Below are 225137 nucleotides of genomic sequence, written 5' to 3' on the forward strand. Positions count from 1 at the left end.
GTCGACGTGGGTGAGGTGATGGCCGTCCAGGTCGCGGTAGCGGGCCACGCCCGCGTTGCTGACGGTTCCGTCGAGCGCGGCCTCCACCTCCAGGTCGCAGGCGGTGCCCTCGACGGTGAGGTCGGTGCGCAGGGCGGCGAGGTGGGGGTCGGCCATGTGGACGAGGCGGAGCTGGCGCACGAGGAGCGTGCTGTCGGCGGCGAGCCGGTAGCGGGTGCGGCGCTCCAGGACGCCCGGGTCGAGGTGGAGGGCCAGGTGGTGTTCGGCGACGGGGGTGGTGTCGGGGGTGAGCCAGTCGCCGTCGACGGGGCGCAGGCGCAGCGGCAGCCAGTTGGGGAGGTTGACCATGTCCTCGTTCTCGACCTGGCGTCCGGCGATCTCGGAGGTGAGGCGGTCGTAGCAGCCGGCCGCGTAGGTGCCGGGGTAGTGGACGCTGTCCGCGACGCACTCGGGCAGGGCTCCCCGGGTGGCGAAACGGCCGTTGCCCAGGGTGCACAGGGACTCGCGCAGGCTCTCCTGCGCCGGGTCGTAGCCGTCGTACTCCCACAGCAGACCGGTCACCGCGGTGGCCTCCGTTCGCCTGTCCGGGCCGGGTGCCCTGCGGTCCGCGTATCCAGCCTGCGGGGTCCGACACCTCCGCGGGGGCCGGGGCCCGGCTGATCCGTGTGGTACGAGCGAGCCCTCGCCCGGCCGGTCCCCGTTCGACCGGCCGGGCGAGGGCCCGGGCGAGGGCCGGTCAGGGGTAGCGGACGAGGTCGGCCACGTTGGTGGTGGAGTTGGAGGGTCCCCCCGTGCTGTTGACGACGTGGCTGATGGTGCCGGTGCCGCCGAGAGAGACGGTGACCATGCTGGTGAAGCGGACGTCGGGGTTGTTCGGTGCCTCGATGGCGTGGGCGGCGGTGACGCTGGGGTTGACGTTGAAGTAGCAGTAGCTGCCGAGGCCGTACGCCTGGTGGCTGGTGACGGTGTCGGCGACCTTGTAGGCGGCGTAGCCCTGGGTGGAGCCGTTCATCCAGGCTGCCTGGTTGGGCGGGTCGTACGGCATCTCGTTCTGGAAGAAGTAGGTGCGGCCGCCGTTGCCGTTCCAGATCACCTGGTGCTTCTGGAAGTGCTCCACGAACAGCCCGTACATGGTCACGTCGTCGCCGTTGACGACGAGCCCGGTGTCGGCGGTGTTGCTGGTCCAGCCGACGCCGCTGCCGTGGTCGGCGCGCCAGATCCACATGTGGTCGCCGATGACGTTGTCGCTGTTGACGATGAGGCTGGTGGCCGCCTTGCCGACGCCGGCGCCGCCGATGCGGAAGTAGACGTCGTGCAGGGAGGTCGGGTCGGCCGCGTGGGAGGCGGCGGAGCCGGCCGGCCCGACCTCGACGAGGGTCTTCGAGCTGGTGGTGCCGGCGTCGAAGAGCAGGCCCGCGATCTTGACGCCGTCGACGTCGGCGACGGTCATCGCGGTGATGCCGTTGTCGGGCACGAAGGTGGCGAGGCCGAGCCCGAGCACGACGGTGTCGGGGCGGGTCACCTTCAGGGTCTGGTCGAGGTGATAGACACCGGGAGTGACCAGCAGGTTCTGTCCGGAGGCGAGCGCCGCGTTCAGCTGTGCGGCGGTGGCGCCGGGCTTGACGACGTAGAACTGGCTCAGCGGCAGCGAGGTGCCGGCCGGGCTGCCGCTCGCCCAACTGGTGGCCGTGGAGTTGGTCCGGGTGGACGGCACGAACACCTGGTACTTCCCGAAGCCGTCGACGTACAGGAACGGCTTCTCCCGGGTGACCGGGCTCTGGGCGACGGTCGTGTGCGGCGGGTTGGGGAAGCTGGTGCCCGGGACGCCCTGGCTGCCGACGAAGACCATGTTCCAGTTCGAGCCGGTCCAGCTGCCCAGCTGGGAGTTACGGGTCAGCCACTGCTGCTGGCTGCCCGAGTCGACCTGTCCGTCGATCTTGCTGTCGGCGAGGTAGCCGCCGGAGGACCAGCCGCCGTCGTCGAGGGCGAGGTTGCCGCGCAGGTGCATGCGCCGGTACGGCGCCGCCTGCGAGACGGCCCAGCGGTCGCCGCCGTTCCTCGGGGTGACCGAGAGGTTCTCGGCGCCGCGCCAGAAGTTCTGGGTGGCGTTGCCCTGGAACCAGTCGGCCTCCGCGTGCACCGCTCCGTTCACGTTGACTGCGTCCGGGGTCAGGCCGAGGCCGAGGACCTGTGTGTAGAAGCCGACGTTGACGTCGGCGCTGTAGGTGCCGGGCCTGAACAGGACGGCGTAGCGCTGGGAGCCGAACTGGTTGGTCTCCTGCTGCTTGAAGAGGGAGTCCAGCCTGCTCTGGATGGTGGCTGAGGACATCGACGGGTCGAACAGGACCACGTTGGGACCGAGGTCGGGGTCGTCGGAGTTCTGGGACACCGGGGTCACCTGGAAGCGCTGGGCGGCGGTGCCGTTGCAGGTGTACTGGACGAACTGCACGCTGTCGGCGGTGGATGCGGCGGGGTCGTCCAGGCACTTGCCGCTGTTGCGGTTGACGAAGTGGTAGGCGCCGCCGCCGTCGTCGACGGGCAGCCACTGCTGGTTGGCGCCGCCGCCGTAACCCCACAGGTGGACCTGGGCGTTGTCGGCGCTGGAGACGTCCGAGACGTCCACGACCTGGCTGGTGTCGTTGCGGTTGTCGATGCGGACGTAGCCGTCGCTCGTGGCGGTGAAGCGCCACTGCTGGGCCGTGGTGCCGTTGCACGTGTACTGCTGTACGGCGGTGCCGTTGGCGGTGGCGGCTGCGCGGGCGTCCAGGCACTTGCCGCTCGCGGCGTCGACGACGGTGGCGAAGCCGGTGGGCAGTGCGGCGGCCTGGGCGGGCGCGGGAGCGGCGGTCAGCAGGGACACTGCCGCCGCGGTGACCAGCGCGGCCGCGGTGGTGCCGCGGCGGCGGAAGAGGCGAGGCACGGAATCTCCTGGTGGACTAGGTCAGCCGGTGTAGCCGGCGAAGACGCGGGTGTAGTCCCAGTTGGACTGGGAGACGCCGGAGCAGCTGTCGGCGGGGCCGCCGGTGCACGGGCGGTCGCGTACGGTGCCGTCGCCGCCGACCGTCCGCTGCTGGGCGGCGGTGCCGTTGCAGTCGTAGAGCTGGACGGGTGTGCCGTCGGCGGAGTCGGCCCCTGCGACGTCGAGGCACTTTCCGGCGAGGCCGGTGATGGCGCCGGTGGCGGCCCGGGCCGGGGAGGCGGTGAGCAGGCCGGTGGCGAGGGACAGGGCGGCGAGCGAGACGAGCGCGGGGACAGGTCTGGCCATGTGCGGGACGGCCTTTCGCGTGGGGGGAGGCCGGACCCGGGTCCAACACCGAGGCTGGGCCTGGGCGTTGAGCCGGTCCGGAGTCTTTGTTTAAGGCGTGAAGTTAAAGGTACGGACCACTGACGTCAAGGGGGCGGCCCTTGCTGTCGAGCCGGCCTCCGGACCGCTGCCGGCAGCAGCACCCTTCGACTGCTCCAGGCTCGGGAAGAGGCAGCACACCGAGGGCCGCCCGGGTGAATGTTCTGACTACCGGTCCACCGGAAAACGCCTCTTCCCGGTGAATCGCCATACTGTCCCAATGCGGATGCAGCAGAAGATTCCCGCCTTGATCCATCAAACCTGGAAAGACTCCGACGTACCTCCGGAATGGGACGCGTGGGCCGACTCCTGGCGTCGGCGCCATCCCGGCTGGGGGTACCGCTTGTGGACCGACGCGGACAATCGCGCATTCCTTCAGGAGCACTATCCGTGGTTCCTGCCCGTCTACGACGGCTATCCAGAAGCGATCATGCGGGCCGACGCGATTCGCTATTTCCTGCTCGACCATTTCGGCGGGCTCTACGTCGACCTGGACTTCGAGTGCCTCAGCCCCGTCGACGACATCCTTGACGGGCGCGAAATCGTCCTCGGCTGCGAACCGGAGGCGCACACACGGCTGTTGCTCGCCCGCCGGAGCGGACTCGGCCGCATCGTCGGCAACGCGTTCATCGCGTCACGGCCGGGCCACCCCTTCTGGGCACACGTGCACCGGCAGTTGGTGGGCTCCCACAAGTCGTCCAGTGCGCTGGACGCCACAGGCCCTTTCTTCCTCACCAGAGCGGTCGAAAGCGTCCCGGATCCCGCCTCGATCACGGTCCTCGGTCCGGAGGTCCTCTACCCCGAGGTGAGCCCGTACGCCGCAGAACTGTTCGGCCCTCAGAAGGCCGACTACGAACGCGCCTACGCCGTGCACCACTGGTCCGGCAGCTGGGTGGCGGACACCCCCGCGGGCCCACGGCCCTCCGTCGGCAAACGGTTCCCGTTCTGGACGAGCCAGGAGATGCACCCCCTCGCCGACGGCATGCTCAGCCTTGACGCGCAGCGCCGCCGCTGGGCCTCGGGCGCGCCCGCGCCGACGGTGTCATGCCTGATGGTGACCAAGGATCGCTCGTCGACAGCCCGTCGCGCGATCAGGTGCTTCCGCGCGCAGACCTACCCGAACCTGGAACTGGTCGTCGTCGAGGACGGCACGGACGACGCACTCGAACGGCACGTCCGCGAGCTGGGCGACCCGCGAATCCGCCACCATCGACTCCCCCCGGAGCGGCGGCCGTTGGGCGAGCTGCGCAATGAGGCGGTGGACCGGGCGACCGGGCCCTACGTATGCCAGTGGGACGACGACGACCTGTACGACCCGGAGCGGGTCGAGACACAGATGGCGGCGATTCTCGCACTGGGAGCCGACGCCTGCTTCCTCGCCCGTGAACGGCTGTGGTGGCCCGCTCGGCGCAAGCTCGCGATCTCCTGCGCGCGCGTCTGGGAGGGGTCGATGGTGTGCGCCAAGGATCGGCTGCCGCGCTATCCGGCACTGCGTCGGGGTGAGGACACGCCGGTGGCGGAAGGGGTGGTCCGCGGCTGCCGGGTAGTGTCGGTCGACGCGCCCGAGCTGTACACCTATGTGTGTCACGGCAGCAATACGTTCGACGAGTCCCACTTCGCCGAGCACTTCGACGTGGCGACCGAGATCTGGGCCGAACCCGGCGCCTACGTCGAGCGATTGCAGGCCATGGCGACCCGGCTGCCGATCGAGCCGAAGGACATCGCCCACGCCGAGACGGGTCCCGCCGCCGTGGCCCGCACCCAAGGACCGCAAACTGCCGTGGAGCCGGCCCCGGGCCCGGCGAGCGAGCGGCCACGGGTGCTGGTGCTCACCCCCGTCAAGGACGCGGCCGCGTTCCTGCCCCGCTATCTGGAGAACCTTCGCGCCCTGGACTACCCGCGCGAGGCGATCTCCCTGGGTCTGCTGGAGGGCGACAGCAGGGACACGACGCGGGAACTGCTCCAACAGGTCCTCCCCGGCCTCGAGGCGGAGTACCGGCGGGTCACCCTGGCGCACCGCGACTTCGGCCTTCAGATGGAGGGCCCCCGCTGGGAGACGGGCGTGCAGCGCCGACGCCGGTCGGTGCTGGCCAGGGCCCGCAACCATCTGCTCTCCCGGGCCCTTGCCGACGAGGAGTGGGTGCTGTGGCTGGACGTCGACGTCACCGACTGTCCGGCCGACCTGATCCAGCGCCTCCTCGGAGCGCGCAAGGACATCGTCGTCCCGCACTGTGCCACCGCCGCGGGCGGACCCACGTACGACCTCAACACGTTCGTGCTTCACCGCAGGGCCGGCACGCTCAACTGGTCCCGATGGCTGCGCGACGGCATCCTGCAGCCCCCCAGAGGGTTCGGCCGGACCTACCTCGACGAGCTGCGCGGACAGGGGCTGGTCCGCGTCGACTCCGTGGGTGGCACGGCGCTGCTGGTCCGGGCCGACCTCCACCGTGACGGCCTGACCTTCCCGTGCTTCCCGTACCAGCAGCTCATCGAGACCGAGGGCCTGGCCGCGATGGCCCGGGACATGGGCACCGCCTGCTGGGCCCTGCCCGACCTCGAAGTGCTGCATCCGCACCACGTCCCGGACCCGGCCGGCGTCGGGGCCGTGTCTCCGTCCTGACCTCCCGGCCGGTGCACCCCCCTTGGCCGACTCGGGCCGGCGCTGACGCGTCGCCCGTCGAATCCAACACTTGGAGTAATCGTTTTGACGCGGAAAGTAAGCAAATCTTACGGTGGCGACACTGCCCGGTCGCGGAACGTACCGGCCTTGCAGGGCAGCTCCCTACCCTCGACAGAGAGGCACCACCGTGAAAGCCCGTGTCATATCCTCGCTCGCCCTCCCCGCCGCACTGGCAACCGCCGGACTGCTGAACGGCGCGGAGACGGCCTACGCCGCAGCCCTCGCCTCGGACTCGCTCGCCACGTCGGCGACACACGCCGACCAGGCGACAGGCGATCTCGCCGTCATCTCCGGGTCCGAGCACCCCTGCACGCCCATCGGCAACATAACCATCACCGACTACGTGCACTGCTGCACGCCCATCGGCAACATAACCATCACCGACTACGTGCACTGCTGCACGCCCATCGGCAACATGACCATCACCGACTACCACCACTGCTGCACACCCGTCGCCAACCTCACGTTCTGCGACTACGGACACCACGGGCACCAGTACCCCTTCGACATCTACCCCTTCGAGGGCTAGGAGCGGCGACCGCGCTCCACCACGAGCGGGTGATCCGGCGGGTCCACTGCGACACGGCCCTCCAACAGGGCCCGAGGGGGGCTGCCGGCACCCCGCTACGCGGAATCCTGACCACCCCCTAAAGCGAAAGACGGCGCATGCCCCAGAGCTCCGATCCCGTGGTTTCGGTGGTCATCCCGTGCCACGACTACGCCCGCTATCTGCCCGATGCGGTGTCCAGCGTCCTTGCCCAGACGTTCGAGGACTGGGAACTGGTCGTCGTCGACGACGGCAGCACCGACGACACCGCCGAGGTGACCGAGGGCCTGATCGCCCAGCACCCCGACCGGCGCATCAGATTGCTCCGACAGGCCAATGCCGGGGTCTCCGCCGCGCGCAACACCGGAATCGCGGCCGCCGCCGGCCGCTACATCCTTCCCCTGGACGCCGACGACATGATCGCGCCCACGATGCTGGAGAAGACCGTCGCGGTGCTCGACAGCGAACCCGAGGTCGCCATCGCCTCCACCGACGTGTTCACCTTCACCGACGACGATCTGCCCCCACAGGTGATGCCGCTCCCCGCCTACAGCAGAAAACTGCTGCTCCAGCGGCTGATCATGTTCTACTGCTCGCTGTACCGCCGTGAGGCGTGGCAGACCGTGGGCGGGTACGACGAGAACATGCGCGCCGGAGAGGACTGGGACTTCTGGATCGGCTGTGCCGAGCACGGCTTCGACGCGTACCACATCCACGAGCCGCTGTTCGGGGCGCGCAACAAGGACACCGGACTGCACCTGGAAGCCGCCGAGAACGACCTGGCCATCCGGGCCCGGATCGTCGCCAACCACCCGGAGCTGTTCAAGCCGATCACCCGCGGCTGGGCACACGCCGTGCTGAGCCAGGACGCGGAGGCCTGCCTGCGGGACGAGAACGTGCCCGACGACATCCTCACCCGGGCCACCGAGATGGACCAGTTCCTCGGCGCGGTCATGGCCCTGCAGAGGACCACGCGGGTGCAGTACTACCACATCCGGCGCCTGGAGAAGGCGCTGGCCGCCCACGGCGCAACCGCCACCCCGCCCAGCCGGGGAAGGGAAGAGACGCCGACGGCATCCGCCGTGTGACGCGGGCGCGGGGAAGCGGCCCTAGGCCGATGTCACCTCGGCCGGTTCCGGCATCCCGGTCACAGCCGTCGGCGTCGGCGCCTCGGTGTGTCCGTCGCGCTCGGCGAACTGCGTGCGGTGCAGTTCCGCGTACCGGCCGCCCACGGCGAGGAGTTCCTCGTGCGTGCCCCGCTCCACGATCCGGCCCGCCTCCACGACCAGGATCTGGTCGGCGGCCCGGACGGTGGACAGCCGGTGGGCGATCACCACGGCGGTACGGCCCTCCAGGGCCTCGGCGAGTGCTTCCTGGACAGCCGCCTCCGAGGTGTTGTCCAGGTGGGCGGTGGCCTCGTCGAGGATGACCACGCGCTGGCGGGCCAGCAGCAGCCGGGCGATGGTCATGCGCTGGCGTTCGCCGCCGGACAGCCGGTAGCCGCGTTCACCGACCACCGTGTCCAGGCCGTCGGGAAGGGAGCGCACGACCTCGGCGAGGCGGGCGCGGCCGAGCGCGTCCCACAGATCCTCGTCCGTGGCCCCCGGCCGGGCCAGCAGCAGGTTGGCGCGGACGGTGTCGTGGAAGAGGTGGCCGTCCTGGGTGACCATGCCCAGAGTGGCCCGCAGCGACGTCGCGGTGAGGTCGCGCACGTCGACGCCGCCGATGCGGACGGCGCCGGCGTCGACGTCGTACAGGCGCGGCAGCAGCTGCGCGATGGTGGACTTGCCGGCGCCCGAGGAGCCGACGAGGGCCACGGTCTGGCCGGGTTCGGCGCGGAAGGAGATGCCGTGCAGCACCTCGGCGCCGCCGCGGGTGTCGAGGGAGGCGACCTCCTCCAGGGAGGCCAGGGAGACCTGGTCGGCCGAGGGGTAGGAGAAGGTGACGTCCTCGAACTCGACCGCGACCGGGCCCTCGGGCACGTCGGCGGCGTCCGGCTTCTCCTCGATGAGCGGCTTCAGGTCGAGCACCTCGAAGACCCGCTCGAAGCTGACCAGCGCGCTCATCACCTCCACACGGGCCCCGGCGAGCGAGGTCAGCGGGGCGTAGAGCCGGGTCAGCAGCAGGGCGAGGGAGACGACCGAACCCGCCTCCAGGGTGCCGTGCAGCGCGAACCAGCCGCCGAGGCCGTAGACGAGGGCCAGGGCGAGCGCGGAGACCAGGGTGAGGGAGGTGATGAACACCGACTGGGCCGTCGCCGTGCGCACCCCGATGTCACGGACGCGGGCGGCGCGGGCCGCGAACTCGGCCGACTCCTCCTCGGGGCGGCCGAACAGCTTGACCAGGGTGGCACCGGGCGCGGAGAACCGTTCCGTCATCCTGGTGCCCATGGCCGCGTTCAGCGCCGCCGCCTCCCGCTGCATCCGGGCCATCCGGCTGCCCATGCGGCGGGCGGGCACCACGAACACCGGCAGCAGCACCAGCGCGAGCAGGGTGATCTGCCAGGACAGGGTGAGCATCACGGCGAGGGTGAGCAGCAGCGTCACCACGTTGGTGACCACGCCGGACAGGGTGTTGGCGAAGGCCCGCTGGGCGCCGATCACGTCGTTGTTGAGCCGGCTGACCAGCGCGCCCGTACGGGTACGGGTGAAGAACGCGACGGGCATGCGCTGCACATGATCGAACACAGCCGTTCTCAGGTCGAGGATCAGCCCCTCCCCGAGCGTCGCCGACAGGCGCCGTCCGAGGATGCCGAGCCCCGCCTCGACGAGGGCGACCAGCGCGATGAGCAGGGAGAGCCGGACGACCGTCCCGGAGTCGTGACCCGCCACGATCGCGTCGACGACGCGGCCGGCGAGTACGGGGGTGGCGACGGCGAGCAGTGCGGTCACCACCCCGAGCAGGACGAACCGGACGATGCCGGCGCGGTGCGGACGGGCGAAGGCGGCGATGCGGCGCAGCGTGGCGCGGGCGAAGGGACGGCGTTCCTGCTGTGCGGTCATCACGCTGTGCAGCTGCGTCCAGGCGGTGGTCTCCATGCTCATGGAGAGAACGTAGGACCTCAAGCGTCGTTGAGGTCAACGTCCTCGCCATTTCACCCCGGCCGGCACCTCCGTCCCCCCAGGGCTCCCATGATCCTTCCCTCCCGCGCTCATCCGCTGCCCGTCCGTAAGCCGCCGTCCGCGCCCGCGCCATCCGTTGTTGACGTGGCATGGAAAACCTCTCCGGATGTGACAGCGGTACGACTCCCCGACCTCCCCGGCCGCCGCGACGTCCCCGGCCTCGCCGGCCTCCGTGAGGGACGCCTCGCCGGCCTCGGCCGGCTCGCCCGGCGCGTCCCCGTGCGGCAGATCCTGTGCCTGCTTCCCGTCCTGCTCGTCGCGATCGTCGCGGTCCGGCACCGGTCCGTGCTCGTCGAGGGCTTCGGCCAGCTGCGGACCGCCGAGTGGCCCTGGCTGCTGGCGGCGGGCGGCGCCACCTGCCTGACCTGGGTCGCCGCGTCCTTCTCCCGGCAGGGCGCCGTCATCCAGCCGCTGCCCCGGTGGCGGTTGCTGGCCACGCAGTTCGCGGCGGGCTCGGCCAACCACCTGCTGCCGACGGGGCTCGGCGCGGGCGCGGTCAACCTGCGGTTCATGAGCGTGTGCGGGGTGCCGCTGGCCCGCTCCTCCGCCGCGCTCGCGCTGTACCTGCTCGCCGAGTCGGTCGGCCGGGTGGGCCTGCTGGCCGCGCTGCTGCTCGCCTTCCCCGACGCGCTGCGGCTCGGCACGCTGCTGCCCGACGCGGACGTCGGACCGGTGCTGTCCGCCGGAGGCGCGGTCCTCGCGGCGGCGGTGGCCGCGCTGGCCCTCGTACGACGCCTGCGCACGCCCGTGCTCCGCTTCCTGCGCACCGCCCTCGGCGAGGCCCGCTCGGTGCACACGCGTCCGGCGCGGGCGCTGGCGCTGTGGGGCGGCTCGTTCGCCTTCCCCGCGCTGCAGGCCGCCGGTCTGGTGGCGGTGGGGCGAGCCCTGGGGCTGCCGGTGCCGCCGGCGCACATGGCGCTGGCGTACCTGGCCGCGACGGTGGCGGTGGCGCTCGTGCCCACGCCGGGCGGGATCGGCTCCGTCGAGGCGGCGCTGATCGTGGCCCTGGTGGCGGCGGGCGGCCCGGTGGCGGTGGCCACGGCGGTGGTGCTCGCCTACCGCATCATCACGGTCTGGGTGCCGCTGGTGCCGGGGGCGTTGACGCTGGGGGCGCTGGTGCGGCTGAAGGTCATCTGAGGCAGAGTGGCGGTCCGAGCCGCCGCCCGAGAAGGAGCATCCGCCGTGCCGGTCCGCGTGGAGCACAAGGAGCACGTCACCACGGTCGTCCTGTCCCGCCCCGAGGTCCGCAACGCGGTGGACGGCCCCACGGCCGCCGAACTCGCCGCCGCCTTCCGGGACTTCGAGGCCGACGACAACGCCCGTGTGGCGGTGCTGTGGGGCGAGGGCGGCACGTTCTGCGCGGGCGCCGACCTCAAGGCGATCGGCACCGAGCGCGGCAACCGGGTCGCCGAGGAGGGCGACGGGCCGATGGGGCCGACCCGGATGCGGCTGTCCAAGCCGGTGATCGCGGCCGTCGCCGGCCACGCCGTGGCGGGCGGCCTCGAACTGGCCCTGTGGTGCGATCTCCGGGTCGCCGAGGAGGACGCCGTCTTCGGGGTGTTCTGCCGCCGCTGGGGCGTCCCGCTGATCGACGGCGGTACGGTACGACTGCCCCGCATCGTCGGCGCCGGCCGGGCCATGGACATGATCCTCACCGGCCGCCCGGTCCCGGCCCGCGAGGCCTACGACATCGGCCTCGCCAACCGCCTCGTCCCCACCGGCCACGCCCGCGCCGAGGCCGAGGATCTGGCAGCGGCCATCGCCCGCTTCCCCCAGACCTGCCTGCGCGGCGACCGGGCGTCGGCGCTGGAGCAGGACGGGCTGGAGGAGGAGACGGCCATGCGCGGCGAACTCCACCACGGCATGGCCGCGTTGGCCGAGGCCCAGCAGGGCGCGGCCCGCTTCACCGGGGGCGCGGGACGGCACGGGTCGTTCGCGGACCTGTGAGAGACCTGCGGCCGGTGTCCGGCTGACCATGACCGGCACGATCGACGGGACAGGATGGAGAGGCCCACCACCGCCGCCTACGGCAGCGACCGCGACCAGGCCGAACTCGCGGAGGGGATCGTCTGACAAGGCACCTGTGACGCCGGTCCCGGTGCGAACTAGTGTGCCGGGTAAGGCAGGATGAGCGGTCGCGTCGACTGCCGACCATCCGGCGGCGACGCGTTCGCACATTCCGGACATCGAGCAGGTGACAACGTGACGAGACTTCACAACAGGCTCCGTGCAGCCGCCTTGTGTCCTGGAGGTGACCGGTGAACCGCGCGCTGACCCTGGACGACCTCGTCCTCGCCGGCATCGCCCTGGCCGCGGGACTGGTGCTGGCCTTCCTGTCCCGCACGCTGCTGCGCTGGCTGGCCAAGCACGCCAAGCGGACCAAGTGGAGCGGTGACGACGTCATCGTGGACGCACTGCGCTCCGTCGTCCCGTGGGCCGCGATCGCGGGCGGCGCCTCGGCGGCCGCGGCCGTGCTGCCGCTGACCCGGACCGTCCAGCACCACGTCAACCAGTTCCTCCAGGTGTGGCTGATCCTCGTGGTGACGCTGTCCGCGGCCCGGGTGGTCGCCGGCCTGGTCCGTACGGTCACCCAGTCCCGCTCGGGCGTGGCGGGTTCGGCCACCATCTTCGTCAACATCACCCGTGTGCTGGTCCTGGCGATCGGCTTCCTGGTGGTGCTGCAGACGCTCGGCATCTCCATAGCGCCGCTGCTCACCGCCCTGGGCGTCGGCGGTCTCGCCGTCGCGCTGGCGCTCCAGGACACCCTCGCCAACCTGTTCGCGGGTATCCACATCCTCGCCTCCAAGACCGTGCAGCCGGGCGACTACATCCGGCTCAGCAGCGGCGAGGAGGGCTATGTCGTGGACATCAACTGGCGTCAGACGACGGTTCGCCAGCTGTCCAACAACCTGGTGGTCGTCCCCAACGGGCAGCTCGCCAAGACCAACATGACCAACTTCACCCGGCCCGAGCAGCAGCTGACCGTGCTGGTGCAGGTGGGCGTGGGCTACGACTCCGACCTGGACCACGTCGAGCGGGTGACGACCGAGGTGATCGCCGAGGTGATGACCGAGGTCACCGGTGCCGTGCCGGACCACGAGCCCGCCATCCGCTTCCACACCTTCGGCGACTCGCGCATCGGCTTCACGGTGATCCTCGGCGTCGGCGAGTTCAGCGACCAGTACCGGATCAAGCACGAGTTCATCAAGCGCCTGCACCGCCGCTACCGCGAGGAGGGCATTCGCATCCCGGCCCCGACCCGCAGCGTCTCGCTCCAGCAGGGGGCGGTGGTGATCCCGCAGCAGCGCAGCGGGGAGGACGTGGCCTCGGAGTCGGCGTTCACGGACCAGTGACGCCGCGGGGAGGAGCCGGGGCCGGCGGGGCTACGCTCGAAGGGTCATGGCTTCTCCCCCGAACCCTCAGGACCCCTCGAACCCCCAGGGCCCCTCGTTTCCCGGGGCCGGCCCCGGCCCCGGCCCCGCGCCCGCGCCCCGCACGCTCGACGCCCGGCTGGACGCGATCGGGCGGCAGCCGTTCCGGGCGAAGTTCCACCTGCGGGGGCGGGACCGGGCGACCGCCGAACTGAAGGGGCCGGCCACGATCCGGTGGCACGCGTACGACCTGATCGCCCGGCGGCTGGCCCCTGCCGAGCCCTACAAGGACGGCAAGCAGACCCCGTACCGGGGCCACCCGGTCTTCGTCGCCCAGCACGCGACCGCCACCTGCTGCCGCGGCTGTCTGCAGCGCTGGCACGGGATCCCCCAGGGCCGGGAGCTGAGCCGCGCCGAACATGTGTACGTGGTGGATGTGATCTGCCGGTGGATCGAACGCGAGATCACGGGCGCCCCCGGCCACCTCCCCTGATCAGGCGGTCAGGGCGACGCGGCGCGTTTTCGACTCCGGACCCCTGTCGAGCCTTCCTCGATCACGAGATATCTTGATGTCGAGCAATGTTGCAGACGTGGAGCGGAGCACCCGGTGACTGACTCGACCATCATCTACACCTACACAGACGAGGCCCCGGCCCTCGCGACGCATTCGTTCCTGCCGGTGGTCCAGGCGTACGCCGGGCAGGCCGGTGTCGCCGTGGAGACCCGCGACATCTCGCTGGCCGGACGCATCATCGCCCACTTCCCGGAGTACCTGACCGAGGACCAGCGCGTCCCGGACGCGCTGGCCGAGCTGGGCGCCCTGGCCAAGACGCCCGAGGCCAACATCGTCAAGCTGCCGAACATCTCGGCGTCCATCCCGCAGCTGCGGGCCGCCGTCGCCGAGCTGCAGGCCAAGGGCTACGCGCTGCCGGACTACCCGGACGACCCGAAGACCGACGAGGAGCGCGAGATCCGCGCCCGCTACGACAAGGTCAAGGGCTCCGCCGTCAACCCGGTCCTGCGTGAGGGCAACTCCGACCGCCGCGCCCCCGCCTCGGTGAAGAACTACGCCAAGACCCACCCGCACCGCATGGGCGCCTGGACCCCCGAGTCCAAGACCAACGTGGCGACCATGGGCGCCGACGACTTCCGCTCCACCGAGAAGTCCGCGGTGATCTCCGAGGACGGCTCGCTGCGCATCGAGCTGAAGGGCGACGACGGCTCCACCACGGTGCTGCGCGAGTCCGTACCGGTCCTGGCGGGCGAGGTCGTCGACGCCTCGGTCATGCGGGTCGCCGCGCTGCGCGAGTTCCTGACCGCCCAGATCGCCCGCGCCAAGGAGGAGGGCGTCCTCTTCTCGGTGCACCTGAAGGCCACGATGATGAAGGTCTCCGACCCGATCATCTTCGGTCACGTGGTGCGCGCGTTCTTCCCGAAGACGTTCGCGAAGTACGGCGAGACCTTCGCCGCGGCGGGTCTCACCCCGAACGACGGTCTGGGCGGCATCTTCAAGGGCCTGGAGTCCCTGCCGAACGGCGACGAGATCAAGGCCTCCTTCGACGCCGAGCTGGCCGAGGGCCCGGCCCTCGCGATGGTGGACTCCGACAAGGGCATCACCAACCTGCACGTCCCGTCCGACGTCATCGTCGACGCCTCCATGCCGGCGATGATCCGCACCTCCGGCCACATGTGGGGCCCCGACGGCCAGGAGGCCGACACCCTGGCCGTCCTGCCGGACGCGAGCTACTCGGGCGTCTACCAGGCCGTGATCGAGGACTGCCGGGCCCACGGCGCCTTCGACCCGTCGACCATGGGCTCCGTCCCGAACGTCGGCCTGATGGCGCAGAAGGCCGAGGAGTACGGCTCCCACGACAAGACCTTCGAGATCCCGGTCACCGGCACCGTGCGCCTGGTCGACCAGGCCGGCAACGTCGTCCTGGAGCAGACCGTCTCCGCCGGCGACATCTTCCGCGCCTGCCAGACCAAGGACGCCCCGATCCGCGACTGGGTCAAGCTGGCCGTCACCCGCGCCCGCGCCACCGGCGACCCGGCCGTGTTCTGGCTGGACGAGGACCGCGCCCACGACGCGCAGCTCATCGCGAAGGTCAAGCAGTACCTGCCGGAGCACGACACCGAGGGCCTGGACATCAGGATCCTGCCCCCGGTCGAGGCCACCAAGCTGTCCATCGAGCGCATCCGCCGCGGCGAGAACACCATCTCCGTCACCGGCAACGTGCTGCGTGACTACCTGACCGACCTCTTCCCGATCCTGGAGCTGGGCACCAGCGCCAAGATGCTGTCGGTCGTCCCGCTGATGGCGGGCGGCGGCCTGTTCGAGACGGGCGCCGGCGGCTCCGCGCCGAAGCACGTCCAGCAGTTGGTCAAGGAGAACTACCTGCGCTGGGACTCGCTCGGCGAGTTCTTCGCCCTCGTCCCGGCCTTCGAGCAGTACGCCGACTTCACCGGCAACGCCCGCGCCAAGGTCCTCGCCGACACCCTCGACCGCGCCACGGCGACCTTCCTCAACGAGGACAAGTCCCCGACCCGTCGCGTCGGCGGCATCGACAACCGCGGCAGCCACTTCTACCTGTCCCTGTACTGGGCGCAGGAGCTGGCCCGGCAGACCGACGACGCCGACCTGGCGAAGGCGTTCGCGCCGCTCGCCGAGACCCTCGCGGCGAACGAGCAGAAGATCGTCGACGAGCTGCTCGCCGTCCAGGGCTCCCCGGCCGACATCGGCGGCTACTACAAGCCCGAGAAGGCCAAGGCGGACGCGGTCATGCGCCCGTCGGCCACCTGGAACGAGGCCCTGGCTTCCCTGAGCTGACGCCCGCGGCGCCTGAGCCGCAGCTGTGAGTGAACCTCCGCCCCGGTTGGTACCCCCGGCCGGGGCGGAGGCATGTCCGGCGTCGGTGAACCGTGCGAGCGCTCACCACTCACGGGGGGCAATCAGATCCTCCGCGTCCGCGTCCCCGAAGCCGTAGGCCTGCGCGACGAACCAGAAGTCGCCGCCTATCTCCTCGCGGGCCACGGTCTCGATCTCGCTCCCGGCCGCCTCGAACTCTGCCTCCAGCGCGTTGAACTCCTCGGTGGCGGCGTGCGTCAGCCGGTAGAGCGCGGCCAGGCCGGCGGGTCGCTCCGCCTCGATGCGCTCGCACAAGGCGAGCAGGATCGCCCGGCCCTTGTCCACGACATGGTCCGGGAAGTACCCGTCCTCGTACAGCCCCTCCAGAAAGGGGTGCCCGGCCACCCGGGGATTGCTGATCGGCATGCTCCCGCCCGCCCTCGCTCCGTGCTGGTGTGACACCTTGATCCTGCACCACACCACTGACCACGCCCTGGGAGCAGCACATGACCGAACCCGCCCCCTCGTTCGCCCTTCTGCCCGGTTCCGCCGAGTCGCCCGTGCTGCTGCACGTGCCGCACTCCGCGCGCGCGATACCCGACGAGGTGCGCAGGGGGATCCTGCTGGACGACGGGGCGCTCGAGCGGGAGCTCGACCACATCACCGACGCGCACACCGCGGAGATCGCCGAGCGGGCGGCCGAGCTGGCCGGGGCGACCCCCTGGCGGTTCGTGAACCGGATGTCGCGGCTGGTGGTGGACCCGGAGCGGTTCCCGGACGAGCGGGAGGAGATGCTCGCGGTGGGGATGGGGGCCGTGTACACGCGCACCACGCACCGGGGTGAGCTGCGGCCCGCCGGCACCGACCCCGAGCCGCTGGTCGAGCAGTACTTCCGGCCGTACGCGCGGGCGATGACCGAGGCGGTGGCGGGGCGGCTCGCGGCGACCGGCCGGGCCGTCGTCATCGATGTGCACTCGTATCCGACCGAGCCGCTGCCGTACGAGCTGCACGGCGCGGGTCCGCGTCCCCCCGTCTGCCTCGGCACGGACGCCTTCCACACCCCGCCGGAGCTGCTGGACATGGCGCGGGCGGCGTTCGCGGGGTGCGGGGAGACGGGGCTGGACAGCCCGTTCAGCGGGACGTACGTACCGCTGGACTACTACGGGCGGGAGCCGCGGGTGAGCGCGCTGATGGTGGAGATCCGGCGGGACACCTACATGACCGAGCCCGGCGGTCCCGCCGGGCCGGGGCTGGAGCGGCTCGCCGCCGCCCTGGCCGCGCTCGTGGACGCCGTCCAGGCGCGCTGACCTGAAGCGGACAGGCCCCGGCCCGGCGCCGTACGGCCACGCGCCCTACGGCCGTGTCAGGCGCGCAGCCACTCGGTGACGATCACCTCGCCGCCGGTGCGCAGCCTGAGGGCGAACGGGCCGGCGGGCGGTGCGTCGCTGGTGAAGCGGCCGAGGGTGTCGACCTCGACCGGCCGGGCCGTACGCGGGCCGGCGAGGACCTCGATGCGCGCCGACTGCGGCGGCAGCACCTGGCCGATCAGACCCTCGCCGGTGACCTCGACGTCGAGGGTCAGATCCCCGGCCCGGAAGGTCAGCATCCGCGGGGCCTCGGGCATGCCCCTGACCGGCAGCGCGTCCACCAGCGAGTCGAAGGCCAGCTCGGCGACCCGGGCGTCGAGGTCGTGCAACGCGTAGGCGTCCAGGGCGAGTTGGATCAGCCCCTCGGGGACGGGGTCCAGCACGGCCGCCGCCCGGCGCAGCTCCTCCTCCAGCAGGTCGCCGTCGAACCCGGCGGCGTCGAAGCCCTCCTCGGGGACGTCCGGGCCTGGCGGGTCGCCGTCACGGAAACCGTCCCCGCCCAGGCGGCCCTCGCCGAACTCGCCGGACTGGCCGAGCTCGTGGAACTCGCCGAAGTCGCCGGACTCGCCGCCGGGGAACTCCTTGTCGTCCATGCCCCTCACACCGCCCCTCGGGCGTCCAGCCGGGCCCGCAGCCGGCGCAGACAGCGCTGGCGCAGGGGCCCGATGCTGCCGACCGCGATGCCGAGGGCGGCCGACACCTCCAGATAGCTGGGCGGTGGCGAGGCCATCAGCACGCGCAGCAACTGCCTGCACCGCTCGCCGAGTTCCTCGAACTCCTGCCACAGCCGGCGGATCCGCTCGGCCCGGTCCGCCTCCTCCTCGGAGTCGATCAGCGACTGTTCCGGCGTACGCTCCTCGCTGGCCCGGTCGAGCACCTGCGGGTCGTCCGTCAGGGTCAGCCGCGCCAGCCCTTTGAGCACCTTCAGGCACTCGTGCCGGGCCGTACTGGCCAGCCAGGAACCGGCCTTGTCGGGTTCCCGGATCCGGCCGAGGTGCTGGGCGAAGCGGAACCACACCGTCTGGTAGACCTCGTGCCCGTCGGCGTCCGAGAGCCGGTGCGCGCGCACGACCGACCAGACCAGCGGGCTCAGCCCCTCCACCAGCGCCTTCCAGGCCGCGCCGTCGCCGTCGACGGCCGACCTGACCAGCGCGCCGACCTCTGTTCGGTCCACGGCTCCACCCCTCGTGTACGGCACGTCATCGTACGCCGCGGAGTGGAGCGTTCCGGCCCTCATGCGGGCGGCTCCGGGATCATGACCGGAACCGGGCGCCAGGTGGGCGGACGGAGCGCCGGAGCCTGCGCCCCGCGCACATCGGCGGTCTCCGTGAGGGAGGCGAGCAGTTGTGCGCGGGCCGCGCGCGGGTCGCGCTCCTTGTGCGCCGTCATGTGGGCGGCGACGAGGGCGGCTACGACCGGGGTGGCGAAGGAGGTGCCGCTCCACTGCGCGAGCCCGTCGAACATCACCTGGTCGGGCTTGGCGCCGGTGCTCTCGCTCGCCTCGCTCAACACGCCGATGTGGCGCGGGGACCGGCAGGTGCAGGCGTAGTCGAAGCCGAACCGGCAGGCGTCGTAGGTGGAGTGCTGGTAGACGTACGGGACCGGGGTGGCGAAGCCGGTGAGGGCGCTGGTGAGGCGCTCGCCGGGGGCGTAGACCCGCACCCAGGAGCCGTGGTTGCTGAAGCAGGCGCCGGACTCGCCGTCCCCGCGCAGCGCGCCGACGGACAGCACGCTGTCCTCGTACTCGGGAAGGGACGCGTAGGCGGCCGGCCAGAACGGTGTGTCGGCGGCGTTGTTGCCGGCGGCCGCGACCAGCAGGGTGCGCTGGTCGCGCAGTTCGCGCATGAACGCGTCGAGTCCGATGAGGCCTTCGGTGCCGCCGGTGGGCGTGCCCGCGGAGAGGCTGATGATGTCGGGCCAGCCGCCCTCGTCGACGGCCTCGAACAGCTTGGCCCCGAACTCGGACTCCAGGACGGCTCCGGCGTCGCTGAGCGTGCCGCGCACGGTGATGTCGGTGTTGGGCGCGACGGCGGCTAGGACTCCGGCGATGAACGTGCCGTGGCCGACGTACTGCCGGAGCACCCCGTCGGCATCGGTCTCGCTCGTCTGCGGGTCACCGGTGGTGTGGGCGAGGAGCGGGTAGGAAGCGTGGTCGTGCACGAGGCCGGTGTCGACGACGAGGACGCCGACGGCGGTGTCCGGGTCGTACGGGCCCTCGTCCGGCGCGGGGTTGGGCGGTCCGCTGCGGGGCGCGGGGACCGGCTCGTCGCCGGGGCAGGCGTTGACCGCGATGTGCACCACGTGGTTGCGGCTGACCAGCCGGCGGCCCTGGCGGCCCTCGGCCTCGCGCAGGGCGCGCAGGGCGTGCGGGACGACGTCCTCGCCCTGGTCGGGACGGGCGACCTGGATCCGGGTGACGCCGGTGCGGTTGGTCTGCGGGGCCGCGCGGCGCACATGGTCGGGCACCAGGCCCTGGGTGTCGGTGAAGTGGCGGCGCACGGCGTCCTCGACCAGACGGGCCTCCTCGCCGTCGCGGGCGAGGACGACCCCCTTCTCGTAGAGGAACTCTTCGGTGTCGTCCGGTCCCATCGCCAGGGGGATGCCGGGCATGGAGCGCTGGATGTGGTCGAACTGCTCACGGAATCGCTGTGGTGCCATGGTGTCCTCCCCCTGAGCCGGTGTCCGACAGTCAGAGTCGCCGGACGTCCGATTGATACAGCCGGCGGGCGCGCCGGTACAGGGGAACGGAGTCGCCGGCACTGGTACGAAGGGACCACGGAGAACCCGTGTGACGGGTTTGCCCAGGCCACTACCATGCGAGGAGTGACAGCGGGAAGCGAGCCGGTACTCGAACTGCTGCCGATGGTCTTCGCCGACCCGGGCGAGGCCCGGGCACGCGCGGAACGGATCCTGCACGCCGCTCCGCCGCCGCTGCACGCCAGCGTCGCCCACCAGGTACTCGGCATCTGGCAGCGGGACTTCGGCGACCTGAAGATCGCGCTGCGGCATCTGCGCCGCGCCCGGGACCTCGCCGCGCGGGCCGAGTCGGCCGAGCGGGAGGCGGACGTGCTCGCCACGCTGGGGGTCGCACTGGTGCACGCGGGGCGCACGCGGCAGGGGCTCGCGTCGTTCGAGCAGGGGGTCGTGCGGGGCAGCGGGCACACCAGGGCGCGGGTGTTGTTCCGGCGGGCCTACGTGTGGTGGGTGCTGGGGCATCACCGGGAGGCGCTGGAGGACGTGCGGCGGGCCCTGCCCGTGCTGCGCCAGGCCGGGGACGACATCTGGACCGCGCGGGCGCTGACCCTGCGGGCCACCGTGCATCTGGCGCTGGGCGCGGTGGACCGGGCCGACGCGGACTTCACGGCGGCCGAGCGGCTGTGGGACACCACGGGCCAGGAGCACGACAAGGCGGACGCGGTGGAGAGCCGGGGCCTGGCCGCGTTCCGCTCCGGGGACATCCCGGTGGCGCTCCGGCTGCTGGACGAGGCGGAGGAGCGGTACGCCAAGCTCGGCACACCCACGTTCATGCTGTCCATCCGGCGCTGCGAGGTGCTGATGGCGGCGGGGCTCGCCCCGGAGGCGCTCGCCGAGGCGGACACGGCGATCGCCCTGCTGGACCGGATGGGCGGGCAGTCCACGCGCAAGGCCGAGCTGCTGCTCGCCGCCGCGCGGGCGGCCCGTTCGGCCGGCGATCCGCGCACCGCCATCGCCCGCGCCGCCGACGCCGTACGGCTGTTCGCGGGGCAGCGCCGGAACTGGTGGGAGACGCATGCCCGGCTGGTGCTGACCGAGGCGCGCGCGGCGGCCGGGCGCGGGTCGGGCAGGCTGGTCGCGGACGCGGCGGCGGTGGCGGAGCAGTTGGCGTCCTTCGGCTCGCCCGCCGCCCCCGAGGCCTCGCTGCTGGCCGGACGGATCGCGCTCGCGCTGGGCCGGCCTGCGGACGCGGAACGGCACCTGGCAGCGGCCGCGCGCAGCCGGCACGGCGGTCCCCCGCCGGCCCGTATGACCGGCTGGGCCGCGCAGGCGCTGCGGGCGCGGGCGGCGGGCTCCGCGCGCGGGGTGCTGGAGGCGTGCCGGCGCGGCCTGGACGTGCTGGACGACCACCGGATGACCCTCGGCGCCTCCGAGCTGCGGGCCCGCGCCACCGCGCAGGGCGCCGAACTGGCCGCGCTGGCGCAGGAGGCGAGCCTCGCCCAGGGCAGCCCGCGGCGGCTGCTGGAGTGGAGCGAGCGCTGGCGGGCCACCGTACTGTCCGCGCCGCCCGCCCGGCCGCCCGCCGACCCGGCCCTGCTCGGGGGCCTCACCGCCTACCGGGAGATCGCCGCGCGCGCCGAGGAGGCGCGCAGGGAGGGGCGCCCGGTCCCCGCCCTGGAGCGTGAACAACGGCGCCTGGAGCGGGAGATCCGCTCCCGCACCCACCACATGCGCGGGGACGCGCCGGGGTCCGGCGACCGCTTCGACACCGGCCGGCTGCTGGACCGGCTGGGCGGGACCCGGCTGGTCGAACTCGCGGTGGTGGACGGGCGGGTGCACGTCCTGCTGTGCGGGCGGGGCCGGGTACGGCGGTTCGCGGGCGGGTCGCTCGCGGAGGCGGTGGCCGAGGCCGAACACGTACAGGCGGGGCTACGGCGACTCGCCCACCCGGGTGGCGAGGCGCGGCTGCCGTTGGTGGCCGCGGCGGGCCGGCGCCTGCAGGAGCTGCTGCTGGCCGACGCCGTACCGCACCTCGGGTCCGGGCCGGTGGTGATCGTGCCGCCGGGCGCGCTGCACCGGGTGCCGTGGGCGCTACTGCCGGCACTGCGGGAGCGGGTGCTGAGCGTGTCGCCGTCGGCGGGCAGCTGGCTGCGCGCCCGGGAGACCGAGCCGCCGCCCGGCGGCCGGCACGTCCTGGTGCGCGGCCCGGGCCTCGCCACGGGCGGCGCCGAGGTACCCGAACTGGCCGGCCGCGACGGCACGGCCACCGTCCTGGAGGGCGAGGCCGCGCAGGTCCCGCGCGTGCTGGAGCACCTCGACGGCGCGGCCCTGGCCCATCTCGCGGCGCACGGCACCTTCCGCGCGGACAGCCCCCTGTTCTCCGCCCTGCGGATGGCCGACGGCCCGCTGATCGTCCACGACTTCGAACGCCTCACCCGCAGCCCCTACCGCATCATCCTCTCCAGCTGTGACACCGCCCGCCTGGCCTCGGTCGGCGCCGACGAACTCCTGGGCCTCGTCACCGCGTTGCTCCCCCTGGGCACAGCCGGAGTGGTCGCGAGCAGCGCCCCCGTGAACGACGCGGCGGTGGTCCCCCTCATGCTCGCCCTGCACAAGGGCCTGGAAGCGGGCCTCTCCCTCGCCGAGTCGCTGCGCGACGCCCGCGCCGCCCAGCCCGCCGACCCGGTCCATCAGGCGACGGGGTGGGCGTTCGCGGCGTTCGGGGCGGCGTGAGCGCGGGTGCACGGCCGCGGCGTGCGCGAGGTCACGCCGGCTCGGCCTCCGGCACGTCCGTCAGCCACGGCAAGGCTCCCCGGTCACTCGCCCCCAGCCGGGTGTACGCGCTGTACAGATGGTTCCCGACCGTCCGGACGGACAGCGTCAGCCGTTCGGCGATCTGCCGGTTGCTCAGGCCCGCCGCCGCGAGGGTGACGATCTGCCGTTGCCGCGCGGTGAGTTCACCGAGGACGAGTCCGGAGAGCGCCGGAGTGCGCGCCCCTTGGCAGCGGCGGGCCAGCGCGACCGCGCGGGTACGGGAGAGCCGGGCGGCCCGCGGTTCCCGGTGGGCGCGCACGGCCTGCGCGCACGCCTCCGCCGCGAACAGCGCGAAGCCCCGCTCCTCCAGCTCCTGCGCCACCCGGTCGAGACCCTGCCCGTCGCCCCGGGCGAGCGCCTCGGCGTGCCGGGCCAGCACCCCGCCGGCCGGCAGCCGCCGGGCGACCCGTTCGGGAGCACCGAGGCGTACGGCGTCGTAGAGCGCGAACGCCTCGTCCCCGGCGATCGCGGCCAGGGCGCCGTCGATGTCCCCCCGGGCCGCCGCGGCCCACAGGCCGTCTTCGGCGGCGGCACCCAACTGGCCCTGAGATTGAGCGAGTTCACTGCGGCAGGCCGCATCCCCCGGTTCCTGGCGCAGCCCCTCCCGGGCCCAGGCCGCGGCCTCCCGCAGCTCTCCGCGCAGCCGGGCGTACCGGGCGCGTACGGCGGCGTACCGAGCGGGCACCGGCAGTTCCTCGGCCAGCAGCCAGTCCCCCACCGGCGTCGGTACGGCCGTCACGCAGTGCCGCTCCAGCCGCCGTACGAACAGGGCGCGTTCGGCCTCCAGGGCGGGCCCCAGCCGGTCCGGCGCGGGTGCCAGTCGGCGGGCCCGCAGCCGGCCGGCGGTGGCGCGCAGGGCCGGGCCGTGCAGGGGGTGGGCGAGCGTGACACCGCCGCGCTCGTCGACGTGGATCAGGCCGTGCGCCTCCAGGTCCTCCAGGACGCCCAGGTCGAGGTCGTCCAGCGGGAGCGGCAGGGGCTCGGCGAAGGCGAGGCGGTCCAGGGTCTCGCGTTCACCGGGTCCGGACCGGTCCAGGACGGCCGCCAGGCGCTCCCGTACGGTCGCGGTGACGGGGACCGGGCCACGCCACGCCCATGCGTCGCCGTCGGGGACGCGGGTCAGCCGGCCGGACGCGCGCAGTGCGCCCAGCAGATCGCGCAGCAGCCGCAGATCGCCCCGGCACAGCCGGTGCAGCCGGTCGGCAGTGAGCGGTTCCAGGCCGGCCGTGGCGAGGAGCTGGGCGGTGTCCTCCCGGGGCAGCGGCTCCAGGGACAGCCGGGGCAGCAGTTCGCCCGTCCACAGCCGGGTCACGGCGCCCGGCGCCGGGGCGCCGTCGGTGGCCGCCACGACCAGGCGGGTGCGTCCGTGCACGGCGAGCTGGTGGACGAGCGCGGCGGAGGCCTCGTCGAGGAGATGGGCGTCGTCGACGACGAGGAGGCGCACACCGGACAGGAGCTGGACCGCGCGGTGCAGCGAGACGGTGTCGGGCAGCAGGTGCGCGAAGGCGGCGAAGGGCAGCCCGCGGGTCTCGGGCGTCCCGGTCACCCGGGCCCGGTCCGTGCCCCGGACCGCCTCGCCGATCAGCCTGGTCTTGCCGCAGCCGGCGGGCCCGGTCACCACGATGCCGTGCCGCCGGGCGGCCAACGAGCTCCGGACCAGCTCGAGTTCGTCCTCGCGGCCGGTGAAGGGCCAGGGCAGTTCCAGCGTCTTGGCGTCCTGATCGTAAGTCGTCACGTCAACAGGAGCACGGTTACTCAGTTCTGATACAGGGCGACTTGAGTAGCCCCCGACTCAGGCGTCCGGTCCCGGGGAGCGGCAGTCTGACAGTCCGAGCCAGAGTCCGGCACCGGGGGAAGCGGTCTGGGCGGACGTCGCCTTCGGGGGAGGGAGACGTCCGCCCCGACCCGAACCGTCGCGGGCGGTGTCAGTGCCGGCCGGTAGGTTCGGGGCATGAGTTCAGGACTGACCGTGTATCTGCTGGACGTCGCCCGGACGCGGGCTCTGGTCGGGTCGGGTGACGAGGAGCTCCTCGAGGCCGTCCGCGGCAACTTCGGGGACGATCTTACCCGCGACGACGAGTATTTCCGCCACGAGATCGAGCGGGGCGCCCCCACCGCGTACGAGGCGCTGCGGGCCGTGGTGCACGGAGGACCCTTCAGCAAGGACGAGGCGCACGCCTTCCAGTACGGCTACGCGTTCAAGCGGATCTGCGATCTGACCGGCTCCTTCCTGCCGAACGACTGCTTCATGCCGTTCCGCGGCGACTGGCTGGAGATGGTGGACGAGGGCCTGACCGCGCTGCGCGTCACCGCCGTGTCCGTGGCGTCCTTCGGCTACGGCGGCCTGCCCGACCCGCTGCCGTACGCCTACCTTCCGGGGTGCGGTGAGTGGACCCCCGAGCAGATAGCCCGCGCGCTGGAGCAGTTCGAGGCCACCAAGGCGGCCGGCCACGCTCCGCCGCTGGAGCCGGAGGTGGTCGACGCCGTCATGCAGTGTCTGAGCTGGATGCGGCACGCGGAGGCCCGGCCCGGTTACGGCCTCATCGGGTTCGTCTCCTGAGGCTCCGCGTCATGAGGCGGCCCGCTCGGCGGGGGCCGCCGCGTCGGGGTGGGCGAGGCCGAGGTGGTCGCGCAGGGTGGTGCCCTCGTACTCGGTGCGGAAGACGCCCCGCTCCTGGAGGATCGGGACGACCTTGTCGGCGAAGACGTCGAGGCCGCCCGGGGTGATGTGCCGGGTGAGCGGGGCGATCCGAGAGGCGACGAGGACCGCGTCGAGCCGGCCGTGCACCTGGTCGGTGCGCTCGTCGGGCTCCAGGAAGTGCGAGGACTGCGGGCCGAGTCCGTCCTCGATGGTGACGAAGTCGAGCAGACCGGCCTCGGCCTCGGTCACCAGGTCGGCCCAGTAGCCGGCGGTGAACAGGTCCCGGGGGCGGGCGACCGGCTCGCGCCAGGAGGCGGGGTGCCAGCCGGTGCCGTCCAGGGCGACGGCGAGGTGGAGGTGGGCGGGGGAAGAGGCGAACGCGGAGGAGGAAGACGATGTCGAGGCGGTGGCGGAGGGATGGGCGGGGGATGCAGAGGGCACGGGTGGGCCCCTTCCTGGATGTCCGTGTACAAGGGCGCGCGCCGGCCCGCGCGGGCGGCAGGGCATGGCGCAGCGGCGGGAGGGGTGCTGCGGGACAGGGAGATCCGCGGCCTGGGACGGCCGGGGAGATGTGTCAGGAACGACAGAGCGCGCCGGCCACGCGCTGGAGGTCTATGTGGGGCCGGGAGTGCAACAGGACGGAGCGGGCGGTGTGCAGAAGGCGCGGGCACGGAACACGATCGAGGTCCTGCGTCACGTCCGTCACCTCCCCCCTCCCTCAGTCGGCGCTCGGGGGGCCGCCGGTGCGGCACCTCGCTCCTCACGCGTCTCGTCATGACTCACAGCGTCCCGGCCCGACCCGGTGTTCCCGCGCGCGGCAGCGGATCAGAAGTGTGCAGCGCCCGGGGTGTCGGCAGCATGACCCGCCCAGTCCAGGATCTGGACGGCCGCTCCGGCGGCCTCCAGGCCCCGGCAGCGGCCGTGGTGGCGCCGGGCGATGCCGTCCAGGTCGAGGTGGGGTCCGAAGGCGGGGTGGGCGGCCAGCCGCCGCGCGTACGACCACAGCGCCGGGTGGCCGGCGATGCGGTGCACGGCGGAGGCGTCGAGGTGGTTGCGGTGCACGGTGTCGAGTTGGACGAGGGAGACCCACAACTCGATGTCGGCGGCGGTGAGTCGGCCGTCCAGCAGGAACTCCTCCCCGGCGAGTGTCCGCTCCAGTCGGCCCAGCGTGTCCAGCAGCGTGTCGAGCGCGGCGGCCCGCTCGTCCGGTGACGCGTCGGCGCGCCCCGCACGCTGGGCGGCCTCCTCGATCCCCTCGGCGCAGAGCCGTTCGACGGCGTCGATCGTGGACTCCCATCCGCAGGGGTGGAGGGAGGAGGAGGCGGCGTCGCCGTGCCGGGGGAAGCGGTCGAGGTCGCGCAGGATGTCCGAGGTACGGGTGCTGACGATGCGTCCGGACCAGTCGTCGCTGAGCACCGGCGCGAGGGCGGGCCCGGTGTAGTGGTGGGCGCTTGCCTCGTACAGCGGGCGCAGCGCCGCATGCCCGCCGTCGGGACAGTCCGGGACGGCGGGCAGGAAGGTGACCGGACAACTGCCGCCGAGGCCCAGGAGGCTGTGGCCGATGGCAAGGCGCAGTCCGTCGGAGCACGCGGTGGACAGATGCAGCCGGTAGCGGTGCGGGACGGGGTAGTGGCCGCTGCGCGCGTCCCGGCCGATCCGGCCCCGGAAGGGGGCGGATCGGGGGGCGGGCGACAGGGCGGCGAGCGGAGTGATGGACATACGTCTCCCCGAGGCGAGGGCGCGCGGACGTGCGCGCATATGCGGAACCGACGTCGGCGGTCGGGCGATGCGTGGGCAGCGGGTGGATCAGTGGGTGGGGCAGCGGGCGGGCGAGAGAGGCCCGGCTCAGCCCTTCAGGCTGATCGCGCTGCAGACGCGCAGCAGGTCGATGTGCAGGCGGGAGGTGAGGAGGGGGGCGCGCAACGGCGTACGGCCCGCTCGGCCGGTGACCGTCTTCAGGCGCGGCATCATTTCCCTACCTGTTCACTAGGATTCCCTGCCTGGAGTGTCGATCCGGGCGCGTACGGCGTCAAGAGGGTGTCCACGCCTGGGACTCCGGGCGGGTGAGGGAGCGGCGCGGGCCCACCTCACGGGGTGTCACGGGAGCGCGGGGGCGCCGCGGGGACCGTGGTGCGTTCTGGGAGAACTCTGGGGCGCCCCTGGGGGCTCTGGGGACTCCTCAGAGCATGCGACATGTGACATAGTACTGACGTGGCGAAGCTACCGACCTGCGATGTCGTGGTCGTCGGAGCCGGCATGGTGGGTGCGGCCTGTGCGCTGTACGCCGCGCGGGCCGGCCTCGACGTGACGGTGGTGGACCGGGGCCCGGTGGCCGGCGGTACCACCGGAGCCGGCGAGGGCAACCTGCTCGTCTCCGACAAGGAGCCCGGGCCCGAACTCGAACTCGCCCTGCTCTCCGCCCGATTGTGGGCCGAGCTGGCCGAAGAGCTGGGCTCGGCGGTCGAGTACGAACCCAAGGGCGGCGTGGTCGTCGCCTCGACGCCCGATGCCCTCGCCGCCCTGCACCGGTTCGCCGACGGCCAGCGCGCGGCGGGCGTCACGGCCGAACTCGTCGGCGCAGACGAACTCCAGCTCCTGGAACCGCACTTGGCTCCGGGCATGGCGGGCGGGGTGCGCTATCCGCAGGACGCCCAGGTGATGCCCGCCCTCGCCGCCGCCCACCTGATCCGCGCCTCCGGCGCCCGCCTCCACCCGGGCCGGACCGTGACCGGGCTGCTGCGCACGGCGGACGGCGCCGTCCGCGGCGTCCGCACCGACCGGGGGGACATCCACGCACCGGCCGTGGTCAACGCGGCCGGCACCTGGGGCGGCGAGGTCGCCGCGCTGGCCGGCGCACACCTGCCGGTACTCCCCCGGCGCGGCTTCGTCCTGGTCACCGAGCCGCTGCCCCGGATGGTCCGGCACAAGGTGTACGCCGCCGACTACGTGGCCGACGTCGCCAGCGACTCCGCCGCGCTCAGAACCTCGCCGGTCGTCGAGGGCACGGCCGCCGGTCCGGTACTGATCGGGGCCACGCGCGAACGGGTCGGCTTCGACCGTTCGTTGTCGCTCGCGGCCGTTCGCGCGCTGGCGGCCGGGGCGATCGGGCTGCTTCCGTTCCTGCAGCGGGTGCGCGCGCTGCGGACGTACGCGGGCTTCCGGCCGTACCTGCCCGACCACCTCCCGGCGATCGGCCCCGACCCCCGGGTGCCCGGACTGCTGCACGCCTGCGGACACGAGGGCGCGGGCATCGGACTGGCCACCGGCACAGGGCAGTTGATCGCCCGGGCGCTGACCGGGAAGGCGACGGAGCCGGAGCTCGCGCCGTTCCGTCCGGAGCGGTTCGAGCCGGGCGAGACGAGTGACGCCCGGCACGAGAAGGGAGGGAACACCCTGTGAATCCCGTGAATCCCGTGAATCCCCTGGAGTTGGCGGGGGCACGACCCGGCGCCCCCTTCACCGTCACCTTCGACGGCCGAACCCTCTCCGCACTGCCCGGCCAGACGGTCGCGGCCGCGCTGTGGACGGCGGGGGTGACCGCCTGGCGCAGCACGCGCGGCGCCGACCGGCCCCGCGGGGTCTTCTGCGGAATCGGCGTGTGCTTCGACTGCCTGGTGACCGTCAACGGGCGGCCGAACCAACGGGCCTGCCTGGTCCCGGTGCAACCCGGCGATGTGATCCGCACACAGGAGGGAACGGGACACGACGATGCCTGAGCGACCGCATCTCGCCGTCGTCGGGGCGGGTCCGGCCGGGCTGGCCGGTGCGCTGGCGGCGGCCGCGCGCGGGGTGCGCGTGACCCTGATCGACGCGGCCGAGCAGGCGGGCGGCCAGTTCTACCGGCAGCCCGCCGCCGCCCTCGGCGCACGCCGCCCGCAGGCCCTGCACCACCAGTGGCGCACCTGGGAACGGCTACGGGACGGACTCGACCACCACCTCACCTCCGGCGACGGCCACTTCACCCACCTGACGGACCACCACGTCTGGTGTGTGGAGCGGGAATCCGACTCGGGAGGCTTCACCGTGCACGCCCTGCGCGGTCCGGCGCAGGAGGAGGGCGTCACCGTCCGTGCCGACGCCGTCCTGCTCGCCACCGGCGGGTACGAACGGGTGCTGCCCTTCCCGGGCTGGACCCTCCCCGGGGTCGTCACCGCGGGCGGCGCGCAGGCCATGCTCAAGGGCGGGCTGGTGCTGCCCGGCCGTACCGCCGTCGTCGCCGGAACCGGCCCGCTGCTGCTCCCCGTGGCGACCGGCCTCGCGGCCGCGGGCGCACGCGTGGCGGCGCTGGTCGAGTCCGCCGATCCCAGAGGTCTGCCGCGACAGGCACGCGCACTGGCCGCGCAACCCGGGAAGCTCCTCGAAGGCGCCTGGTACGCGAGCACGTTGGTACGGCACGGAATCCGTCCCCTCACGCGCCACACGGTCGTGGAGGCGCATGGCACCGACCGGCTGGAGGCGGTCACCGTGGCCGCGCTCACCGCGGACGGGCGCCTCAAACCCGGCAGCGCCCGCCGCATCCCCTGCGACACCCTCGCCGTCGGGCACGGCATGCTCCCCCACACCGACCTCGCCGAGACCCTCGGCTGCACCCTGACCGGGACCGACGTCCGGGTCGACGACGAACAGCGCACCGATGTGCCGGGCGTCTGGGCCGCCGGGGAGACCACCGGGATCGGCGGCGCCGCGCTCGCGCTCGCCGAGGGCCACATCGCGGGCCGCTCCGCCGCCGCCCACCTGCACGGCGCCTCCCCCGACCCGAGCCGCTGGGCAGCCGCCGCCCGGGCCCGTACCCGGCTGCGGGCGTTCTTCGCGGCGCTCGACACGGTGTACGCCCCGCCTGCGGGCTGGGCCGAGCGGCTCACGGACGACACGGTGGTGTGCCGCTGCGAGGAGGTCACCGCCGGGGAGGTCCGTACGGCCGTCGGCGCGCTCGGAGCCGGGGACCTGCGGACCGTGAAGCTGCTGACCCGGGCCGGGATGGGGTGGTGTCAGGGACGGGTGTGCGGACCGGCCGTGGCCGGGGTGGCGGGGTGCCCGCTCACGCCGGGACGACGGCCGTTCGCCCGGCCGGTACCGCTCGGCGTGCTGGCCCGGCTGCCCGAGCGGGAAGTGACCGACTGACTCCTCATCCTCAGGCCTCACGCCAGTCTCTTACCACTCAGTAATATGTCACACCCTATTGGATTGGGGACCGCACATGACCCTCCCGGAGAACCGCCGGAACCGCCCCTGGCGCGGCATCCTCGTCGCCACCGCACTCCCTCTGCGCGACGACCTCTCCGTCGACCACGACCGGTATGCCGAGCACTGCGCCTGGCTGGTCGAGAACGGCTGTGACGGCGTCGTACCGAACGGCTCGCTCGGCGAGTACCAGGTCCTCACGCCCGAGGAGCGCGCCAAGGTGGTGGAGACGGCCGTGGCCGCGATCGGTGGCGCGCGGGTGATGCCGGGCGTGGCCGCGTACGGTTCCGCGGAGGCCCGGCGCTGGGCCGAGCAGGCGGGCGAGGCCGGCTGCGGGGCCGTGATGCTGCTGCCGCCCAACGCCTATCGCGCCGACGAGCGGTCGGTGCTGGCCCACTACGCGGAGGTCGCGAAGGCGGGCGTGCCGGTGGTGGCGTACAACAACCCGATCGACACCAAGGTCGACCTCGTGCCCGAACTCCTCGCCCGGCTGCACGGCGAGGGCCACATCCAGGCCGTCAAGGAGTTCTCGGGTGACGTCCGCCGCGCCTACCGGATCGCCGAACTCGCCCCGGAACTGGACCTGTTGGTCGGCGCCGACGACGTCCTGCTGGAACTGGCCGTGGCCGGCGCCAAGGGCTGGGTGGCCGGCTACCCCAACGCGCTCCCCCGGGCCTCGGCCGAGCTGTACCGTGCCGCCGTGGCCGGGGACCTGACCACCGCGCTCCCCCTGTACCGGCAGCTGCACCCGCTGCTGCGCTGGGACTCGAAGGTGGAGTTCGTGCAGGCCATCAAGCTGTCCATGGATGTCGTCGGCCGGTACGGCGGTCCGGTGCGCCCGCCGCGCGTCGCCCTGCTGCCCGAGCAGGAGGCCGCGGTCCGCGCGGCAACCGAGAAGGCCGTGGCCGCCGGGCTCGCGTAACCGGCGAGGGACGCGCGACCGACGAGGGCGACCAGGGAAGGGAACCGAAAGATGCGCAGCAAGCTCGTCCTGCACGCCGTCGACTCGCACACCGAGGGCATGCCGACCCGGGTGATCACTGGCGGGATCGGCACCGTACCCGGTGCGACGATGAACGAGCGGCGGCTGTACTTCCGTGAACACCACGACTCCATCAAGCAGTTGCTGATGAACGAGCCGCGCGGGCACTCGGCGATGAGCGGGGCGGTCCTGCAGCCCCCGACCCGCCCCGACTGCGACTGGGGCGTGATCTACATCGAGGTCTCCGGCTATCTGCCGATGTGCGGGCACGGCACGATCGGCGTGGCGACCGTGCTGGTCGAGACCGGCATGGTGGAGGTCGTGGAGCCGGTGACGACCATCCGGCTGGACACCCCGGCCGGGGTGGTGGTCGCCGAGGTGGCGGTCGAGAACGGCGCCGCACGGAACGTGACGCTCCGGAACGTCCCCTCCTTCTCGGTCGCCCTGGACCGCAAGGCCACCCTCCCGGACGGGCGCACGGTGACCTACGACCTCGCCTACGGCGGCAACTTCTACGCGATCCTCCCGCTGGAGGCGTTCGGGCTGCCCTTCGACCGCGCCCGCAAGGACGACATCCTCGCGGCGGGCCTGTCGCTGATGGGTGCCATCAACGAGCAGTCGGAGCCGGTCCACCCGGAGGACCCGACGATCCGCGGCTGCCACCACGTCCACCTGTACGCCCCCGGAGCCACCGGGCGCCACTCGCGCCACGCGATGGTCATCCACCCGGGCTGGTTCGACCGCTCCCCCTGCGGTACGGGGACCAGCGCGCGCATGGCGCAACTGCATGCGCGAGGTGAACTCCCCTTGCACACCGAGTTCGTGAACGAGTCCTTCATCGGTACCCGGTTCACCGGCCGGCTGCTGGGCACGACCGAGGTCGCCGGTGTCCCCGCCGTCCTGCCGAGCTTCACCGGGCGCGCCTGGATCACCGGCACGGCCCAGTATCTGCTCGATCCGACCGATCCCTTCCCGGAGGGCTTCGTTCTCTAGACTCCGATCTCTCGACTCCGATCTCTTGGGCTCCGACTAGACTTCGATGATGCGTGACATGGCACAGAACCCGCAGGATGCGGACGCACCCGTGCTCCCCCGGCTGGGCGGCCGGCGGAGCAGCTATCGCGAGCGGGTCGCCGAGGCGCTGCGGGCGGCGCTGATCGCGGGCGAACTGCGGCCGGGGGAGGTCTACTCGGCGCCGTCGCTCGCGGCCCGCTTCGGTGTCTCCGCGACACCGGTGCGCGAGGCGATGCTGGACCTGGCCAAGGAGGGTCTGGTCGACACCGTGCCCAACAAGGGCTTCCGGGTCACGGTCGTCTCCGACCGGCAGCTGGACGAGTACACGCACATCCGCCGGCTGATCGAGATCCCCACCGTGGTGGGTCTCGCGCGCACGGCCGACCGGGTCTCCCTGGAGGCGCTGCGCCCGGCGGCCCGGGAGATCGTCGTGGCCGCGGCGGCGGGCGACCTGATCGCGTACGTCGAGGCGGACACGCGTTTCCATCTCGGCCTGCTCGCCCTGGTCGGCAACGCCCACCTGGTCGAGGTGGTGGCCGACCTGCGCGGCCGCTCCCGGCTGTACGGGCTCACCGCCCTGGTCGAGGCGGGCCGGCTGCTCGCCTCGGCCGAGGAGCACCTGGAGCTCCTGGACGCGCTGCTGGAGCGCGACGAGAAGGCCGTACACGCGATCATGACCCGGCACCTGGGGCATGTGCGGGGTCTGTGGGCCGCACACGAGTGAACTCGCCTCCGCACGTGGGGCACAAGAGCCGAACCTGACGTTCGAGGCCCAGCTCTCCTGCCTGCGTACGACCCCGGAGGACCGTGAAGCTGCGCCGGAAGGGAGCGACCGACTTCAGGTCCCTGCCGCCGGACGCGGTCAACGAGGTGTTCCTGATCGTCAACTACACGGTGGAGTGAGCCCGAACGGCCGAAGGTCCCCGCCCGGCTCCGCGGGCGGGGCGGGGCCCGTGACCTGCGTGGTAGCGTCCCGGCGCGGGAAGGGCTTCCCCGGCTGCCGTACGAGGAGGAGGAGCCATGGACGTCGCCTGGATCCACGGTTCGCCGTCGGCCAAGCACAACACCGACCCGGACATCCAGGTCCACGCCTACGACGACGACACCTTCATCCTGCGGCAGAACATGGCGGTCCACTACGAGGCGCCGTTCCTGTTCCTGCTGTTCGGCGCGGACCGGGCGGTGCTGATCGACACCGGTGCCACCGAGTCGCCCGAGTTCTTCCCGCTGCGCCGGGTGGTGGACGAACTCGTCGCCGACCGGCTCGCCCGGCACCCCCGGGACGGCTACCAGCTCCTGGTCCTGCACACCCACGGCCACAGCGACCACGTCGCGGGCGACGGCCAGTTCGCCGGCCGCGCGGACACCACCGTGGTGAGCGCCGACCGGGACAGCGCCTGGCGGTACTTCGGCTTCGACAAGGACCCGGACGCCGTGACCCAGGTCGACCTGGGCGGCGGCCGGGTCCTGGAGTGCCTGGCCACCCCGGGCCACCACAAGGCGGCGGTCACCTTTTACGACCCCGCCACGGGCTTCCTCCTCACCGGCGACACCGTCTACCCCGGCCGCCTCTACATCGAGGACGTCCCCGCCTTCACCCGCAGCATCGACCGCCTGATCGAGTTCGCCGACCGCCGCCCGGTCACCCATGTCCTCGGCTGCCACATCGAGATGACCACCACCCCGGGCGTCGACTACCCGGTCCGCACCACCTACCAGCCCGACGAGCCCCCGCTCGAACTCACCCCCGGCCACCTCCGCCGCATCCGCGAGGCCCTGACCGAACTGGGCGACGACCGCACGTGGCGCCCGTACACGGACTTCGTGCTGTGCCCGCAGGCATGAGCCGACGGACAAGCCCCTGAAGAACGGCCGAGGGGCCGATCCGGATTGCTCCGGATCGGCCCCTCGCTGCGACTCGTTCGAGTCGGGACGACAGGATTTGAACCTGCGACCCCTTGACCCCCAGTCAAGTGCGCTACCAAGCTGCGCCACGTCCCGCCGCGGTCTCACGCGAGGTGTCTCGCGTGATCACGCAGGTCAACCCTACCGCACCCGCGCGGGTGCCGATGCCGCCCCGGCCGGAACGGGGCCCACGGTGCGGCCGGTAGCGCGGCCGACCGGGACCAGGAGGGCGGCGCCGGCCGCGGCCAGGCACAGGACGGCGAGCAGGGCCCAGCCGTGGGTGTAGCCCGAGGCGTAGGGCAGGCCGGAGGGCTGGAGGCGGCCGGTGACCAGGACGCTGGTGAGCGCGGCACCGATGGAGCCGCCGATGGTGCGGATGTTGGCGTTCATGCCGGTCGCGGCGCCGGTCTGCTCGGGCGGGACGCTGCCCACGATCAGGTTGGCCATCGAGGCGAAGGCCAGTCCGATGCCGAGGCCGAACAGGCCCGCGACGACGGCGATCTGCCACTGCGCGTCGTGCCACAGCGTCAGGAAGCCGCAGGCGAGCGCGCCGAACGCGGCGCCCGTGGTCAGCAGCGTCTTGGCGCCGAGGCGGGGTCCGAGGCGGCCGGACAGGACGCCCGAGAGGAACATTGCGGCCAGCATCGGCAGCATGAGCAGCCCGGACTCGGTGACGCTCGCGCCGAAGCCGTAGCCGGCGGCGGACGGCGTCTGGACGAAGCCCGGCAGGAAGGACCAGATCGCGTACATGCCCGCGCCGAACAGCAGGGCGGCCGCGTTGGTGGTCCACACCGCGGGGAGCCGCATCACGCGCAGGTCGATCAGGGGGTTGCGGGAGCGGGCCTCGGTGGCGAGCCACACCGCGAACAGCACGACGGCGGCGGCGAACAGGCCGAGCACCTTCGCCGAGCCCCAGCCCCAGCGCGTGGCCTGGCTCAGCGGGAGCAGCAGGGCCACCAGCCAGGCCGACAGCAGTCCGGCGCCGAGCCAACTGACCTGTCCCTGGGCGCGGTTGGGCGACTCGGGGACGTAGCGCACGGCGATCAGGACGGTCACGGCGACGACGGCCACCGGGATCCAGAACAGCCAGCGGTAGTCGAGCGCGGAGACGATGGGGCCGGCGGCCACCATGCCGACGCCGCCGCCCGCGGCGATCACGGCGGACAGGTTGCTGATGCTGCCGCTGACCTGGGACGCGTCGAACTCGTCCCGGATGATGCCGAAGGAGAGCGGGAAGAGGGCGCCGCCGACGCCCTGGACGACCCGGGCGACGATCAGGACACCGATGTTCGGGGCGAGCGCGGCGATGAGACAGCCGGCGAGGACGGTGACCAGGACCGCGACGAGGGTGCGTTTCTTGCCGGCGAGGTCGCCGACGCGGCCGAGGATCGGCGTGAAGACCGAGGCGGACAGCAGATAGGCCGTCATCACCCAGGTCGCGGTGGACTGCGAGGTGTGCAGCGCGTGCTGGACGGTCGGCAGGGCCGGTGCCACCAGCGACTGCAGCATGGAGAACACGCCCGCACCTGTCGCGAGGACGGCGAAGGTGAGGCGGGAGGACGTGCGGGGCATGAAGAAGCCTCTCCGGATGTCGAGCGCGGAGGGTTGACTGTGGAAGAAGAGGAGGAGAGCAGTGCAGGAGGGCGAGCAGGCGCGTCCGCCCAGGGCGAGGCCACTCCCGCACTGCTAAAGTGGAGGTACCTCTCCACTGTAGCGGAGGCATACCTCCGGTTCAACCTGATTCCCTCCGGGAGGCAGCAGTGACGGCCATGCCGTTCCCCGTCAGCGAGATCGTCGCGTCCCGCCGGCCGCACCGTAAGGACGCCGCCCGCAACTTCGACGCCCTGCTCACGGCCGCCCGCGAGGCGTTCGCGGAGCACGGTGCCGAGGCCTCCCTGGAGGACATCGCCCGGCGCGCGGGCGTCGGCATCGGCACCCTGTACCGGAACTTCCCGACCCGCCGCGACCTCTTCGAGAGCGTCTACGCGGACGAGGTCAACGCCCTGTGCCGGGCCGCCGTGGAGGTGGCCGACCGGGAGCCGTGGGAGGCGCTGACGGCCTGGCTGCGCCGGTTCGCCGGCTACATGGTCACCAAGCGCGCGGTGCGCGAGGCCCTGAACGACGAGTCGGACATCTTCATGGCCTGCCGCGAGTCGATGTACGCGGCCGGCGGTCCGCTCCTGGAGCGGGCCCAGCAGGCGGGCGTGGCCCGCTCGGACATGGACTTCGGGGATCTGCTGCGGATGGTCGCGGGCATCACGGCGACGGCGTTCGACGACGACGCCCAGCGCGACCGGGTCCTCGCGATCGCCCTGGACGGCGTACGCACCGCCCGCTGAGGCCCGGCTTCTCCACCCTTCAGGGCCATCTATTTGATGAGGGCGTTCGCCACCACCACGACCACCCCGAGCAACGCGTCCACCGACCCCATGAACGTGGCGACCGGCCAACTCCGCCCCGACCGGCGGGCGGTGAGCAGTCCCAGGGCGAAGAGGATCGCGATGTTCACGCCGAACACCCAGTACTGCACGCCGTTCGGCGGCCACCAGCCCCAGCTCGCGCCTGCGAGCAGGAAGACGGTGGGCAGGACGGCCGTGACCAGCGGCCACTCGTCGACGAGGCTGCGCAGGACCTCCCACCTGCGGTGCGGAGCGCGCTCGGCGATGTAGTGGGCGTAGCCGTGGGCGAGGGCGGAGGCGAACGCGGTGACCAGCACCCAGACGGCGTCGTAGCGGCGGCGGGTGGCGGAGGCGGGGCCGTACTGGCTGAGCGCGGCGACCATCGAACTGGCGAGGACGGCGCCGTACACCCCGCCGAACAGGACGGCCTCGTGCGTATCGTCCTGCCGGTGCGGAGCCGCAGCCGCCGCCGTGGTGTCAGCCATGCTCCCCACGATCACCCGCGCTCCGCGTGCCCGCCAGTCCGCACGGCCCGACGAAGTGTCCTCCGACCAGGCCGAATGCCCCACACCCTGTCGACGGCATCCGGGTGAAGTCCCTCGCTAGGGTCGCCCCATGACGCACAGCTTCGCGCTCCACATCCCCGACGCCGACCTCGAACCCGAGCCCCTCGACCCGCAGCAGATCGTCTCCGGGAACCCCGAGGTGACCGGGAAGGTGGTCTGGGAGTCGGCGGACGGCCGGCAGATCCGCGGGATCTGGCAGATCACGCCGGGCGTGGTCACCGACACCGAGGCGGACGAGCTGTTCGTGGTGATCAGCGGTTCGGCGACCGTCGAGGTCGAGGGCGGTCCGACGCTGCAGGTGGGGCCCGGCGACATGGCCGTGCTGCGCGCGGGTGACCGTACGACGTGGACGGTGCACGAGACGCTGCGCAAGGCGTACGCGATCAACCTGTGAGGCCGGGCGGCGGAGCTCGCCGACGGAGCCACTGATTGACTCGAAGCTCATGTCCGTACAAAGGTGGCCCGGACAGGATGTGGACCGTGTCCAAAGAGGCTGAAGAGGCCGAAGAGGGGCTGTCATGGTGGATGCGCTCGGGGTCGCCGTCGTCGGGTTCGGCTGGATGGGGCGGGTGCACACCCAGGCGTACGCCCGCGTCCCGCACCACTATCCGCAGCTGCCCCTGCGTCCTGAGCTGGTGACGGTCGCCGAGGAGGTGCCGGGGCGGGCCGAGGAGGCCGCGGAGCGGTTCGGGTTCGCCTCCGCGACCCGGGACTGGCGCGAGGTGGCCGCCGATCCGCGCGTCCAGGCGGTCAGCATCACGGCCCCGAACTTCCTGCACCGGGAGATCGGCGTGGCGATGGCCGCGGCGGGCAAGCACATCTGGATCGAGAAGCCGGTCGGCCTGACCGGCGAGGACGCCCGCGCGGTGGCCGACGCGGTCGCCGCGGCCGGCGTGCAGGGCGCGGTCGGCTTCAACTACCGGAACGCGCCCGCCGTGGAGGCCGCCCGCGATCTGATCGCCTCCGGCGAGATCGGCACGGTCACGCATGCGCGCATCCGGCTGTTCAGCGACTACGCCGCCCACCCGGACGGCGCCCTGACCTGGCGCTACGAGCGGGAGCGCGGCGGCAGCGGGGTGCTCGGTGACCTGGCCTCGCACGGCGCCGACCTGGCCCGTTTCCTGCTGGGCGACATCGCGTCGCTGACCGCCGACACCGCGATCTTCCTGCCGGAGCGGGCCCGCCCGGCGGGCGCCACCGCCGGTCACGCCCTCGCCTCCGGCGGCGAACCCGGCCCGGTCGAGAACGAGGACTACGTCAACTGCCTGCTGCGCTTCACCTCCGGCGCCCGGGGCGTCCTGGAGGCCTGCCGGGTCTCGGTCGGCGAGCAGAACGACTACGGCTTCCAGGTGCACGGCACCAGGGGCGCGGTGTTCTGGGACTTCCGCCGGATGAACGAACTCGGGGTCAGCCGCGGTACGACGTACCAGGACCAGCCGGTGAGCACGGTGTACGTCGGCCCCGGCGACGGCGAGTTCGCCGCGTTCCAGCCGGGCGCGGCCAACGCGATGGGCTACGACGACCTGAAGGTCATCGAGGCCTACCGCTTCCTGCGCTCCGTCGCCGAGGGCCGGCCGTACGGCGCGACGCTCGCGGACGCGGTGCGCAGCGCCGCCGTGCTGGACGCCATGGCGGAGTCGGCCGAGCGCCGGGCGTGGGTCAGCCTGCCGATGTCGTAGGCATGGTGGGCATGTTGTAGGGGGTGACCACCTGGATCGCGGACGGCAGGACCGGTCCGGCGGGCGGCAGGGCACCGTGGTGGCGCATCACCTCGTGGCAGGCCTCGCGCAGGTCGTGCCGCAGGTCGTGGTGGAGGACAGCGGAGAGCCGGTGCTCGCGCAGCAGGCGGGTGTTGTCGTGGTCGAGGTCGTGCGCGACGAACACCGCGCACGGGCGGCCGAGGTCGGCGAAGGCGCGCAGGGTGGCGTTGTTGCCGCCGCCGATGGAGTACACGGCCCGGATCTCCGGGTCGCGTTCCAGGGCGGCGCGGACGAGGTCGTACTGGGTGGCGTCCAGGCCCTGTCCCTCGGCGATCTCCACGAGCGTGCGCCCCGGGTGCCGGGCGCGCATGACGCCGCGGAAGCCCATCTCGCGCTCCTCCTCGTTGCGGAAGAAGCCGCTGCTGAGGCTGGTGAGGACGTTGCCGGGCCGGTCGCCGAGCCACTGGCCCATCAGGTAGGCGGCGGTGGCGCCGGCGGCCCGGTTGTCGGTGCCGACGTAGGCGATACGGCCGCTGGCGGGCAGGTCGGTGACCAGGGTGACGACGGGGATGCCGGCCGCGGTGAGCCGGCCGACGGCGGCGGTGACCTCGGGGACGTCGGGTGCCTTGAGGATCACGCCCTGCGAACCGCGGCGGGCGATCCGGTCCAGCGTCCCGACCTGCTCGGCCGCCGGTCCGGTCTCGCGGAAGTGGAAGCGGGAGCGGACCACGGCCGGGTGCAGCGAGGGCAGTTCGGCCTCCAGGGCGGCGCGCACGGCGGTGGTGAACCGCTCGGGCGCCTGCACCACGATGTCGACCATGAAGGTACGGCCGACCAGCCGGACCTGGGTGCGCTGCCGGTCCAGGTCGGCGATGGCCCGGTGCACCTCCTGCGCGGTGCTCTCGCGCACTCCTCCCCTGCCGTTCAGCACGCGGTCCACGGTGGCCTCGCTGAGTCCCGCCTGACGTGCGATCTCCCGGATCGGGAACGGGTGGCCCATGGACCGGCTCCTTGAGGGGTTTTTGATGGTCCTCTGCTGGTTGTTCGAGGTGTTTGTACTGACAAGAATGACAGGGCCGCGTCGCCGGCGTGAAGGAAGGCAGGACGACGATGTCCCTCACCACCGCACAGGGCCGTGCCTGGCTGTCCGAGCAGGACTGCGACCTCGACGCCTTCCGCGCCCTGGTCACGCGGACCACCGACCTCGCCGACTTCCCGTACGCCTCGTCGGTGGAGAGCGGCGTCCTCCTCTACGACAGCGAGCGGCTGCGCGCGCTCGGTGACCACCGGGACGTGCAGGATGTGTGGGACGTGCGGGCCGAGCTGGTCCGGGCGCTCACCGACGGCCCCGGCATCGTGGTCTTCAAGGGCGCCTTTCCCGACCCGGCGGTCGTCGACCGGGCGACGGCGGTGTTCGACGCGCTGATCGCCGAGCAGCACGCCTCGGGGGCGGGCGCCGGGGACCACTTCGCGAAGCCGGGTGCCAACGACCGGGTCTGGAACGCCCTGGAGAAGGCGGCGCTGTACGACCCGGAGGCGTTCGCCGACTACTACGCCAACGACGTCCTGGCCCTGGTCTCGGCGGCCTGGCTGGGTCCCGGTTACCAGGTCACCTCCCAGATCAACGTGGTCAACCCGGGCGGAGCCGCCCAGACCCCGCACCGGGACTACCATCTCGGCTTCCTGGCCAACGAGGTCGCCACCGCCTTCCCCGCGCACGTCCACCGCCTTTCCCCCGTGCTCACCCTCCAGGGAGCGGTCGCGCACTGCGACATGCCGGTCGAGTCCGGGCCGACGCTGTACCTGCCCTACTCGCAGCAGTACGAGCCCGGATATCTGGCCTGGCGGCTCCCCGCGTTCCAGGACCACTTCGCGGCACACCACGTCCAGCTGCCCCTCGCCAAGGGCGACGCGGCCTTCTTCAACCCGGCGCTCTTCCACGCCGCCGGGACGAACCGTTCCGCGGACATCCGGCGCATGGCCAACCTGCTCCAGGTGTCCTCGGCCTTCGGGCGCGCGATGGAGACGGTGGACCGGGAGGCGGTGGCCAACGCGGTCTTCCCGGTACTGCTGCGCCGCAAGGCCGAGGGCGCGGGCGAGGCGTGGCTCGACCGGGTGATCGCCGCGAGCGCCGAGGGCTATCCGTTCCCCACCAACCTCGACAGCGACCCGCCGGTCGACGGTCTGGCCCCGCCCTCGCAGGCGGACCTGGTACGGCGGGCCGTGCGCGAGGAATGGTCTCCTGGGCGGCTCCGCGAGCGGCTGCGGGCCGGCGCGGAACGCAGACAGAGCTAGACAGCGCAGAGAGCCACAGGGCCGGCCGGCTCTGGAGTGCTTCAGAGAGCCGGCTTCGGAGAGCTGAGGAGCGTCATGGGACTTCTCGACGGCAAGGTCGTCCTCGTCAACGGCGGCAGCCAGGGCGTGGGCGCGGCCATCGCGCGGGCCGCCGTCCGCGAGGGTGCGGTCGTCGCCGTCACCGGCCGCCGCACCGAACCCGGTGAGGCGCTGGTGACCGAGCTGGCGGCGGGCGGCGGCAAGGCGATGTTCGTCCGCGCCGACCTGGCGGACGCCGACCAGGCCAAGGCCGCCGTGGCCGAGGTGGTGGACGAGTACGGTCGGGTCGACTGCTTGGTGAACTCGGCGGGGCTGACCTCGCGGGGCACGCTGCTGGACACCACGCCCGAGCTGTTCGACGCGCACATCGCGGTCAACCTGAAGGGGCCGTTCTTCGCGATGCAGGCGGCGGTCTCCGACATGGTGGCCCGCAAGGCGCCCGGCACGATCGTCAACATCATCACCTCGTCGGCGCACGGCGGACAGCCGTTCCTCGCGCCGTACGTCGCCGCCAAGGCCGGCCTGATGGGCCTCACCCGCAACGCGGCGCACGCCCACCGCTGGGACCGGATCCGGATCAACGGCCTGAACATCGGCTGGACCGCGACCGAGGGCGAGGACGCCACCCAGCGCGCCTTCCACGACGCCGGCGACGACTGGCGCGAGCAGGCGGCGGCCCGGCTCCCGATGGGCAAGCTGGGCCAGCCGGACGAGATCGCCGACTTCGTGGTCCTGCTGCTGTCCGACCGCTCGGGCGTGGTCACCGGCTCGGTGATCGACTGGGACCAGAACGTACTGGGCGGCCTGGACTGAGACGCACCGCGACCACGAACGCAGGAACGCAGGAACGCAGGAACGCAGCGAACACGACCGCACGACAGCGGCGCACACCACCGCAGGAAAGCGGTAACCACCACCAGAGGAAAGCAGCGAAGCACATGCGCATCGGAATCCTCGGCCTCGGCCGCATCGGCGCCTTCCACGCCGAGACCCTCTCCGGGCTCGACGCCGTCGAGTCCCTCGTCGTCACCGACCCGTTCGCGGACGCGGCCAAGGCAGCGGCCGAGCGGTTCGGGGCCGAGGTCGCCGACTCACCGGAGGCGCTGCTGGCGGCAGGAGTGGACGCCATCGTCGTGGCGGCCGCGACCGACGCCCACCCCGCGCTGATCCTGGCCGGCGTGGAGGCCGGCGTCCCCGTCTTCTGCGAGAAGCCGGTCGCCCGCACGATGGCGGAGGGCGTCGAGGTGCTGAAGGCCGTGCGGGGCAGCGCGGTGCCGATCCAGATCGGCTACAACCGCCGCTTCGACGCGGGCTTCGTCGCCGCCCGGGACGCGGTCCGGGCCGGTGAGCTGGGCAAACTGCACACGGTCCGCTCGACGACCCTGGACCCCGCGCCGCCGCCCGCCGCCTACATCGCCGCCTCCGGTGGCATCTTCCGGGACTGCTCCGTGCACGACTTCGACATCATCCGCTGGGTCACCGGCCGCGAGGTCGCCGAGGTGTACGCGGTCGGCGGCAACCGGGGCGCGGACTACATCAGGGAGGCGGGCGACGCCGACACCACCGGCGCGATCCTCACCCTGGACGACGGCACGATCGCGGTGATCTCCAACTCCCGCCACAACGCCCGGGGTTACGACGTCCGCATGGAACTCCACGGCTTCCAGGACTCGATCGCCGTCGGCCTGGAGGACAAGCTGCCGCTGCGCTCGGTCGAGCCCGGCGTGACCTTCCCGGCGGGCACCCCGCACGACTTCTTCATGGACCGCTTCACCGACGCCTACCGCGCCGAACTCGCCGCCTTCACCGAGGTCGTGGCCGGCGACCGGCCCTCCCCCTGCACGGTCGAGGACGCCCTGGAGGCGGGCTGGATCGCCGAGGCCTGCACCCTGTCCCTGCGTGAGCACCGGCCGGTGACGATCGCCGAGGTCCGCACCGCCTGACCGGCCCACCGCCCCCGGGGACACGGCGCCGCAGCACTCCGCGTGCGGTTCAGAGGCAGTAGCGCACCAGCCACTCGTCCGCGTTGTAGGTGTCGCGCGCCGGGTCCGGCAGGGTCGCCGGCTTGGTCTCCACCGTGTCCTCGGGGCGTATCCGCTCGGGCAGGCGGCTGAAGCGGTTGTGCTCCGGGGCGGCGGCCGCCTCCGTGGCCTGTCGGGGCGTGTCGCGGCGTTCCGTGCGGTGTGCCATGTCGTTCTCCCGTCCTCGCGGGGGTTCCCCGTCGTCCGTCACAACGCCGGGACGCCCCCGATGGTTCCCGTCCCGACGCGCCGGAGCACCGAACAGAACGGCGCCCCGTCCGAGCGGGCCCGGATGCGGGCCTGCTCGGACGGGGCGTTCGCCATGTCGGCCGATCCCATCCGGATGTCAGCCGCTCTCCTCCGGCGCCTGCGCCACCGGTGCCGTGAGGTCCTCCTCCTCCGGGAGTTCCTCGACGTCGACCCCGCGCACCTGCGCCAGCTCGTGCTTGAGGGCCGCGAGTTCGGCGCCGCCGGCCATGTGGTTGGTCAGCTCCTCCAGGCTGACCTCGCTGCGGTCGGCGCTGAGTTCGAGGGTGCCGAGGCGCAGCACGCTGAAGTGGTCGCCGACCATGTAGGCGTGGTGCGGGTTGTGGGTGATGAAGATGACGCCGAGGCCGCGGTCGCGGGCGGCGGCGATGTACTTCAGCACGACACCGGACTGCTTGACGCCGAGCGCGGCGGTCGGCTCGTCCAGGATCAGCACCCGGGCGCCGAAGTAGACGGCGCGCGCGATCGCCACGCACTGGCGCTGGCCGCCGGAGAGCGTGCCGATGGGCTGTTCCAGGTCGTCCAGGACGATGCCCATGTTGCGCAGTTCCTGGTCGGCGGTCTTCTTCATCCGGGCGATGTCCAGGCGGCGGACCGGCCAGGGGCCCTTGGTCATCTCGGAGCCGAGGAAGAAGTTCCGCCACACCGGCATGAGCGGGACGGTGGCGAGGTCCTGGTAGACGGTGGCGATGCCCTTGTCGAGTGCCTCGCGCGGGGTGCCGAAGCGCACCGGGGTGCCGTCGACGAGGAAGTCGCCCTCGGTGTGCTGGTGCAGTCCGGAGATGATCTTGATGAGGGTGGACTTGCCGGCGCCGTTGTCGCCGAGGACGCAGGTCACCTGGCTCGGGTAGACCGTGAGGTCGACGCCGTGCAGGGCGCGGATGTTGCCGTAGGACTTGCCCGCTCCGCGCAGTTCGACGATCGGGCCGTCCTTCGCGGGCGGGCTGTCCTGGACGACGGCGCCTTGGGTTCCGGTTCCGTTGTCGGTCATCGGGTCACCTCCGGGTCGCTGTGCGCTGGACCCACAGATTGATCAGGACGGCGCCGAGCAGCATCACGCCGAGGAAGGCCTTGAACCAGTCGGGGTTCCAGCCCGCGAAGACGATGCCCTGGTTGACCATGCCGAACATGAACGCCCCGAAGACCGGGCCGATCGCGGAGCCGTAGCCACCCGTGAGCAGACAGCCGCCGATGACCGCCGCGGCGATGTAGATCAGCTCCTGGCCGACGCCCTCGCCGGACTGCACGCTGTTGAAGGAGAACAGGTTGTGCATGCCGATGAACCAGGCGCCGAAGCCGACCAGCATGAACAGCGTGATCTTGGTGAAGTTCACCGGCACGCCGACGGCGCGGGCGCTGTCCTTGTTGCCGCCGACGGCGAAGATCCAGTTGCCGTACTTGGTGCGCAGCAGCACCCAGGTGGCCAGGGCCGCGAAGGCCAGCCAGTAGAAGACGGTGATCTTCACCTCGACGCCGCCGATGTCGACGGAGGACGCGAAGATCTTCCTGGCCTGGTCGAAGCCGTCCATGTCGCTGATGTCGTCGGTGGCGACGTTCCCGGTGACCAGCTTGGTGACGGCGAGGTTGACGCCCTGCAGGATCAGGAAGGTGCCGAGGGTGACCAGGAAGCTGGGCAGGCCGGTCCTGACCACCATCCAGCCGTTGAAGGCGCCGATGGCGAGCGAGACGACGAGGGCGACGATCACCCCGGTCCACACGTTCACGGTCAGCTGGTAGCTGAGCATGCTCGCGGTGAGCGCGGAGGTGATCACGGCGACGCCGGAGGACAGGTCGAACTCTCCGCCGATCATCAGCAGAGCCACCGGGAGGGCCATGATGCCGATGGTCGAGGACTGGTAGAGCACCGTGGCCATCGAGCTGCCCTGGCGGACCGTGGGCGCCGCGATCAGGAAGAAGACCAGGACGGCCAGGGCCCCCAGGAAGACGCCCACTTCGGGCCGGGCCAGCAGCCGCAGCGCCAGGGGGCGCCGGCGGGTGCGGCCGTCGGTCTCCTTGGGGCCTGGCGCCGACGGCCTGCCGACCGCCGGCTCAGCCTGTTGGGCCATGCTCATCACCGGGTGCCCTTCTCGGCGAACTGGGCTATCTGGTCGACGTTGGACTTGTCGACGAAGGCCGGGCCGGTGAGGACCGGCTGTTCGCCACCCCCGCTGTAGTTGCCGTTGTTCTTGTACAGCCACAGGGAGTCGATCGCCAGGTAGCCCTGCAGGTACGGCTGCTGGTCCACGGCGAACTCGACGGTGCCCTGCTTGATGGCGCCGCTGAGCTGCTTGTTCAGGTCGAAGGTGGCGACCTTGGCCTTGCTGCCCGCGTCGCCCACCGACTGCGTCGCGGTCAGCGCGATCGGGGCGCCGAGGGTGACGACATGGTCGATGGAGCTGTCCTGCTTCAGCTTGGCCGTGATCGTCGACTTCACGGACGGCATGTCGGCGCCGTTCACGTACAGCGTCTCAGTCGTGCCGGAAAACGTCTTCTTCACGCCGTCGCAGCGCTGGGTGAGGCCGATGTTGCCCTGTTCGTGGATCACGCAGACCGCCTTCTTGGCGCCGACCTCGTTCAGCCTCGCGCCGAACGCCTCGCCCGCCACCGTCTCGTCCTGCCCGAAGAACTCCAGCAGACCGAGCTTCTTCCAGTCGCTGACCCCGGAGTTCAGGCCGACGACGGGGATCTTGGCCGCGCCGGCCTTGCCGACCACGTCCTTCAGGGCGTCCGGCTTGGCCAGGGTGACCGCGATGCCGTCGACCTTCTGGTCGATCGCGTTCTGCACCAGGTTGGCCTGGGTGCCGGCGTTCGGGTCGTGGGAGTAGATCAGCTTGATGTTGTCCTTGGCTGCGGCGGCCTCGGCGCCCTTGCGGACGATGTCCCAGAAGGTGTCACCGGCGGGCGCATGGGTGACCAGGGCGACCGTCATCCGGGGGGTGTCGGCCTTGCCCGCTGAGGCACCCGACCCGCTCTCTTCGGCCTTCTTCCCCCCGGAGCTGCTGGAGCAGCCGGCGAGGGTGAGGGCCGCCGCAGCGGCCACGGCCACGAAGGGGGCCAGTCTGCGGGAACGGGAGCGAGAAGAGCGGTCCATCTTTCCTGCACCTCACTGTGCTACGGCGAAAGGGCGCTGATGTGTTGGGACGGGATCAAAGTCCGTGTCGGGCCCGCTGTCAATACTTTGTTAAGACATCATTTCAGAAGCAGGTCAGAATGTAAGCACAAATCATTGACAGCGTTGCCGGCCCACCTCTACACCTGAGAGGCATGAGCCACTCCTACCCCGTGGACTTCACCCTCGACCGCACGAGTCCGGTGCCGCTCTACTACCAGCTCGCCCAGCAACTGGAGGCGGCCATCGAGCGGGGGATCCTCGCCCCGGGAAACCTCCTGGGCAACGAGATCGACCTGTCCGTGCGCCTCGGCCTGTCCCGGCCCACCGTCCGCCAGGCCATCCAGTCCCTGGTCGACAAGGGCCTGCTGGTGCGCCGCCGCGGAGTCGGCACGCAGGTGGTTCACAGCCAGGTGAAGCGGCCGCTGGAGCTGAGCAGCCTCTACGACGACCTGGAGGCGGCCGGCCAGAGCCCGACCACCCAGGTGCTGCGCAACGACCGCGTTCCCGCCACCGCCGAGGTGGCCGCCGCGCTGGCCCTCGCGGAGGGCGCCGAGGTGGCGGTGCTGGAGCGGCTGCGCCGCACGCACGGCCAGCCCGTGGCGTTCCTGCGCAACTACCTGCCCGCTTCCCTGCTCGAACTCGACACCGTACGGCTGGAGTCGACGGGCCTGTACCGGATGATGCGCTCGGCGGGCATCACCCTGCACAGCGCCCGCCAGACCGTCGGCGCCCGCGCCGCCGGCGCCGAGGAGGCGGCCCTGCTGGACGAGAAGGAGGGCGCCGCCCTGCTCACCATGCGGCGCACCGCCTACGACGACACGGGCCGACCGGTGGAGTACGGCAGCCACGTCTACCGGGCGTCGCGCTACTCCTTCGACTTCCAACTGCTGGTCAGGCCCTGATTCAAAAACCGCCCGCGTTCACACAGCCCCCGCGGCGGCCCCCGCCGCGGGGGCTTCTCGCACCGCTCCGCACCGAAGTCGCAGGTAACGATTGCGATTACGTTTCGGGCAAGAGACTCCCCAGTGCGAACCGACCTATTGACGCATGCGCGGGCGTGGGGCTGTTATTACGCCCACGATGTTCGGTCGAGTTGATTTCTGATCGGTTTCGTACACCTTCCGGGGTCGACTCAACCCCTTGGCCGAACCCTGCATGCCTCAGGAGCCGCCATGCGCCTCTCCCCGTCCGGTCTTCACGTCCCTGGTCCCAGCCGTCGCTCGCTGCTGCGCGGAGCCGGCGGCGCGGCCCTCCTCGCCGGTGCCGGCATACCCCTGCTGAGCGCCTGCGGCGGCAGCGGCTCGGGCTCCGACCCGAAGACCGTCACCGTGGGCTCCAACGCCTCGGACGCCGTGCCCAAGAAGGCCTTCGCCGACGTCTACGCGGACTTCAAGAAGCAGTCGGGCATCACGGTGAAGGTGAACACCAAGGACCACAACACCTTCCAGGAGCAGATCAACTCCTACCTCCAGGGCACGCCGGACGACGTGTTCAACTGGTTCGCCGGCTACCGCATGCAGTTCTTCGCGGCCAAGGGCCTCGCCTCCCCGATCGACGACGTGTGGCAGAAGATCGGGGACAACTTCCCCGAGGCCATGAAGAAGCTGAGCAAGGGCGAGGACGGCAAGTACTACTTCGTGCCGCTGACCACGTACCCGTGGGCGATCTTCTACCGCAAGAGCGTCTTCCAGCAGCACGGCTACGAGGTCCCCACCACCTGGGACCAACTGGTGGCCCTGTGCAAGCAGATGAAGAAGGACGGCCTGGTCCCGATCGCCTTCGGCGACAAGGACGCCTGGCCGGCGATGGGCACCTTCGACCAGATCAACTTCCGCCTCAACGGCTACGACTTCCACGTCCAGCTGATGGCGGGCAAGGCCTCCTGGACCGACGCCAAGGTCAGGGCCGTCTTCGACCACTGGTCGGAGCTCCTGCCCTACCACCAGGACGGCTTCATGGGCCGCACCTGGCAGGACGCCGCCCAGACCCTGGTGTCGAAGAAGGCCGGCATGTACCTCCTGGGCTCCTTCGTGGCCCAGCAGTTCACCGACAAGGCGGACCTCGACGACCTCGACTTCTTCGCCTTCCCGGAGATCGACTCCGCGTACGGGCAGGACACCGTCGAGGCCCCGACGGACGGCTTCATGGTCAGCAAGTCCCCGAAGAACCACGACGGTGTCGTGAAGCTGCTGGAGTACCTGGGCAGCCCGGCCGCCGAGGAGCTGTACCTCAAGGGCGACCCGAGCGTGGTGGCGGCCTCCAACAAGGCCTCCACCTCCGCGTATTCGCCGCTGCAGAAGAAGGCGTTCGACATGATCGGCAACGCCAAGAGCCTGACCCAGTTCATGGACCGCGACAGCCGGCCCGACTTCACCTCCACCGTGATGCAGCCGGGGCTGCAGAAGTTCCTGCAGAACCCCAAGGGCGTGGACGGTCTGCTGTCGTCGATCGAGCGCCAGAAGAAGCAGATCTTCGCGTCCTCGTGAGCGCCTCGATGACCACCGACACGACCGGCGGCACGACCGCCGAGGCCCCGGAGGCGGCCGCCGCGCCGCCTCCGGGTGCCGCGTCCGAGCCGAAGCGGGTCACGCGGGGCCACCAGCGCCTGCTGACCCGCCGCGACCGGTTCACGCTCGCCCTGATGGCGGGCGTGCCCACGGTCCTGCACGTGGCCCTGGTCTGGGTCACCGCCCTCGCCTCCATCGCGCTCGCCTTCACCACCTGGGACGGCATCGGGTTCGACTCGATCAAGTGGGTGGGCCTGGACAACTTCACCCAACTCTTCAACGACAACCCGCAGTTCTGGCCGGCCGTCCAGCACAACGTCGTCTGGTTCGTCGTCCTGATCCTCGTCCCGACGCCGCTCGGCCTGTTCCTCGCCGTCCAGTTGGACAAGAAGATCCGCTTCAGCCGCGTCTACCAGACCGCGTTCTTCCTGCCCGTCGTCATCTCCATGGCGTGCATCGGCTTCGTCTGGCAGCTCGTCTACAACCCCGACACGGGCCTGATCAACAGCATCATCGGCGCCAACAAGCCCGGCCACTACATCGACTGGATCGGCGACCCCGACCTCAACCTGTGGGCCGTCCTCATCGCCGCGTCCTGGCGGCACACCGGTTACATGATGATCCTGTACCTGGCCGGCCTGAAGAGCGTCGACCCGTCGCTGCGGGAGGCCTCCGCGCTGGACGGGGCGAACGAGTGGCAGACGTTCAGGAACGTCATCTTCCCGACCCTGCGCCCGACCAACACGGTCGTCCTCGTCGTCACCATCATCGAGGCGCTGCGCGCCTTCGACCTGGTCTTCGTCTTCAACAAGGGCGCCCAGGGCACGGAGTTGCTGTCGATCCTGGTGACCAACAACATCATCGGCGAGTCCAGCCGCATCGGCTACGGATCGGCCATCGCCGTCGTCCTGCTGGTGATCTCCCTCGCGGTGATCATCCCGTACCTGGTGGCCACCTTCCGGAAGGAGCGTCGTTCGTGAGCGCCTCCACCGTGACCGCTGCGCCGAGACGGCGGGCCCCGATCCGCCCGGCCCGGATCCTGCTGCACGTGTTCCTCGCCGGCACCGCCCTGGCGTGGCTGGCGCCGCTGCTGTGGGCCGTCTTCTCCGCCCTGCGCCCGTACAGCGAGACCAGCGCCAAGGGCTATGTCTCCTGGCCGGACACGCTGAACCTCGACAACTTCACGAACGCGTTCCAGCAGTCGGACATGCTGCACTACTTCGGCAACACGCTGATCATCGCCGTACCGGCCGTGCTGCTGACGCTGTTCCTGTCCTCCTGCGTCGCCTTCTACGTCGCCCGCTTCGACTTCCGCCTGAACCTCGCGCTGCTGCTGGTCTTCACGGCGGGCAACCTGCTCCCGCAGCAGGTCATCATCACCCCGCTGTACCGGCTGTACCTGCTCACGGACCTGCCCGGCATCACGGCGAGCGGCAAGCTGTACGACTCCGCGCTGGGCCTGGTCCTGATCCACGTGGCGTTCCAGTCCGGGTTCTGCGCGTTCGTGCTGAGCAACTACATGCGCTCGCTGCCGCACGAGCTGACCGAGGCCGCGCTGGTCGACGGCGCCTCGGTGTGGCGGCTGTACTGGCAGATCACGCTGCCGCTGTGCAAGCCGGCGATGGCGGCCCTGGCGACCTTGCTGTCGATCTGGATCTACAACGACTTCTTCTGGGCCCTCGTGCTGATCTCGACCGGCGAGAACATGCCGATCACCTCGGCCCTGAACAACCTCTCCGGCCAGTACTTCACCGACCCCAACCTGGTCGCGGCCGGCGCGCTGCTCACCGCGATCCCGACGCTGATCGTGTACTTCCTGCTCCAGCGCCAGTTCGTCAGCGGCCTCACCCTGGGCTCGAACAAGGGGTGAGGCCTGCTCGCCACCAAGGGGGTGAGGCCGGCTCGACACCAAGGGGAGGTCGCTCGGCACCGACCGCAATTTCTTCCGGCACGACGGCCACGGTGGGGCGTTTTTGCACGAACGCGTGCCCTTTACGACACAAGAAACGGTGATTTGGAGCCCGGTCGGGGCATCCCCGACCATGGGCTCGCCCCGGCGATCCCGGGAACACCAGTTCTATGAGAGGTACACCCACCCATGCACGTCACCGGAACCGCCGAGACGTCGGCTCCGGCGCCCTCGCCCACCCCCGAGGTTTCCGGTGAGGCCCCCCACGGCAACGACGGCAGGCACGCCCGCCGCTTCGGACTGCCCGTCGCGACCGCCCTGGTCATGGGCAACATCATCGGCGGCGGCATCTTCCTGCTCCCCGCCTCCGTCGCCCCCTTCGGCACGGTCAGCCTTCTCGCCTTCGCCGTCCTGACCGTCGGCGCCATCGCCCTCGCGCTGGTCTTCGGCCGGCTCGCCGAGCGCACCCCGCTCACCGGCGGCCCCTACGTCTACGCCCGTGAGACCTTCGGCGACTTCGCCGGATTCCTCACCGCCTGGTCGTACTGGATCACCACCTGGGTCTCCAACGCGGCGCTCGCCGTGGCCGCCGTCGGCTACCTCGACGTGCTGATCCCGGTGAACGGCCACCGCTGGACCGCCTGCCTGGCCGCGCTCGTCATCCTGTGGCTGCCCGCGCTCTCCAACCTCGCCGGCACCCGGTACGTGGGCGCCGTCCAACTGGTGTCCACCGTGCTGAAGTTCGCGCCGCTGCTGCTCGTCGCCGTCGGCGGTCTGTTCTTCTTCGATCCGCACAACCTGGGCCCGTTCCACGCGGGCGGCGGCAGCGCGATGGGCGCGGTGTCGGCCTCCGCCGCGATCCTGCTCTTCTCCTACCTCGGGGTGGAGTCCGCCGCGGTCAGCGCGGGCGAGGTCGAGAACCCCCGGCGCAACGTGGGTCGCGCCACCGTCATCGGCACCGCGGGCGCGGCGCTGGTCTACCTGCTGGGCACGCTCTCCGTCTTCGGCACAGTCCCGCACGGCCGGCTGGTGACGTCCACCGCGCCCTTCTCGGACGCCGTGAACGCCATGTTCGGCGGCAGCTGGGGCGGCTGGGCCGTCGCGCTCGCCGCGCTCGTGTCGATGACCGGCTGCCTCAACGGCTGGACGCTGCTCAGCGCCCAGACCCCGTACGCGGCCGCCCAGGACGGCCTGTTCCCGGCCGCCTTCGCGCGCCGCCGGCGCGGTGTGCCGACCGTCGGCGTCCTCGTCACCGTCGTCCTCGCCTCGCTGCTCACCGTGTACAACTACGCGTCCGGCTCCGGCAAGGTGTTCGAGTCCCTGGTGCTGATCACGACGTTCACGGCGACCGTGCCCTATCTGCTGGCCGCCGCCGCGCAGATCTTCCATCTCGTCTCGGGGCGCCGCGACCAGGTCGACCGCGCCCGGCTGGTCCGCGACTCCGTGATCGCCGCCGTCGCGGCCGGCTTCTCGATGTGGCTCATCGCGGGCTCCGGCTACGCGGCCGTCTACCAGGGCGTGCTCTTCCTCTTCGCCGGCGTCGTCGTCTTCGCGGTGATGGCAGCACGGCGCCCGGCGATCGCCGGAAGGTGATCGCTGGAAGGTGATCGCTGGAAGGTGATCGAGAACGACCGAGGGGCCGTGTCGGATCTGATCCGACACGGCCCCTCGACTCGCGTTTCCGCCAGTCGGGACGACAGGATTTGAACCTGCGACCCCTTGACCCCCAGTCAAGTGCGCTACCAAGCTGCGCCACGTCCCGATGCGCTCACTCGCGGTGACCCGCGTGATCGCGCGAACAGCACTTTACCCCACATGCGGGGCTGCGCCGAAGAGGGCCCCGCGCGTGGAGGGGACAATCGGTCGTATGGGAGACGCAGGCACGGAGGCGGGCAGGCCGGCGGACGGCCGGGACCGGGATGCGGCCGGGCGGGCACGCAACGCACGGCCGCGGGACGGGCTGGGCCGGCCGTTGCCGTACGGCGCGGAGGGGGTCGAGCGGCAGCCGGAGGGGGTCGTGCGGACCCCGCGGGAGACGGTGGCGGAGGCGCAGGCACTCCTGGACGCGGGGAAGCCGTTCCACGCGCACGAGGTGTTCGAGGACGCCTGGAAGTCGGGCCCCGAGGACGAGCGGGCGCTGTGGCGTGGACTGGCCCAGCTGGCGGTGGGGCTCACCCACGCGGCGCGCGGGAACGCCACCGGCGGTGCGCGGCTGCTGCGGCGGGGCGCGGGCGCGGTGGAGGGGTGGGCGGCGAAGCGGGACGCCGACCGGCCGTACGGGATGGATCTCGGCGGGCTCGTCGCCTGGGCCCGGGAGCTGGCCACAAGGGTGGAGGGCGGGGCGGGGCCCGTCGACGCGGGAGCCGAGGCGCCACGACTCGGTTCCTGACCGCAGGAGCGCCTCGTCGCGGGGTGTGTGGAGGCGGTGGACGCTCTGTCAGTGGCATGGGGCAGACTCGGGGCGTGCGAAAGATTCATGTCATCGGTATCGGCGCGGGCGACCCCGACCAGCTGACCCTGCAGGCGGTCAAGGCGCTGCGGAGCACGGACGTCTTCTTCCTGCTCGACAAGGGCGAGGTGAAGAGCGACTTGACCCAGCTCCGCCGGGACATCCTGGACACACATCTGCCCGAGGGGTCGTACCGGGTGGTGGAGGCCCGGGATCCCGAGCGGGACCGCGGGGCGGGCGGGGCGTCGTACTCGCCGGCCGTCGAGGACTGGCGCAGCGCCCGCGCCGGGATCTACGAGCGGCTGATCACCGAGGAGCTGGGCGAGGACGGCACCGGCGCCTTCCTGGTGTGGGGGGATCCCTCGCTGTACGACAGCACGCTGGGGATCCTGGAGGAGGTGCTGGAGCGCGGCGCGGTGGAGTTCGCGTACGACGTGGTGCCCGGCATCAGCAGCGTCTCCTCGCTGGTCGCCCGCCATCGCACCGGGCTCAACCGGGTGGCCCGGCCGGTCCAGATCACCACCGGGCGCCGGCTGGCCGAGGGCTTCCCGGAGGGCGTGGACGACGTCGTCGTGATGCTGGACGCGCACCAGACCTTCCGGCAGTACGCCGAGGAGGACATCGACATCTACTGGGGCGCGTACATAGGTACCCCGGACGAGATCCTGGTCTCCGGTCCGATCGCGGAGGCGGGCCCCCGCATCGAGCGCCTGCGCGCCGAGGCCCGCGACCGCAAGGGCTGGATCATGGACACGTACCTGCTGCGCAGACACCCGGGCGAGGCCTGAGCATCACCGTTCACCGAAGCGTTCTCCGAACCCGAGGCGACTGAGCACTCCGGGGACGTCCGGTACGGCCGTCACGCCCTGCGGCAGTTCGGGGCGGCGTACGACGACCACGGGCAGCCCGAGGTCCCGGGCGGCCGTCAGTTTGGCCGCCGTGGCGTCGCCGCCGCTGTCCTTCGTCACCAGCACCTCGATGCGGTGGGCGCGGAGCAGTTCGGTCTCGTCGGCGAGGGTGAACGGGCCGCGCGCGAGGACGAGTTCGGTGTGCGGTGGCAACGGGGGCTCGGGGGGCTCCACCGATCGGACGACGAAGTGCAGGTCCGTCAGGTGGGCGAAGGCGGCGAGTCCCAGGCGGCCGGTGGTGAGGAAGACGCGGGTGCCGAGGCGGGGAAGGGCTTCGGCGGCGGCGGGCAGGGACGTGACGTCGTGCCAGCGGTCGCCGGGGGCCGGGCGCCAGCTCGGGCGGCGCAGGACGATGGTGGGGATTCCGGTCGCCCGCGCCGCGTGGGCCGCGTTCGCGGTGATCGACTCGGCGAAGGGGTGGGTGGCGTCGACCAGGGCGTCCACATGGTGCGCCCGCAGCCAGTCGGCCAGTCCCTCGGCGCCGCCGAAGCCGCCGACACGTACCTCCCCGTCCAGCGCTCCCGGCCGGGTCACCCGGCCCGCGAGAGAGGTGGTGACCCGGACGCCGGGGCGGGCGGCCAGGTCGGTGGCGAGACGGCGGGCCTCGGTGGTGCCGCCGAGGATCAGGACGTGCCGGGACATGCGGTGAGCGTAGGCGATGGGCGGTCGGGGTGCCCTCGCCGGTTCGCCTGGCCGGTCGGAGCGTGTCCGGCGGTTGTGGTCCTCTATCGTCCTCGCATGGCTTCCGTGACGTCCGTGCGTGCCGTGCTCATCGACATCGACGGGGTGCTCACCGTGTCCTGGCGGCCGTTGCCGGGTGCGGTGGCGGCCCTGCGGGCGATCCGGGAGGCCGGGCTCGGGGTCGTGCTGGTCACCAACACCACCTCCCGGACCCGGGCGTCGATCTCCGCGACGCTGGCGGACGCCGGCTTCCCGGTGAGCGCTGAGGAGATCCTGACCGCGCCCGCGGCCACGGCCGCCCATCTGGCCGGGTCCCGCTGCCTCCTGCTCAACAGCGGGGACGTCGGGGATGACCTGGAGGGGATCACCCTCGTCGGGAACGGCGAGGTCGGGGAGGGCGAGGCCGAGGACGCCGAGGAGGAGGGCGCCGTGCCGGACGTCGTCCTCGTCGGCGGTGCCGGGCCGGAGTTCGGGTACGAGGCGCTGAACCGGGCCTTCGGATGTCTCCAGCGGGGTGCGCGGCTGGTCGCCATGCACCGCAATCTGTACTGGCGCACGGACGCGGGGCTCCAGCTGGACGCGGGCGCGTTCATCGCGGGGCTGGAGGCGGCCGCCGGGACCGAGGCCGAGGTCACCGGGAAGCCGGCGCCCGCGTTCTTCGAGGCGGCCCTCGGGCGGCTCGGCGTGGGCGCGCGGGAGGCGTTGATGATCGGGGACGACGTCGAGTCCGACGTGCTGGCGGCGCAACGGCTCGGCGTCACCGGGGTGCTGGTGCGGACCGGCAAGTTCCTGCCGGAGGCGCTCGACCGGGCGAGCGGCCGCCCCGACCACGTCCTGGACTCCTTCGCGGACCTGCCCGGCCTGCTGGGGCTCGGCTAGGTCGCGGGCCCTAGGTCAGGAGCAGTTCCACGCCGCCCACGATCGTCGCCGCGATCACCAGTTGCTCGAAGAGTCGCTGGTTGATCCTGTTCACAGCCCATTTGCCGAAGAACGCACCCGGCACGACGAACACCAGCAGCGCGGCGTCAAGGAGCAGCGAGCGGCCGTCGATCAGGCCGAGTCCGGCGCTGAAGGGCACCTTGGACACGTTCACGATGAGGAAGAAGAAGGCGGAGGTGCCAAGGAAGCCGAGCTTCCGGAAGCCCGCCGACAGGAGATACATCGACATCACCGGGCCGGCCGCGTTGGCGACCATCGTGGTGAACCCGCCGAGGACGCCGTACGAACGCGCCTTCATCCGGCCGGCCTTGCCGGTGACCGCGTCCGGCTCCTCGGGCGCCGCCTCCCGGCGGCGCCGCCACAGCGTGACCCCGGTCATCAGCAGCAGGATCGCGCCGATCGAGGTCCGCACGATCCCGTCGTCGGCCCAGACGAGGAACAGCGTGCCGGCCACCACGCCCGCCGCCACCGCCGGGAACAGCCGCCACAGCGTGGGCCAGTGGGCGTGCCGCCGGTAGGTGAGGACGGCGAGCACATCACCGGCGATCAGGACGGGCAGCAGCACGCCGGTGGAGGCGCGGGCGGGCAGGACGGCCGCGAAGACGGCGAGGCTGACCGTGTTGGCCCCGCTGACGGCGGTCTTGGAGAAGCCCACGAGGAGGGCTGCGAGGGCGAGGGCGGCGAACTCCCAGCCGGATATGTGCCAGAGCGTCATCGTGTTCATGCGGGAACCGATGCTATGTGCACACGTCCGGGCCGGGTGAGCGCGGTCCCGCGGACCGGACCGGCACCGTGGTCCGGGCGGGCCTCAGCCGGCGTACCGCGTCCGCAGCTCGCGCTTGAGTACCTTCATGCTCGGCCCGAGCGGCAGCGCGTCCGTGAACTCCACGCGCCGCGGGTACTTGTGCCGGCCCAGGTGTTCCTTGGACCAGTCGGTGATCGCGGTGGCGTCGGGCGGCGTGCCCTGCGCGGGGACGACGACGGCGCACACCTCCTCGCCGTGCAGTTCGTCGGGCAGGCCGATGACGGCGACCTGGGCGATGCCGGGATGGCGGACCAGGACCTCCTCGACCTCCCTCGGGTACACGTTGTAGCCGCCGCGGATGATGACGTCCTTCTTGCGGTCGACGATCCGCAGGAAGCCTTCCTCGTCCTTGGTACCGAGGTCGCCGGTGCGGAACCAGCCGTCGACCAGGGCCTCGGCGGTGGCCTCCGGGCGGCCGAGGTAACCGGAGAAGACGTTGTGGCCGCAGATGACGACCTCGCCCAGTTCACCGGCCGGCAGGAGTTCGATGCGGCCCTCGACCTCCGCGCGGGCGATCTCCACGTCGACGCCCCACAGCGGGTGGCCGATGGTGCCGGCCCTGGTGCCGAAGACGGGCTGGTTGACGGTGGCCGTCGGCGAGGTCTCCGACAGCCCGTACCCCTCGTAGATCCGCGCTCCGAAGGCCGCCTCGAACCGTTCCAGCACGGCCACCGGCAGCGAGGCGCCGCCGGAGACGCACACGCGCAGTGCGGGCAGCACGTCGGCGTCCGCGGCTGCCGCTACCAGGGCCACGAACATGGTGGGCACGCCGTGGAACGTGTTCACGCCCTCCTTCACCATCAGCTCGATGGCGCGGGCCGCGTCGAAGCGGGGCAGCAGGACGAGCGTGGCGCCCGCCCGCCAAGTGGAGTTGAGCGAGACCGTCTGGCCGAAGGCGTGGAAGAGCGGGAGGGCGCCGAGCGCGACGTCGTCGGCGCGGATGTCGTTGGCGTCGAAGGCGTTGACGGTCGCGTTCATCACCAGGTTGAAGTGGCTGAGCACGGCGCCCTTGGGGACGCCGGTCGTGCCGCTGGTGTAGAAGATCACGGCCGGGTCGTCGGCGGCGCGGGTGACGTAGGAGGACAGCGGGGTGGCCTCGGCCGTGAGCCGGTCCAACTCCTCGCCCAGGACGACGACGTGGATGCCGAGGGCGTTCGCGGCGGCCCGTCCGGTCTCCGCCTGTGCCGGGTGCACGAGCAGCAGCGTGGCGTCGCTCTCCTTGAGGACGTGCTCGACCTCGGGCGGCGACAGCAGCAGGTGGACGGGTACGACGACTCCGCCCGCCGCCGCGATCGCGTAGTAGGCGACCGGGAACTCGGCGGTGTTGGGTGCCATCAGGGCGACCCGGTCCCCCGGCCCCACACCGAGTCCGGTGAGCGCGCCAGCCTGTGCCAGCGCCTTCCGCCACACCTCGGCGAAGGAGAGCCGCAGATCTCCTTCGACGAGGGCGGTCTTCTCGGGACGGCGCTTGGCGTTCTCCGCGAGGATGGCGGCGACGGACAGGGTTGCCATGGAGTGGTGCTCCGTTTCCTTGCCGCGGCTCGTGCTACCGAATCCCCATACCGGGGAGCCCCCCGTTGAAGAGTGTCAGTGCCGCTCGACCAGCACCGCGCTGCCCTGCCCCACGCCCACGCACATGGTCGCCAGACCGCGCTCGGCGCCGGTGCGGCGCATGCGGTGCAGCAGGGTGGTGAGGATGCGGGCGCCGGAGCAGCCGAGCGGGTGGCCGAGGGCGATCGCGCCGCCGTACGGGTTCACCAGCTCGGGGTCGATGCCCAGTTGGTCGACGCAGGCGAGGGCCTGGGCGGCGAAGGCCTCGTTGAACTCGGCTTCCTGGACGTCGCCGATCTCCCAGCCGACCCGGGCGAGCGCCTTGCGGGTGGCGGGGACCGGGCCGATGCCCATCACGTCGGGGTGGACGCCCGCCGAGGCGCCGGCGACGTACCGGCCGAGGGACTCCAGGCCCAGCTCGTTCAGGGCCTCCTCGCTGACCAGCAGGAGTCCGGCCGCGCCGTCGTTCATCGGTGAGGCGTTGCCCGCGGTGACGGTGCCGCCGGTGCGGAAGACCGGCTTGAGGCGGGACAGCTTCTCCAGCGAGGTGTCCTCGCGGACGCACTCGTCCTGTTCGACCGTGATGCCGTCCGGGCGCTCCACGGGCAGGAGTTCGTCGTCGAAGTGGCCGTTCTTGCGGGCAGCGGCGGCCCGTTGGTGGCTGCGCAGCGCGAACTCGTCCTGCCGGTCGCGGGAGACGCCGTAGCGCTCGGCGACCTCCTCGGCGGTCTCGCCCATGGCCAGCAGGCCGTGCAGCTCCTTCATGGCCGGGTTGACCAGGCGCCAGCCGAGGCGGGTGTCGTAGGTCTCGATGCGGTGCGGCAGGGCCTCGTCGGGGCGGGGCAGGACGAACGGGGCGCGGCTCATGGACTCGGAGCCGCCGGCGATCACGATGTCGGCCTCGCCCGCGGCGATGGTGCGGGCGGCAGTGGTGACCGCTTCGAGGCCGGAGGCGCACAGCCGGTTGACGGTGGCACCGGGCACGGAGTCGGGGAGGCCGGCCAGCAGTGCGGCCATGCGGGCGACGTTGCGGTTGTCCTCGCCGGCCTGGTTGGCGGCGCCCCAGTAGACGTCGTCGACGCGGGCGGGGTCGAGGGCGGGCACGTCGGCCACCAGCCGGCGGATCACGGTCGCCGCGAGATCGTCGGGCCGTACGGAGGACAGACCTCCGCGCAGCTTGCCGATGGGGGTGCGGCGGGCGGCCGCGAAGTGGACGGGACGCACGGCTTGGACTCCTGACCTACGACGCTGTGGATCAGCATGGACCTGTGGACCTGGGACGGCGGTGCCGGTGTGCGACAGACCGCTTAATTAGCACTGCTAGTTTTCGACTATAGACCCCGGACCCGCCCCCTGGGAAGATCCTCCCGGACCTTCACCCAGGCAGCCGGAGGAGACATGGCCCACGTCCGCGCACACACCCTGACCGGCACCCAGGGCGCCCTGGCCGTGCACGAGTGGCCGCACCCGGCGCCGCGGTACCTGGCGCTCGTGGTGCACGGGTACGGCGAGCACGCCGGCCGGTACGAGGAGCTGGCGGGCGTCCTCACCGGGCACGGGGCGGCCGTGTACGCGCCCGATCACCTGGGGCACGGGAGGTCGGCCGGGGAGCGGGTGCTGATCGAGGACTTCGAGGACGTCGTCACCGATGTGCACGGCGTCGCCGGCCTCGCCCGCGCCGAGCACCCCGGGCTGCCGCTCGTCATGGTGGGGCACTCCATGGGCGGCCTGATCGCGGCCCGGTACGCGCAGCGGTACGGCGACGAGCTGAGCGCGCTCGTCCTGTCCGGACCGGTGATCGGCACGTGGGAGCTGCCCGGCCGGCTGCTCGCCCTCCCCGAGATCCCGGACACCCCGATCAGCCCGGCCGCGCTCTCCCGCGACCCCGCCGTGGGCGCCGCCTACGCCGCCGATCCCCTGGTCTGGCACGGCCCCATGAAGCGGCCGACGCTGGAGGCGTTCGTCCGCACCCTGGAGACCGTCGCCAAGGGCGGTGACGTCGGCACGCTGCCGCTGCTGTGGCTGCACGGGGACGACGACCGGCTGGTGCCGCTGCCCGGCAGCCGGGTCGGTGTGGAGCGGCTCAGTGGCGGCCGGCTGACCGAGCGGATCTTCGCCGGGGCACGGCACGAGGTGTTCAACGAGACGAACAAGGCCGACGTCTTCACCGAGCTGCTCCATTTCCTCGACGGCGTGCTCCTCACCATTCCCACGCCCGCCCGCTGACCTGCGCCCACCGTGGACCTGCGCGACGCCGCATGATCGTGTCAGACTGCCCGCACGCCCCGAAGTGAGGCGCACGGCACCGGAGTTGGAGGAGGAACACGTGACGGGGAGCGGACCGGGCACCCAGGGAGACCGGCACGTGCCAGGAGCCCAGGTGATCGACACCACCCGGCCGCATCCGGCGAGGGTCTACGACTGGTTCCTCGGCGGCAAGGACAACTACCCGGTCGACGAGCAGCTCGGCCGGCAGATCGCGGCCATCGACGGCGCCGCCCCGAAGGTCGCCCGCGCCAACCGGGCGTTCATGCGCCGGGCCACCCGCACACTGGCCGAGGAGTCGGGAGTCCGCCAGTTCCTCGACATCGGCACCGGCATACCGACCGAGCCCAACCTGCACCAGATCGCGCAGTCCGTGGCCCCGGACGCCCGGGTGGTCTACGTCGACAACGACCCGATCGTGCTGGCCCACGCCGGCGCCCTGCTGCGCGGCACCCCCACGGGCGTGACCGAGTACGTGCAGGCCGACGCCCGGGACCCGGAGTCCATCCTCCGGCAGGCGGCCTCCGTCCTGGACTTCGACCGGCCCGTCGCGCTGTCCCTGATCGCCCTGCTCCACTTCGTCGCGGACGAGGACGGCGCCCACGGCCTGGTACGCACGCTGGTCGACGCGCTGGCGCCGGGCAGTTTCCTGACGCTGTCGATGATGACCGCCGACTTCGAACCGGAGAACGTCCACCGGGGCATCGCGGCCTACGCGGCGGGCGGTGTGACCCTGGTGGCCCGCTCGCACGCCGAAGTGGGCGCCTTCTTCACGGGACTCGACCTGCTGGAGCCGGGGATCGTCGCGGTGCCGGACTGGCGCCCCGAGGACACACCGGCCGCCGACGGCCCGGTCACCGAAGGACCGATCTCCCTGTACGGCGGGGTCGCGCGCAAACCGGCCGGCTGACCCACGCCCCGGCACGGACCCGGCAGCCGGGGCGGTACGCCCGCCCCCGCCAAAGCGGTTCGCCCACTAAAGCGGTACGCCCACGACCCGGGCGATCGTGCGCAGCACCCCGTTCTCGTTGTTGGACGGGGCGAGGTACCGGGCGCGCCGGACGACCTCGGGGTGGGCGTTGGCCATGGCGAAGGACCACTCGGCGGCGTCCAGCATCTCCAGGTCGTTGAGGTAGTCGCCGAACACCATGGTCTGCGCGGGGGTGACGCCCAGCTCGCGCTGGAGGCCGCGCAGGGCGGCGCCCTTGTTGGCGGTGCGGTTCATGACGTCGACCCAGTGCTCCCCGGAGACGACGACCTGGTGGGCGGCCGCGAAGCCGTCGAGCACGGGGAAGGTGCTGTGCTCGGCGGACCCGAAGTCGTACAGCGCCACCTTGATCATGTCGTCGTCGACCGCGGTGACGTCCTTCACGACGCGGTGCTCGACGTAGTACTGGCGCACCTCGGCGAGGAACGCCTCGTCGGTCCGCTCGACGTACGCGGCCCGCTTGCCGCAGACGACGGCGCCGACGTCCGCGCCGTCCGCGACCAGCCGCCGGGCCGTCCGGGCGACGCCCGCGGCGACGGCCGGCCGCAGCGGGTCGGAACTCAGCTCCTCGCCGTCGCGGACCACGTACGTGCCGTTCTCCGCGATGAACACCATGCCCTCGGCGACGTCCGCGAACTGCCGGGCCAGCGTGGCGTACTGGCGGCCGCTCGCGGGGCTGAACAGGACGCCCCGCTCGCGCAGGGCGGCGAGCATGGGCCACAGGCCGTCGGGGATCCGCTTGTCGTCGTCCAGCAGCGTGCCGTCCATGTCGGTGACGACGAGCCGGATGTCGGCCGGGCCCGCGGGCAGGTCGGGGGTGTCGAGGAGGGATGCGGGCGTGGCGGGCATGTGCTGCTTCCGGTCGGCGACGGCGTACGGGGTCCAGTGTTCCCCATGCGCCGCGATGCCTCTCGGGATGCCCTGCGCGTGCCCGGACGGTCACGGTTCGCGTTTCCCGGGACAGCTCGATCACGGAGCGGCACAATGGCGGCGGGCAACCGCATCCGAGGAGGGCGGCGACGTGAGCGGGAGCGACTCCCCGGAGGCCGGGCCGGACCGGCTGAACACCTCCGTGGCGCACAACGCGCGGGTCTGGAACTACTGGATCGGCGGCAAGGACAACTACGAGGTCGACCAGCGGGTCGGCGACCACGTCGCCGGGATGTTCCCCGTGATCCGGGCCGTGGCCCGCGCCGACCGCGAGTTCCTGGCCAGAGCGGTGCGCTTCCTCGCCGCCGAACGAGGGATACGGCAGTACCTGGACGTGGGCACCGGGCTGCCGACGGTGGACAACACCCACGAGATCGCCCAGCGGATCGCCCCCGAGTCGCGGATCGTGTACGTCGACAACGACCCGATCGTGCTGGTGCACGCCCGTTCCCTGCTCACCAGCTCCCCCGAGGGCGTGACGGACTACATCGACGCCGACGTGCGCGACCCGGACGCCATCATCGAGCGGGCCGCCGAGACGCTGGACCTGTCCCGGCCGGTCGCGGTGATGATGCTGGGCATCCTCAACTTCGTCCTCGACACCGAGGAGGCCCGGGCCGTCGTGCACCGGCTCATGGCGGCCGTCCCGTCCGGCAGCCACCTGGTGCTCACGCACCCGACGTTCGACGCGGACGTCGGCGGCGAGGGCAACATCGCCGCGATGGAGTTCTGGAACGCCAACGCGACCCCGCCGATCACCGCCCGCTCGCGTGCCGAGATCGCCGGGTTCCTGGAGGGTCTGGAGCTGGTCGAGCCGGGGCTGGTGCCCTGCTCGCAGTGGCGCGCCGAGTCCGACGCGGCCGCCGCGGTACCGCAGTTCGGCGCGGTGGCCGTGAAACGCTGACCCCGGCGGGGCAAGCCCGTGCCCCGGTCCCGGCTCGACGGGGGCCGAGCCCGTCCGCCGTCCCGACCACGCGGGAGCCGAGCGTGCCGAGGAGGACGTATGACCACCCTTGCCGATCCCGTGCCCGGCGGGCGTCCCGGTGACCTCAAGCGGGTCTCGGCGCTCACCAAGGACCTGGACCTGCGGGGCGTGCGCGGGATCGTGCTGGCGTACGTGGACACCGCGGGCGTCGGCCGGGTGAAGACGATCCCGACGGCGCGGCTGGAGTCGGCGGTGAGGTGGGGTGTCGGCATGTCGCCGGTCTTCGACACGTTCCTCGCGGACGACTCGATCGTCACGACCGACGTCCTCGGCTCCCCCGACGGCGACCTGCGCCTCTACCCCGACCTGGACCAGCTGACCGTCCTGGCGGGTCAGCCGGGCTGGGCGTGGGCGCCGGTGGACCGGATCACCCAGGAGGGTGACCGGCACCCGGGATGTTCCCGCACCGTCCTGCGCCGGATCGTCGCGGACGCCGCCGAGCAGCAGGGCCTCACCGTCAAGGCGGCCGTGGAGATCGAGTGGGCGGTCGGGCTGGACTCGGCGCCCGAAGGAGAGTTCGTGCCGGCGGTGTCCGGCCCGGCGTACGGCGCCGTCCGGCAGGTCGAGCTGAGCGACTGCACCGCCGACCTGCTGGAGGCGCTCGCGGCCCAGGGCGTGGACGTGGACCAGGTCCATCCCGAGTACGCGGCCGGGCAGTTCGAAATCTCGGTGGGCGCGCTCGACCCGGTGGCGGCGGCCGACCGGAGCGTGCTGGTGCGGCAGACGATCCGGGCGGTGGCCCGGCGGCACGGTCTGCGTGTGTCCTTCGCGCCGGCGTATCTCGCCGAGGGCGTCGGCAACGGTGGCCACCTCCATCTGTCCTGCTGGCGCGACGGGGTGAACCTGCACGCGGGCGGCGAGGGCCGGTACGGCATGACGGCCGAGGCGGAGTCGTTCGCGGCCGGGGTGCTCGCCCGGCTGCCCGCGCTGACGGCGGTGACCGCGCCCAGCCCGGCCAGCTATCTGCGGCTCAAACCCTCCCAGTGGGCGGGGGTGTTCACGGCCTGGGGCCGGGAGACCCGCGAGACCGCGCTGCGGGTGGTCACCGGCACAACGGGCCGCCGGGACCAGGACGCCAACCTGGAGGTCAAACCCGTCGACCTGGCCGCGAACCCCTATCTCGCCCTCGGCTGCGTCATCGCCGCCGGACTCGACGGGATCGCCAGGTCCCTCCCCCTGCCCCAGGAGATCACCGGCGACCCCGCCCGGTTCGACGCGGACGAGGCGGCCGCCCTGGGCGTACGGCGGCTGCCGGTGTCGCTGCCCGAGGCCGTCGAGGAGTTCCGCGCCGACCCGGTGCTGCGGGACGCGCTGGGCCCGGTGCTGGCGGACGCGGTGACCGCCGTACGGCTCGGCGAGGCGGCGGCCGTCGACGGACTGGACGACGCGCGCGTGGCGGCGGCCTACCGGTGGAAGTACTGACTACTGGTGGACATCGCGACCGCTGGCAGAGGTTCACTGGCAGACGTTCTGACGACGACCTGGACGTACCGACGATGACCGCACCCGGCCCGCTCCACGAGGCCCTCGCCGCGCTGTCGCTGGTGGACCACCACTGCCACGGCGCGGTCACCGCGGACCTCGCCCTCGGGGAGTTCGAGTCGCTGATCACCGAGGGCGCGGCCTGGCCCGGGATCTCCCCGTTCGACAGCCCGGTCGGCGTGGCCGTGCGCCGGCACTGCGCGCCCCTGCTGGACCTTCCCCGGCACGTGCCGCCCGCCGACTACCTGGCCCGGCGCTCCGCGCTCGGCTGGCGCGAGGTCAACCGCCGCTTCCTGGCCGCGGCGGGAGCCGAGGCGTTCTGCGTGGACACCGGCTACGCTCCGCACCCCCTTACCTCCCCCGCCGAGCTGGCCGAGGCGGCCGGTGCCGCCGGCCACGAGGTCGTACGGCTGGAGCAGGTCGCGGAGGCGGTGGCCGCGCGGGGCGTGGACGCGGACGGCTACGCGGAGGTGTTCCGGGCGGCCGCCGAGGAGGCCGTGCGGCGGCCCGGTGTGGTGGCGGTGAAGTCGGTGGCGGCCTACCGCACCGGCTTCGCCCTGGACCCGGCACGCCCCAGGGACGCCGAGGTGACTGAGGCGGCCCGGCGCTGGCTCGCGCAGGGCGGCCGGCTGGCCGACCCGGTCCTCGTACGGCAGTTGCTGTGGACGGCCGTCGACCTCGGGCTGCCCCTCCAGCTGCACACCGGCTTCGGCGACGCCGACGTACGGCTGCACCGCGCCGATCCCGCCCTGCTGACCGACTGGCTGCGTCTGACGGCCGGCACGATCCCGGTGCTGCTGCTGCACTGCTGGCCCTTCCAGCGCCAGGCGGCCTATCTGGCCACGGTGTTCGAGCAGGTGTACCTCGATGTCGGGCTGGCCCTGCACTACACGGGTCCGGCCCGCGCCCGGGCGGTGCTGGAGGAGGCGCTGGAGATCACCCCGTTCCGCAAGCTGCTGTACAGCTCCGACGCCTATGGTGTGGCCGAGTTCCACCACCTGGGTGCGCTGTCCTTCCGGCGGGGGCTGGCCGAGCTGCTCCAAGCCCGGGTGGACGCCGACGAGTTGAGCCTGCCCGACGCCGTGCGCATCGCGACCTGGACGGGCCGCGACAACGCCCGCCGACTGTACGGACTGCCACCATCCGAACCGTCCCGCGATCCCAGCGGGCGCCCCACCCGGAAAGTATGATCAAGCAATGTCTGACATGACCGAGACCACGCCCGGCTGGCTGACCAGTGACGAGCTGGAGATGGCCAGGGCCCGGATGCCGATCCTGTACGTCGAGGCCGTGCCCGTGCGCGTGGACGACAGCGGGGAAGTCACCAGCATCGGACTGCTGCTGCGCATCGGCCCGGACGGCACGGTCAGCCGCACCCTGGTCTCCGGCCGCGTCCTGCACCACGAGCGGGTCCGTGACGCCCTGCTGCGCCATCTGGAAAAGGATCTCGGCCCGGTGGCCCTGCCCCGCGTCCCCGCGTCCCTGCAGCCCTTCACGGTCGCCGAGTACTTCCCGACGGCGGGCATCACGCCGTACCACGACCCGCGCCAGCACGCGGTGTCGCTCGCCTACATCGTCCCGGTGACCGGCGACTGCCGCCCCCGGCAGGACGCCCTGGACCTGGTGTGGTTCAGCCCGCAGGAGGCCGCGTCGGCGGCCGTGCAGAGCGAGATGCCGGGCGGGCACGGGGTGCTGCTGAAGCAGGCCCTCGCCCACGTCGGCGTCGTGTCCTGACGCCCGCGCCCGTGCCGCCACCAATCCGGGAGGAAGCAAGGGCGGCGGCGTCCGTCCCTGAGCCGGTCGACTGATAGCTGTTTGTCCAGATTCATGCCACTCTGTGGTGGTGGCGCGAGAGAAGGAGGGGCGACCGCCCAGGCAGCCGCACCTCCCCGAACTGCACGTGCGCCTGCGTTCCGAGCTGGGCCGGATCGACGAGCAACTGCGCGACCTGCTGTCCGCCATGGACCGGCTGCAGGGCCTGCTGGACGCGGTGGTGGCCATCAGCCGTGAGGTGGAGCTGCCCGCGGTGCTGCACCGCATCGTGACCACCGCCATGGACCTGGTCGGCGCCCGCTACGGGGCAATGGGCGTGCTCAGCGAGAGCGGCGAACGCCTGGAGGAGTTCATCGCGGTCGGCCTGTCCGAGCAGGAGCGCAAGGATCTGGCCGAGGTCGGCCTGCCCCGCGGACGGGGCGTCCTCGGCCATCTGATCCGCTACCCCGAACCCCTGCGGATCGACGACATCGCGAACCATCCGTCCTCCGTCGGATTCCCGCCCGGCCACCCGTGCCTGCGGACCCTGCTCGGCGTCGCCATCAGCGTGCGCGGCGAGATCTACGGGGACCTCTACCTCTCCGAGCGGCACGACGGACAACCCTTCGACGTGCACGACGAGAACGTCGTCCTCGCCCTGGCCAGCGCCGCCGCCATCGCGATCGAGAACGTCCGCCTGTTCGAACGGGTGCGCGTCGGGGCCGAGCAGTTCCAGCGGCTCCTGTTGCCCACGCTGCCCGACCTGGAGCCCTTCGCCGCCGCCGCCATCTACCAGCCCGCCGCCGAACCCAGTCAGCTCGGCGGGGACTGGTACGACGTCATTCCCCTGAGTGACGGCGTCGTGGCGGTCGTCATCGGCGACGTGGTCGGCCACGATCTGCACGCCGCGGCCGCCATGGCCGCCACCCGCAACATGCTGCGCGCCCTGCTGTTCGACCAGAGCAGTCCGCCCGGCTCGGTCCTCGCGCAGCTCGACCGGGCCCTGGAGGCCACCACGAACCACCCCGTCACGACCACCACCCTCGCCCGCATCGAACCGGAAGGACCGGGCTGGCGACTCCGCTGGAGCAGCGCGGGCCATCTCCCGCCCCTGGTGATCACCCATGAGCGACGCGCGGCCTACCTGCTCGCCGAGCCCGGACTGCCGCTCGGCGTCGACACCGAGCAGCCCCGCCCCGACCACTCCCGCTCCCTGCCCCCGGCCGCCACCGTGGTCTTCTACACCGACGGGCTGATCGAACATCCCCACCACTCCATCGACGAGAGCCTGAGCACGCTGGCCGCACTCGCCGCGGCGCACGCCGCCCTGCCCCTGCCGGAGCTCGTCCAGGCACTGGCCGACCACCACCCCAGCGACGGCCACGACGACATGGCCATCGTGGCCGTGCGCACCCCGCCCGCCTGACCTCGGAGAGTGCCGTGGAGGTTCCGGGGGATCCGACGGATGATGGGCATCGGGGCGATGTCGACGGAGGTCGCCCGATGGCTGTCGTGTGGCATGACCGGCTCCGACGCGGTGGCGTGGCCGTCCTGGAGATCTGCGTCGTGGCCGCGCTGTATTTCGGCTCGGCCAAGCTGGGACTGCTCCAGCAGCTGGTGCGGGGCCAGGTCACCCCGCTGTGGCCGCCGAGCGGTATCGCGGTGGCGAGCCTGCTGCTGCGCGGCCCCCGGGTCTGGCCCGGGATCGCGCTCGGCGCGTTCCTGGTCAACCTCCCGCTGGGGCCGTCGCTTCCGGCCGTGCTCACGATCATGGCGGGAAACACCCTCGCGCCCGTCTGCTCCTACGCGCTGCTCCGCCGTGCCGGGTTCCGCAACGAACTGGACCGTCTCCGGGACGCGCTCGCTCTGATCTTCCTCGGAGCGTTCACGGGCATGCTGGTCAGCGCGACGACGGGCACCTCGACCCTGGCCCTCGCCGGCGTGCTGAGCGCCGGCGACTTCTGGCCGACGTGGTCGGTCTGGTGGACCGGCGACGCGATGGGCGTCCTGGTGGTCACACCGGTCCTGCTCGTCCTCCGCTCGGCACACTGGCCGAAGCACGCGCCGCCGGCCCGCTGGGCGGAGGGTCTGCTGCTGGTGATCGCGACGATCGCCATCGGTTTCGTCGAGACCGGCACCACGCCGCTCCTTTTCCTCGGTTTCCCGTTGCTGGTCTGGGCGGCCTTCCGCTTCCAGCTGGCCGGGGCCGCGCCCTGCGCACTGGCGGTGTCGACCTTCGCGATCATCGCCGCCAGCCGGGGATCAGGCCCGTTCGCCGGTCACGACCTGCTCACCAAGATGATCACCCTGCAGGCGTTCAACGCTTCCGCCGCGCTGACCGCGCTGCTGCTCGGGGTCGTCGTCCGGGAGCGGAACGAGACCCAGCGGGAGATCGCGCGAGCCTGCGGGCAGCTCGCGGAGATGGCGGCCAGGATCGCCACCGGCGACCACCGGCCGGTACTCACCAACGGGGACGGCGAGAAGAACTCCGCGAACGGGAGACCCACGGATACGACAAAGACCGCCTCCTCATCGCTGAGAAGACGGCCTCCGACCGGCGATAAAGCTGGTCGGGACGACAGGATTTGAACCTGCGACCCCTTGACCCCCAGTCAAGTGCGCTACCAAGCTGCGCCACGTCCCGGTGCCGTTTGACCTGGGGTTTCCCCGGTCGAAACGCGCAGGGAAACAATACCGCACTCGGGTCGGTGGTCGCGCACCCGTTTACGGTTGACCTCAAGCTTGCTTGAGGTTGCACGATCGTCCGCATGACGATCACAACGGACGACAGCCGCGCGTTCGGCCAGGCCGACGGCGGGACCTACGGCCACGACGACCTGCCCCGGCTGATGGGGCTCATGACCGGCGACGAGAAGCACGGCCCGGCGGCCACCTCCACGCTCGACGTGCTCTGGGTGCTCTACGACCGGGTCCTGCGGGTGACGCCGGAGCGGATGGACGACCCGGGCCGGGACCGGTTCCTGCTCAGCAAGGGGCACGGGCCGATGGCGTACTACGCCGTCCTCGCCGCGAAGGGCTTCCTGCCGGTGGACTGGCTGCCGGGCTTCGGCTCGTACGACTCCCCGCTCGGGCACCATCCGGACCGGGTGCTGGTGCCGGGGGCCGAGATCGGCAGCGGGTCGCTCGGGCACGGGCTGCCGATCGGCGTGGGCACCGCGCTGGGCCTGCGGGCGCAGGGGCTGGGCGAGCCGGCCGTCTGGGTGCTGATCGGGGACGCCGAGCTGGACGAGGGCAGCAATCACGAGGCGATCGCCTTCGCGGGGCCCGCCGGCCTCGAGCGGCTGCACACCGTCGTGATCGACAACTCCTCCGCCAGCCATGCCCGGCCCGGCGGGATCGCCGCCCGGTTCGAGGCCGCGGGCTGGTCCGCGGTGACCGTCGACGGGCGGGACCACGCGGCCCTGTACGCCGCGTTCACCGCCCCGCATCCGGGGCGCCCGCACGTGGTCGTCGCCCGGGTCGAGCCGAAGAACGCCCGCTGATCTCCCGCCCCGTCTCCCCTCCCGTTTTCCCTCCCACCAGTGGAAAGGGTCCCTCTCATGGACACCATGCGTGACCGTTTCGCCCCCGTCGTCTCCCGACTGCTGGACGAGGACCCGCGCGTCGCGGTCGTCCTCGCCGAGATCGGCAGGGACGGCTTCGCCGAGGCCGCCCGCCGACATCCGGACCGGGTGATCAACGTCGGCATCCGCGAGCAACTCCTGGTCGGGGCCGCGGCCGGGCTGGCGCTCACCGGGCTCCGGCCGGTCGTGCACACCTTCGCCAGCTTTCTCGTGGAGCGGCCCTTCGAACAGGTCAAGCTGGACCTGGGGCACCAGAACGCCGGAGCGGTGCTGGTCAGCGCGGCCGCCTCCTACGACTGGCCGGCCGGCGGCTTCACCCACATGGCGCCCGGCGACATCGCCCTCCTCGACACGCTGGACGGCTGGACCGTGCACGTGCCCGGGCACCCGGACGAGGCGGAGACCCTGCTGCGGCACGCGGTCGCGGCGGGCGACGAGAAGGTGTACGTCCGGCTCTCCGCGCAGGCCAACCGGCAGGGCCGCGAGGTCGACGGGGAGCACGTCGTGACGGTCCGCGAGGGGCGCGCCGGTGTGGTGCTCGCGGTGGGTCCGATGCTGGACGCGGTCCTCGCCGCCACGGAGGGGCTGGACGTGACCGTCCTGTACGCGACGACCGTACGGCCCTTCGACGCGGCCGGGCTGCGCCGGGCCACGGAGGCGGCGGGCACGGACGTCGTGCTCGTGGAGCCGTACCTCGCCGGCACCTCGACGGCCGCCGTGAGCGAGGCCCTGGCCGACGTCCCCCACCGCGTGCTGGGCCTCGGCGTCGCCCGCCGTGAGCTGCGGCGGTACGGAACGATCGAGGAGCACGTCGCCGCACACGGCTTGGACGCGCACAGCCTGCGCGAGCGGATCGGGGCGTTCGTGGGGGCTGATGCGGTCGCCGTGGTGTGACCGGTCGCCGTTGGTGGGTGACCGGGCTCAGTGGGCGGAGGCCTGGGCGTCGGCGCGGACCAGGTCGCGTATGGCCGGGACCGCGAGGAGGGCGACGGCCACCGCCAGGCTCATGGCGGCGGAGACGAGCAGGACGTGGTCGGCGCCGAGGGCTTCGGCGGCCGGGCCGGCGAGGGCTTGGCCCACGGGCAGCATGGCGAGGGAGCCGGCCACGTCGTAGGCGTGGATGCGGTTGAGGACGTCCGCGGGGACCTGGGTCTGCACGCTGGTCGCCCACATCACGCCCCAGAACGACATCCCGGCACCGGCCACCGCCGCCCCGGCCGCCATGGCCGGCACCCCGAGGCCGGCGCCGACGGTCGCCGGGAAGCCGACGAACGTGAACAGGGCGATCGCGCCGGCCCGCAGCATGCGGCGGGGCCGCAGCCGGAGGGCGAGCAGGCCGCCGACGACGGTGCCGGCGCCGAGCGCCGAGTTGACCAGGCCGTAGGCGCGCGGACCGTGGTGCTGGACCACTTCCGTGGCCACCAGCGGGACCGACGGCCCCCATACGGCGATCATGTACACGCACCACACGGCGATCACGCCCCACAGCCAGGTCCGCGCCCGGAACTCCCGCCAGCCCTCGACCAGATCGGACCGGAAGGCGCGCCAGCCGCGGCCCGTGGCGCGGGCGCCCTCGGGGAGCGGGGGCAGCCGGAGCAGCAGCAGGCACAGCGCGCTGATCGCGTAGGTGGCGGCGTGCGCCGCGAACACACCGCCGGGTGAGGCGAAACCGACGAGGAGTCCGGCGACGGCCGGGCCGGCCAGTTGTGCCCCGGACTCGGCTATGCGGATCGCGCCGTTGGCGCCCTGGATGTCGCGGGAGAGCCGGGGCACGGTGCTGGCCACTCCCGGCTGGAACACGGCCCCGGCCACGCCGTTGACGACGCCGATCACGCAGATCTGCCACAGGACCACGTGCCCGGCGAAGAAGAGTCCGGCGGCGAGGGACTGGGCGACGAGCCGGACCAGGTCGGCGCCGATCATCAGCCTTCGGGTGCTGAACCGGTCGGCGATGACCCCGCCGAAGACGACGAGCCCCGCGAAGGCGGCGGCCGTGGACGCCATCGCGAGTCCGACCGCGCCGGCGCCGTACCCGTGCTCCAGCAGACCGGCGGCCAGCGCCACGGGCAGCATGGTGTCACCGAGCCGCGCGACGGCCCGGGCCACGAAGAACAGCGCGAAGTCCCGCGACCAGACCGCCGGGGACGCGGCACCGGAGCCGTCGCCCCGCCGCGTGGTCTTCGACCGGGCCCGTGCGATGCGCTCGTGTCCTGCGTCCGTACCGGTCACCGTGCGTACCCCCCAGCTTCCCGTGGGCCGATCACCGTCGGCCGATCCCCACCCGCGATTCCCACCCGCCCGTGCAGCCCGCCCTTGCACCCCGCGATCGCTTCGCTGCCCGCGCCGCATGCGCGCGTTCGCCCGTGCGTCGCGCGGGATCATGCCATGCCGCCCCGCCGCCTGCCGAGGGGTTTTCAGCGCTCGCCCGGCAGGCCCAACTCGGGGTGGGCGTCCAGGAGCCGGGGCGGGGCGGCCTGGCGCCAGGAGTCGGCGAGGATGTCGCGCAGCTCGTCCTCGTCCTCCAGCGCGGCGAGCCGGGCTCTGACCCAGGCGAACTGGGCCTCGTGGTCGGCGATCCAGAACTTCCCGGGCTCGGCCAGCACCAGTTCGTCGCGCTCCTCCTTGGGACAGCGCACGGCGATGGACGTCTCGTCCTCCGGGAGCGTGGCGAACATCTTCCCGGCCACCCGGAACGTGGGCATGCTCCAGGCGATCTTCTCCGTGGTGTCCGGCAGGGACAGGGCGATACGGCGTACGTCGTCAGCGTTCGGCATGCAACGCACCGTAGCCCCTGGCACTGACAGTCACCCCGCCCCGGCGGACACCCGGAGAGAGCGCCCGCGTCACTCCCGTCCGCCGAACGCCGCCAGCGTCCGCTCCAGCGCCGGCAGGGCCCGCACCACTCGCTTCGAGCGGATCAGCACGTCCCACGCGGGCTCGAACTTCTTCCATCCGCCGGCGTACGCGAGGTGCCGGAGCCGCTCGGGCCGGCCGGGCTGGGCGGCCGAGCCCCGCCATATGCTGGACCAGCGGTAGAAGTCGCGGTAGGCCCGCCAGTACCCCTCCTCCAGCTGCCGCGGTGTCATCCCCTTGGGGCGGTAGACGACATGGCGGGTGTCGTAGAGGTCCCAGTCGCGGTGCACGATGCGGTTCTCGGACTCCAGCTGCCGCCACAGTCCGGTCGACGGGTACGGCGTCATGATGTGGAAGGTCGCCGTCTCGATGCCCTGCTCGACCGCCCACGCCACGGTGCGGTCGAAGACGTCGGGGCCGTCCTGGTCGAGGCCGAAGACGAAGCTGGCGTTGACCATGACCCCGGCCTCGTGCAGGCGCCGGACCGCCGCGTCGTAGTCGGTGCCGATGTTCTGGTTCTTGCGGCGCTCGGCGAGATTCGCGTCGTTGACCGTCTCGAAGCCGACGAACAGGCTGCGCAGCCCCGCTTCGACGGCCCGCTCCAACAGATCGGGTTTCAGTACGGAGTTGACGGTGCCCGCGGCCTGCCACAGCCGTCCCATGCCGCGCATGCCGTCGAACAGGGCCTCCGCGAAGCGGCGGTTGCCCAGCAGATGGTCGTCGAGGAAGTAGAGGTGGCGGCCGGGCAGCCGGTCGATCTCCGCGAGGGCGTCGTCGACGGCCTGCGTGTAGAAGGACTTGCCGCCTTCGAAGAACGCGTCCTTGTAGCAGAAGTCGCAGTGGTGCGGGCAACCCCGGGACACCACGATCGAGTTGGGCACGAGATAGAGGTGACGCTTGATCAGATCTCGGCGTATGGGCGGGAGTCCGGCGAGTGTGCGCTGCTTCGAGTCGTAGCGGTGGGCGGGGACTCCGTCGCGGAAGTCCTTCAGGAACAGTGGCCAGGTGTCCTCGCCGGGGCCGGTGAAGATCGTGTCGGCGTGGGCCGCCGCCTCGTCGGGGAGCGAGGTGACGTGCAGACCGCCCATGGCGACGTGGACGCCCCGGGCGCGGAAGTGGTCGGCTATCTCGTAGCTGCGCCGGGCCGAGGTGATGTACGGCTGGACCACCAGCAGGTCGGGGGTGTCGAGGGAGTCCAGGTCGATGCGCTCCACGTGCTCGTCGAGGAGCGTGACCTCGTCGTCCGGGTCGAGGTAGCCGGCCAGGGTCGCGAGGCCGAGGGGCGGGAAGAGCGAGTACTTGATGGGCCGGAACAGCGGGCTCGTCGCCTCGGTCAGGGCCGGAAGGATCATCGTCACACGCATGACAGCCGAGACTGCGTGCGACCGGTGGCTGGTTCCCTACGCCCGGGCCGCTTCTCCCAGGGCCTCCAGGACCGGGCGGATCAGCGGGTGTCCCTCGGCTCCTCGTCGTACGGCGGCGAAGACTCTGCGGGTGGGGGCGACGCCGTCGACGGGGCGGACGACGACGCCGGTGAGGTCCATGCCGCGCAGGGCCGAGCGCGGGACGAGGGCGACGCCCGCGTCGGCCGAGGCCAGGGCGACGACGGCGCGGAAGTCGTCGGAGGAGTGTTCCAGGCGTGGCTGGAAACCGGCGCTCTCGCAGGCGAGGACGACCACGTCGTGGCACGGGTTGCCGGGGTACGGGCCGATCCACGCGTCCTTGGACAGCTCGGCGAGCGGCACCTCGGGGGTGTCCGCGAGGCGGTGGCCGACGGGTACGACCGCGTCGAACGGCTCGGCGTAGAGCGGGACGTGGGTGAGCCGGGGGTCGTCGGCGGGCGGGGCGCCCCGGTACTCGACGGCGACCGCCACGTCCACCTGCCGGTCCAGGACCATGGGCAGGCTCGCGTCGCCCTCGGCGTCCTGGACGCGGATGCGGATGCCGGGCGCGGAGGACGCGAGCCGGGCCACGGCGGGCGCCACGACCTGGGCGATGCCGGTCGCGAAGGCGGCCACGGTGACGGTCCCGGCCTCCCCGGAGCCATAGGCGGCCAGCTCGGCCTCGGCCCGCTCCAGCTGGGCGAGGACCGCGTTGGTGTGGCTGAGCAGGATCTCGCCGGCCGGGGTGAGCCGTACGCCCTTCGCGCCGCGTTCGACGAGGCGGTGGCCGGTCTCCTGCTCCAGGGCCGACAGCTGCTGCGAGACGGCGGAGGGGGTGAGATACAGCGCGGCGGCCGCCGCCGTGACCGTGCGGTGGTCGGCCACCGCACGGAGGATGTGGAGCCGCCGCGCTTCGATCATGGGATCAATTATCTCAAGCCGTTCGCACTGGTCAGGCCTCCAGCTCCGCGCGGGCCGCGACGAAGGCGTCGACCGCGCGGTCTACGTCCTCGGTGGAGTGCGCGGCGGACAGCTGAACGCGGATGCGGGCCTGGCCCTGCGGGACGACCGGGTAGGAGAAGCCGATCACGTACACGCCCCGCTCCAGCAGCAGCTCCGCCATGCGGGCCGCCTTCGCCGCGTCACCGATCATGACGGGCGCGATGGCGTGGTCGCCGGGGAGGATGTCGAAGCCCTCCTCGGTCATCCGACCGCGGAAGAGCGCCGTGTTCTCGGCCAGGCGGACGCGCAGGTCGTCGGCCGACTCCAGCAGGTCGAGGACCTTGAGGGAGGCGGCGGCGATGACCGGGGCGAGCGTGTTGGAGAACAGGTACGGGCGGGAGCGCTGGCGCAGCAGGGCGACGATCTCGGCGCGGGCGGCGACATAGCCGCCGGAGGCGCCGCCGAGGGCCTTGCCGAGGGTGCCGGTGATGATGTCCACGCGGTCCATCACGCCGTGCAGTTCGGGGGTGCCCTTGCCGGACGGGCCGACGAAGCCGACGGCGTGCGAGTCGTCGACCATGACCATCGCGCCGTAGCGGTCGGCGAGGTCGCAGATCTCGGCGAGGGGGGCCACGTAGCCGTCCATGGAGAAGACGCCGTCGGTGACGATCAGCTTGCGCCGGGCGCCGCCCTCGGCCGCCTCCTTCAGCTTCGCCTCCAGGTCCGCCATGTCGCGGTTGGCGTAGCGGAAACGGCGGGCCTTGGACAGGCGGATGCCGTCGATGATGGAGGCGTGGTTGAGGGCGTCGGAGATCACCGCGTCCTCCTCGCCGAGCAGGGTCTCGAAGACACCGCCGTTGGCGTCGAAGCAGGAGGAGTACAGGATCGTGTCCTCCTGGCCGAGGAAGCCCGCGAGGCGGGCCTCCAGCTCCTTGTGGACCTCCTGGGTGCCGCAGATGAAGCGGACGGAGGCCATGCCGTAGCCCCAGCGGTCCAGGGCCTCGTGGGCGGCGGCGATCACGTCGGGGTGGTCGGCGAGGCCGAGGTAGTTGTTGGCGCAGAAGTTGAGGACCTCGCCGGGGCGGCCGCCGGCGGTGACGTTGACGGTCGCGGACTGCGGGGTGCCGATGACCCGCTCGGGCTTGTGCAGGCCGGCGGCGCGGATCTCGTCGAGGGTGGCGCGCAGATCGTCGCGGACGGAGTCGAACATGGGGGGGCTCCTCTGAAGGTGCTGACGGGAGAAGGGGGTTTACGCGGTCCAGTCCAGGATGATCTTGCCGCCCTTGCCGCTGGCCGCGTCCGCGAAGGCCGCGTCGAAGTCGCGGTAGTCGTAGCGGCCGGTGATCACCGGGGCGAGGTCCAGGCCGCCCTCCAGCAGCACCGACATGGCGTACCAGGTCTCGAACATCTCGCGGCCGTAGATGCCCTTGATGGTGATCATCGAGGTGACGATCCGGGCCCAGTCGACCGGGAACTCCTGGGCGGGCAGGCCGAGCATGGCGATGCGGCCGCCGTGCGTCAGGTTGGCGATCATGTCCCGCATGGCCTCGGGACGGCCGGACATCTCCAGGCCGATGTCGAAGCCCTCGCGCAGGCCCAGCTCGCGCTGCCCGTCGGCGATCGTGGTCTTCGCGACGTTCAGGGCGAGGCTGACGCCGATCTTGCGGGCCAGCTCCAGCCGCTCCTCGCTGACGTCGGTGATGACGACGTTGCGGGCGCCGGCGTGCCGGGCCACCGCCGCCGCCATGAGGCCGATGGGCCCGGCACCGGTGATCAGGACGTCCTCGCCGACCAGCGGGAAGGACAGCGCGGTGTGGACGGCGTTGCCGAACGGGTCGAAGATCGCGGCGACGTCGAGGTCGACGGGGACGCGGTGCACCCAGACGTTGGAGGCGGGCAGCGCGACGTACTCGGCGAACGCGCCGTCCCGGCCGACGCCGAGGCCGACGGTGGCCCGGCACAGGTGGCGGCGGCCGGCCAGGCAGTTGCGGCACTTGCCGCACACCAGGTGGCCCTCGCCGCTGACCCGGTCGCCGACCCGGATGTCGGTGACGTCCCGGCCGGTCTCCACGACCTGGCCGACGAACTCGTGCCCGAGCACGAGCGGAGTGCGGATCGCCTGCTGCGCCCAGCCGTCCCAGGACCGGATGTGCAGGTCGGTGCCGCAGATACCGGTCCGCATGACCTTGATCAGCACGTCACCGGGACCGATGGCGGGCTCCGGAACGTCCGCGAGCCACAGCCCGGGCTCCGCCTTCTCCTTGACCAGCGCCTTCAACGCTACGGCTCCTGTGGGTGAGGTCCCGGCCGCGGGCATGCCGAAGGCGCCCGCGCCGGGTCAGAGGGGTGGAATCACCCCGCAATCTGCCGCACCCGGGCGCCTCAGGTCCATCGAGGATTTCTTAAGCGCCGTCACAGATCCGCTTCACGCCTGACCCGTACGACGCTTCACGCCGGGCCCGGGCCCTGGTCGAGGTGGGAGACCTGGTAGTGGCTGATGCGCCAGTCGTCCGCCGCACGGGTGATGAGGACCGAGAGCGTGACGTCCAGCGGGGGCCGGTCCGTGAACGAGAATTCGACGGCCAGGTAGCCGAGGACGACGCCGTCGGCGGGCTGCCGCGTCTCGAGGATGCGGTACTCCGCCTTCAGGCCGAGGGGCTGGGAGTCGTAGTACGCGGCGACGCCCTGCCGTCCGACGCTGTAGGGACGCAGTCCCTGGAAGACGGCGTCCTCCGTGAAGAGCGCGGCGACGTGGTCGGGCCGGTGTGCGTCGACGGCAGCCTTCCACTGGTCGAGCACTCCGCTCAGGATCGCCGCGCCGTCCGTCGTGGTGGTCATGTCCGCTCCTTCCGCTCCAGGACGTGACGCTTGACGTTCCTCAATGGCCGGCGCTCATCCCGCCGTCGACGTGCAGGATCTCGCCAGTGACGAACGGCGCCGTCTCCAGGAAGAGCACCGCGTCGACGATGTCGCTCGCTTCGCCCATCCGGCCGACCGGGTGCAGGGCGGCGAGGAACTCGTGGGTCTCCGCCGGGTGCATGGGTGTCTTGATGGTGCCGGGCGACACGGCGTTGACGCGGACGCCGCGGGTGGCGTACTCGATGGCCAGGGACTTGGTCGCGGACTGCAGACCGCCCTTGGTCAGCGAGGCCAGGACGGAGGGGACCCGGGCGTCCGGGCTGTCGACCAGGCTGGTGGTGACACTGACGATGTGTCCGCCGCCCTGGGCGAGCAGGTGCGGCAGGGCCTGCTGGGTCAGGTGGAAGAAGCCGCCGACGTTGATGCCGGTCACGGCGGCGTAGTCCTCGGCCGTGTAGTCGGTGAAGGGCTTCGCGACGAAGATGCCCGCGTTGTTGACCACGGTGTCGATACGGCCGAACCGCTCGACGGCGGCCGCGACGACCCGCGCGGCGGTCGCCGGGTCGGCGATGTCGCCCTGGACGGTCAGGACGTCGGTGTCGTCGACGGGGGCGACGGTACGCGAGGTGGCGACGACGGCGTGGCCGAGCTTGCGGTAGCCCTGGACGAGGGCGGCGCCTATGCCCTGCGACGCGCCGGTGACGATCGCGACCTTCTGGTTGTGCGTGCTCATGGTGACCTTCTCCGAGGTGGTTTGACCGGCTACTAGCCGACCGGTCGACTATCTGAAACGTAGGTCGGGCGGCCGAGGGATGCCAGGATCGGTTTCCTCGCGTGTGAGAGGCACAGGCTCCCAGCGCGGCTCAGCCCGGGAGCGCGTAGGGGTCGTCGGCGGGCAGCCAGGCGTCCGGGGCGTGAATGCCGAGGTCTCCGACGCCGTCGCACAGGGCGTCGACGGCGGCCAGGACTCCGGCGCGGTCCTCGCTCGCGCGCCAGACCAGGGACCATGTCCAGTACACCTTCGGCGCGACGACCTCGCGGCGGACCAGGTCGGGCGGGAGCGAAGCGGTCTGTCCCTTGGGCGAGTTGAGGACGGGGCGGGTGCAGCGGCGGACGTGGTCGAAATAGGCGGGGCCGGTGACGGCACCGTCGGAGATGCGCACGGCGCGGGCCCCGATGATCTGCGCCAGCTCTTCGGCGTACACGTTCCAGGAGGCCCAGGAGGTGACGTCGTCGTCGATGAGGACGTCGATGTCCCGGGCCCGCAGCTCGCTCGTGTCGGCGCCCTTCGCGACGGCGTACAGGCGGTCGGCGCCGATCAGCCGGGCCCGCAGACCGAGCCGCTCGAGGTCCTCCCCGCGCACCCAGCAGATGGCGAGGTCGAGGCTGCCGTCGGCGACCCGGGCGGCCTGGGTGTGGGAGGGGGCGACCCAGGCGTCCACGTGCACCCGAGCCACTGCGGCCGTACGCGAACTCAGGTCCGGGGGCAGCCAGTTGACGTAACCGAGCCGCACCGACTGCGAACCCGAGAGAACGCCCGCCCGGCGCTTGAGGTCGTCGGCCCGCCCCAGCAGTTCGCGGCTGTGCGGGAGCAGGGCGGCGCCGGCCGGCGTGAGGGAGACCGAGCGGCGGTCCCGATCGAACAGCCGGACGCCCAGGTCCCGTTCGAGTGCCTTGATCTGCTGCGAGAGCGAGGGCCCCGCGATGAGCAGCCGCTCGGCGGCCCGGCCGAAGTTCAGTTCCTCGGCGACCGCGACGAAGTACCGCAGCTGGCGCAGTTCCACGCACGCCATGCTACGCGCGGTGGGAGGCTGTGCCTCTCAGCAGCGGGACAACCGGACGCGGCATCGGCGGCGGGGGGCGGGGGCACACGCACACAGGGTCGCACCACAGCGTCGGTCGGCCGAGCCCGGCGGCCGGCCACGTGGCCTCAGGCGGCGGTCGCGCCGAGCAGGGCCCGGCAGTTCTGCCACAGAGGGCTCAGCCGCTGGGTGCTGTTGTACAGCTTGGCGAACATCACCTGGCCCTCCAGTTGGGCCACCACCGCCCGCGCCGCCTCCCGGGTGTCGGTCACGCCGACATCGCCGCGCTCCCGGGCCTCGGCGACGACGGACTCGACCATGTCGACCTGCGCGTCGAAGATCTCCTGGAGCCGTCCGCGCACCGCTTCGGTCTGGTTGCTCAGCTCCAGGGTGAGGTTCCCGAACAGACAGCCCGACACGGTGCCGCAGCCCTGCTGGACGGCGCGTTGACCGGCCTCCGTCTCCTCGAACAGCCGCCGCAACCGCAGCAGCGGCTCCCCGTCACCGGTCAGAGCATGTGCCCAGGCGCGCTTCTGGGCCGCCCAGTGCTCGTCGACGACCGCGAGCGCGAGGGCCTCCTTGGACTCGAAGAAGTAGTAGAAACTCCCCTTCGGCACCCCGGCCGCCTTGCAGATCTCGGCCACGCCGAGCGCCGAGTACCCACGACCCTCGATCAGCGAGCGGGCGGCGTCGAGGATCTCCCGCTTGGCGTCACTGGTACGTCCCATGACACCAGCGTACGAAGGTACTAGACCGGTCGGCTGGCGACGGGGCTGTTCCCGTCGTCACAGCACCGGGAGCCCGTCGGCCTCGCGCCGCTCCAGCCGGGCCGCCAGCTCCGCCGCCGACACCTTGATGGCCTCCAGCCCGGGCCGGCCCCAGGGCCGCGGCTCCACGTCGGCCACGCACACCGTGCCGAGCGCCGTCCCCGTGCTGTCGATGAGGGGGGCGCCGAGATAGGAGCGGATGCCGAACTCGTCGACGACCGGGTTGCCCGCGAAGCGGGGGTAGTCGCGGACGTCCTCCAGCACCAGGGCCTTGCGACGGACCACCACATGGGGGCAGAAGCCGTGCTCGCGCGGCAGGACGCGGCCGAGCCGTGGCCCGCTGCCGTCCTCCCGGACCACCGGCGCGGCCACCGGGGTGCGGAGGCCGGCGAAGAACTGGTGGCGCTCTCCGATGAAGTTGACCATGGCGTACGGTGCGCCGGTGAGCTGGGCGAGCTGGTCCGCGAAGGCGTCGAGGGCCGGTTCGGGCCGCTCCCCCAGGCCCATCCGGCGCAGCCGGGAGATCCGGGCGGGCGCCTCCTTGTCCTCGGGGGTCAGCAGCAGCCCCCGGACCGGCCGGGCCGGCTCGTAGCTCATGGCCGGGCTCCGTCGCTGTGGGCGTCTCTCATAGGGCGGCTCCATGGGAGATGGTGATACATGGCGAAATATGAGGAGATATGGGGAGATACGGGGCGTGATGTGACGGGATCACATGTGGGCGCCGTGGCTCGGCGCGGGCGCCGGGGCGTGGGCGATGAGGTGGCGTACGAGGGTCAGCAGGGTCTGCACGCCCGAGCTGGAGATGCGGGCGTCGCAGCGAACGACCGGAATCTGCGGGTCGAGGTCGAGGGCCGCGCGCACCTCCTCCGGGTCGTAGCGGAAGGCGCCGTCGAACTCGTTGACGGCGATGATGAAGGCGAGGCCGCGTTCCTCGAAGAAGTCCACGGCCGCGAAGCACTCCTCCAGGCGGCGGGTGTCGGCGAGGATGACCGCGCCGAGCGCGCCTTCGGACAGCTCGTCCCACATGAACCAGAACCGCTCCTGCCCGGGCGTGCCGAACAGGTACAGGACGTGCTCCGGATCGAGGGTGATCCGGCCGAAGTCCATGGCGACCGTCGTCTCGACCTTGTTCTCGATGCCGTCGAGATTGTCCGTGGCGGCACTGACCGTGGTGAGCAGCTCCTCCGTGCTGAGCGGGGCGATCTCGCTGACCGCCCCCACGAAGGTCGTCTTGCCCACCCCGAACCCGCCCGCGACAAGGATCTTGAGCGCGGTGGGGAACGGGTCAGAGCTGTCGTCGTAGTCCATCGAGCACTGCCTCCAGCAGAGACCGGTCAGTGGGGTTGTGGTGGAACGCGGGGGGCTTGGTGGTCAGCGCCCCGCAGTCGACGAGGTCCGAGAGGAGCACCTTGGTGACGACGGCGGGCAGTCTGAGATGAGCGGCGACCTCGGCGACCGATACCGGTGCGCGGCACAGGTCGAGGGCCTGGGCGTGTTCGGGGCCGAGGTAGCCGAGCGGGGTGACTCCGGTGGCCATCACCTGCGACATCAGGTCGAGGGCGATGCTGGGCTTGGTGCGGCCGTTGCTGACCGTGAACGGGCGCACCAGCCGTCCGGCCGCGTCGTCGAGCCAGGGCCCGTCGCCGGCTGCGACCACGCTCAAGGCCTCATCGCCGTGGGTTCGACGGCCTGCTGCCGAGGCGCGGTCACCAGGTAGGGGCGGACGCTCTTGACCAGCATGGCCATCTCGTAGCCGAGCACGGCGGCGTCGGCCTCGCGGCCGGCGAGGACGGCGAGGCAGGTGCCGGAGCCGGCGGTCGTGACGAACAGCAGGGTCGAGTCGAGTTCGACGACGACCTGGCGGACGTCGCCGCCGTCGCCGAACCGGACGCCCGCGCTGCGGCCGAGGGAGTACAGGCCGGAGGCCAGGGCCGCCATGTGGTCGGCGCTGTCGGCATCGAGGCCGTACACGGACTTCACCAGCCCGTCACAGGACAGGAGCACCGCGCTGCTGGTGTGCGGTACGCGTTGCACGAGGCCGCTCAGCAGCCAGTCGAGGTCGGAGGCGTGGGCGGTCGGCGCATCGCTCGCCATGGTGGATCGACTCCTTGGGGTCCGAAGGTCTGCGGGAGCGCTGGAGGTGGGGGTGGGGATGGTCAGGGGACTGGAGTGGGGGGTCATCCGGCCGGTGCGCTCCCGTCGGGTCGACCGGTGCCCTCGGACGCGGGCGCGGAGGCGGGCGCGTGGGCGTGCGGTTGGGCGTGCGGTTGGGGTATGGGGGCCGGGTCGAGGTGGTGCGCGGGCGCGGCCACCGTCGGTCCGGCGGGTTCCGGGCTCTGGTGTGCGGGCCGGACACGTGCCGCTTCCGACGACTCCAGCGGCTCCAGGGCCCCGGGGTGGGTGGACTCGGCCGTCGTGTGCACGGATCCGTACGTCGGTTCCGTCGTCTCCATGTGCTGCTGTGCCTCGGCCAGTCCGATGCCGCGTTGGAAGGCCGCCATCAGGCCGGGGTCGTGGCCCGCGACGGTGTCGGCGTCCTGACGGGGGGCGGGGCCGCCGCGCAGTTGGGGCACGATGTGCTCCTGGGCGCGCCGGCGGGGCAGTTGGGGCTTTTCCATGGTGCCGCGCACCGTGCCGTCGCGCGGCGTGGGCAGGATGCCGGCGTGGGCCTCGACGACCGGCCGGTGCTCGCGGCTGATGCCGGGCACGGCCTCGGCGGGGTTGGACCGGTGCTCCTGGGCGCCGCGTACGGGGAGCGGGGGTGGTGTGCCCTCACTCCGCGCAGCCGCGCTCTGCGCACCACCGCTCTGCGCACCGCTCTGCCCGGTGTCGTTCTGCAGGGCCCCGTGCTGCGCGTGCCGCCGTCGCCCCGTGGCCGCGGGCCGCCCGGATCCCTCCGGCTCAGGTCCCTCCGGCCCGATGGCGTCCCGTCCGCCGTGTTGTTGCGGAACCACCGACAACCGCCCGGTCCCCGCCGGGTCCTGCACCTGCACCTGCGCAGCCGTCTGCGCCTGCGCCACGGCGCCGTTTCCCGCGCCGCGCACACCCGGTGCCGTACCCAACAACGCCTGCGGGACGACGAGTACGGCCTGCACGCCGCCGTAGATGTTGGTCTGCAGGCGCACGCCGATGCCGTGCCGGCGGGCGAGCTGGGAGACGACGTAGAGGCCGATGCGGCCGTCGGCCAGCAGGCTGGCCACGTTGACCTGGTCGGGGTCGGCGAGCAGGGCGTTCATCTTGTTCTGCTCGCCGACCGGCATGCCGAGCCCGCGGTCCTCGACCTCGACGGCGAGCCCCGAGGTGACGAGGTTGGCGCGCAGCAGCACCTGGGTGTGCGGCGCGGAGAACACCGTTGCGTTCTCCACGAGTTCGGCGAGCAGGTGGATGACGTCGGCGACGGCGTGGCCGCGCAGTTCGCCGTCGATGGGCGGGACCAGCTTGACCCGGGAGTACTGCTCGACCTCGGCGATGGCGGAGCGCAGCACCTCGGTCATGCTCACCGGGTTGCTCCACTGCCGCCGGGAGACCGCCCCGCCGAGCACGGCGAGGTTCTCCGCGTGCCGCCGGATCCGGGTGGCGAGGTGGTCGACGTGGAACAGGCCCTTGAGGAGGTCGGGGTCCTCGATCTCGTTCTCGAGGTCGTCCAGGATCGAGATCTCCCGGTGCACCAGGGACTGAAGCCGCCGCGCGAGGTTGACGAACACCTCGAGCTTCTGCTCGCTGCCGGCCTGGCTGGAGAGCTGGGCGGCCTGCACGACGGCGGTGACGGCGCCGTCGTGCGCGCGCGCCAGGTCGGCGGCGAGCAGCTCGAAGTCGTCGGCGTCCTCGGGCGGCCTGCGGCGCGTCTTGCGCTGCGGCGGCGTCTTGCCGTGGCGCAGCGCCTCGACGAGGGCGCGCAGGTCGGCCTCGCCGCGAAGGGCACTGCTGCGCAGGGCCTCGACGCGGTCGCCGACCGAGCGGGCGGCGCGGTCGGCGGCCACGGCGGCGATCAGGATGCCCGCGAAGGTCACGGCGACGGCTCCGAGGAGCACGGCCCACAGGGTGAGGCCGGTACGTGCCCCGGTGGAGCGGATGCTGAAGATGACGGCCGCGCTGGCGCTGAGCGCGACCGCGACGGGCGGAAGCACGGCGAGCCGCATGAGCTGGGGCCGTATGTGCGTCTCGGGCAGTGCGGGAGCGGGTCGGGCGACCGGTCGCCCGTGCCGGCCGCCCTCTCGGCGGTCGGCACGCGTGGCCGGTGCACGGAGGTGAGACATCAGCGTCCTCGTACTGGTCCGTCGGCTTCGTTTCTCGCGCGCTGTGCCCTGCGCGCGGTGCGCGATGCGGGCATGCGGGCATGCGCCATCGCCGTGCCGGTCGAGAGAGAGCCCGGGAGGGGGCCCTGCGTCGTCCGGCGGACACTCACAGTAGTTGCCTGGGCATCATGTGCGGTGGGCAGTTGACAAACTCCCCCGCGCAGCGCCCCCCTCTGGTATGAAGCCTCGTACGACGGACCGATAAAGCGAGCAACAACGTCGAGGGCCGGTGCGCACAGGTGTGCGCACCGGCCCTCGACTCATGTGCCGTCAGCCCGTCACGGGAAGGCCGTTGCTGACGACCGCGCCCGGGTTCTTGAGCACCGTGAGGTCCTCCAGCGGGCTGCGGTCGAGCAGTACGGCGTCGCCGCCGAAGCCCGGGGTCAGCCGCCCGGCGCTGCGGCCCAGTCCGATCAATTCCGCCGCCGCGGTCGTGGCGGTGCGGATCGCATCCAGGGCCGAGAGCCCGGCCTGGTGCATCAACACCACCTCCCCGCCGATGGGATCGACCTCCCCACCGGAGGAATCCGTGCCGGCGGCCAGCGGAACACCCATGTCGTGCGCCGCGCGGACGGCATGCTGGAGCACCGGCAGGAAGGTGCGCCCCCGCTCGGCCAGGACGGGGTTGTCCGACTCGATCATCCCGGCGATGGCGCCGAGCGTGGGCGTGAAGTACGTGCGGAGGGTCAGGCCTCGCCCACGAGGTCCAGGTCGAGGTCGTCGCGAGGCGCCTCGGCGGTGAGGTCCGGAACCGGCCACGTGCGCTTCACCGGCGGGGACACCACCCGCCACCACGCGTCCACGGGCACCTCGCCGGCGGGCTCGAAGGGCTCGCCGGGGCGGGGCAGCGCGATCGTCTGGCCGGCCACCTCGCCGGCGTCCCTCGTCCACTCGCCCGGCTCCGCCCAGGCGTGCGGGGCGAGGTTGAAGGTGCCCCAGTGGATCGGGAGCAGTACGCCGTGCGGGGCGCCGCCCTGCAGGTCGAGGTGGGCGCGCAGGCCCTCCTCGGGGGTCATGTGGATGTCGGGCCAGAACGCGCTGTACGCCCCGATCTGGATCATCGTGACGTCGAACGGGCCGTGCTCCGCGCCGATGTCCGTGAAGCCGTCGAAGTAACCGGTGTCACCGCTGTGGTAGATCCGGTGCTCCTCGCCCGCCACGGCCCAGGACGCCCACAGGGTGTGCTGGGTGTTGCGCAGGCCGCGGCCGCAGAAGTGACGGGCCGGGGTGGCGGTGAGGGTGAGGCCACCGATCTTGGTGGCCTCGTGCCAGTCCAGCTCGCGCAGCCGGTCCGCCGAGACGCCCCAGTGTTCGAGGTGGGCGCCGACGCCGAGCGGCACGGCGAAGACGGTGTCGGTGCCGGCCAGCGCCTTGATCGTGGGCATGTCGAGATGGTCGTAGTGGTCGTGCGAGATGACGACCACGTCGACCGGGCCGAGCGCGGCCAGCGGAAGCGGCACCGGGTGCAGCCGCTTGGGCCCGACGAACGGGAACGGGGAGCAGCGCTCGCCCCAGACGGGGTCGAACAGCACGCGGTGGCCGTCGATCTCGACCAGCACGCTGGAGTGGCCCATCCAGGTCACGCGCAGCCCCGAGGCCGGCGGCTTGGCCAGGTCGGCCAGCGTGGTGGCGTGCACCGGGACGGTGCCGCGGGGGGCGCGCAGGGGGCGGGTGTCCTTGTCGAAGAACACCTTCGCGAAGTCCAGCATGGAGCCGGAGGGCCGGGTGCGGGCGATGCCGCCGGGGTTCTGGAAGACGCCGTCCTTGAAATGGGGGGAGCGGCGGATGCGCGCGAGGCGCTCACCGCGCGGTTCCGCGCCGAAGGCCTCGGGCTGTAGAGCGCGGAGCCCGAAGCTCTGGGTACGCAGACCGGTCACGGTACCTCCAGGTGGAGTCGCTGAGGTCCTCCATTATGGTCGGCCGGTCCGACAGTCCGGGGTGGCCGGGGTCACACCCCGGCCACCCCGCCCGCGCCAAGCGGCGCTCCCGTGCGGACCGTCGGCGCGTTGACAGCGCCGGGACCGATTCCCAATACTGACTCACCATTCAGTAAAGAGGAGCTCACCGATGACCACCCCCCTGATGTCGCTCGTCTGGACCGACCACGTCACCGGACGCCAGGGGTTCCTGGTCGTCGACCGGCTCGTGCGGGGCGTGGCCAGCGGCGGGCTGCGGATGCGGCCCGGCTGCACCCTGGAGGAGGTCACCGGACTCGCGCGCGGGATGACGATGAAGGAGGCCCTGCACTACGACCCCGACAGCCGTTACGTCCCGCTCGGCGGCGCCAAGGGCGGCATCGACTGCGATCCGCGGGACCCGGAGGCGTACGGGCTGCTGGTCCGCTATCTGCGGGCCGTGCGACCGTACGTCGAGAGCTTCTGGACCACCGGCGAGGACCTCGGCCTCACGCAGGACCTGGTGGACCGCGCGGCGGCGGAGGCGGGCCTGGTCTCCTCGATCCAGGCCGTGTACCCGCTGCTGGACGACGAGCGGGCGGCCCGTGACCGGCTCGCGGCCGCTTTCGCGGTCGAGGTGGACGGCATCGGCCTGGACGAACTGGCCGGCGGCTGCGGGGTCGCCGAGTCGGTGCTCGCCGCGCTGGACCGGGCGTCGGTGCCGTACGCGGGCACCCGGGTGGCCCTGCAGGGGCTCGGCACGATGGGCGGGGCCACGGCCCGCTTCCTCGCGCGCGCGGGCCTCACCGTCGTGGCGGTGGCCGACGTCAAGGGCACGATGGCCAACCCGTCCGGCCTGGACGTCGAGGCGCTGCTGGCCGCCCGGGACGCGTACGGCACCGTCGACCGCTCCGCGCTGCGCCCCGGTGACCGTGAACTGCCGGGCGACGCCTGGCTGTCCGCCGACGCGGAGGTGCTGGTGCCCGCCGCCGTGTCGTACGCGCTCGACGCGGCCGACCAGGAGCGGATCAGGGCGCGTTGGATCGTGGAGGCCGCCAACATGCCCGTCCTGCCCGAGGCGGAGGAGCTGCTGGCCGCGCGCGGGGTGACGGTACTGCCCGACGTGGTGGTCAACTCCGGGACGAACGCCTGGTGGTGGTGGACGCTGTTCGGTGACATCGGCCCGGAAGCCGAGGAGGCGTTCGCGCACATCCGTCGCTCCATGAGGAGGCTGGTCGACTTGATGCTCTCGCGCGCGGAGACGGACGGGACGACCCCGCGCGCGGCCGCCCACGCCCTGGTGTCCGACCGGCTGCCGGTGATCGCGGAACGGTTCGGCTGGTACCGGTGAGGTGGGTCGCCCGGTCCACCGAATAGGGTGACCGTGTGGCAAGAGTGCGGTTGAGTGTGGCCGAGCGGCAGGAGGAGCTGCTGCGGGCCGCCATCGAGCAGATCGAGGCGCGGGGCGTGGCGGCCGTCAGGATCGCCGACGTGGCCGCGGCGCTCGGGGTGAGCAACGCGCTGGTGCTGTACCACTTCTCGACCAAGGAGAAGCTGGTCGCCGCCGCGTTCGCCTACGCGGCCGAGGACGACCTCGCCCATCTGCGCAGGCTGCTCGGCCGGCGGACCTCCGCGCTGCGCCGGCTGCGGGCCGCCGTGCGCTGGTACGCGCCCACCGGCCAGGCCAAGGGCTGGCGGCTGTGGATCGAGGGCTGGGCGGTGGCGCTGCGCGAACCCGCGCTCCGGGAGGTCACCCGGGATCTGGACCGACAGTGGAAGGCCGCGATCGCCGACGTCATCGCCGAGGGCGTGGCGGCGGGCGAGTTCGAGTGCCCCGACCCGGCGGCCGCGGCCCTGCGGCTCACGGCCCTCCTGGACGGCCTGGCCGTGCAGTTGACGTCGTATCCGGGCTCGGTCCCGCGGACCCGGGCGCAGACCTGGGTGGACGAGGCCCTGGCCCGCGAACTGGGGCTGCCGCGCGAGGCGTTGACCGAGCGGGGGGCCTGAGCGACGCCCCGCCGCCATGAGACACGGCCGCGTCCCGCACCGCTCCCCTGCGTGCGGCGCGGGACGCGAACGGTCGGCGTCAGGCCACGGACGCGATCCGCAGCTTGATGTCGTCGGGCGACAGGGTGCCCTTGGCCGTCACATGGTCCCCGGAGGACTCGCCGCGCAGCCGGCGGCCGATCCAGGGGACGAGGTACTCGCGGGCCCAGTGGACGTCGTCGCGGCGGATCTCCAGCGTGCCCCGGGGCGGGAGCGGCGGCCAGGGCTGCTCCGGATCGGCCGGGACCTCCAGCCCGAGGGCCTGGCCCGCGCGCAGCGCCACGCGCGTGTGCCCCTCGGGCGACAGGTGCAGCCGGTCGTCGTCCCACGCCCTGCGGTCCTGCACGGACTTCAGGGACCACAGGTCGAGCACGGGGCAGCCGTACCGGTCGGCGATGGCCCGGACATGCCCGTTGTACGTGGCGATCTTGCCGCGCAGATGCTTGAACACGGGCACGCCACGGGTGTCGAAGCCGGTCGTCACCAGGACCGTGCCGACGGCCTCGGTCAGCCGGGCGACGGCCCGCTCGAACCGCTCGGCCACCTCGTCCGGATCGGTGCCGGGCCGGATGATGTCGTTGCCGCCCGCGCAGAAGGAGACGAGGTCCGGGGCCAGTTCGAGGACCCTCGGGACCTGGTCGGCCACGATCTGGTCCAGGAGCTTTCCGCGCACGGCCAGGTTGGTGTACTCGAAGTCGCCCTCGGGCCGCCGGTCGGCGAGCAGGACCGCGAAGCGGTCGGCCCAGCCCACGAAGGACCCGTCGGGGCCGGGGTCGCCGACGCCTTCGGTGAAGCTGTCCCCCACCGCCACGTACGACCCGATCACTGATCTGTTGTCATTCTTCGAATCGTCTGCCACGTCGGACCATGATTCACCTTCGGATGTGACCTACGCGACCGTAGGCAGGGGTTGACGAACGGTGAGATATGACACCCTTAAATCGTTTGCCAACCCGGAATACGGCTCCGGCGGACGCGCCGAAGGCCGGACCCGGGGATCGGGGTCCGGCCTTCGGAGGGGCAACCGGGTCAGCCGACGGGGACGCCGTGCTCGCGGAGGTAGCCGACGGGGTCGATGTCCGAACCGTAGTCCGGAGTGGTGCGGATCTCGAAGTGCAGGTGCGGGCCGGTCACGTTGCCGGTCGCTCCGGACAGGCCGATCTGCTGACCGGCGGTCACGCTCTGCCCGGCGGAGACGGAGAGCTGGGAGAGGTGGGCGTACTGGGCGTAGTGGCCGTCGTTCAGCCTGATGACGACCTGGTTGCCGTACGCGCCGCCCCACCCGGCGGAGACGACCGTGCCGGCGCCGACGGCCTTGAGGGACGTGCCGGTCGGGACGACGAAGTCGACGCCGGTGTGGTAGCCGCTGGACCACATGCTGCCGGGCACGTGGTAACCGGTGCCGACGGTGGCGCCGTCGACCGGGAGCGTGAAGCCGGTGGCGGGAGCGGCCGCCGCGGTCCGGGGCGCCGGGGCGGCCTGCTGCTGGGAGGCGGCCGCATGGGAGGCCTTCACCTGGGCGTCCGACGACGGCGAGGCCTGCGTGGACGGGGGCATGAACTGCTTGGGCCGGGCGGACTGCGTGGACTGCGTGGGCCTCGGCGCGGAGGGCTCGGCGTAGGTCTGCGCGGCCTGCCGGCCGAGCGTCAGCTTCAGGCCCGGGTGGATCAGCGACGGGTTGTCGCCGACGGCCCGGCGGTTGTCGTCGTAGAGCCGGCGCCAGCCGCCGCTGACATTCTGCTCGTCGGCGATGGTCGAGAGGCAGTCGCCGGACTTCACCGTGTAGGTGTGCACACCCGAATTCACCTGCGGGGCGGCAGTCTTTCCGGCCGTCTTTCCGGCCGCCTTCGCGATGACCGGAAGGGACTGCGCGGCCTTTGCGGGAACGGTCTGCGCGGAGGCGGCGTGGGCTCCGGTGGCGCCGATCAGCGGCAGGGCCAGCGCCGCGCCACCGGTTCCGGCGAAAGCGATCTTGCGGGTGAAACGCCGGTTCTTGGGGCGGCGGTGCTTACCCTTCGCGGGCATGGCGCATTCCTCTCCGGCGCCTGCGAGGTGAGCAGTCGGGACCCCGCTCCTGCCGAACGCGGATCACATGTGCGGGAATTCCGGGCGGCGGCAGGATTCGGCGTTCCGTCCGGATCGATGGGGAACGTAAGCGAGCAGGACGCGCCAGAACAAGCGGCTGTTTCCGGGTGTTCCGGATTTCGTTGATCGAATTCGGGAATTCACGGTCACCCTCCGTGAATTCCCGTCGCCTTCGCCTCTTCGATTTCCCATGACGGTACGGGAATTGCGCGAGCATGACGCGCGACGCACCGTCACCGATATGACGCTCCTCACGCTCTATGCCTCACCAGTCCCCATTCCGGAGCGAGTTGGAATAAAGGGATCAATTGGGGCATATCCCTCAAATGCGACTCAGATGGACAACCTTCGCATCGAAGTCACCACGGAGTCCGCTGCGCAGACCGTGATGCAGCAGGACCGCACCGCGGTACGTTTCGCCCGTTTCACGGCATTCGTACGACGCTGTCGGGTCGAGCCCGCGCAGCCGCAGGGCCGGTACCGGTTCGCCGTAGTGCTGGGCCTGGAGGCAGGCAAGGACGACGGTCTCGTCCCCGAGCACATACTGGACGGCGCTCAGACCGCCCGTCGGCGGCCGCAGCCGATAGAGGTCGCCGCGCTGGACGACGGGCCGGATCTCCTTGTACAGCTCCACCCAGGCCCGCGCCTCGGCCAGATCCTCCTCGGTCCATTCGGTGAGATCGCCGCCGACGCCGAGCACGCCCGCCATGGAGCTGACGAAGCGGAACCGCAGGGAGCTGACGCGCCCGTTGAGCTGGGTGTTCGGGCTGTCGGTGACCCAGGCGGCCATGACCCGCGCGGGATGGATCTGGCTGAAGCCGTGCTGGATGGCGAGCCGGTCGAGCGGGTCGGTGTTGTCGGAGGTCCACACCTGGTCGGTACGGCTCATCACCCCGAGGTCGATCCGGCCACCGCCGCCCGAGCAGGACTCGAAGGCCACCCCGGGGTGCGCCGCGCGGAGCCGGTCCAGCAGGGCGTACAGCGCGCGGACATGGTCGACCCACAGACGCTGCGGGTACGGCTCGCCGGGCCAGCCGGCGTCGGTGAAGCAGCGGTTGAAGTCCCACTTCACGTAGTCGATCGGGGCGCTGGACAGCAGGGTGTCGAGCTGCTCCCACAGGTATTCCTGGACGTCCTCGCGGGCCAGGTTGAGGACGAGCTGATTACGCAGTTCCGTCCGCTTTCGTCCCGGTTGGTACTGCACCCAGTCCGGGTGGGCGCGGTAGAGGTCGCTGTCCGGGTTGACCATCTCGGGCTCGACCCATATGCCGAACCGCATGCCGAGGTCGTGCACCTGGTCGGCGAGGGGCTTGAGTCCGTGCGGGAAGCGGTCGGGGTTGGGCGTCCAGTCGCCGAGCCCCGCCCGGTCGCTGGTGCGGGCGCCGAACCAGCCGTCGTCCACGACGAACAGCTCGACGCCGATCGCGGCGGCCCGCCGGGCGAGGGCGGCCTGCTGCTCCTCGGAGATGTCGAAGTTCGTGGCCTCCCAGGAGTTGAACAGCACCGGCCGGTCCCGCTCCGCGTCCGGGATGACGTACGCCCGCTGGTAGGCGTGCCAGGCGCGGCTGGCCCCGCCGAAGCCTCCGTCGCTCCACAGGCCCGCGAAGACGGGGGTGGTGTACGACTCCCCCGGCTGGAGGAGCAGCAGGCCCGAGTCGTCGTAGCCCGCGCCGCCGGTGATCTGCACGCGCGCGTCGGGGAGTTGGGCGACGGCGATGCGCCAGGAGCCGGACCAGCCGAGCGCGCAGCCGTAGACCTCGCCGTGCTCCTCGGTGGAGGCGGTGTCCAGCGCGACCCAGGGCAGGTGCTGGTGGCCGGTGTGGCCGCGGCGGCTGCCGATGACCTTCTCGCCGTAGGTGAGAGGTGCGGTGGTGAGCAGGGACTCGGCGGCCCAGCGGCCGTGCAGCTGCGACAGCCGCCAGCCCTCACGGTCAGGCAGCGTCCAGGTGGCCGCGTCGGCGCGCAGCAGCTCCACGCGCGCGTGGCCGCCGTTCTCGACGGTCACCCAGCGCTCCACGACGTCCCCGCGCATCCGGTAGTGCAGGGTGACGCCGATCCCGTCGTCGTCGAAGCGCAGCCGCAGCTCCTCGCCCTCGGCCCGGTGGGACACGAAGCGCCACTCGATGCCGCGCCGCTCCTCGGTGCGCACGGACAGGGCCGGGCGGACGAAGCGGGGGCCGCCCTCGACGGGGTACTCCTCGCGGCCGTCGAGCGGGGACTCGAAGGGCCAGTAGGCGGGCAGCGGGCTGCCCGCCAGGGCCTCGGCGTCGGCGAGCGCGATCCGCGGCCCCCAGTGGAGGTGCAGCAGTTCGTCCGCCTCGGTGAGGTGCAGGGCGTAACTGCTGCCGGGCCCCGACAGGAGCCAGGTACGACCGTCTTCGGCGATGTCGATCATCGAGACCTCACAGGTGTCAACAGATTCGCGCAAGTACGAACATCATCGAGCCCGGTGGCCCGGGTGGCAACGCCTGTGGACAACTCATTGCCCGAGGAAATCGATGTCGTATGGTCGACTGAGTGCCCGTCGACGAGCCGCGCCGGCGGGGCCGACCGGGAGGAGCCCCCGTGACGCAGCAGGTCCCGTCGACCGAGCCCGAGCTGGCCGGTGTGCGCAATTTCCGTGACGTGGGCGGCCTGCCCACCATGGACGGGCGGCGGGTGCGCCACGGAGTGCTGTTCCGCAGCGGCCATCTCGCGCACGCGACCGAGCAGGACGCGGCCTTCCTCGCCTCCCTGGGCCTGCACACGATCTTCGACTTCCGCAACGCGGCCGACCAGAAGCTGGAGGGCCCGGACGTCGAGCTGCCCGGCGTGCGGAACGTGAACCTGCCGCTGAGCGACCCGGCGGACGGCGCCGAGTTCTGGAAGATGGTCCGCGACGGCGACCTGGATCAGCTGCGCGGCATCCTGGCCGACGGCAAGGCGGCGGACCGGATGATCACCTCGTACCGCACGATCGTCAAGGAGCGCACCGCCGAGCACTCCCGGGTGCTGAACGCGCTCGCCGACGCCCATGTGCCCGCGCTGATGCACTGCGCGGCGGGCAAGGACCGCGCGGGCATCTCCATAGCCGTCACGCTCCTCGCCGTGGGCGTGGAGCGCGAGGCGATCGTCGCCGACTACCTGGAGTCCAACGCCAAGCACCGGCGCTACAAGGTCCGGCGCAACGGCGACCAGAGCACCGCGTACACGCCCGAGGTGATGGAGCTGCTCAGCCCGCTCTTCGACGCGCGCGCCGAGTATCTGACGGCGGCCTTCGAGAGCATCGAGGAGACGTGGGGCGGGGTCGACGCCTACCTGGAGCAGGGCCTGAGCCTCACCCCCGAGGCCCGCGAGCGGCTGCGGGACCGCCTGGTCGACTGAGCCCGCTCAGCGCCTGGTGGTCACCCCTTGCCGCCCAGCGCGAACAGCAGGTAGAGGAACGCGGCGAAGAGGTGGCCGACGGCGATGTAGATGATCAGCCGGATCCACAGCGCGCGGGGGAACCGCTCCTCGAAATTGCTCATGGCAGCTCTCCAGTCAGGGGGCCCAGGCACAGCGTGGCCGTGGGGCTCTGCAGCAGGGTGTGGACGAACAGCACCTCCACGCCGCCCGGGTCCTCGGCGGCGAGGCGGTGCGGGGTGAGCGAGTCGAAGTGCGCGCTGTCACCGGGCGCGAGCACGTGCGCGGTGTCGCCGAGGCGCAGTCCGAGGCGGCCCTTGAGGACGTAGAGCCACTCCTCGCCGGGATGGACGCGCACGATGTCGCTCTGGGTGCCGTACGGCACCTGGACGCGCAGCGCCTGCATGGCGCGCCCGGGGGCTCCGGCCTGGACGTAGGTCCAGCCGCCCGCGCGGGTCGGCTCCATGTCGGCGGCGCGCACCACGGCGTCCCGGTCGGCGACCGTCTCGCCGAGCAGCTCCGAGACGGTCGTACCGTAGATACGGGCGAGCGCGAGCAGCATCGGCAGCGAGGGCTGGCGCTGTCCGGTCTCCAGCCGGGACAGATGGGCCGGTGAGAGCCCGGCGGACCGGGCCGCGGCCTCCAGTGTGAGACCGGCGCGCCGGCGCAGGGCGCGCAACTGTGGCGCCATGGCGGACAGGCCGTCGCCCTGGCCCGCCGGTGGCGGCGCTTCTGAGGCGTTCATGCCTCTATTCAGCCGGACTCTTGCCGCTGGGGCAAATTACTTGCCTCAGAGGCAAAGAACGTCCGGCTCGTGTGTCAGCGGTTGGCCACCGCCTGCTTGATCAGGGTCTTGCCGAAGTCCCACATCAGGCCGCCGCCGCTGTGCGCGTCGTCCATGACGGCGGTGAAGGCGTCGACGAAGCGGTCCACGTCGGCCTCGTCGATGACCAGCGGCGGGATCAGCTTGATCACCTCCATGTGGTCGCCGGAGACCTGGGTGAGGATCCGGTGCCGCTGCAGCAGCGGCACGACCACCATCTGCGCGAACAGGCCCTTGCGGGCGGTCTGGAGCATGGTCCAGCGGCCGCGCAGCTTCAGCGAGGAGGGCCTGCCGAACTCGATGCCGATCATCAGGCCCCGGCCGCGGACGTCGGCGAGCAGCTCGTACTTGCCGATCAGGGCGCTGAGCCGGGACTTCAGCAGCTCGCCGGTGGCCCGCGCCCGGGCGACGGTCTGCTCGTCCTCCATGACGGACAGCACGGCGAGGCCGGCGGCCATCGCCTGCGCGTTGGACCCGAAGCTCGCCGAGTGGACCAGCACGCGGTCCATGGACGAGTAGACCTTCTTGAAGATCCAGTCCTTGCCGAGGGTGGCCCCGACCGGGACATAGCCCCCGGACAGCGCCTTGGCGACGCACACCAGGTCGGGTTCGACGCCGTCCTCGTGCTGGTAGGCGTAGAAGTCGCCGGTGCGGCCGAGCCCGGTCTGCACCTCGTCGGCGATGAGCAGCGCCTTGTGCTTGTGCAGCAGGTCCTGCGCGGCGCGCAGATAGCCGGGCGGGGCCTCGTGCACGCCCTTGCCCTGGATCGGCTCGACGATCAGCGCGGCGACATCGCCCTTCTTCAGCTCCCGGGCGAGGGCGTCGAGATCACCGAGGGGGACGGCGGTGTCGGGCAGGAGCGGGGCGAACCCGTCGCGGAAGCCGTCCTCGCCGTTGACCGACAGGGAGCCGGTGGTCAGGCCGTGGAAGGCGTGGTCGCAGTAGAGGATCCGCGGCCTGCCGGTGGCGTAGCGGGCGAACTTCAGGGCGGTCTCGACTGCCTCGGTGCCGCTGTTGCCGAAGAACACCCGGTCCAGGTGCGGGCTGTGGCCGAGCAGCCGCTCGCCGAGCAGGCCGGGCAGCGGCTGGCAGTCGAAGCGGGTCAGGTCGGCGAGGTTCAGGTCGAGGACGTCGTGCAGTGCCTTGCGGACGACCGGGTGATGGCGGCCCAGGCCCATCACCCCGAACCCGGCGAGCATGTCCAGGTAGTCGTTGCCGTCCGCGTCGAAGAAGTGGGCGCCCTCGGCCCGCTCGTAGACCTTGTCGAAGCCGATGGTGTGCAGCATCCGCGGGAGCTGCGGGTTGAGGTACCTCGTGTGCAGCTCGTAGCGTTCGGCTCCGCGCTCGGCGAGGAGGGCGCCGAGGTCGAACTCCGTGCTCATTCAGCTTTCTCCTGTTTCTCCGCGCCCGGCCCGCCGGCGTCCTTGACGGCGAGGCTCGCGCTGATCCGCCCGGCGATCTCGACGGGCGTGAGGCCGATGTCCGCCAGCACCTCGCTGCGTTTGGCGTGCGCGAGGAACTGCTCCGGGATGCCGAACCGCCGCACCGGCACGTCCACGTCGGCGTCGCCGAGCGCCAGCGCGACGGCCGAACCGACCCCGGCCGCACGGCTGTTGTCCTCCACCACGGCCACCAGCCGGTGCTCGGCGGCCAGCCCCGGCAGGGCGGGGTCGACGGGCTTGACCCAGCGGGGGTCCACCACCGTGCAGCCGATGCCGCGCGCCTCCAGCAGGTCGGCGGCCTGGAGACACACCGGCGCCATCACGCCGACGGCCACCAGCAGCACCTCGGGGCGCTCGGCGCGGTGCAGGACGTCCATGCCGCCGACATGGCCGACGGCCGGGATCTGCGGGCCCACCGACTCCTTCGGGAAGCGGACCAGGGTGGGGGCGTCGTCCACGGCCACGGCCTCGCGCAGCTGGGCGCGCAGCTGGTCGGCGTCGCGCGGGGCGGCGATCCTGAGGCCGGGGACGACCTGGAGGACGGACATGTCCCACATGCCGTTGTGGGAGGCCCCGTCCACGCCCGTGACGCCGGCCCGGTCCAGCACGAAGGTGACCCCGCAGCGGTGCAGGGCCACGTCCATCAGCAGCTGGTCGAAGGCGCGGTTGAGGAAGGTGGCGTAGACGGCGACGACCGGATGCAGCCCGCCGGTGGCGAGACCGGCGGCGGAGACGGCCGCGTGCTGCTCGGCGATGCCGACGTCCCACACGCGGTCGGGGAAGCGCTCGGCGAACCTGCCGAGGCCCACCGGGTGCAGCATGGCCGCCGTGATGGCGACGACGTCCTCGCGCTCCTCGCCGATCCGGACGATCTCGTCGCCGAACACCGAGGTCCAGGAAGGGCCGTTGGACGGCACGAGCGGGGCGCAGGTCAGCGGGTCCATCACGCCGACGGTGTGGAAGTGGTCCTCCTCGTGGGCGAGGGCGGGCTCGTAGCCGCGGCCCTTCTCCGTGAGGCAGTGGACCAGGACCGGGCCGTGGAACCGCTTGGCGCGGCGCAGCGCGGACTCGACGGCCTTGATGTCGTGGCCGTCGATCGGGCCGACGTACTTCAGGCCCAGGTCCTCGAACATGCCCTGCGGGGCGAAGGCGTCCTTGAAGCCCTTCTTCGCGCCGTGCAGGGACTCGTAGATGGTGTGGCCGACGACCGGGGTGCGCAGCAGTACGTCCTTGCCCCAGGCGAGGACCTTCTCGTAGCTGTCGGTGGTGCGCAGGGTGGCCAGGTGGTTGGCGAGGCCGCCGATCGTCGGGGCGTAGGACCGCTCGTTGTCGTTGACGACGATGATCAGCGGCCGGTCCTTGGCGGCGGCGATGTTGTTCAGCGCCTCCCAGGCCATGCCGCCGGTCAGCGCGCCGTCGCCGATGACCGCGACCACATGGCCCTTCTCCCCCTGCACCTGGTTGGCCTTGGCGAGGCCGTCGGCCCAGCCGAGCGCGGTGGAGGCGTGGCTGTTCTCGATGACGTCGTGCTCGGACTCCTCGCGCGAGGGGTAGCCGGACAGGCCGCCCTTGCCGCGCAGCTTGGAGAAGTCCTGACGTCCGGTCAGCAGCTTGTGGACATAGCTCTGGTGACCGGTGTCCCACAGGATCCGGTCGACCGGGGACTCGAAGACCCGGTGGAGCGCGATGGAGAGTTCCACCACCCCCAGGTTGGGCCCGAGATGACCGCCGGTCCGCGCCACCGCGTGCACCAGGAACTCACGGATCTCCTCGGACAGTTCACCGAGGTCCGCCTCGGACAGCGCCCTCAGGTCACGTGGTCCCCGGATACTCTCCAGAATCGTCACGCTGGGCCCCCTCTTCTTCCGTGCCGTGCCTTTCCTCAACTCACTTCGACCGCTCACTTCGACTGCTCGGCGAGCCTCATGGCCTCCTCGATGAGGGTCTCCACGATCTTCGACTCGGGGACGGTCTTGACGACCTGGCCCTTGACGAAGATCTGGCCCTTGCCGTTGCCCGAGGCGACCCCGAGGTCGGCTTCCCGTGCCTCCCCCGGACCGTTGACCACGCAGCCCATCACCGCGACCCGGAGCGGCACTTCCAGGCCGTCCAGGCCCGCCGTGACCTCGTCGGCCAGCTTGTACACGTCGACCTGGGCGCGGCCGCAGGACGGGCAGGAGACGATCTCCAGCCGCCGCTGCCGAAGGCCCAGGGACTCCAGGATCTGGATGCCGACCTTGACCTCCTCGGCGGGCGGCGCGCTCAGCGAGACGCGGACGGTGTCGCCGATGCCCCGCGACAGCAGCGCCCCGAAGGCCACCGCCGACTTGATCGTGCCCTGGAAGGCCGGTCCGGCCTCCGTGACGCCCAGGTGGAGCGGGTAGTCGCACTGTTCGGCCAGCTGCCGGTACGCCTCGATCATCACGACGGGGTCGTTGTGCTTGACGGAGATCTTGATGTCGCGGAAGTCGTGCTCCTCGAAGAGGGACGCCTCCCACAGCGCGCTCTCCACCAGGGCTTCAGGGGTCGCCTTGCCGTATTTCTGCAGCAGACGGCGGTCCAGGGAGCCCGCGTTGACGCCGATGCGGACCGGCGTGCCGTGGTCCTTCGCGGCCCGCGCGATCTCCTTCACCTGGTCGTCGAACTTCTTGATGTTGCCCGGGTTCACCCGGACCGCCGCGCATCCCGCCTCGATGGCCGCGAAGACGTACTTCGGCTGGAAGTGGATGTCCGCGATCACCGGGATCTGAGACTTGCGGGCGATGGTGGCGAGGGCGTCCGCGTCGTCCTGCGTGGGGCAGGCGACGCGGACGATCTGGCAGCCGGACGCGGTGAGTTCCGCGATCTGCTGCAGGGTGGAGCCGATGTCCGACGTACGCGTCGTCGTCATCGACTGCACCGACACCGGGGCTCCGCCCCCGACCGCCACCGGCCCGACGTGGATCTGCCGCGACACGCGCCGCGGTGCGACCGGCCGGGCCGGTACCTCGGGAACGCCCAAGGGGACGGCGGTCATGGCGTCACTCCCGGTTTCCGGTGACGGTCTCGCGCATCGCCCGCAGCGACTCCTTGAGGGAGCCCATCGTGGCGAGGACGGCGGTGGGCTCGTAGCCGCAGTGCGCCATGCAGTTGGCGCAGCGCGGGTCCTTGCCGCGGCCGTACTTGTCCCAGTCGGTCTTCTCGATGAGTTCGCGGTACGTCGGCACGTACCCGTCGCTCATCAGGTAGCAGGGGCGCTGCCAGCCGAAGAGCGAGTAGTTCGGGATGGCCCACGCGGTGCACGGGAAGTCGACCTTGCCCTCCAGGAAGTCCAGGAAGAGCGGGGAGTGGTTGAGCCGCCAGCGGCGCCGGTTGCCGCCGGCGAAGGCCTTCTTGAACAGCTCGCGGGTCTGCTCCACGCCGAGGAAGTGCTCCTGGTCGGGCGCCTTCTCGTAGGCGTAGGCGGGCGAGATCATCATCTCGTCCACCTGCAGGTCGTCGTTGAGGAAGTTGAGCACCTCGACGATGGTCTGCGGGGTGTCGGTGTTGAAGAAGGTGGAGTTGGTGGTCACCCGGAAGCCGCGCCGCTTGGCCTCCTTGATGGCCTCCACCGCCTCGTCGAACACGCCCTCCTTCGCCACGGACTCGTCGTGCCGCTCGCGCAGCCCGTCGATGTGCACCGCGAACGCGAAGTACGGCGAGGGCGTGAACTTGTCCATCTTCTTGCGCAGCAACAGGGCGTTGGTGCACAGGAAGACGTATTTCCGCTTCGCCACCAACTGCCGTACGATCTCGTCGATCTGAGGGTGCATCAGCGGCTCGCCGCCGGCGATGGACACCATCGGCGCGCCGGACTCCAGCACCGCGCCCACGGCCTGGGCGACGGGCATGCGCTGCTTGAGCACACCGGCCGGGTGCTGGATCTTGCCGCAGCCCTCGCACTTGAGGTTGCAGGCGAACAGCGGCTCCAGCTCGACGATGAGCGGAAACTTGTCCCGCCTGCGGAGCTTCTGTTCGGCCAGGTATGTAGCGACCTTGATGGACTGACGCAACGGCATGGCCATCTGGCTCACCTCCGGGGGAGCAGCAAAGAACGGTGCCATTCGAAAAATGCGGGTAGGACAGAACGAAGAACGCGGAAAGCTGATATTCCACCGCGCACCGTGCCGATCCGGACGAGCTCGTGTTCCGGAGCGTCCACGACCACCCGTACGGCCGCAACCGGGCGCTCGCCGGCGCGGACGGTGCGGACGGCGCTCAGGAGCGTGGCGGCCGACTCCATGTCGACCGCGATCGCGCCGGTCGCCAGCAGGTCGGAGCGCTCCGGGCCACGAACGACGTGGTCGGAGCCGGTGAGCGGGCCGGTGTGGACCGTGCGCCCGGGAACGGCGCGCACGAGTTCCTTCACCAGCAGGTCGGTTCCCACGCACGGGACGGTCCCGCGCGGGTCCCGGGTCTCCTCGGCGACCACCAGGTCGCCGGGGTGCATCCCGGGGGCGAGTCCGGCGCAGAAGCCGGTGGCCAGCACGGCCGCGTCGGCCAGTGCCGGGCCGGCCAGCAGCCGGGTGAGGGAGCGTTCTGCCGCACGGGGGCCCATGCCCGTACGGACGAAGGTCACCGGCCCGTCGGCCCCGCTCCTGTCACCCGTGCGCAGGGCCAGGTGCTCGATGCCGAGCGCGCAGGCGATCAGCAGCGGGGCCGGTGCGGGCTGGGTGCTCAATTCAGCTCCCCTTCGCCTCGGACAGCGGTTTCCTGGCGAGGAGGCCGCGCTCGAAGGGGTCCCCGTGCAGGTACCGGCCGAGCGCGGTGAGCGGGAACACCTGCCGGTAGAGGTGGTAGTTGATGGAGAAGTCCCAGGGGAAGCCGGTGCCGGTGAAGTACGGCTCGTCCCAGGAGCCGTCCTCCCGCTGGGTCTCGGCCAGCCATTGGACGCCGCGCTCGACGGCCTTGGAGTCCTGCTCCCCCGCCGCGAGCAGGGCCATCAGCGCCCACGCGGTCTGCGAGGCGGTGGAGGCGCCGCGGCCGCTCCACTCCTTGACGTACTTGTAGGAGCGCAGGTCCTCGCCCCAGCCGCCGTCGTCGTTCTGGACGCTCTCCAGCCAGGTCACCGCCCGGCGGATCGCCGGGTGGGAGCCGGGCAGGCCGGCCGCGGTCAGGGCGGGCACCACCGAGCCGGTGCCGTAGAGGTAGTTGACGCCCCAGCGCCCGAACCACGAGCCGTCCGCCTCCTGTTCGGCCAGCAGCCACTGAATGCCGCGCCGGGTGCGCGGGTCGTGGGCGAGGCCCTCGGCGGCGAGCATCTCCACGACGTGCGCGGTGACGTCCGCGGACGGCGGGTCGATGACCTCGCCGAAGTCGCAGAACGGCAGCCGGTTCGGGAACGGGCTGGTGTTGTCGACGTCGAACGCGCCCCACGCGCCGTTCCTCGACTGCATCCCGAGGTTCCAGCGCACCGCGCGGCCGATCGCCCCGTCCACCTGGTCCGGGTCGTGGTGCCGGACCCGGCGCAGCGCGAGGGCCACCTCGGCGGTGTCGTCGATGTCCGGGTAGTTGTCGTTGTGGAACTCGAACGCCCAGCCGCCGGGCGGCAGTTGGGGCCGCTTCACGGACCAGTCGCCGGGCCGGACGATCTCCTCGCCGAGCATCCAGTCGGCCGCCTTGACCAGTTGCGGGTGGTCGACGGGCAGTCCGGCGTCGACGAGCGCGATGGTGGCGAGGCAGGTGTCCCACACCGGGGACTGGCAGGCCTCGATCATCCGGGCGCCGTCCTCGCGCCACACGGCGAAACGGTCCAGCGACGCGAGGCCCTCGCGCATCACGGGGTGTTCGAGGTCGTAGCCGAGCAGGTGCAGGGCGATGATCGAGTAGACGGCCGGTGGCTGGATGCCGCCCCAGCAGCCGTCGTTCTCCTGCCGCTCGATGATCCAGCGGGCGGCGGTGTTCATCGCGGCTTTGCGCAGCCGGCGCGGGACGACCTTGCGCAGCTGGTGCAGCGCCTTGTCCAGGCGTTGGAAGGCGCCGTCCCAGCTGGCCGCGGGGGCAAGGGGCCTGGCCGGGTTGGGGTCGGCCGGGTCGGTGTGCAGTTCGTCCAGCGGGAAGGGCGCGGGGCGCACCGGGCGCTTGGCGGAGACGATGGTCAGCGGCACGATCGTCTGGCGGGCCCAGCAGCCGAAGTCGTAGATGTTGAGCGGCATCCACTGGGGGAAGTAGATGAGCTCCGGCGGCAGTTCGGGCAGGTCCTCCCACTTCCACCAGCCGAACAGGGCGAGCCAGATGCGGGTGAAGACGCGGGAGGCGGCGATCCCGCCGCGCTCGCGCACCCAGGCGGAGGCCCTGGCCATGTGCGGGGCGTCGGGCGCGTCGCCGGCCAGGCGGAGGGCGACGTAGGCCTCGACGGTGGTGGAGAGTTCTCCGGGGCCGCCGTAGAAGGTGGCCCAGGCTCCGTCCTCGCGCTGCTCGCCGCGGATGAACGTGGCGGCGGCCTGGGTGGTCTTCTCGTCGCGGATGCCCAGGAACTGACGGAGCAGCAGGTCCTCGGCGTCCATGGTGACGTTCGTCTCGAGGTCGCCCTTCCACCAGCCCTGTGCGTCCTGCCGGGCGAGCAGGAAGTCGGTGGCGCGCCGCGCGGCGCGGGCGGCGGCTTCTTGTACCCCGGCCGCCGCGGGGGTGGTGATGTCGGTGTCGCTGGCCGCGGCAGCGCGGGGCGGGATGGTCGCCCCGGTGCTTCCGTCGGTCGTCGCTGTCATGGCTTCCCCTTCGTGCAGTCGTGCGAGTCGTGCTGCTGTGGGTCCGCCGTCGGCCGGTGTGCTGTCTCCCTCGACACCGGCCGGCGACTACGCGAGGGCTATTCGACCGATAGTGCTCATCTCTTTCGTACGACGACGAAGTCGGCGAGCGCCGTGAAGGCGGCCCGAACCCGGTCGGGCATGTCCACGGCGTCGAGGGCTTCGATGGCGATGGTGTGCTGACGGCGCGCTTCCTCGGCCGTCCACTCTCGGCCGCCCGCCTCCTCGATGAGGGCGGCGCGGGCCGCGAACTCCTCCTCGGAGAAGTTCGCGAAGTCGCTGCTCTTGGCGTCGGCGGCGAGGATCTCGCCGAGCCGCTCGGAGGCGGGGCCGCCGGCCGCGAGCGCGGCCACCACCGGCAGGGACTTCTTGCGCTGGCGCAGGTCGCTCCAGGTCTGCTTGCCGGTGGCGTCCGGGTCGCCCCAGATGCCGAGGAGGTCGTCGACGGCCTGGAAGGCGAGGCCGAGGTGGTAGCCGTACCGTTCCAGCGCGTCGGCGGTGGCGTCGTCGGCGCCGCCGAGCACCGCGCCGATGGAGCAGGCGCAGGCCAGCAGGGCGCCGGTCTTGTTGCCCTCCATCTCCAGGCACTCCTCGACGCTGACGCGGTCGCGGTGCTCGTAGGAGATGTCCTGCGCCTGACCGTCGATCAGGGCGCGGGTGGCGGTGGTCAGCCGGCGGGTGGCGCGGCCGGCCTCGACCGTGCCGAGCTCCAGCAGGATCTCGTTGGCCAGGGCGAACAGGGCGTCGCCGACCAGGATGGCCTGGGCGGGGCCGTGCACCTTCCAGACGGTGTCGCGGTGCCGGCGCTGCTCGTCGCCGTCCATCAGGTCGTCGTGCAGCAGGGAGAAGTTGTGGACGAGTTCGACGGCGACGGCACCGGGGATGCCCACCTCGGGCGCGGCGCCGGTGACCTCGGCGGAGAGGACGGCGAGCGCGGGACGCACGGCCTTGCCGCCGTCGCCGTCGGCGGGGTTGCCGGCGGCGTCGATCCAGCCGAAGTGGTAGGCGGCGACGGTGTCCATGGGAGGCGCCAGGCGGTCCACGGCCGCGCGCAGGACCGGGGTGGCCAGCGTCCGGCCGCGCTCCAGCAGCGCGGTCACGTCCACCGCGTCGGCGGCTTTCGAGGCCGGGGGCACAGTGGGCACAGTCTCTCCTCTTGTTGCGGTACCGGGGGTGCGGGGGCCTGCCGCGGGCTTCTGATCGAGCATCAGGCTGCCTCCTCGAACGCGAAGAGGTGGCTGGGGCGGGGCCGGCCCAGGGCGCTCAGCGCGGCGTCGGCCGCGCTCACTCCACTGCGGACCGCACTCTCCATGGTCGCGGGCCACCCTGTGGCGGTCCACGCTCCGGCCAGGTACAGGCCGGGGGCCTTGGTGCGGGCACCGGGCCGCAGACGCCCGACGCCGGGGGTGGGGGCGAACGTGGCCGTGCGCTCCCGGGTCACGAAGAAGTCCCGCACGCCCGCGCCGCGGGTGCCGGGGATGAGCCGCTCCAGTTCGGGCAGGTAGCGCTCGCGCAGGGTGGCGACCGGCGCGTCGATGTCCTCGTGCGCGGCCGACTGGGACAGCGCCAGGTACTGACCCGTGCGCAGTCCCGACGCGTCGGTGCGGTCGAAGACCCACTGCACGGGGGTGCCGAGGGCGGCGAAGAAGGGCCGGGCGAGGACCTTGCGGTCGTAGACGACATGCACGTTGAGGATCGGCGCGGTGCCGATCTCCAGGAGCCGTTCGGGGGCGTCGAGGGCGCCGGGCGGCAGCAGGTCGTGGGTCTCGCGCTGGGGTACGGCGAGGACAACGGTGTCGGCGTGGATCGTCTCGCCGGGAACCTGAACGCTCCAACTCCCGTTTCCGTTAGGAGAGACGGAGGTGACGCGTGTACGGACCTCGGTACGGACGCCCGCGGAGTCGAGCGCCTTGCGGGCCAGCCGGTCGTGCAGTTCGCCCAGCGGGACGCGGGCCCAGCCGATGTCGGCCGCGCCCGGGTCGGACAGCAGACCGGTCTTGAACACCATCGCGGCGAGCCCCAGCGAGGCGTCGCCCGCGACCGCGTTGAGGGTGGCGACGCCGACCAGGTCCCACAGGGCCTCGACGGCACGCGCCGACTGGCCGTGCGCGGCCAGCCAGCTGCCGAAGTCCTGGGTGTCCAGGGCCGGATCGGCGAGGTCGAGCCCCTTGAGCGCGAGCGCGGCCCGCCCGACCGCGGCGCGCTCGGCGAGCGAGAGATGCGGATAGGCGGCCAGGCTGCGCCCCAGGTGGAGAGGGACGGGCAGCGGGTCGCGCCGCAGCCTGCCGAGCCGCCTGCCCTCGGGCTTGGCGACGTCCACGACGGGCACGTCCAGGCGGTTCTGCAGCGGTGCCAGCGCCGTGCCGTGGATCCGGTCGAGGAACCAGCGGTAGGCGGTGCAGCAGCGCAGGTAGACGTGCTGGCCGTTGTCGACGGTCAGTTCGCCGCGCTGGAAGGAGAAGGCGAGGCCGCCCAGCCTGGGCCTGCCTTCGAGGAGGGTGACGTGGACGCCCGCGTCGGCGAGCGCGAGCGCGGCGGTGACGCCGGCGAGGCCGCCGCCGACCACGACGGCGCGGCGGCCTGCGGCGCCCGCGGGTCCCGGGGTGCCGGCGTGTGCCCCCGCGGGGCGTGAGCCGTCGCTCATCGTGCGTCCTTCCGTGCGTCAGCGCTCCGCGGGGAGTGCCGTGACGCTCCGCGGGCAGTGCCGTGACGGGTCGTCGATCGTCCGCGGCACCCTCGTGGCTGGTCGTGCCCGCGCGGCGGCAGCCGCATGTCCGGCACTGCCCCGCGCCCCTTCGGGGCGCTGCCGGACCGCGACGGACGTCGCTCGGCCGTCGCAGTCTGGGACGCCACGCCGGAGCGGAGGGTTGCCTGCCGCATGTCCCCTGGTTCGGTGAGGTCCATCAGGCGCGCCTCCTGACGGACCGTCGGGACACGTGCCGGGTGTCGAGGCCGGACAGGCCGCGCACGGCGACGTACGCCTTCTCGCGTCCGGGCAGGGAGACGCGGCCGCGCAGCACGGCCTCGGGGTCGCGCTCGATGCGGTCCAGCAGGCGGCGGTAGATGCCGGCCATGGCGGCCACGCAGGCGCCGCTGCGCCGGTCCAGCATGGGCAGCAGCCGGTAGCCCTCGGCGAAGAGGGCGCGGGCCCGGCGCACCTCGAAGTGCACGAGGCCGGCGAAGTCGGAGCCCTCGGGCGGGGTCGGCCCGTCGAACCCGGCCGAGCAGCCGAACTTGGCGAGGTCGTCGGCGGGCAGATAGGTGCGGCCGCCCTCGGCGTCCTCGCGGACGTCGCGGAGGATGTTGGTCAGCTGCAGCGCGAGGCCGAGCGTGTCGGCGTACTCGGGTGCGCGCTCGGCGCCGCGGGCCACCGGTTCCGTGCCGAACACGCCGAGCGAGAGGCGGCCGATGGCGCCGGCCACGCAACGGCAGTAGACCTTCAGGTCATCCCACGTCTCGTAGGTCTCCCCGCGCACGTCCATCTGGACGCCGTCGATCAGCTCGTCCAGGCCGCCGAGCGGGATCGGGAAGGCGCGGGAGGCATGGGTGAGGGCGACGGCCACCGGGTCGGTGTCGTCGTCCGCGACCTCGCCCTCACGGATGCGGGTGAGCAGCGCCCGGGTGTCCTCCAGGCGCGCGACCTTCACGTCTCCGGGCAGGTCGCCGTCGCCGATGTCGTCGACGCGCCGGGAGAAGGCGTACAGCGCCGACATCGCGCGGCGCTTGGGCGTCGGCAGCAGCCGGATGCCGTACGCGAAGTTGCGGGCCTGCTGCCCGGTGACGGCCTCGCAGTAGCTGTAGGCGGCGAGTACCGGTGCGGACACGTGCGGCCAGGACTCCACGGTCCGGATCACCCCTCTCCTCGCAGGGTCACGCCCACCTCACGCAGCAACTGGACCTTGCCGGGTCGGGGCGGGCCGGGAAGTACGTCGTATTCGGCGGCGGCGATCGCCCGGATCGCCGCCCTTCCTCCCGCCACGAACCCCCCGAGCAGCAGCTTCAACCTGCCGTGGACGCTACCCACCAGGGGGGCGCCTTCATTCAGGAGATCGCGGGCTCGTTGCGCTTCGTATGCAACCAAAGCGCGCACCGATGCGCTCGCGGTTTTCGCGGCGAGATCCGTTTCCCGGACGTGAAAGCGCTTCATGTCCTCGGCGGGGAGATAGATCCGGTCACGGCCGAGGTCCTCGGCGACGTCCTGGAGATGCTCGACGATCTGCAGCGCGGTGCAGATCGCGTCGGACAGCCGGATCCGCTCGGGGGTCGCGGTGCCGGTGACGGCGAGGACGAGGCGGCCGACGGGGTTGGCGGAGAGTTCGCAGTAGGCGAGGAGGTCGTCGTAGGTCTCGTAGCGCGCCACGAGCTGGTCCTGGCGGTTGGCGGCGATCAGGCCGAGGAACGGCTCGGGGGTCAGCGAACGGCGGCGGACGGTGGGCTGGAGGCGGCGCAGCAGCGGGTGGCGCGGCCCGGAGGAGGCGGGGTCGAAGACGCGGCGCAGATCGGCCTCGAAGGCGTCGAGGAGGACCAGGCGGTCCTCGGCCTCGGTGGCCGACACGCCGAGAGCGCGGGCGTCCGCCCCGCCGGGGGCCAGGTCGCCGTCGCCGATGTCGTCCACGAGACGGGCGAAGCCGTAGACGGCCATGAGGTCGGCACGCCAGTCGCGGGGCAGGAAGAAGGGGGCCACGGGGAAGTTCTCGCTCGCGGCCTTGTCCAGCGTGGCGCTCTCCAGTTCCGGCGCCGTGTCGGTTCCCGTCACCGAGCGCTGCCCTGGGCGGGGACGGCACATGCTGCGCTGAGCTGGGGAGTTTCCGTAGCCATTGCCGTCACATCTCCCGTTCTACACCGCTGACCCAATACACTCTATTTCGGACACGCCGCCCGGCCCTCCGGGGGCCGCCCGGCGGAGGGTGTCGCGCGTTATCGCCCCACTTGCCGCTTTCCGGGACCGGTACAGCTTACGTTGTACAACGCAGCAAGGACCGGCGGGGTGTCCTGCGCATCACAACAACACACCGATTGGCGTCAAGATTCCTAAGGAATCCCGGAGTTGACGCTTCCTTTGCAGACGCGGGGCCCCGCCGGAAAGGTTCCGGCGGGGCCCTGGCCGAAATCGGGCTACTTGCCCGTGAACTTCTCGTACTCCTTGAGGACCTCTTCGGTGGGTCCGTCCATGCGCAGTTCGCCGCGCTCCAGCCACAGGACGCGGTTGCAGGTGTCGCGGATGGACTTGTTGTTGTGGCTGACGAGGAACACGGTGCCGGCCTCCTTGCGCAGTTCCCGGATGCGTTCCTCGGAGCGCTTCTGGAACTTGCGGTCGCCCGTGGCCAGGGCCTCGTCGATCATGAGGACGTCGTGGTCCTTGGCGGCGGCGATGGAGAAGCGCAGCCGGGCCGCCATGCCGGAGGAGTAGGTGCGCATCGGCAAGGTGATGAAGTCGCCCTTCTCGTTGATGCCCGAGAAGTCGACGATCTCCTGGTAGCGCTCCCTGATCTGCTCGCGGGACATGCCCATCGCGAGACCGCCGAGGATGACGTTGCGCTCGCCGGTGAGGTCGTTCATCAGGGCCGCGTTCACGCCGAGCAGCGAGGGCTGGCCGTCGGTGTAGACCTTGCCCTTCTCGGCGGGCAGCAGGCCGGCGATGGCGCGCAGCAGGGTGGACTTGCCGGAGCCGTTGGAGCCGATCAGGCCGATGGCCTCGCCGCGGTAGGCGACGAAGGAGACACCGCGCACGGCGTGCACCTTGCGCACCCCGCGCTGCTCGCCGCGCTTGACGATGCGGCTGAGCGCGGCCGTCGCGCTGCCCTTGCCCGTCTTGGCGCCGTTGACCCGGTAGACGATGTGCAGCTCGTCCGCGATGACCGTCGGGCGACGCTCGCCGGTGTTCTGCTCAGCCACGGCCGTACCGCTCCTCCGCCTTCCAGAAGTACACGAAGCCGCCGGCGAACACGACCACGGCCCAGAACAGGGCGATGGCCCACACGTGCGGCGGCAGGTTCGAGGAACCGTAACCGTCGATCAGCGCGAAGCGCATCAGGTCCATGTAGACCGCGGCGGGGTTCACCTGCAGCAGCCGGACGATCCACTCGGCACGGTCCTGCATCGTCGCGGTGATGGAGAACATGACGCCGGAGGCGTACATCCAGGTCCGCAGGACGAACGGCATCAGCTGGGCGAGGTCCGGCGTCTTGGCGCCCATGCGGGCCAGGATCATCGCGAGCCCGGTGTTGAACAGGAACTGCAGCACCAGGATCGGCACGATCAGCAGCCAGGACGCGCCCGGGTAGCTGCCGAACCCGATCGTCACGATGAACACCACGATCATCGAGAAGAGCAGCTGCTGCAGCTGCTGCAGCGAGAACGAGATGGGCAGCGAGGCGCGCGGGAAGTGCAGGGCGCGCACCAGGCCCAGGTTGCCGGAGATCGCGCGGACGCCCGACATGATCGAGCTCTGCGTGAAGGTGAACACGAACACACCCGTGACCAGGAACGGGATGTACACGTCCTGGGACATGCCCCGGCTCGCGTGCAGGATGACGCCGAAGATGAAGTAGTACACGCCGGCGTTCAGCAGCGGCGTCACCACCTGCCACAGCTGGCCGAGCTTGGCCTGGCTGTACTGCGCCGTCAGCTTCGCCTGGGAGAAGGCGAGGATGAAGTGACGCCGCCCCCAGAGCTGACGGACGTACTCGACGAGCGACGGCCGGGCGCCGCTCACGGCGAGCCCGTACTTGGCGGCGAGCTGCGCCGCCGTCAGTCCCTCGTCGGGCGACGGCGCCGCGGTCACCGCGACCCCGCCGTCATGTGTTGTCTCACTCACGGGTGGAAACTTTCGTCTTCGAGATGCAGGTGCTCTGGGATTCGAGCTTGTCAGATCACCGGGGGCCGGCCCAGTCGGGTCAGTCGCCACACCGTACGCCAGCGCATCGGGCGCCGGGGGCCGCACGGGGTGGTCCAGCCCTCCCGGAAGCCGCCGAACCAGGCCTTCAGGGCCGGGACCGAGGGGCGGCGCAGCAGGGTGAGCAGCAGCCAGACCCCGAGGTAGACGGGGACCAGCAGCAGGGGGAGGTTGCGCCGGGCCAGCCAGACCCGGTTGCGGGCCACCATGCGGTGGTACACCGCGTGCCGCGAGGGCGCGGTCGTCGGGTGGTGGAGCACCATGTCGGACCGGTAGTCGATCATCCAGCCGGCGTCGAGGGCGCGCCAGGCCAGGTCGGTCTCCTCGTGGGCGTAGAAGAACTCGTCCGGCAGGCCGCCGACCTCGGCGAAGACCTCGGTGCGGACGGCGTTGGCGCCGCCGAGGAAGGTGGTGACCCGGGAGGAGCGCATCGGGTCGGAGGCGCGCAGCCGGGGCACGTGGCGGCGCTGGGTCTCGCCGGTGTCGGGGTCGGCGATGCGGAAGCTGATGATGCCGAGCTTCGGGTCCGCGGCGAATGCCTCGCGGCACAGCTCGACGGTGTCGTGCCGGGCGAGCAGGCCGTCGTCGTCGAGGAAGAGCAATATGTCGACGTCGCGGCCGCCGGGGCCGAAGGCCTCTATGCCGACGTTGCGGCCGCCGGGGATGCCCAGGTTCTCGGGCAGTTCGATGGTCCGTACACCCTCGGGGACGTCCGGGACGGGTGAGCCGTTGCCGACGACGACCACCTCGACCCGGTCGCCGTCCTGCTTGGCGACCGAGTCGAGCAGGGCCCGGAGCTCCTCGGGCCGGTTGCCCATCGTGATGATGACCGCGCCGGCCTTCATGCCGCTCACCTCAGCCTGCTGGAGGCGAGGATGGACACAAGGTGCAGCAGGGTCTGCAGCAGGGCGATGCCGGCGAGGACGGCGGTGCCGAGCCGGGTGAAGAACAGGTCGCCGCGGGCCTGGTCCACAATGGCGAGGACCAGGATCAGCAGCGAGGCCTCGATGCCGAGGATCAGCCGGTGGAACTTGAGCGCGGCGGCGGCCCGGCGGGCCAGCGCCATGCCCGAGGAGCGCGGCTCGGAGGCCGCCTCCTGCACCGGCGGCTTGCCGGCCTGGTGGCGGGCGACCGCGACCAGGTCGGTCTCGGCCTTGATCAGGATGGCGCCGAGCGCGGCGAGGGTGCCGAGGAACGCCCACAGCCAGTCGATACGGCCGGAGCCCCACAGGTCGGCGGCGCGCAGGCCGAGGCCGACCAGGACGGCCGCGTCGGTCAGGTAGGCGCCGACCCGGTCGAGGTAGACCCCGCCGAGCGAGTACTGCTGCCTCCAGCGGGCGATCTCGCCGTCGACGCAGTCCAGCAGGAGATACAGCTGGGTGGCGACCACGCCGAGGACGGCGCCCGTGATCCCCGGCACCAGCAGGGCCGGGGCAGCGAGCACGCCGCAGACGGTCATCAGGTACGTGAGCTGGTTGGGCGTGACCCTGGTGTTGACCAGGTAGCGGTCGACGCGCAGGGACACCTCGCGCATGTAGAGGCGTCCCGCCCAGTGCTCACCGCTGCGCCGGTCCTTCACCCCCGCGGGGTGGACGACTGGACGGAGTTCAGCTACCGATGGCCTTGACATAGTCGGCGTAAGAGTCCTTGATCTGCTCGGGGGAGAGGTTGAGGTGCTCGAGGATCGTGTAGCGGCCCGGACGGGTCTGCGGGGCGAACTCCACGACCTTGACGAACTCGTCCACGGAGAACCCGATTTCGTCCGGCAGCACGGGCAGCCCGTGGCGCCGCAGTACGTCGGCCATCTGCCCGGCCGTCTCGCCGTCGCCCCGCAGGAACGTGGCGAACGCGCCGCCCAGACCGCACTGCTCTCCGTGCAGGGCGCTCCGCTTGGGGAAGGACAGGTCGAAGGCGTGGCTGATCTCGTGGCAGGCACCGGACGCCGGGCGGCTGTCACCGGCCACCGACATCGAGATGCCGCACAGCACCAGGGACTCGGCGAGCGTCGTCAGGAAGGCGTCGTCTCCGATGCCGCCCGGGTGCCGCAGCACCGCCTCCGCCGCCTGGCGGGCCATGGCGGCGGCGAGGCCGTCGACCTGCTCGCCGTTCTCCCGGTGGGACAGCTCCCAGTCGGCCACCGCCGAGATCTTGCAGATCACGTCGCCGATGCCGGCCCGCACGAACCGCACCGGGGCCTCGCGGATGACGTCGAGGTCGATGACGATGCCGATGGGGTTCGGCACGCCGTACGAGCCGCGGCCCGCGTCGTTGTCGAGCGTGGCGACCGGCGAGCACAGGCCGTCGTTGGCGAGGTTCGTGGCCACGGCGACCAGCGGCAGGCCCACACGCGCCGCGGCGTACTTCGCGCAGTCGATGACCTTGCCGCCGCCGAGGCCGATCACGGCGTCGAAGTGACCGGCCTTCTTGATGGAGTCGGCGAGCCGGACGGCACCGTCGATGGTGCCGTCCGCGTCGTCGAACCAGTCCGCCTCGGGAAAGGCCGGGGCGAACCGCTCGCGCAGCAGCCGACCGGAACCGCCGCTTATCGCGAAGGCGAGCCGGCCGGAGGGCGCGATGCGCTGGTCGGACAGGATCGTCGCCAGATCATCGAGTGCCCCCGGCCGGATGTCGACGACGACCGGCGACGGGATGAGCCGCGTCAGTACTGGCACGCGATGCCCCGTCCGCGGGCGAGGTCGTCGTGGTTGTCGATCTCGACCCACTGGACGTCGCCAATCGGCGCCACGTCGACCTTGAAGCCGCGGTTGACGAGCTCCTGGTAGCCGTCCTCGTAGTAGAGGTCGGGGTCGCGCTCGAACGTGGTCTTCAGGGCGTCGGCCAGCTCCTCCGCGGCCTCCCCCTCGATGAGCGTGACACCGATGTACTCGCCGGTGGCCTCGGCCGGGTCCATCAGCTTGGTGATCTTCTGGACGCCCTTGGCGGGGTCCACGACGACCTTCATCTCCTCGTCGGCGAGCTTCTTCACCGTGTCGAGGGCGAGGATGATCTTCTGGCCGTTGCCGCGGGCGGCGAGCAGCGTCTTCTCGACGGAGACCGGGTGGACGGTGTCGCCGTTGGCGAGGATCACACCGTCCTTGAGGGCGTCACGGCCGCACCACAGGGAGTAGGCGTTGTTCCACTCCTCGGCCTTGTCGTTGTCGATCAGGGTGAGCTTCAGGCCGTACTTCGCCTCCAGCGCCTCCTTGCGCTCGTACACGGCCTCCTTGCGGTAACCGACGATGATCGCGACCTCGGTGAGGCCCACCTCGGCGAAGTTGCCGAGGGTGAGGTCGAGCACCGTGATCGAGTCCTCCGCGCCTTCGGGGCCCACCGGCACCAGGGCCTTGGGGAGGGTGTCGGTGTAGGGGCGCAGTCGCCGTCCGGCGCCGGCCGCCAGCACGAGGCCGATCATGCGGTTTCTCCTTCATCGTGTACGGCGGGCGCGCCACCCTTGTGGGCGGCGACCCAGAAGCGGATGCTCTCGACGAGCACCACCAGGGCCACGTACACGGCGAGGACCGTGAGCGCGACCGTGAACTGCGAGGCGGTGAGCAGCGCGGCCAGGACGGTGACGAGCAGCGTCCGCCCTTCCTGCCCCCCGATGGCGCGCACCAGCCAGGCCGGAGGCGCTCCGGCGTTGCCGCGGATGCGGTACACCGTGTCGTAGTGATGGTAGGCGACGGCGGCCACCAGGCCGAAAGCCGCAGGAAGGGTTCCGTTCACCCCCGATTTGGCCGCGAGGATGAGCACGGTGCCGTACTCGGCGGCGCGGAAGAGCGGCGGGACGAGCCAGTCGAGGGCGCCCTTGAGGGGGTGGGCGAGGGCCTCGGCGGAGAACAGGACGTAGGCGCCGGCCAGGAGCACGAGCCACCAGCTCGCCCCCAGCTGCCAGGACCCGAGGAGCATCGAGGCCGCGCCCAGGGCGGCGCTGAGCGGTGCCAGGTAGGCGGACCGGCCGCGTACGAGGCGCGCGAGCAGCGCGCTGAGCGGCCCGTTGTCCGCGAGACCGGCGAGCGCCTGCGCGGCCCGGTCGGTGCGCCGTGCCTTCCGCGTCACCGAGCGCAGCACGCGCCCCGCCGTGGTGTACGTGGCCGCGAGGGCGCAGCCGACGAGCAGCACGGTGAAGGTGATCCGGGGGGTGGTGGCCGCGGTCAGGACGGCTATCAGCGCCCACCGCTCGCCGATCGGCAGCACGATCATCCGCCGCACCCAGACCGTCCAGCCGACGTTGTCGAGCTTGTCGGAGAGGGCGGCGGTGGGGCTGGTGTTGGCGGTGGCGTCGTGGTTGGCCTCGGTGAAGGAGAAGTCCACGACGTGCCGGCAGGTCTGCAGGATCATCGCGCCGAGCGCGAGGACCCACACGTCATCGCCTCCCCCACTGCCGCTCGCGGCCGATGCGCCGAGGGCGAGACCGGCGTAGTAGGCGTATTCCTTGGCCCGGTCGAAGGTGGCGTCCAGCCAGGCGCCGAGGGTGGAGTACTTCAGGGCGTAGCGGGCGAGCTGACCGTCGGTGCAGTCGAGCACGAACGAGGCGATCAGCAGCACACCGGCCGCGACGAACCCGCCGCGCGTGCCCGTCGCCGCGCAGCCCGCCGCTATGAGCGCGGTGAGCAGGGAGGCGGTGGTGACCTGGTTGGGGGTCAGCCCCCGGCGGGCGCACCAGCGGGCGAGGTAGCGCGAGTACGGGCTGATGAAGAACGTGGTGAAGAAGCCGTCGCGGGACTTCACGGCCGACTTCAGGCGTACGGCCTCGTCGTCGACGGCTGCGACGGCCTGCCGTGCCTCGTTACGGTCCTGGGGGTCGGCCGGGACGGCGGCGACCAGGCTGCCCAGCTCGGGGCGGTACACCTCGGCGCCGTCGGCGTCGAGGGCGGTGACGACGCGGTCGGCGAGGCTGTCCACGGCGACCGTGGCGGCGCCGCCCTGCGCGGAGAGCTCCGGGGAGGCACCGCTCGCGGAGGTCTCGCGGGCCAGGGCCTGGGTCAGCGTCCGCCGGGCGTCGGGCTGGGCGGTGACGGCGCCGGTGACGGCGGCGAGCGGGAAGCGGGGGTCGGTCAGGGCGAGGCGCAGCGCGTGCCGGTGGCCCACGAAGCGGGCGTCGACCAGGGCCACGCGCCGGTCGGCGGGCACGGCCGCGAGCAGGGTCTCCGTCTCGGCGGCGTCACCGGCCACGCGCACGTCGAAGCCGAGCGACCGCAGATCGTTCTCGAGCGACGATCCGGGGACCGGCTGACCGGTGACGATGGCGGTCGACAACCGAACTCACTCCCTGGGTGCCGGCGCGGAGGCGCCGGTCTTCTGCGTGATGGGGCGCCCCTGCCTGCGGCACCCGGGCGGCATGTCGGCAGAGGGTATCCGATGGGCGGAAGCACGTGTTCACCGGCCGTTCACGGGCCGGCCCACGGGGGCTGCCCGGGCCTTTGCCGCGATCATCATCAGGGATCCGGGGCCCGCCCCACAAACCCGTCGGCCCAGAATCGGGCGAAGCGCCCCGAAGGGGCGCGGGACCTCCGCATAGGGTGGACGACCATGACGTGGTTGATCACCGGCGGAGCCGGTTACATCGGAGCACATGTGGCACACGCCATGGCCGGCGCCGGGGAGCGGGTCGTGGCGCTGGACGACCTCTCGGCCGCCGTGCCCGAGCGGCTCCCGGCGGGCGTCCCGCTCGTCGAGGGCTCGACCCTGGACGGGGACCTGCTCAAGCGGGTCTTCGCCGAGCACGAGGTGACGGGCGTCGTGCACCTCGCGGCGCGCAAGCAGGTCGGCGAGTCGGTGGCCGAGCCCACCCGCTACTACCGGGAGAACGTCGGCGGCCTGGCCACGCTGCTGGACGCGATCGCCGACGCGGGCATCCGGCGGCTGCTGTTCTCCTCGTCGGCGGCCGTCTACGGCAACCCGGACGTGGACCTGATCACCGAGGACACCCCGTGCGTGCCGGTGAACCCGTACGGCGAGACCAAGCTGGCCGGGGAGTGGCTGGTGCGGGCGGCGGGACAGGCTCATGGGATCTCCACGGTGTGCCTGCGCTACTTCAACGTGGCGGGCGCGGCCGCGCCGGAACTCGCGGACACCGGTGTGTTCAACATCGTGCCGATGGTCTTCGACCGGCTGTCGCGCGGCGAGGCCCCGCGGATCCTCGGCGCCGACTACCCCACGCCGGACGGAACCTGTGTGCGTGACTACATTCACGTGGCCGATCTCGCCGAGGCGCATCTCGCGGCCGCGCGGCGGCTCGCCGACGGGGACCTCGTGGGGGATCTCACGCTGAACGTCGGCCGCGGCGAGGGTGTCTCCGTGCGCGAGCTGATCACGGTCATCGGGAAGGTCACCGGCGACGGCCGACCGCCCGTCGTGGAGGGGCGCCGCCCGGGGGACGCGCCGCGCGCGGTGGCGTCGACCGAGCGGGCCGCCGAGGTGCTGGGCTGGCGCGCCCGCCGCGGGGTGCGCGAGATGGTCACGTCGGCCTGGCAGGGCTGGCAGCTGCACCACGGCACGTGAGCAGACGCACCGCTGCGCGTGAGCCGACGCGCCGCGGCGCGTGCGCCCGCGCGCCACGCCGGGTGCGCCTCCGATTCGGGCTGACCTGCTGATCGTTTGCGCAGGCCAGGGCACATGACAACGGTGTTCAGTGCCGCGTTGCCCGATACCCCCCGCCAGTAGTTCACTGTGAGCCAAGCGCACGACGGAAGGCGGAGTTCTCATGGGGGCAGGGCACGACCACGGGCATGCGCACACCCATGCCCCGCCGACCGGTACGGCCGCGGCGGCCTATCGCGGCCGGCTGCGGGCGGCGCTGGGCATCACGCTCACGATCATGGTCGTCGAGATCGTCGGCGGTCTGCTCGCGGACTCGCTCGCCCTGATCGCGGACGCGGCCCACATGGCGACCGACGCGGTGGGCCTCGGCATGGCGCTGCTCGCCATCCACTTCGCGGGCCGCCCGCCGAGCACCAACCGCACCTTCGGCTACGCCCGCGCGGAGATCCTCGCCGCCCTGGCCAACTGTCTGCTGCTGCTCGGCGTCGGCGGATACGTCCTGTACGAGGCGATCCAGCGGTTCGTCACCCCCGCGGACACCCGCGGCGGCCTGATGATCGTGTTCGGTCTGATCGGCCTGGTCGCGAACTCGGTCTCGCTCACGCTGCTCATGCGCGGGCAGAAGGAGAGCCTGAACGTGCGCGGCGCCTTCCTGGAGGTCGCCGCGGACGCGCTGGGCTCGGTGGCGGTGCTGATCTCGGCGGCCGTGATCCTGGCGACCGGCTGGCAGCCCGCCGACCCGATCGCCTCGCTGGTCATCGGTCTGATGATCGTCCCGAGGACGTTCAAGCTACTGCGCGAGACGCTGGACGTGCTGCTGGAGGCGGCCCCGAAGAACGTCGACATGGCGGAGGTCCGGGCCCACATCCTCGACCTGGACGGTGTCGAGGACGTCCACGATCTGCACGCCTGGACGATCACCTCCGGCATGCCCGTGCTCTCCGCCCATGTGGTGGTCAGCTCGGACGTGCTCAACGCCATAGGCCACGAGAAGATGCTGCACGAGCTGCAGGGCTGCCTGGGCGACCACTTCGACGTGGGGCACTGCACCTTCCAACTGGAGCCGAGCGGACACGCCGAGCACGAGTCGCGGTTGTGCCACTGAGGGCACGCCGAGGAGTGCGCGCGCCGCTGAGGGCACGCTCTGGTGTTCGGCACCCCGAGACGATTCCCGGGGTCCGGCGAGGGGCACGATGATCTACCGGATCCCCCTTCCGTCGCCCCGGCGCGCCGGACATGCGGACGTGCCGGGAAGTGCCGGGAGTGCCGGATTCGTACGGCAGACTTGGGGTTGCGAAGACCGAGGCGAAGGATGGGTATGCCGATCACACCTGCCACCGAGACGCACAGCTCGTCGAACGGCACCGCAGAGGCGATTTTGCTGGAACTGGTCGACGAGAAGGGCGTGACGATCGGCACCGCGGAGAAGCTCGCCGCCCATCAGCCGCCGGGGCAGCTGCACCGCGCGTTCTCGGTGTTCCTCTTCGACGAGCAGGGCCGGCTGCTGCTCCAGCAGCGGGCGCTCGGCAAGTACCACTCCCCCGGTGTCTGGTCCAACACCTGCTGCGGTCACCCCTACCCCGGTGAGGCGCCCTTCGCGGCGGCGGCCCGGCGGACGTACGAGGAGCTGGGTGTCTCCCCGTCGCTGATGGCCGAGGCGGGCACGGTCCGCTACAACCACCCGGACCCGGCCTCGGGCCTGGTCGAGCAGGAGTTCAACCACCTGTTCGTCGGCCTGGTGCAGGCGCCGCCCGCGCCGGACCCGAAGGAGGTCGCCTCGACCGCCTTCGTGACGGCCGCCGAGCTGGCCGAGCGGCACGCCCGGGACCCGTTCTCGGCGTGGTTCATGACCGTGCTGGACGCCGCCCGCCCGGCGATCAGGGAACTGACAGGCACGTCCGCGGGCTGGTAGCCCCGGCCGGCCACGGCGGCGTCGCGGCCGGGTACGCCACGACAGCAACGCCACAGGGCGCGCCACGACAGCGAAGCGGTACGGGCGCCACGGCAGCGACGTGATACGACGCGCCACGGCAGCGTCGCGGTACTGCGCGCCAGGCAGCCTGCGGTACCGCGCGCTGCGGCGGCCTCGCCGCGGGCCGCTACGGCAGCGTCGCGGGCTTGAGCGGCAGGGCGGCCCAGATCACCTTGCCGCCGCTCGCCGTGTGCTCGACGTCGACCACCCCGCCCGCCTCCCGGGCCACCTCACGGACCAGCAGCAGGCCCCGCCCGCCGGTCTGGCCGTGGTCGGCCTCCAGGGCGGTCGGGCGGTACGGGTGGTTGTCCTCCACGGACACCCGCACCCACTCGGCCCCGACGGCCACTTCCACGGCGAGCATCGGCGACAGCAGCGCCGCGTGCCTGACCGCGTTCGTGACCAGCTCGGAGACGATCAGCAGAAGGCCGTGCACCACGTCGTCGGAGACCGGTACGCCCTGGCGCAGCAGCAGGTCACGCACGGCGTGCCGCGCCTGCGGCACCGAGGCGTCCACGGCGGTCGCGGTGAACCGCCACACGCCCTCGTACGGCAGTGGATCGGGCGGCCGCTCGGCGCCCCCCGCTGGGCGCGGAACGCCCCCGCGCCCGTGGTTGTCCATCGTCCGGTCGCCACCCTCGCGCTCGATTGTCACCACACGTCGAGTGTTGGTAACGATCCACGCCACTCCGGATGTCTGAACAGAAGTCAGCCGGTATCGAACGGATCTGACCGTTGGCGTATGACATGGTCACGGGAGGGACTGTTTCCTGTCCCCCACGGCGCCGGTTCACGAACTATTCGTGTTGTACGGGTTTGGCCGGGGACCCCTCGTCCACGAGCCCGACGACACGGCGGCCACCGTACCCGGTGGCGATCAGGCCGAGCCCGTCGAAGAGCAGGGCGAGCGAGAAGAAGGCGCCGATGACGTACTGGCTGCTGCTCGGCCAGGAGCCGAGGACCAGGATGCCCAGCAGCAGGTCGAAGGCGCCGAGCAGGAGCGTCCAGCCGAACTGGGGGCCGCGCACCACCAGGCTGCCGACCAGCCGGAAGAGGCCGGCGGAGAGGAACAGCAGGGCGGCGAACATGGTGAGGGCGGCGGCCGCCGCGTGGGGCATGCGGATGACGACGACACCGGCCGCGATGTTCAGGGCGGCGACGACCACGCCGAGCCAGAAGTAGCTCGTGCCGCGGGCCTGGACGGCGTGCAGCAGTCCGACCGCCCCGCCGATCAGCAGCAGCCACCCGAACAGGAGCATCGAGGTCAGCGTGGCCACGCCGGCGTAGACGAGGCCGACGAGCCCCGCGAGCACGAGCACCACACCGAGCACCGCGAGCCAGCTGAACCCGCGGCGCAGCCTCCCCGCCGCGCTCCGGGGCTTCCCGGACCTGGCCATGGCCACCTCCTTGACCGCCCCCGTTCGCCCCCTTCTCTCCTTTTCCCTTCTTTTCCCTTCTTTTCTCTCCTCTTCTCTCTTGTTGTCCCCCTTGGCGGCGGTCGTGACGCATCGGAGGGCGGGACGAAGGTCACTCAGCACCCTCACAGGGGGGCCGATACCATCCCGGCCATGGAGCCCCAGCTGTCGCACCAGGTCACCGACTCCGTCGCCACGGTCGTCATCCGCCACCCGGCCAAGCGCAACGCGATGACGGCCGCGATGTGGCGGTCCCTGCCCCCGCTGCTGGAGACCCTGGCCGCCGACCCCGGCGTACGGGCGCTGGTGCTCACCGGCGAGGGCGGGACCTTCTGCGCCGGTGCCGACATCTCCACGCTCCAGGGCTCACCCGAGGAGGCGCAGACGCTGGCCGTCGCCGCCGAGGAGGCCCTCGCCGCGTTCCCCAAGCCGACCCTCGCCGCGATCCGGGGCCACTGTGTGGGCGGCGGGTCCCAGCTGGCGGCGGCCTGTGATCTGCGGCTGGCGGAGGAGGGGGCCCTGTTCGGGGTGACCCCGGCCAAGCTCGGCATCGTCTATCCGGCGTCCTCGACCCGGCGGCTGGTGTCGCTGGTGGGTCCCGCCACCGCCAAGTACCTGCTGTTCTCGGGCGAGTTGATCGACACCGACCGGGCCCTGCGCACCGGGCTCGTGGACGAGGTGCTGCCCGAGGGCGAACTCGACAAGCGGGTCGCGGAGTTGAGCCGGGTCCTGGTGTCCCGCTCCCAGCTCACCCAGGCGGCCGCGAAGGAGTTCGCGAACGGCCGCACCGACCGGGACGCCCACTGGGCGGAGCAGGCGCGCGGCAGCGGCGACACCGCGGAGGGGGTCGCCGCCTTCCTGGAGCGCAGGCAGCCGCGCTTCACCTGGAGCGTGCCCAAGTAGCCTGCCTAGGTCAGGATGAAGCGGCTGCCCTTGCGGAATTCCTCCACGAGGTGCGCGGGCGCCTTCTCCGGGGAGCCGGCGTCGTAGGGCGGCTGCGGGTCGTACTCGGTCAACAGCTGGACGGCCTGGGCGTGTTCGTCACCGGCGATCCGGCCGAGCAGGGTGAGGCCCATGTCGATCCCGGAGGAGACTCCGGCGGCGGTGACGTACTTGCCGTCGAACACGACCCGCTCCCCGGTCGGCCGGGCGCCGAACTCCTTCAGCAGGTCGAGAGCCAGCCAGTGCGAGGTCGCGCGGCGGCCGTCGAGCAGTCCGGCGGCGGCCAGCAGCAGCGACCCGGTGCACACCGAGGTCGTCCAGGTGCTGGTGGCGTCGGCGCCGCGCAGCCAGGACAGCAGGACCTCGTTCTCCATCTGCTCGCTCTGGCCGGGGCCGCCCGGGACGACCACGATGTCGGGACTCGGCACCTCGGCGAGGGTCCGGTCGGCCGTGAGCGCGAGGTTTCCGGTGTCGGTGCGGACGGGGCCGGTGCGTTCGGCGACGAAGACGGTCTCCGCGCCGGTCAGACGGCCGAGCGTCTCGTACGGGCCGACGGCGTCGAGGGCGGTGAAGCGGTCGTAGAGGACGATCGCGATCTGCGGGGCTTTCTCGTTCATCGGCATGGTGCTTCCCTCATCTGGTGGTGTCTGCGTTTATCCGGTCGGTGTGCGCATGCGGTCGAGATGCGCGGGGCGGAAGCGGCGGCGGTACTCCGCCGGGGCGGTTCCCAGCGCCTTGACGAAGGCGCGGCGCATGGCCTCGGGGGTGCCGTAGCCGCTGGCGCGGGACACCTCCTCGACTCCGCCGGAGGTGTCCTCCAGGAGCCGGCGGGCGTGTTCGAGGCGGACCCGGTCGACGTAGCGGCCGGGTGTCATGCCGGTCTCGTCCCGGAAGGCGCGGGCGAAGTGGCGGGGCGAGAGCCGGGCGCGGGCGGCGAGGGACTCGACGGTCAGGTCACCGGCGGGGTGTTCGGTGATCCACCGCTGGACCTCCCGGAGGGGTTCGCGCCGCGCGGTCTGGGCGGCGAGCTGGGCGCTGAACTGCGCCTGGTTGCCGGGCCGGCGCAGGAAGACGACCAGGTGGCGGGCGACGGTCAGGGCGACGTCGCGGCCGAGGTCCTCCTCGACCAGGGCGAGGGCCAGGTCGATCCCGGAGGTGACGCCGGCCGAGGTGGAGACCTCGCCGTCGCGGACGTAGATCGGCTCGGGGTCGACCTCGACGGCCGGGTGGCCGCGCGCGAGCGTGTCGCAGTACGCCCAGTGGGTCGTGGCCCGGCGGCCGTCCAGCAGGCCCGCCTCGGCCAGCAGGATCGCGCCGGTGCACACCGAGACCAGCCGCTCGGCGCGGGGCGCGTGCGCGCGCAGCCAGTCCGTCAGGCGCGGGTCGGGGCGGCGCGTGCCCCGGCCGCCGGGGACGAGCAGGGTGTGCGGCTCGGGTGCGTCGGCCAGCGCGGTGTCCGGTACGAGGGTCAGGCCGCTGGAGGTGCGCACGGGGCCGCCGTCCAGGGAGGCCGTGCGGATGCGGTACGAGCCCGGGCAGCTCAGCTCCGCTCCCGCGAAGACCTCCACCGGGCCCGTGACATCCAGGCTCTGCACGTCGTCGAAGAGCACGACGAGGACGGTTCGCTGCGTCATGCCACCGATTCTTCGCGGGTTCGGGGATGGCGGCAATGCTGCGTTTCCCACCTTTACTGCCACGAGGCCGGCCTCCACCGCCTCGCGGCACGTGTCCATTGGTTCGCGGCCCGTCGCGGACTCGGGCGGCCCCTTCACCCCGGTTGTCGGTGTCACCTGCCACAATTGCCGCGCAAGCTGACGTGGAGAAGGCGGTACGGGATCGTGACGACACCCGAGTCCCTCGAAGTAGGGTCCATCGAAGGCAGGATCGCCGAGGAGCTCGGCGTACGGGAGCGGCAGGTGAAGGCCGCGGTGGAGCTGCTCGACGGCGGTTCGACGGTGCCCTTCATCGCCCGTTACCGCAAGGAAGCCACCGAGATGCTCGACGACGCGCAGCTGCGCACGATCGAGGAGCGGCTGCGCTATCTGCGGGAGCTGGAGGAGCGGCGGGCCGCGATCCTGGAGTCGGTGCGCGAGCAGGGCAAGCTCACCGAGGAGCTGGAGGCGCGGATCCGGGGCGCCGAGACCAAGGCGCGGCTGGAGGACATCTACCTCCCCTACAAGCCGAAGCGGCGCACCAAGGCGCAGATCGCGCGCGAGGCGGGGCTCGAACCGCTCGCCGAGGGGCTGCTGGGCGACCCGACCGTCGAGCCGCTGGCCGCGGCCGCCGCGTTCGTGGACGCCGACAAGGGCGTCGCCGATCCGCAGGCCGCCCTGGACGGCGCGCGGGCGATCCTGACCGAGCGGTTCTCGGAGGACGCCGACCTCATCGGCGAGCTGCGCGAGCGCATGTGGGTGCGCGGGCGGCTGGCCGCGAAGGTGCGGGAGGGCAAGGAGGAGGCGGGCGCCAAGTTCGCCGACTACTTCGAGTTCGCCGAGCCGTTCACCGAGCTGCCCTCGCACCGGATCCTGGCGATGCTGCGCGGTGAGAAGGAGGAGGTCCTGGACCTCGTCCTGGAGCCCGAGGAGCCCACGGAGGGCCCGTCGTCGTACGAGGGGATCGTCGCCTCGAAGTTCCGGATCGCCGACCGGGGCCGCCCGGCCGACAAGTGGCTGACCGACACGGTCCGCTGGGCCTGGCGCACCCGGATCCTCGTCCACCTCGGCATCGACCTGCGCCTGCGGCTGCGTACGGCCGCCGAGGACGAGGCCGTCAACGTGTTCGCGGCGAACCTGCGCGACCTGCTGCTGGCCGCGCCGGCCGGCACGCGCGCGACGCTGGGCCTGGACCCCGGTTTCCGTACGGGTGTGAAGGTCGCCGTGGTCGACGCCACCGGCAAGGTGGTCGCCACGGACGTGATCTACCCGCACGTCCCGGCCAACAAGTGGGACGAGGCGATCGCCAAGCTGGCGCGGCTGGCCAAGGAGCACGCGGTCGAGCTGGTCGCCATCGGCAACGGCACGGCGTCCCGGGAGACCGACAAGCTCGCCGGTGAACTGATCTCCAAGCACCCGGAGTTGAAGCTCACGAAGGTGATGGTGTCCGAGGCGGGCGCCTCCGTGTACTCGGCGTCGCAGTACGCCTCGCAGGAGCTGCCCGGCATGGACGTCTCGCTGCGCGGCGCGGTCTCCATCGCCCGCCGGCTGCAGGACCCGCTGGCCGAGCTGGTGAAGATCGACCCGAAGTCGATCGGCGTCGGCCAGTACCAGCACGACCTGTCCGAGGTGAAGCTGTCGCGCTCGCTGGACGCGGTGGTCGAGGACTGTGTGAACGGCGTCGGCGTGGACGTCAACACCGCGTCCGTGCCGCTGCTTTCGCGGGTGTCCGGCATCTCCTCCGGTCTCGCCGAGAACATCGTGGCCCACCGGGACGCGAACGGGCCGTTCCGGTCGCGCTCCGAGCTGAAGAAGGTGGCGCGGCTCGGCCCGAAGGCGTACGAGCAGTGCGCGGGCTTCCTGCGCATCCGGGGCGGCGACGACCCGCTGGACTCCTCCAGCGTGCACCCGGAGGCCTACCCGGTGGTCCGCCGCATGGTGAAGACCACGGGCCAGGAGGTCGCCTCCCTCATCGGGAACACGGGAGTGCTGCGCTCGCTGCGGCCGGTGGACTTCGTGGACGACACCTTCGGTCTGCCGACCGTCTCCGACATCCTCAAGGAGCTGGAGAAGCCGGGCCGCGACCCGCGTCCCGCGTTCAAGACGGCCACCTTCAAGGAGGGCGTGGAGAAGATCTCCGATCTGTCCGCCGGGATGATCCTGGAGGGCGTGGTCACGAACGTGGCGGCCTTCGGGGCGTTCGTGGACATCGGCGTCCACCAGGACGGACTCGTCCATGTCTCCGCGATGTCGAAGACGTTCGTCAAGGACCCGCGCGACGTCGCGAAGCCCGGTGACATCGTCAAGGTGAAGGTCCTGGACGTGGACATCCCGCGCAAGCGGATCGCGCTGACGCTCCGGCTGGACGACGAGGCCACCCCGCAGGGCCAGGGCGGCGGCCGGCAGCGGGGCGGCGGCGCCCGCCCGCCCCAGCAGCGCCAGGGCCAGGGCCAGCGGCAGGGGCAGGGCGGACAGGGCCAGCGGCAGGGCCGTGGCGGTGACCGGGGCGGCCGTCAGGCACCGGCCCCGGCCAACAGCGCGATGGCGGACGCCCTGCGCCGGGCGGGCCTGCTGAACCCGAAGGACGGGCGCAGCTGAGCCCGTGGGGCGGGCGAGGCGTACGGCACGCCTCGCCCGCCCCCTTGCCCGACCGGGCGGTGCCCGCCGCCTGCCCGGGGCGCAAAAATCACGTGTCCGGTGATCACCCCATCGGCAGACTTGCCGCATGACTGCATCGGATCCCAAGGACGACCTGCGGGTGTACCTCCAGGACGCCCGTGACGTCCTGCTCTGGAAGTTGGAGGGTCTGTCGGAGTACGACGTCCGGCGCCCGCTGACCCCGACCGGGACCAATCTGCTCGGCCTGGTCAAACACCTCACCGGGGCCGAGGCCCTGTACTTCGGGGCGACGTTCGGCCGGCCCTTCGCCGGGACGCCCCTGTGGATCACCGGCGACGCGGAGCCCGACTCCGACCTGTGGGCGCGGCCCGAGGAGACCCGGGAGGAGATCGTCGGGGCGTACCGGCGGGCATGGGCGCACTCCGACGAGACGATCGCCTCGCTAACGCTGGACGCGGTCGGCCGGATCCCGGGCAGCCAGGGCACCGAGCAGACCCTGCACCGCGTGCTCACCCACATGGTCGCCGAGACCCAGCGGCACGCCGGACACGCCGACATCGTGCGGGAGTTGATCGACGGCACCACGGGTCAGCGCCCGAACGGGCTCAACACGGCCCCCTTCGACCCCGGGCACGTCGAGCGGGTGGAGCGTGCGGCGAAGGAGGCCGAGCGGGGCGGTCGGTGAACGAGAGACGAAAGGGATCCGTCGGATCACCCTCGTATCTGTGCGTTCGCCGTGATCGTGCATAGCGTTCACGTCATGCGCATGCGGGGTGGGAGACATGTCCTGGTGGCCGGGCTGCTGATGGCCGCAACCGTGGCCTGTGATTCGGGCCTTCACTATTCCGTCCCCGACACGCAGGCCAGTCACGGGACGAGAGCGCGGCCCGGTACTGCCGCGACGCCGGCCTCCCCCGCTCGCCGCTCCGCCAAGGCGACCGACGCCGCCGAGACGCCGGCTTCGAGCCGGGCGGCCGCCCCCTCGAACACCCGGTCTCGCACCACGACCTCGACCGCCCCCGACTGCACGTCGCGCGACCTGGCGGCTTCGGAGGGACCGGCCGGTGCGTACGACCGCGGCCAGGCGATGTGGTACGCCACGCAGATCGTGTTGCGCAATCGCTCAGCCTCGGCCTGCCGACTGAGGGGGTGGCCCGGCCTCACCTTCTTCGGTGACGGCACCCTCCACGCCTGCACGACGGCCGACCCCCCGGGCTGCCACAACGGGCCGGAGAGCACCTCGGGCACCCGCCCGTTCAAGGTCACCCGGTCCCGAGCGGTGCCCCCGCCCGAGGTGTCCCTCGCCCCGGGTCGCACGACCTCGTTCAAGCTGGCCTGGCCGTACTGCGGTATCGACCTCGAGCCCCCCTTCGGAGTGGACATACGGCTGCCCGGCGACTCCCGGCCGCTGACCTTGGCACCCACGAAGAACATCCTCCCCTGCGACGAAAAGCTGGAAGTCACGCCCTTCGGTGTCACCACCTGACCCGCAGCGTCCCCGTCACCGCGTCAGCAGGCGTTCCAGGTCCCGCAGGTCCTTGCCGATGGACGAGCGCACCTTTCTGGCCATGATCGGGTCGGCCAGCCGGTAGAGGGGGCCGGAGTCGCCCCGGACCCGGATGCGGGCCAGGGTGCCTCGCGGGTGCGCGTCGAAGGAGTAGGTGACGTGCATCGGCATCGGCCCCGCGACGGACACCATGTCCAGCAGCCTCGGCGGGTCGTACGCCGCGACGCGCAGCACGTAGTCGATACGCCGCCCGAGGAAGTAGGCGGTGCGGGTGACCTCGGCGCCGACGCCGAAGCCTCCCGCCTCCGCCTCTCCGGTCAGTTCCGCGGTGCGGATGCCCTGGGTCCACTCCGGGTCGTGCCGCCAGTCCATGGCGTACGCGGCCACCCGCTCGGGCGGCAGCGCGATGACACGCTCCGCCGTCTCGTCGATCGTCATTCAGGTCACTCGCCTTCCCGCGGGACGTCGCCCTGGGACGCTCAGCCGTTCCAGCCGGGATTGCGTCCGCTGACGCCGAGTGCCCGCTGGAAGGCCGGCGCGTCCTCGGCCACCGGCACGGCCTGACCGTAGCCGCCGTTGCTCCGGGCCTGCTCGGCGATCTGCTCGACCACGCCGAGCGCAACCCGGGCGGTCTCCTCGCTGACGCCGAACGGCTGACCGGTGGCGCGCGCCAGGTCCCAGCCGTGCAGGGCGAGTTCCTGCAGGGTGATCGAGGCGGCCAGGACGGCCGGCAACTCCCCCGGGCCGAACTCCGTCGTCCCGTCGTACGCGGCCGGGTCGGCCCAGGCCGCGGCGGCCAGGCTCGCGGAGTCGGCGAGCGCCTGCGGGGAGACGGCCGGGGTGGCGCCCCCGCCGGGCTGTGCCTCCTTGCGGGCGGCCCGCGCCGACGACTGGAGCGTCGCGCCGAGATGGTCGACCAGCTCGGCGACGGAGTACTTCTCGCACGGGGTGCGGTCCTGCAGCTGGTCGTCCTTGATACCGCCGGCGAGCACGGCGACGGCGTCGGCGCACTCGCGGATGGCGGGGTGGAGGGTGGTGTGCGGGGCGTTGTTCATGGGGTCTCTCCGTGGAGATCGGTGGTACCGGTGGGATCGGCGCCTTCGTTTTAGTCCACACTAAAATGACTCAGCTCGCCAGGCAAATTCAAGTGGTGACTAAAATGACCTCCATGGATGCGGTACGGGTGGTCGCCGAACCCCGACGGCGCGAGATCCTGCGCCTGGTGTGGGACGTGGAGCTGTCCGCGGGTGAGATAGCCGAGCGGTTCGACGTCACGTTCGGGGCGGTCTCCCAGCACCTCAAGGTGCTCCGGGACTCCGGCCTGGTCACGCTGCGCCAGGACGGCAAGAAGCGCTTCTACCGGGCCGACCGGGAGGCGCTGGGTCAGCTGGCGGCGTATCTGCAGTCCATGTGGTCCGCCAAGGTGGACACGCTCGCCGAACTCGCGGAGGCGGCGGAGCGGGCCGAACGATCCGAAGGGACGGACGCGTGAGCATCGACGCGGTCATCGTGGAACGGCGCATCGCGGCGCGCCCCGAGACGGTGTTCTCCTTCTTCACCGACCGGGACAAGTGGCTGTCCTGGATGGGCCAGGACGGCGAGTTCAGCTTCGTGCCCGGCGGCGCCTATCGGACGCGCGTCAACGGGGACAACATCGCCGAGGGCCGCTTCGTCGAGATCGACCCGCCCAAGCGCCTCGTCTTCACCTGGGGCTGGGCCGAGGGCGAGATGCCCGTGCCGCCCGGCTCCTCGACGGTCGAGATCACCCTGGAGCCGGTCCCCGAGGGCACGCTGCTGCGCCTGGTTCACCGGGACCTGCCCTCCCCCGAGGCGTGTGCCGCGCACAAGGAGGGCTGGACGCACTACGTGGAGCGGCTCGCCGTGGTGGCGTCGGGCGGCGATCCCGGGCCGGACATCTGGGCGTGAGCATGCGTCATCCGGATGTGGGCACGCCTCATCCGGATGTGAGCCGGCGTCACCCGGATGTGAGCCGGCACCTGGGGTCGGTCAGCGTTCCGTGACCTTGCCCGCGGCCACCTCCAGGCGCCGGGTGACCCGGACCGCGTCCAGCATGCGGCGGTCGTGGGTGACCAGGAGGAGGGTGCCCTCGTAGGAGTCGAGGGCACCCTCCAACTGCTCGATGGCGGGAAGGTCGAGGTGGTTCGTCGGCTCGTCGAGGACGAGGAGGTTCACCCCCCGGCCCTGGAGCAGGGCCAGGGCGGCGCGGGTACGTTCGCCCGGGGAGAGGGTCGCGGCCGGGCGCAGCACGTGGTCGGACTTCAGGCCGAACTTGGCGAGCAGGGTGCGGACCTCGACGGGCTCGGTGTCGGGGACGGCCGCGCAGAACGCGTCGTGCAGGGACTCGGAGCCGTGGAACAGCTTGCGGGCCTGGTCGACCTCGCCGACCAGGACGCCCGAGCCGAGCGCGGCGTGCCCGGAGTCGAGGGGGACGCGGCCCAGCAGCGCACCGAGCAGGGTGGACTTGCCGGCGCCGTTGGCTCCGGTGACCGCGACCCGGTCCGCCCAGTCGATCTGCAACGACATCGGGCCCAGGGTGAACTCGCCGCGCCGGACCTCGGCGTCCCGCAGGCTCGCGACCACCGCGCCCGAGCGCGGGGCGGCCGCGATCTCCATCCGCAGCTCCCACTCCTTGCGCGGCTCCTCGACCACCTCGAGGCGCTCGATCATCCGCTGCGTCTGCCGGGCCTTGGCGGCCTGCTTCTCGCTGGCCTCGCTGCGGAACTTGCGGCCGATCTTGTCGTTGTCGTTGCCCGCCTTGCGCCGGGCGTTCTTGACGCCCTTGTCCATCCAGGACCGCTGCATCTGGGCCCGGTCCTGGAGTGCGGCCTTCTTGTCGGCGTACTCCTCGAAGTCCTCGCGGGCGTGCCGGCGGGCGACCTCGCGCTCCTCCAGGTAGGCGTCGTAGCCGCCGCCGTAGAGGTTGATCTGCCCCTGGGCGAGGTCGAGTTCGAGGACCTTGGTGACCGTGCGGGTGAGGAACTCGCGGTCGTGGCTGACGACGACCGTGCCCGCGCGCAGGCCGGAGACGAACCGCTCCAGGCGCTCCAGACCGTCGAGGTCGAGGTCGTTGGTGGGCTCGTCGAGGAGGAAGACGTCGTAGCGGGACAGGAGGAGGGAGGCGAGGCCGGCGCGGGCCGCCTGGCCGCCGGAGAGGGCGGTCATCGGCTGGTCCAGGTCCACGGCGAGGCCGAGGGAGTCGGCGACCTCCTCCGCGCGCTCCTCCAGGTCGGCGCCGCCCAGGTTCAGCCAGCGCTCCAGGCTGATCGCGTAGGCGTCGTCGGCGCCGGGCGCCCCGTCGACCAGCGCCTGTGTGGCCTCGTCCATCACGCGCTGCGCCTCGGCGACGCCGGTGCGGCGGGCCAGGAACTCCCGGACCGTCTCCCCCGGCCTGCGCTCGGGCTCCTGCGGCAGGTGGCCGACCGTCGCGGTCGGCGGGGAGAGCCTGAGGTCGCCCTGCTCGGGCGGGGTCAGCCCGGCGAGCAGGCGCAGCAGCGTGGACTTGCCCGCGCCGTTGGCGCCGACCAGTCCGATCACGTCGCCGGGCGCGACGACGAGGTCGAGCCCGGAGAAGAGGGAGCGGTCGCCGTGTCCGGCGGCGAGGTTCTTGGCGACGAGGGTGGCAGTCATCAGGAGACCGATCCTAATGGCCGGGGCGGCCGGTGCTCAGCGGGGTTTCCCGCCGTGGAGGCATGGCGCGCTCCCGGGGCCCACCTGCTCGCTCCACCTCTCCGGTCGGCTCCCCGTCCCACGCCCCCGCCGGCTTCACCGACCACGTTCCCGTCGCGTTCACCGCCCCACGCCCCGTCGGCTCCACCGGCTCGCCGCCTTGGCGGCTGCACCGGCCCACCTCCCCGCCGGACCCACGCGGTCACCTCCCGACCCGCTCCACCAGTACGCTCCCTGTGGTCCTGGCCACCAGGAACGCCTCCCCCTTCACCGCCTTCGGGTCCAGCGGGACGCGGTGCCGGCCGGGTTCCAGGATGTCGTCGAAGACCACCCGGGTGTGGGTGCGGTAGAGCCGGTCCAGGCGGTACGCGGTGACCGTGACCCGGCACGGGGAGGCCACCTCGATGTCCGCGGCGCCGCCTTCGGCGACCAGGGCGGTGAGCCGGCGCTGCCGCGCCGGGCCCCGGTCGAGGGCGTGCTCGATCTGCGCGACGAGCAACGGGATGATCGGGGCCAGCCCGTCGACCCAGGCGACGTCGACTTCGGCACGCTCGAACGCCTCGCGTACGGCGGCCCGTTCCGCCGCGCCGACCGCACGGCCGAAGGCGACGGCGTCGTAGCCGCACAGTTCCTCGGCGGGGACACCGGCGGCGTCCTGGGTGATGTCGGCGCCGATGCCGATGGTGCGCAGCGCGGCGGCGAGCTTGGCGAGGACGGCGACACGGGCGCCGATCAGCAGCACCCGGCGGCGCGGCGCGGGCGGTCCGTCCGCTTCGGCGAGCAGGGCGGCCAGGGCGGCGCGGTACTCGGGGCCGTGGAACCGGAAGGGGCCGATGCCGTGGTACCCGTTGCGCTCCATGTCGGCGTGCTCGTCGGTCTGCCAGACGAAGTCCCGCCAGATGTAGTCCTCGCCGTCCCGTTCGATGACGGCGGTGACCGCGCCGCAGCCCAGGTCCTCGCAGTCGGGGCAGCCGTAGATCACGAACCGACCGTCCGGGAGCGGCGGTTCGGCCTCCAGCAGCAGCCCGCGCACGTGCGCCGTGAAGATGGCGGGCGGGACGTCGGAGGCGAGCGGGGAGACGGCGTCCAGGTCGGAGAGCCGGAACAGCAGCGGGCGTCCGTCGACGACGAAGTCCACGAAGTCGCGGTGGACCTGGTAGCCCCCGTCGGCGAGGACACCGCCGGCGCGCGTCGCCGGGGCCAGGCCGAAGGTCGCGTATGCGGCAGACATGCTGTGAGTATCCCCACGCGGGGACGGGGGTGAGCGCAGCATGACAGATTCGGTTAGCGTCCTGGCGTGGAGCGCGAGTCGAGTGACGAAGTGATCGTGGTCGGCGGCGGGATCGCCGGGCTGACGACGGCCGTGGTGCTGGCCGAGTCGGGGCGGCGGGTGCGGGTCTGGACGCGGGAACCGGCCGAGCGCACGACCTCGGCGGTCGCCGGCGGCCTGTGGTGGCCGTACCGGATCGAGCCCGAGCCGCTGGTCGGCGCCTGGGCGCTGGAATCCCTGGTCGTGTACGAGGAGTTGGCGGACCGGCCCGAGGAGACCGGTGTACGCCTGGTCGAGGGCGTACACGAGGGGACGCGGCTGGACGGTCTGGGTGACTGGGCGGGCCGGGTGCCGGGGCTGCGGACGGTGGCCGACGGGCTGGCGGCGCGGGTGCCGGTGATCGACATGCCGGTCCATCTGGCGTGGCTGCGGGAGCGGTTCGCGAAGGCGGGCGGCACGGTCGAGGTGCGCGAGGTGACAGACCTGGCCGCCGTGCCGGCCCGGGCCGTGGTCAACTGCACGGGGCTGGGGGCGCGTGCGCTGGTGCCGGATCCCGGGGTGCGTCCGGTGCGCGGGCAGCTGGTCGTGGTGGAGAACCCGGGAATCACGACCTGGTACACGTCGGTCGCCCACTCCTCCGACACCTCGACGTACTTCATCCCGCAGCCGGACGGCCTGCTGCTGGGCGGTACGGCGGAGGAGGACGCCTGGTCCCTGGAGCCGGACCCCGCGATCGCGGCGGGCATCGTCGCCCGGTGCGCGGCGGTCCGTCCGGAGATCGCCGGGGCGCGGGTGCTGGCCCACCGGGTCGGGCTGCGGCCCGCCCGGCACGCCGTACGACTGGAACGGCAGGCGCTGCCGGGCGGGCGGACGCTGGTGCACAACTACGGACACGGCGGCGCCGGGATCACCGTGGCCTGGGGGTGCGCACGGGAGGCGGCCGGACTGGCCGGAGTCTGAGGGGTGGGGTTGGCCGAAGTGTGAGGGGCGGCCCGGCCAGGAGGGAACGTGAAGCGCGGCCCGGACTGGCCGGAACGTGAGGGCGTGGCCCCGGCCGGCCGGAGTGTGAGGGGTGGCCCGGTGGCGGATCGCGCCGCAACCGGGCCACCGCAGGGTCAGCCGGCCGGGATGTGCGTCACCGTTTCCGGCACGCCGACGCCGTCCAGCACCCGGTCCGCGGGAACGGGAACGGCGGCCGCGCTGCCGGACGTGGCCCTGGCGAAGGCGCCCGCGCCGCCGACGAGCGGGATCCGGGCGGTCGTACGGGCGAGGTCCAGCGTGAGGGTCGGCTTGGTGGACGGCGGGTCGATGAGGTCCTTGTCGGTGCCCGCGACGATCAGCGCCAGCCGGTGGCCTTTGGGTACGACGTGGTCGGTGGCCGCCAGGGACAGGGTCATCGTGTAGGCCTTGCCCGGTGTGAGCGGGACGCCCTTGCCGAGGGAGGCGTGGTGGCCGAGGTCGGCCCAGCCGCGGCTGACCACCGTGTAGTCGACCTTGGTGGTCTTCGCCTTGGTCTTCTTGAAGCAGGCGCTGTCCCCGGCCGTGCTCGCGCCCCAGCAGGTGCGGTCGGTGAGCGTGGTGATGCCCTCGGCGCTGTCGGCGTAGTCGCGGATGGTGTCCGGGCCGAGGTCCACCAGGACGGCGGACAGATGGGCCGTGGTGGTGGTCGGGGTGGCGGTCACGGTCACCCGGGAGGTGCCGGCGAGCCGCAGGTCGCGGGTGAGCGGCGCGGTGAGGAAGCCGGCCTTCTCCGGTGTGGGCGTGGTGAGGTGCGCGGCCCAGTCGGTCTCGCTCAGCGTCGGGTCGTCGGTGAACGTCTCGGTGCCGGTGCCGGTGCCCGTGCCGAGGCCGAGGGTGCCGACGCCGGGCCGGGGGCCGGCGGCCGGGCGCAGGGTGGTGGCGCGGGTGTCGTGCGGGGGCCAGACCGTGGAGGTGACCCACTGGTCGGGGTGGCGTTCGATGTCGGCCATCGGCGCGCGGTCGATGCCGTTGTCGTAGCCGAGGAGTTCGTGGTCGAACCAGCGGTGCAGGGTGTCGACCCAGGCATCGCGCCGGTAGTCGAAGGGGTCCACGTGGCCGGTCTGGGAGAGCCAGATCTTGCGCTTCACCCCGTGCTTCGCGAGGGCGTCCCACCACTGGCCGAAGTGCTTGGTGCGCACGTTGAGGTCCTGCATGCCGTGCACGAGGAACACGCTGGCCCGCACCTTGGCCGCGTCCTTGACGTAGTCCCGCTCGGTCCACAGCGGGGTCCAGTCGCCGTTGCGCGGGCTGCCGTCGGCGAGTTTCTTCCGTACGGCCGCGCAGTGGGCGTGCGCCGGGTCGCTCTCGACGTATCCGGCCAGTTCGTCGGGGCCGCCGTCGTACAGCGCGGCGCCCTGGGCGAAGTAGTAGTCGTACCAGGAGGAGATGCCGCTGATCGGGACGATCGTCTTCAGGCCCTTGACGCCGGTGGCGGCGACGCCGTTGGCGATGGTGCCGTCCCAGCTCTTGCCGATCATGCCGGTCCGGCCGTTGGTCCAGGTGGCCTTGACGGTTCGCGTGCCGGTCCGTGTCGTGTACGCCTTGGCACGGCCGTTCAGCCAGTCGACGACTGACTTCGCGGACTGGATGTCGGAGCGCCCGCCGACGTCGACGCAGCCGTCGGAGCGGTTGGTGCCGGACAGGTCGACGCCGACGAAGGCGTAGCCGCGGGGCACGAACCAGTTGTCGTAGAACAGCGGCATCTGGACGACGTGGCCGTGCGCGTCGTACGTCTTGACCTGGCTCTCGTTGCCGCGCCCGCAGCAGGAGTAGTACGGGCTGGCGTCCATGATGACCGGCACCTTGCGGCCCTGCCGGGCGGGTTCGGAGGGGCGGACGATGTCGGCGGCGACGCGGTCGGTCTTCCCGTCGGTGTCCTCGTCGAGGCCGGTGTCCACCCAGACGGACTCGCGCACGGCGTGTGCGTACGAGTAGACGGGCCGGCTCTGGCGGGGCGCGGCGTGCGCGGCAGTGGGGGTGAGGAGTGCGGCCGTCAGGGCCGCGACGGCCGCGGCCGCGAGCGGTCTCCAGATCGTGAAGCGCGTGCGTTTCGGCATGGGCGGACCGTACTCCCCGTCAACTCCCGTACAGAAGACGACTTCCCGGCGGCCGAAGGGATCGTTTCGGCCGAATGGCGATCGTGTGACAGCAGGGGCCGTGGACAGGTTTGGGGCCCCAGTGGCTGCATAGGCTCCGAACAGACTTCCTGTCCCGACGACTTGGAGCTGACGTGCACCGCAGAATCATCGCGCCGGGCGCACTGGCCGCGGCCTCCCTCCTGCTGGCGATCCCGGCATCGGCCGCGAGCTACCCACCCGGCGCTCCGGGCATCGGAGACCCCTATTACCCGAACTACGGCAACGGCGGCTACGACGTCTCGCACTACGACCTGAGGCTGCAGTACCAGCCGAGCACGGACGAGCTGCAGGGCACCGCCACCATCCTGGCGAGGACCACGCAGGACCTGTCGAGCTTCGACCTGGACTTCCTGCTGGACGTGAGCGAGGTGCGGGTCAACGGCGCCAAGGCGTCCTTCACGAACTCGGGCCAGCACGAGCTGGTCGTGACGCCGAAGGCGCCGCTGGCCAAGGGGACGCCGATCACCGTCGTCGTCCGCTACAGCGGGGTGCCGTCGACGAAGAGCGCCTACGGCTTCAGCACCTGGCACCGCACGCCCGACGGCGCGGTGGCCGCCGACGAGCCCGAGGCCGCCTGGTGGTGGTTCCCGAGCAACGACCATCCCAGCGACAAGGCCACCTACGACGTGTCGGTGGCCGTGCCGGACGGCACCCAGGCCATCTCCAACGGCACGCTGCAGTCGACCAGTTCGAAGCTGGGCTGGACCCGCTACAACTGGCGGCAGAACAAGCCCCAGGCGACCTATCTGGCCACTCTCGCCCTCGGGAAGTTCGACATCACGACCAGCACCTCGGACGGTGGGGTGCCGGTCGTCAACGCCTACAGCAAGGACCTCGGCGACAACGACGGGGCCGCGCGGGCGAGCGTGGAGCGCACCGGGGAGATCGTGGACTGGCTCAGCGGCTACTTCGGGCCGTATCCGTTCGCCTCGGCCGGCGGTTACGTCCCCAACACGACCACCGGGTACGCGCTGGAGACGCAGACCCGCGTCTACTACAGCCCCCGGCAGTTCGCGAACGGCTCCAACACCTCGGTGGTCGTGCACGAGCTGGCCCACCAGTGGTACGGCGACGACGTGTCGCTGAAGGGCTGGAAGGACATCTGGATCAACGAGGGCTTCGCCCGGTACGCGCAGTGGCTGTGGTCCGAGCACGAGGGCGAGGGCACCACGCGGCAACTCGCCGACTACGTGTACGACTCGCACCCGGCCGACGACGCGTTCTGGACCGTCGAGCCGGGCGACCCGGGCGCGGACGGCCAGTTCGACATCGCGGTCTACGACCGGGGCGCGCTGGCGATCCAGGCGCTGCGCGACGAGATCGGTGACGACGCGTTCTTCGCCGTTCTGAAGGGCTGGCCGAAGGAGCACGCGTACGGCAACGCCTCGGTGGCCGACTTCCAGAAGTACGCCGAGAAGGTCTCGGGCAAGCCGCTGGCCGCGCTGTTCGACACCTGGCTGTTCCAGCCGTCGAAGCCGGGCGCGTCCGCGGCGGGCGCGGCGTCCTTCGCCCGGGCGGCCAGGGCGGTCGTCCACCAGCCGAAGTCATGGAAGAAGATCGCGGCGACGAACACCGTCCACGGGCGCTGACGTCCCGGCTCGATGCCCGCGGCGGCCCCGGCCGGCTCACCGGCTCGGTTCGGCCACCCGCTCGAGCAGTTCGTCGCGGCCTATCGCGTCCGCGCGGCCGGCCGGGACGGTGCAGGCGAACGCCCCCGCGACCGCGCCGTACAGGGCGCATCGCGCGGGCGGCTCGCCGGTGAGGCGGCCGTAGAGGAACGCGGCGGCGAAGGCGTCGCCCGCGCCGTTGGAGTCGACCACCGGCGCGGGTGGCGTCACCGCCGGTATCCGGGTCAGTTCGCCGTCGGCCAGCAGATGGGCGCCCTCCGCCCCGGCGGTGGCGACGACGACCTCGGCCCGGCCCCGCTCGGCGATGCGCCGCATGGTGCGCTCGGGGTCGGTGAGGGCGGAGGCGGAGAGGAAGACGACGTCCGCCGCGTACGCGAACGGCTCGTGGTACGGGTTCTCGCCGTCCCAGTCGTGCAGGTCGGTGGAGAGGGGCAGGCCCGTGGCGCGCAGTGCCGGCAGGGCGTGGGCGCAGGGGTGGGTGATGGTCACGTGGACGTGCCGGCTCGCGGCGGCGAGCGCGCCCAGGGTGTCCTCGGGGAAGCGGTCGTCGGGGTGGGCGCGGCTGGTGTCGTACAGCGACAGCCGGCGTCCGTCGGGGCCGACGAGGTTGACCGCCCGCTTGGTCCCGGCGGGCCCTGGGAGCGCGGTGAGGCCGATGCCCTGCTCGCGGTGCAGGGCGCGCACGAGGTCGCCCTCGGGGTCGTCGCCGAGCAGGTCGAGGTGGTGCGTGCGCAGGCCGAGCGCGGCCAGGCCCAGCGCGACGAAGTCACCGGTCTGCCCGGCCCGGGTACGGATCCCGGAGTCGATCATGTAACTTTCGGCATACGGCAGGGGCAGCTCGGGCACCTGCACGATCGTGTCCACACCGGCTCCGCCCAGCACCAGCACATCACTGGCATGGGTCTCTCGGGTCATCCCCCGCCCTCCCCGTGGTCATAAACCGTCACCGAGATGCCGCGCTTCACGAGTCGCTCGGTGATCAGCGGCTCGATGCGGGACCATGTGCCGCCCGCCAGGCCGCAGCCTATGCGGGGCATGTGGACGGACGCGCCGAGTTCGATCACTTGGTCCGCGAGGCGGCCCAGGGCGGTGTCGATCGCCTCGTAGCGGACCGGGACGCCCTTGCTGCCCGTGCGGATGCCGCGCTGGCCGACCATGTTGGCCACCCACACGTGCGGGTCGACCTGGACGAGCTGGACGGCGCCCAGGCCGAAGTCGTTCTTCGCGCGGTCGCGGTGCCAGGCCCGGTAGGCCGCCTCCGGTTCCGGCCAGCGCCGTGAGAGCGCCAGGACGAAGCCCTTCCCCCAGCCCCCGATGTCGTTGCAGACATGGGCGATCACCTTGGCGCCCTTCACCGACGGAACGGTGGCGTCACCTCGGATGTAGATGATCTCCGACATGACGCCACCGTAGGCGATGCCACTGACAGTGGCTCTGCGCTGTTACTTCGTCAGCTGTGCGAGTTCCTCGTCGGTGCTGCGGTTGACCCGGCGGCGCACGCCGAACCAGCCGGCGACCAGCATGAGGGCGATCAGCGGGATCAGCAGCAGGGTCTTGCGGCCGACCTCGGGGTCGTTCCACATCATGCCGAGGCAGACCAGCAGGAAGGTGATCGTGGCGATCTCCGTGACCGGGCTGCCCTTCAGGCGGAAGTGGGGCCGGGTGGCGAGGCCCGCGCGGGCGCGCCGGACGAAGATCATGTGGCAGAGCATGATGATCACCCAGGTGCTGATGATGCCGAGGGAGGCCACGTTCAGCACGATCTCGAAGGCCTGGCCGGGCATCAGGTAGTTCAGCCCGACACCGAGCACGCAGACCCCGCAGGTCAGCAGGATGCCGCCGTAGGGGACCTGGCTGCGGTTCATCCGGGCGGTGAACTTGGGCGCGGAGCCCGCCACGGCCATGGAGCGCAGGATGCGGCCGGTGGAGTACAGGCCGGAGTTCAGCGAGGACATGGCGGCGGTCAGCACGACCAGGTTCATCACGTCACCGGCACCCGAGACGCCGATCTTCGAAAGCACCGTCACGAACGGACTCTCGTCGGCGGAGTACACGGAGCCCGGCAGCAGCAGCGCGAGCAGCACGACGGAACCGACGTAGAAGAGGCCGACACGCCACATGATCGAGTTCACGGCGCGCGGGACGACCTTCTCCGGCTCGGCGGTCTCACCGGCGGCGACGCCGACCAGTTCGAGGGCGGCGTACGCGAAGATCACGCCCTGCATGACCAGGACGACCGGCATCACGCCGTGCGGGAAGACGCCGCCGTGGTCGGTGACCATGCTCATGCCGGGGGTGTGGCCGCCGACCTTGTGCTGGGTGGCGACCAGGAAGATGCCGATCAGCATGAAGCCGACGATGGTGGCGACCTTGACGATCGCGAACCAGAACTCCAGCTCACCGAAGATCTTCACCGAGATCAGGTTCACGGCCAGGACCACCGCGAGGGCGATCAGGGCGAGCACCCACTGGGGGATGCTCGTGAACATGCTCCAGTAGTGCGTGTAGAGCGCGATCGCGGTGATGTCGGCGATGCCGGTGGTCGACCAGTTCAGGAAGTACATCCAGCCGGCGACGTAGGCGCCCTTCTCACCGAGGAACTCGCGCGCGTACGACACGAAGGAACCGGAGGACGGGCGGTACAGGACCAGCTCGCCCAGGGCCCGCACGACGAAGAAGGCGAAGACGCCGCAGACCAGGTAGGCCAGCGCCAACGCCGGTCCCGCGTTGTGCAGACGGCCACCGGCTCCCAGGAGGAGTCCGGTGCCGATGGCGCCGCCGATGGCGATCATGTTGACGTGGCGGGCCTTGAGGTCCTTGCTGTAACCGACGTCGCCCGCGTCCGCGGGGGTCTGTGCCACCTGGGGATGGGCTGCAGTCTGAGCCGACTGCACGGCGTCCTTGCTCACGGGTGGTACCAATCTCTGGTGCGCCCGGGCCTCGTGGGCCCGGGTGTCCGGACGTTCTCGGCCCGCGCCACCCCGGTGGGCGGCGGCACAGACCAGGACAGGAGCTTTCCAGAGGGATCGCCGGATATGCGGTGGCCCAGGTCACAGAGCGTTGCTTCTCACACCGTCCAGGCAGGGTCCGCCCAGGGTTAACCCCGGCTTTCACAGCACTGGTGAGACAGCGATACTGCTGCACATGACGACCGATGCCGAGGAGCCGACCCTCACCATCGACGAGCTGGCCGCCCGGGCCGGGGTCACGGTCCGCACCCTGCGCTTCTACAGCAGCAAGGGTCTGCTCCCGCCCCCGGTGATCGGTCCGCGCCGGGTGGGTCACTACGGTCCCGGGCACGTGGCGCGGCTGGCCCTCATCGAGGAGCTGCAGCAGCAGGGCATGACGCTCGCGGCGATCGAGCGGTACCTCGGGCAGCTGCCGCCCGACCTCACCCCGCACGACCTGGCCATCCACCGCGCGGTGGTCGCGTCGTGGGCGCCGGACCTGGTGGAGACGGTGTCGCGGCGGGAGCTGGAGCGGCGGGCGGGACGGCCGCTCGCCCCCGAGGACATCGAGCGGCTGGCGGCGATGAACGTCGTCGCGCAGGAGGAGCACGCAGACCACGAGGAGCCTGAGGACCGCGAGGACCACGCGGACGGGGACGACGCGGCGAGCGACGACGGGGCCGGAGACGGCGGGGAGAGGTTCCGGGTCGACTCCGGGCTGCTCCGGCTCGGCGTCCAGCTCCTGGACGTGCCGCTGTCGCAGGACGCGATGCTCGCGGCGCGCAAGGTGCTCATGGAGCACTCGCGCGCCGCGGCCCACGAGCTGGCTCAGCTCTTCCGCGGCGAGGTGGCGGAGCGTGACGCCCGGGACGTGCGGTCCCTGTCGGCGCACATGCACCCCTTGGTGGTGCAGGCGCTGCTGACGACGTTCCAGCGATCGCTGCGGGAAGAGCTGAGCGAGTTGCTCACCGGGTCACGAACCGGCTGAGTCGCTGAACCGCTCCCCCTTCTCGGCCTTCTCCACGAGCAGCGCGGGCGGGGTGAACCGGTCGCCGTAGCGCTCGGCCAGCTCACGCGCGCGTGCCACGAATCCGGGCAGGCCCCCTTCGTAGCCGTTGATGTACTGGAGCACACCGCCGGTCCAGCCGGGGAAGCCGATGCCGAGGATGGAGCCGATGTTGGCGTCGGCGACGGAGGTCAGCACGCCCTCTTCGAGGAGCCGTACGGTGTCGAGCGCCTCGGAGAAGAGCATCCGCTCCTGCATGTCCCGGAACGGGATCTCGTACCCGGGCTTGGTGAAGTGCTCGCGCAGTCCCGGCCAGAGCCCGGCCCGCTTGCCGTCCTCGGCGTAGTCGTAGAAGCCGGCGCCGCCGCTGCGGCCGGTGCGGCCGAACTCGTCGACGAGGCGGTCGATGACGGCCTCGGCGGGGTGCGGGGTCCAGGTGCCGCCCGCCTCCTCCACGGCCCGCCGGGTCTCGTTGCGGATCTTGCGCGGGAGCGTGAGGGTCAGCTCGTCCATGAGCGAGAGCACCTTGGCCGGGTAGCCGGCCTGGGCGGCGGCCTGCTCCACGGAGGCGGGCTCGATGCCCTCGCCGACCATGGCGACGCCCTCGTTGATGAAGTGGCCGATCACCCGGGAGGTGAAGAAGCCGCGCGAGTCGTTGACGACGATCGGCGTCTTGTTGATCTGGCGGACCAGGTCGAAGGCGCGCGCGAGGGCCTCGTCGCCGGTCCGCTCGCCCTTGATGATCTCGACCAGCGGCATCTTGTCGACGGGCGAGAAGAAGTGCAGCCCGATGAAGTCGCCCTGGCGCTCCACGCCCTCGGCGAGGGCGGTGATCGGCAGGGTGGAGGTGTTGGAGCACAGCAGCGCGTCGGGCGCGACGACGGACTCGATCTCCTGGAACACCTTGTGCTTGAGCGAGGTGTCCTCGAAGACGGCCTCGATCACCGCGTCGCAGCCCGCGAGGTCGGCCACGTCGGCCGTGGGGGTGATGCGGGCGAGCAGCGCGTCGGCCTTCTCCTGGCTGGTGCGGCCCTTGGCGACGGCCTTGGCGCACAGCTTCTCGGAGTAGCCCTTGCCCTTGGCGGCCGCCTCCGGGGAGACGTCCTTCAGGACGACGTCGATGCCGGCGCGGGCGCACGAGTAGGCGATGCCGGCGCCCATCATGCCGGCGCCGAGGACGGCCACCTTGCGGACCTTGCGGGGCTCGATGCCCTTGGGGCGGTTGGCGCCGGAGTTGACGGCCTGGAGGTCGAAGAAGAACGCCTGGATCATGTTCTTCGAGGTCTGCCCGGCGGCCAGCTCCACGAAGTAGCGGGCCTCGATGACCTGGGCGGTCTCGAAGTCGACCTGGGCACCTTCGACGGCCGCGGCGAGGATGTTGCGCGGCGCCGGGTAGGGGGCGCCGGCCGTCTGCTTGCGCAGGTTGGCCGGGAAGGCGGGCAGGTTGGCGGCGAACTTGGGGTTGGCGGGCGTACCGCCCGGGATCCTGTAGCCGGGCTTGTCCCAGGGCTGCTGCGACTCGGGGTTGGCGTCGATGAAGGCGCGGGCCTTGGCGAGCATCTCCTCGGGGGTCTCGGCGACCTCGTGGACGAGGCCGTTGTCCAGGGCGCGCCGGGGGTTGTACTGGGTGCCCTGCAGGAGCACCTTCAGGAGCGCGTCGGTGATGCCGAGCAGCCGGACGGTGCGGGCGACTCCGCCGCCGCCGGGGAGCAGACCGAGGGTGACCTCGGGGCAGCCGATCTTGGAGCCGGGCGCGTCGAGCGCGACGCGGTGGTGGCAGGCGAGGGCGAGCTCGAAGCCGCCGCCGAGGGCCGCGCCGTTGATGGCGGCGACGACGGGCTTGCCGAGGGTCTCGATGCGGCGCAGGTTCCGCTTGATGGCGAGGCCGCCGTCGAACAGCTCCTGGGCGGTCTCGGGGGTGACCCGGATCAGGTCGCGCAGGTCGCCGCCCGCGAAGAAGGTCTTCTTGGCGGAGGTGAAGATGATGCCGCGGATGGAGTCCTGCTCGGCCTCCAGCCGTTCGGTGATCGCGGCGAGGGAGTCGCGGAACGCCTGGTTCATGGTGTTCGCGGACTGGTTGGGGTCGTCGAGGACGAGGGTGACGACACCGGTGTCGTCCTGCTCCCAGCGGATGGTGGTGCTCTCGGTCATGACAGTCGTCTCCGTTGAAGTCTGAAGTCTCGTGGTTCCGCGGGGAGTTCAGATGCGCTCGACGATGGTGGCGATGCCCATGCCGCCGCCCACGCACAGGGTGGCGAGGCCGTAGCGCTTGTCCTGGCGCTCCAGCTCGTCGATGAGCGAGCCGAGGATCATCGCGCCGGTGGCGCCGAGCGGGTGGCCGAGCGCGATGGCGCCGCCGTTGACGTTGACCTTGTCCAGGGACAGGCCCATGTCCTTCACGAAGCGCAGCACGACCGCCGCGAACGCCTCGTTGATCTCCACGAGGTCGATGTCGTCGATGGTCAGGCCGGCCTTGGCGAGGGCCTTGCGGGTGGCGGGCGCGGGACCGGTGAGCATGATGGTCGGCTCGGAGCCGGAGACGGCGGCGGAGACGATCCGCGCGCGCGGGGTGAGGCCGTAGCGCTCGCCGACCTCCTTGGAGCCGATCGCGACCAGCGAGGCGCCGTCCACGATGCCGGAGGAGTTGCCCGCGTGGTGGACGTGGTCGATCTTCTCCACCCAGTGGTACTTCTGCAGCGCGACCGCGTCGAAGCCGCCCAGGTCGCCGATGTCCGCGAACGACGGCTTGAGCTTGCCGAGGGAGTCGGCGGTGGTGCCGGGGCGCATGTGCTCGTCGTGGTCGAGGACGACCAGGCCGCTGCGGTCCTTGACCGGGACCACCGAGCGGTCGAAGCGGCCCTCCTTCCAGGCCGTGGCGGCGCGCTCCTGGGACAGGGCCGCGTACTCGTCGACGTCCCGGCGGGAGAAGCCCTCGATGGTGGCGATGAGGTCGGCGCCGATGCCCTGCGGCACGAAGTTGACGGCCAGGTTCGTCATCGGGTCGTTGAACCAGGCGCCGCCGTCCGAGGCCATCGGCACCCGGGACATGGACTCCACGCCGCCGGCCAGCACAAGGTCCTCCCAGCCCGAGCGGACCTTGGCGGCGGCCAGGTTGACGGCCTCCAGGCCCGAGGCACAGAAGCGGTTCTCCTGGACGCCCGCGACCGTGTCAGGCAGTCCGGCGGCGATCGCGGCGATCCGGGCGATGTCGGAGCCCTGGTCGCCGACGGGGCCGACGACGCCGAGCACGATGTCGTCGACGGCGGCCGGGTCGAGGTCCGGGAAGCGGTCGCGGATCTCGTGGATGAGGCCGACGACCAGGTCGATGGGCTTCGTGCCGTGCAGGGCGCCGTTCGCCTTGCCGCGGCCGCGCGGGGTGCGGATCGCGTCGTACACGTACGCTTCGGTGCTCACTGGAGTGCCTTTCGGGAGGGTGGGCCGAGCGGGGGTCGTCGGTCGGGCGGGCTCAGTCGCCGTCCTGGACCAGGTCGTCGTTCACGAGTCCGGGTATGCCCCAGTCCCGGGCGACGGTCTCCGTGCCGGTGCCCGGCAGGGCGGGGCCGCTGCGGACGGCGGTCGGGGTCGCGGAGAAGCGGGGGGCGGGGGCCGGCTGGGTGATGCCGCCGTGGTCGGTGAAGGTGCCGCGGGCGGCCAGATGCGGGTGGTGCGGGGCCTCCCGCAGCGAGAGCACGGGGGCCACGCAGGCGTCCGAGCCCTCGAAGACGGCCGTCCACTCGTCGCGGGTACGGGACTTGAAGCGGGCGGCGACTCGATCGCGCAGCTCGCCCCAGCGGGCCCAGTCCTTGCGGGCCGCTGCCAGGTCGTCCAGGTCGAGCAGGCGCAGGAACTCCTCGTAGAACTGCGGCTCCAGGGCGCCGACCGCCATGTACCGGCCGTCGGCGGTCTCGTAGGTGCCGTAGTACGGACAGCCGCCGTCCAGGAGGTTGGCGCCGCGCCGGTCCTGCCAGCCGCCTGCGGCCAGCATGCCGTGGATCATCGCGGAGAGGTGGGCGGTGCCGTCGACGATGGCGGCGTCCACGACCTGTCCCGCGCCGGTCGCGCGCGCGTGGTGCAGTGCGGCAAGGACGCCGACGACGAGGTAGAGGGAGCCGCCCGCGTAGTCGCCGAGCAGGTTGGCGGGGACGGCCGGGGGCTCGTCCGGGCGGCCGATCATGCCGAGGGTGCCGGTGAGGGCGATGTACGCCACGTCGTGCCCGGCGCGGTCGGCGAGGGGGCCGTACTGGCCCCAGCCGGTCATGCGGCCGTAGACCAGGCGGGGGTTGCGGGCGTGGCAGGCCTCGGGGCCGACACCGAGCCGCTCGGCCACGCCGGGGCGGTAGCCCTCGATGAGGATGTCGGCGCGCTCGGCGAGGTCCAGCACGCGCGCGGGGCCGTCCGGTGCCTTGAGGTCGACGACGACCGAGCGCTTGTTGCGGTTCGTCACGTCGTGGGCGGGGTCGATCGCGAGGCCGGGGCCGCCCGGGCGGTCCACCCGGACCACGTCGGCGCCCAGGTCGGCCAGCAGCATGGCGGCGAAGGGGCCCGGCCCGATGCCGGCCAGCTCCACCACGCGCACGCCGAGCAGCGGGCCCTGCCCCGGCTCTGGCGTCTTCGCCGTCGTCATGCCGTCCAGCCCCCAAGCGCGTGTGACACAACTGATGTAACACCGGTGATGCTAAGAACACGTTCCACCGGACACAAGACCTCAACGAGCAAGCGCTTAGACAAGTGCCCGGTGAGGCTACTGTGCCGGGAGGCTGTACCGCGCGGGCGCAGGGACATGCGCGGCAAGCGCGGGGGCGTACGCGGCAGGTGCGGGGGCGTACGCCGTGAGCGCGGGTGTCGGCTCGACGCCGGTGAGCGCGCGGGCGAGCGCCGACTCGCGCGCTTTCTCCCGCTTCTTCAGGGCGTTCCTGGGCACCGCCATCGCTGCCTCCGGGCTGGTCGTCGGACTCCGCACCCCTCACGCTAGCCTCAGCCACCGACAGCGGCGCGGGCTGCACGACCAAGGGGTGTCATGAGCAGGCTGAACAGGACGGACCGTCCCTACGACCTCGTGCTCTTCGGAGCCACCGGCTTCGTCGGCACGCTCACCGCGGAGTATCTCGCCGCGCACGCGCCCGAGGACCTGCGCTGGGCGATCGCGGGCCGCGACGAGAAGAAGCTGGAGCGCCTGCGCGAGCGGCTGCCCAACGGTGACGGCGTCGGGGTGCTGCGGGCCGACGTGGACGAACCGGCCACCCTGCGGGCTCTCGCCGAGCACGCGCGCGTGGTGGCCACGACCGTGGGGCCGTACCTCACCTACGGCGAGGAACTGGTCGCCGCCTGCGCGGACACCGGCGCCGACTACCTCGACCTCACCGGCGAGCCCGAGTTCGTGGACCTGATGTACGTGCGGCACGACGCACGCGCGCGTGAGACCGGCGCGCGCCTGGTGCACGCGTGCGGATTCGACTCCGTGCCGCACGACCTGGGTGTGTACTTCACGGTGCGGCAGCTGCCGGAGGGCGTGCCGCTGACCGTGGACGGTTTCGTGACCGCCGACGCGACCTTCTCCGGCGGCACCCTGGCCTCGGCGCTCAACCAGTTCGCGCGCGCCCGGCAGATGGTGGCCGCGGCCCGCGACCGCGGCCGGCACGAGCCCCGCCTGATAGAGCGCCGGGTGTCCGCGCCGACGGGCGTGCCCCGCTTCGCCCCGGAGGTCGGCGCCTGGGCGCTGCCGCTGCCCACCATCGACCCGCAGATCGTGTGCCGCTCGGCGCGCGCCCTGGACCGGTACGGCCCCGACTTCCGCTACCGGCACTACGCGGCGGTCGGGAGCCTGCCCGTCGCCGCGGGAGGCGTGGCCGCCGTCGGCGCGGTCGCGGCCGCCGCCCAACTGCCGCCCGCCCGGCGCTGGTTGTCGGACCGGCTCAAGCCCGGTGACGGGCCCGGCCCCGAGAAGCGGGCCAAGAGCTGGTTCCGGGTGCGCTTCGTCGGCCAGGGCGGCAGGCGGCGCGTCTTCACGGAGGTCGCGGGCGGCGACCCCGGCTACGACGAGACGGCGAAGATGTTCGCCGAGGCGGCCCTGTGCCTGGCCTTCGACGAGACGCCCCCGACAGCGGGCCAGGTCACCACGGCCGCCGCGATGGGCGACGCCCTGACCGAACGGCTGCGCGCCGCCGGAATCACCTTCCGGGTGGCGGCGGAACGCCGAGCGTAGGCCTACGACGTCACCCAGGGTTCCGGGCGGCCTCCCGGGTCGCCTCACGCAGGGCCCGGCGGCACAGCGCGTCCGCCCGGCGCGTGGTCTCCGGGAGGCGGTACGCCGGGGTCAGCGCCAGGGTGTGCGCGACCGCGTTGTCCAGGCTCACCCGGTGACCGACGGAGACGAAGACCGGCTTCACGCCGTCCCGGGTGCGCAGGGCGCGCCCGACCTCCTCGGCGCCCGCGAGCAGGGGCGCGGAACTGCCCCGGCCGGCACCGGGGTCGTCGTAGGTGAAGGTGAACGGGTTCTTGGCGACGCCGATGGCGGGCAGACCGGTGAGCACGCCGAGATGGCTGGCCAGGCCGAAGCGGCGCGGGTGGGCGAGGCCGTAGCCGTCGCACACGACCAGGCCCGGCGGGCACGGCAGGGCGTCGAGGGCGGCGCGGACGGTCGGGATCTCGCGGAACGCGAGCAGCCCGGGGACGTACGGGAAGGAGACCCGGCCGACGGCCGTCGACTCGGCGACGACCTCCAGTGTGGCGGCGTCCAGGACGACGGCCGCTGCGGCGACGAGGTCGCGGTCGTCGTCGTAGGCGACGTCGACACCTGTGACGTGGCCCGTGCCGGGCGGCGGTCCGGGCTCGTCGAGCACGACCCGGCCGCGGAGTTCGTCCTGTACGGCGCGGGCCTCTTCCTCGGTCGCGGGCCAGCCCGCCGGTACGCCTACGGTCGTCATGGTGCCCCCGACTCTACGACCGGCCCGCACCCCGCCGGGCCCCGGGGTACGCTCGTGATCATGTTCGTACTGGAGCTGTCCTACACCGCCCCGCTGGACGCCGTCGACGCCGTGCTGCCGGCGCACGTGAACTGGCTGAACGAGCAGTACGAGAAGGGTCTCTTCCTGGCCTCCGGGCGCAAGAATCCCCGTGACGGCGGGGTGATCCTGGCCGTCGCGGAGGACCGCTCGCTCATCGAGGAGGTCACGGCGGGCGACCCGTTCGTCACCGCCGGGGTGTGCGCGTACCGCATCACGGAGTTCATCGCCACCAAGACGGCGCCCGAACTGGAGCGCCACCGCCGGACGCTGAGCTGACCCAAGAAGGCGGGCGCGCCCGGCACGTGGTCCTGGACCCGTGCCGGGCGCCCGTGTCAGCGTTCGAGTCGGGCCACCCGGCCCTTCTCCCCCGCCGCCCAGCAGCTCAGGTCCCAGGTGCAGTCGACGGTGTCGTACGAGCCGGTGTCGATGGTGCGCCAGGTGCGGCCGCCGTCGGTGGTCAGGTCGGTGCCGGTGGGGCCGACGGCGAGCGCGGCGGTGCGGCTGTGCGGGAGCCAGGCGGCGCCGGAGCGGTAGGCGGGCGGCGGGGTGGCGGCGGGCCCCCAGGTGCGGCCGCCGTCGGCGGTGACGGCGGCGGCCTGCGGTGAGGGCTGGTCGGGGCGGTAGTCGCCGCCGACCGCGAGGCCGTGGGTGCGGTCGCGGAAGGCGAGCGCGAACACGCCACGGGCCGGGTCACCGGCCGGGACCGGCGTGTCGGCGGCCGTCCAGGTCTGTCCGCGGTCGGCGGAGTGCAGCACGCGCGCGTGGGCGCCACCGCCGGTGGCCAGCCAGACGTCTTTCGGGCCCGAGGTGACCAGGCACTGGCCGCTCGCCGCGAAGCCCGCCTCGCCGTCCAGCGCGGCCGGCATGCCGTCGGCGGGCAGCACCCGCCAGGTCCGGCCGCCGTCGCTCGTGGACAGGATGCGGAACCTGCCGTCGACGGGGTCGCTCATGGCGAGGCCGTGGCGGCGGTCGAAGAAGGCGAGGCAGTCGTAGAACGCCTTCGGGTCGGTGTTGCGGAAGGACTCCGTCCATGTCGCCCCGCCGTCGTCGGTGCGGTACACGCGGGACGCCTCGCCCTCGCCGATGGCCAGCACCACCGCACGCCGCGCGTCGAACGCCTCGACGTCCCGGAACTGCAGGTCCGCCGCGCCGGGCGGAGAGACGTTCCGCCAGCTCGCGCCGCCGTCCGTGGTCCGCAGGACGGTGCCCGCGGTGCCGGCCAGCCAGGCGGTGTCGCGGTCGACGGCGGCCAGTCCGCGGAAGCGGACCTGAGGGCTGCCGCTGTCCTTCTCGGCCCAGTGCACGCTCCCCCCGTGGCCGTCGATCGTCCGTGCCTGCGCGGTGGGCACCGTGAGCGCGGCCAGCGCCGCCCCGCACACCACCCCCGCCGCCACCAGCCGGCCCGTCCGTCCCCCGCGTCGCGTGCTCCCCAAGCGCCTCATGGCGGGCGAAGCTAGTCCACCGCCCCGCCGCCGTCCAGAGGACCTGCCCGGCGGGCATGGAGTCGCCCGGCGCGGGAACGCGGTGACCGAGGTCACTCGTTCCCCGCGTGCACGCATTGGCTGATTCTGTCGTCTCTTCCAGTACCGGGTCGCACGCGTACCACGTCGCACGCGCCGGGGAAGCCGTCCAGCCGTCACGAGGGAGCAAGGCGTTGTCCACCGTCATCGAGCAGCCCGTAGAGGCGCGGCTCGTCGCCGCCGCGCCGCGCATGCAGAGCATCCCCGCCGCGCTGTGCTACGACCGGCGCGACCCGTTCGCCGTCCGCATGACCTTCCCGGCCCCGGCCACCCTGGAGGGCGTCGACGTCTGCTGGACGTTCTCCCGTGAACTCCTCACGGCCGGGCTGCACGGCCCGGAGGGCCACGGCGACGTCCGCGTGCGGCCGTACGGCTACGACCGCACCGTGCTGGAGTTCCACGCCCCCGAGGGCACGGCGATCGTGCACGTGCGCTCCGGCGAGATACGGCGCTTCCTGGAGGCGACGCGCGACCTGGTGCCCGTGGGCCTGGAGCATCTGCAGATGGACCTCGACCACGGCCTGGCCGAGCTGATGCGGGACGCCTGCTGAGCGCGTGCGGCGCGCGCGTTAAATCGCGTTGACACGCTTCCCGGCACCTTCGTACCGTGTACGAGGTCCTGTTGCCGTCGATTGGAGAAGGACGTTGCTCGTCTGAGGTCCTGAGACACCGCGTTCACACCGGTGAGGTGTGCGTGGCGTACGACCTCGGCGTCCGAGCCGTCCTCCGGCACAGGCCTTTTTCATGGCCCCTTCCGTGCCCAGGCCTCCTTCGGTTTCCGCCTCGCGGTGTCTCGACACGCGCCCGCCCGACCGCACTCAGCAACCGCGAGGCCCTCATGTCTACTTCCCTCACCTGTACGTCCCTGTCCTTCGCCTGGCCCGACGGCACCTCCGTGTTCGACGGCCTGGACATCGCCTTCGGCCCCGGCAGGACCGGACTCGTCGGCGTCAACGGCTCGGGGAAATCGACCCTGTTGAAGCTGCTCGCCGGAGAACTCGCCCCGGCCGACGGCACCGTCAAGGTGACGGGCGAGGTCGGCCATCTGCCGCAGAACGTCACGCTCGACACCGCGCTCCGCGTCGACGAGGCCCTCGGCATCGCCGCCCGGCGCGCCGCCCTGCACGCCATCGAGGCGGGCGACGTGTCCGAGGAGCACTTCGAGACGCTCGGCGACGACTGGGACGTCGAGGAGCGCGCCCTGGTCACCCTCGGCGAACTCGGCCTCGGCCACATCGGCCTGGACCGTACCGTCGGCGAGGTGTCCGGCGGCGAGTCGGTGCTGCTGCGTCTGGCCGCGCTGCTGCTGCGCCGACCGGACGTCCTCCTCCTCGACGAGCCCACCAACAACCTCGACCTGTACGCGCGCCGGCGGCTGTACGCGGCCGTCGCCGCCTGGCCGGGCGTCCTCGTCGTGGTCAGCCACGACCGTGAACTCCTCGACCTGGTCGACCAGATCGCGGAGCTGCGCTCCGGGGAGGTCGCCTGGTTCGGCGGGAACTTCTCGGCGTACGAGGAGGCCCTCGCCGTCGAACAGGAGGCGGCCGAGCGGATGCTGCGCGTGGCGGAGGCGGACGTGCGCAAGCAGAAGCGCGAACTGGCCGACGCCCAGGTCAAGCTGGCCCGCCGCAAGCGGTACGGGCAGAAGATGTACGAGCAGAAGCGGGAGCCGAAGATCGTCATGGGCGCCCGCAAACGCGCCGCCCAGGAGTCCGCGGGCAAGCACCGCATCATGCACGAGGAGCGGCTCGCGGAGGCGAGGGAGCGGCTGGACGAGGCGGTGGAGGCCGTACGGGACGACGACGAGATCCGCGTCGACCTGCCGTACACCGCCGTGCCGCCCGGTCGGCAGGTGCTCACCCTGGAGAACCTGGAGACGGCCTACGGGGCGCGCGTCGAGGGGATCCTCGATCTGCGCGGCCCGGAGCGGATCGCGCTCGTCGGACGCAACGGCGCAGGCAAGACGACGCTGCTGCGGACCGTCGCCGGGGAGCTGGCGCCGGTGGCCGGCGAGGCACTCGCGCACGTGCCGCTGCGGTTCCTGCCCCAGCGGCTGGACGTGCTGGACGACGAGGCGACGGTCGCGGAGAACGTGGCCCGGTTCGCGCCGGGTGCCACCAACAACCGGGTCCGGGCGCGCCTGGCCCGCTTCCTGTTCCGGGGCGCGCGGGCCGACCAGCGGGCGGGCACGCTGTCCGGCGGCGAGCGCTTCCGGGCGGCCCTGGCCGCGCTGATGCTCGCCGAGCCCGCGCCCCAGCTGCTCCTGCTCGACGAGCCGACCAACAACCTCGACATGGCGAGCGTCCGGCAGCTGACCTCGGCCCTGGAGGCGTACGAGGGCGCGCTGCTCGTGGCCAGCCACGACCTGCCGTTCCTGGAGTCGATCGGCATCACCCGGTGGCTGCTGATGGAGGACGGCGGGCTGCGGGAGACCACGCCGGAGGAGATCGGGGATCCGGTGTAGCGGCCAGGGAAGCGTCTCAGGAGGGCCACATCCTGACAACGAGGGTTTTGTGCCGGGCGGAGCGCCCTGCATGATGGCGGACCGGCGCCGTTTTCACGGGCGCCGGAACCGCACCGCCGATACGGAGACTCCTCGTGCCCAGCAAGAAGGCCCTGGTCCGCCGCCCCAGCCCGCGTCTCGCCGAAGGGCTGGTGACGCACATCGAGCGGGAGAAGGTCGACGTGGACCTCGCCGTCGAGCAGTGGGAGGCGTACGTCGAGGCGCTGCGCGAGCACGGCTGGGAGACGATCGAGGTCGAACCCGCCGACGACTGCCCGGACTCGGTGTTCGTCGAGGACACCGTCGTCATGTACAAGAACGTGGCGTTGATCACCCGGCCCGGCGCCGAGTCCCGGCGCGCGGAGACCGCCGGGGTCGAGGAGGCGGTGGCGAGCCTCGGCTGCTCGGTCAACTGGATCTGGGAGCCGGGCACGCTGGACGGCGGTGACGTCCTCAAGGTCGGCGACACGATCTACGTCGGCCGGGGCGGGCGCACCAACGTGGCCGGCGTGCAGCAGCTGCGGGCCGCGTTCGAGCCGCTCGGCGCGCGCGTGGTGGCCGTGCCGGTGAGCAAGGTGCTGCACCTGAAGTCGGCGGTCACCGCGCTGCCGGACGGGACGGTCGTCGGGCACATCCCGCAGGTGGACCGGCCCTCGCTGTTCCCGGGTTTCCTGTCGGTGCCCGAGGAGTCCGGCGCGCACGTGGTGCTGCTCGGCGGGCACAAGCTGCTGATGGCGTCGAGCGCGCCCAAGACGGCGGAGCTGCTGACCGATCTCGGTCACGAAGTGGTCACCGTCGACATCGGCGAGTTCGAGAAGCTCGAGGGCTGTGTGACTTGCCTCTCGGTGCGGCTGCGGGGGCTGTACGCCTGACCGGGTGATCGTGTCGCTCCGACGGCCCCGGGACCTGCGGGTCCCGGGGCCGTTCCGCATGCGGTCGAAAATCTGCCCGGTCGCGCCGTGAAGGGGTCCTTACAGCGAACTTAACCTACGGCTTCGTAACCTACGGCTTCGTAGCTTACGATCTCGTAGGTTTCCCGGCACCGCTCGCCGGAACTTCCCTTTTCTCCCCCTTTGTTCGGCCCCATCTGGAGTTCTTGTGACGATCACTTCCCCTCACCTCGGCAGCCCGTCCGTCTGGACCGACGCACGCCTGCTGTACGCGCTGGAAGAAGTGGTCGAGAACGAGCTGAACCGGCATCTGAAGGTCGCCAAGGACTGGATGCCGCACGAGTACGTGCCCTGGAGCGACGCCCGCAACTTCCCCGGCCTCTTCGAGGACGGCGAGGCCTGGGACAAGGAGCAGTCCCAGGTGACCGAGATCGGCCGCATCGCGCTCGTCGTGAACCTGCTGACCGAGGACAACCTGCCGAGCTACCACCACGAGATCGCCTCGCTCTTCGGCCGTGACGGCGCCTGGGGCACCTGGGTGCACCGCTGGACGGCCGAGGAGGGCCGCCACGGCATCGTCATGCGCGACTACCTGCTCGCCTCGCGCGCGGTGGACCCGGACAAGCTGGAGCAGTTCCGCATGGCGCACATGAGCGAGGGCTTCGAGTCCGACAACCGGCACTCGATGCTGCACTCGGTCGCCTACGTCGCCTTCCAGGAGCTGGCGACCCGGATCTCGCACCGCAACACCGGGCACCAGTCCGGCGACCCGGTCTGCGACCGGATGCTGGCGCGCATCGCGAACGACGAGAACCTGCACATGGTCTTCTACCGCAACCTGCTGAAGGCCGCCTTCGACATCGCTCCCGACCTGACCATGCAGGCGGTCCGCGACGTCGTGGTCAACTTCCGCATGCCCGGCCACGGCATCCCCGGCTTCGAGCGCGCCGCCGCGCAGATGGCCATCGGCGAGGTCTACAACCTGCGCATCCACCACGACGACGTCCTGCAGCCGGTCCTCCGCTTCCTGAAGGTCATGGACATCGACGGCCTCGGCCCCGAGGGCCGCCAGGCGCAGGAGGAACTGGGCCTGTACATGGGCGGCCTGAACGCGGAAGCCCTGAAGTTCGACGAGAAGCTCGCGGCCCGCAAGGCCCGGATGGCCGCCCGGGCCGCCGGCTGAGGCATGCGCGCGCGGAGCGGTTTTGGAGCCGGACGCGCGCGGAGCCGAGCTTGTGCTGTACGCGCGCGTGACCGCTTCGGCGGTGCACGCGCGCGTCGCTGTTCCGGCGGTGCACACGGGCGTGCCCGGTGCCGGAGACGTCAGGGGGAGGTGCGGCGCAGCGCGAGGCGCTCTTTTTCGGACAGGCCGCCCCAGACGCCGAAGCGTTCGTCGTTGGCGAGCGCGTAGTCGAGACAGGCGGACCGCATCTCGCACATGCCGCAGATGCGCTTCGCCTCGCGCACCGAGCTGCCGGGCTCGGGGAAGAAGAAGTCAGCCCCGGTCTGCGCGCACAGGGCCTGGGCCTGCCAGGCGGTGTCGGCCGGGGTGATCGTGTCGATGTGCATGGCCAGGATCGTTCCGTGCGGCGAAAAACGTTCGATCAACGGCCGCTCAACGGCATGGGCGAGGCCCCTGGCCCACCCGATGATGCTCCGCCCGGACCCGCCCGCGCACGGCGGCGCGCGGCGTGCTGCGACGGCGATTGTCAGTGGGCGGTGCCAGACTCGGCAGTGCAGAGGACAGGAACCCGTTCACGGGCCCCCTTCCAAGGAGGGCAAAGATGCTCACCACCCGATTCGTCAACGGCGCTCCGAACTGGATCGACGTCGGCTCCCCCGACATCGACGGCGCCATCTCCTTCTACGGCGGTCTCTTCGGCTGGGAGTTCCAGTCCGCGGGGCCGGACGCCGGCGGCTACGGCTTCTTCCAGCTCGACGGCAGGACCGTCGCCGGCGGGATGCAGACCGAACCGGACCAGGGCCCGCCGGCCTGGACGGTGTACTTCCAGAGCGAGGACGCGCAGGCCACCGCCAAGGCGGCCGAGCAGGCGCATGGCACGGTGCTGTTCCAGCCCATGGATGTGATGGGGCAGGGGCACATGGCGGTCCTCGCCGACAAGGGAGGCGCGCCGTTCGGGATCTGGCAGCCCGGACAGACCAAGGGCGTGGACGTGGCGAGCGACCCCGGCTCGCTGTGCTGGGTAGAGCTGCACACCCGGGACGTGGCGGCGGCGGCCGCGTTCTACCACCAGGTCCTCGGCCTGGAGACCTCGTCCGTGCCGTTCCCGGGTGGCATGTACACCTGCCTGAACGCCGCCGGTGCCGGGGAGGACGCGATGTTCGGCGGCATCGTCTCGCTGTCCGACAGCCCGGCGGACGAGGGGGCGGACCCGCACTGGCTGCCGTACTTCGAGGTCGAGAGCACCGACACCGTCGTCGAGAACGCCCAGCGGCTGGGCGGCACGGTCCGGATGCCCGCGACCACCGTCGAGGGCGTCGGCCGCATGGCGCACCTCGCCGACCCGTACGGCGTCCGCTTCGCGGTCATCAAGAGCCAGGCGCCAGGGGCCTGAGGCCTAGGGCCTTTCTTCCGGATCAGGCCGGCTCCTGCCGACCGAGCATCCTGGCCGACCCGAGCGGGGTCTGGTGCGTGCAGCTGCAAGGCGGAGGAGGGAGTCGACGCGGAGCGTCGGCGACCGACGACAACGCCGCAGATGTGCGTGCCAGACCCCGCGACCCCGGCAAGATCCGGAAGACAGGCCCTAGCCCCGGGTGCCGCGGGTGTCTAGGCGGACGCGCGCCGTATGAGGGTCGTCGGCAGGACGACGCTCGACGGTGTCGCGTCCGGCCCGGCGCCGTCCTGGGCCGCTCCGGGCGGGCAGGTGAGCAGGAGACGGGCCATCAGCCGGCCCATCTCCTCTATGTCCTGACGGACCGTGGTCAGCGGCGGGTCGGTCTGCTCGGCGACGGTCAGCATGTCGTCGAAGCCGATCACGGCCACGTCCTCGGGCACGCGCCGGCCGCTCTCGCGCAGCACGTGCAGGGCGCCCAGCGCGGTGAGGTCGTTGGCGGCGAACACCGCGTCCACGTCCGGGCAGCGGTCGAGGAGTACGCGCATGGCGCGTTCTCCGCCGGCCGGGGTGAAGTCGCTCTCCACGACGAGGCGGGGGTCGGCGTCGCCCACGGCGTCCCGGTAGCCGTCCAGCCGGTCCACCGCCGACGTCTGGTCCAGGGCGCCGGTGATGTGCGCGATCCGGGTCCGGCCGAGGGCCACGAGATGGCGTACGGCCGCGCCGGCGCCGCCCCGGTTGTCGCTGTCGACGTACACCGGGCTGTCACTGCCGTCGCTCCAGCCGGGCCGACCGCCGAAGACGGTGGGCACGCCCGCCTTCCGGATCAGCGCGGGCAGCGGGTCGTCGAGATGGAGGGAGAAGACGAGCGCGCCGTCGACGTGTCCGCCGGCGAGGTAGCGGGCCACGCGCGCGTGGTCGTCCCTGCCCTCGGTGAGCAGGAGCACGAGCTGGTTGTCGTGGGCCGTCAGTTCCTTGCTGATGCCGCGCAGTTGGAGGGCGAAGAAGGGGTCGGCGAAGACCCGGGTCTCGGGCTCGGCGATGACGACCGCGACGGCGTCGTGCCGCTTGGTGACCAGGCTGCGCGCCGCCCGGTTGGGGACGTAGCCGAGTTCCTCGACCGCCTTCAGGACCCTGGCGACGAGGGGTTCCCGGACGCCGTCCCCGCCGTTGACGACCCGTGACACCGTGGCCCGGGACACTCCGGCCCGCTCGGCCACGGCCTCCAGCGTGGGACGCGGCACTGCCTCGGTCACATCGGACTCCTCATCGCCGGGTGACGATCAGGATAACCGCGGGCCGCGGCGCGGGACCGGCCGCCGAAACCTGAGCGGGACCCGCGTGAGGCGTTGTACGTCAGGAGCCGTCACCGTCAGGGCGCCTCCTCGCGGCGGGCCCGGCTCGGCTGTACGCGCTTCGGCTCGCCGGGCATCTTCGGGTACTCGGGCGGGTACGGCAGGTCGCCCAGGCCGTGGTCGTGTTCGTCGCGGCGGGCCAGGTCCAGGAGGGCGTCCAAAGAGTAGGCGTGGTCGTCCATGTCGGCGTGGACGTCGCCGAGTTCGGCGAAGCGCGCCGGCATGGTGGCGATGTCGAAGTCCCGGGGGTGGGCCACGCCGACCTCCTCCCAGCGCAGGGGCGCGGAGACGGGGGCGTGGGGGCGGGGTCGTACGGAGTAGGCGGAGGCGATGGTGCGGTCGCGGGCGGTCTGGTTGTAGTCCAGGAAGATGCGCTCGCCGCGCTCCTCCTTCCACCACTTGATGGTGACCTGCTCCGGCATCCGGCGTTCCATCTCCCGGCCCACGGCGATCGCGGCCCGCCGCACCTGGGTGAAGGTCCAGCGCGGCTCGATGGGCACGAAGACGTGCAGGCCACGGCCGCCGGAAGTCTTGGGCCAGCCGCGCAGGCCGCCGAACTCGTCCAGGACGGCGCGCAGTTCGAAGGCGGCGCGGGCGGCGTCGGCGTAGTCGGTGCCGGGCTGCGGGTCGAGGTCGATGCGGAGCTCGTCCGGATGGTCGACGTGGGTGCGGCGCACCGGCCAGGGGTGGAAGGTCAGCGTGCCGTACTGGGCGGCCCACACCACGGCGGCCTGCTCGGTCGGGCACATCTCGTCGGCGCTGCGCCCGCTGGGGAAGGTGATGTGGGCGGTCGGGATCCAGTCGGGCATGCCCTTGGGGGCCCGCTTCTGGTAGAACCACTCGCCGGTGATGCCGTCCGGGTAGCGCTGGAGGGTGGTCGGACGATCCCGCAGGGCGCGCAGGATGCCGGGGCCGACTGCGGCGTAGTACTGGGCGACGTCCAGCTTGGTGTATCCGCTCTCCGGGAAGAAGACCTTGTCCGGGCTGGACAGTCGTACCGTCCGGCCGGCCACGTCCAGTTCCACAGCAGCACCCATGCGGCCCACCGTAGGCGCACCCCGCACGGCTCGCACACCGGGCGGCAGGGGTCGTATGCGAGCAGAATCGGACGCATGGATCTGCCGGTGATGCCGCCCGTGAAGCCGATGCTCGCCAAGTCGGTGGCGAAGATCCCGCCGGGCATGCACTACGAGGCGAAGTGGGACGGTTTCCGGGCGATCGTGTTCCGCGACAGGGCCGAGGTCGAGCTGGGCAGCCGTACCGGAAAGCCGCTGACCAGGTACTTTCCGGAGCTGGTCGCGGCGCTGAAGGAGCGGGTGCCCGAGCGGTGCGTGCTGGACGGGGAGATCGTGATCGCGCGGGGCGGACGGCTCGACTTCGACGCGCTGACCGAGCGGATCCATCCGGCGGACTCGCGGGTGCGGATGCTGGCGGAGAAGACCCCGGCCTCCTTCGTCGCCTTCGACCTGCTGGCGCTGGACGACCAGTCCCTGCTGGACGTGCCGCTGACCGACCGGCGGGCCCTGCTGGACCGGGCGCTGGCCGACGTCACCGCCCCCGTCCATCTGGCGCCCGCGACCACCGACGTCGAGGTGGCGCACCAGTGGTTCGAGCAGTACGAGGGCGCCGGCCTGGACGGGGTCATCGCCAAGCCGCTCACCGTGCCCTATCTCCAGGACGAGCGGGCCATGTTCAAGATCAAGCACGAGCGGACGGCGGACGTGGTCGTCGCCGGCTACCGCTTCCACAAGAGCGGCCCGGTGGTGGGCTCGCTGCTGCTCGGCCTGTACGACGACCGGGGCGCCCTCCAGCACGTGGGCGTGGCGGCCGCGTTCGCCATGAAGAAGCGTGCCGAGCTGGTCGAGGAGCTGGAGCCGCTGCGGATGGACGACGTGGCCGGGCATCCCTGGGCGGCCTGGTCGGACGAGACGGCGCACGAGACGGCCCGGCTGCCCGGGGCGCCCAGCCGCTGGTCGGGCAAGAAGGACCTGTCCTGGGTGCCGCTCCGGCCGGAACGGGTCGCCGAGGTGGCCTACGACCACATGGAGAACGGCGCCCGTTTCCGCCACACGGCCCGCTTCCGCCGCTGGCGCCCGGACCGCACCCCGGAGAGCTGCACCTACGCCCAGCTGGAGGAACCGGTGCGCTACGACCTCGCGGAGATCCTGGGCACCGGTCATCAGAGCTGACGCAGGGCAGACCCAGCACACAGCAAGCCGTTCCACAGCACCCCGTACGCCGCACGCCATACACCGCCCCCGCGTTCCCCCGCACCCCGATCGGCCCAACCGAACGCGCACGATCGGGGTCGACCGGGTATGGCCTGCGAAGACCTGTTGAGCGCACAATCGACCACACGAACGGGGTGGGAACAGTGGGCATGGGACACAGAGCGCGGCCACGGCGCGCCGCATGGGCGGCGGCGCTGGTGGCGGCCACGCTGACGGCCTCCCTCACGTCGGGCTGCACGCGGCACGGTCCGGCCGACGACGGTCGGGGCCCGGGCCCGGGCAAGAGTTCCGCAAGGAGCAGCGGTCACTCCGTACTGGCCGTGAAGATCGACAATGTGGGCCCGGCCCGCCCGCAGACCGGAATCGGCGCGGCGGACGTCGTGTATGTGGAGCAGGTCGAGGGCGGCCTGAGTCGGCTGATGGCGGTGTTCGCCACCACGCTCCCGAAGGCCGTGGGCCCGGTGCGCAGCGCCCGCGAGTCCGACCTGGAGCTGCTGCGTCAGTTCGACGAGCCGACACTGGCCTTCTCGGGCGTCCAGCACAAGCTGCTGCCGCTGGTCCGCCGGGCGCCCCTGCGGGCGGAGTCGCCGGACGAGGCCGCCGACGCCTACTACCGGGGCACCGGCAAGCCCGCGCCGCACAACCTCTACGTCCGCCCCGGGGAACTGCTGCCCTCCGCCCCGGGCAAGGCCGCGCTGACCACCGGCTTCCGCTACGGCCCGGCCCCGTCCGGCGGCGGTACGCCCGAGACCGCGCGCACCGTGCGCTACCCGTCGGCCCGCTTCACCTTCCGCTGGTCCGCCGCGCGGGAACGCTGGCTGGTCTCGATGGACGGCACCCCCGCCGAGACGACCGACGGAGGGCGGTTGGCGCCGGCGACGGTCGTCGTGCAGCACGTGAGGATCCGCTCCTCCCAGTACCACGACAGGCTCGGCAACAGCACGCCGTACACCGAGACGGTCGGTTCGGGGAAGGCGGAGGTGCTGCGGGACGGGCGGTCCTTCGACGCCACCTGGTCGCGTCCGGCCGCCACGGACGGTACGACGTTCACGGCACCGGACGGCAGCCCGGTCGACTTCGCCGACGGCCAGGTGTGGGTGGTGCTGGCGCCTCGGTGAGGCCGGGTTCCGTCAGCGCAGCCCCCACCCCGTCTCCAGCACCTCCCGCGCCTGGGCGGCCAGCCCGTCCGCACCGCACGAGCGGGCGAGGGCCAGGCCCCGGTTGAGTTCGGCGACCGAGCGGGTCGCGATGCCGTACTCGACGCGGGCGGCCGCGTGTTCGTACTGGCAGGGGGAGGCTTCCAGGTAGGCGACGGCCTGGGCGGCGAGGTGCTGGGCGGCCTGGCCGGTCTCCAGGGTGGCGGCGCAGCGGAGGGCCTCGCCGATGGCGGTGTCCGTGCCGAAGCGTTCGGCCTGCCGGCGGGCGTCCGCGGCGAGTTGGGCGGCCCGGGCGGGGTCCTTGGTGGCGAGGGCCTTGGCGAGGTCGATGGACCAGGAGGCGAGGACGGGGTTGTGGCCGCCGCGGGAGGCGGCGGTCTTCTCGGCGGCCTCCAGTTCGTGGATGCCGTCCTCGGCGCGGCCGACGGCGAGGAGCAGCCGGCCGCGCACGGAGCGGATGTCGGGCAGCACGATCGTGGACGGGTAGGGCGGGGCGAAGCCGTACTGCTCGGCGATGGTCCACGCCTCGTCGACGTGGCCGCGGGCCAGCAGGGTGTCGACGAGTCCGCAGGTCGCCGACCAGTACAGCGGCAGGCCGCGGCCGACGCGTTCGGCGAGGGCGAGTGCCTCGCGCAGGGCGGTCTCGGCGTCGCGCAGCCGGCCCTGCCTGCGGTAGGCGAGGCCGAGGAAGGCGTTGGCGAGGGAGAGGTGGCCGCCGCGCCAGCCGGCGCCGGTGTAGGCGCGCAGTGCCTCGGCGAAGAGGCTCTCGGCGCGGTCGAGCCGGTCGGCGTAGGCATACGCGCTGCCGAGCATCATCAGCAGTTCGACGCCCCACTGGTCGGTCCAGCCGAGACCGGGTGCGAGGCGGCCGTTGACCAGGGCGCGGTCGCAGAGTTCGACGATCTCCTCGGCGCTCTCACCGTGGGTCATGGCGTCGAAGCCGCGCAGGATCAGCAGGGCGCGTTCGGAGTTGTCACGGCCGGTGCAGGTGGCGGCGAGTTCGGCCAGGCGCCGGGAGCGTTCCGGGGAGACGGTCTCGCCGTGGATGCTCTCCCACATGAACTGCACGGCCTGCAGCCGCAGTTTCACGGGGCTCGCGTCGTGCCGGGCGGCCTCGGCCTCGACCGTGCGGACGGCTTCCTCCAACTGGTCGTTGTGGAGCAGCGCCTGGCTGAGCCGGACCACGGCGTCCACCCGCTGGTCGCCGTCGAGCCCGGGCATGCCGAGCGCGTACTGGAGGTGGTCGATGGTGACGGCGGGCGCGGTGAGCAGGGTGGCGCAGCCCAGTTCGTAGAGCACGTGCGCGTGCACGTCGGGGCGCGGCGGTTCCTCGAGGGCGCGTTCCAGGCAGCGGCGGGCCGCGTCGGGCGCGCCGACGGCGAGGTGTTCGCGGGCGGCCTCGCGCAGCTGCTCGACGAGTTCCTCGTCGTCGTCCGGGTGGACCTTCAGCAGGTGCCGGGAGGCCTCGGCGGCGCCGCGTCCCATCTCGGTGACGATCTGCGCGGCGATGCCGTGCATGGCGGTGCGCACGCCCTCGGGGATGGAGTTGTAGACGGCGGAGGCGATCAGCGGGTGGACGAACTCCAGCGCGCCGTCCTCCGCGCCGGGCACCGCCGGCTCGGTCTCGGCCTCGGTGAGGATACGGGCGCTGCAGAGCAGGTCGGCACAGTGCCCGGCGATGTCGGTGTTCATGGAGGCGAGCTGGGCGACGAGGTCGACGGAGCTGCCGGTGCCGAGGATCGCGGCCGCCCACGCGAACCGGGTGGCCTCGATGCCGAGGCCCTTGAGGCGGTCGACGAGTCCGCCGCCGCGCGCGGAGCGGTTCAGGGCCCGCAGTTCGGCGGCCTGCGCCTCGACCGGCTGGACCTCGGTGTCCTGGACCTTGGCGAGGAGTTCGACCGTGTCGTAGGGGTTGCCGCCGGTGACGGCCCACACCTCACGGCAGAACGGCTCGTCGGCGTGCCGGCCGACGGTGGCGCGGGTGAGTCCGGCGGTGGCGGCCGGGGTGAGGGCGCTGAGGTTGTTGACGGGACGGGCCGCCGCGGCCACCGCGTCGAGGAGGCGGGCGCTCTCCCCGCTCACCTCGCGGGGCCTGCGGGCTACCACGACCAGCACGGACAGGTCGTCCAGGCGTTCGGCGAACGCGGCGAGCCAGCGCAGGGTCTCCTGGTCGGCCCAGTGGGCGTCGTCGATGAGCAGGACCAGCGGCCATTCCCGGCGGGCGAGCCGGCGGACGGCCGCGACGAGTCCGTCGCACACGTACTGCGGGTCGACGGTGCCCTCGCCGGGGTCCACTATGCCGAGGGCGGGGCCGGCGATGTCGTACCAGTCGCCGAGGTATTCGCGGGCCTCCTCGGGCAGCAGGGTGATCAGCGCGGGCTGGAGCAGTTGCCGCACCACGTGGAACGGAACGGACTTCAGGGTCTCGCCGCCACGGGCGGCCCAGACGGTGCAGCCACGCCGTTCGGCGAGGCGGCGGGTCTCGTTGAGCAGCGCGGTCTTGCCGAGTCCGGCCTCGCCCCGGAAGACCAGCAGGCTGCCCGCGGACGACTGGTCGGCGCGCAGGGTGTCGAGCGCGTCTGTGACCGTGGCGATCTCCGTGTCCCGCTCCCACAGGGAAGCCGAGGCGGCCGTCGGCGGCCGTCCCTCCGTCATCCCGTTACCTCCCCAGGTCGCCCGAATGACGTACAGACCACGAGCGTAGCCGTCCGGTGGGATAAGTGGAGGCCGGTCCGGCCAGGAGTTGCCCCGCCGGGTGAAACAGTGTGCGGCCCGGCGACGCGCACCCCGTCCGACCAGCCACTGTTCACCCGACGGACCGTCAACAGGGCGTGGAATGAAGCTGGTTTTCGAAGAGAGAGGCGATCGTGCCTCTCGTGGCGCCGCGGGGGCACGCGCGCTGCCGTCGGTACGGGCGGTGGCGGCGGGGTCGGTGGGCAACCTCGTGGAGTGGTACGAGTTCGGTGTCTACGGCTATCTCGCGACGATCCTCGCCGAGCGGTTCTTCACCCCGGCGGGCGGAGGCGCGACCGAGGCGCTGGTACGGACGTACGCCTCCTTCGCACTGGCGTTCTTCTTCCGCCCGCTCGGCGCGGCCCTGTTCGGCCGGCTCGGCGACCGGGTGGGCCGACGCCCCGTGCTGATCGGGGTCATCGCGCTGATGACGGCCACGACGGCACTGATCGGCGTGCTGCCGACCTACGCGACGGCGGGCTCCCTGGCGCCCTGGCTGCTGACGCTCCTGAGGGCCGTTCAGGGTCTTTCGGCGGGTGGCGAGTTCGGTGGCGCGGTGGCCCTGCTGACGGAGTACGCCCCGCCGGGCCGGCGCGGTCTGTACGGGGCGTGGCAGTCGTTCACGGTGGCGCTGGGCCTGCTGGGCGGCGCCGGGGTGGCGGCGACGACGGCCACGGTGCTCACCGCGCAGCAGGTCGCGGCGTGGGGCTGGCGGCTGCCGTTCCTGCTCGCGCTACCGCTGGGGGCGGTGGCGCTGTGGCTGCGGGTGGGGCTGGCGGAGACACCCGAGTTCCGGGAGCGGGAAGGGCGTGGGGAGCGGGAAGGGCGCGGGGGGCCGGAAGGGCAGGGGAATCGGGATCGGGAAGGGCAAGCGGAACGGGAAGGGGACCCGGTGTCGATGCGGACGGCCGGCGCCGTGCTGCTGGGTGCCGGGCGGGTCATGGGCTGGGCGGCGGCCGGGTACACCTTCCTCGTCGTCCTGCCGTCGTATCTGCAGACCTCCCTGCACACGGACGTACGGCACGCACTGCTGGCCACCGTCCCGGCCAACCTCGGTTTCGCGGCGGCGATCCTCCCGGCGGGCCTGCTCAGCGACCGGGTCGGGCGGCGGCCGGTGATGCTGGCGGGGGCGCTGCTGGTGACGGGGCTGGCGGTGCCTCTGTTCAACCTCCTTCAGAACGACGGCACTTCGGCGGCCGTCAGAGGTGCGGCCACCTGCGCGGCGGGGGCGGTGGTGGGCCTTATGGCGGGACCCGGGCCCGCGCTGCTCGCCGAGATGTTCCCGGCCCGAGTGCGCTGGACGGGACTCGGGCTGGCCTACTCCCTGTCGAACGCGGTGTTCTCCGGCTGCGCGGGACTGCTCATCACCGAGGCGGTACGGCGGACCGGGAACGTGGACGTGCCCGCGTACTACGCGGCGGCGGCCTGCGCGCTGAGCGCCGTCGCGCTGATGAAGGACCCTTTCATGAAAGCGAGTTGAGCACGGGTGCTGGTGATCGGACTGATGTCGGGGACGTCGTACGACGCGGTGGACGCGGCGGCCGCGGAGCTGCGCCTGGACGGGGACACGCTGGTGCTGGAGCCGCGGGGCATGGTGAGCACGCCGTACGACGACGGGCTGCGCGAGGCGCTCGGGGCCGCGTTGCCGCCGGCCGCCGTCCCGCTCGCCGAGGTGTGCCGGCTCGACACCCGGATCGGGCAGGCGTTCGCGGCGGCGGCCGTCCGGGCCGACCATGAACTCTGCGACCGGCGGGCAGAGTTGGTGGCCTCGCACGGCCAGACCGTCTATCACTGGGCGGACGGCGGCCGGGTGCACGGCACGCTCCAGCTGGGGCAGCCCGCGTGGATCGCCGAGGCGACCGGGCTGCCGGTGGTCGCCGACTTCCGCCCCCGGGACGTCGCGGCCGGCGGTCAGGGGGCGCCCCTGGTGAGCCTGTTCGACCTGCTGTGGCTGCGCGGCCGGCCGGGCCGGCCGGTGGCGCTGAACATCGGGGGCATCGCCAATCTGACGGCGCCGGACGGGACGGCCTTCGACACCGGGCCGGGCTGCGCGCTGCTCGACGCGGCGGCCCGTGCCTTCAGCAGCGGGCGTCTGGCGTACGACGCCGACGGGGCCCTGGCCGCGCGCGGTGTGCCGTACCGGCCGCTGCTGGACCGGCTGCTGGCGGAGCCGTACTACGCGCGGCCGGCGCCCAAGACGACCGGCAAGGAGCTGTTCCACTCCGGATATCTGCGGGCGGCCGGTGGCGGCGGCGGTTATGGCGGCGTTGACGGTGTCCCAGCCGAGGACGTGCTGGCGACACTCACCCTGCTGACGGCCCGTACGGTCGCCGACGGGGTGCGGTCCGTCGGCGCGACGGAGGTGCTGGCCTCCGGCGGGGGCACCCGCAACCCGGTGCTGATGGACCTGCTGCGGAGCCTGCTTCCCGAGGTCGCCGTCCGTTCCTCCGACGAGGTGGGGCTGCCCGCGGCCGCGAAGGAGGCGTACGCCTTCGCGGTCCTCGGCTTCCTCACCGCGCACGGTCTCGCCGGGACCGACCCGCGCAGCACGGGCGCCCGCCGCCCGAGCGTCCTGGGCTCGCTGACCCCGGGCCGGGGCCCGCTGCGGCTCCCGCCGGTCGCGGAGCAGGGGCCGGCACGGCTGGTGGTGGGAGCGGCACAGATGCAGCCGTGACATGGCAAATCCGAGTGAAACGCACTGGTCCCCATGGCCGGTGACGGATCCTCTCATCACACTTTCACCGACGCCTCATACGGTGGGGGCATGACGCAGGTGACTCCTCCCGGGTGGTACCCCGACCCCGGGCAGACGAACGACGGTCCGCCCACCGAGCGCTGGTGGGACGGCACGGTCTGGACGGACCAGACCCGACCGGCCGGGACGGCCGCCCTGTGGGGTCCCCCGACGCAGGCGGTTCCCCCGGCGTATCCCGCCGCTTCCGCGTACCCGGCCGCTTCGGGGTACGGGGCGTACCCGGGCCATCCGGCGTATCCCGCCCAGCCGCCGGCCGCGCCCCGGCGCGGGCTGCGCATGGGCATAGCCGTCGCGGCGGCGACCGCGGTGCTGGTGAGCATCGGGGTCGGGGTGTACGCCCTCGCCAAGGACGACGGCGGCAGCGGCGACCGCGCCGGTTCGCAGCAGGGGCAGGGCGGGCCGGGCGGCTCGGACGGTGGGCCAGGCGGCCCGGGAGGATCCGGCGGGTCCGGAGGCTCGGGCGGATCCGGTGGGTCGGGCGGATCCGGTGGGCCGGATGAGTCGCCGTCCCCGGACCGTTCCGGGCCGCCCGTGATCGAGGGCGGCGGGAGCGTGCCGGATCCGTTCAACGGGATCAGCCTGCCCGTACCGGAGGGCTGGACGGGTTCGGTGATCCGACTCGGCGCGCAGGTGACCTCCAAGGCCTCCTACAAGTGCCCCGGCAAGAGCTCCCTGACCTGCACGGCCGGCGGCGCCTACTCGGCGTCCGCGGCCGATCTGGGCACGAAGGGCGACACGGCCGAGGAGGTCGCCAAGGCGGACGTCGCGGCCAACGCCGAGCACTCCTACGGCGGCACCACCTACGGCAGCATCACCTCGCACCAGGTGCTGGCCTCCCGGGCGGTGACGGTGGCCGGCCAGAACGGCTACCTGGTGCGCTGGAAGGCGGTCACCAGCAAGGGCGCCGACGGGTACGTCGAGTCGGTCGCCTTCCCCGCGCCGAACGACGCCCACCGGATCCTCGTGGTGCGCTTCGGTCTGGACGTGGGGCAGAAGACCTCCGTCATCGACGAGATCCTGAAGGGGATCAAGGTCTCGACCGGCGGCGGGAACGGCCAGGACGTCTGAGAGCGTCACGCCGTTCCGACGGCATGACGGCATGACGGCCTGAAGAAATGAAGCGGCCGGGTGGGGCGCCTCTCCGCTCAAGAGGAACCCCACCCGGCCGGTGGGTGCGCGCCGCCCCCGTCCCCACGGTGCGGCGCGAGCAGGTCACCGTTCAGTCATCCCGTGAACGGTGGCCTGGGTCTCCTGTCAGTCCGAGCGCGGGCAGCACCGCGGCCTCCACGAACCGGACGAGATAGCCGGCGTCGGCGTACTGGCCGCTGAGCACGGGCCGCACGCGCAGCACGCCGAACATCATGGCCGGGACGAACTCCAGCGCGGGATGGTCCGCGGGCACCTCGCCCCGCGCCACGCCCCGGTCCAGCATCTCCCGGAGCGCGGCGATCTCCGGGTGGACCAGCGCCTCGCGCAGCGCCTGCGCCAGTTCCTGGTCGGCCGTGACCGCGTGCCCCAGCGCCTGCAGCAGCCGGGTGTCCTTGCCGGACCAGTGGCCCGCGGCCCGCGCGGCCTGGCGCAGGTCGTCCGCGAGGGAGCCGGTGTCGATCCCCGCGAAGCGCACCCGGCCGCTGGCGCGCAGCGCGGCCGCGACGAACTGGGGCTTCGTCTTCCACTGCCGGTAGAGCGTGGACTTGCTGCAGCGGGTGCTGGCGGCGACGCCCTCCATGGTCACCGATTCGTAGCCGCACTCGCGGATCTGCTCCAGCACGGCGTCGAAGAACTCCCGCTCACGCTCGGGCGTGATCTTGGAGCGGCGCGAGGCGGCGACCGTCTCCGGCTCGTCCGCGGCCTGCGACGTCATGCGTGGCATCTCCTCACTCGTTCACGGCCGCCACAGCTTTGCCTCAAGGGCGGCTCTCCACACTTGCTTCCAGTGTGTCGCAGATCAATCGATACGCAAGTGTACCGGTACCCAAGCGTATCGGTACACTGGCGTATCGGTACCACGACGTATCGGTACCACGACGTATCGGTACGCCGACGTGTCGATGCGTTCCACCGTACCGATGAGTCCGCGCCTCGGCCCGGGTCTCAGCACCACCACACGCACCACCGTCATGAAGGGGCCGGGGATGAATGGCCGCACCGAGCCTGATGAAGCGGAGCCGGACGCGATAGCGACCGCGCGCCCACCGCTCCTTCGGGAGTTCCTGCTCGTCGCGGGGCTCTTCCTCGTCTACAAGCTCGGACGGCAACTGGCCGACGGCCATACGGCGGACGCCTTCCACAACGCGCGTCGCGTGTGGGACCTCGAACGGGCCGTGCACCTTCCCCGCGAGACCGGCGTGCAGTCCGCATTGCTGCACGGCGACACCCTCGTACACCTCGCGAACACCTACTACGCGACCGTCCACTTCCCGGCCACCCTGGCCTTTCTGGTCTGGCTGTACGTGCGCCGGCCCGCCCACTACGTGTGGGCCCGCCGGGTCCTGGCAGCGGTGACCGGCGCGGCCCTGGTGCTGCCGTTCACGTTCCCGCTGGCCCCGCCGCGGATGCTGACCGGCACCGGACTGGTGGACACCGCCCGGATGTACGGCCCGTCCGTGTACGGGCCGCCGTCCAGCGACCACCTCTCCAACCAGTTCGCCGCGATGCCCTCGCTGCACTTCGGCTGGGCGCTGATGCTGGCGATCGGCCTGATCGCGGCCACCCGCTCACCCTGGCGGTGGCTCTGGCTGCTGCATCCGCTGATCACCCTGCTGGTCATCGTGGGCACGGCGAACCACTACTGGATCGACGCCATCGTCGCCACGGCCATGCTGGGCGCCACCCTCGCCGTCATCCCCTCGCCGCACCGCACCAGCACCACCGCGGGGCGCGGCACCCGGCGGCTCGCCCCGAAGGAGACCGTCCTGGTGGGAGCGGGCCGATGAGCGCCGCCGCCCTGGTCGCCATCGGCCTGTCCCTGATCTCCGCCGTCGCCTACGCCGCTGCCGCCGTGGCCCAGGAACGCCTCGCCTCCCGCACCACCGGCACGGGTCTGCTCCGACTGCTCGGCACCGGCGCCTGGTGGTCGTCGGTCGGCCTGAACGCGGCCGCCGCGCTGCTGCACGTCATCGCCCTCAAGTACGGCCCCCTCACGCTGGTCCAGCCGCTCGGCGCGCTCACCCTGGTCGCGGCGGTGCCGCTCGGGGCGCGCGCGGCCGGCCGGCGGGTCAGCGCGGTGGAGTGGCGCGGAACGTCCCTGACGCTGCTCGGCCTCGGCGCGCTGCTGGTCACCGCCTCGGGCCCGGCGCCGGACCGGGTGCTGAGCCTGACCGAGGCGCTCGCGGTCGCCGGTACGACCGCTGCCGTGATCGGCATGCTGTCGCGGCCCGGCGCCCGGCCGGGCCTGCGCCACGCGACCGCCTCCGGCTTCGCCTCGGGTGTCGCCTCCGCGCTCACCCAGACCGTGACCGTGGCCGCGACGGACCGTTCGGGGCCGGCGCTGAGCCCTGAGGTGATCGTGGTCGCGGTCCTCGTGGCCGCGTTCGCCACCGGCGGGCTGCTGCTGTCCCAGACCGCCTACCGCGACGGCCTCGGCGCCCCGCTGGCCGTGGTCACCCTGGCCAACCCGGTGGCCGCCGCCGTCATCGGCCTGACCCTGCTCGGCCAGGGCCTGCGGGGTGGCGCGGGCGGCGTCCTGCTGGCGGTGGCCGGGGCGGGCCTCGCCTCCTGGGGTGTCGTCCTGCTCACCCGGGTGACGCCGGCAGCGGAGCCCGAGGCGGACGAGGAGCACCCGGTCGCGGCGGTCCTGGCGCTGGAGCCGGAGACGGCGACCCCCGAACCGGCGCTGGTGCCGAGACAGCCGGAGCGGAGGCGGCCGGAGCCCGAGCGGTCGGAGCCCGAGCGGTCGGAGCCGGGGCATCTCAGCCCCCTCTGAGCCTGTGCGAGCAGTTCGTCATACGACGGCGGCCGGTGCGCGCGGAGTTCGCGTGCACCGGCCGCCGTCGCCGTACTCCCCCGTGGGGAACCCGCTCAGCCCAGGCCCCGGGAGTCCTGCTTGAGCGCGGTGTCCACCGTCAGGGCCGTCGCCACCACGAGGCTCAGCAGCGGCTCGGGCAGCTGGTAGTGGATCTGCAGGACGTAGTTGTCCGCCGTCGTGAACAGCGTCTTGGCGAGGCCTTCCCAGGTCTTGGTGATCCGGGCGACCTCGTTGTCCGCGTGGTCGACGATGGCGAAGTTCCAGGCCCGCCAGTTCTCCGCCTTGATCGCGCCGACCTGCTGGCCGTTCGCGTTCATCGCGAAGTTGATCTTGCCGATCATGTTCTGCTGGACGATCTCACCGACCGGGGAGCCGTCCGGACGCGTCACGATGACCCGGGACTTGAAGATCTTCGCGGGCCGGGTCAGCAGCAGCTGCGGCTGACCGTAGGCGTCGCGGATCTCCAGCTTGTGGGTCATGAACTGGTCCCAGCTCGAGACGAAGCGCAGGACCTTCTTCAGCGCGCTCTGGCCGACCTCGACGACCGAGCCGATCTCGCGGCCGTTCTGATCCATGACCTTGTACTCGTTGGTCACCTCGATCAGCTTGGCCTTCTGGTTCACGACCAGGACCGGCTCGGTGAACAGGGAGCCGCCGCCGGGGCCGCCGGCCGCGACCCCGGCCTGCTGCTGCACCTGGCGCTGCACCTTGGGGTCGGCGGCCTGCTGCTGCGGGAACTGCGGCGCGGCCTGCTGCTGCGCCGCCTGCTGGGGAGCGGCCTGCTGCTGCGGAACCTGCCCGGCGGCCTGCTGCGCCGGGTTCGTGTGCTCCGTCCACTGCGTGCCGTCCCAGTACCGGAGCGTCTGAGCCGCCCCGTGCGGATCGGGGTACCAGCCTGCAGGAGTGTTCGATTGCGTGGTCACCCGGGCACACTACCTTGATGTGACCGGTACCTGACCAGCCCGCACGGGGCGCTGTTCATCGCTCGTTCACCCCGTTCACACGGTGATGATCGCCGGGTCGCTGACGCCGGGGAGCCCGTTCTCCACGTGGCCGGCGAAAGCGCGCAGGAAGGCGGGGTCGGTGTCCGAGGTGACCGTGAGGTCGTACCACCGCTTGCTCGCGGTGAGGGCGACGGTCTGCTTCACGGTGGCGCCGGGCCGGACGGACACGGACACGGGGCTTCCGCCGTAGCCGTTCACGAGCTTCAGCTTCACCGTGCCGGAGCCCTTGTTGGTGAAGGTGAGCTCGACGTTGTCACCGGCGTGCCGGGCGGTCACCTCGGGGCCGGCGACCTTGTTGCGGCCCTTGAAGACGCGCAGGAAGCCGTTCGGACCGTGCACCGCGAGGTCGTAGGAGCCGCCCGAGTAGACGGAGTTCCAGGTGTCGGAGAGGGTCTTGCCGGCCTCGGTGGTGTAGGTCCAGGGGCCGTCGGTGCGGTTGTTCGAGGTGACCAGGAAGACGGCGCCGGCCTGGGCTCCGGAGGCGAAGCTCAGCGTGAACTTGCCGGCCGCGGTGTCCGCCGAGCCGTCCACCGCAGGGGCGTACTTGAGCGGGCGGGTGGGGCGGCTGCCGCGCTCCTGCTGGGGCAGGGACGGGTTGGCGGGCGGGGTGGGGACGTAGTCGGGGTGCCGGTCGTGGTCCGGGGGCTGGTAGCCGGCGGTGGAGGGCAGCGTGACCGGCGCCGTGTCCTTGCGGGAGAAGTCGAAGGCGGAGGTCAGGTCGCCGCACACGGCCCGTCGCCAGGGCGAGATGTTCGGCTCGTGGACGCCGAAGCGGCCCTCGATGAACCGGATGATCGACGTGTGGTCGAGGGTCTCGGAGCAGACGTAACCGCCCTTGCTCCACGGGGAGACGACCAGCATCGGCACGCGCTGGCCGAGCCCGTAGGGGCCGGCGCTGTGGCTCGCGTCGCCCTTGAACAGGTCGAGGGAGGGGTCCACGGTCGACTTGCCCTGGGCACCGGAGGCCGGCGGGTAGGGCGGGATGACGTGGTCGAAGAAGCCGTCGTTCTCGTCGTAGGTGATGAACAGCGCGGTCTTGCCCCACACGTCGGGGTTGGAGGTGAGCGCGTCCAGGACCTGGGCGACGTACCAGGCGCCGTAGTTGGCGGGCCAGTTGGGGTGCTCGGTGAAGGCCTCGGGGGCGACGATCCAGGAGACCTGGGGCAGCTTGCCGGCCTTGACGTCCGCCTTGAGCTGGTCGAAGAAGCCCTCGCCCTTGCGCGCGTCGGTGCCGGTGCGGGCCTTGTCGTAGAGCGGGTCGCCGGGCTTGGCGTTCTGGTACTGCTTGAAGTAGAGCAGCGAGTTGTCGCCGTAGTTGCCGCGGTAGGCGTCGTTGATCCAGCCCCAGGAGCCGTTCGCGTCCAGGCCGTCGCCGACGTCCTGGTAGATCTTCCAGGACACCCCGGCCTGCTCCAGGCGCTCCGGGTACGTCGTCCAGGAGTAGCCCTTCTCGTCGTTGCCGAGGACCGGGCCGCCGCCCTTGCCGTCGTTGCCGGTGAAGCCCGTCCACATGTAGTAGCGGTTGGGGTCGGTGGAGCCTATGAAGGAGCAGTGGTAGGCGTCGCAGATGGTGAAGGCGTCGGCGAGCGCGTAGTGGAAGGGGATGTCGTCGCGGGTCAGGTAGGCCATCGTCGTCGACGACTTGGCGGGCACCCACTTGTCGTACTTGCCGCCGTTGAACGCGGTGTGACCGTCGTTCCAGCCGTGCGGGAGGTCCTGGATGAAGGCCAGGCCCAGGTCGTCCGCGTCCGGGTGGAAGGGGAGGATGTCCTTCGTGCCGTCGGACTGCTTCCAGACGGACCTGCCGTTCTGCGTCACCGGGCGCGGGTCGCCGAAGCCCCGCACGCCGCGCAGCGAGCCGAAGTAGTGGTCGAAGGATCGGTTCTCCTGCATGAGGACGACGATGTGCTCGACGTCCTCGACCGAGCCCGTGCGGTAGTGGGCGGGCAGTGCGGCCGCGCGCTGGATGCTGCTGGACAGCGCGGTGAACGCCGTGGTCGCACCCGCCAGTTGCAGGAATCTACGCCGGTTGACTTCGGACATTCGTGAGATACCCCTCATCCTGACGAGCTGCATGGGCCGAAACGTGCGCGAATCTGCGCGGTGCGAGTGTTCCAAGAGCACCAAACGCCAGGGAAGGGTCGGGCGGCGCCTACGTGAAAGTTGTCTGTACAAGCAAGGCGGCCCTCCGGGCGCGACGCGCCACCGGGTACGGGCGGGGCCCCGTACCCGGGCGCCGGGCGTCGTCGGGGGACGCAGGCGGTCAGGAGGCCGGGGGTGCGGACATCAGGAGGTCAGGAGGTCAGGTACGCCTCCACCTCGCTGAACTGCCCCGCCGGCCAGCCCGTGTTGGCACTGACGCTCAGGCGGAGGTAGCGCACGCTGGTGCCGCCGGGCAGGGAGACGGTGGCCGTGTTGCCGGTGGCCGGATCGAAGCGGTAGCCCTGGGAGCCCAGCACCGTGGAGTAGGCCGAGCCGTCGGTGCTGCCAAGAACCGTGATGGTCTGGGTGCGGGCGCCCCACGCCGAGGACGGCGGCAGCTTCAGCACCAGGCGGCGCACGGCGTAGGAGGAGCCGAGGTCGACCGTCCAGGACTGCGGAAAGGCGTTGTTCGTCGACTCCCAGTAGGAGTTGGCGTCGCCGTCGACGGCCTTGCCGGGCGTGTAGACGTCCTGGGAGCCGGTCGCGCTCGCGGGGCGGCCCTTGGCGAGGTTGCGGTTCGGGTCGGGGTCGGGGTTGCCCTGGCCGGGCTGGGGCCAGGTGGAGCAGTCCGACCAGGTGCTCGCCCAGCCGGAGTTGCCGCCGCCGTCGGTGAGGGTGAAGGCGCCGGAGTTCGCCGGGTAGGGGCAGTTGTAGACGCCGGCGGCACCGACCTGGGTGGCGGTGACGTCGCGGAAGGTGGCGGCGCCCTGGGCCTCGGCCTGGACCACGACCGTCCCGGTGTTCCGCACGGTCGCGCCGGTCACGTTGACGTTCCGGACCGGGTAGCCGCGCCCGCCCCCGGAGACGAACTCGAAGGCGCTGTACGGGCTGTCGGTGATCGTCGTGTTCGTGATGTTCACGGTGGCGTCGATGGCGCTGTCGTAGGAGTCGACGCGCAGCGCGCCCATCGGATGGTTCCAGTTGGGGTTCATCGCGCCGGTGCGCACCAGGGTGTTGCCGTCGACCGTGATCGTGCCGGACAGGGGCGAGAAGGGGTCGAGGAACTTCTGGTTGGAGATCGCGATGCCGCTGCCGAGGGCGTTGGTGTCGGAGATCAGGTTGTTCCGCACGGCGATGTCGGTGCCGCCGTAGATCGCAATGCCGTTGGCGAGGTTGGGCTGCGAGATGGTGTTGTTCTCGAAGCTGCTGTTCGTGTCCGGCGCGTACAGGGACCACATGGCGAGGGAGTCGTCGCCCTGGTTGCGCAGGAAGTTGTTGCGGACCCGGACGCCCCGGGCGGTGCCGTTGAGGTTGAGGCCGTCGGCGGTGGTGTCGAGGATGCGGTTGTTCTCGACGACGAGGTTGTCGTTGTTGCCCATCAGCCAGAACCCGCACTTGAGGTGCTGGATCCACATGCCGGACACCGAACTGTTCGGCCCCAGCGAGCCGTTGACGAAGTTGTCCGGGTTGGAGTCGACGCGCTCGGTGACCTCGCCGATGACGGCGAAGTCCTTGATGTGGACGTTGCCCGAGGAACCGGACTGGTCGATGAACCGGGAGGTGTGCACGACCGAGTACCAGCTGCCCGCGCCCTGCAGGGTCACGTTCTGCACGCCGTTGAAAGAGGACGTGAGCCGGTAGTCGCCCGGCGGGATCCACACCACACCGCCCTGGGCGGCCGCGATGGCGTCCCGGAAGGCCTGGGTGGAGTCGCCGTTGCCGCTCGGGTCGGCGCCCTTGGAGACGACGGACACCGAACCGGCGGGCTGGGAGGCGGCCGCCGCGACCTGCTCGAAGTCGGCGACGTCCACGGTGACCTGGGTGCCGGCCGACTCGAAGGCGACCTTGTCACCGGGCTGGACGTTCTGCCCCAGCAGGAGGCGGGCGTTGTCGAAGAAGTGGTGCGTCTTGGCGCCGGGGATCCAGCCGGTGTCGACGTACGAGTACTTCGAGGTCACCGGGAGCGTCCGGGCGAGCCGGGTGCCGTTGACGTACACGTTCAGCGTGCCGGACTGGCCGTCCGGGACGCTGTAGGCGACGTTCACGGCGTCGGACGCGCGCGGCACGGTGAACTCGACCCGCTGCCCGGAGCTGAGCCGTACGGCCTGGCGTCCGGAGGCCTCCGAGGCGAGCGTGCCCTGCGTGTAGTCGGGGCCGGTCCTGGTGCCGGTGGTGGTGGCCGACTCCGCCTCGACGGAGCTGAACGGGAGGCTGGCGCCGGCGGCCGCGTGGGCCCCGGGGGCCACGGCGACGAGCATGCCGGCGGCGAGGGCGACGACCGCCCCGATGGCCGGCATGCGCCTGAGGTGCCTGGCGGTGCTGCTGTGCATGTGCTGATCCCTTCGTGGTGGGGGTGCGGGGATAGCAGGGGTGACGCGACGGCGGCTCAGGCACGCAGCCAGGCGGCCGTGTCCTTCGGCAGCCGGCCCCGGTCGTCCAACGGACCGCTGGAAAGGAGCAGTTGGGAGTACGAGGGAAGGTCGGCCGGTGCGTCGGCCAGGTTCACCACGCAGGCCGTGCCGTCGGCGCGGGTGAAGGCGAGGACGCCCTCGGGGGCGGGCAGCCAGGTCAGGGGGCCGTCGCCGAACACGGGCCGCAGCCGGATCGCCGCGCGGTACAGGGCGAGCATCGAACCCGGGTCCGCCGCCTGCAGGTCGGCGGCGTAGTCGGCCCAGTCGTCCGGCTGCGGCAGCCAGGGCTGCACGCGCGAGCCGAAACCGGCGTACGGCGCGTCCGCCGCCCAGGGCAGCGGGACCCGGCAGCCGTCCCGGCCGGGGGCGGTGCCGCCCGAACGGAAGTACATCGGGTCCTGGACGCGGTCGGCGGGGATGTCGGCCTCGGGCAGGCCGAGTTCCTCGCCCTGGTACACGTACACCGCGCCGGGCAGGGCCAGCGACAGCAGGGCGGCGGCGCGGGCGCGGCGGGTGCCGAGTGCCAGTTCGGTGGGGGTGCCGAAGGCTTTGGCGGCGAAGTCGAAGCCGGTGTCGGTGCGGCCGTAGCGGGTGACCGTGCGCGTCACGTCGTGGTTGCACAGCACCCAGGTGGCCGGGGCGCCCACCGGGGCGTGCTCGGCGAGGGTGGTGTCGATCGACGTACGCAGCCGTTCGGCGTCCCAGGGGCAGGACAGGAACGAGAAGTTGAAGGCGGTGTGCAGTTCGTCGGGCCGTAGATAGCGGGCGAAGCGCTCGGCGTCGGGCAGCCAGACCTCGCCGACGAACACACCGTCGTAGTCGTCGGCCACCGCCCGCCACGAGCGGTAGATGTCGTGGAGTTCGTCGCGGTCGACGAAGGGGTTCGGGTCGCGGCCCTCGACGAAGTCCGGCAGGCGGGGGTCCTTGGCGAGCAGGGCGGCCGAGTCGATGCGGACGCCCGCGACCCCGCGTTCGAACCAGAAGCGCAGGATGTCCTCGTGCTCCTGGCGGACCGCCGGATGGGCCCAGTTGAGGTCGGGTTGTTCGGGCGTGAACAGGTGCAGGTACCAGTCGCCGTCGGGCAGCCGCGTCCACACGGGCTCGGTGGAGCCGACGAACTGCGACGGCCAGTCGTTGGGCGGACGTTCGCCGTTCTTCCCGCGTCCGGGCCGGAAGTGGAACAGCTCGCGCTCGGGGCTGCCGGGACCCGCCGCGAGCGCGGCCCGGAACCAGGGGTGCTGGTCGGAGACATGGTTGGGCACGATGTCGACAATGGTGCGGATGCCCAGCTCCCGTGCCTCGGAGATGAGTTTCTCCGCCTCGGCGAGGGTCCCGAAGGCCGGGTCGATGACCCGGTAGTCGGCGACGTCGTAGCCGCCGTCCTTCAGCGGGGACAGGTACCAGGGGTTGAACCAGAGGGCCTGCACGCCCAGTTCGGCGAGGTACGGCAGCTTGGCGCGGACGCCCGCGAGGTCACCGGTGCCGTCGCCGTCGCCGTCCGCGAAACTGCGGACGTACACCTGGTAGATGACGGCGGAGCGCCACCAGTCCTGGCTGTTTCGGGCATGGGTGGGCTGTCCCACTGTGCGTGCCTTTCTGTCGAGGGGGCCGGATCAGCCCTTGGTGCTGCCCGCGCTGATCCCGGCGATGATGTGCCGCTGGAAGACGAGGAACAGCGCCACCATCGGGATGCTGGCGATCACCATCGCGGCGATGAGCACGGTGAGCTGGATGTTCTGCGACAGCTGGACCAGGGCCACGCTGATCGGCTGCTTGTCGGTGTCGGAGAAGACCATCAGCGGCCACAGGAAGTCCTGCCAGACGGCGACCAGCGCGAAGATCGACACCACGCCGAGGACCGGCCGGGACATGGGCAGCACGACCGACCACAGGGTGCGCAGCTTGCCGGCGCCGTCGATCTCGGCGGCCTCCAGGACGTCGCGGGGCAGTTGGTCGAAGAACCGCTTGAGCAGGTAGAGGTTGAAGGCGTTGGCGACGGCCGGCAGCCAGATGGCGAGCGGGTCGTTGAGCAGGCTGGTGTGGATCAGCGGCAGGTCGGCGACCGTCAGGTACTTCGGTACGACGAGCGCCTGGGCGGGCACCATCAGGGTGGCGAGGATGCCGCCGAGGATCACCTTGCCGAAGGCCGGCCGCAGCTTGGACAGGGCGTAGGCGGCGGCCGTGCAGAACACCAGCTGGAACGCCCAGGCTCCGGCCGCCTGCACCACCGTGTTCCACAGGTGCTCGGGCAGCTGCATCAGGTCCCAGGCGTCGGTGTAGCCGCTGGTGTGCCAGTGCTTCGGCACGAGTGTCGGCGGGGTGCGGGCCACCTCGTCCGGTGACTTCATCGCGCCGGTGACCATCCAGTAGACGGGGAAGAGGAAGGCGAGCGTGAAGAGCAGGACGACGCCGGTGAACACGGTCCAGTAGGCGGCCCGGCCGCGGGGGCGGGCGAGGGTGGCCGGGGAGATCAGGGTGCGGGTGCTCATGCGTCCCCCTCGGAGCGGGTGAGCCGCAGGTAGACGGCGGAGAAGGCGCCGAGCAGGACGAGCAGCATGACGCTGAGCGCGCAGGCGCCGCCGAAGTCGTTGTAGAGGAAGGCGTATTTGTAGATGAGGTAGAGCACGGTGACGGTGGCGTTCTCGGGGCCGCCGCCGGTGATGACGAACGGTTCGGTGAACACCTGCATGGTGGCGATGATCTGAAGGAGCATCAGCATCAGGATCACGAACCTGGTCTGCGGGACCGTGACGTGCCGGATGCGCTGGAGCAGGTTCGCGCCGTCCAGTTCGGCGGCCTCGTACAGCTCGCCGGGGATGGACTGCAGGGCGGCGAGGTAGATCAGGACGGTGCCGCCCATGTTGGCCCAGGTGGCGACGATCACGAGCGAGACGAGCGCGGTGTCGGTGCCGTTGGACCAGTTCGAGGTGGGCAGGTGCAGGAAGCGGAGCGCCTCGTTGGCGAGGCCGGCTCCGGGGTCGTAGAACCACTTCCACAGCAGGGCGCTGACCACCGGCGGGATCATCACCGGCAGGTAGACGACCACGCGGAAGAACGCCTTGGCGTGCCGCAGTTCGTTGAGGACGAGCGCGAGCACGAAGGGGATCGCGAAGCCGATGAGCAGGGCCAGCAGCGTGAAGGTGAGCGTGTTGCGCCAGGCCGCGCTGAACTCGGGATCGTGCCAGACCCGGCTGAAGTTGGCGGTGCCGACCCATTCGGGGGACGAGCCGGGCGTGTACTTCTGGAAGGCGATGACGACCGCGCGGATCGCCGGGTACCAGGAGAACAGGGCGAAGCAGATCAGTCCGCCGAGGAGGAAGGCGTAGGCGCGGGCCTGGTCGACGAGGCGGCGCCGTCCCCGGCCCCCCACCGGGGACGGCGCCGGGACCGGGTGGACGGCGATCTGGTCGGCGGCGCGCCGCTCGGCCGTCTTCGTCATGGCGGTCAGCTCCGGGCGAGGATGCCGTCGATCTTGCCGGACGCGTCCTTGAGGAGCTGGTCGATGTCCGCGTCCTTCTTGGTGAGGACGGCGGAGACGACACCGTCGAGGACGGAGTAGATCTGCTGGGCGTTCGGCGGCTCGATCTTCATCTGGAGGTGCTGGTTGCCGTCGAGGAAGGCCTGGTAGTTCTCCACCGGCACATTCGCGTTCGCCTTCTTGACCTGCTGGTCCTTGGCGTCGGCGGCGCCGGTGAACAGGCGTGGCTCGGGCAGGCCCACGGGCGCGTCGGTCTTCTTGGCGCGGGCGTAGTCGCCGAGGAAGCCCTTGCCGGGGGTGAGGAACATGTGGTCGAGCCACTTGAGACCGGCGCGGATCTGGGCGGGGGTGGCCTTCTTGTTGAACATGTAGCCGTCGCCGCCGACGAGGGTGCCCTTGCCGCCGGGCATGGGGGCGAGGGCGAGGTCCTTGTAGTCGCCGCCCTTCTCCTTGACGAGGATCGGGATGTTGTCGGGGGCGGAGAGGTACATGCCGAGCTTGCCCGAACCCATCATCTGCTGCACGTCGTTGATGATGAGCAGTTGCTTGCTGCCCATGGAGTCGTCGGTCCACCGCATGTCGTGCAGGTTCTGCAGGACGGCGTGGCCCTCGGGGGTGTCGACGGTGGCCTTCTTGCCGTCGGCGCTGACGACGTCGCCGCCCTGGGAGTAGAGCTCGGCGGTGAAGTGCCAGCCGCCCTGGTTCTGCGCGCTGTAGTCGGCGTATCCGACGGTTCCGTTGCCGAGCGTGGCGATCCTCTTGGCGTCGGCGCGCAGCTCCTCCCAGGTCGCCGGGGGCTTGTCGGGGTCGAGTCCGGCCTTCGCGAAGAGCTTGCGGTTGTAGATCAGCCCCATCGAGTAGCCGGTGCGGGGTATGCCGTAGACCTTGCCGTCCACGGTGTAGATGTCCCGCAGTTGCTGCTGGATGGTGTCGTAGCTCTTCAGGTCCTTGAGGTACGGCGTGAGGTCGGCGGCCTGGCGGATGTCGACGACGTGTCGGGCGTCGGTGAAGTACGTGTAGAAGACGTCCTCCATCTGCCCGCCGGCGAGCTTGGCGTCGAAGGTCTTCGGGTCCTGGCAGGGGAAGGCGTCGTGCGCGACGACGTCGATGTCCGGGTTCTGCCTCTCGAAGGAGGCGACGTCCTCTTCGAAGAACCGCCGGTCGACCTTGGCGCTCTTGGGCGGCTCGCAGTTGACGGTGATGCGGGTCTTCCCGCTCCCCGCGTCGTCGTCGCCCGACCCGCAGGCGGACGCGGCGAGCGCGAGGGAGGAACAGACGCCGATCGCGGCGACGGTACGGCGGAACCCGGTGCTTCTCATCGGTGGACCCCTCAAGGCAGGAGCGGTGGGCGCCGCACACTCAAGCACCGACACCAAGCGTCCGCAAGATGTCGCGCAGAATCTGTAATTATTCGACAGCCGATTGGATCTCCTGGACCCCCTCCGGGACCCTCTCCCGGATCTCAGTCGCGCGGAGCTTGCGCGGTCGATCCGCGGACCACCAGTTCCGGCTCGAACAGCAGCTCCTCGGCGGGTACGGCGGTGCCCCCGATCTGCGCGTTCAGCAGTTCCACGGCCGCGCGGCCCATGGCCTCGATGGGCTGGCGGACGGTGGTGAGCGGGGGCTCGGTGCAGTTCATGAAGGCCGAGTCGTCGTAGCCGACGACGGAGATGCGGCCGGGGACGTCGTGCCCCTTGCGGCGGGCGGCGCGGACGGCGCCGAGGGCGAGCGGGTCGCTGGCGCAGATGATGCCGGTGACACCGCGGTCGATCAGCCGGGCGGCGGCCGCGTGACCGCCCTCGATGGAGAAGATGGCCCGCGCGACGAACTCGTCCGGAAGGTCCCCGGCGATCGCGCGCGCGGCGGCGAGTTTACGGGCGGAGGGCACGTGGTCGCCCGGGCCGAGGACCAGGCCGATCCGCTCGTGACCGAGGGAGGCCAGGTGGCGCCAGGCCTGCTCGACGGCCACGGCGTCGTCGCAGGACACGCCCGGGAAACCGAGGTGTTCGATGGCCGCGTTGACCAGGACGACCGGGATGTTGCGGTCGGCGAGCAGCCGGTAGTGGTCGTGCGGCGCGTCCGCCTGCGCGTACAGGCCGCCGGCGAAGACGACTCCGGAGACCTGCTGTTGCAGCAGCAGTTCGACGTAGTCCGCCTCGGAGACGCCGCCCTTGGTCTGGGTGCACAGCACCGGGGTCAGTCCGAGCTGGGCGAGCGCGCCGCCGATGACCTCGGCGAACGCCGGGAAGATGGGGTTCTGCAGCTCGGGCAGGACGAGGCCGACGAGCCGGGCGCGCTCACCGCGCAGCTGGGTGGGGCGCTCGTAGCCGAGGACGTCGAGGGCGGTGAGGACCGCCTGCCGGGTGGCGTCGGAGACCCCCGGCTTGCCGTTGAGCACCCGGCTGACCGTGGCTTCGCTGACCCCGACCTTCTTCGCCACTTCCGCAAGTCGTCGCGTCATGGACGCAAGAATAGCGCAAGAAACGCAAGCAGCTTGCGTAAGTGCGTGAGAACGCAAGAAGCCCCCCAGGGAGAGACCTGGGGGGCGGGGGCGCGAGGGATGTTTCCGGCCCGGCGCCGTCGGCGACCTGAACGCCGACGGGGCCGGGTCAGTCCTGGGGGGCCGGCACGACCGTCAGATGCGCGGGCTCGCCGCGCGGCCGCCGCGGCCTGCGCGCGGTCGCGGCGGAGCGGCGGGCGGCATCGCGCAGGACCATCGTCAGACGCCGGTGGCCGAGGTCGCGCAGGACCGGAGGGGTCTCGTCGACGATGCGGCACTCCGCCGGACCGCGGCGCGGGTCCGGGTGGAGCAGGAGACGTACGGCGCCGTCGAGCCGGGTCGCCGTCTCACCGACGGCACGCATCCAGTGCGGCAGGCCCTGCCGGTAGGCGGCCTCCATGATCGGATCGTGCGCGATGTCCCGGCGGATGGCCTGGAGTTCGTGGTCGTGACCGTGCTGCTCCACGGCGGTCTTGAGCTGGGCCAGCATCGGCAGGCACCAGCCCGCCTCGTGTTCGCCGAGGATCTCGCCGGCGTCCGGGTGGAACAGGACGAACCGCAGGAAGTTGTCCCCGGGCATGGCCGTGGGGTGGGGGCGGACGCCGCGGAAGAGTGTCTCGAACGCGCTGTTGGCCAGGACCACGTTCCAGCGGTGGTCCACCACGAGGGACGGGAAGGGGACGGCCTCGACGAGCGTGGCGTGGTCCTGGAGGTAAGCCTGGATCTCACAGCTCTCGGGGACGGGCCGCGGTGCCGGCCGCTGCCCTCCTGCCTGATGTGCCATCGGGAGGTCACCCCTCTTGCCTGTGCGGCCCTGACGCGGCCCTGCGATCCTGCGGCCAGGAGCGTTCCGTGTCAACTATCGTGGCATTTCATGCCGGTTGACGGCTGAAATTCGCCACAGTTGTGGCGGGACCTGGATGTGAGTTCGAGGCACCGGCTACTCTCCGGGAAGTTCACGGCGACCACACATGAGAAGCACACGGACGCATCTGAAACCCTCGAGAGACGTAGGAGTTCTGTCGGTGACGGATGGCTACGAGGATCCGGGCGCCACGGCGACCGCCCAGCTGCCGGCCGTCGTCGCCCGCGTCACCGCGCTCGCCGACCGGCTCGGCGTGCCGCACGCCGAGGTCTTCGACGTCGCGCGGCTCTCGGTGGCCTGCGGCGTCCCGGAGGCGGTGGTCAAGGCCCTGCTCGGCGGCAGGCCCGCGGGCGAGCCGGACGTCCAGGCCCGTTTCCTGCAGCGCCTGGACCTGCTGCGCCGCACGCGGCTGAAGCCGGGCGGCCGCAAGTACACCCAGCAGGAGATCGCCGACGGCGCGGGCATGTCCCGGCAGCAGGCCGGCGCCCTCATCAACGGCGACCGGCGCCCCACCATGGAGCACTGCGACGCGCTGCAGCGCTTCTTCCGCGTGCACGCGGGCTTTCTGACGGCGGAGGACCCGGAGGCGCTGGCGGGGGCGCTGCAGCGCACCGAGCAGGAGCTGCTGCAGAAGCTCGCCGACCGGGAGCGGGCGGCGGCGGGCGCCGCGGCGGACCCGCTGGAGCGGCTGCTGCAGGACCACGGGGTGCGCGGGATCGCCTGGCGCGCGGCTCAACTCCCCACCGACCAGCACCGGGACAAGGTCGCGGAGTGGCTGGACATGCTTCTGGAGAGCGTGAAGCGTCCTGAGGTGTGAACGGGCGCGACGGGTGAAGCGGCCGTAGGTGTGCACGGGCACGACGGGTGAAGCGCCTGAGGCGCGGACGGGCGCGCCGTGTGAAGCCGCCTGAGGCGTGCACAGGCGCGCCGTGTGAACCCACCTGAGCCGTGAACCCGCTTCCGCTGAGCGGGCGAACCCGTGACCCGGGACCCCTGGTCGAGCGCAGAGGCGAGGGCGTTGTCAGTGGTGGACGGCAAGCTGGATGCGTGCGCCGTACGACGCGGCGCGCGGCGCCGCAGGGCGCGTGATTCGTGACGCCGAACCGGGGAGAGCCGACCGATGCCCACCGCCGTACTGACCGACCGTGAGCGCACCGCCGTCCAGGCCTATCTGCGGCTGCTGCATACCGTGCGCGCCGCCTTCGACGGACCACCGGACGGCCCCCGGCCCGTCGTCGTACCGCCCGCCGTGCTCGACGAGGCGGAGAGGGCACTGGCACGGGCCGGGCTCGCGGGCAACGAGGAGGACTTCTTCCGACTGGTGCGCGAGTGGTGCCCGCAGGAGTGAGCCGGGCGCGGGGCGGCCGCGCGTCGTCAGGCCGCCGGGACCGTCACCACCGTCAGGACCAGGCCGTCCTCGACCAGCCAGCGCCCCTGGAAGCCGCTGAGGCGGGCGCCGCCCACCACCGGTCCGGGCACGAGCAGCCGGGCCTGGAAGCGGCCGCGCGTGCCGTCGCCCGGTGCGGGGGCGAGGTCGATGTCGGCCTCGGAGAAGTCCAGCCAGGCACGGGTGAGCGGGAACCACGCCTTGTACACGGACTCCTTGGCGCTGAACAGCAGCCGGTCCCAGTGGACGGCGGGCCGGGCGGCGCCCAGGTCGCGGTGCCGGTCCCGCTCCGGAGGCAGCGAGATGGAGTCGAAGACGCCCTCCGGCAGCGCCGCGTGCTCTTCGGCGTCGATCCCGAGGGAGGCGAGGTCGGTGGCGCGGACCAGCGCGGCCGCGCGGTAGCCGTCGCAGTGGGTCATGCTGCCGGCCAGCCCGGCCGGCCAGCTCGGGGCGCCGCGCTCGCCGGTCAGGACGGGCTGCGGGGGCACGCCGAGCTTCTCCATGGCGCGGCGGGCGCAGACGCGTACGGCGGTGAACTCCTGGCGGCGCTTGGCCACCGCGCGTGCCACGAGCGGCTGTTCCTCCGGGTAGAGCGAACCGTTCTCGGTCTCCGGGTCACCGAACGCTTCCACGGCCACGACCGACTCCGGGAGCAGTTCCTCGATCACCGGTCCCGACCTCCATCGGCAGTATGCGGCGCAGTCGTCCCGGCCGTTCCGGGCGCTTCTGCCACTCCCGGGGGTACCCCACGGAGACCTCTTCGAAGCGGACTCCGTCCAGCCAGGTGGTCCGGGGGATGTGCAGATGACCGTAGACCATCGTGGTGACGCGGAACCGGCGGTGCCAGTCGGCGGTGAGCCGGGTGCCGCACCACATGGCGAACTCGGGGTGCCAGAGCACGTCCATCGGGTGCCGGTCCAGCGGGTAGTGGTTGGCGAGGACGGTCGGCAGGTCGGCGGGCAGTTCGGCGAGCCTGCGCTCGGTCGCGGCCACGCGGGCGCGGCACCAGTGCTCGCGGGACGGGTAGGGGTCGGGGTGGAGCAGGTACTCGTCGTTGCAGACGATGCCGGTGCTCTCCGCGTAGGCCAGGCCCTCCTCCTTCGTGGCGCACCCGGCCGGCAGGAAGGAGTAGTCGTACAGCAGGAACAGCGGCGCCACGACGACCGGTCCGCCGGGGCCGCGCCAGACGGGGTAGGGGTCCTCGGGGGTGGTGACGCCGAGTTCGCGGCACAGGGCGACGAGATGCTCGTAGCGGGCGACGCCGCGCAGGGTGACGGGGTCGCGCGGGTGGGTCCACAGGTCGTGGTTGCCGGGTGCCCACAGGACCTTGCGGAAGCGGTCCGCGAGGGTGGCGAGGGTCCAGCGGATGTCGGCGACGGTCTCGGCGATGTCGCCGGCCACGATCAGCCAGTCGTCGTCGGTGTGGGGGCGCATGCGCTCGACGAGGGCGCGGTTCTCGGGGTAGGTGATGTGCAGGTCACTGATGGCCAGCAGCTGCCCGGCCCCGGCCACAGGCTCCACCCCTGCTCCTTTCCCGCACGCCGTCGGCACCACGACAACACATGTCACCCGGCGCGGCAAGGGGAGACCTGGCCGAGGAGGACGGAGGAGCAGCCGAGGAGGAGCCGAGGAGTACGGGTCGTGGCCGGAGAAAAGCCGCCGGACCATGGCCGGAGAGCGGCCGGAGAACGGCGGGAGGGTGGCCGAGGAGCACCTGGACAGGGACGGGGGATTCCGTAACACCAGCGTTGCACGCGGGGGCCTTTGAAAGCCGTATGATCCCCCCAACACCACTGCCCAACTCCTTTCCCTCCGGGCCGGTTCGGTGTCCCTTCCTCTCTCCTGCCCGGGCACGGGCCGCTGAGCCGTGCCCGAAAACCGTGAAAGGCGGCCTGCATGCTCTCTCGCGTACGCGTCTGGCTCAACCGCACGTACGCGGAGAACGTGTTCTTCATGGATCAGCTGCGGAGAAATCCCAGCGATCGCGCGGTCGAGATCCACGCCACGCACGGTGACCCCGACTCCCCGGTGCTGGCCGCCGCCGACACCGCCGACCTGGAGCCGGAGGGGCTGTCCCCGGCCGCGTACGTCGAGTACGCCCTGGACCAGTGCGCGCGGCGCGGCATCGACGTCTTCGTGCCCCGGCTGCACCAGGCGGCGATCGTGGCGCACCGCGCCGACTTCGAGGCCGTGGGTACGGCGCTGCTGGCGCCGACGCCGCAGGCGGTCGCCGTCTTCGAGGACAAGGCCACCGCGTACGAGGCAGTCCGCTCGGTCGGCGTCCCGGTGCCGCCGTGGTGGCGGGTGCGTACGGCGGACGAACTCCTCGCCGCAGTCGAGGAGTTGGAGGCGGCCGGGCACAAGCCCTGTTTCAAGCCGGCCGCCGGAGCCGGCGGGGTGGGCTTCCGGGTGATCACCCGCGCCCCCTTCTCGCTCGCGCACCTGAACGGCTTCCCGGGGCCGTACGTCCAGCTGGACCTGGTCGTCGAGGCGCTGCGGCGGGCCGAGGAGCCGGTGGACTGGCTGGTGATGCCGCGGCTGGAGCAGCCGGAGGTCTCGGTCGACTGCCTGACCGGCCCCGACAACCGGGTCAGGCTGGCGGTGGGCCGCACCAAGAACGGCCGTCGGCGCGGCTTCACGCTGCACCCGCAGTGGCTGGAGCCGGCCCGGCTGATCGCGGAGGGGTTCGGGCTGCACTACCTGTCCAACATCCAGTTCCGCATGTTCGGCGACCGCCCGGTGCTGCTCGACGTCAACACACGGGCGGCCGGTGGCCTGCACCAGCTGTCGCTCTGCGGGGTGAACGCCCCGTGGGCCGCCGTGCAGTTGGCGCTGGGCGAGGACCCGGGCGTGGTCGAGCCGCCGTTCCTGGGGCAGGACTACACGGTGGTGTCGGGGCCGCGTCCGTTGCGGCCGGTGTCGCTGCCGCAGCAACGGGTCGAGGAGCCGGAGGTGTTGCTCCCGGCAGTGCCGATGCCCGTGCAGGCGGCTTCGACGGCCGAAGCGGCCGAAGCGGCCGAGGTGTTGCCGCTCTAAGCCGTACACGTTTTCAGCTCACCGGTATGGACCAATTCCGCGCAACTCCTTGACAGCGGGATTGGTCCATACCAACTTTGTTGGCGCATCGCTTCCGCACTCCCCTGCACTCCCGAACACCCCCATCCCCACAGGGAGATCGCGTGCGCCACATACTCGGGCGTCCCAGACGCCGGCTCCTCGCTCTGCTCGGCTCCGCCGCTCTCGCGCTCGGCGGGGCCGTCGCGCTGCCGGGCACGGCCCAGGCGGCCAACATCCTCACCAACCCCGGCTTCGAGTCGGGCGGCCTCTCCCCCTGGAGCTGCACCGGCAACCTCGGCTCGGTCGTCTCCTCCCCCGTGCACGGCGGCTCCAAGGCCCTGCAGGGCGCGGTGACGTCGAGCGACAACGCGCAGTGCAGCCAGACCGTCGCCGTCCAGCCGAACACGACGTACACCCTCAGCGGCTGGGTCCGCGGCTCGTACGTCTACCTCGGCGTGAACGGCGGCGCCTCCACGTGGACGACCTCCCCGTCCGCCTACAGCCAGCTCAGCGTCACCTTCACCACGGGCGCCTCGCAGACCAGCGCCCAGATCTACGTCCACGGCTGGTACGCGCAGGGCACCTACTACGCCGACGACATCAGCCTGGACGGCCCGGGCGGTGGCGGAGGCGGCGGGGACACCCAGGCGCCGACCGCGCCCAGCGGGCTCACGTCGACCGGCAAGACATCGTCCAGCGTGTCGCTCAGGTGGAACGCCTCCACGGACAACACGGGCGTGACCGCGTACGACATCTACAGCGGCTCGAACCAGGTGCTGAGCGTCTCCGGTACGTCCGCCACGGTCAGCGGGCTGTCGCCGAGCACGTCGTACACCTTCACGGTGAAGGCGCGGGACGCGGCCGGGAACACCTCCGCGGCCTCGAACTCCGTGAGCGTCACCACGGACGCGGGCTCCGGCGGCGGCACCGGGTTCAAGCAGGCGGCGCCGTACCTGTACGAGGGCTGGGGCGACCCGCCGAACCCGACGACGGTGATGAGCGCGACCGGCGTCAAGTGGTTCACCATGGCGTTCGTGCTCGACTCGGGCGGCTGCACCCCCGCCTGGGACGGCCAGCGGGCCCTGACCGGCGGCGTCGACCAGACCGCCATCAACCAGATCCGCTCGGCCGGCGGTGACATCGTCCCGTCGTTCGGCGGCTGGCAGGGCAGCAAGCTCGGCGCCAACTGCTCCTCCGCCAGCGCGCTGGCCGGAGCGATCCAGAGAGTGATCGACGCCTACTCGCTCAAGGCGATCGACATGGACATCGAGAACACGGACGAGTTCGAGAACGAGGCCGTCCAGGCGAAGATCCTGACCGCGCTGAAGACGGTCAAGGCCAACAACCCCGGCCTGAAGACCATCGTCACCTTCGGCACGTCGACCACCGGCCCGACCTACTACGGCAACCGGCTCATCGAGCAGGCCAAGTCGCTCGGCGCCGACATCGACGTGTTCACCATCATGCCGTTCGACTTCGGCGGCGGATCGGACATGTACGGCAACACCGTGAACGCGGCCGAGGGGCTGAAGGCCAAGCTCAAGTCGACCTTCGGATGGGACGACGCGACCGCCTACGCGCACATCGGCATCTCCGGCATGAACGGCCTGTCCGACCAGCAGGAGAACACGACCCCGGCGATCTGGACCCAGATCCGTGACTGGGCCAACTCCCACCACATCGCCCGGCTCGCCTACTGGGCGGTCAACCGTGACCGGTCCTGCCCCGGCGGCGGCGTGGTGAGCAACTGCTCCGGCATCAGCCAGAGCACCTGGCAGTTCACCTCGATCACGGCCGGGTTCACTGGCTGACGGTGGTCCGGTAAGGAGGGAGGGCCGCTCGGCGGAGCGGCCCTCCCCTTCATGTCTGCGGACGGCTCTACTTCAGGTACGCCAGGCCCGGATGGACGGCCGTGTAGCCCTCGACCAGCCTGCGGGCGACGTCGACCGAGTCGACCAACGGGTGCAGTGCGAAGGCCTTCACGGCCGTCGCGCGGGAGCCGGACTCGGCGGCGGCGAGCACCTCGCGCTCGACCGCCTTCACCGAGCACACCAACCCGGTGGCATGCCCGGGCAGCGGGTCGACGGTGAGGGGGTGCGCGCCGTTGGCGTCGACGAGGCACGGGACCTCGATGACCGCCTCGGCGTCGAGGGCGGCCAGGGTGGAGCGGTTGCGGACGTTGAGGATGAGGGTCGCGCGTTCGTCGCGGGCGATGGCCCGCATCAGGGCGAGGGCGACCTTCTCGTACCCGCCGGACAGGTCGTCGGCCTCGCGCTCACCGGCGCCGGCGGTCTCCCGGTTCTCGGCCATGTACGTCGCCTCGCGTTCGGCGCGGGTGCGGTCCCAGGCGGGCAGCGCGGGCACGCCGGGGTTCGCCGCCTCCTCGTAGAAGCGGGCCTGCTGGTCGCGCAGGAAGGCGCCGCGGGTCTGCTCGGCCTCCTGGTAGGCGCGGACGGTCTCCCGGTTGAAGTAGTAGTAGTGCAGGTACTCGTTGGGGATCGCGCCGAGGGACCGGAGCCAGTCGGCGCCGAAGAGCCGGCCCTCCTCGAAGGAGCCCAGCAGGGCGCGGTCGGCGAGCACGCGCGGGAGTTCGTCGCGTCCGGCGACGTGCAGGCCGCGCACCCAGCCGAGGTGGTTGAGGCCGACGTAGTCGATGAAGGCCTCGCGGGGGTCGGCGCCGAGGACGCGGGCGATACGACGGCCGAGGCCGACCGGTGAGTCGCAGATGCCGATGACCCGGTCGCCGAGGTACCGGGACATGGCCTCGGTGACCAGTCCGGCCGGGTTGGTGAAGTTGATGACCCAGGCGTCCGGGGCGAGCCGTGCCACGCGCCGGGCGATGTCGACGGCGACGGGGACGGTCCGCAGACCGTAGGCGATGCCTCCCGCGCCGACCGTCTCCTGGCCGAGGACGCCCTCGGCGAGGGCCACCCGCTCGTCGTCGGCCCGCCCCTGCAGACCGCCCACCCGGATCGCGGAGAAGACGAAGTCGGCGCCGCGCAGTGCCTCGTCGAGGTCGGTCGTGGCGGTCACGGTGGGCGCGTCCGGGACCCCGGCGGCCTGCTCGGCCAGGACACGGGTCACCGCGCGCAGTCGAGCGTCGTCCAGGTCGTGCAGGACGACCTCCGTGACCCGCCCTTCGGCGCGGTCGGTCAGCAGTGCACCGTGGACGAGCGGCACCCGGAACCCGCCGCCACCCAGAATCGTCAGCCTCACACGCGCACCCTATGGGACGGCGCCCCGCCCCCGGCGGTCACCGAGCACTGCCCGGCCATCGAGTCAACGCCGGCCCTTCAGGGCGGCTTCATCCCGGGGTTCCGGTGCCACGGGATGCTGCGGCACGTGAGCGAGGGCGGAGAGGGAAGACCGGACGGGCCGGGCGAGCCGGTCGGGCTGGACGGGCCGGGCCGGTGCGCGGGCGCCGGGCCGTACGACAGCACGGCGCCGGTCGGCATCCGGAGCCACCGGCACGAAGGGATCGTCCTCGCCAATCGGCAGCGGCGCCGTGGCCTGGGGTGGCTGGCGGCGACCTGGGAGCTGTCGGTGGCCGACGGCCGCGTACTGAGCGCGCCGGCCGAGCTGCCCGCGCTGTGCCCCGGCGAGACGGCGGCCGTACCGCTGCCCTTCGCGCTGCCGCGGGACGGCGGCACGATGTGGCTGACGTTGCGGGTGACGACCGCCGAGGACGAGCCGGGAGCGCCCCGCGGCACGGAGGTGTGCGCGCCTCGGCTACGACTGCACGTCACCGCACACCCCGACGCACCGGTACGACAGCCGGGCCGCGTGGTGCACCTGGACACCACGCACCGAGTCCTGCGCACCACCTCCCCTGTGCCCTCCCCTTCCCCCTCCCCCTCCCACCCGGCGTACGCCGCCGTCTGAGCCCCCACCGCCCCCGCTCCCCGTCCCTCGTCACGTTCTTCAGGGTCCCCGCGATCCCGGAAACGGTGACCCGCCGACCGATACGTGGTTCTATTCCCCTCCCATCCCATCTCCGTCGACGTGGCAGGAGCCTGATGAAACGTCATCTCCTCACCCTCACCGCCCTGTTGGGCGTCCTCGCCCTGGGCGCACCGAGCGCTTCCGCCGCCGACGGCCCCGCGTGGGCGCCGGCCGGGACGTCGTACACCGACACGCTCGGGGGCGGGCAGGGGCTCGCGAGCCGGGCGGGCGGCCCGCTGCTGCACCGCGGCTTGCTGGACATCCCGCTGGACCTGCGGATCAAGGGCTGGAACCACGTCGGCGACCCGGACATCGCGCGCGGCTACGTCTTCGACGCCTACCAGGGCGCCGACACCGCCACGTCCAAGTTGTATGCGGTGACCACGCCGTCCGGCAGGCGCTACGACTACGTCCACCCGCTGGATCCGGGCGAGAAGGTGAACAACTCCTTCGCCACCGTCTCGCCCGACGGCCAGTGGCTGGTGTCGGGCGAGTGGGGCGACCAGAACCGGCTCCAAGTGTTCCCCGCGCCGCTGCTGAACCCGGCCACACCGGCCACCGGCGGCTCGCTGGCGCAGGCCGGGCAGATCTCCCTGGACCGGCCGGTGCGCGACATCCAGGGCTGCGACTTCGTGACCGGCACCCGTCTGGTCTGCGCCTCGGACGACGACTCGGGTCAACTCTTCCCCGAGTCACGGCCGTTGCTCCAGGTCGACCTCCCGCACCAGCTGGACGGGCGGCCGGTCACCGGCTCGGTGAAGAGCCTGTTCGCCCTGCCGCAGACCAGCCTGTGCAAGGGGACCTTCGAGGCGGAGGGCGTGGACTACGACAGCGCCGACGGCACCCTGCGGGCGGAGGTGATCCCGCCGGGCGTGTGCGCGGTGGCGACGGCGGTCTACGCGTACCGGAGGTGACGCGCGGACCGCACGGCGAGCGGTGAACCAGTCCGGATCCGGCCCCGCTGTTCCGTGTGCGGGGCCGGATCCGGTCGGCAGTCGGCAACGGTTGTCAGCAGTTGCCCGCGTCCCGCTTGCCGGCGAAGCGGTCGCCGAGCCAGGAGACGACGTCGCCGATCGCCTGGGCGTCGCCGCTGAGATGGTCGCCCACGTACGGGGTGTAGCGGGTGCTGATCCCGGCGGCGCAGTAGGCGTGTCGGGTGGCGCTCGCGGTGCCGGCGGGGATCACCTCGTCGAGCAGGCCCCGGTACTGGAGCACCGGGAAACCGATCTCGTACCGGGCGCCGGAGCCGGGGGTGCCCACGCCGGTGCCGAGCGTGTTGCCCTCGGCGACGTCGCTCCAGCTGGTGCCGTCCGGTGCCTTGAGCGCGTACATCTTCTCCAGCGTGAGCGCGTCCTTGGTGTACTGCTCGACCCGCGCGCCAGGGAACTTGGCGACGGTGCCGACCGCGCACAGTGACTCGGCGTCCTTGACCGCCTGGCGTCCGCTGTCGTTGAGGAGACTGTCGAACGGCAGCTCCGGGTGGGTGACGGACAGTCCGATGAGCGCGTCGATGAGGAACCCGGCGAAGAACTGCCCGTCGAGATTGTCCGCGACCTGCTTGAGGTCGGCCGGTATGCCGCCGGAGGCGGAGCCGACGACGTCGAGGTCGGGGGCGTAGGAGCGGGCGAGCTGGGCGGCCCACAGGCTGCCGGACCCGCCCTCGGAGTAGCCCCAGATCCCGACCGGGGCCCGCCGGCCCACCCCGCCGCCCGGTACCCGGGACGCGGCGCGGGCCATGTCGAGCGCGGCGTGGCCCGCCTCGACGCCGGAGACGTACGGGTGGACCTGGCCGTCGAGGTACCCGGCGCCGTCGGTGGCGGCCACCGCGTATCCGGCCTTGAGCAGGGCCGCGATGTTCGGGCCCTCGTAGGCGTCCTGGTACTGGCCCGCGAGCTGTTTGGAGAACGCGCACTGCGGGCCGAGGCCCAGGGTGCCGGGCACGAAGGCGACCAGCGGCCGCTCGCCGGGCCCGGTCCACGGGGCGCGCGGCACGACGACCGTACCGGCGACGGTGACCGGCCGCCCGCGCCCGTCGGTCGAGCCGTACTGGACCTTCCACGCGTCCAGAGGTGTGTCGTAGCCGACCAGCGGCAGCGCGTCGAGGTGACGGCAGGCGATGACGGCGCCGGGCGCGGCGGTGGGGCGGTCCGGCGGCCGGTAGATGTCGGCGTCGGCCGCGACACACGGCACCTTGGCGCCGATGCCGGCATCGGTGCCGGCACCCGTGTCGGTGCCGGTTTCCGCGCCTGCGGCGGGCACCGCGAGGAGCCCGCCGAGCAGTGCGGTCGCGACGAGCACGGCGGCTCTGCCGGGTCGGCGGCGTGGGGGGACGTGCTTGCTGGACCTGGATGACATCACGTCAGAACGACCCTTCTGTGGGGTGAAGGCGAAGAGGTGCGTGAAGCCGAGCAGGCCGTGAGGTTACGGATGCGTAAGTAAGCGCTGCTAGTTAAAGAATGACGAACCGGATGGGGTGGAGCTGTGCGCCGGTGACTAGCCTTGCCCGCCGCCTTCACGGGGTGAACTCCCGTGCCACAGTGGGACTTTCTTTGGTTTGACTCTTGACGACCGGGGAGCCGGAGAGCACATTGGCGGCACCCTGAGAGCGCTCTCAGAACACTCGCACGTCTCAACCCGTACCCGAGAGGCACCCCACATGAGCGAAACCTCCGGCACGTCGTATACAGACGGCAGACATCCGCAACCCCACGCGGGCGGCGGACATCCGGTCACACCCCACAGACGCCGGTACTCCGTCCGCCGGGCCCTCGTCGCCGCGTTCGGCACGCTCGCCCTCGCGGCGGCCGCGGCGGCCGTCGGTACCCTCCCCGCCGACGCGTCCGCCCCGACTCCCCCCTCCGGCTGGACCCAGGTCTTCCTCGACGAGTTCAACGGTTCCGCGGGCTCCGGTGTCAACACCGCCAACTGGCAGTACGACACGGGCACTTCGTACCCGGGCGGCGCCGCCAACTGGGGTACCGGCGAGGTCGAGACGATGACCTCCAGCACCAGCAACGTCTCGCTCGACGGCAACGGCAACCTGCTGATCACCCCGCGCCGCGACGCCTCCGGGCACTGGACCTCCGGCCGTATCGAGACCAACCGCACCGACTTCCAGCCGCCGGCGGGCGGCAAGCTGCGTGTGCAGGCGCGGATCCAGATGCCCAATGTCACCGGCGCCGCTGCCAAGGGGTACTGGCCGGCGTTCTGGATGCTGGGCTCGCCGTTCCGCGGCAACTACTGGAACTGGCCGAGCATCGGCGAGCTGGACGTCATGGAGAACGTGCAGGGCCTGAACACGGACTGGGCCACGATGCACTGCGGCACCAACCCGGGCGGCCCCTGCAACGAGACCTCCGGGATCGGCAACTCGACCGCGTGCACCGGCACGACCTGTCAGACGGGCTTCCACACCTACGCGATGGAGTGGGACCGCTCGACCAGCCCCGAGGAGATCCGCTTCTACCTCGACGGCGTCAACTTCCACACCGTGAGGGCGAATCAGGTCGACGCGACGACCTGGGCCAACGCCACCAACCACGGGTACTTCCTCATCCTGAACGTGGCGATGGGCGGCGGCTTCCCGGACGCGTTCGGCGGCGGCCCGGACGCCGGTACCGAGCCGAACCACCCGATGGTCGTCGACTATGTGCAGGTGCTGCAGTCCTCGGGTGGCGGGGGCGGCACCACTCCCCCGCCCTCCGGCAACCGGGACGCCTACAGCGCCATCCAGGCCGAGTCGTACGACAGCCAGTCCGGCGTGGGCACCGAGACGACGTCGGACTCGGGCGGCGGACAGAACATCGGCTGGCTCGCGAACGGCGACTGGGCCCTGTACAAGGGGGTCAACTTCGGCTCGACCCCGGCCACCCAGTTCTACGGCCGCGTGGCGAGCGGGGCCGGGGCCGGGGTGAGCGGACTGGTCGAGGTGCGCCTGGACAGCCGGAGCAACGCCCCGGTCGGCAGCTTCGCGGTGGGTGACACCGGGGGCTGGCAGTCATGGCGCACGATCCCGGCGAACATCGGCTCGGTGACCGGCACGCACGACGTCTATCTGACGTTCACCAGCGGCCAGCCGGCCGACTTCGTGAACGTGAACTGGTTCGACTTCGGCCACTGACCGGCCTGATCGCAAACGACTGGTCGCTGACGACCGGTCGCTGCGGCTAGCGAAGTTCAGCTCGGAACGCCACCGGTGTCTGGCCGGTGTGCAGATGGAAGAACTTGGAGAAGTTGGCCGCGTCGGGGAAGCCCACGGCAGCCCCGACGCGGCCGATCGGCATGTCCGTGTGGGCGAGGAGGCGCTTGGCCTCAAGGATCACCCGCTTGTCGATGAAGCCCTTCGGGGTCTCGCCGGTGGCCGCGCGGACGGCGCGCACGAGGGTGCGGCGGGAGTAACCGAGCGCGTCGGCATAGGCGTTGACGCTGTGGTTGGTGGCGAAGCCCCGCTCGACAGCGTCCCGGAAGAGGGTGAAGGTGGTGTCCGTCGGCTGCCGTGAGGCCTCGGCGGAGCTGGCCGCGAGATGGGCGAGGCGCAACAGGAACGCGGTGAGGCTGTGCCGCAGGACCGCCGTGTGCAGGCTGAGCGGGAGCGTGGCGGTGTCCTCGTACTCGCGGCGCAGATGGGCGAGGGAGGCGCCGAGGGCGGCGAGCTGTGCCGGGTCGGGGTGCAGCAGGGGCGGGAGGTCGTAGCGGTACAGGCCGGTGGCCTCGACGGTGGCGCGGGGCAGGAAGCCGGGCTGCATGGTCAGGACGGTGCCGCGGTACTCGCTGGTGCGGGAGAAGCGGTGGACCTGTCCGGGGCGGATCCAGAGCAGGTCGCCGGCGGCGGCCTCGTACTCGGCGAAGTCGATCATGTGCCGTACGGGGCCCTCGGTGAAGAGCATGACGACGTGGAAGTCGATGCGGTGGACGCGGTGCAGCGGGGCGTCGGCGTGCCAGGCGGCCTCGCCGCCCATGGTGCCGATCTGTATGCCGACACCGCCGACGGCCAGCTCGGCCGGGAAGGGGAAGGTCCTGATCCCCTCACCTTCGCCTTGGTGTGTTCTGTCCGCCATGTCCTGCCCGTGCCGTCCCTGTCGCGCGATCACTGTCCCAGATTCACCACAGGCTGACACACCCTGCCCTTCCGCCGAAAAAGTCAGACTTTTAAGTTTGAACGCGTCCGGTCAGCAATCTCGCATCGAACGAGGACTTCTTGAACATGAGCGCGCAGACAACCGACGGCTTCGAGTGGACCGACCTCGACCGGCGTGCCGTGGACACCGCCCGGCTTCTGGCGGCCGACGCCGTGCAGAAGGTCGGCAACGGCCACCCGGGCACGGCGATGAGCCTGGCCCCTGCCGCGTACACGATCTTTCAGAAGGTGATGAGGCACGACCCGGCGGACCCGGAATGGGCCGGCCGTGACCGCTTCGTCCTCTCCCCCGGCCACACCTCGCTGACCCTCTACACCCAGCTCTTCCTCGCCGGGTACGAGCTGGAGCTGGACGACCTGAAGGCGTTCCGCACGCACGGCTCGAAGACGCCGGGGCACCCGGAGTACGGGCACACCGCCGGCGTCGAGACCACCACCGGCCCGCTCGGCCAGGGTGTGGCCAACGCGGTGGGCATGGCGATGGCGGCCCGCTTCGAGCGCGGCCTGTTCGACCCGGACGCCCCCGAGGGCACCTCCCCCTTCGACCACACCGTCTGGGCGATCGTCTCCGACGGCGACCTGGAGGAGGGCGTCTCCGCCGAGGCCTCCTCCCTGGCCGGCCACCAGAAGCTCGGCAACCTGGTCTTCCTCTACGACGACAACCACATCTCCATCGAGGGCGACACCGCCACCGCCTTCTCCGAGGACGTGCTGAAGCGGTACGAGGCCTACGGCTGGCACACCCAGCGCATCGAGCCCACCGCCGACGGCGACGTCGACGTGCCCGCCCTGTACGCGGCGCTGGAGGAAGCGCGGGCCGAGACCGGGCGGCCCTCCATCATCGCCATGCGCACGATCATCGCCTGGCCCGCCCCGAACGCGCGGAACACCGAGGCCTCCCACGGCTCCGCGCTCGGCGAGGACGAGATCGCCGCGACCAAGCGCCTCCTCGGCTTCAACCCGGAGCAGTCCTTCGAGGTCACCGACGAGGTCCTGAACCACGCCCGCCGCGCCCTGGACCGGGGCGCCGAGGCCCACGCGGCCTGGGACAAGCGGATCGCCGAGTGGCGCACCGCGAACCCCGAGCGGGCCGCGCTGTTCGACCGGATCAGCAAGGGCGAGCTGCCCGAGGGCTGGCAGGACGCCCTGCCGGTGTTCGAGGAGGGCAAGGCGGTCGCCACCCGCGCCGCCTCGGGCAAGGTGCTGCAGGCGCTCGGCCCGGTCCTGCCCGAGCTGTGGGGCGGCTCCGCCGACCTGGCCGGCTCCAACAACACCACCATCGACGCGTCCAGCTCCTTCCTGCCGAAGGGCAACCCGCTGCCCGAGGCCAACCCGTACGGCCGTACCGTCCACTTCGGAATCCGCGAGTTCTCCATGGCCGCGGAGATGAACGGCATCGCCCTGCACGGCAACACCCGGATCTACGGCGGCACCTTCCTGGTGTTCTCCGACTACATGCGCAACGCCGTCCGTATGTCGGCGCTGATGCAGCTGCCGGTGACGTACGTGTGGACGCACGACTCCGTCGGCCTCGGCGAGGACGGCCCCACCCATCAGCCCGTCGAGCACCTGGCCTCGCTGCGCGCGATCCCGGGCCTGAACGTCGTCCGCCCGGCCGACGCCAACGAGACCGCGATCGCCTGGGCCGAGATCCTGAAGAGGCACGCCACCGACCCGGCCCCGCACGGGCTCGCGCTCACCCGCCAGGGCGTGCCGACGTACGCGCCGAACGAGGACGCGGCCAGGGGCGGGTACGTGCTGCGCGAGTCCTCGACCGAGGTCCCGGAGGTGATCATCATCGCGACCGGCTCCGAGGTGCAGTTGGCCGTCGCCGCCCGGGAGCTGCTGGAGGCCGAGGGCGTCGGCACGCGGGTGGTGTCCATGCCATCCGTGGAGTGGTTCGAGCAGCAGCCGCGCGCCTACCGGGAGAGCGTGCTGCCGCCCGCCGTGAAGGCGCGGGTCGCCGTCGAGGCCGGCATCGGTCTGACCTGGTACCGGTTCGTGGGCGACGCGGGACGGATCGTCTCCCTGGAGCACTTCGGCGCCTCCGCCGACGCGAAGACCCTGTTCGCCGAGTACGGCTTCACCCTCGAGAACGTCGCCGCCGCGGCCCGCGAGTCGCTCGCCGCCGCGCGCGCCTGATCCCACGCGACAAACGCGATAGACGCGACGAACGCGACAAAGAAAGACGCGACGAAGAAAGATGAGCACTGTGACCGAAGCAATCGCCACCCCCGGAGCCCTGAAGCGTCTCGCCGACGAGGGCGTCTCGGTCTGGCTGGACGACCTGTCGCGCAAGCGGATCACCTCGGGCAGCCTGGCGGCGCTGGTGGACGGCGGGAGCGTCGTCGGTGTCACCACCAACCCGTCGATCTTCCAGGCCGCCATCGGCTCCGGTGAGGGGTACGAGGAGGAGCTGACCGACCTCGCGGTGCGGGGTGTCACGGTCGACGAGGCGGTGCGGATGATGACGACCGCCGACGTGCGGGCGGCTTCCGACATCCTGCGTCCGGTGTACGACGCCTCGCAGGGCCGTGACGGCCGGGTCTCCATCGAGGTCGACCCCCGGCTCGCCCACCGCACCGAGGCGACGGTCGCCGAGGCCAAGCAGCTGCACTGGCTGGTGGACCGCCCCAACGTGATGATCAAGATCCCGGCGACCAAGGCCGGTCTCCCGGCGATCACCGAGGTCATCGGCCTCGGCATCAGCGTCAACGTGACGCTGATCTTCTCCCTGGAGCGCTACCGCGAGGTCATGGCCGCCTACCTGGCCGGCCTGGAGAAGGCCCGCGAGCGCGGCCTGGACCTGTCGAGGATCCACTCGGTGGCGTCCTTCTTCGTGTCCCGGGTGGACTCCGAGATCGACAAGCGGCTGACCGCCCTCGGCACCGAGGAGGCCCTCGCGCTCAAGGGCCGCGCCGCCCTCGCCAACGCGCGCCTGGCCTACGAGGCGTACGAGGACGTCTTCGCGTCCGACCGCTGGCTGGCCCTCTCCGGTGACAAGGCGAACAAGCAGCGCCCGCTGTGGGCGTCCACCGGCGTGAAGGACCCCGCGTACAAGGACACCCTGTACGTGGACGAGCTGGTCGCCCCCGGCACCGTCAACACCATGCCGGAGGCCACCCTGAACGCCACGGCCGACCACGGCGAGATCACGGGCGACACGGTGACCGGCGGCTACGCGCAGGCCCGAGCCGACCTGGCCGCCGTCGAGCGGCTGGGTATCTCCTACGACGAGGTCGTCCAGCAGCTGGAGGACGAGGGCGTCGCCAAGTTCGAGACGGCCTGGCAGGAGCTGCTGGACGCCGTCACCGAGTCCCTGAGGAGCAAGGGAGTGGACGCGCGATGAGCACCAAGCCCGCCGAACCGACGGCACCCCCCGCCGAGGAGGTGCCCGTCCCGGTCGCCCCGGCGGCCGACTGGGCGAACCCGCTGCGGGACGCCCGCGACCGCCGGCTGCCCCGCATCGCGGGCCCGTCGGGACTGGTCATCTTCGGGGTGACCGGCGACCTGTCCCGCAAGAAGCTGATGCCGGCCGTGTACGACCTGGCCAACCGCGGCCTGCTGCCGCCGGGCTTCTCCCTGGTGGGCTTCGCCCGCCGCGACTGGGAGGACCAGGACTTCGCCCAGGAGGTCCACGACGCGGTGAAGGAGCACGCCCGTACCCCGTTCCGGGAGGAGGTGTGGCACCAGCTGGCCGAAGGGATGCGGTTCATCCCCGGCGACTTCGACGACGACACTGCCTTCAAGCAGCTCAAGAACGCCGTCGACGAGCTGGACGCCTCCCGCGGCACCGGCGGCAACTTCGCCTTCTACCTCTCGGTGCCGCCGAAGTTCTTCCCGAAGGTCGTCCAGCAGCTGAAGAAGCACGGCCTGGCGGACGGCCCGGAGGGCTCCTGGCGGCGCGCGGTCATCGAGAAGCCGTTCGGCCACGACCTGGCCAGCGCCCGCGAGCTGAACGCGATCGTGCACGACGTGTTCGAACCGGACCAGGTGTTCCGGATCGACCACTACCTCGGCAAGGAGACGGTCCAGAACATCCTGGCGCTGCGCTTCGCCAACCAGATGTACGAGCCGATCTGGAACCGGTCGTACGTCGACCACGTGCAGATCACCATGGCCGAGGACATCGGCATCGGCGGCCGCGCCGGCTACTACGACGGCATCGGCGCCGCCCGTGACGTCATCCAGAACCACCTGCTGCAGCTGATGGCGCTCACCGCGATGGAGGAGCCGATCGCGTTCGACGCGGAGGCGCTGCTCACCGAGAAGCTGAAGGTGCTGAAGTCGGTGCGCCTCCCGGAGGACCTCGGCGGGCACACCGTGCGCGGCCAGTACGCGAGCGGCTGGCAGGGCGGCGAGAAGGTCGTCGGGTATCTGGAGGAGGAGGGCATCGACCCGGGGTCGAAGACCGACACCTTCGCCGCGATCAAGCTCGGCATCGACAACCGCCGCTGGGCGGGCGTGCCGTTCTATCTGCGCACCGGCAAGCGGCTGGGCCGCCGGGTCACCGAGATCGCGGTGGTCTTCAAGCGGGCCCCGCACTCCCCGTTCGACTCCACCGCCACCGAGGAACTCGGCCAGAACGCGATCGTCATCCGCGTCCAGCCCGACGAGGGCATGACCGTCCGGTTCGGCTCCAAGGTGCCGGGCACCTCGATGGAGATCCGGGACGTGTCCATGGACTTCGCCTACGGCGAGTCGTTCACCGAGTCGAGCCCGGAGGCGTACGAGCGGCTCATCCTGGACGTGCTGCTCGGCGACGCCAACCTGTTCCCCCGGCACCAGGAAGTGGAAGAGTCCTGGAAGATCCTCGACCCCATCGAGGAGTACTGGGCGGCGCACGGCAGGCCGGCGCAGTACGCGTCGGGCAGCTGGGGCCCCGAGGAAGCGGACGAGATGCTCGCACGAGACGGACGGAGCTGGCGCAGGCCATGAAGATCGACCTGACCGACACCACGGCAAGCAAGATCAACAAGGCGCTGGTGCAGGGCCGCCGCGCCATCGGCACCCCGGCCGTGGGCATGGTCCTGACGATGGTCATCGTCACGGACGAGGAGAACGCCTACGACGCGATCAAGGCCGCCGAGGAGGCCTCGCACGAGCACCCGATGCGGACGCTGGTCGTCATCAAGCGGCACGTGCGCACCCTGCGCGACCGCACCTCCTCCCGGCTGGACGCCGAGGTCCGGGTCGGCTCCGAGGCCGGCACCGGCGAGACGGTCGTCCTGCGCACCTACGGCGAGGTGTCCGAACACGCCGACTCCGTGGTGCTGCCGCTGCTGCTGCCGGACGCCCCGGTCGTGGTGTGGTGGCCGGTGGACGCGCCCGACGCCCCCTCCAAGGACCCGCTCGGCGCGCTCGCCCAGCGGCGGATCACCGACCTGTACGCGTTCGACAAGCCCATGGAGGTCCTGGAGACCCGCGTGCGCAACTACGCGCCCGGCGACACCGACCTCGCCTGGACCCGGCTCACCCTGTGGCGCTCGATGCTCGCCGCCGCCCTGGACCAGGCGCGGGTCAAGGTGACGTCGGCGGCCGTGGAGGCCGAGGCGGCCAACCCCAGCGCCGAACTCCTCGCACGCTGGTTGGAGGCCCGGCTGAACGTGACCGTGGAGCGCGTGGTCACCGCGGGGCCGGTCGTCACGGCCGTACGCCTGGGCACCGCGAACGGCGAGATCGTCATCGACCGCCCCGAGGGCCCGCTGGCCACGCTGACCCTGCCGAGCCAGCCGCCGCGCACCCTGGCGCTGAAGGTGCGCCCCACCTCCGAGCTCATCGCCGAGGAGCTGCGCCGCCTCGACGCCGACGAGATGTACGCCATCGCCCTCAGGGGCGAGGCCCGCAAGGAGACTTCCTGACATGTCCGACGCACCGTCAGACACCCCCCGGCTCACCCGCCGGCCCGAGTGGACGGCCCTCGCCGACCACCGCGCCGAGGGCGCGCCGTCCCTGCGTGAGCTGTTCGCGACGGACCCCGGCCGCGCCGAGCGGTACGTCGTCCGGGCCGGCGACCTGCACATCGACTACAGCAAGCACCTGATCACCGACGAGACCCTGGCCCTGCTCCGGGAACTCGCCACCGCCACCGGCGTGTTCACGCTGCGGGACGCCATGTTCCGCGGTGAGGGAATCAACGTCACCGAGCGGCGGGCCGTGCTGCACACCGCGCTGCGCGCCCCGCGGGACGCCGTGATCGAGGTCGACGGCGAGAACGTCGTACCGCAGGTGCACGCCGTCCTCGACAAGATGGCCGGCTTCGCCGACCGGGTCCGCTCGGGCGAGTGGACCGGACACACCGGCCGGCGGATCCGGAACGTCGTCAACATCGGCATCGGCGGCTCCGACCTCGGCCCGGCGATGGCCTACGAGGCCCTGCGCGCCTACACCGCCCGTGACCTGACGTTCCGTTTCGTGTCGAACGTGGACGGCGCCGACCTGCACGAGGCCGTCCGCGACCTGGACCCGGCGGAGACCCTGTTCATCGTCGCGTCCAAGACGTTCACCACGATCGAGACGATCACCAACGCCACCTCGGCCCGCTCCTGGCTGCTGAAGGCCTTCGACGGCGACGAGAAGGCGGTCGCGAAGCACTTCGTGGCGCTGTCCACGAACGCCGAGAAGGTCGGCGAGTTCGGCATCGACCCGGACAACATGTTCGAGTTCTGGGACTGGGTCGGCGGACGGTACTCCTACGACTCCGCGATCGGCCTCTCCCTGATGATCGCCATCGGCCCGGACCGCTTCCGGGAGATGCTGGACGGCTTCCGGATCGTCGACGACCACTTCCGCACCGCCCCCGCCGAGGCCAACGCCCCATTGATCCTCGGCCTGTTGGGGATCTGGTACAACAATTTCTTCGACGCCCAGTCGCACGCGGTGCTGCCGTACAGCCACTACCTGTCGAAGTTCACCGCGTACCTGCAGCAGCTGGACATGGAGTCCAACGGCAAGTCGGTGCAGCGCGACGGCCGTCCGGTGGAGTGGCAGACCGGCCCTGTCGTCTGGGGCACCCCGGGCACCAACGGGCAGCACGCGTACTACCAGTTGATCCACCAGGGCACCAAGCTCGTCCCGGCCGATTTCATCGGCTTCGCCGAGCCGGTCGCCGAGCTGAGCGGGGAACTCAAGGCCCAGCACGACCTGTTGATGGCCAACTTCTTCGCCCAGACCCAGGCGCTCGCCTTCGGCAAGACGGCCGACGAGGTCCGCGCCGAGGGCGTGCCCGAGGAGCAGGTGGCCCACCGCACCTTCCGCGGCAGCCACCCGACCACCACGATCCTCGCCCGCGAGCTGACCCCGTCCGTCCTCGGCCAGCTGATCGCCCTCTACGAGCACAAGGTGTTCGTCCAGGGCGCGGTCTGGAACATCGACTCCTTCGACCAGTGGGGCGTGGAGCTGGGCAAGGTCCTCGCCAAGCGCATCGAGCCCGCACTCACCGAGGGCGCCGACGTGCCCGGTCTCGACCCGTCCACCAAGGCCCTCGTCGCCGCCTACCGCACTCTCAAGAACGCTCAGGAAGTGAACTGACATGCAGCTCGGTCTCATCGGTCTCGGCAAGATGGGCGGGAACATGCGCGAGCGGATCCGCCGCGCCGACCACACCGTCATCGGCTACGACCGCAACCCCGAGGTCTCCGACGTCAAGAGCCTCGCCGAACTGGTCGAGAAGCTCGACGCGCCGCGCACAGTCTGGGTGATGGTCCCGGCCGGCACCGCCACCCAGACGGTCATCGACGAACTCGGCGACCTGCTGGAACCCGGCGACATCGTGGTCGACGGCGGCAACTCCCGCTGGACGGACGACGAGAAGCACGCCGCCGCCCTCGCCATCAAGGGCATCGGCTTCGTCGACGCGGGTGTCTCCGGCGGCGTGTGGGGCCTGGAGAACGGCTACGCGCTCATGGTCGGCGGCGACAAGGAGCACGTGGAGCGGCTGCTCCCGATCTTCGAGGCGCTCAAGCCGGAAGGCCCCTACGGCTACGTCCACGCGGGCCGGGTCGGCGCCGGGCACTTCTCCAAGATGGTCCACAACGGCATCGAGTACGCCATGATGCAGGCCTACGCCGAGGGCTGGGAGCTGCTGGAGAAGGTCCACTCCGTGGAGAACGTCCGCGAGGTGTTCCGCTCCTGGCAGGAGGGCACCGTCATCCGGTCCTGGCTGCTCGACCTCGCGGTCAACGCCCTCGACGAGGACGAGCACCTGGAGAAGCTGCGCGGCTACGCCGAGGACTCGGGCGAGGGCCGCTGGACGGTCGAGGCCGCCATCGACAACGCGGTGCCGCTGCCCGCGATCACCGCCTCCCTGTTCGCGCGGTTCGCCTCGCGCCAGGAGGACTCCCCGCAGATGAAGATGGTCGCCGCGCTGCGCAACCAGTTCGGCGGGCACGCCGTGGAGAAGAAGGACTGAATCCGGTGGGCGACCTCTTGCTGGTCCGCCACGGCGAGACGGAGTGGAGTCTGTCGGGGCAGCACACCAGCTACACCGACCTGCCCCTCACCACGCACGGCGAGGAACAGGCCAAGTCCCTCGCTCCACTCCTCACCGGACGGACCTACGCCCTCGTGCTGACCAGCCCGCTGGACCGCGCGATACGCACCGCCCAACTCGCGGGCCTGACCGGGGCCGTGGCCGACCCCGACCTGCACGAATGGGACTACGGCGGCTACGAGGGCATCACCACCGCCGAGATCCACCGCACCCGCCCCGCGTGGGACCTGTGGACCGACGGCGTGCCGCCCGGCACCGAGGGGCATCCCGGCGAGTCGCCCGAGCAGATCGGGGCGCGCGCCGACCGGGTGCTGGCCCGGGTGGGGAAGGCGCTCGACGCGGACGACGGTGACGTCGTCCTGGTCGCGCACGGCCACTTCCTGCGGGTGCTCACCGCCCGCCGGCTGGGCCTGCCGCCCGCCGAGGGCCGCCTGTTCCAGCTGGCGACCGGCACGGTGAGCCGGCTGTCCACGGAGCACGGGTGGCCGGTCGTCGCGGAGTGGAACGGACGGCCGTAGCCGCGTGTCCGGTTTTGTCCTGCGGCCCGGGTCACCCCGTGTGACCCGGGCCGCAGTCCTCTCTCACCGGGCGGTCCTGCCTCTACAATCACCGCACTTGTCCCGCGACCACGGGCCTCGTCCACCGCCCGAAGGAATCCGCATCCGATGACCAGCGTCGACGAACCGGCACCACCGGAACCGTCCGGCGGGCGGGCGCGGGACGCCGCCCGCACCCAGGCCGAGATCCTCGACGTGGCGACGCAGGAGTTCGCGCGGGCCGGCTACGACGGCGCCCGCGTCGACGAGATCGCGGCCCGCACCCGCACCACGAAGCGGATGATCTACTACTACTTCGGCGGCAAGGAGCAGCTGTTCACGGCCGTGCTGGAGCGGGCGTACGGCGTACTCCGCGAGGCCGAACGGCAGCTGGACGTCACGCATCTGGACCCGGTCGCGGCGATCCGCCGACTGGCCGAGCTGATCTTCGACCACCACGAGCGGCACCCGGACTTCGTCCGTCTGGTCAGCATGGAGAACATCCACGGCGCCCAGCACCTCGCCGCCTCCCGGAAGCTCGGGCGGCTCGGCTCGCCCGCGCTCGACATGATCCGCCGCGTCCTGGCCGCCGGGCAGGAGTCCGGACTGTTCCGGGGCGACGTCGACGCCGTCGACCTGCACGCCGTGATCAGCTCGTTCTGCTTCTTCCGGGTCGCCAACCGGCACACCTTCGGCACCCTGTTCGGCCGCGACCTGGTGCACCCCGCCCAGCGGGAGCACTACCGCACGATGATCGGCGACATGGTGATCGCCTACCTCACCGCAGACGGGGCCCCGGCCCGGTAGTGCTGCGTCAGGTCCTGTCCTCCGGCTCGGCTCGCCCGGCGGCGGCGTCGAGGAGGGGGCCGAGTTCCCGTACGACGGTCGTCAGCGGGCGTACGTCGCGTTCCGCGCGGGCCAGCAGGATCGCGCCCTCCAGGGTGCTGATCATCAAGGTGGCGAGGGACGCGGCGCGGGCGGCGGGCACGCCCATGCCGGCGAGGGCCTCGGCGACCGGGCCGCGCCAGGCGGTGAACGCGGCGGCCACCGCCTCACGGGTGGAGGTGCCCGCCGCCGCGCAGTCGACGGTCGCGGCCGCGACCGGGCAGCCGGCGGCGAAGCCGTCCCGCTCGTACTCGTCCGTCCACTGGGCGGCCATCGCCGCGAACAGGCCGCTCGGCGTCGGCGTGTCCAGCCCGGCCAGGAAGCGGGCGACACGCCCGCCCGCGTACCGGCCGGCCCAGTCCACGGCCTCGTTGACCAGCTGTTCCTTGCCGCCCGGGAAGTAATGCTGGAGCGAGCCGCGCGGCGCCCCGGCATGCGCGGCGACGTCCCGCATGCCGGTCGCGGCGACCCCGTCGCGCCGGATCAGCTGGGCCGCGCTGAAGACCATCCGCTCGCGCGGTCCGTACCGCGACTGCGCCATGAGCGCCCTCCGATCGTCCGCGCCCACTCCATGACCGGCTCTTCCCCGCCCACTCTATGACCGGCGTCATAACGCTCGCTACTATGACAGCGGTCATAGTCGGCCCGAGCGGGCGAAGCGCTGGTCCAGGGGTCGGACGACGACTCGAATGACGACTCGGATGACGATTCGGGCAACCGCTCGGGCGAAGGGAGGCCTCATGCGCGTCGGGTTTCTCGGTCTCGGAGTGATGGGTCAGCCGATGGCGCTGCGTCTGGCGGCGGCCGGCACACCCCTCGTGGTGTGGAACCGGACGCCGGAGCGCGCCGAGCCGCTGCGCGCGGCCGGCGCCGAGGTCGCGGCGGACGCCGACGAGGTGTTCGCGCGGACCGAGGTGGTGCTGCTGATGCTCGCCGACGAGACGGCGGTCGACTCCGTCCTCGGGCGCGGCACCCCCGGCCTCGCCGCGCGGGTCGCCGGGCGGACCGTCGTCCACATGGGCACGACCTCCCCGGAGTACTCCCACGCCCTGGAGACCGACGTCCGCGCGGCGGGCGGCCGTTACGTGGAAGCGCCCGTCTCGGGGTCCCGCGTCCCGGCGGAGCAGGGGCAGCTGGTCGCCATGCTCGCCGGGGAGGCGTCCGCCGTGGACGCCGTACGGCCGCTGCTCGCACCCCTGTGCCGGGATACCTTCACGTGCGGACCGGCGCCGGGCGCGTTGCTGATGAAGCTGTCTGTGAACCTCTTCCTCATCACCCTGGTGACGGGACTGACCGAGGCGTTCCACTTCGCCGAGCGGCAGGGCCTGGACCGGCGGCTGTTCCTGGACGTGCTGGACGCGGGCCCCATGGCCAGCGGGGTGTCGCGGATGAAGGCGCCCAAGCTGCGCGAGCGGGACTTCGCGGTGCAGGCGGCCGCGCTGGACGTGCTGAAGAACAACCGGCTCATCGCCGAGGCGGCCCGCAAGGCGCACCTGGCCTCGCCGCTGCTGGACGTCTGCCACGGCCTGTTCGAGGAGACCGTGGCGCGGGGGCACGGCGGCGATGACATGGTGGCGGTGCTGCGGGCGATCGAGGCGCGGACCGCCGAGGCGCCCTAGATCGCCGCAGGTCACCGCCGTAGGTCAGGCCTTGGGGATGCCGTACGCCCGTTCGACACGGAGCCGCAGGACGAGGCGGCGGTCGCGGACCATGGCGGCGCGGTAGTCGTCCCAGTCCGGGTGCTCGCCCTGGACGTCCCGGTAGAGCCGGATCAGCTCTTCCACGGTCTCGTCGTGCGGGTCCTCGGCGACGGGCGACAACTCGGCCGTACCCTCGGCGACCGTGTACGCCCAGCGGTCGGCGCTGGTGACGTGGTACGAGGCGCGCGGGTCGCGGCGCAGGTTGCGGGTCTTGGCGCGGTCGTCGGTGAGCGACACGCGGATGACCCGCTCGTCCGGATAGTAGGCGTGGTTCACGTTGGACAGCTGTGGGCGGCCGTCCTTCTTCAGGGTGACCAGCACCCCGCCGTCCTCCTCGGAGAGCAGCTTCAGCAGTGCGTCCTGTGCGGCGTCCTCAGTCATAACACGCTCAACTCGGCAGCCATGGCGGGCATTCCCGGACCCCAACAGATAGTAGACACTGTCTACGGCCTACTGGTAGACAGTGTCTATGAACGAGATCGAGCGCGATCCGGGCCTGCGGGCCCGCCTGGTCGACGCGGGTGTGGCCCTGGTGGCCGCCGAGGGCGCCCAGGCGCTGACCCTGCGGGAGATCGCCCGGCGCGCCGGGGTCTCGCACGGGGCGCCGCGCCGCTACTTCCCCACCCATCGGGAGCTGCTGTCCGCCATCGCGCGGCGGGGTTTCGCCGACCTGGCCGACCAGGTCCGGGCGACACTCGCCGACGGCGGCGATCCGCGCACCCAGGTGGCGGCGCTGGCCCGGACCTACCTGACCTTCGCGCTGGACAACCCCGGCATGTACGAGCTGATGTTCCGTCACGACCTGCTGGAGAGCGGCCACTCGGGCCTACGGGAGACGAGCCTCCCCCTCTTCCGGCTGCTCGCGGACCTGGTGGGCCGAGTCCGTCCCGAAGCGGACGCCCGGCGGGTGGCGGGCGCACTGTGGGCGAACCTGCACGGCCTCGCCCAGCTGTGGCGCTGGCGCAGTCTCCAACTCGCCACGGACGACGAGGACTTCGTACCCCTCCTGGAGACGGCCCTGATCGCCCATCTCGGCCCGGAGGAGACCCCGTGAACCGTCGGCTGACACTGGCGAGCAGCGTGGCCGGCGCCGTGCTCGTCGCCCTGGACGGTACGGTCCTCACGGTCGCCCAGCCCTCGGTGCAGCGCGCGCTGCACGCGTCGTTCGCCGAGGTGCAGTGGACCAGTACCGCGTACCTCGTGGCGGTGGCGAGCCTGCTGGTGTTCGCGGGGCGGCTCGGCGACCGGTACGGGCAGCAGCGGATGTTCGCGCTCGGCATGCTCGGCTTCGGCGCGGCGTCGGCGGGCATCGGCCTCGCGCCCGGCATCGGCTGGGTGATCGGACTGCGGGTGGCGCAGGGCGCGTTCGGGGCACTGCTGCAACCGGCCACCCTCGGCATGCTGCGCGCCGCCTTCCCGCCGGACCGGCTGTCGATGCCCCTCGCGGTGCGGACCCGCGCGATCGGGCTGGCGGCGGCCGCGGGACCGCTGGTGGGCGGGGCGCTGGTGAACGGGCTCGGCTGGCGGGCGGTGTTCTTCCTGAGCGTGCTTCCGGCGGCGGGATTCGGGGTCGTGGCGATGGTGGCGCCCGGAGGGGGCGTTGTTCCGCGGGCCGGAGAGGACGTACAGCCCCTCCCCGGAGCGGATCGTCCCCCGGCTTCCCGTACCCCGCTCGATCTGCCCGGAGCCCTGCTGCTCGCGGTGGCCCTCGCCTGTCTCGTGCACACGCTGGTCGCGCTGCCCGCGTCCGGTGCGGTCACCGTGGCCGGGCTCGGTGTTCGCCCTGCTCGCCGGTGCCGCCTTCGTACGGCACGAGCGGCGGACCGCGAGCCCGCTGCTGCCGCCCGAGGTGATCGGCTCACCGGCGGTGGGTGCGGCGCTCGGCATCCTGGTCGCCGCGTCGGCCTCCCTCTTCGGCACGCTGTTCGTCGAGACGTACGTCCTGCAGCGCCGGCTGGGCCTCGATCCGTTCGGCAGTGCCCTGCGCAGCCTGCCGTTGGCGGTGCTGATGGTGCTGTCCGCTCCGCTGTGCCCGGTGCTGCTGCGCCGGGTGGGTGCGCGGTGGACGGCGGGCGGGGCGACGGCGGTGCTGGCGCTCGGTGTGCTCGTGCTGTCCCGGGCCACCGGCACGCTCGCCCTGGGCTGCGGTTTCGCGCTGCTCGGCGCCGGATTCGGCACGGTGATGGTGGCGGCCACCCATGTCGTCGTGCGGCGGGCGGAGGTGGCGGTGGCCGGGGTGGCGGGCGGTCTGCAGCAGACCGCGCTCAATGTCGGCCCGGTCGTGGGCGTGGCCGCGGGCACCGCGCTGATGGGCACGGGGCCCCGCACCGCCCTCCTCGTGCTCGCCTGCGTCGCGGCGCTCGGCGTGCCGGTGGCCCGCGCGCTGCGGGAGCCCGGCGTCGTGTCGATCACACGAACCCCTGATGAGCGGGTCTTGGGCGGTGTTCCTGAGCGACGATGAGGTGGTGAGGTCCGCCCATCGTCCCTGTGTCCGGGTGACGCGAGCCGGATCGGACCGCACGCGTACGACGCGACCGGAGGAGAGCGATGGCACAGCTGCGACAGGAAGTCGACCCGGGTGAGGCCGGGCTGGACCCGAAGGCCCTTGACCGCCTCGACCAGCACTTCGCCCACTACGTCGACGAGGGGCGCCTGCCCGGCTATCTGGTGGCCGTGGCCCGCGGCGGCCGTGTCGCTCACCTCACCACCTACGGACACCGCGACCTCGCGGCCGGGCTGCCGGTCGAGCCGGACACGATCTGGCGGATCTACTCCATGACCAAGCCGGTCACGGCGGTCGCGGTGCTGATGCTGGTGGAGGAGGGCGCGCTGTCCCTCGACGACCCTCTGGACCGCTATCTACCCGCGTTCGCCAACCCGCGTGTGTACGAGAGCGGTTCGGGCGCCGACCTCCGCACCCGACCGGCCGACGGCCCGATCCTGATCCGCCATCTGCTCACCCATACGGCGGGGCTGACCTTCGGCTTCTACTTCAAGCATCCCGTCGACGCCCTGTACCGCGAGGCCGGTCTGGAGTCGTCCGTGCCGCCGGGCGCGGACCTCGCCGAGGCGGTCGAGGTGTACGCACGCCTGCCGCTGCAGTTCGAGCCGGGCACCCAGTGGAACTACTCGATCGCCTCCAACGTGCTGGGCCGCGTGATCGAGGTGGTCTCCGGACAACCACTGGACGAGTTCTTCACCGAGCGCATCCTCCACCCGCTCGACATGACCGACACCGGCTTCCACATCACCCCCGAACAAGCCGGGCGGCTCGCCGAGTTGTACGGCGAGACGGAGGACGGCGGCATCACGCCGATCCCCGGACTGCCGGTGCACGGCCGGCCGCGGTTCCTGTCCGGCAGCGGGGGCCTGGTCACCACGGCCCGGGACTTCCACCGGTTCATGGAGATGCTGCGCCGCGGCGGCGAGCTGGACGGCACCCGCCTGCTGTCCCCCGCCACCGTCGCCCGCATGACCGCCAACCAGCTCCCCGGCGACGCCGTCCTGCGCTCCTTCGGCGCCCCCGTCCACCAGGAGCGCGGCAACGACGGCCTCGGGTTCGGCTTCAACGTCTCCGTCGTCACCGACCCCACCCGCACCCTCGCCCCCTCCAGCCCCGGCACCTACGGCTGGACCGGCGTCGCCACCACCGCCTTCTGGATCGACCCCCACCACGACCTCACCGTCCAGTTCATGACCCAGGTCCGCCCCAAGACACTGAAGCTCTTCCCCGAGCTACGAAGACTCGTCCACGAGACACTGACCGACTGAGGGACTGACGGCGGTGGCCACGAACCCCATCAGGAGCCGTGCGCGACCGCGTCCAGGTGGGGGAGGATGTGGTCCATGCGCTCTCGCTTGGTCCGCAGGTAGGTGATGTTGCTCTCGCAGGGCTCGATCAGCAGCGGTACCTGCTCGGCCACCTGGATGCCGTGCCGGGTGAGCGCCTCCCGCTTGCGGGGGTTGTTGGACATCAGCCGGACGGAACGCACCCCGAGGTCGTGCAGGATCTCGGCCGCCACGCCGTAGTCGCGGGCGTCGACGGGCAGTCCCAGCGCCAGGTTCGCCTCGACCGTGTCCAGGCCCTCCGCCTGCAGCGCCATCGCGCGGAGCTTGGCGAGCAGGCCGATGCCGCGTCCCTCGTGCCCGCGCAAGTAGACGACGATGCCGCTGCCTTCGGCGACCACCGCGCGCAACGCGGAGGCCAGCTGGTCGCCGCACTCGCAGTGCCGGGAGCCGAACGCGTCCCCGGTCAGGCATTCCGAGTGCAGCCGGGTCAGCACGTTCTCGGCGCCGATCTCGCCGTACACCAGGGCGACTTGCTCGTCGCCGCGATCGTGGTCCAGGTAGCCGATCGCCTGGAATTTCCCGTACACGGTGGGCAACGGGGTATTCACGACCCGTTCCGCGCCCGAACGCCGCGAGCCGTTCGGAGACTTCGCGGACTTCACGGACTTCGAGGACTTCTTGCCGAAGACGCCGATGTTGTCTGTCATGATCTGGTTCCTAAGCAGAGACGAAAGGCCGGGAAATGATGAGTGGTTCGGGCGCGCGGACGGTCGTGCACGGGGTGATGCCGGCGGACACCACGGAAGACGTACGGGCGCGGGGGGCGGGCGTTTCACCTCAGGTCGCCGTCCTTCCCGTGGGCAGCTTCGAGCAGCACGGCCCGTACCTTCCGCTGGCGACCGACACGCTCGTCGCCTGTGCCGTGGCGCGGGAGATCGCCGCCGCGTACCCGGTGCACCTCCTGCCTCCGGTGACGGTCGCCTGCTCGCACGAGCACGCGGCCTGGCCGGGTACCGTCAGCATTTCGGCCGTCACCCTCCACGCGGTGGTCCGGGACATCGCGGACTCGCTGCGCCGCTCCGGCGTCGACACGCTCGTCGTCGTCAACGGGCACGGCGGAAACTACGTCCTCGGCAACGTCGTCCAGGAGGCCTCCGCGCGCGGGGAGCGGATGGCGCTGTTCCCGGCCGCCGAGGACTGGGAGACGGCACGGGAGCGGGCGGGGGTGCTCACCTCGCTGCTCACCGACATGCACGCGGGGGAAATCGAGACCTCGATTCTGCTGCACGCTCACCCCGAATTCGTCCGCCCCGGATACGAGTCCGCCGATTTCACCGCGGACGACCGCCGTCATCTGCTCACCACGGGAATGTCCGCCTATACCGAATCGGGTGTCATCGGCCGTCCTTCCCTGGGGTCGGCGGAAAAGGGGAAGGAACTGCTGGCGAGCCTGACGGAGGCGTTCGGAGCATATTTCGAGCTGCTCACCTCGCCCGCCGAGGACCGGGAGAACACTCCGGAGATACGGGGGTAGCCGCGCAGACCGCCGTACCAGCGGGCGACGAGGACGACGGCGCCGGGCAGGCTCGCCACGAAGCTCAGCACGCCGTACACGACGGCGACGGCGACGCCGCTGCTCGCGCCGAGCCCCGCCGCGCCGAACGCCCAGGCGGTGACGCCCTCACGGGGGCCGAAACCGCCCACGTTCAGCGGCAGGCCCATCGCGACCAAGGCGAGCACCGCCAGCGGCAGCAGCACCGGCACGGAGGCCCCGGACCCGGCGACCCGTGCCGCGACGACGAACATCGCGAGGTGGCCGGCCAGCACGACCGCGGAGGACAGCGCGACACCCGGCCCGCTATCCCGGGACAGCAGCCCCCGGCGCGCCTCGCCGAGCGCGGTCCGCAGGGCGCCGCCGCGACGCGAGGACGCCCGGTTCAGGCGGAGGGCGAGTACGACGGCGAGCGCACCCGCCGCCCCGAGAGCCACCAGCGGGGCGAACCCGCGGACGTCGTCCCGCACCGGCGAGGGCAGCCACAGCAGCACCACCGCGCCGAACACGGCCAGCGCCACCTGCCCGGCGACCCGCTCCAGCACGACCGCCTTCACACCCCGCCGCATGTCCCCGGCACTCCGCCCGTGCCGGACCGCGCGGTGCACATCGCCGAGCACTCCGCCCGGCAGAGCCGCGTTCAGGAACAGCGCCCGGTAGTAGTCGGCCACCGCCGGCCCGAGCGGCAGCCGGATCCGCAGACCGCGCGCCACCAACTGCCAACGCCACGCACTGAACACGGTGGTGACCACCCCGATGCCCAGCGCCGCCAGCACGGTCGCACCGTCGATCCGCCGCAGCCCGTCGAGGAGCACACCGGTGCCGAGCCGCCAGAGGAGGAGGGCGAGGATGACGGTGCCGGTGAGGGTGCCGAGGTGGGTGCGGAGCTGGGTACGGAGGGTGCGGGGTGTACCAGAGTTGGAGCGGGCGGCGTGGGGCGTGGTGTCGTCCGGGAGCTCGGGTGTGTCGAGCCCCCGGAGCTCGAGGTCGGTGTCCTGCTCCGTGTTCGTGCGCTCGGGCGCCGCTACGACGGCCGTACGGAGGCTCACGACGCCTCTCCCGTCGCCGCGCCGGATCGGGGCAGTGCGAGCAGGTCGCTGTGGTGGACCACGACCCGCAACTCCCCGGCCTCGCAGGCGGCGAGGCGCTCGCGCAGATACCGCTCGGCGCGCTCTCGCAGCTCGGGCCGTTGTTCGACGGCCGCGCCCACCCAGCCCCGCAGCCACTGGGCGGTGAGCGCGGACTCCGCCGGGCCCAGCCGCCACGGGCTCGGGTTGAGATGCACCGTCGCCCCGCGCGCGGCGAACGCCTCGCAGGCCACGGTGACCGCGTCCGGGCCGAGCAGGCCGTTGCGGCGCTGGTGGGCGTTGAACGCCACGGTGATCTCGGCGTCCAGCGGGTCGGACGGGGTGAGTTCGACGCGCCCGGCGACGGACAGGGTGAGCAGGGCCGGGCAGCCGGCACCGGCGCACGCGGCGGCGAGGGCCTCGATCTCCTCCTCGGTGAGGACGTCGAGCAGGGCCGAGGCCGTCACCAGCGAGGCCCCGGCCAGCGCGTCCGGGGTGAGCCGGGCGACGTCGCCGCGCCGCGTCTCGACCGAGACCCCGCTGCCGTCGGCGGCGGCGCGCGGGGAGGCGACGGCGGCGAAGTGCAGCAGGTAAGGGTCACGGTCGTGCAGGACCCAGTGCTGGGCACCGTCCAGCCGGGGCGCGAGCCAACGGCCCATCGAGCCGGTGCCGCAGCCCAGGTCGTGCACGACCAGCCCACCGGCCCGGTCCGCCGGACCGGCGAGCCGCGTCCGCAAGGACTGCAGCAACTCCTCGGCCCGGGCGGCCGCGTCGGCGCTCTCCCGCAGCCGCAGCCACTCGGGCGCATACCGCGCCGGCTCCTCCTCGGCCCCATGCTCGGCACCGCGCTCGGACCCACCGTCCCGCAGCCGTACGGTGGCCCGCTCACCGAGCCGGACGACGGGTCCGGCACCGGCTATGACGTCAGAGGAGCCGGAGTGCCCGGCGTCCGCCCGAAGCTCCTCATCTGCGCTCACCCCGCCCTCCTGACGTGCGCTCACCTGGGCCTCATCCCGCCCCGCCGGGTCGGTCACACCGGCCCGGCCGGTCAGACCGGCCCGCTCCTGATCGCTGGGTCCGGGCTGTGCCGGAATCCCGGCGGGCGCGCCAGGCAGCCCAGGCGTCGGCAGTGGCTGTGTGCGTGTGTTCCTCATGCCGCCCTCCTCGGTGTCTCCGGGAGCCGGCCGAGGACACCGGCCAGGCTGCGGGCGGTGGTCGCCCAGCCGTCGAGTGCGGCACGGCGGCCGCGCGCGGCGGCCTTCAGCCGACGGCGTACATCGGCCTCGCCGAACCAGCCGCGCAGTTCGGCGGCGAGCGCGGCGGGGTCCTCCGGCGGCACGAGAATGCCGGGCACCCCGCCGTCGGGGGCGCGGCCGACCGCCTCGGGCAGGCCGCCGACGTCGGTCGCGAGGACGGGGATGCCACGGGCGAGGGCCTCGGTGACCGCCATGCCGTAGGTCTCGGCGTAGGAGGTGAGGACCATCAGGTCGGCGGCGGCGTAGCTGGCGTCGAGGTCGGCGCCGGAACGCGGGCCGGTGAGACGCAGGCGGTCGGCGAGGCCGTGCCGCTCGATCAGGGTGCGCAGATGGGCGACGTACCCGGGGTCGTGGCCGAGGCCGCCGACCAGATCGCAGGTCCAGGGCAGGTCCCGTACCGCGGCGAGGGCCTCGACCAGCCGGTGCTGGCCCTTGCGCGGGGTGACGGCGGCGACGCACACCAGGTGGGACACGCCGTCAGTACCGGGCGCGAGCGGGGCGATGTCGGCGCCGGGGGCGGCGAGGTGCACCCGCTCGGGGGCGAGTCCGTGGTGGGAGACGAGGCGGCGGACCGCCCAGTCGCTGGTGGCGATCACCGCGGGCACGGCCCGCAGCACGGCTCGTTCGCGGGTGTCGAGGTCGGCGGCCACGGCCGGGTCGAGGCCGGTCTCGTCGCCGAGCGGCAGGTGCACCAGCACCGCGAGCCGCAGCCGTTCGGCCTCGGGTACGACGACCTCGGGCGCCGCGCACGCGACCAGCCCGTCCAGCAGGACCACGGTGTCGTCGGGCAGTTCGCGCAGCGTGCGGGCGAGCGCCTCGCGATCGGTGGCGTCGGGACGGGGCCAGTCGCCGGGTACGGGGAGCCGGTCGGCCTGCCAGCCGAAGCCGGGCAGGTCCAGACAGACCCTGCGGTCGTAGGCGTTGCCGCCGCTGGGCGCGGCCGGGTCGTCGACGCCGCCCGGCATGACGAAGTGCACGGTGCGCAGGGACATGGGGATGATCCCGCCGTTCTCGGGGGCGGTGCGCTGCGCGGGCACGTGGGCAAGCCATGCCCTGCGCACGGTCAGCTCGCTGGGTGCGCTCAGCTCTTTGCTCAGCTCGGTTCGTTCCGCCAGCTCGGTCAGTTCGCTCAGCTCGGTCACAGGCCACGCTCGTAACTCGCCCACGCGATATGCGACTCGTGCAGCGTGACCGTGATTCCGGCGAGCCCCTTGGCACCCTCCCCCAGCGCGCCCTTGTGAACGCGCTCGGCCAGCCGGTCGGCAATGACCTTGGCCAGGAACTCGGTGGAGGTGTTCACCCCGGCGAACTCGGGGTCCTCGTCGAGGTTGCGGTAGTTCAACTCGGCGGTGACGGCGCCGAGTTCCTTCGTGGCCAGACCGATGTCGACGACGATGTTGTCCTCGTCCAGCTGCTCGCGGCGGAAGGTGGCGTCCACCAGGAACGTGGCGCCGTGCAGGCGCTGCGCGGGCCCGAACACCTCGCCGCGGAAGCTGTGGGCGATCATGATGTGATCGCGGACGGTGATGCTGAACAACGGACGACCCTCCAGGTGCGGCGCGTCTGGTGCCCCCGCGGTTTCCTGACGGGGGTTGACGAGTAGTACGGCTCTTCGCTTCCCCGCGTTCAGCCCCCTCTCACCCTTTTCTCAGGTCAGGCCGTGTCGCCGTACCTGATGCGATGGCACAGGGCCGGGATCTCCCCCGAGGCGAGCCTCGGCATGACCTCGGGGAGCTCCTCGAAGGCGCTCTCCCCGGTGATGAGCGCGTCCAGCGCCGGGTCCGCGAGGAGGTCAAGGGCGAGCGCCATCCGCTCGGCGTAGCCGCGGCCGGGGCGGGCGGCCGGGGAGACGGTGCCGACCTGGCTGCTGCGCACGGTGAGCCGGCGGGAGTGGAACGCCTCACCGAGCGGCAGGGCGACGCGCCGGTCGCCGTACCAGCTCAGCTCGACGACCGTGCCCTCGGGCGCGAGCAGTTCAAGGGCACGGGTGAGCCCCTGTTCGCTCGCGCTGGCGTGGACCACGAGATCGCACTCGCCAAGGGCGTCACCAGGCGCGGCGAACTCGACCCCCAACGCCTCCGCGATCTTCGCCCGCCCCGGATCGGCATCGACCAGCTGCAGCCGTACGCCGGGGAAACGGGCGAGCAGCGCGGCCACCGAGCACCCGACCATGCCGCCGCCGACCACCGCGATGCGGTCGCCGACGAGAGGGCGGGCGTCCCACAGGGCGTTGACGGCGGTCTCGACCGTCCCCGCGAGCACGGCCCGCCCGGCGGGCACCCGCTCGGGCACGACGGTCACGGCGCTCACCGGAACGACGTAACGGCTCTGATGCGGATACAGACAGAAGACCGTACGCCCGATCAGCGCATCCGGCCCCTCCTCCACCACGCCGACGTTCAGATAGCCGTACTTCACCGGCGCCGGGAAGTCGCCCTCCTGGAAGGGCGCCCGCATCACACCGTGTTGGCTCTCCGGAACCCCGCCGCGGAACACGAGCGTCTCCGTCCCCCGACTGACCCCCGAATACAGCGCGCGCACCACCACCTCCCCCTCACCGCACACCGGGAGGGTGACCTCGCGCAGCTCACCGAGGCCGGGTGAGCGGAGCCAGAACGCGCGGGCCGACCGGTTCATCGGCATCCTCCTGAACGATCGGGAACTTGTTCACGTACCGAGAAGTGCACAGGCCGCGCACAGTACGCGGCGTTGATCGACTCTGTCACTCGGCCGGAGGATGTGCGGTGGCCCTGAACAACACGTATGACGCGAGGCTCCAGCAGGAGACCGCTGTCGGAGCGGGCGTGCAGCTCCTGCTCCTGGCCCTGCTCGGCTCGGCCATCGGCATGGGCCCGGCGGGCTGGCTGACCGGGCTGGCCTTCGCGTTCGCCACCTGGGCGGTCCTCTCCCGCGCCCTGCACCGCTCCCACCTCCGCTCCTTCGGCCCCGCGAACCGCGTCACCCTCGGCCGGGCCACCCTGGTCGGCGGCGTGACCGCGCTGGTCGCGGACTCCTTCCAGAGCTCGCCCCCCGTCACCTTGCTGGTCGGCCTGACCGCCGTGGCTTTGCTGCTGGACGGCGTGGACGGCAAGGTGGCCCGCCGCACGGGAACTTGCTCCGCGCTGGGCGCCCGCTTCGACATGGAAGTCGACGCGTTCCTGATCCTGGTGCTCAGCGTCTACGTGGCGATGCAGCTGGGCCCCTGGGTCCTCCTCATCGGCGCCATGCGCTACGCCTTCGTCGCCGCGGCCCGCATAGCCCCCTGGCTGAACGCCCCGCTCCCCCCTTCCTTCGCCCGCAAGACGGTTGCCGCAGTGCAGGGCATCTGCCTGCTGCTGGCGGGCTCCGAGCTGATGCCGCATGCTGCCAACCTGGGCGTCATCCTTCTGTCCCTCGGCTCACTGGTGTGGTCCTTCGGCCGGGACGTGCTGTGGCTGTGGCGTACCTCGCGTACGACGGCGGCGCGGGGAGCGGCAGCGCGAGTGGCAGAACAGGTAGCGGCAGCGGAAGGACCGGCAGCGCCGGCACAGGTTGTGGTGGAGCCGCGGGTGGTGGAGCTGGCGGCGGGGTGAGGGGGCGGAAGGGCTCATATCCCACAACGGCCGGGACGAGCTCTCAGCGCCCTGGTGCCGGCACGGCGGCCAGTGCCTGCTGGACCTCGACCGCGGGGAACGGGGTCCGCTTGCTCCGCGTGAGCAGCCGGTGGTGGAAGTCGTCGAGGACGACCGCGTGCGGCGCGTGCCGGTCAATGATCTCGGCGAGACCGGGCGGAACACTGCCGGGCCGGCGCCCCGCGACCCAAGCCCGCAGAAAGGCCCCGGGTTCCACCCCGCCCCGCACATCGTCGGGAACGTGATGCCGAAGCAGGTGAGTCGGGGCGTAGGACCGGTCGTACACCAGATGGTCGGCGAGGAACTGCCGCTCCGCCGCGGACAGTTCGAAGTCTCGACTGAGCGCGAGCCCGAAGTCCGCGAAGTACACCTGTCGCCCGTCAGTGAGCAGGTTGTTGAAGTGAGCGTCGAAGTGAACCAGCCCGCGGCCGCTCATGAACTCGGTGCCCCGCACCAGTGCATCCTCCACCCACCGGTACGGCGACGAGCCGTCTCCCTGCCCGGGCTGCCGGCTTCCGCCCGCGTCCCGGTTGTCGCGGAGCCACGCGGCGAGCGTGTGAGGCACATGCTCGAGAAACAGAACCAGGCTGTGCGAGGCCTTCCCGATGGCCTCCAATCGTCGCCGCACGGCCGGTGACCCGTCCCAGTGTGCGACAGCCCCCTCCACGCCACCGAGCGCGTCGGCGAAGCCGGCCGGGGCTCTGTCCGGCAGGACCCGCCAGTGATACAGCAATGGGAACCCGGCGAACTCGCTCTTCAGCACCCAGCCGGTGGTCATGAGGTGCACGGCCAGCTCCTGCCAGGCGCCGAAGCCCGCCGAGCCCGCGCCGTACTGGTAGAAGAGGGGAAGCTCGAAGAGGTTGGCGGTCGACCGGACGCGACCCGCGCTCATCTCGAGATCCGTGAGCGGAACGCGTTTGACGAAGACCCGTATCCCCTCGACCTCCATCTCGGCCGTCCGACCGCCGACACCGGAACCGAGCCCCCGCGCGGCGGCCACCGCCTCCCGCAGCCGCCGGTCGCTCAACAGTGCCAGCCGCGCCCCCACGGCGGCGTGGGCGGACACGCGCGCGGCATGCCCCGACTCGGTGGGATCCATCGGCGCCCCTTCGGTCACATGGCTTTGCACGGGCCCATCCTGTCCATGGCCCGGGCGGGCGCAAGCGGTTTTCGACCGGGCCCGGGCAGGGGAAGGGCAGAGCGCGGCCCCGCCCGCCGCAGCCACCAACCGAGCGCGAACACGGCGAGGAAGCCGACGCCGTCGGCCCACAGCGGCGGCATGTCCCCCATCGCCAGCCCAGGCCCCGCGGCAGCGAGCAACACGCACACCGCGGCGAACGCCGCAGCACGCAGTCCTCTCACGCGGGGGATGCGCTCATGGTGAGGGATCCTCTCGCGGAGAAGGGATACGGACAGCGACGACGCCGGTTCACCGGTCCGGTGTGCGGTCGTACCCCGTCTACTCCACCCCGGTCGCGTCAAGCAGACGGATCAGATCCTTGCGGCTGTACCCCAGGAGGGAGGCCCGGTGAGCGGCCATCAGCAGCAGATGTCCCACGATCTGCGCCCCGTAGCCGTCCTTGTCGTTGCTGAGCCACTCCTGAGGCTTCTCGATGCCCATGCTGTTCATTACCAGGCCCTGCTCGCGACGGATCTCCGCCACCGTACCCGTCACCGCGTCCAGAAGGGTTTTCCCTGGGCGCTCGCACGTCAGGGCGAAGCAGCCCCAGTCCTCCGGCTGGCAGCCCTCGGGCGGGTGGGCCCGCAGACCCGCGTACCGCTCGTCCTCGAAGCCAGCCCCTGCGAACTCGTCGTGGACCAAGGAGAACCGGTGATACCCGGGCGGAACGGGAGGCGGAGGGGGCGTGTACTCCCACCCTGCGTCCTCATACAGCCGCCGCTTGACCTCCTCCTCGTCGGCGAGGGTCACGGTGAAGCCCGTGTCCTCGTTCCGACCCGTCATGGTGCCGTCGGGGTTGCGACGGAAGGACAGTCCCATGTGCGTCTCCTTCGATTCACGATGAGCCGGAAGATCCGGTCACCACGTCGAACGAGCCGACCCCACCGCTTGTGCCCCACGCCGAGCGACATCACCTGACAGCGTGACGTTACGCAGATCCGAGGACCCTCCATCGCGGCGTCCTTCACCGCGCCGCCGCAGTTCAGCATCCCGAACGTGCCCGTCGGAGCGGCTGATGTGACGCTTCCCGGGCGTGGTCGTGCAGGTTGCGTGCGGGAGTCTGCGGTCTTGGAAGAGGTGCGGGCCGAGCGCCACGAACTCGCCGTGACAATCAGGAATAGGAAGGGCAGGCGCTGCGTGCCAGCGCCCCTCCTGCGGTACGCGGCCGCCGACGACGACCGACCGGAAGCCGAAGCCGCCCTCGCTCCCGCCGGGCTCGACGCTCCCCGCGAACGCGATGGGCTCGACGTCCAGCCGGACGTGGGCGAACCGCCCCGCCCCGCCGTCCCGTTTGACGTACCGGTAGAGCACGCCGGACACCCCGCGCACCACCGTCTCCCGGAGGGCCACCCGAGGCCGGCCGACGTTGACGTCGATCCCTGTACCTGTCTAGGGAGCGGGCCCGGAGACGGCACGGGAATTTCCGGCGCCCTTTCACTCACACGTACAACCTTTGCAACCGTGCGCGAGTCGATCTCTGAGGCAGCAAGCCACAGGTGGACGGTGCATTACCTCCACCCTCACCCCGCCCGAGGCCACGGCCTCCGGCACTCCGCCCGCTGGAAGAGCACGTTGATCGACAGCACGACCACCCGGCGGGACGGATCCGCCCCCGTCCCGCCCGCTGCCGCCCTCTCGTCCGCGGAGGTACGCGCAGAGCGCCGCCGGCTCATCGAGTCCATCCGCGCCCTCCGCCGTCTCCTCGACAAGCGACGCTCGTTCGAACTCGCCGACCGACGCCGCCTGAACCGCGAGGAGCGGGAACGTGACCGTGCCGCGGCGGCACACGGCAAGGCGTTGCAGCGCATCCACGAACGGCAGGTCCGTCAGGAGACCTCGCTCACCCGACAGCTCGACGGGCTGGACGCAAAGCGCGAGAGCCAGGAGAAGCGGGCTCTCTCGGTGCTGCGCCGCGAGTCCATCGAGCGCGCGCTCGGCAGCACCTATCTCACCGCGAGCCAGGTGAACGGCATCGGCGACGGTCTGATCCGCGACCTCGCGGCCCAGGGCATCAGAACGGCGGCCGACTTCAAGCGCGTCAGCTGGGACAAGGCGCCCAACGGCAAGGGCGGCGAGGTCCTGTACATCCATCGCGCCAAGGGCGGCAAGGTCCACATCACCGGCATCGGCGAGCACCGCGGCCGGCCGCTCATGGCATGGCGCCAGTCGGCGGTGGCCCGCGCCGAGGCCCGGGCCCCGCGCGAGCTGCCGCCGGACCAGCGGCACCGCATCGCCGAGATCATCGAAGCCGAACGGAAACGACTCCGGCAGGAGCTGGCTCAGGCGCCGCGCGCCGCCGAGGCCGCGCGCGCCGAAGCCGTAAAGGTGCACACCGACGCCCTGAACCGGCTGGCCGCCGACCACCGGGAGGCGGCCGACCGTGCCGCCGAACGCCGCACCGAGTTCGACGCAATGGCAGAGCAGCTGCTCGACCTGCAGGCGCAACTGTCCACGCACATGGACCAGTACGGTGACGTGGGCCGCGGAGTCCGCCGTGCCCAGGCCCGGGCACTGCGCCCGCTTCCGGACGTACCGCCCCTGCCCGCCGTCCCGTCGCCCCGCAGCCCTTCCGAGTCCGAACCGCGCACGAGCGGAGCGTCGCGCCCGAAGGTCGACCTCATGAAGGCCACCGACGGCGCCCAGCCACACCCGGCTCTCGGGGTCCGGGCAAGCCTCGGCTGGCTGGTCCCCATTGTCTTCTTCACCATGACGGCGATCTCAGGCGTCGGCGAACAGGACGCGACGGCACCTGTGTGGTTCAGGATCGGCACTCGACTGGTGGCCGTAGCGGTCGTCGCCGACCTGCTGCGGCTGTGGATCCCGCGCAGACGCTGGCGGACAGCCGGTCCCATGCCTCGCGGAACGGGTTTCCTGGTCACCGGCACCCTGCTCGCGCTGGCCGCCTCCGGCATGTTCCCGGACCCTGAGTTGTCCTCCAACGGAGCCCCCTGGGCGGTGTCCGTCGTATCAGCCTTCTTCCTGGTGGGAGGCGCAGTTCTGCGCAGGGACAAGGGCAACGGCGAGGACGGGCCGAACGGCGCCGCTCGCTGACGGCGCGTGTACCGGCGCCGGTTGGACGTCAGCCCCGCATCAGGTCCCACACCGGCACCTGGGCCAGCAGCGGTGGTTCCGTCTCACCCTCGTGGCCGAGGTGGAGTTCGCGACGGGCCCGTGTGGCCAGGACGTAGTACTGCATGCGCAGCGCGGCGGAGGTGGGGTCCTCGGAGGCATCGGTGTGGGTGTCGGGGATGACGACCGTGTCGAAACCGAGTCCCTTGGCGCTCTTGCGGTGGACGATGACGATGCCCGGTCGACCGAGGTCGATGTTGCGGTACTGACCGCCCTTCGCGTCGGATGTGTACAACTGCGCCTTGAGCCGCGGGGCCCGGCGCGACAGGCTTCCGAGCAGCGAGAACTGCGTGTGCTTGGAGTTGGCGATCACTCCGATGGTGTGCTGCGGGTGTTGCTGCGTCAGCAGGATCAGCAGGTCGGCGGCGCCGCGCTCGTGGAAACGGTGCAGGCGGGGCGTCGGGCCCTGCCGGTCGGGCAGTACGGGGGCGTCGGCGCCGGTGCGGAAATGGGCGGCGAAGGATGCGATCTGCTGGGTGGTGCGGTGGTTGCCGTCGATGTCGTGCCGGGTGCACCGGCCCAGGCCCCGGGCGATGTCGACGAGGGTGGAGTTGGTGTCGGTGAGTCGCTGGCACTCGTCGGCGCAGACCGTCGTCCGGGCTCCCAGCATCCGGCACAGCAGGTAGAACTGGGGCGGCAGGTCCTGGCCTTCGTCGACGACCAGGGTCAGCCCCGGGATCGGCCCGATGTCGGCGGCGCGGTCGAAGAGGACCTGCCAGTCATACCAGCCGTCGGCACCGCGCGTAAGACCGCCTCCGTACCACTCCGCGAGCCAGGTGTGCGCGGTTGTGACACGGACCGAGCGGTCGACGGGCCCCAGCGCGTGGGCTGCGGCGGCCAGGGACTGCCGCAGCAGGTTGGAGTAGGTCAGCAGGGTCACCGGGGTTCCGGTGAGCGCGAGCATGACGGCCCGCTGCACGGCCAGGAGGCTCTTGCCGCTTCCCGGTGGGCCGCTCAGCAGGTGATTGCCGTCGAACGGCAGCCCGTCCAGGCACGCGCGCTGTTCCGGGGTGAGGTCGAGATAGGTGAGGGTCATGTCTGCTCCAGTGCGCCGGCCGCGGCGGCGCGCGCGGCGGTGACGATGGACTCCAGGTAGCCGGGTACGTGTTCGCCGCCGACGACGAGTGCCCGGTCCAGCAGGCTGTTGCCGGCCTCGCAGCTGGTTTCCGGCAGCAGGGCGCAGGCGTGGCAGGCGGCCCGGTTGAGGTTGCCGAATCCCTGCCCGGTGTGTTCGGCGCAGAGCGGGTCGGCGGAGCACCAGGCGGCGGCCTCGGTCATCCGCAGCAGCGTCTCGGCCAGTCGCGGTGGCTCGCCCTGGCGGACGAGTCCGCCCAGGGTGCCCTCGGCGTCTCCGGCGGCCGTGTACACGAGGATGCCGTACTGGTTCTGCTCCGGGCGGGCGTAGATCCGTTCACGCAGGCTCGCCGTCGTGTAACCGGACTCGAACGACAGCTGGCGGATGAGGAGGTGGGCGAGGGTGTGCAGGAGCACGAACCTCGGGGCGAGTTCCGGTCCGGTGACACTCTCGAGGCGGTCCTTCTGGAACGAGCGGTCGAGGTCGGCCCGCATACCCTTGACCCGTTTACGGACGTCCGGGTGGTCCTCCCACCCCTTCAGTGCACCGTGGTCGAGGGTCAGGAAGATGCCCTCGCCGAAGACCTCGACGGCAGGGAGCCACCTCAGCCGCCGCGAGGTGTCGGCCGGAACGACGGTGGCGTCGGGGGAGACTCGGGTGAAGCCGGACAGGGCGCGGACCTCACGCAGCCGGTCCGCGAGGACGACGCGGCCGAAGCGGCTCGCGAGGCCGGACCAGGGTTCGGCGGTCTCCCCCGCCAGTCCGAGTGTCGTCTCACGCAGGGCGAAGTCACGGGTCGCGGGCGGGACGGGTGCCATGAAGGCCGCCCACTCCTCCCGGCTCATGTCGGGCCGTGCGGGTCCTGCGGATGCGGTGGCCGGGGCGGTGGGACCGGCGCCACCCGTTTCCTCGACCAGGAGGGCGTCCAGCAGGGCGTCATCGGCTCCTGTGTCCTCCTGGATCATCTGCCGGAAGAGGACGGCGCGCGGGGACTCGGCGTCCCGGCACAGCGACACCCACAGGTGGTGCTCCCGCACCTG

At 71.9% G+C, this 225137-nt stretch carries 203 protein-coding genes, 3 tRNA genes and 7 pseudogenes (2 of these 213 only partly in view); 93 read left to right on the top strand and 120 right to left on the bottom strand.

From position 1 onward, the window contains the following. The 3 genes and pseudogenes from ABZ865_RS06700 to ABZ865_RS06710 form a co-directional block, all read right to left on the bottom strand. Positions 1–561, bottom strand: the 5' end (the start) of a protein-coding gene (locus ABZ865_RS06700; RefSeq protein ID WP_361224960.1) for a glycosyl hydrolase family 65 protein. 1824 nt of this gene lie to the left of the window's left edge; only the first 561 of its 2385 coding nucleotides appear in the window; it begins with the start codon at positions 559–561; its stop codon lies off the left edge, out of view. Between the two features lie 175 nt (positions 562–736). After that, entirely contained in the window at positions 737–2860 is a 2124-nt protein-coding gene (locus ABZ865_RS06705) for an RICIN domain-containing protein (protein WP_361227177.1), read from the bottom strand. Positions 2861–3037: 177 nt separating this feature from the next. Next, positions 3038–3265, bottom strand: a pseudogene (locus tag ABZ865_RS06710) (ricin-type beta-trefoil lectin domain protein); the annotation flags it as partial. A gap of 304 nt (positions 3266–3569) precedes the next feature. On the opposite strand from ABZ865_RS06710, the gene ABZ865_RS06715 reads away from it, so the two are divergent. The 3 genes from ABZ865_RS06715 (at position 3570) to ABZ865_RS06725 (ending at position 7658) form a co-directional block, all read left to right on the top strand. Further along, positions 3570–5963: a glycosyltransferase gene (locus ABZ865_RS06715; protein ID WP_361227179.1), complete on the top strand. Its 2394-nt coding sequence runs from the start codon at positions 3570–3572 to the stop codon at positions 5961–5963. A 187-nt stretch (positions 5964–6150) separates the two neighbouring features. Further along, on the top strand, positions 6151–6552 hold the full coding sequence (locus tag ABZ865_RS06720) for a hypothetical protein (RefSeq protein WP_361224963.1): 402 nt from the start codon (positions 6151–6153) through the stop codon (positions 6550–6552). Positions 6553–6689: 137 nt separating this feature from the next. Then, on the top strand, positions 6690–7658 hold the full coding sequence (locus ABZ865_RS06725; protein ID WP_361224966.1) for a glycosyltransferase family A protein: 969 nt from the start codon (positions 6690–6692) through the stop codon (positions 7656–7658). A 21-nt stretch (positions 7659–7679) separates the two neighbouring features. On the opposite strand, the gene ABZ865_RS06730 is transcribed toward ABZ865_RS06725, so the two are convergent. After that, positions 7680–9608, bottom strand: coding sequence for an ABC transporter ATP-binding protein (locus tag ABZ865_RS06730; RefSeq protein ID WP_361227182.1), 1929 nt, complete (start codon positions 9606–9608; stop codon positions 7680–7682). A 303-nt stretch (positions 9609–9911) separates the two neighbouring features. On the opposite strand from ABZ865_RS06730, the gene ABZ865_RS06735 reads away from it, so the two are divergent. From ABZ865_RS06735 to ABZ865_RS06755, 5 genes are all read left to right on the top strand, one after another. Continuing rightward, entirely contained in the window at positions 9912–10829 is a 918-nt protein-coding gene (locus ABZ865_RS06735; protein WP_361227185.1) for a lysylphosphatidylglycerol synthase transmembrane domain-containing protein, read from the top strand. Positions 10830–10874: 45 nt separating this feature from the next. After that, on the top strand, positions 10875–11639 hold the full coding sequence (locus tag ABZ865_RS06740; RefSeq protein WP_361224969.1) for a crotonase/enoyl-CoA hydratase family protein: 765 nt from the start codon (positions 10875–10877) through the stop codon (positions 11637–11639). Positions 11640–11950: 311 nt separating this feature from the next. After that, the gene (locus ABZ865_RS06745; RefSeq protein ID WP_361224972.1) at positions 11951–13045 is read left to right on the top strand and encodes a mechanosensitive ion channel family protein; all 1095 of its coding nucleotides are present in this window, start codon (positions 11951–11953) and stop codon (positions 13043–13045) included. 46 nt (positions 13046–13091) lie between these two features. Continuing rightward, entirely contained in the window at positions 13092–13556 is a 465-nt protein-coding gene (locus ABZ865_RS06750; RefSeq protein WP_361224975.1) for a DUF4186 domain-containing protein, read from the top strand. A gap of 114 nt (positions 13557–13670) precedes the next feature. Next, on the top strand, positions 13671–15890 hold the full coding sequence (locus ABZ865_RS06755) for an NADP-dependent isocitrate dehydrogenase (protein ID WP_361224978.1): 2220 nt from the start codon (positions 13671–13673) through the stop codon (positions 15888–15890). A 102-nt stretch (positions 15891–15992) separates the two neighbouring features. On the opposite strand, the gene ABZ865_RS06760 is transcribed toward ABZ865_RS06755, so the two are convergent. Further along, entirely contained in the window at positions 15993–16334 is a 342-nt protein-coding gene (locus tag ABZ865_RS06760; RefSeq protein WP_361224980.1) for a DUF5713 family protein, read from the bottom strand. A gap of 80 nt (positions 16335–16414) precedes the next feature. Between ABZ865_RS06760 and ABZ865_RS06765 the strand changes: the two genes are divergently transcribed. Further along, the gene (locus ABZ865_RS06765; protein ID WP_361224983.1) at positions 16415–17215 is read left to right on the top strand and encodes an N-formylglutamate amidohydrolase; all 801 of its coding nucleotides are present in this window, start codon (positions 16415–16417) and stop codon (positions 17213–17215) included. Positions 17216–17271: 56 nt separating this feature from the next. Here ABZ865_RS06765 and ABZ865_RS06770 read toward each other — a convergent pair whose 3' ends face one another. From ABZ865_RS06770 to ABZ865_RS06780, 3 genes are all read right to left on the bottom strand, one after another. After that, entirely contained in the window at positions 17272–17691 is a 420-nt protein-coding gene (locus ABZ865_RS06770) for a hypothetical protein (RefSeq protein ID WP_361227188.1), read from the bottom strand. A 182-nt stretch (positions 17692–17873) separates the two neighbouring features. Next, entirely contained in the window at positions 17874–18512 is a 639-nt protein-coding gene (locus tag ABZ865_RS06775) for a sigma-70 family RNA polymerase sigma factor (RefSeq protein WP_361224986.1), read from the bottom strand. Beyond that, positions 18509–19933, bottom strand: coding sequence for a S8/S53 family peptidase (locus tag ABZ865_RS06780; protein ID WP_361224989.1), 1425 nt, complete (start codon positions 19931–19933; stop codon positions 18509–18511). The genes ABZ865_RS06775 and ABZ865_RS06780 overlap by 4 nt, the downstream gene beginning before the upstream one ends. Positions 19934–20089: 156 nt before the next feature. Here ABZ865_RS06780 and ABZ865_RS06785 point away from each other — a divergent pair, with 156 nt between their 5' ends. Next, positions 20090–22702, top strand: coding sequence for a CHAT domain-containing protein (locus ABZ865_RS06785; RefSeq protein ID WP_361224992.1), 2613 nt, complete (start codon positions 20090–20092; stop codon positions 22700–22702). A gap of 31 nt (positions 22703–22733) precedes the next feature. On the opposite strand, the gene ABZ865_RS06790 is transcribed toward ABZ865_RS06785, so the two are convergent. After that, positions 22734–24518 carry a LuxR C-terminal-related transcriptional regulator gene (locus ABZ865_RS06790; protein ID WP_361224995.1) on the bottom strand — a complete coding sequence of 595 codons (1785 nt, stop codon included), beginning with the start codon at positions 24516–24518 and terminating at the stop codon, positions 22734–22736. A gap of 216 nt (positions 24519–24734) precedes the next feature. Between ABZ865_RS06790 and ABZ865_RS06795 the strand changes: the two genes are divergently transcribed. Further along, positions 24735–25343 carry a hypothetical protein gene (locus tag ABZ865_RS06795; protein ID WP_361224997.1) on the top strand — a complete coding sequence of 203 codons (609 nt, stop codon included), beginning with the start codon at positions 24735–24737 and terminating at the stop codon, positions 25341–25343. 9 nt (positions 25344–25352) lie between these two features. Here the strand turns inward: ABZ865_RS06795 and ABZ865_RS06800 are convergent. The 5 genes and pseudogenes from ABZ865_RS06800 to ABZ865_RS06820 all read right to left on the bottom strand — a co-directional run. Next, positions 25353–25514, bottom strand: a pseudogene (locus ABZ865_RS06800) (F420-dependent methylene-tetrahydromethanopterin reductase); the annotation flags it as partial. After that, positions 25509–25763, bottom strand: a pseudogene (locus ABZ865_RS06805) (FMNH2-dependent monooxygenase); the annotation flags it as partial. The pseudogenes ABZ865_RS06805 and ABZ865_RS06800, both read right to left, overlap by 6 nt. A 235-nt stretch (positions 25764–25998) precedes the next feature. Continuing rightward, positions 25999–26130 carry a putative leader peptide gene (locus ABZ865_RS06810; protein WP_361225000.1) on the bottom strand — a complete coding sequence of 44 codons (132 nt, stop codon included), beginning with the start codon at positions 26128–26130 and terminating at the stop codon, positions 25999–26001. A gap of 119 nt (positions 26131–26249) precedes the next feature. Then, positions 26250–27143 carry a glutathione S-transferase C-terminal domain-containing protein gene (locus ABZ865_RS06815; protein ID WP_361225002.1) on the bottom strand — a complete coding sequence of 298 codons (894 nt, stop codon included), beginning with the start codon at positions 27141–27143 and terminating at the stop codon, positions 26250–26252. A 126-nt stretch (positions 27144–27269) separates the two neighbouring features. Then, positions 27270–27395, bottom strand: coding sequence for a putative leader peptide (locus ABZ865_RS06820; protein WP_361225004.1), 126 nt, complete (start codon positions 27393–27395; stop codon positions 27270–27272). 240 nt (positions 27396–27635) lie between these two features. Between ABZ865_RS06820 and ABZ865_RS06825 the strand changes: the two genes are divergently transcribed. The 7 genes from ABZ865_RS06825 to ABZ865_RS06855 all read left to right on the top strand — a co-directional run bounded on the left by ABZ865_RS06825 (position 27636) and on the right by ABZ865_RS06855 (position 34446). Next, the gene (locus ABZ865_RS06825; protein WP_361225007.1) at positions 27636–28823 is read left to right on the top strand and encodes an FAD-dependent oxidoreductase; all 1188 of its coding nucleotides are present in this window, start codon (positions 27636–27638) and stop codon (positions 28821–28823) included. Between the two features lie 14 nt (positions 28824–28837). Further along, a complete protein-coding gene (locus tag ABZ865_RS06830) occupies positions 28838–29140 on the top strand; it encodes a (2Fe-2S)-binding protein (protein ID WP_361227191.1) in 303 nt (100 codons plus the stop codon). Beyond that, complete coding sequence (locus tag ABZ865_RS06835; protein ID WP_361225010.1) at positions 29133–30545, top strand: NAD(P)/FAD-dependent oxidoreductase; 1413 nt, start codon at positions 29133–29135, stop codon at positions 30543–30545. The genes ABZ865_RS06830 and ABZ865_RS06835 overlap by 8 nt, the downstream gene beginning before the upstream one ends. Positions 30546–30621: 76 nt before the next feature. Further along, entirely contained in the window at positions 30622–31527 is a 906-nt protein-coding gene (locus ABZ865_RS06840; RefSeq protein WP_361225013.1) for a dihydrodipicolinate synthase family protein, read from the top strand. A gap of 51 nt (positions 31528–31578) precedes the next feature. Further along, the gene (locus ABZ865_RS06845) at positions 31579–32580 is read left to right on the top strand and encodes a proline racemase family protein (RefSeq protein WP_361225017.1); all 1002 of its coding nucleotides are present in this window, start codon (positions 31579–31581) and stop codon (positions 32578–32580) included. 46 nt (positions 32581–32626) lie between these two features. Continuing rightward, positions 32627–33325, top strand: coding sequence for a GntR family transcriptional regulator (locus ABZ865_RS06850; RefSeq protein ID WP_361225020.1), 699 nt, complete (start codon positions 32627–32629; stop codon positions 33323–33325). Positions 33326–33621: 296 nt separating this feature from the next. Next, positions 33622–34446: an MBL fold metallo-hydrolase gene (locus ABZ865_RS06855; protein ID WP_361225023.1), complete on the top strand. Its 825-nt coding sequence runs from the start codon at positions 33622–33624 to the stop codon at positions 34444–34446. Between the two features lie 82 nt (positions 34447–34528). On the opposite strand, the gene ABZ865_RS06860 is transcribed toward ABZ865_RS06855, so the two are convergent. Both ABZ865_RS06860 and ABZ865_RS06865 read right to left on the bottom strand, forming a co-directional pair. Beyond that, a tRNA-Pro gene (locus ABZ865_RS06860) sits at positions 34529–34602 on the bottom strand. Positions 34603–34647: 45 nt separating this feature from the next. Further along, on the bottom strand, positions 34648–36078 hold the full coding sequence (locus ABZ865_RS06865; protein WP_361225027.1) for an MFS transporter: 1431 nt from the start codon (positions 36076–36078) through the stop codon (positions 34648–34650). A 188-nt stretch (positions 36079–36266) separates the two neighbouring features. On the opposite strand from ABZ865_RS06865, the gene ABZ865_RS06870 reads away from it, so the two are divergent. Further along, positions 36267–36845 (top strand): helix-turn-helix domain-containing protein, encoded by a 579-nt coding sequence (locus ABZ865_RS06870; protein WP_361225030.1) that lies wholly within the window; start codon positions 36267–36269, stop codon positions 36843–36845. A 29-nt stretch (positions 36846–36874) separates the two neighbouring features. Here the strand turns inward: ABZ865_RS06870 and ABZ865_RS06875 are convergent, their stop codons facing one another. After that, on the bottom strand, positions 36875–37390 hold the full coding sequence (locus tag ABZ865_RS06875) for a hypothetical protein (protein ID WP_361225033.1): 516 nt from the start codon (positions 37388–37390) through the stop codon (positions 36875–36877). A 130-nt stretch (positions 37391–37520) separates the two neighbouring features. Between ABZ865_RS06875 and ABZ865_RS06880 the strand changes: the two genes are divergently transcribed. Beyond that, entirely contained in the window at positions 37521–37865 is a 345-nt protein-coding gene (locus ABZ865_RS06880) for a cupin domain-containing protein (RefSeq protein ID WP_361225036.1), read from the top strand. 124 nt (positions 37866–37989) lie between these two features. Beyond that, positions 37990–39150 carry a Gfo/Idh/MocA family oxidoreductase gene (locus ABZ865_RS06885; RefSeq protein ID WP_361225039.1) on the top strand — a complete coding sequence of 387 codons (1161 nt, stop codon included), beginning with the start codon at positions 37990–37992 and terminating at the stop codon, positions 39148–39150. On the opposite strand, the gene ABZ865_RS06890 is transcribed toward ABZ865_RS06885, so the two are convergent. Further along, complete coding sequence (locus tag ABZ865_RS06890) at positions 39131–40171, bottom strand: LacI family DNA-binding transcriptional regulator (protein WP_361225042.1); 1041 nt, start codon at positions 40169–40171, stop codon at positions 39131–39133. The two genes, ABZ865_RS06885 and ABZ865_RS06890, sit on opposite strands and share 20 nt — an antisense overlap. Positions 40172–40281: 110 nt before the next feature. On the opposite strand from ABZ865_RS06890, the gene ABZ865_RS06895 reads away from it, so the two are divergent. From ABZ865_RS06895 to ABZ865_RS06905, 3 genes are all read left to right on the top strand, one after another. After that, entirely contained in the window at positions 40282–41466 is a 1185-nt protein-coding gene (locus tag ABZ865_RS06895; RefSeq protein ID WP_361225045.1) for a phytanoyl-CoA dioxygenase family protein, read from the top strand. Positions 41467–41541: 75 nt separating this feature from the next. Next, complete coding sequence (locus ABZ865_RS06900; RefSeq protein ID WP_361225048.1) at positions 41542–42318, top strand: SDR family oxidoreductase; 777 nt, start codon at positions 41542–41544, stop codon at positions 42316–42318. Between the two features lie 125 nt (positions 42319–42443). Beyond that, the gene (locus ABZ865_RS06905) at positions 42444–43448 is read left to right on the top strand and encodes a Gfo/Idh/MocA family oxidoreductase (protein WP_361225051.1); all 1005 of its coding nucleotides are present in this window, start codon (positions 42444–42446) and stop codon (positions 43446–43448) included. A gap of 49 nt (positions 43449–43497) precedes the next feature. Here the strand turns inward: ABZ865_RS06905 and ABZ865_RS06910 are convergent, their stop codons facing one another. The 4 genes from ABZ865_RS06910 to ABZ865_RS06925 all read right to left on the bottom strand — a co-directional run bounded on the left by ABZ865_RS06910 (position 43498) and on the right by ABZ865_RS06925 (position 46884). After that, positions 43498–43695 carry a hypothetical protein gene (locus ABZ865_RS06910; RefSeq protein ID WP_361225054.1) on the bottom strand — a complete coding sequence of 66 codons (198 nt, stop codon included), beginning with the start codon at positions 43693–43695 and terminating at the stop codon, positions 43498–43500. A 177-nt stretch (positions 43696–43872) separates the two neighbouring features. Continuing rightward, positions 43873–44784 (bottom strand): ATP-binding cassette domain-containing protein, encoded by a 912-nt coding sequence (locus tag ABZ865_RS06915; protein WP_361225058.1) that lies wholly within the window; start codon positions 44782–44784, stop codon positions 43873–43875. 4 nt (positions 44785–44788) lie between these two features. Then, a complete protein-coding gene (locus tag ABZ865_RS06920; RefSeq protein WP_361225061.1) occupies positions 44789–45865 on the bottom strand; it encodes an ABC transporter permease in 1077 nt (358 codons plus the stop codon). Beyond that, positions 45865–46884: a sugar ABC transporter substrate-binding protein gene (locus ABZ865_RS06925; protein WP_361225064.1), complete on the bottom strand. Its 1020-nt coding sequence runs from the start codon at positions 46882–46884 to the stop codon at positions 45865–45867. The genes ABZ865_RS06920 and ABZ865_RS06925 overlap by 1 nt, the downstream gene beginning before the upstream one ends. 173 nt (positions 46885–47057) lie before the next feature. On the opposite strand from ABZ865_RS06925, the gene ABZ865_RS06930 reads away from it, so the two are divergent. From ABZ865_RS06930 to ABZ865_RS06950, 5 genes are all read left to right on the top strand, one after another. After that, the gene (locus tag ABZ865_RS06930) at positions 47058–47807 is read left to right on the top strand and encodes a GntR family transcriptional regulator (protein ID WP_361225067.1); all 750 of its coding nucleotides are present in this window, start codon (positions 47058–47060) and stop codon (positions 47805–47807) included. A gap of 270 nt (positions 47808–48077) precedes the next feature. Then, positions 48078–49391, top strand: coding sequence for an extracellular solute-binding protein (locus tag ABZ865_RS06935; RefSeq protein ID WP_361225070.1), 1314 nt, complete (start codon positions 48078–48080; stop codon positions 49389–49391). An 8-nt stretch (positions 49392–49399) separates the two neighbouring features. Continuing rightward, positions 49400–50392 carry a sugar ABC transporter permease gene (locus ABZ865_RS06940; protein WP_361225073.1) on the top strand — a complete coding sequence of 331 codons (993 nt, stop codon included), beginning with the start codon at positions 49400–49402 and terminating at the stop codon, positions 50390–50392. Continuing rightward, positions 50389–51282: a carbohydrate ABC transporter permease gene (locus ABZ865_RS06945; RefSeq protein WP_361225076.1), complete on the top strand. Its 894-nt coding sequence runs from the start codon at positions 50389–50391 to the stop codon at positions 51280–51282. The genes ABZ865_RS06940 and ABZ865_RS06945 overlap by 4 nt, the downstream gene beginning before the upstream one ends. A 228-nt stretch (positions 51283–51510) precedes the next feature. Then, positions 51511–52914 carry an amino acid permease gene (locus ABZ865_RS06950; protein WP_361225079.1) on the top strand — a complete coding sequence of 468 codons (1404 nt, stop codon included), beginning with the start codon at positions 51511–51513 and terminating at the stop codon, positions 52912–52914. A gap of 95 nt (positions 52915–53009) precedes the next feature. On the opposite strand, the gene ABZ865_RS06955 is transcribed toward ABZ865_RS06950, so the two are convergent. Next, positions 53010–53083: transfer RNA gene (locus ABZ865_RS06955), tRNA-Pro, on the bottom strand. Positions 53084–53188: 105 nt separating this feature from the next. Here ABZ865_RS06955 and ABZ865_RS06960 point away from each other — a divergent pair. Continuing rightward, positions 53189–53710 carry a DUF309 domain-containing protein gene (locus ABZ865_RS06960; RefSeq protein ID WP_361225082.1) on the top strand — a complete coding sequence of 174 codons (522 nt, stop codon included), beginning with the start codon at positions 53189–53191 and terminating at the stop codon, positions 53708–53710. Between the two features lie 74 nt (positions 53711–53784). After that, positions 53785–54558, top strand: a complete 774-nt coding sequence (gene cobF / locus ABZ865_RS06965; protein WP_361225085.1) for a precorrin-6A synthase (deacetylating) — start codon at positions 53785–53787, stop codon at positions 54556–54558. Between the two features lie 3 nt (positions 54559–54561). On the opposite strand, the gene ABZ865_RS06970 is transcribed toward cobF, so the two are convergent. Beyond that, positions 54562–55320: a cobalt-precorrin-6A reductase gene (locus ABZ865_RS06970; RefSeq protein ID WP_361225087.1), complete on the bottom strand. Its 759-nt coding sequence runs from the start codon at positions 55318–55320 to the stop codon at positions 54562–54564. A gap of 105 nt (positions 55321–55425) precedes the next feature. Here ABZ865_RS06970 and ABZ865_RS06975 point away from each other — a divergent pair, with 105 nt between their 5' ends. Next, positions 55426–56238, top strand: coding sequence for an HAD-IIA family hydrolase (locus ABZ865_RS06975; protein WP_361227194.1), 813 nt, complete (start codon positions 55426–55428; stop codon positions 56236–56238). A gap of 10 nt (positions 56239–56248) precedes the next feature. Here the strand turns inward: ABZ865_RS06975 and ABZ865_RS06980 are convergent, their stop codons facing one another. The 3 genes from ABZ865_RS06980 to ABZ865_RS06990 form a co-directional block, all read right to left on the bottom strand. Beyond that, complete coding sequence (locus ABZ865_RS06980) at positions 56249–57022, bottom strand: sulfite exporter TauE/SafE family protein (RefSeq protein WP_361225091.1); 774 nt, start codon at positions 57020–57022, stop codon at positions 56249–56251. A gap of 84 nt (positions 57023–57106) precedes the next feature. After that, a complete protein-coding gene (locus ABZ865_RS06985; RefSeq protein WP_361225092.1) occupies positions 57107–58615 on the bottom strand; it encodes a long-chain fatty acid--CoA ligase in 1509 nt (502 codons plus the stop codon). Between the two features lie 75 nt (positions 58616–58690). Continuing rightward, positions 58691–59878, bottom strand: coding sequence for a thiolase family protein (locus tag ABZ865_RS06990; RefSeq protein WP_361225095.1), 1188 nt, complete (start codon positions 59876–59878; stop codon positions 58691–58693). A 174-nt stretch (positions 59879–60052) separates the two neighbouring features. On the opposite strand from ABZ865_RS06990, the gene ABZ865_RS06995 reads away from it, so the two are divergent. Further along, positions 60053–60880 (top strand): lysophospholipase, encoded by an 828-nt coding sequence (locus tag ABZ865_RS06995; protein WP_361225098.1) that lies wholly within the window; start codon positions 60053–60055, stop codon positions 60878–60880. Positions 60881–61034: 154 nt separating this feature from the next. Continuing rightward, positions 61035–61829, top strand: coding sequence for an SAM-dependent methyltransferase (locus ABZ865_RS07000; RefSeq protein ID WP_361225101.1), 795 nt, complete (start codon positions 61035–61037; stop codon positions 61827–61829). A 66-nt stretch (positions 61830–61895) separates the two neighbouring features. Here ABZ865_RS07000 and ABZ865_RS07005 read toward each other — a convergent pair whose 3' ends face one another. Next, positions 61896–62756 (bottom strand): Cof-type HAD-IIB family hydrolase, encoded by an 861-nt coding sequence (locus ABZ865_RS07005; RefSeq protein ID WP_361225104.1) that lies wholly within the window; start codon positions 62754–62756, stop codon positions 61896–61898. 172 nt (positions 62757–62928) lie between these two features. Here ABZ865_RS07005 and ABZ865_RS07010 point away from each other — a divergent pair, with 172 nt between their 5' ends. From ABZ865_RS07010 to ABZ865_RS07035, 6 genes are all read left to right on the top strand, one after another. After that, positions 62929–63741 carry an SAM-dependent methyltransferase gene (locus ABZ865_RS07010; RefSeq protein ID WP_361225107.1) on the top strand — a complete coding sequence of 271 codons (813 nt, stop codon included), beginning with the start codon at positions 62929–62931 and terminating at the stop codon, positions 63739–63741. 99 nt (positions 63742–63840) lie between these two features. Then, positions 63841–65244 (top strand): glutamine synthetase family protein, encoded by a 1404-nt coding sequence (locus ABZ865_RS07015; RefSeq protein WP_361225109.1) that lies wholly within the window; start codon positions 63841–63843, stop codon positions 65242–65244. A gap of 74 nt (positions 65245–65318) precedes the next feature. Next, a complete protein-coding gene (locus ABZ865_RS07020) occupies positions 65319–66494 on the top strand; it encodes an amidohydrolase family protein (protein WP_361225111.1) in 1176 nt (391 codons plus the stop codon). A 16-nt stretch (positions 66495–66510) separates the two neighbouring features. Then, positions 66511–67038: an NUDIX hydrolase family protein gene (locus tag ABZ865_RS07025; RefSeq protein WP_199843571.1), complete on the top strand. Its 528-nt coding sequence runs from the start codon at positions 66511–66513 to the stop codon at positions 67036–67038. A gap of 109 nt (positions 67039–67147) precedes the next feature. Continuing rightward, a complete protein-coding gene (locus ABZ865_RS07030; RefSeq protein WP_361225114.1) occupies positions 67148–68482 on the top strand; it encodes a GAF domain-containing SpoIIE family protein phosphatase in 1335 nt (444 codons plus the stop codon). A gap of 77 nt (positions 68483–68559) precedes the next feature. Beyond that, complete coding sequence (locus tag ABZ865_RS07035) at positions 68560–69645, top strand: MASE1 domain-containing protein (protein WP_361225116.1); 1086 nt, start codon at positions 68560–68562, stop codon at positions 69643–69645. Here the strand turns inward: ABZ865_RS07035 and ABZ865_RS07040 are convergent. Continuing rightward, positions 69624–69700 (bottom strand) — tRNA-Pro (locus ABZ865_RS07040). The genes ABZ865_RS07035 and ABZ865_RS07040 overlap by 22 nt on opposite strands. Before the next feature lie 205 nt (positions 69701–69905). On the opposite strand from ABZ865_RS07040, the gene ABZ865_RS07045 reads away from it, so the two are divergent. Continuing rightward, on the top strand, positions 69906–70559 hold the full coding sequence (locus tag ABZ865_RS07045; protein WP_361227197.1) for a transketolase: 654 nt from the start codon (positions 69906–69908) through the stop codon (positions 70557–70559). Between the two features lie 57 nt (positions 70560–70616). Beyond that, positions 70617–71534 carry a transketolase C-terminal domain-containing protein gene (locus ABZ865_RS07050; protein ID WP_361225119.1) on the top strand — a complete coding sequence of 306 codons (918 nt, stop codon included), beginning with the start codon at positions 70617–70619 and terminating at the stop codon, positions 71532–71534. A 27-nt stretch (positions 71535–71561) separates the two neighbouring features. Here ABZ865_RS07050 and ABZ865_RS07055 read toward each other — a convergent pair whose 3' ends face one another. The 17 genes and pseudogenes from ABZ865_RS07055 to ABZ865_RS07135 all read right to left on the bottom strand — a co-directional run bounded on the left by ABZ865_RS07055 (position 71562) and on the right by ABZ865_RS07135 (position 87417). Further along, positions 71562–72755: an MFS transporter gene (locus ABZ865_RS07055; RefSeq protein ID WP_361227200.1), complete on the bottom strand. Its 1194-nt coding sequence runs from the start codon at positions 72753–72755 to the stop codon at positions 71562–71564. A 299-nt stretch (positions 72756–73054) separates the two neighbouring features. Beyond that, a complete protein-coding gene (locus ABZ865_RS07060) occupies positions 73055–73414 on the bottom strand; it encodes an MmcQ/YjbR family DNA-binding protein (protein ID WP_361225121.1) in 360 nt (119 codons plus the stop codon). 69 nt (positions 73415–73483) lie between these two features. Then, positions 73484–74857, bottom strand: coding sequence for a radical SAM protein (locus ABZ865_RS07065; RefSeq protein ID WP_361225125.1), 1374 nt, complete (start codon positions 74855–74857; stop codon positions 73484–73486). A 36-nt stretch (positions 74858–74893) separates the two neighbouring features. Continuing rightward, positions 74894–75796 (bottom strand): LysR family transcriptional regulator, encoded by a 903-nt coding sequence (locus tag ABZ865_RS07070; protein ID WP_361225129.1) that lies wholly within the window; start codon positions 75794–75796, stop codon positions 74894–74896. Positions 75797–75827: 31 nt separating this feature from the next. Then, positions 75828–77027, bottom strand: coding sequence for a glycine C-acetyltransferase (locus tag ABZ865_RS07075; RefSeq protein ID WP_361225132.1), 1200 nt, complete (start codon positions 77025–77027; stop codon positions 75828–75830). Positions 77028–77066: 39 nt separating this feature from the next. Beyond that, entirely contained in the window at positions 77067–78095 is a 1029-nt protein-coding gene (tdh, locus tag ABZ865_RS07080) for an L-threonine 3-dehydrogenase (protein ID WP_361225135.1), read from the bottom strand. 170 nt (positions 78096–78265) lie between these two features. Then, positions 78266–78655 carry a nuclear transport factor 2 family protein gene (locus ABZ865_RS07085; protein ID WP_361225138.1) on the bottom strand — a complete coding sequence of 130 codons (390 nt, stop codon included), beginning with the start codon at positions 78653–78655 and terminating at the stop codon, positions 78266–78268. 40 nt (positions 78656–78695) lie between these two features. Further along, the gene (locus ABZ865_RS07090) at positions 78696–79409 is read right to left on the bottom strand and encodes an SDR family oxidoreductase (RefSeq protein ID WP_361225141.1); all 714 of its coding nucleotides are present in this window, start codon (positions 79407–79409) and stop codon (positions 78696–78698) included. 130 nt (positions 79410–79539) lie between these two features. After that, positions 79540–80469 carry a LysR family transcriptional regulator gene (locus ABZ865_RS07095; RefSeq protein WP_361225144.1) on the bottom strand — a complete coding sequence of 310 codons (930 nt, stop codon included), beginning with the start codon at positions 80467–80469 and terminating at the stop codon, positions 79540–79542. Between the two features lie 137 nt (positions 80470–80606). Continuing rightward, entirely contained in the window at positions 80607–81206 is a 600-nt protein-coding gene (locus tag ABZ865_RS07100) for a TetR/AcrR family transcriptional regulator (protein ID WP_361225147.1), read from the bottom strand. A gap of 57 nt (positions 81207–81263) precedes the next feature. Continuing rightward, positions 81264–81842 (bottom strand): GAF domain-containing protein, encoded by a 579-nt coding sequence (locus tag ABZ865_RS07105; RefSeq protein WP_361225150.1) that lies wholly within the window; start codon positions 81840–81842, stop codon positions 81264–81266. A 111-nt stretch (positions 81843–81953) separates the two neighbouring features. After that, a complete protein-coding gene (locus ABZ865_RS07110; protein ID WP_361225153.1) occupies positions 81954–82553 on the bottom strand; it encodes an ATP/GTP-binding protein in 600 nt (199 codons plus the stop codon). After that, the gene (locus ABZ865_RS07115) at positions 82531–82902 is read right to left on the bottom strand and encodes a DUF742 domain-containing protein (RefSeq protein ID WP_361227203.1); all 372 of its coding nucleotides are present in this window, start codon (positions 82900–82902) and stop codon (positions 82531–82533) included. The genes ABZ865_RS07110 and ABZ865_RS07115 overlap by 23 nt, the downstream gene beginning before the upstream one ends. 2 nt (positions 82903–82904) lie before the next feature. Continuing rightward, the gene (locus ABZ865_RS07120) at positions 82905–83339 is read right to left on the bottom strand and encodes a roadblock/LC7 domain-containing protein (RefSeq protein WP_361225156.1); all 435 of its coding nucleotides are present in this window, start codon (positions 83337–83339) and stop codon (positions 82905–82907) included. Between the two features lie 83 nt (positions 83340–83422). Next, on the bottom strand, positions 83423–85501 hold the full coding sequence (locus ABZ865_RS07125; protein WP_361225159.1) for an ATP-binding protein: 2079 nt from the start codon (positions 85499–85501) through the stop codon (positions 83423–83425). Positions 85502–85810: 309 nt separating this feature from the next. Beyond that, positions 85811–86218: pseudogene (locus ABZ865_RS07130) on the bottom strand (amidohydrolase family protein); the annotation flags it as partial. A gap of 8 nt (positions 86219–86226) precedes the next feature. Beyond that, positions 86227–87417, bottom strand: a complete 1191-nt coding sequence (locus ABZ865_RS07135) for an MBL fold metallo-hydrolase (RefSeq protein ID WP_361225162.1) — start codon at positions 87415–87417, stop codon at positions 86227–86229. A gap of 190 nt (positions 87418–87607) precedes the next feature. Here ABZ865_RS07135 and ABZ865_RS07140 point away from each other — a divergent pair, with 190 nt between their 5' ends. Beyond that, positions 87608–88786 carry a Glu/Leu/Phe/Val dehydrogenase dimerization domain-containing protein gene (locus ABZ865_RS07140; protein ID WP_361225164.1) on the top strand — a complete coding sequence of 393 codons (1179 nt, stop codon included), beginning with the start codon at positions 87608–87610 and terminating at the stop codon, positions 88784–88786. Between the two features lie 35 nt (positions 88787–88821). After that, positions 88822–89442: a TetR/AcrR family transcriptional regulator gene (locus ABZ865_RS07145; RefSeq protein ID WP_361225167.1), complete on the top strand. Its 621-nt coding sequence runs from the start codon at positions 88822–88824 to the stop codon at positions 89440–89442. Between the two features lie 79 nt (positions 89443–89521). Here ABZ865_RS07145 and ABZ865_RS07150 read toward each other — a convergent pair whose 3' ends face one another. From ABZ865_RS07150 to ABZ865_RS07160, 3 genes are all read right to left on the bottom strand, one after another. Next, positions 89522–90307: an SGNH/GDSL hydrolase family protein gene (locus ABZ865_RS07150; protein ID WP_361225170.1), complete on the bottom strand. Its 786-nt coding sequence runs from the start codon at positions 90305–90307 to the stop codon at positions 89522–89524. A 203-nt stretch (positions 90308–90510) separates the two neighbouring features. Then, positions 90511–91506: a peptidoglycan DD-metalloendopeptidase family protein gene (locus ABZ865_RS07155; protein WP_361225173.1), complete on the bottom strand. Its 996-nt coding sequence runs from the start codon at positions 91504–91506 to the stop codon at positions 90511–90513. A gap of 382 nt (positions 91507–91888) precedes the next feature. Then, the gene (locus tag ABZ865_RS07160; protein ID WP_361227206.1) at positions 91889–93961 is read right to left on the bottom strand and encodes an alpha-galactosidase; all 2073 of its coding nucleotides are present in this window, start codon (positions 93959–93961) and stop codon (positions 91889–91891) included. A 170-nt stretch (positions 93962–94131) separates the two neighbouring features. On the opposite strand from ABZ865_RS07160, the gene ABZ865_RS07165 reads away from it, so the two are divergent. Continuing rightward, the gene (locus ABZ865_RS07165; protein WP_361225176.1) at positions 94132–94929 is read left to right on the top strand and encodes a tyrosine-protein phosphatase; all 798 of its coding nucleotides are present in this window, start codon (positions 94132–94134) and stop codon (positions 94927–94929) included. Between the two features lie 20 nt (positions 94930–94949). Here ABZ865_RS07165 and ABZ865_RS07170 read toward each other — a convergent pair whose 3' ends face one another. From ABZ865_RS07170 to ABZ865_RS07265, 20 genes are all read right to left on the bottom strand, one after another. Then, the gene (locus ABZ865_RS07170; protein WP_361225179.1) at positions 94950–95072 is read right to left on the bottom strand and encodes a DUF6126 family protein; all 123 of its coding nucleotides are present in this window, start codon (positions 95070–95072) and stop codon (positions 94950–94952) included. Further along, positions 95069–95692: an XRE family transcriptional regulator gene (locus ABZ865_RS07175; RefSeq protein ID WP_361225182.1), complete on the bottom strand. Its 624-nt coding sequence runs from the start codon at positions 95690–95692 to the stop codon at positions 95069–95071. The genes ABZ865_RS07170 and ABZ865_RS07175 overlap by 4 nt, the downstream gene beginning before the upstream one ends. A gap of 74 nt (positions 95693–95766) precedes the next feature. Continuing rightward, entirely contained in the window at positions 95767–97152 is a 1386-nt protein-coding gene (locus ABZ865_RS07180) for an aspartate aminotransferase family protein (RefSeq protein ID WP_361225185.1), read from the bottom strand. Next, positions 97149–99059 carry a 1-deoxy-D-xylulose-5-phosphate synthase gene (gene dxs / locus ABZ865_RS07185; RefSeq protein ID WP_361225188.1) on the bottom strand — a complete coding sequence of 637 codons (1911 nt, stop codon included), beginning with the start codon at positions 99057–99059 and terminating at the stop codon, positions 97149–97151. Before dxs ends, ABZ865_RS07180 begins: the two co-directional genes overlap by 4 nt. A 53-nt stretch (positions 99060–99112) precedes the next feature. Next, positions 99113–100228 carry a flavodoxin-dependent (E)-4-hydroxy-3-methylbut-2-enyl-diphosphate synthase gene (gene ispG / locus ABZ865_RS07190; RefSeq protein ID WP_361225191.1) on the bottom strand — a complete coding sequence of 372 codons (1116 nt, stop codon included), beginning with the start codon at positions 100226–100228 and terminating at the stop codon, positions 99113–99115. 4 nt (positions 100229–100232) lie between these two features. Then, positions 100233–101255, bottom strand: a complete 1023-nt coding sequence (gene hpnH / locus ABZ865_RS07195; protein WP_361225194.1) for an adenosyl-hopene transferase HpnH — start codon at positions 101253–101255, stop codon at positions 100233–100235. Positions 101256–101260: 5 nt separating this feature from the next. Next, complete coding sequence (locus ABZ865_RS07200; protein WP_361225197.1) at positions 101261–101911, bottom strand: 1-hydroxy-2-methyl-2-butenyl 4-diphosphate reductase; 651 nt, start codon at positions 101909–101911, stop codon at positions 101261–101263. A gap of 1 nt (position 101912) precedes the next feature. Beyond that, the gene (gene shc, locus ABZ865_RS07205; protein ID WP_361225199.1) at positions 101913–103937 is read right to left on the bottom strand and encodes a squalene--hopene cyclase; all 2025 of its coding nucleotides are present in this window, start codon (positions 103935–103937) and stop codon (positions 101913–101915) included. Between the two features lie 116 nt (positions 103938–104053). Then, the gene (locus ABZ865_RS07210) at positions 104054–105184 is read right to left on the bottom strand and encodes a polyprenyl synthetase family protein (RefSeq protein WP_361225202.1); all 1131 of its coding nucleotides are present in this window, start codon (positions 105182–105184) and stop codon (positions 104054–104056) included. Then, positions 105184–106620 carry a hydroxysqualene dehydroxylase HpnE gene (hpnE, locus tag ABZ865_RS07215; RefSeq protein WP_361225205.1) on the bottom strand — a complete coding sequence of 479 codons (1437 nt, stop codon included), beginning with the start codon at positions 106618–106620 and terminating at the stop codon, positions 105184–105186. The genes ABZ865_RS07210 and hpnE overlap by 1 nt, the downstream gene beginning before the upstream one ends. After that, positions 106617–106880: a DUF6380 family protein gene (locus ABZ865_RS07220; protein WP_361225208.1), complete on the bottom strand. Its 264-nt coding sequence runs from the start codon at positions 106878–106880 to the stop codon at positions 106617–106619. The genes hpnE and ABZ865_RS07220 overlap by 4 nt, the downstream gene beginning before the upstream one ends. Next, a complete protein-coding gene (hpnD, locus tag ABZ865_RS07225; protein WP_361225211.1) occupies positions 106880–107830 on the bottom strand; it encodes a presqualene diphosphate synthase HpnD in 951 nt (316 codons plus the stop codon). The genes ABZ865_RS07220 and hpnD overlap by 1 nt, the downstream gene beginning before the upstream one ends. Beyond that, positions 107827–108732 carry a squalene synthase HpnC gene (hpnC, locus tag ABZ865_RS07230; protein ID WP_361225214.1) on the bottom strand — a complete coding sequence of 302 codons (906 nt, stop codon included), beginning with the start codon at positions 108730–108732 and terminating at the stop codon, positions 107827–107829. Before hpnC ends, hpnD begins: the two co-directional genes overlap by 4 nt. Positions 108733–109091: 359 nt before the next feature. Continuing rightward, complete coding sequence (locus ABZ865_RS07235) at positions 109092–109871, bottom strand: ABC transporter ATP-binding protein (protein ID WP_361225217.1); 780 nt, start codon at positions 109869–109871, stop codon at positions 109092–109094. Further along, positions 109864–110793, bottom strand: a complete 930-nt coding sequence (locus ABZ865_RS07240) for an ABC transporter permease (protein ID WP_361225220.1) — start codon at positions 110791–110793, stop codon at positions 109864–109866. Before ABZ865_RS07240 ends, ABZ865_RS07235 begins: the two co-directional genes overlap by 8 nt. Positions 110794–110843: 50 nt before the next feature. Then, positions 110844–111716, bottom strand: coding sequence for a glycosyltransferase (locus tag ABZ865_RS07245; RefSeq protein WP_361225223.1), 873 nt, complete (start codon positions 111714–111716; stop codon positions 110844–110846). 5 nt (positions 111717–111721) lie between these two features. Next, positions 111722–112501, bottom strand: a complete 780-nt coding sequence (locus tag ABZ865_RS07250; protein ID WP_361225226.1) for a CDP-alcohol phosphatidyltransferase family protein — start codon at positions 112499–112501, stop codon at positions 111722–111724. Further along, on the bottom strand, positions 112479–113543 hold the full coding sequence (locus tag ABZ865_RS07255) for an iron-containing alcohol dehydrogenase family protein (RefSeq protein WP_361225229.1): 1065 nt from the start codon (positions 113541–113543) through the stop codon (positions 112479–112481). The genes ABZ865_RS07250 and ABZ865_RS07255 overlap by 23 nt, the downstream gene beginning before the upstream one ends. Next, complete coding sequence (locus tag ABZ865_RS07260) at positions 113531–114283, bottom strand: phosphocholine cytidylyltransferase family protein (RefSeq protein ID WP_361225233.1); 753 nt, start codon at positions 114281–114283, stop codon at positions 113531–113533. Before ABZ865_RS07260 ends, ABZ865_RS07255 begins: the two co-directional genes overlap by 13 nt. Further along, positions 114280–116127 carry a DUF5941 domain-containing protein gene (locus tag ABZ865_RS07265; protein ID WP_361225236.1) on the bottom strand — a complete coding sequence of 616 codons (1848 nt, stop codon included), beginning with the start codon at positions 116125–116127 and terminating at the stop codon, positions 114280–114282. The genes ABZ865_RS07260 and ABZ865_RS07265 overlap by 4 nt, the downstream gene beginning before the upstream one ends. Before the next feature lie 273 nt (positions 116128–116400). On the opposite strand from ABZ865_RS07265, the gene galE reads away from it, so the two are divergent. The 3 genes from galE (at position 116401) to idi (ending at position 119323) form a co-directional block, all read left to right on the top strand. Then, positions 116401–117372 (top strand): UDP-glucose 4-epimerase GalE, encoded by a 972-nt coding sequence (gene galE / locus ABZ865_RS07270; protein ID WP_361225239.1) that lies wholly within the window; start codon positions 116401–116403, stop codon positions 117370–117372. A 202-nt stretch (positions 117373–117574) separates the two neighbouring features. Beyond that, positions 117575–118516, top strand: coding sequence for a cation diffusion facilitator family transporter (locus ABZ865_RS07275; RefSeq protein ID WP_361225242.1), 942 nt, complete (start codon positions 117575–117577; stop codon positions 118514–118516). Positions 118517–118729: 213 nt separating this feature from the next. Next, positions 118730–119323 (top strand): isopentenyl-diphosphate Delta-isomerase, encoded by a 594-nt coding sequence (idi, locus tag ABZ865_RS07280; protein WP_361225245.1) that lies wholly within the window; start codon positions 118730–118732, stop codon positions 119321–119323. Between the two features lie 187 nt (positions 119324–119510). Here the strand turns inward: idi and ABZ865_RS07285 are convergent, their stop codons facing one another. Continuing rightward, the gene (locus tag ABZ865_RS07285; RefSeq protein ID WP_100830871.1) at positions 119511–120005 is read right to left on the bottom strand and encodes an ATP-binding protein; all 495 of its coding nucleotides are present in this window, start codon (positions 120003–120005) and stop codon (positions 119511–119513) included. A gap of 175 nt (positions 120006–120180) precedes the next feature. Then, positions 120181–120780, bottom strand: coding sequence for a DUF308 domain-containing protein (locus ABZ865_RS07290; protein WP_361225248.1), 600 nt, complete (start codon positions 120778–120780; stop codon positions 120181–120183). A gap of 171 nt (positions 120781–120951) precedes the next feature. Between ABZ865_RS07290 and ABZ865_RS07295 the strand changes: the two genes are divergently transcribed. Continuing rightward, the gene (locus ABZ865_RS07295) at positions 120952–121701 is read left to right on the top strand and encodes an enoyl-CoA hydratase/isomerase family protein (RefSeq protein ID WP_361225250.1); all 750 of its coding nucleotides are present in this window, start codon (positions 120952–120954) and stop codon (positions 121699–121701) included. 5 nt (positions 121702–121706) lie between these two features. Here ABZ865_RS07295 and ABZ865_RS07300 read toward each other — a convergent pair whose 3' ends face one another. Then, positions 121707–122357 (bottom strand): DJ-1/PfpI family protein, encoded by a 651-nt coding sequence (locus tag ABZ865_RS07300; RefSeq protein WP_361225253.1) that lies wholly within the window; start codon positions 122355–122357, stop codon positions 121707–121709. A 36-nt stretch (positions 122358–122393) separates the two neighbouring features. Further along, positions 122394–123374 carry a GlxA family transcriptional regulator gene (locus tag ABZ865_RS07305; protein ID WP_361225257.1) on the bottom strand — a complete coding sequence of 327 codons (981 nt, stop codon included), beginning with the start codon at positions 123372–123374 and terminating at the stop codon, positions 122394–122396. A gap of 204 nt (positions 123375–123578) precedes the next feature. Here ABZ865_RS07305 and ABZ865_RS07310 point away from each other — a divergent pair, with 204 nt between their 5' ends. Beyond that, positions 123579–125990 (top strand): Tex family protein, encoded by a 2412-nt coding sequence (locus ABZ865_RS07310; protein WP_361225260.1) that lies wholly within the window; start codon positions 123579–123581, stop codon positions 125988–125990. 127 nt (positions 125991–126117) lie between these two features. After that, positions 126118–126696 (top strand): DinB family protein, encoded by a 579-nt coding sequence (locus tag ABZ865_RS07315; RefSeq protein WP_361225263.1) that lies wholly within the window; start codon positions 126118–126120, stop codon positions 126694–126696. Between the two features lie 182 nt (positions 126697–126878). Here the strand turns inward: ABZ865_RS07315 and ABZ865_RS07320 are convergent, their stop codons facing one another. Next, positions 126879–127130, bottom strand: a complete 252-nt coding sequence (locus ABZ865_RS07320) for a hypothetical protein (RefSeq protein ID WP_361227325.1) — start codon at positions 127128–127130, stop codon at positions 126879–126881. On the opposite strand from ABZ865_RS07320, the gene ABZ865_RS07325 reads away from it, so the two are divergent. Further along, a complete protein-coding gene (locus tag ABZ865_RS07325) occupies positions 127051–127497 on the top strand; it encodes a DUF4232 domain-containing protein (protein ID WP_361227209.1) in 447 nt (148 codons plus the stop codon). The genes ABZ865_RS07320 and ABZ865_RS07325 overlap by 80 nt on opposite strands. A 15-nt stretch (positions 127498–127512) precedes the next feature. Here ABZ865_RS07325 and ABZ865_RS07330 read toward each other — a convergent pair whose 3' ends face one another. Both ABZ865_RS07330 and ABZ865_RS07335 read right to left on the bottom strand, forming a co-directional pair. Further along, on the bottom strand, positions 127513–127956 hold the full coding sequence (locus ABZ865_RS07330; protein WP_361225266.1) for an SRPBCC family protein: 444 nt from the start codon (positions 127954–127956) through the stop codon (positions 127513–127515). Between the two features lie 41 nt (positions 127957–127997). Then, on the bottom strand, positions 127998–128573 hold the full coding sequence (locus ABZ865_RS07335) for a TIGR03086 family metal-binding protein (protein ID WP_361225269.1): 576 nt from the start codon (positions 128571–128573) through the stop codon (positions 127998–128000). Positions 128574–128686: 113 nt separating this feature from the next. Between ABZ865_RS07335 and ABZ865_RS07340 the strand changes: the two genes are divergently transcribed. Together ABZ865_RS07340 and ABZ865_RS07345 are read left to right on the top strand one after the other, a co-directional pair. Next, positions 128687–129010, top strand: a complete 324-nt coding sequence (locus ABZ865_RS07340) for a metalloregulator ArsR/SmtB family transcription factor (protein WP_361225272.1) — start codon at positions 128687–128689, stop codon at positions 129008–129010. Further along, positions 129007–129444: an SRPBCC domain-containing protein gene (locus tag ABZ865_RS07345; protein ID WP_361225275.1), complete on the top strand. Its 438-nt coding sequence runs from the start codon at positions 129007–129009 to the stop codon at positions 129442–129444. The genes ABZ865_RS07340 and ABZ865_RS07345 overlap by 4 nt, the downstream gene beginning before the upstream one ends. A gap of 81 nt (positions 129445–129525) precedes the next feature. Here the strand turns inward: ABZ865_RS07345 and ABZ865_RS07350 are convergent, their stop codons facing one another. Then, a complete protein-coding gene (locus tag ABZ865_RS07350; RefSeq protein ID WP_361225278.1) occupies positions 129526–131166 on the bottom strand; it encodes an ABC-F family ATP-binding cassette domain-containing protein in 1641 nt (546 codons plus the stop codon). Positions 131167–131407: 241 nt separating this feature from the next. After that, positions 131408–132436, bottom strand: a complete 1029-nt coding sequence (locus ABZ865_RS07355; protein WP_361225281.1) for an oxidoreductase — start codon at positions 132434–132436, stop codon at positions 131408–131410. A gap of 66 nt (positions 132437–132502) precedes the next feature. Between ABZ865_RS07355 and ABZ865_RS07360 the strand changes: the two genes are divergently transcribed. Further along, positions 132503–133435: an FAD-dependent oxidoreductase gene (locus ABZ865_RS07360; protein ID WP_361225284.1), complete on the top strand. Its 933-nt coding sequence runs from the start codon at positions 132503–132505 to the stop codon at positions 133433–133435. Positions 133436–133590: 155 nt separating this feature from the next. Here the strand turns inward: ABZ865_RS07360 and ABZ865_RS07365 are convergent, their stop codons facing one another. After that, complete coding sequence (locus ABZ865_RS07365) at positions 133591–135552, bottom strand: Xaa-Pro dipeptidyl-peptidase (RefSeq protein ID WP_361225287.1); 1962 nt, start codon at positions 135550–135552, stop codon at positions 133591–133593. A gap of 173 nt (positions 135553–135725) precedes the next feature. Between ABZ865_RS07365 and ABZ865_RS07370 the strand changes: the two genes are divergently transcribed. Continuing rightward, entirely contained in the window at positions 135726–137222 is a 1497-nt protein-coding gene (locus tag ABZ865_RS07370) for a M1 family metallopeptidase (RefSeq protein WP_361225290.1), read from the top strand. A gap of 36 nt (positions 137223–137258) precedes the next feature. On the opposite strand, the gene ABZ865_RS07375 is transcribed toward ABZ865_RS07370, so the two are convergent. The 3 genes from ABZ865_RS07375 to ABZ865_RS07385 are packed head-to-tail and all read right to left on the bottom strand — an operon-like array spanning position 137259 to position 140170. Next, complete coding sequence (locus ABZ865_RS07375) at positions 137259–138176, bottom strand: PfkB family carbohydrate kinase (RefSeq protein ID WP_361225293.1); 918 nt, start codon at positions 138174–138176, stop codon at positions 137259–137261. After that, a complete protein-coding gene (locus ABZ865_RS07380) occupies positions 138173–138661 on the bottom strand; it encodes a macro domain-containing protein (RefSeq protein WP_361225296.1) in 489 nt (162 codons plus the stop codon). Before ABZ865_RS07380 ends, ABZ865_RS07375 begins: the two co-directional genes overlap by 4 nt. 42 nt (positions 138662–138703) lie before the next feature. Further along, positions 138704–140170, bottom strand: a complete 1467-nt coding sequence (locus ABZ865_RS07385; RefSeq protein ID WP_361225299.1) for an amino acid permease — start codon at positions 140168–140170, stop codon at positions 138704–138706. A 235-nt stretch (positions 140171–140405) separates the two neighbouring features. On the opposite strand from ABZ865_RS07385, the gene ABZ865_RS07390 reads away from it, so the two are divergent. Then, positions 140406–141197 carry a MerR family transcriptional regulator gene (locus ABZ865_RS07390; RefSeq protein ID WP_361225302.1) on the top strand — a complete coding sequence of 264 codons (792 nt, stop codon included), beginning with the start codon at positions 140406–140408 and terminating at the stop codon, positions 141195–141197. Here the strand turns inward: ABZ865_RS07390 and ABZ865_RS07395 are convergent. From ABZ865_RS07395 to ABZ865_RS07410, 4 genes are all read right to left on the bottom strand, one after another. Then, positions 141183–143366, bottom strand: coding sequence for a 3-hydroxyacyl-CoA dehydrogenase NAD-binding domain-containing protein (locus tag ABZ865_RS07395; RefSeq protein ID WP_361225305.1), 2184 nt, complete (start codon positions 143364–143366; stop codon positions 141183–141185). The two genes, ABZ865_RS07390 and ABZ865_RS07395, sit on opposite strands and share 15 nt — an antisense overlap. Before the next feature lie 48 nt (positions 143367–143414). Next, positions 143415–144629, bottom strand: coding sequence for an acetyl-CoA C-acetyltransferase (locus tag ABZ865_RS07400; protein WP_361225308.1), 1215 nt, complete (start codon positions 144627–144629; stop codon positions 143415–143417). A gap of 52 nt (positions 144630–144681) precedes the next feature. Continuing rightward, the gene (locus ABZ865_RS07405; protein WP_361225311.1) at positions 144682–145839 is read right to left on the bottom strand and encodes a CaiB/BaiF CoA-transferase family protein; all 1158 of its coding nucleotides are present in this window, start codon (positions 145837–145839) and stop codon (positions 144682–144684) included. Positions 145840–145956: 117 nt separating this feature from the next. Next, complete coding sequence (locus ABZ865_RS07410) at positions 145957–146142, bottom strand: hypothetical protein (protein ID WP_361225315.1); 186 nt, start codon at positions 146140–146142, stop codon at positions 145957–145959. 90 nt (positions 146143–146232) lie between these two features. On the opposite strand from ABZ865_RS07410, the gene ABZ865_RS07415 reads away from it, so the two are divergent. Then, entirely contained in the window at positions 146233–147417 is a 1185-nt protein-coding gene (locus ABZ865_RS07415; protein ID WP_361225318.1) for a saccharopine dehydrogenase NADP-binding domain-containing protein, read from the top strand. 10 nt (positions 147418–147427) lie between these two features. Here ABZ865_RS07415 and ABZ865_RS07420 read toward each other — a convergent pair whose 3' ends face one another. Then, positions 147428–148138 (bottom strand): endonuclease V, encoded by a 711-nt coding sequence (locus ABZ865_RS07420; protein WP_361225321.1) that lies wholly within the window; start codon positions 148136–148138, stop codon positions 147428–147430. Between the two features lie 60 nt (positions 148139–148198). On the opposite strand from ABZ865_RS07420, the gene ABZ865_RS07425 reads away from it, so the two are divergent. Further along, positions 148199–148495: a YciI family protein gene (locus ABZ865_RS07425; RefSeq protein WP_361225323.1), complete on the top strand. Its 297-nt coding sequence runs from the start codon at positions 148199–148201 to the stop codon at positions 148493–148495. A gap of 56 nt (positions 148496–148551) precedes the next feature. Here the strand turns inward: ABZ865_RS07425 and ABZ865_RS07430 are convergent, their stop codons facing one another. Next, positions 148552–149652, bottom strand: a complete 1101-nt coding sequence (locus ABZ865_RS07430) for an oxidoreductase (protein ID WP_361225326.1) — start codon at positions 149650–149652, stop codon at positions 148552–148554. 221 nt (positions 149653–149873) lie between these two features. On the opposite strand from ABZ865_RS07430, the gene ABZ865_RS07435 reads away from it, so the two are divergent. From ABZ865_RS07435 to ABZ865_RS07450, 4 genes are all read left to right on the top strand, one after another. Next, positions 149874–150290 carry an SsgA family sporulation/cell division regulator gene (locus ABZ865_RS07435; RefSeq protein WP_361225329.1) on the top strand — a complete coding sequence of 139 codons (417 nt, stop codon included), beginning with the start codon at positions 149874–149876 and terminating at the stop codon, positions 150288–150290. A gap of 287 nt (positions 150291–150577) precedes the next feature. Continuing rightward, positions 150578–152203, top strand: a complete 1626-nt coding sequence (locus tag ABZ865_RS07440) for an ABC-F family ATP-binding cassette domain-containing protein (RefSeq protein ID WP_361225332.1) — start codon at positions 150578–150580, stop codon at positions 152201–152203. A 134-nt stretch (positions 152204–152337) separates the two neighbouring features. Next, positions 152338–153114, top strand: coding sequence for a dimethylargininase (gene ddaH, locus ABZ865_RS07445; protein ID WP_361225335.1), 777 nt, complete (start codon positions 152338–152340; stop codon positions 153112–153114). A gap of 226 nt (positions 153115–153340) precedes the next feature. Then, the gene (locus ABZ865_RS07450) at positions 153341–154315 is read left to right on the top strand and encodes an acyl-ACP desaturase (protein WP_361225338.1); all 975 of its coding nucleotides are present in this window, start codon (positions 153341–153343) and stop codon (positions 154313–154315) included. Positions 154316–154455: 140 nt separating this feature from the next. Here ABZ865_RS07450 and ABZ865_RS07455 read toward each other — a convergent pair whose 3' ends face one another. Then, positions 154456–154701: a WhiB family transcriptional regulator gene (locus ABZ865_RS07455; RefSeq protein WP_199843231.1), complete on the bottom strand. Its 246-nt coding sequence runs from the start codon at positions 154699–154701 to the stop codon at positions 154456–154458. Between the two features lie 215 nt (positions 154702–154916). Between ABZ865_RS07455 and ABZ865_RS07460 the strand changes: the two genes are divergently transcribed. Then, positions 154917–155708: a VOC family protein gene (locus ABZ865_RS07460; protein WP_361225343.1), complete on the top strand. Its 792-nt coding sequence runs from the start codon at positions 154917–154919 to the stop codon at positions 155706–155708. A 212-nt stretch (positions 155709–155920) separates the two neighbouring features. On the opposite strand, the gene ABZ865_RS07465 is transcribed toward ABZ865_RS07460, so the two are convergent. Next, positions 155921–156961, bottom strand: a complete 1041-nt coding sequence (locus tag ABZ865_RS07465; protein WP_361225345.1) for a LacI family DNA-binding transcriptional regulator — start codon at positions 156959–156961, stop codon at positions 155921–155923. Positions 156962–157077: 116 nt separating this feature from the next. Continuing rightward, complete coding sequence (gene ligD, locus ABZ865_RS07470; RefSeq protein ID WP_361225348.1) at positions 157078–158097, bottom strand: non-homologous end-joining DNA ligase; 1020 nt, start codon at positions 158095–158097, stop codon at positions 157078–157080. Positions 158098–158172: 75 nt separating this feature from the next. Between ligD and ABZ865_RS07475 the strand changes: the two genes are divergently transcribed. Both ABZ865_RS07475 and ABZ865_RS07480 read left to right on the top strand, forming a co-directional pair. Continuing rightward, on the top strand, positions 158173–159249 hold the full coding sequence (locus tag ABZ865_RS07475) for an ATP-dependent DNA ligase (RefSeq protein ID WP_361225351.1): 1077 nt from the start codon (positions 158173–158175) through the stop codon (positions 159247–159249). Between the two features lie 191 nt (positions 159250–159440). After that, positions 159441–160409: a DUF3048 domain-containing protein gene (locus ABZ865_RS07480; RefSeq protein WP_361225354.1), complete on the top strand. Its 969-nt coding sequence runs from the start codon at positions 159441–159443 to the stop codon at positions 160407–160409. Positions 160410–160421: 12 nt separating this feature from the next. Here ABZ865_RS07480 and ABZ865_RS07485 read toward each other — a convergent pair whose 3' ends face one another. Beyond that, positions 160422–163103, bottom strand: a complete 2682-nt coding sequence (locus ABZ865_RS07485) for an AAA family ATPase (protein ID WP_361225357.1) — start codon at positions 163101–163103, stop codon at positions 160422–160424. 181 nt (positions 163104–163284) lie between these two features. Here ABZ865_RS07485 and ABZ865_RS07490 point away from each other — a divergent pair, with 181 nt between their 5' ends. The 3 genes from ABZ865_RS07490 (at position 163285) to ABZ865_RS07500 (ending at position 167004) form a co-directional block, all read left to right on the top strand. Beyond that, positions 163285–164661 carry an MFS transporter gene (locus tag ABZ865_RS07490; RefSeq protein WP_361225360.1) on the top strand — a complete coding sequence of 459 codons (1377 nt, stop codon included), beginning with the start codon at positions 163285–163287 and terminating at the stop codon, positions 164659–164661. Positions 164662–164667: 6 nt separating this feature from the next. Next, positions 164668–165855, top strand: a complete 1188-nt coding sequence (locus tag ABZ865_RS07495; RefSeq protein WP_361225363.1) for an anhydro-N-acetylmuramic acid kinase — start codon at positions 164668–164670, stop codon at positions 165853–165855. Positions 165856–165945: 90 nt separating this feature from the next. Beyond that, positions 165946–167004, top strand: a complete 1059-nt coding sequence (locus ABZ865_RS07500; protein WP_361225366.1) for a DUF2510 domain-containing protein — start codon at positions 165946–165948, stop codon at positions 167002–167004. 151 nt (positions 167005–167155) lie between these two features. On the opposite strand, the gene ABZ865_RS07505 is transcribed toward ABZ865_RS07500, so the two are convergent. Continuing rightward, positions 167156–167800, bottom strand: coding sequence for a TetR/AcrR family transcriptional regulator C-terminal ligand-binding domain-containing protein (locus tag ABZ865_RS07505; protein ID WP_361225369.1), 645 nt, complete (start codon positions 167798–167800; stop codon positions 167156–167158). 271 nt (positions 167801–168071) lie between these two features. Here ABZ865_RS07505 and ABZ865_RS07510 point away from each other — a divergent pair, with 271 nt between their 5' ends. Both ABZ865_RS07510 and ABZ865_RS07515 read left to right on the top strand, forming a co-directional pair. Then, entirely contained in the window at positions 168072–168872 is an 801-nt protein-coding gene (locus ABZ865_RS07510; RefSeq protein ID WP_361225372.1) for a phosphatase PAP2 family protein, read from the top strand. Next, positions 168869–169861 (top strand): hypothetical protein, encoded by a 993-nt coding sequence (locus tag ABZ865_RS07515; protein WP_361225375.1) that lies wholly within the window; start codon positions 168869–168871, stop codon positions 169859–169861. The genes ABZ865_RS07510 and ABZ865_RS07515 overlap by 4 nt, the downstream gene beginning before the upstream one ends. Positions 169862–169956: 95 nt before the next feature. Here the strand turns inward: ABZ865_RS07515 and ABZ865_RS07520 are convergent, their stop codons facing one another. From ABZ865_RS07520 to ABZ865_RS07560, 9 genes are all read right to left on the bottom strand, one after another. Continuing rightward, positions 169957–170826 carry a phospholipid scramblase-related protein gene (locus ABZ865_RS07520; protein ID WP_361225378.1) on the bottom strand — a complete coding sequence of 290 codons (870 nt, stop codon included), beginning with the start codon at positions 170824–170826 and terminating at the stop codon, positions 169957–169959. Positions 170827–170901: 75 nt separating this feature from the next. Continuing rightward, entirely contained in the window at positions 170902–172950 is a 2049-nt protein-coding gene (locus ABZ865_RS07525) for a phosphocholine-specific phospholipase C (RefSeq protein WP_361225381.1), read from the bottom strand. Positions 172951–173201: 251 nt separating this feature from the next. Next, entirely contained in the window at positions 173202–175379 is a 2178-nt protein-coding gene (locus ABZ865_RS07530) for a discoidin domain-containing protein (RefSeq protein ID WP_361225384.1), read from the bottom strand. Positions 175380–175435: 56 nt separating this feature from the next. Next, on the bottom strand, positions 175436–177043 hold the full coding sequence (locus ABZ865_RS07535) for an alpha-amylase family glycosyl hydrolase (RefSeq protein WP_361225387.1): 1608 nt from the start codon (positions 177041–177043) through the stop codon (positions 175436–175438). Positions 177044–177073: 30 nt separating this feature from the next. Beyond that, entirely contained in the window at positions 177074–177949 is an 876-nt protein-coding gene (locus ABZ865_RS07540; protein WP_361225390.1) for a carbohydrate ABC transporter permease, read from the bottom strand. Next, positions 177946–178899 (bottom strand): sugar ABC transporter permease, encoded by a 954-nt coding sequence (locus ABZ865_RS07545; protein ID WP_361225393.1) that lies wholly within the window; start codon positions 178897–178899, stop codon positions 177946–177948. Before ABZ865_RS07545 ends, ABZ865_RS07540 begins: the two co-directional genes overlap by 4 nt. A 5-nt stretch (positions 178900–178904) precedes the next feature. Next, complete coding sequence (locus ABZ865_RS07550) at positions 178905–180257, bottom strand: extracellular solute-binding protein (protein ID WP_361225396.1); 1353 nt, start codon at positions 180255–180257, stop codon at positions 178905–178907. A gap of 143 nt (positions 180258–180400) precedes the next feature. Then, positions 180401–181399 carry a LacI family DNA-binding transcriptional regulator gene (locus ABZ865_RS07555; protein ID WP_361225399.1) on the bottom strand — a complete coding sequence of 333 codons (999 nt, stop codon included), beginning with the start codon at positions 181397–181399 and terminating at the stop codon, positions 180401–180403. Positions 181400–181547: 148 nt separating this feature from the next. Further along, positions 181548–182222: a hypothetical protein gene (locus tag ABZ865_RS07560; RefSeq protein WP_361225402.1), complete on the bottom strand. Its 675-nt coding sequence runs from the start codon at positions 182220–182222 to the stop codon at positions 181548–181550. A gap of 241 nt (positions 182223–182463) precedes the next feature. On the opposite strand from ABZ865_RS07560, the gene ABZ865_RS07565 reads away from it, so the two are divergent. Both ABZ865_RS07565 and ABZ865_RS07570 read left to right on the top strand, forming a co-directional pair. After that, entirely contained in the window at positions 182464–183120 is a 657-nt protein-coding gene (locus tag ABZ865_RS07565; protein WP_361225405.1) for a helix-turn-helix transcriptional regulator, read from the top strand. A 303-nt stretch (positions 183121–183423) separates the two neighbouring features. Beyond that, positions 183424–183651 (top strand): hypothetical protein, encoded by a 228-nt coding sequence (locus ABZ865_RS07570; RefSeq protein WP_361225408.1) that lies wholly within the window; start codon positions 183424–183426, stop codon positions 183649–183651. A gap of 26 nt (positions 183652–183677) precedes the next feature. Here ABZ865_RS07570 and ABZ865_RS07575 read toward each other — a convergent pair whose 3' ends face one another. Both ABZ865_RS07575 and ABZ865_RS07580 read right to left on the bottom strand, forming a co-directional pair. Further along, positions 183678–184358: a 4'-phosphopantetheinyl transferase superfamily protein gene (locus tag ABZ865_RS07575; protein WP_361225411.1), complete on the bottom strand. Its 681-nt coding sequence runs from the start codon at positions 184356–184358 to the stop codon at positions 183678–183680. Beyond that, on the bottom strand, positions 184306–185211 hold the full coding sequence (locus ABZ865_RS07580) for a metallophosphoesterase (protein WP_361225414.1): 906 nt from the start codon (positions 185209–185211) through the stop codon (positions 184306–184308). Before ABZ865_RS07580 ends, ABZ865_RS07575 begins: the two co-directional genes overlap by 53 nt. Positions 185212–185586: 375 nt before the next feature. Between ABZ865_RS07580 and ABZ865_RS07585 the strand changes: the two genes are divergently transcribed. Together ABZ865_RS07585 and ABZ865_RS07590 are read left to right on the top strand one after the other, a co-directional pair. Beyond that, positions 185587–186726: an ATP-grasp domain-containing protein gene (locus ABZ865_RS07585; protein ID WP_361225417.1), complete on the top strand. Its 1140-nt coding sequence runs from the start codon at positions 185587–185589 to the stop codon at positions 186724–186726. 143 nt (positions 186727–186869) lie between these two features. Next, positions 186870–188558: a carbohydrate binding domain-containing protein gene (locus tag ABZ865_RS07590; protein WP_361225420.1), complete on the top strand. Its 1689-nt coding sequence runs from the start codon at positions 186870–186872 to the stop codon at positions 188556–188558. A 67-nt stretch (positions 188559–188625) separates the two neighbouring features. Here ABZ865_RS07590 and ABZ865_RS07595 read toward each other — a convergent pair whose 3' ends face one another. Beyond that, entirely contained in the window at positions 188626–189963 is a 1338-nt protein-coding gene (locus tag ABZ865_RS07595; RefSeq protein WP_361225423.1) for a 6-phospho-beta-glucosidase, read from the bottom strand. Positions 189964–190089: 126 nt separating this feature from the next. Here ABZ865_RS07595 and ABZ865_RS07600 point away from each other — a divergent pair, with 126 nt between their 5' ends. Together ABZ865_RS07600 and ABZ865_RS07605 are read left to right on the top strand one after the other, a co-directional pair. Further along, complete coding sequence (locus ABZ865_RS07600; RefSeq protein ID WP_361225426.1) at positions 190090–190629, top strand: DUF4981 domain-containing protein; 540 nt, start codon at positions 190090–190092, stop codon at positions 190627–190629. Positions 190630–190763: 134 nt separating this feature from the next. Next, positions 190764–191603, top strand: a complete 840-nt coding sequence (locus ABZ865_RS07605) for a hypothetical protein (protein ID WP_361225429.1) — start codon at positions 190764–190766, stop codon at positions 191601–191603. Positions 191604–191697: 94 nt separating this feature from the next. Here the strand turns inward: ABZ865_RS07605 and ABZ865_RS07610 are convergent, their stop codons facing one another. After that, complete coding sequence (locus ABZ865_RS07610; RefSeq protein WP_361225432.1) at positions 191698–192987, bottom strand: lipase family protein; 1290 nt, start codon at positions 192985–192987, stop codon at positions 191698–191700. A gap of 358 nt (positions 192988–193345) precedes the next feature. Between ABZ865_RS07610 and ABZ865_RS07615 the strand changes: the two genes are divergently transcribed. Further along, positions 193346–194809, top strand: coding sequence for a glycoside hydrolase family 16 protein (locus ABZ865_RS07615; RefSeq protein WP_361225435.1), 1464 nt, complete (start codon positions 193346–193348; stop codon positions 194807–194809). A gap of 46 nt (positions 194810–194855) precedes the next feature. Here the strand turns inward: ABZ865_RS07615 and ABZ865_RS07620 are convergent, their stop codons facing one another. After that, positions 194856–195746 (bottom strand): AraC family transcriptional regulator, encoded by an 891-nt coding sequence (locus tag ABZ865_RS07620; RefSeq protein WP_361225438.1) that lies wholly within the window; start codon positions 195744–195746, stop codon positions 194856–194858. A 146-nt stretch (positions 195747–195892) separates the two neighbouring features. On the opposite strand from ABZ865_RS07620, the gene tkt reads away from it, so the two are divergent. From tkt to ABZ865_RS07660, 8 genes are all read left to right on the top strand, one after another. Beyond that, on the top strand, positions 195893–197968 hold the full coding sequence (gene tkt, locus ABZ865_RS07625) for a transketolase (protein ID WP_361225441.1): 2076 nt from the start codon (positions 195893–195895) through the stop codon (positions 197966–197968). A gap of 61 nt (positions 197969–198029) precedes the next feature. Next, positions 198030–199175 carry a transaldolase gene (tal, locus tag ABZ865_RS07630; protein WP_361225444.1) on the top strand — a complete coding sequence of 382 codons (1146 nt, stop codon included), beginning with the start codon at positions 198030–198032 and terminating at the stop codon, positions 199173–199175. After that, positions 199172–200764: a glucose-6-phosphate dehydrogenase gene (gene zwf, locus ABZ865_RS07635; protein WP_361225447.1), complete on the top strand. Its 1593-nt coding sequence runs from the start codon at positions 199172–199174 to the stop codon at positions 200762–200764. The genes tal and zwf overlap by 4 nt, the downstream gene beginning before the upstream one ends. After that, on the top strand, positions 200761–201687 hold the full coding sequence (gene opcA, locus ABZ865_RS07640; RefSeq protein WP_361225450.1) for a glucose-6-phosphate dehydrogenase assembly protein OpcA: 927 nt from the start codon (positions 200761–200763) through the stop codon (positions 201685–201687). Before zwf ends, opcA begins: the two co-directional genes overlap by 4 nt. Position 201688: 1 nt before the next feature. Beyond that, positions 201689–203356 (top strand): glucose-6-phosphate isomerase, encoded by a 1668-nt coding sequence (pgi, locus tag ABZ865_RS07645; protein ID WP_361225453.1) that lies wholly within the window; start codon positions 201689–201691, stop codon positions 203354–203356. 1 nt (position 203357) lies between these two features. After that, complete coding sequence (gene gnd, locus ABZ865_RS07650) at positions 203358–204236, top strand: phosphogluconate dehydrogenase (NAD(+)-dependent, decarboxylating) (RefSeq protein ID WP_361225456.1); 879 nt, start codon at positions 203358–203360, stop codon at positions 204234–204236. A 5-nt stretch (positions 204237–204241) separates the two neighbouring features. After that, the gene (locus tag ABZ865_RS07655; protein ID WP_361225459.1) at positions 204242–204835 is read left to right on the top strand and encodes a histidine phosphatase family protein; all 594 of its coding nucleotides are present in this window, start codon (positions 204242–204244) and stop codon (positions 204833–204835) included. Between the two features lie 147 nt (positions 204836–204982). Then, entirely contained in the window at positions 204983–205660 is a 678-nt protein-coding gene (locus tag ABZ865_RS07660) for a TetR/AcrR family transcriptional regulator (protein ID WP_361225462.1), read from the top strand. A gap of 7 nt (positions 205661–205667) precedes the next feature. Here ABZ865_RS07660 and ABZ865_RS07665 read toward each other — a convergent pair whose 3' ends face one another. Then, complete coding sequence (locus tag ABZ865_RS07665; protein ID WP_361225465.1) at positions 205668–206279, bottom strand: TetR/AcrR family transcriptional regulator; 612 nt, start codon at positions 206277–206279, stop codon at positions 205668–205670. 199 nt (positions 206280–206478) lie between these two features. On the opposite strand from ABZ865_RS07665, the gene ABZ865_RS07670 reads away from it, so the two are divergent. Further along, positions 206479–207357: an NAD(P)-dependent oxidoreductase gene (locus tag ABZ865_RS07670; RefSeq protein ID WP_361225468.1), complete on the top strand. Its 879-nt coding sequence runs from the start codon at positions 206479–206481 to the stop codon at positions 207355–207357. A 24-nt stretch (positions 207358–207381) separates the two neighbouring features. On the opposite strand, the gene ABZ865_RS07675 is transcribed toward ABZ865_RS07670, so the two are convergent. Beyond that, positions 207382–207819 (bottom strand): PPOX class F420-dependent oxidoreductase, encoded by a 438-nt coding sequence (locus tag ABZ865_RS07675; RefSeq protein WP_361225471.1) that lies wholly within the window; start codon positions 207817–207819, stop codon positions 207382–207384. A gap of 88 nt (positions 207820–207907) precedes the next feature. Here ABZ865_RS07675 and ABZ865_RS07680 point away from each other — a divergent pair, with 88 nt between their 5' ends. From ABZ865_RS07680 to ABZ865_RS07690, 3 genes and pseudogenes are all read left to right on the top strand, one after another. Beyond that, complete coding sequence (locus ABZ865_RS07680) at positions 207908–208492, top strand: TetR/AcrR family transcriptional regulator (RefSeq protein ID WP_361225474.1); 585 nt, start codon at positions 207908–207910, stop codon at positions 208490–208492. Further along, positions 208489–209899 (top strand): annotated as a pseudogene (locus ABZ865_RS07685) (MFS transporter). Before ABZ865_RS07680 ends, ABZ865_RS07685 begins: the two are co-directional and overlap by 4 nt. 86 nt (positions 209900–209985) lie before the next feature. Continuing rightward, entirely contained in the window at positions 209986–211209 is a 1224-nt protein-coding gene (locus ABZ865_RS07690; RefSeq protein ID WP_361225477.1) for a serine hydrolase domain-containing protein, read from the top strand. A gap of 29 nt (positions 211210–211238) precedes the next feature. Here the strand turns inward: ABZ865_RS07690 and ribA are convergent, their stop codons facing one another. Beyond that, a complete protein-coding gene (gene ribA, locus ABZ865_RS07695; RefSeq protein WP_361225480.1) occupies positions 211239–211934 on the bottom strand; it encodes a GTP cyclohydrolase II in 696 nt (231 codons plus the stop codon). Between the two features lie 38 nt (positions 211935–211972). Here ribA and ABZ865_RS07700 point away from each other — a divergent pair, with 38 nt between their 5' ends. Then, positions 211973–212761 (top strand): creatininase family protein, encoded by a 789-nt coding sequence (locus tag ABZ865_RS07700; RefSeq protein WP_361227212.1) that lies wholly within the window; start codon positions 211973–211975, stop codon positions 212759–212761. A gap of 53 nt (positions 212762–212814) precedes the next feature. On the opposite strand, the pseudogene ABZ865_RS07705 reads toward ABZ865_RS07700, so the two are convergent. From ABZ865_RS07705 to ABZ865_RS07725, 5 genes and pseudogenes are all read right to left on the bottom strand, one after another. Then, a pseudogene (locus ABZ865_RS07705) lies at positions 212815–213828 on the bottom strand (lysylphosphatidylglycerol synthase transmembrane domain-containing protein); the annotation flags it as partial. Continuing rightward, on the bottom strand, positions 213825–214823 hold the full coding sequence (locus tag ABZ865_RS07710; protein ID WP_361225483.1) for a methyltransferase domain-containing protein: 999 nt from the start codon (positions 214821–214823) through the stop codon (positions 213825–213827). The gene ABZ865_RS07710 and the pseudogene ABZ865_RS07705, both read right to left, overlap by 4 nt. Before the next feature lie 173 nt (positions 214824–214996). Next, positions 214997–216169: a glycosyltransferase family 4 protein gene (locus tag ABZ865_RS07715; RefSeq protein WP_361227215.1), complete on the bottom strand. Its 1173-nt coding sequence runs from the start codon at positions 216167–216169 to the stop codon at positions 214997–214999. A gap of 71 nt (positions 216170–216240) precedes the next feature. Beyond that, entirely contained in the window at positions 216241–216639 is a 399-nt protein-coding gene (locus ABZ865_RS07720; protein ID WP_361225486.1) for a 6-carboxytetrahydropterin synthase, read from the bottom strand. A gap of 116 nt (positions 216640–216755) precedes the next feature. Further along, complete coding sequence (locus ABZ865_RS07725; protein ID WP_361225489.1) at positions 216756–217739, bottom strand: zinc-binding alcohol dehydrogenase; 984 nt, start codon at positions 217737–217739, stop codon at positions 216756–216758. 107 nt (positions 217740–217846) lie between these two features. Between ABZ865_RS07725 and ABZ865_RS07730 the strand changes: the two genes are divergently transcribed. Beyond that, positions 217847–218674, top strand: a complete 828-nt coding sequence (locus tag ABZ865_RS07730; protein WP_361225492.1) for a CDP-alcohol phosphatidyltransferase family protein — start codon at positions 217847–217849, stop codon at positions 218672–218674. A gap of 43 nt (positions 218675–218717) precedes the next feature. Here the strand turns inward: ABZ865_RS07730 and ABZ865_RS07735 are convergent, their stop codons facing one another. From ABZ865_RS07735 to fusA, 3 genes and pseudogenes are all read right to left on the bottom strand, one after another. Further along, positions 218718–219812, bottom strand: a complete 1095-nt coding sequence (locus ABZ865_RS07735; RefSeq protein WP_361225495.1) for a protein kinase family protein — start codon at positions 219810–219812, stop codon at positions 218718–218720. Between the two features lie 360 nt (positions 219813–220172). Continuing rightward, positions 220173–220712 carry a hypothetical protein gene (locus tag ABZ865_RS07740; protein ID WP_361225498.1) on the bottom strand — a complete coding sequence of 180 codons (540 nt, stop codon included), beginning with the start codon at positions 220710–220712 and terminating at the stop codon, positions 220173–220175. Positions 220713–221042: 330 nt separating this feature from the next. Beyond that, positions 221043–221273 (bottom strand): annotated as a pseudogene (fusA, locus tag ABZ865_RS07745) (elongation factor G); the annotation flags it as partial. 192 nt (positions 221274–221465) lie between these two features. On the opposite strand from fusA, the gene ABZ865_RS07750 reads away from it, so the two are divergent. After that, positions 221466–222944, top strand: a complete 1479-nt coding sequence (locus ABZ865_RS07750) for a hypothetical protein (RefSeq protein ID WP_361225501.1) — start codon at positions 221466–221468, stop codon at positions 222942–222944. Between the two features lie 28 nt (positions 222945–222972). Here ABZ865_RS07750 and ABZ865_RS07755 read toward each other — a convergent pair whose 3' ends face one another. Next, a complete protein-coding gene (locus ABZ865_RS07755; protein WP_361225504.1) occupies positions 222973–224058 on the bottom strand; it encodes a DNA helicase in 1086 nt (361 codons plus the stop codon). Next, positions 224055–225137: the 3' portion of a DUF1998 domain-containing protein gene (locus tag ABZ865_RS07760; protein ID WP_361225507.1), read on the bottom strand. 768 nt of this gene lie beyond the right edge of the window; the window shows 1083 of its 1851 coding nt (coding positions 769–1851); the start codon falls outside the window, past its right edge; its stop codon occupies positions 224055–224057. The genes ABZ865_RS07755 and ABZ865_RS07760 overlap by 4 nt, the downstream gene beginning before the upstream one ends.

Source organism: Streptomyces sp. NPDC047085, from assembly GCF_040643735.1.
GTDB lineage: Bacteria > Actinomycetota > Actinomycetes > Streptomycetales > Streptomycetaceae > Streptomyces.

Bases quoted from the DNA above. Each gene is read 5' to 3' on its own strand.
- ABZ865_RS06715 (WP_361227179.1), top strand. From the start codon at position 3,570: ATGCAGCAGAAGATTCCCGCCTTGATCCATCAAACCTGGAAAGACTCC.
- ABZ865_RS06725 (WP_361224966.1), top strand. From the start codon at position 6,690: ATGCCCCAGAGCTCCGATCCCGTGGTTTCGGTGGTCATCCCGTGCCAC.
- ABZ865_RS06730 (WP_361227182.1), bottom strand. From the start codon at position 9,608: ATGGAGACCACCGCCTGGACGCAGCTGCACAGCGTGATGACCGCACAG.
- ABZ865_RS06750 (WP_361224975.1), top strand. From the start codon at position 13,092: ATGGCTTCTCCCCCGAACCCTCAGGACCCCTCGAACCCCCAGGGCCCC.
- ABZ865_RS06760 (WP_361224980.1), bottom strand. From the start codon at position 16,334: ATGCCGATCAGCAATCCCCGGGTGGCCGGGCACCCCTTTCTGGAGGGG.
- ABZ865_RS06765 (WP_361224983.1), top strand. From the start codon at position 16,415: ATGACCGAACCCGCCCCCTCGTTCGCCCTTCTGCCCGGTTCCGCCGAG.
- ABZ865_RS06775 (WP_361224986.1), bottom strand. From the start codon at position 18,512: ATGAGGGCCGGAACGCTCCACTCCGCGGCGTACGATGACGTGCCGTAC.
- ABZ865_RS06780 (WP_361224989.1), bottom strand. From the start codon at position 19,933: ATGGCACCACAGCGATTCCGTGAGCAGTTCGACCACATCCAGCGCTCC.
- ABZ865_RS06785 (WP_361224992.1), top strand. From the start codon at position 20,090: ATGCGAGGAGTGACAGCGGGAAGCGAGCCGGTACTCGAACTGCTGCCG.
- ABZ865_RS06795 (WP_361224997.1), top strand. From the start codon at position 24,735: ATGAGTTCAGGACTGACCGTGTATCTGCTGGACGTCGCCCGGACGCGG.
- ABZ865_RS06815 (WP_361225002.1), bottom strand. From the start codon at position 27,143: ATGTCCATCACTCCGCTCGCCGCCCTGTCGCCCGCCCCCCGATCCGCC.
- ABZ865_RS06820 (WP_361225004.1), bottom strand. From the start codon at position 27,395: ATGATGCCGCGCCTGAAGACGGTCACCGGCCGAGCGGGCCGTACGCCG.
- ABZ865_RS06835 (WP_361225010.1), top strand. From the start codon at position 29,133: ATGCCTGAGCGACCGCATCTCGCCGTCGTCGGGGCGGGTCCGGCCGGG.
- ABZ865_RS06840 (WP_361225013.1), top strand. From the start codon at position 30,622: ATGACCCTCCCGGAGAACCGCCGGAACCGCCCCTGGCGCGGCATCCTC.
- ABZ865_RS06845 (WP_361225017.1), top strand. From the start codon at position 31,579: ATGCGCAGCAAGCTCGTCCTGCACGCCGTCGACTCGCACACCGAGGGC.
- ABZ865_RS06850 (WP_361225020.1), top strand. From the start codon at position 32,627: ATGATGCGTGACATGGCACAGAACCCGCAGGATGCGGACGCACCCGTG.
- ABZ865_RS06855 (WP_361225023.1), top strand. From the start codon at position 33,622: ATGGACGTCGCCTGGATCCACGGTTCGCCGTCGGCCAAGCACAACACC.
- ABZ865_RS06865 (WP_361225027.1), bottom strand. From the start codon at position 36,078: ATGCCCCGCACGTCCTCCCGCCTCACCTTCGCCGTCCTCGCGACAGGT.
- ABZ865_RS06875 (WP_361225033.1), bottom strand. From the start codon at position 37,390: ATGGCTGACACCACGGCGGCGGCTGCGGCTCCGCACCGGCAGGACGAT.
- ABZ865_RS06880 (WP_361225036.1), top strand. From the start codon at position 37,521: ATGACGCACAGCTTCGCGCTCCACATCCCCGACGCCGACCTCGAACCC.
- ABZ865_RS06885 (WP_361225039.1), top strand. From the start codon at position 37,990: ATGGTGGATGCGCTCGGGGTCGCCGTCGTCGGGTTCGGCTGGATGGGG.
- ABZ865_RS06890 (WP_361225042.1), bottom strand. From the start codon at position 40,171: ATGGGCCACCCGTTCCCGATCCGGGAGATCGCACGTCAGGCGGGACTC.
- ABZ865_RS06895 (WP_361225045.1), top strand. From the start codon at position 40,282: ATGTCCCTCACCACCGCACAGGGCCGTGCCTGGCTGTCCGAGCAGGAC.
- ABZ865_RS06900 (WP_361225048.1), top strand. From the start codon at position 41,542: ATGGGACTTCTCGACGGCAAGGTCGTCCTCGTCAACGGCGGCAGCCAG.
- ABZ865_RS06905 (WP_361225051.1), top strand. From the start codon at position 42,444: ATGCGCATCGGAATCCTCGGCCTCGGCCGCATCGGCGCCTTCCACGCC.
- ABZ865_RS06910 (WP_361225054.1), bottom strand. From the start codon at position 43,695: ATGGCACACCGCACGGAACGCCGCGACACGCCCCGACAGGCCACGGAG.
- ABZ865_RS06915 (WP_361225058.1), bottom strand. From the start codon at position 44,784: ATGACCGACAACGGAACCGGAACCCAAGGCGCCGTCGTCCAGGACAGC.
- ABZ865_RS06920 (WP_361225061.1), bottom strand. From the start codon at position 45,865: ATGAGCATGGCCCAACAGGCTGAGCCGGCGGTCGGCAGGCCGTCGGCG.
- ABZ865_RS06925 (WP_361225064.1), bottom strand. From the start codon at position 46,884: ATGGACCGCTCTTCTCGCTCCCGTTCCCGCAGACTGGCCCCCTTCGTG.
- ABZ865_RS06930 (WP_361225067.1), top strand. From the start codon at position 47,058: ATGAGCCACTCCTACCCCGTGGACTTCACCCTCGACCGCACGAGTCCG.
- ABZ865_RS06935 (WP_361225070.1), top strand. From the start codon at position 48,078: ATGCGCCTCTCCCCGTCCGGTCTTCACGTCCCTGGTCCCAGCCGTCGC.
- ABZ865_RS06940 (WP_361225073.1), top strand. From the start codon at position 49,400: ATGACCACCGACACGACCGGCGGCACGACCGCCGAGGCCCCGGAGGCG.
- ABZ865_RS06950 (WP_361225079.1), top strand. From the start codon at position 51,511: ATGCACGTCACCGGAACCGCCGAGACGTCGGCTCCGGCGCCCTCGCCC.
- ABZ865_RS06960 (WP_361225082.1), top strand. From the start codon at position 53,189: ATGGGAGACGCAGGCACGGAGGCGGGCAGGCCGGCGGACGGCCGGGAC.
- ABZ865_RS06970 (WP_361225087.1), bottom strand. From the start codon at position 55,320: ATGTCCCGGCACGTCCTGATCCTCGGCGGCACCACCGAGGCCCGCCGT.
- ABZ865_RS06980 (WP_361225091.1), bottom strand. From the start codon at position 57,022: ATGAACACGATGACGCTCTGGCACATATCCGGCTGGGAGTTCGCCGCC.
- ABZ865_RS06985 (WP_361225092.1), bottom strand. From the start codon at position 58,615: ATGGCAACCCTGTCCGTCGCCGCCATCCTCGCGGAGAACGCCAAGCGC.
- ABZ865_RS06995 (WP_361225098.1), top strand. From the start codon at position 60,053: ATGGCCCACGTCCGCGCACACACCCTGACCGGCACCCAGGGCGCCCTG.
- ABZ865_RS07005 (WP_361225104.1), bottom strand. From the start codon at position 62,756: ATGCCCGCCACGCCCGCATCCCTCCTCGACACCCCCGACCTGCCCGCG.
- ABZ865_RS07015 (WP_361225109.1), top strand. From the start codon at position 63,841: ATGACCACCCTTGCCGATCCCGTGCCCGGCGGGCGTCCCGGTGACCTC.
- ABZ865_RS07020 (WP_361225111.1), top strand. From the start codon at position 65,319: ATGACCGCACCCGGCCCGCTCCACGAGGCCCTCGCCGCGCTGTCGCTG.
- ABZ865_RS07025 (WP_199843571.1), top strand. From the start codon at position 66,511: ATGACCGAGACCACGCCCGGCTGGCTGACCAGTGACGAGCTGGAGATG.
- ABZ865_RS07035 (WP_361225116.1), top strand. From the start codon at position 68,560: ATGGCTGTCGTGTGGCATGACCGGCTCCGACGCGGTGGCGTGGCCGTC.
- ABZ865_RS07045 (WP_361227197.1), top strand. From the start codon at position 69,906: ATGGGGCTCATGACCGGCGACGAGAAGCACGGCCCGGCGGCCACCTCC.
- ABZ865_RS07050 (WP_361225119.1), top strand. From the start codon at position 70,617: ATGGACACCATGCGTGACCGTTTCGCCCCCGTCGTCTCCCGACTGCTG.
- ABZ865_RS07060 (WP_361225121.1), bottom strand. From the start codon at position 73,414: ATGCCGAACGCTGACGACGTACGCCGTATCGCCCTGTCCCTGCCGGAC.
- ABZ865_RS07065 (WP_361225125.1), bottom strand. From the start codon at position 74,857: ATGCGTGTGACGATGATCCTTCCGGCCCTGACCGAGGCGACGAGCCCG.
- ABZ865_RS07070 (WP_361225129.1), bottom strand. From the start codon at position 75,796: ATGATCGAAGCGCGGCGGCTCCACATCCTCCGTGCGGTGGCCGACCAC.
- ABZ865_RS07075 (WP_361225132.1), bottom strand. From the start codon at position 77,027: ATGTTCGACTCCGTCCGCGACGATCTGCGCGCCACCCTCGACGAGATC.
- ABZ865_RS07085 (WP_361225138.1), bottom strand. From the start codon at position 78,655: ATGACCACCACGACGGACGGCGCGGCGATCCTGAGCGGAGTGCTCGAC.
- ABZ865_RS07090 (WP_361225141.1), bottom strand. From the start codon at position 79,409: ATGAGCACGCACAACCAGAAGGTCGCGATCGTCACCGGCGCGTCGCAG.
- ABZ865_RS07095 (WP_361225144.1), bottom strand. From the start codon at position 80,469: ATGGCGTGCGTGGAACTGCGCCAGCTGCGGTACTTCGTCGCGGTCGCC.
- ABZ865_RS07100 (WP_361225147.1), bottom strand. From the start codon at position 81,206: ATGGGACGTACCAGTGACGCCAAGCGGGAGATCCTCGACGCCGCCCGC.
- ABZ865_RS07105 (WP_361225150.1), bottom strand. From the start codon at position 81,842: ATGAGCTACGAGCCGGCCCGGCCGGTCCGGGGGCTGCTGCTGACCCCC.
- ABZ865_RS07110 (WP_361225153.1), bottom strand. From the start codon at position 82,553: ATGGACTACGACGACAGCTCTGACCCGTTCCCCACCGCGCTCAAGATC.
- ABZ865_RS07120 (WP_361225156.1), bottom strand. From the start codon at position 83,339: ATGGCGAGCGATGCGCCGACCGCCCACGCCTCCGACCTCGACTGGCTG.
- ABZ865_RS07125 (WP_361225159.1), bottom strand. From the start codon at position 85,501: ATGTCTCACCTCCGTGCACCGGCCACGCGTGCCGACCGCCGAGAGGGC.
- ABZ865_RS07140 (WP_361225164.1), top strand. From the start codon at position 87,608: ATGACCACCCCCCTGATGTCGCTCGTCTGGACCGACCACGTCACCGGA.
- ABZ865_RS07155 (WP_361225173.1), bottom strand. From the start codon at position 91,506: ATGCCCGCGAAGGGTAAGCACCGCCGCCCCAAGAACCGGCGTTTCACC.
- ABZ865_RS07160 (WP_361227206.1), bottom strand. From the start codon at position 93,961: ATGATCGACATCGCCGAAGACGGTCGTACCTGGCTCCTGTCGGGGCCC.
- ABZ865_RS07170 (WP_361225179.1), bottom strand. From the start codon at position 95,072: ATGAGCAATTTCGAGGAGCGGTTCCCCCGCGCGCTGTGGATCCGGCTG.
- ABZ865_RS07175 (WP_361225182.1), bottom strand. From the start codon at position 95,692: ATGAACGCCTCAGAAGCGCCGCCACCGGCGGGCCAGGGCGACGGCCTG.
- ABZ865_RS07180 (WP_361225185.1), bottom strand. From the start codon at position 97,152: ATGAGCACGGAGTTCGACCTCGGCGCCCTCCTCGCCGAGCGCGGAGCC.
- ispG (WP_361225191.1), bottom strand. From the start codon at position 100,228: ATGACCGCCGTCCCCTTGGGCGTTCCCGAGGTACCGGCCCGGCCGGTC.
- hpnH (WP_361225194.1), bottom strand. From the start codon at position 101,255: ATGGCCATGCCGTTGCGTCAGTCCATCAAGGTCGCTACATACCTGGCC.
- shc (WP_361225199.1), bottom strand. From the start codon at position 103,937: ATGACAGCGACGACCGACGGAAGCACCGGGGCGACCATCCCGCCCCGC.
- ABZ865_RS07210 (WP_361225202.1), bottom strand. From the start codon at position 105,184: ATGCTCGATCAGAAGCCCGCGGCAGGCCCCCGCACCCCCGGTACCGCA.
- hpnE (WP_361225205.1), bottom strand. From the start codon at position 106,620: ATGAGCGACGGCTCACGCCCCGCGGGGGCACACGCCGGCACCCCGGGA.
- ABZ865_RS07220 (WP_361225208.1), bottom strand. From the start codon at position 106,880: ATGGACCTCACCGAACCAGGGGACATGCGGCAGGCAACCCTCCGCTCC.
- ABZ865_RS07245 (WP_361225223.1), bottom strand. From the start codon at position 111,716: ATGAAGGCCGGCGCGGTCATCATCACGATGGGCAACCGGCCCGAGGAG.
- ABZ865_RS07250 (WP_361225226.1), bottom strand. From the start codon at position 112,501: ATGTCAAGGCCATCGGTAGCTGAACTCCGTCCAGTCGTCCACCCCGCG.
- ABZ865_RS07260 (WP_361225233.1), bottom strand. From the start codon at position 114,283: ATGATCGGCCTCGTGCTGGCGGCCGGCGCCGGACGGCGACTGCGCCCC.
- galE (WP_361225239.1), top strand. From the start codon at position 116,401: ATGACGTGGTTGATCACCGGCGGAGCCGGTTACATCGGAGCACATGTG.
- ABZ865_RS07275 (WP_361225242.1), top strand. From the start codon at position 117,575: ATGGGGGCAGGGCACGACCACGGGCATGCGCACACCCATGCCCCGCCG.
- idi (WP_361225245.1), top strand. From the start codon at position 118,730: ATGCCGATCACACCTGCCACCGAGACGCACAGCTCGTCGAACGGCACC.
- ABZ865_RS07285 (WP_100830871.1), bottom strand. From the start codon at position 120,005: ATGGACAACCACGGGCGCGGGGGCGTTCCGCGCCCAGCGGGGGGCGCC.
- ABZ865_RS07290 (WP_361225248.1), bottom strand. From the start codon at position 120,780: ATGGCCAGGTCCGGGAAGCCCCGGAGCGCGGCGGGGAGGCTGCGCCGC.
- ABZ865_RS07295 (WP_361225250.1), top strand. From the start codon at position 120,952: ATGGAGCCCCAGCTGTCGCACCAGGTCACCGACTCCGTCGCCACGGTC.
- ABZ865_RS07300 (WP_361225253.1), bottom strand. From the start codon at position 122,357: ATGAACGAGAAAGCCCCGCAGATCGCGATCGTCCTCTACGACCGCTTC.
- ABZ865_RS07305 (WP_361225257.1), bottom strand. From the start codon at position 123,374: ATGACGCAGCGAACCGTCCTCGTCGTGCTCTTCGACGACGTGCAGAGC.
- ABZ865_RS07315 (WP_361225263.1), top strand. From the start codon at position 126,118: ATGACTGCATCGGATCCCAAGGACGACCTGCGGGTGTACCTCCAGGAC.
- ABZ865_RS07330 (WP_361225266.1), bottom strand. From the start codon at position 127,956: ATGACGATCGACGAGACGGCGGAGCGTGTCATCGCGCTGCCGCCCGAG.
- ABZ865_RS07335 (WP_361225269.1), bottom strand. From the start codon at position 128,573: ATGAACAACGCCCCGCACACCACCCTCCACCCCGCCATCCGCGAGTGC.
- ABZ865_RS07340 (WP_361225272.1), top strand. From the start codon at position 128,687: ATGGATGCGGTACGGGTGGTCGCCGAACCCCGACGGCGCGAGATCCTG.
- ABZ865_RS07350 (WP_361225278.1), bottom strand. From the start codon at position 131,166: ATGACTGCCACCCTCGTCGCCAAGAACCTCGCCGCCGGACACGGCGAC.
- ABZ865_RS07355 (WP_361225281.1), bottom strand. From the start codon at position 132,436: ATGTCTGCCGCATACGCGACCTTCGGCCTGGCCCCGGCGACGCGCGCC.
- ABZ865_RS07365 (WP_361225287.1), bottom strand. From the start codon at position 135,552: ATGCCGAAACGCACGCGCTTCACGATCTGGAGACCGCTCGCGGCCGCG.
- ABZ865_RS07375 (WP_361225293.1), bottom strand. From the start codon at position 138,176: ATGACCCGAGAGACCCATGCCAGTGATGTGCTGGTGCTGGGCGGAGCC.
- ABZ865_RS07380 (WP_361225296.1), bottom strand. From the start codon at position 138,661: ATGTCGGAGATCATCTACATCCGAGGTGACGCCACCGTTCCGTCGGTG.
- ABZ865_RS07390 (WP_361225302.1), top strand. From the start codon at position 140,406: ATGACGACCGATGCCGAGGAGCCGACCCTCACCATCGACGAGCTGGCC.
- ABZ865_RS07395 (WP_361225305.1), bottom strand. From the start codon at position 143,366: ATGACCGAGAGCACCACCATCCGCTGGGAGCAGGACGACACCGGTGTC.
- ABZ865_RS07405 (WP_361225311.1), bottom strand. From the start codon at position 145,839: ATGACGACGGCGAAGACGCCAGAGCCGGGGCAGGGCCCGCTGCTCGGC.
- ABZ865_RS07410 (WP_361225315.1), bottom strand. From the start codon at position 146,142: ATGGCGGTGCCCAGGAACGCCCTGAAGAAGCGGGAGAAAGCGCGCGAG.
- ABZ865_RS07415 (WP_361225318.1), top strand. From the start codon at position 146,233: ATGAGCAGGCTGAACAGGACGGACCGTCCCTACGACCTCGTGCTCTTC.
- ABZ865_RS07420 (WP_361225321.1), bottom strand. From the start codon at position 148,138: ATGACGACCGTAGGCGTACCGGCGGGCTGGCCCGCGACCGAGGAAGAG.
- ABZ865_RS07425 (WP_361225323.1), top strand. From the start codon at position 148,199: ATGTTCGTACTGGAGCTGTCCTACACCGCCCCGCTGGACGCCGTCGAC.
- ABZ865_RS07440 (WP_361225332.1), top strand. From the start codon at position 150,578: ATGTCTACTTCCCTCACCTGTACGTCCCTGTCCTTCGCCTGGCCCGAC.
- ABZ865_RS07455 (WP_199843231.1), bottom strand. From the start codon at position 154,701: ATGCACATCGACACGATCACCCCGGCCGACACCGCCTGGCAGGCCCAG.
- ABZ865_RS07460 (WP_361225343.1), top strand. From the start codon at position 154,917: ATGCTCACCACCCGATTCGTCAACGGCGCTCCGAACTGGATCGACGTC.
- ligD (WP_361225348.1), bottom strand. From the start codon at position 158,097: ATGGGTGCTGCTGTGGAACTGGACGTGGCCGGCCGGACGGTACGACTG.
- ABZ865_RS07475 (WP_361225351.1), top strand. From the start codon at position 158,173: ATGGATCTGCCGGTGATGCCGCCCGTGAAGCCGATGCTCGCCAAGTCG.
- ABZ865_RS07480 (WP_361225354.1), top strand. From the start codon at position 159,441: ATGGGACACAGAGCGCGGCCACGGCGCGCCGCATGGGCGGCGGCGCTG.
- ABZ865_RS07485 (WP_361225357.1), bottom strand. From the start codon at position 163,103: ATGACGGAGGGACGGCCGCCGACGGCCGCCTCGGCTTCCCTGTGGGAG.
- ABZ865_RS07490 (WP_361225360.1), top strand. From the start codon at position 163,285: ATGAAGCTGGTTTTCGAAGAGAGAGGCGATCGTGCCTCTCGTGGCGCC.
- ABZ865_RS07500 (WP_361225366.1), top strand. From the start codon at position 165,946: ATGACGCAGGTGACTCCTCCCGGGTGGTACCCCGACCCCGGGCAGACG.
- ABZ865_RS07505 (WP_361225369.1), bottom strand. From the start codon at position 167,800: ATGACGTCGCAGGCCGCGGACGAGCCGGAGACGGTCGCCGCCTCGCGC.
- ABZ865_RS07510 (WP_361225372.1), top strand. From the start codon at position 168,072: ATGAATGGCCGCACCGAGCCTGATGAAGCGGAGCCGGACGCGATAGCG.
- ABZ865_RS07515 (WP_361225375.1), top strand. From the start codon at position 168,869: ATGAGCGCCGCCGCCCTGGTCGCCATCGGCCTGTCCCTGATCTCCGCC.
- ABZ865_RS07525 (WP_361225381.1), bottom strand. From the start codon at position 172,950: ATGTCCGAAGTCAACCGGCGTAGATTCCTGCAACTGGCGGGTGCGACC.
- ABZ865_RS07530 (WP_361225384.1), bottom strand. From the start codon at position 175,379: ATGCACAGCAGCACCGCCAGGCACCTCAGGCGCATGCCGGCCATCGGG.
- ABZ865_RS07540 (WP_361225390.1), bottom strand. From the start codon at position 177,949: ATGAGCACCCGCACCCTGATCTCCCCGGCCACCCTCGCCCGCCCCCGC.
- ABZ865_RS07545 (WP_361225393.1), bottom strand. From the start codon at position 178,899: ATGACGAAGACGGCCGAGCGGCGCGCCGCCGACCAGATCGCCGTCCAC.
- ABZ865_RS07550 (WP_361225396.1), bottom strand. From the start codon at position 180,257: ATGAGAAGCACCGGGTTCCGCCGTACCGTCGCCGCGATCGGCGTCTGT.
- ABZ865_RS07555 (WP_361225399.1), bottom strand. From the start codon at position 181,399: ATGACGCGACGACTTGCGGAAGTGGCGAAGAAGGTCGGGGTCAGCGAA.
- ABZ865_RS07560 (WP_361225402.1), bottom strand. From the start codon at position 182,222: ATGGCACATCAGGCAGGAGGGCAGCGGCCGGCACCGCGGCCCGTCCCC.
- ABZ865_RS07570 (WP_361225408.1), top strand. From the start codon at position 183,424: ATGCCCACCGCCGTACTGACCGACCGTGAGCGCACCGCCGTCCAGGCC.
- ABZ865_RS07585 (WP_361225417.1), top strand. From the start codon at position 185,587: ATGCTCTCTCGCGTACGCGTCTGGCTCAACCGCACGTACGCGGAGAAC.
- ABZ865_RS07605 (WP_361225429.1), top strand. From the start codon at position 190,764: ATGAAACGTCATCTCCTCACCCTCACCGCCCTGTTGGGCGTCCTCGCC.
- ABZ865_RS07615 (WP_361225435.1), top strand. From the start codon at position 193,346: ATGAGCGAAACCTCCGGCACGTCGTATACAGACGGCAGACATCCGCAA.
- ABZ865_RS07620 (WP_361225438.1), bottom strand. From the start codon at position 195,746: ATGGCGGACAGAACACACCAAGGCGAAGGTGAGGGGATCAGGACCTTC.
- tkt (WP_361225441.1), top strand. From the start codon at position 195,893: ATGAGCGCGCAGACAACCGACGGCTTCGAGTGGACCGACCTCGACCGG.
- tal (WP_361225444.1), top strand. From the start codon at position 198,030: ATGAGCACTGTGACCGAAGCAATCGCCACCCCCGGAGCCCTGAAGCGT.
- zwf (WP_361225447.1), top strand. From the start codon at position 199,172: ATGAGCACCAAGCCCGCCGAACCGACGGCACCCCCCGCCGAGGAGGTG.
- opcA (WP_361225450.1), top strand. From the start codon at position 200,761: ATGAAGATCGACCTGACCGACACCACGGCAAGCAAGATCAACAAGGCG.
- pgi (WP_361225453.1), top strand. From the start codon at position 201,689: ATGTCCGACGCACCGTCAGACACCCCCCGGCTCACCCGCCGGCCCGAG.
- gnd (WP_361225456.1), top strand. From the start codon at position 203,358: ATGCAGCTCGGTCTCATCGGTCTCGGCAAGATGGGCGGGAACATGCGC.
- ABZ865_RS07660 (WP_361225462.1), top strand. From the start codon at position 204,983: ATGACCAGCGTCGACGAACCGGCACCACCGGAACCGTCCGGCGGGCGG.
- ABZ865_RS07665 (WP_361225465.1), bottom strand. From the start codon at position 206,279: ATGGCGCAGTCGCGGTACGGACCGCGCGAGCGGATGGTCTTCAGCGCG.
- ABZ865_RS07670 (WP_361225468.1), top strand. From the start codon at position 206,479: ATGCGCGTCGGGTTTCTCGGTCTCGGAGTGATGGGTCAGCCGATGGCG.
- ABZ865_RS07675 (WP_361225471.1), bottom strand. From the start codon at position 207,819: ATGACTGAGGACGCCGCACAGGACGCACTGCTGAAGCTGCTCTCCGAG.
- ABZ865_RS07680 (WP_361225474.1), top strand. From the start codon at position 207,908: ATGAACGAGATCGAGCGCGATCCGGGCCTGCGGGCCCGCCTGGTCGAC.
- ABZ865_RS07690 (WP_361225477.1), top strand. From the start codon at position 209,986: ATGGCACAGCTGCGACAGGAAGTCGACCCGGGTGAGGCCGGGCTGGAC.
- ribA (WP_361225480.1), bottom strand. From the start codon at position 211,934: ATGACAGACAACATCGGCGTCTTCGGCAAGAAGTCCTCGAAGTCCGTG.
- ABZ865_RS07700 (WP_361227212.1), top strand. From the start codon at position 211,973: ATGAGTGGTTCGGGCGCGCGGACGGTCGTGCACGGGGTGATGCCGGCG.
- ABZ865_RS07725 (WP_361225489.1), bottom strand. From the start codon at position 217,739: ATGAACCGGTCGGCCCGCGCGTTCTGGCTCCGCTCACCCGGCCTCGGT.
- ABZ865_RS07735 (WP_361225495.1), bottom strand. From the start codon at position 219,812: ATGGATCCCACCGAGTCGGGGCATGCCGCGCGCGTGTCCGCCCACGCC.
- ABZ865_RS07740 (WP_361225498.1), bottom strand. From the start codon at position 220,712: ATGGGACTGTCCTTCCGTCGCAACCCCGACGGCACCATGACGGGTCGG.
- ABZ865_RS07755 (WP_361225504.1), bottom strand. From the start codon at position 224,058: ATGACCCTCACCTATCTCGACCTCACCCCGGAACAGCGCGCGTGCCTG.